Source organism: Allobosea sp. GW821-FHT12C12, assembly GCF_058807355.1.
Window position 1 is genome coordinate 56,602 of the sequence record NZ_JBXAQP010000006.1, and the last position, 195,334, is coordinate 251,935.

General features: G+C 68.1%; 210 protein-coding genes, 5 tRNA genes and 5 pseudogenes (1 of these 220 cut by a window edge). 84 read left to right on the plus strand and 136 right to left on the minus strand.

What is annotated here, in order from left to right; genetic code table 11:
* Window positions 1-485 carry the 3' portion of a glycoside hydrolase family 25 protein gene (locus AC1RRW_RS10460; protein ID WP_492900684.1) on the plus strand. 433 nt of this gene lie to the left of the window's left edge, so the window shows 485 of its 918 coding nt (coding positions 434-918); its start codon lies off the left edge, out of view; the stop codon is at window positions 483-485.
* A 1-nt stretch (window position 486) separates the two neighbouring features.
* Here the strand turns inward: AC1RRW_RS10460 and AC1RRW_RS10465 are convergent, their stop codons facing one another.
* Complete coding sequence (locus tag AC1RRW_RS10465) at window positions 487-1,215, minus strand: CDP-alcohol phosphatidyltransferase family protein (protein ID WP_492900685.1); 729 nt, start codon at window positions 1,213-1,215, stop codon at window positions 487-489.
* Between the two features lie 113 nt (window positions 1,216-1,328).
* Here AC1RRW_RS10465 and AC1RRW_RS10470 point away from each other — a divergent pair, with 113 nt between their 5' ends.
* Window positions 1,329-2,291 (plus strand): glycoside hydrolase family 25 protein, encoded by a 963-nt coding sequence (locus tag AC1RRW_RS10470; protein WP_492900686.1) that lies wholly within the window; start codon window positions 1,329-1,331, stop codon window positions 2,289-2,291.
* 272 nt (window positions 2,292-2,563) lie between these two features.
* On the opposite strand, the gene AC1RRW_RS10475 is transcribed toward AC1RRW_RS10470, so the two are convergent.
* Complete coding sequence (locus tag AC1RRW_RS10475; protein ID WP_492900687.1) at window positions 2,564-3,955, minus strand: MFS transporter; 1,392 nt, start codon at window positions 3,953-3,955, stop codon at window positions 2,564-2,566.
* A gap of 303 nt (window positions 3,956-4,258) precedes the next feature.
* Here AC1RRW_RS10475 and AC1RRW_RS10480 point away from each other — a divergent pair, with 303 nt between their 5' ends.
* The 10 genes from AC1RRW_RS10480 to AC1RRW_RS10525 all read left to right on the plus strand — a co-directional run bounded on the left by AC1RRW_RS10480 (window position 4,259) and on the right by AC1RRW_RS10525 (window position 18,882).
* On the plus strand, window positions 4,259-5,500 hold the full coding sequence (locus AC1RRW_RS10480; RefSeq protein ID WP_492900688.1) for a Y-family DNA polymerase: 1,242 nt from the start codon (window positions 4,259-4,261) through the stop codon (window positions 5,498-5,500).
* Window positions 5,501-5,694: 194 nt separating this feature from the next.
* Window positions 5,695-5,988: a hypothetical protein gene (locus AC1RRW_RS10485; RefSeq protein ID WP_492900689.1), complete on the plus strand. Its 294-nt coding sequence runs from the start codon at window positions 5,695-5,697 to the stop codon at window positions 5,986-5,988.
* 176 nt (window positions 5,989-6,164) lie between these two features.
* The gene (gene guaB / locus AC1RRW_RS10490) at window positions 6,165-7,658 is read left to right on the plus strand and encodes an IMP dehydrogenase (protein ID WP_492900690.1); all 1,494 of its coding nucleotides are present in this window, start codon (window positions 6,165-6,167) and stop codon (window positions 7,656-7,658) included.
* A gap of 119 nt (window positions 7,659-7,777) precedes the next feature.
* Window positions 7,778-8,188 carry an MAPEG family protein gene (locus tag AC1RRW_RS10495; RefSeq protein ID WP_492900691.1) on the plus strand — a complete coding sequence of 137 codons (411 nt, stop codon included), beginning with the start codon at window positions 7,778-7,780 and terminating at the stop codon, window positions 8,186-8,188.
* Between the two features lie 209 nt (window positions 8,189-8,397).
* On the plus strand, window positions 8,398-9,657 hold the full coding sequence (locus AC1RRW_RS10500; protein WP_492900692.1) for an efflux RND transporter periplasmic adaptor subunit: 1,260 nt from the start codon (window positions 8,398-8,400) through the stop codon (window positions 9,655-9,657).
* Window positions 9,657-12,797, plus strand: coding sequence for an efflux RND transporter permease subunit (locus AC1RRW_RS10505; RefSeq protein ID WP_492900693.1), 3,141 nt, complete (start codon window positions 9,657-9,659; stop codon window positions 12,795-12,797). The genes AC1RRW_RS10500 and AC1RRW_RS10505 overlap by 1 nt, the downstream gene beginning before the upstream one ends.
* A 190-nt stretch (window positions 12,798-12,987) precedes the next feature.
* Entirely contained in the window at window positions 12,988-14,067 is a 1,080-nt protein-coding gene (locus tag AC1RRW_RS10510) for a DUF2865 domain-containing protein (protein WP_492900694.1), read from the plus strand.
* A 224-nt stretch (window positions 14,068-14,291) separates the two neighbouring features.
* On the plus strand, window positions 14,292-15,305 hold the full coding sequence (locus tag AC1RRW_RS10515) for an extracellular solute-binding protein (protein WP_492900695.1): 1,014 nt from the start codon (window positions 14,292-14,294) through the stop codon (window positions 15,303-15,305).
* 7 nt (window positions 15,306-15,312) lie between these two features.
* Window positions 15,313-17,037 (plus strand): ABC transporter permease, encoded by a 1,725-nt coding sequence (locus tag AC1RRW_RS10520; protein ID WP_492900696.1) that lies wholly within the window; start codon window positions 15,313-15,315, stop codon window positions 17,035-17,037.
* 84 nt (window positions 17,038-17,121) lie between these two features.
* Window positions 17,122-18,882: an AsmA family protein gene (locus AC1RRW_RS10525; RefSeq protein ID WP_492900697.1), complete on the plus strand. Its 1,761-nt coding sequence runs from the start codon at window positions 17,122-17,124 to the stop codon at window positions 18,880-18,882.
* 33 nt (window positions 18,883-18,915) lie between these two features.
* Here AC1RRW_RS10525 and gyrA read toward each other — a convergent pair whose 3' ends face one another.
* A complete protein-coding gene (gene gyrA, locus AC1RRW_RS10530) occupies window positions 18,916-21,705 on the minus strand; it encodes a DNA gyrase subunit A (protein ID WP_492900698.1) in 2,790 nt (929 codons plus the stop codon).
* A gap of 201 nt (window positions 21,706-21,906) precedes the next feature.
* On the opposite strand from gyrA, the gene AC1RRW_RS10535 reads away from it, so the two are divergent.
* The 3 genes from AC1RRW_RS10535 (at window position 21,907) to AC1RRW_RS10545 (ending at window position 24,447) form a co-directional block, all read left to right on the plus strand.
* A complete protein-coding gene (locus AC1RRW_RS10535) occupies window positions 21,907-22,539 on the plus strand; it encodes a MarC family protein (protein WP_492900699.1) in 633 nt (210 codons plus the stop codon).
* Between the two features lie 107 nt (window positions 22,540-22,646).
* Complete coding sequence (locus AC1RRW_RS10540) at window positions 22,647-23,819, plus strand: isovaleryl-CoA dehydrogenase (RefSeq protein WP_492900700.1); 1,173 nt, start codon at window positions 22,647-22,649, stop codon at window positions 23,817-23,819.
* A gap of 112 nt (window positions 23,820-23,931) precedes the next feature.
* Entirely contained in the window at window positions 23,932-24,447 is a 516-nt protein-coding gene (locus tag AC1RRW_RS10545; RefSeq protein WP_492900701.1) for a gamma-glutamylcyclotransferase family protein, read from the plus strand.
* A 124-nt stretch (window positions 24,448-24,571) separates the two neighbouring features.
* Here the strand turns inward: AC1RRW_RS10545 and AC1RRW_RS10550 are convergent, their stop codons facing one another.
* The 3 genes from AC1RRW_RS10550 to AC1RRW_RS10560 all read right to left on the minus strand — a co-directional run bounded on the left by AC1RRW_RS10550 (window position 24,572) and on the right by AC1RRW_RS10560 (window position 27,309).
* On the minus strand, window positions 24,572-26,383 hold the full coding sequence (locus AC1RRW_RS10550) for an ABC transporter ATP-binding protein (protein ID WP_492900702.1): 1,812 nt from the start codon (window positions 26,381-26,383) through the stop codon (window positions 24,572-24,574).
* A 323-nt stretch (window positions 26,384-26,706) separates the two neighbouring features.
* Complete coding sequence (locus tag AC1RRW_RS10555; protein ID WP_492900703.1) at window positions 26,707-26,883, minus strand: hypothetical protein; 177 nt, start codon at window positions 26,881-26,883, stop codon at window positions 26,707-26,709.
* A gap of 9 nt (window positions 26,884-26,892) precedes the next feature.
* A complete protein-coding gene (locus tag AC1RRW_RS10560; protein ID WP_492900704.1) occupies window positions 26,893-27,309 on the minus strand; it encodes a rhodanese-like domain-containing protein in 417 nt (138 codons plus the stop codon).
* Window positions 27,310-27,337: 28 nt separating this feature from the next.
* Here AC1RRW_RS10560 and AC1RRW_RS10565 point away from each other — a divergent pair, with 28 nt between their 5' ends.
* Both AC1RRW_RS10565 and AC1RRW_RS10570 read left to right on the plus strand, forming a co-directional pair.
* Window positions 27,338-28,114, plus strand: a complete 777-nt coding sequence (locus AC1RRW_RS10565) for a DUF599 domain-containing protein (protein WP_492900705.1) — start codon at window positions 27,338-27,340, stop codon at window positions 28,112-28,114.
* Window positions 28,111-28,377 (plus strand): DUF3253 domain-containing protein, encoded by a 267-nt coding sequence (locus AC1RRW_RS10570; RefSeq protein WP_492900706.1) that lies wholly within the window; start codon window positions 28,111-28,113, stop codon window positions 28,375-28,377. The genes AC1RRW_RS10565 and AC1RRW_RS10570 overlap by 4 nt, the downstream gene beginning before the upstream one ends.
* Window positions 28,378-28,595: 218 nt before the next feature.
* On the opposite strand, the gene AC1RRW_RS10575 is transcribed toward AC1RRW_RS10570, so the two are convergent.
* The 12 genes from AC1RRW_RS10575 to AC1RRW_RS10630 form a co-directional block, all read right to left on the minus strand.
* Complete coding sequence (locus AC1RRW_RS10575; RefSeq protein WP_492900707.1) at window positions 28,596-29,384, minus strand: YdcF family protein; 789 nt, start codon at window positions 29,382-29,384, stop codon at window positions 28,596-28,598.
* 59 nt (window positions 29,385-29,443) lie between these two features.
* The gene (locus AC1RRW_RS10580) at window positions 29,444-29,956 is read right to left on the minus strand and encodes a lysozyme inhibitor LprI family protein (RefSeq protein ID WP_492900708.1); all 513 of its coding nucleotides are present in this window, start codon (window positions 29,954-29,956) and stop codon (window positions 29,444-29,446) included.
* A gap of 67 nt (window positions 29,957-30,023) precedes the next feature.
* Complete coding sequence (locus AC1RRW_RS10585) at window positions 30,024-30,644, minus strand: glutathione S-transferase family protein (protein ID WP_492900709.1); 621 nt, start codon at window positions 30,642-30,644, stop codon at window positions 30,024-30,026.
* Between the two features lie 104 nt (window positions 30,645-30,748).
* Window positions 30,749-32,749, minus strand: coding sequence for an acetyl-CoA carboxylase biotin carboxylase subunit (locus tag AC1RRW_RS10590; protein ID WP_492900710.1), 2,001 nt, complete (start codon window positions 32,747-32,749; stop codon window positions 30,749-30,751).
* A gap of 151 nt (window positions 32,750-32,900) precedes the next feature.
* Window positions 32,901-33,482 (minus strand): hypothetical protein, encoded by a 582-nt coding sequence (locus AC1RRW_RS10595; protein ID WP_492900711.1) that lies wholly within the window; start codon window positions 33,480-33,482, stop codon window positions 32,901-32,903.
* Window positions 33,483-33,808: 326 nt separating this feature from the next.
* Window positions 33,809-34,489: an HAD-IA family hydrolase gene (locus AC1RRW_RS10600; RefSeq protein ID WP_492900712.1), complete on the minus strand. Its 681-nt coding sequence runs from the start codon at window positions 34,487-34,489 to the stop codon at window positions 33,809-33,811.
* Window positions 34,490-34,575: 86 nt separating this feature from the next.
* Complete coding sequence (locus AC1RRW_RS10605) at window positions 34,576-35,070, minus strand: hypothetical protein (protein WP_492900713.1); 495 nt, start codon at window positions 35,068-35,070, stop codon at window positions 34,576-34,578.
* Window positions 35,071-35,172: 102 nt separating this feature from the next.
* Window positions 35,173-36,480: an RluA family pseudouridine synthase gene (locus AC1RRW_RS10610; protein ID WP_492900714.1), complete on the minus strand. Its 1,308-nt coding sequence runs from the start codon at window positions 36,478-36,480 to the stop codon at window positions 35,173-35,175.
* Window positions 36,477-36,860 carry a fluoride efflux transporter CrcB gene (gene crcB, locus AC1RRW_RS10615; protein WP_492900715.1) on the minus strand — a complete coding sequence of 128 codons (384 nt, stop codon included), beginning with the start codon at window positions 36,858-36,860 and terminating at the stop codon, window positions 36,477-36,479. Before crcB ends, AC1RRW_RS10610 begins: the two co-directional genes overlap by 4 nt.
* Before the next feature lie 185 nt (window positions 36,861-37,045).
* On the minus strand, window positions 37,046-38,353 hold the full coding sequence (locus tag AC1RRW_RS10620; RefSeq protein WP_492900716.1) for a replication-associated recombination protein A: 1,308 nt from the start codon (window positions 38,351-38,353) through the stop codon (window positions 37,046-37,048).
* Entirely contained in the window at window positions 38,350-39,774 is a 1,425-nt protein-coding gene (locus AC1RRW_RS10625; RefSeq protein ID WP_492900717.1) for a DegQ family serine endoprotease, read from the minus strand. Before AC1RRW_RS10625 ends, AC1RRW_RS10620 begins: the two co-directional genes overlap by 4 nt.
* Window positions 39,775-39,851: 77 nt before the next feature.
* On the minus strand, window positions 39,852-40,808 hold the full coding sequence (locus AC1RRW_RS10630; protein WP_492900718.1) for a tripartite tricarboxylate transporter substrate-binding protein: 957 nt from the start codon (window positions 40,806-40,808) through the stop codon (window positions 39,852-39,854).
* Window positions 40,809-40,985: 177 nt separating this feature from the next.
* Between AC1RRW_RS10630 and AC1RRW_RS10635 the strand changes: the two genes are divergently transcribed.
* Genes AC1RRW_RS10635 through mazF form a run of 3 tightly spaced genes read left to right on the plus strand, consistent with a single transcriptional unit; the run spans window position 40,986 to window position 41,795 of the window.
* Complete coding sequence (locus tag AC1RRW_RS10635) at window positions 40,986-41,177, plus strand: hypothetical protein (protein WP_492900719.1); 192 nt, start codon at window positions 40,986-40,988, stop codon at window positions 41,175-41,177.
* A 31-nt stretch (window positions 41,178-41,208) separates the two neighbouring features.
* Complete coding sequence (locus tag AC1RRW_RS10640) at window positions 41,209-41,451, plus strand: AbrB/MazE/SpoVT family DNA-binding domain-containing protein (protein ID WP_492900720.1); 243 nt, start codon at window positions 41,209-41,211, stop codon at window positions 41,449-41,451.
* Window positions 41,451-41,795, plus strand: coding sequence for an endoribonuclease MazF (gene mazF / locus AC1RRW_RS10645; protein ID WP_492900721.1), 345 nt, complete (start codon window positions 41,451-41,453; stop codon window positions 41,793-41,795). Before AC1RRW_RS10640 ends, mazF begins: the two co-directional genes overlap by 1 nt.
* Before the next feature lie 70 nt (window positions 41,796-41,865).
* Here mazF and rplQ read toward each other — a convergent pair whose 3' ends face one another.
* The 54 genes and pseudogenes from rplQ to AC1RRW_RS10915 form a co-directional block, all read right to left on the minus strand.
* Entirely contained in the window at window positions 41,866-42,282 is a 417-nt protein-coding gene (gene rplQ / locus AC1RRW_RS10650) for a 50S ribosomal protein L17 (protein WP_492900722.1), read from the minus strand.
* A 127-nt stretch (window positions 42,283-42,409) separates the two neighbouring features.
* Complete coding sequence (locus AC1RRW_RS10655) at window positions 42,410-43,426, minus strand: DNA-directed RNA polymerase subunit alpha (RefSeq protein WP_492900723.1); 1,017 nt, start codon at window positions 43,424-43,426, stop codon at window positions 42,410-42,412.
* A gap of 88 nt (window positions 43,427-43,514) precedes the next feature.
* Window positions 43,515-43,904 (minus strand): 30S ribosomal protein S11, encoded by a 390-nt coding sequence (gene rpsK / locus AC1RRW_RS10660; protein ID WP_043237079.1) that lies wholly within the window; start codon window positions 43,902-43,904, stop codon window positions 43,515-43,517.
* 119 nt (window positions 43,905-44,023) lie between these two features.
* A complete protein-coding gene (gene rpsM / locus AC1RRW_RS10665; RefSeq protein ID WP_492900724.1) occupies window positions 44,024-44,392 on the minus strand; it encodes a 30S ribosomal protein S13 in 369 nt (122 codons plus the stop codon).
* A 266-nt stretch (window positions 44,393-44,658) separates the two neighbouring features.
* Entirely contained in the window at window positions 44,659-44,853 is a 195-nt protein-coding gene (locus tag AC1RRW_RS10670) for a hypothetical protein (protein WP_492900725.1), read from the minus strand.
* Between the two features lie 75 nt (window positions 44,854-44,928).
* Window positions 44,929-45,813: a bile acid:sodium symporter family protein gene (locus AC1RRW_RS10675; protein WP_492900726.1), complete on the minus strand. Its 885-nt coding sequence runs from the start codon at window positions 45,811-45,813 to the stop codon at window positions 44,929-44,931.
* A gap of 184 nt (window positions 45,814-45,997) precedes the next feature.
* Window positions 45,998-46,537 (minus strand): tetratricopeptide repeat protein, encoded by a 540-nt coding sequence (locus AC1RRW_RS10680; RefSeq protein WP_492900727.1) that lies wholly within the window; start codon window positions 46,535-46,537, stop codon window positions 45,998-46,000.
* 152 nt (window positions 46,538-46,689) lie between these two features.
* The gene (locus tag AC1RRW_RS10685) at window positions 46,690-47,271 is read right to left on the minus strand and encodes an adenylate kinase (RefSeq protein WP_492900728.1); all 582 of its coding nucleotides are present in this window, start codon (window positions 47,269-47,271) and stop codon (window positions 46,690-46,692) included.
* Between the two features lie 259 nt (window positions 47,272-47,530).
* Window positions 47,531-48,868 carry a preprotein translocase subunit SecY gene (secY, locus tag AC1RRW_RS10690; RefSeq protein ID WP_492900729.1) on the minus strand — a complete coding sequence of 446 codons (1,338 nt, stop codon included), beginning with the start codon at window positions 48,866-48,868 and terminating at the stop codon, window positions 47,531-47,533.
* Between the two features lie 153 nt (window positions 48,869-49,021).
* On the minus strand, window positions 49,022-49,498 hold the full coding sequence (gene rplO / locus AC1RRW_RS10695; protein WP_492900730.1) for a 50S ribosomal protein L15: 477 nt from the start codon (window positions 49,496-49,498) through the stop codon (window positions 49,022-49,024).
* A gap of 12 nt (window positions 49,499-49,510) precedes the next feature.
* Entirely contained in the window at window positions 49,511-49,708 is a 198-nt protein-coding gene (gene rpmD, locus AC1RRW_RS10700) for a 50S ribosomal protein L30 (protein ID WP_068182025.1), read from the minus strand.
* A gap of 10 nt (window positions 49,709-49,718) precedes the next feature.
* Window positions 49,719-50,282, minus strand: a complete 564-nt coding sequence (gene rpsE / locus AC1RRW_RS10705; RefSeq protein WP_056714485.1) for a 30S ribosomal protein S5 — start codon at window positions 50,280-50,282, stop codon at window positions 49,719-49,721.
* Between the two features lie 129 nt (window positions 50,283-50,411).
* Window positions 50,412-50,774 carry a 50S ribosomal protein L18 gene (gene rplR / locus AC1RRW_RS10710; RefSeq protein ID WP_492900732.1) on the minus strand — a complete coding sequence of 121 codons (363 nt, stop codon included), beginning with the start codon at window positions 50,772-50,774 and terminating at the stop codon, window positions 50,412-50,414.
* Window positions 50,775-50,785: 11 nt separating this feature from the next.
* Complete coding sequence (gene rplF / locus AC1RRW_RS10715) at window positions 50,786-51,319, minus strand: 50S ribosomal protein L6 (RefSeq protein ID WP_492900733.1); 534 nt, start codon at window positions 51,317-51,319, stop codon at window positions 50,786-50,788.
* 35 nt (window positions 51,320-51,354) lie between these two features.
* Window positions 51,355-51,753 carry a 30S ribosomal protein S8 gene (gene rpsH / locus AC1RRW_RS10720; RefSeq protein WP_068181809.1) on the minus strand — a complete coding sequence of 133 codons (399 nt, stop codon included), beginning with the start codon at window positions 51,751-51,753 and terminating at the stop codon, window positions 51,355-51,357.
* A gap of 12 nt (window positions 51,754-51,765) precedes the next feature.
* Complete coding sequence (rpsN, locus tag AC1RRW_RS10725; RefSeq protein WP_492900734.1) at window positions 51,766-52,071, minus strand: 30S ribosomal protein S14; 306 nt, start codon at window positions 52,069-52,071, stop codon at window positions 51,766-51,768.
* 36 nt (window positions 52,072-52,107) lie between these two features.
* Window positions 52,108-52,674 carry a 50S ribosomal protein L5 gene (gene rplE / locus AC1RRW_RS10730; RefSeq protein WP_492900735.1) on the minus strand — a complete coding sequence of 189 codons (567 nt, stop codon included), beginning with the start codon at window positions 52,672-52,674 and terminating at the stop codon, window positions 52,108-52,110.
* A complete protein-coding gene (rplX, locus tag AC1RRW_RS10735) occupies window positions 52,667-52,984 on the minus strand; it encodes a 50S ribosomal protein L24 (protein ID WP_492900736.1) in 318 nt (105 codons plus the stop codon). Before rplX ends, rplE begins: the two co-directional genes overlap by 8 nt.
* On the minus strand, window positions 52,984-53,352 hold the full coding sequence (gene rplN / locus AC1RRW_RS10740) for a 50S ribosomal protein L14 (RefSeq protein ID WP_054144259.1): 369 nt from the start codon (window positions 53,350-53,352) through the stop codon (window positions 52,984-52,986). The genes rplX and rplN overlap by 1 nt, the downstream gene beginning before the upstream one ends.
* A gap of 108 nt (window positions 53,353-53,460) precedes the next feature.
* Window positions 53,461-53,703 carry a 30S ribosomal protein S17 gene (rpsQ, locus tag AC1RRW_RS10745; protein WP_492900737.1) on the minus strand — a complete coding sequence of 81 codons (243 nt, stop codon included), beginning with the start codon at window positions 53,701-53,703 and terminating at the stop codon, window positions 53,461-53,463.
* Between the two features lie 11 nt (window positions 53,704-53,714).
* Window positions 53,715-53,927: a 50S ribosomal protein L29 gene (gene rpmC, locus AC1RRW_RS10750; RefSeq protein ID WP_492900738.1), complete on the minus strand. Its 213-nt coding sequence runs from the start codon at window positions 53,925-53,927 to the stop codon at window positions 53,715-53,717.
* 11 nt (window positions 53,928-53,938) lie between these two features.
* Window positions 53,939-54,352, minus strand: a complete 414-nt coding sequence (gene rplP, locus AC1RRW_RS10755) for a 50S ribosomal protein L16 (RefSeq protein WP_492900739.1) — start codon at window positions 54,350-54,352, stop codon at window positions 53,939-53,941.
* An 18-nt stretch (window positions 54,353-54,370) separates the two neighbouring features.
* Window positions 54,371-55,081: a 30S ribosomal protein S3 gene (gene rpsC, locus AC1RRW_RS10760; RefSeq protein ID WP_492900740.1), complete on the minus strand. Its 711-nt coding sequence runs from the start codon at window positions 55,079-55,081 to the stop codon at window positions 54,371-54,373.
* Between the two features lie 10 nt (window positions 55,082-55,091).
* Window positions 55,092-55,475: a 50S ribosomal protein L22 gene (gene rplV / locus AC1RRW_RS10765; RefSeq protein WP_068181790.1), complete on the minus strand. Its 384-nt coding sequence runs from the start codon at window positions 55,473-55,475 to the stop codon at window positions 55,092-55,094.
* A 3-nt stretch (window positions 55,476-55,478) separates the two neighbouring features.
* Window positions 55,479-55,757: a 30S ribosomal protein S19 gene (rpsS, locus tag AC1RRW_RS10770; RefSeq protein WP_056714527.1), complete on the minus strand. Its 279-nt coding sequence runs from the start codon at window positions 55,755-55,757 to the stop codon at window positions 55,479-55,481.
* An 8-nt stretch (window positions 55,758-55,765) separates the two neighbouring features.
* Window positions 55,766-56,608 carry a 50S ribosomal protein L2 gene (gene rplB / locus AC1RRW_RS10775; protein ID WP_492900741.1) on the minus strand — a complete coding sequence of 281 codons (843 nt, stop codon included), beginning with the start codon at window positions 56,606-56,608 and terminating at the stop codon, window positions 55,766-55,768.
* 16 nt (window positions 56,609-56,624) lie between these two features.
* Complete coding sequence (locus AC1RRW_RS10780) at window positions 56,625-56,936, minus strand: 50S ribosomal protein L23 (protein ID WP_492900742.1); 312 nt, start codon at window positions 56,934-56,936, stop codon at window positions 56,625-56,627.
* A complete protein-coding gene (gene rplD, locus AC1RRW_RS10785) occupies window positions 56,933-57,553 on the minus strand; it encodes a 50S ribosomal protein L4 (protein ID WP_068181780.1) in 621 nt (206 codons plus the stop codon). Before rplD ends, AC1RRW_RS10780 begins: the two co-directional genes overlap by 4 nt.
* Entirely contained in the window at window positions 57,553-58,308 is a 756-nt protein-coding gene (rplC, locus tag AC1RRW_RS10790; protein WP_492900743.1) for a 50S ribosomal protein L3, read from the minus strand. The genes rplD and rplC overlap by 1 nt, the downstream gene beginning before the upstream one ends.
* A 70-nt stretch (window positions 58,309-58,378) precedes the next feature.
* Entirely contained in the window at window positions 58,379-58,687 is a 309-nt protein-coding gene (gene rpsJ / locus AC1RRW_RS10795; protein WP_043237115.1) for a 30S ribosomal protein S10, read from the minus strand.
* Window positions 58,688-58,756: 69 nt separating this feature from the next.
* Window positions 58,757-59,947, minus strand: a complete 1,191-nt coding sequence (tuf, locus tag AC1RRW_RS10800) for an elongation factor Tu (RefSeq protein WP_492900745.1) — start codon at window positions 59,945-59,947, stop codon at window positions 58,757-58,759.
* A 42-nt stretch (window positions 59,948-59,989) separates the two neighbouring features.
* Window positions 59,990-62,065, minus strand: coding sequence for an elongation factor G (fusA, locus tag AC1RRW_RS10805; protein ID WP_492900746.1), 2,076 nt, complete (start codon window positions 62,063-62,065; stop codon window positions 59,990-59,992).
* A 36-nt stretch (window positions 62,066-62,101) separates the two neighbouring features.
* Window positions 62,102-62,572 carry a 30S ribosomal protein S7 gene (gene rpsG / locus AC1RRW_RS10810; protein WP_492900747.1) on the minus strand — a complete coding sequence of 157 codons (471 nt, stop codon included), beginning with the start codon at window positions 62,570-62,572 and terminating at the stop codon, window positions 62,102-62,104.
* 73 nt (window positions 62,573-62,645) lie between these two features.
* Entirely contained in the window at window positions 62,646-63,017 is a 372-nt protein-coding gene (gene rpsL, locus AC1RRW_RS10815; RefSeq protein WP_492900748.1) for a 30S ribosomal protein S12, read from the minus strand.
* A 488-nt stretch (window positions 63,018-63,505) separates the two neighbouring features.
* Window positions 63,506-67,702 carry a DNA-directed RNA polymerase subunit beta' gene (gene rpoC / locus AC1RRW_RS10820; RefSeq protein WP_492900749.1) on the minus strand — a complete coding sequence of 1,399 codons (4,197 nt, stop codon included), beginning with the start codon at window positions 67,700-67,702 and terminating at the stop codon, window positions 63,506-63,508.
* Window positions 67,703-67,829: 127 nt separating this feature from the next.
* The gene (gene rpoB, locus AC1RRW_RS10825; RefSeq protein WP_492900750.1) at window positions 67,830-71,981 is read right to left on the minus strand and encodes a DNA-directed RNA polymerase subunit beta; all 4,152 of its coding nucleotides are present in this window, start codon (window positions 71,979-71,981) and stop codon (window positions 67,830-67,832) included.
* 317 nt (window positions 71,982-72,298) lie between these two features.
* Window positions 72,299-72,682 carry a 50S ribosomal protein L7/L12 gene (gene rplL, locus AC1RRW_RS10830; protein ID WP_492900751.1) on the minus strand — a complete coding sequence of 128 codons (384 nt, stop codon included), beginning with the start codon at window positions 72,680-72,682 and terminating at the stop codon, window positions 72,299-72,301.
* Window positions 72,683-72,736: 54 nt separating this feature from the next.
* Window positions 72,737-73,252, minus strand: coding sequence for a 50S ribosomal protein L10 (rplJ, locus tag AC1RRW_RS10835; protein WP_492900752.1), 516 nt, complete (start codon window positions 73,250-73,252; stop codon window positions 72,737-72,739).
* A gap of 518 nt (window positions 73,253-73,770) precedes the next feature.
* A complete protein-coding gene (gene rplA / locus AC1RRW_RS10840) occupies window positions 73,771-74,469 on the minus strand; it encodes a 50S ribosomal protein L1 (protein ID WP_492900753.1) in 699 nt (232 codons plus the stop codon).
* A gap of 11 nt (window positions 74,470-74,480) precedes the next feature.
* Window positions 74,481-74,912: a 50S ribosomal protein L11 gene (gene rplK, locus AC1RRW_RS10845; protein WP_492900754.1), complete on the minus strand. Its 432-nt coding sequence runs from the start codon at window positions 74,910-74,912 to the stop codon at window positions 74,481-74,483.
* 216 nt (window positions 74,913-75,128) lie between these two features.
* A complete protein-coding gene (locus AC1RRW_RS10850; protein ID WP_492900755.1) occupies window positions 75,129-75,683 on the minus strand; it encodes a cytochrome b in 555 nt (184 codons plus the stop codon).
* Window positions 75,680-77,284 carry a methyl-accepting chemotaxis protein gene (locus AC1RRW_RS10855; RefSeq protein ID WP_492900756.1) on the minus strand — a complete coding sequence of 535 codons (1,605 nt, stop codon included), beginning with the start codon at window positions 77,282-77,284 and terminating at the stop codon, window positions 75,680-75,682. The genes AC1RRW_RS10850 and AC1RRW_RS10855 overlap by 4 nt, the downstream gene beginning before the upstream one ends.
* A gap of 92 nt (window positions 77,285-77,376) precedes the next feature.
* Entirely contained in the window at window positions 77,377-77,910 is a 534-nt protein-coding gene (nusG, locus tag AC1RRW_RS10860; RefSeq protein ID WP_492900757.1) for a transcription termination/antitermination protein NusG, read from the minus strand.
* 14 nt (window positions 77,911-77,924) lie between these two features.
* A complete protein-coding gene (secE, locus tag AC1RRW_RS10865; protein ID WP_492900758.1) occupies window positions 77,925-78,119 on the minus strand; it encodes a preprotein translocase subunit SecE in 195 nt (64 codons plus the stop codon).
* A 185-nt stretch (window positions 78,120-78,304) separates the two neighbouring features.
* The gene (locus tag AC1RRW_RS10870) at window positions 78,305-79,036 is read right to left on the minus strand and encodes a class I SAM-dependent methyltransferase (protein WP_492900759.1); all 732 of its coding nucleotides are present in this window, start codon (window positions 79,034-79,036) and stop codon (window positions 78,305-78,307) included.
* A gap of 48 nt (window positions 79,037-79,084) precedes the next feature.
* Window positions 79,085-79,160: transfer RNA gene (locus AC1RRW_RS10875), tRNA-Trp, on the minus strand.
* A gap of 86 nt (window positions 79,161-79,246) precedes the next feature.
* A pseudogene (locus AC1RRW_RS10880) lies at window positions 79,247-79,375 on the minus strand (helix-turn-helix domain-containing transcriptional regulator); the annotation flags it as partial.
* Between the two features lie 177 nt (window positions 79,376-79,552).
* Window positions 79,553-80,743, minus strand: coding sequence for an elongation factor Tu (gene tuf / locus AC1RRW_RS10885; RefSeq protein ID WP_492900745.1), 1,191 nt, complete (start codon window positions 80,741-80,743; stop codon window positions 79,553-79,555).
* 131 nt (window positions 80,744-80,874) lie between these two features.
* Entirely contained in the window at window positions 80,875-81,855 is a 981-nt protein-coding gene (locus tag AC1RRW_RS10890; RefSeq protein WP_492900760.1) for a catalase, read from the minus strand.
* Between the two features lie 406 nt (window positions 81,856-82,261).
* Window positions 82,262-83,539 carry a nicotinate phosphoribosyltransferase gene (gene pncB / locus AC1RRW_RS10895; protein WP_492900761.1) on the minus strand — a complete coding sequence of 426 codons (1,278 nt, stop codon included), beginning with the start codon at window positions 83,537-83,539 and terminating at the stop codon, window positions 82,262-82,264.
* 77 nt (window positions 83,540-83,616) lie between these two features.
* Window positions 83,617-83,931, minus strand: a complete 315-nt coding sequence (locus AC1RRW_RS10900; protein WP_492900763.1) for an NIPSNAP family protein — start codon at window positions 83,929-83,931, stop codon at window positions 83,617-83,619.
* Between the two features lie 47 nt (window positions 83,932-83,978).
* Window positions 83,979-84,962, minus strand: a complete 984-nt coding sequence (locus AC1RRW_RS10905; protein WP_492900764.1) for a TRAP transporter substrate-binding protein — start codon at window positions 84,960-84,962, stop codon at window positions 83,979-83,981.
* 2 nt (window positions 84,963-84,964) lie between these two features.
* Complete coding sequence (locus AC1RRW_RS10910; RefSeq protein WP_492900766.1) at window positions 84,965-86,731, minus strand: TRAP transporter large permease subunit; 1,767 nt, start codon at window positions 86,729-86,731, stop codon at window positions 84,965-84,967.
* A gap of 107 nt (window positions 86,732-86,838) precedes the next feature.
* The gene (locus AC1RRW_RS10915) at window positions 86,839-87,051 is read right to left on the minus strand and encodes a LysR substrate-binding domain-containing protein (RefSeq protein ID WP_492900897.1); all 213 of its coding nucleotides are present in this window, start codon (window positions 87,049-87,051) and stop codon (window positions 86,839-86,841) included.
* Between the two features lie 291 nt (window positions 87,052-87,342).
* Between AC1RRW_RS10915 and AC1RRW_RS10920 the strand changes: the two genes are divergently transcribed.
* Complete coding sequence (locus tag AC1RRW_RS10920) at window positions 87,343-88,680, plus strand: nucleotide sugar dehydrogenase (protein WP_492900767.1); 1,338 nt, start codon at window positions 87,343-87,345, stop codon at window positions 88,678-88,680.
* 8 nt (window positions 88,681-88,688) lie between these two features.
* Here AC1RRW_RS10920 and AC1RRW_RS10925 read toward each other — a convergent pair whose 3' ends face one another.
* Complete coding sequence (locus tag AC1RRW_RS10925; RefSeq protein WP_492900769.1) at window positions 88,689-89,615, minus strand: MurR/RpiR family transcriptional regulator; 927 nt, start codon at window positions 89,613-89,615, stop codon at window positions 88,689-88,691.
* An 84-nt stretch (window positions 89,616-89,699) separates the two neighbouring features.
* Here AC1RRW_RS10925 and AC1RRW_RS10930 point away from each other — a divergent pair, with 84 nt between their 5' ends.
* From AC1RRW_RS10930 to AC1RRW_RS10955, 6 genes are all read left to right on the plus strand, one after another.
* Window positions 89,700-90,464, plus strand: a complete 765-nt coding sequence (locus AC1RRW_RS10930) for a transporter substrate-binding domain-containing protein (RefSeq protein WP_492900770.1) — start codon at window positions 89,700-89,702, stop codon at window positions 90,462-90,464.
* Between the two features lie 163 nt (window positions 90,465-90,627).
* The gene (locus AC1RRW_RS10935; protein ID WP_492900771.1) at window positions 90,628-91,320 is read left to right on the plus strand and encodes an ABC transporter permease; all 693 of its coding nucleotides are present in this window, start codon (window positions 90,628-90,630) and stop codon (window positions 91,318-91,320) included.
* The gene (locus AC1RRW_RS10940; protein WP_492900772.1) at window positions 91,317-92,027 is read left to right on the plus strand and encodes an ABC transporter permease; all 711 of its coding nucleotides are present in this window, start codon (window positions 91,317-91,319) and stop codon (window positions 92,025-92,027) included. The genes AC1RRW_RS10935 and AC1RRW_RS10940 overlap by 4 nt, the downstream gene beginning before the upstream one ends.
* Window positions 92,028-92,031: 4 nt before the next feature.
* A complete protein-coding gene (locus tag AC1RRW_RS10945; RefSeq protein ID WP_492900773.1) occupies window positions 92,032-93,147 on the plus strand; it encodes a succinylglutamate desuccinylase/aspartoacylase family protein in 1,116 nt (371 codons plus the stop codon).
* A gap of 11 nt (window positions 93,148-93,158) precedes the next feature.
* Window positions 93,159-93,968 carry an ABC transporter ATP-binding protein gene (locus tag AC1RRW_RS10950; RefSeq protein WP_492900774.1) on the plus strand — a complete coding sequence of 270 codons (810 nt, stop codon included), beginning with the start codon at window positions 93,159-93,161 and terminating at the stop codon, window positions 93,966-93,968.
* 167 nt (window positions 93,969-94,135) lie between these two features.
* Window positions 94,136-94,342: a hypothetical protein gene (locus AC1RRW_RS10955; RefSeq protein WP_492900775.1), complete on the plus strand. Its 207-nt coding sequence runs from the start codon at window positions 94,136-94,138 to the stop codon at window positions 94,340-94,342.
* A gap of 31 nt (window positions 94,343-94,373) precedes the next feature.
* On the opposite strand, the gene AC1RRW_RS10960 is transcribed toward AC1RRW_RS10955, so the two are convergent.
* Both AC1RRW_RS10960 and AC1RRW_RS10965 read right to left on the minus strand, forming a co-directional pair.
* Window positions 94,374-94,447: transfer RNA gene (locus AC1RRW_RS10960), tRNA-Gly, on the minus strand.
* Window positions 94,448-94,493: 46 nt separating this feature from the next.
* Window positions 94,494-94,578: transfer RNA gene (locus AC1RRW_RS10965), tRNA-Tyr, on the minus strand.
* A 241-nt stretch (window positions 94,579-94,819) separates the two neighbouring features.
* Here AC1RRW_RS10965 and rlmB point away from each other — a divergent pair.
* On the plus strand, window positions 94,820-95,635 hold the full coding sequence (gene rlmB, locus AC1RRW_RS10970; protein WP_492900776.1) for a 23S rRNA (guanosine(2251)-2'-O)-methyltransferase RlmB: 816 nt from the start codon (window positions 94,820-94,822) through the stop codon (window positions 95,633-95,635).
* A 64-nt stretch (window positions 95,636-95,699) separates the two neighbouring features.
* On the opposite strand, the gene AC1RRW_RS10975 is transcribed toward rlmB, so the two are convergent.
* On the minus strand, window positions 95,700-96,206 hold the full coding sequence (locus AC1RRW_RS10975) for a hypothetical protein (protein ID WP_492900777.1): 507 nt from the start codon (window positions 96,204-96,206) through the stop codon (window positions 95,700-95,702).
* Window positions 96,207-96,589: 383 nt separating this feature from the next.
* Here AC1RRW_RS10975 and AC1RRW_RS10980 point away from each other — a divergent pair, with 383 nt between their 5' ends.
* The 5 genes from AC1RRW_RS10980 (at window position 96,590) to AC1RRW_RS11000 (ending at window position 100,985) form a co-directional block, all read left to right on the plus strand.
* Entirely contained in the window at window positions 96,590-98,221 is a 1,632-nt protein-coding gene (locus tag AC1RRW_RS10980; protein WP_492900778.1) for an MFS transporter, read from the plus strand.
* Window positions 98,222-98,369: 148 nt separating this feature from the next.
* Window positions 98,370-98,444, plus strand: a tRNA-Thr gene (locus tag AC1RRW_RS10985).
* A 97-nt stretch (window positions 98,445-98,541) separates the two neighbouring features.
* On the plus strand, window positions 98,542-98,970 hold the full coding sequence (locus AC1RRW_RS10990; RefSeq protein WP_492900779.1) for a hypothetical protein: 429 nt from the start codon (window positions 98,542-98,544) through the stop codon (window positions 98,968-98,970).
* Window positions 98,971-99,093: 123 nt separating this feature from the next.
* The gene (locus AC1RRW_RS10995; protein WP_492900780.1) at window positions 99,094-100,080 is read left to right on the plus strand and encodes an MBL fold metallo-hydrolase; all 987 of its coding nucleotides are present in this window, start codon (window positions 99,094-99,096) and stop codon (window positions 100,078-100,080) included.
* 131 nt (window positions 100,081-100,211) lie between these two features.
* Window positions 100,212-100,985 carry an NAD kinase gene (locus tag AC1RRW_RS11000; RefSeq protein WP_492900781.1) on the plus strand — a complete coding sequence of 258 codons (774 nt, stop codon included), beginning with the start codon at window positions 100,212-100,214 and terminating at the stop codon, window positions 100,983-100,985.
* Between the two features lie 10 nt (window positions 100,986-100,995).
* Here the strand turns inward: AC1RRW_RS11000 and AC1RRW_RS11005 are convergent, their stop codons facing one another.
* From AC1RRW_RS11005 to AC1RRW_RS11015, 3 genes are read right to left on the minus strand one after another with little or no spacing between them, the layout of a single operon-like run.
* Entirely contained in the window at window positions 100,996-101,766 is a 771-nt protein-coding gene (locus tag AC1RRW_RS11005; protein ID WP_492900782.1) for a GAF domain-containing protein, read from the minus strand.
* A gap of 53 nt (window positions 101,767-101,819) precedes the next feature.
* Window positions 101,820-103,034 carry a DUF2336 domain-containing protein gene (locus tag AC1RRW_RS11010; RefSeq protein WP_492900783.1) on the minus strand — a complete coding sequence of 405 codons (1,215 nt, stop codon included), beginning with the start codon at window positions 103,032-103,034 and terminating at the stop codon, window positions 101,820-101,822.
* Window positions 103,031-104,122, minus strand: a complete 1,092-nt coding sequence (locus AC1RRW_RS11015; protein ID WP_492900784.1) for a lytic transglycosylase domain-containing protein — start codon at window positions 104,120-104,122, stop codon at window positions 103,031-103,033. Before AC1RRW_RS11015 ends, AC1RRW_RS11010 begins: the two co-directional genes overlap by 4 nt.
* Before the next feature lie 123 nt (window positions 104,123-104,245).
* Here AC1RRW_RS11015 and AC1RRW_RS11020 point away from each other — a divergent pair, with 123 nt between their 5' ends.
* Window positions 104,246-104,770, plus strand: coding sequence for a MaoC family dehydratase (locus tag AC1RRW_RS11020; RefSeq protein WP_492900898.1), 525 nt, complete (start codon window positions 104,246-104,248; stop codon window positions 104,768-104,770).
* A gap of 5 nt (window positions 104,771-104,775) precedes the next feature.
* A complete protein-coding gene (locus tag AC1RRW_RS11025) occupies window positions 104,776-105,654 on the plus strand; it encodes an HpcH/HpaI aldolase/citrate lyase family protein (RefSeq protein ID WP_492900785.1) in 879 nt (292 codons plus the stop codon).
* 334 nt (window positions 105,655-105,988) lie between these two features.
* On the opposite strand, the gene AC1RRW_RS11030 is transcribed toward AC1RRW_RS11025, so the two are convergent.
* The 3 genes from AC1RRW_RS11030 to AC1RRW_RS11040 are packed head-to-tail and all read right to left on the minus strand — an operon-like array spanning window position 105,989 to window position 107,356.
* Window positions 105,989-106,168, minus strand: a complete 180-nt coding sequence (locus tag AC1RRW_RS11030; protein ID WP_492900786.1) for a hypothetical protein — start codon at window positions 106,166-106,168, stop codon at window positions 105,989-105,991.
* Between the two features lie 11 nt (window positions 106,169-106,179).
* Window positions 106,180-106,785 (minus strand): flavin reductase family protein, encoded by a 606-nt coding sequence (locus AC1RRW_RS11035; protein WP_492900787.1) that lies wholly within the window; start codon window positions 106,783-106,785, stop codon window positions 106,180-106,182.
* Window position 106,786: 1 nt separating this feature from the next.
* The gene (locus AC1RRW_RS11040) at window positions 106,787-107,356 is read right to left on the minus strand and encodes a nitroreductase family protein (RefSeq protein ID WP_492900788.1); all 570 of its coding nucleotides are present in this window, start codon (window positions 107,354-107,356) and stop codon (window positions 106,787-106,789) included.
* Window positions 107,357-107,498: 142 nt separating this feature from the next.
* On the opposite strand from AC1RRW_RS11040, the gene AC1RRW_RS11045 reads away from it, so the two are divergent.
* Window positions 107,499-108,386 carry an RgsD C-terminal domain-containing protein gene (locus tag AC1RRW_RS11045; RefSeq protein WP_492900789.1) on the plus strand — a complete coding sequence of 296 codons (888 nt, stop codon included), beginning with the start codon at window positions 107,499-107,501 and terminating at the stop codon, window positions 108,384-108,386.
* Between the two features lie 144 nt (window positions 108,387-108,530).
* On the opposite strand, the gene AC1RRW_RS11050 is transcribed toward AC1RRW_RS11045, so the two are convergent.
* The 6 genes from AC1RRW_RS11050 to yidD all read right to left on the minus strand — a co-directional run bounded on the left by AC1RRW_RS11050 (window position 108,531) and on the right by yidD (window position 115,163).
* On the minus strand, window positions 108,531-109,259 hold the full coding sequence (locus AC1RRW_RS11050; RefSeq protein WP_492900790.1) for an SGNH/GDSL hydrolase family protein: 729 nt from the start codon (window positions 109,257-109,259) through the stop codon (window positions 108,531-108,533).
* A gap of 38 nt (window positions 109,260-109,297) precedes the next feature.
* Window positions 109,298-110,506: an OpgC family protein gene (locus tag AC1RRW_RS11055; protein WP_492900791.1), complete on the minus strand. Its 1,209-nt coding sequence runs from the start codon at window positions 110,504-110,506 to the stop codon at window positions 109,298-109,300.
* A 169-nt stretch (window positions 110,507-110,675) separates the two neighbouring features.
* Window positions 110,676-111,248: a GDYXXLXY domain-containing protein gene (locus AC1RRW_RS11060; protein WP_492900792.1), complete on the minus strand. Its 573-nt coding sequence runs from the start codon at window positions 111,246-111,248 to the stop codon at window positions 110,676-110,678.
* Window positions 111,245-112,534: a DUF2157 domain-containing protein gene (locus AC1RRW_RS11065; protein ID WP_492900793.1), complete on the minus strand. Its 1,290-nt coding sequence runs from the start codon at window positions 112,532-112,534 to the stop codon at window positions 111,245-111,247. The genes AC1RRW_RS11060 and AC1RRW_RS11065 overlap by 4 nt, the downstream gene beginning before the upstream one ends.
* Window positions 112,535-112,682: 148 nt before the next feature.
* Entirely contained in the window at window positions 112,683-114,680 is a 1,998-nt protein-coding gene (thrS, locus tag AC1RRW_RS11070; protein WP_492900794.1) for a threonine--tRNA ligase, read from the minus strand.
* Window positions 114,681-114,746: 66 nt separating this feature from the next.
* The gene (yidD, locus tag AC1RRW_RS11075) at window positions 114,747-115,163 is read right to left on the minus strand and encodes a membrane protein insertion efficiency factor YidD (RefSeq protein WP_492900795.1); all 417 of its coding nucleotides are present in this window, start codon (window positions 115,161-115,163) and stop codon (window positions 114,747-114,749) included.
* Between the two features lie 34 nt (window positions 115,164-115,197).
* On the opposite strand from yidD, the gene AC1RRW_RS11080 reads away from it, so the two are divergent.
* From AC1RRW_RS11080 to AC1RRW_RS11095, 4 genes are all read left to right on the plus strand, one after another.
* Window positions 115,198-115,944, plus strand: a complete 747-nt coding sequence (locus tag AC1RRW_RS11080) for a phosphatase PAP2 family protein (protein WP_492900796.1) — start codon at window positions 115,198-115,200, stop codon at window positions 115,942-115,944.
* A 79-nt stretch (window positions 115,945-116,023) separates the two neighbouring features.
* Window positions 116,024-116,323 carry a type II toxin-antitoxin system prevent-host-death family antitoxin gene (locus tag AC1RRW_RS11085; protein WP_492900797.1) on the plus strand — a complete coding sequence of 100 codons (300 nt, stop codon included), beginning with the start codon at window positions 116,024-116,026 and terminating at the stop codon, window positions 116,321-116,323.
* Window positions 116,320-116,643, plus strand: a complete 324-nt coding sequence (locus tag AC1RRW_RS11090) for a PIN domain-containing protein (protein ID WP_492900798.1) — start codon at window positions 116,320-116,322, stop codon at window positions 116,641-116,643. Before AC1RRW_RS11085 ends, AC1RRW_RS11090 begins: the two co-directional genes overlap by 4 nt.
* On the plus strand, window positions 116,640-116,816 hold the full coding sequence (locus tag AC1RRW_RS11095; protein WP_492900799.1) for a hypothetical protein: 177 nt from the start codon (window positions 116,640-116,642) through the stop codon (window positions 116,814-116,816). Before AC1RRW_RS11090 ends, AC1RRW_RS11095 begins: the two co-directional genes overlap by 4 nt.
* Here AC1RRW_RS11095 and AC1RRW_RS11100 read toward each other — a convergent pair.
* Window positions 116,776-117,267 carry an iron-sulfur cluster assembly scaffold protein gene (locus AC1RRW_RS11100; protein WP_492900800.1) on the minus strand — a complete coding sequence of 164 codons (492 nt, stop codon included), beginning with the start codon at window positions 117,265-117,267 and terminating at the stop codon, window positions 116,776-116,778. The genes AC1RRW_RS11095 and AC1RRW_RS11100 overlap by 41 nt on opposite strands.
* Before the next feature lie 185 nt (window positions 117,268-117,452).
* On the opposite strand from AC1RRW_RS11100, the gene folE reads away from it, so the two are divergent.
* From folE to AC1RRW_RS11115, 3 genes are all read left to right on the plus strand, one after another.
* Complete coding sequence (gene folE / locus AC1RRW_RS11105) at window positions 117,453-118,094, plus strand: GTP cyclohydrolase I FolE (RefSeq protein ID WP_492900801.1); 642 nt, start codon at window positions 117,453-117,455, stop codon at window positions 118,092-118,094.
* Between the two features lie 86 nt (window positions 118,095-118,180).
* Window positions 118,181-118,585, plus strand: coding sequence for a phosphoribosyl-AMP cyclohydrolase (gene hisI, locus AC1RRW_RS11110; RefSeq protein ID WP_492900802.1), 405 nt, complete (start codon window positions 118,181-118,183; stop codon window positions 118,583-118,585).
* A 210-nt stretch (window positions 118,586-118,795) separates the two neighbouring features.
* Window positions 118,796-119,788, plus strand: a complete 993-nt coding sequence (locus tag AC1RRW_RS11115) for a patatin-like phospholipase family protein (RefSeq protein WP_492900803.1) — start codon at window positions 118,796-118,798, stop codon at window positions 119,786-119,788.
* A 160-nt stretch (window positions 119,789-119,948) separates the two neighbouring features.
* Here the strand turns inward: AC1RRW_RS11115 and AC1RRW_RS11120 are convergent, their stop codons facing one another.
* Window positions 119,949-120,380 (minus strand): CBS domain-containing protein, encoded by a 432-nt coding sequence (locus AC1RRW_RS11120; protein ID WP_492900804.1) that lies wholly within the window; start codon window positions 120,378-120,380, stop codon window positions 119,949-119,951.
* Between the two features lie 206 nt (window positions 120,381-120,586).
* Window positions 120,587-121,408 carry a rhomboid family intramembrane serine protease gene (locus tag AC1RRW_RS11125; RefSeq protein ID WP_492900805.1) on the minus strand — a complete coding sequence of 274 codons (822 nt, stop codon included), beginning with the start codon at window positions 121,406-121,408 and terminating at the stop codon, window positions 120,587-120,589.
* 432 nt (window positions 121,409-121,840) lie between these two features.
* Between AC1RRW_RS11125 and AC1RRW_RS11130 the strand changes: the two genes are divergently transcribed.
* The 3 genes from AC1RRW_RS11130 (at window position 121,841) to AC1RRW_RS11140 (ending at window position 124,143) form a co-directional block, all read left to right on the plus strand.
* Window positions 121,841-122,413 carry a PAS domain-containing protein gene (locus tag AC1RRW_RS11130; protein ID WP_492900806.1) on the plus strand — a complete coding sequence of 191 codons (573 nt, stop codon included), beginning with the start codon at window positions 121,841-121,843 and terminating at the stop codon, window positions 122,411-122,413.
* 99 nt (window positions 122,414-122,512) lie between these two features.
* Window positions 122,513-123,127 (plus strand): PilZ domain-containing protein, encoded by a 615-nt coding sequence (locus AC1RRW_RS11135; RefSeq protein ID WP_492900807.1) that lies wholly within the window; start codon window positions 122,513-122,515, stop codon window positions 123,125-123,127.
* Window positions 123,128-123,513: 386 nt separating this feature from the next.
* Window positions 123,514-124,143: a transglutaminase-like cysteine peptidase gene (locus AC1RRW_RS11140; protein ID WP_492900808.1), complete on the plus strand. Its 630-nt coding sequence runs from the start codon at window positions 123,514-123,516 to the stop codon at window positions 124,141-124,143.
* Between the two features lie 216 nt (window positions 124,144-124,359).
* On the opposite strand, the gene AC1RRW_RS11145 is transcribed toward AC1RRW_RS11140, so the two are convergent.
* Both AC1RRW_RS11145 and AC1RRW_RS11150 read right to left on the minus strand, forming a co-directional pair.
* On the minus strand, window positions 124,360-124,890 hold the full coding sequence (locus AC1RRW_RS11145) for a gamma carbonic anhydrase family protein (RefSeq protein ID WP_492900810.1): 531 nt from the start codon (window positions 124,888-124,890) through the stop codon (window positions 124,360-124,362).
* Between the two features lie 73 nt (window positions 124,891-124,963).
* Entirely contained in the window at window positions 124,964-125,293 is a 330-nt protein-coding gene (locus AC1RRW_RS11150) for a DUF6949 family protein (protein WP_492900811.1), read from the minus strand.
* A 204-nt stretch (window positions 125,294-125,497) separates the two neighbouring features.
* Here AC1RRW_RS11150 and AC1RRW_RS11155 point away from each other — a divergent pair, with 204 nt between their 5' ends.
* A complete protein-coding gene (locus AC1RRW_RS11155; RefSeq protein WP_492900812.1) occupies window positions 125,498-126,220 on the plus strand; it encodes a hypothetical protein in 723 nt (240 codons plus the stop codon).
* Window positions 126,221-126,389: 169 nt separating this feature from the next.
* Here AC1RRW_RS11155 and AC1RRW_RS11160 read toward each other — a convergent pair whose 3' ends face one another.
* A complete protein-coding gene (locus tag AC1RRW_RS11160; RefSeq protein ID WP_492900813.1) occupies window positions 126,390-126,602 on the minus strand; it encodes a DUF3126 family protein in 213 nt (70 codons plus the stop codon).
* A gap of 536 nt (window positions 126,603-127,138) precedes the next feature.
* On the minus strand, window positions 127,139-128,461 hold the full coding sequence (gene glyA, locus AC1RRW_RS11165) for a serine hydroxymethyltransferase (RefSeq protein ID WP_492900814.1): 1,323 nt from the start codon (window positions 128,459-128,461) through the stop codon (window positions 127,139-127,141).
* 123 nt (window positions 128,462-128,584) lie between these two features.
* On the opposite strand from glyA, the gene AC1RRW_RS11170 reads away from it, so the two are divergent.
* On the plus strand, window positions 128,585-129,448 hold the full coding sequence (locus AC1RRW_RS11170) for a LysR family transcriptional regulator (RefSeq protein WP_492900815.1): 864 nt from the start codon (window positions 128,585-128,587) through the stop codon (window positions 129,446-129,448).
* 4 nt (window positions 129,449-129,452) lie between these two features.
* Here AC1RRW_RS11170 and cysE read toward each other — a convergent pair whose 3' ends face one another.
* Window positions 129,453-130,301, minus strand: coding sequence for a serine O-acetyltransferase (gene cysE / locus AC1RRW_RS11175; protein WP_492900816.1), 849 nt, complete (start codon window positions 130,299-130,301; stop codon window positions 129,453-129,455).
* Window positions 130,302-130,465: 164 nt separating this feature from the next.
* Window positions 130,466-131,230, minus strand: coding sequence for an alpha/beta fold hydrolase (locus tag AC1RRW_RS11180; RefSeq protein ID WP_492900817.1), 765 nt, complete (start codon window positions 131,228-131,230; stop codon window positions 130,466-130,468).
* A gap of 98 nt (window positions 131,231-131,328) precedes the next feature.
* Here AC1RRW_RS11180 and AC1RRW_RS11185 point away from each other — a divergent pair, with 98 nt between their 5' ends.
* The 7 genes from AC1RRW_RS11185 (at window position 131,329) to AC1RRW_RS11215 (ending at window position 137,569) form a co-directional block, all read left to right on the plus strand.
* Entirely contained in the window at window positions 131,329-132,303 is a 975-nt protein-coding gene (locus AC1RRW_RS11185; RefSeq protein WP_492900819.1) for an acetyltransferase domain-containing protein, read from the plus strand.
* Between the two features lie 81 nt (window positions 132,304-132,384).
* Window positions 132,385-132,636, plus strand: coding sequence for a zinc-finger domain-containing protein (locus AC1RRW_RS11190; protein WP_492900820.1), 252 nt, complete (start codon window positions 132,385-132,387; stop codon window positions 132,634-132,636).
* A 21-nt stretch (window positions 132,637-132,657) separates the two neighbouring features.
* On the plus strand, window positions 132,658-133,845 hold the full coding sequence (locus AC1RRW_RS11195) for an FAD-dependent monooxygenase (RefSeq protein ID WP_492900821.1): 1,188 nt from the start codon (window positions 132,658-132,660) through the stop codon (window positions 133,843-133,845).
* Window positions 133,846-133,934: 89 nt separating this feature from the next.
* A complete protein-coding gene (locus tag AC1RRW_RS11200; RefSeq protein WP_492900822.1) occupies window positions 133,935-134,252 on the plus strand; it encodes a hypothetical protein in 318 nt (105 codons plus the stop codon).
* A gap of 339 nt (window positions 134,253-134,591) precedes the next feature.
* Window positions 134,592-135,854 carry a hemolysin family protein gene (locus tag AC1RRW_RS11205; protein WP_492900900.1) on the plus strand — a complete coding sequence of 421 codons (1,263 nt, stop codon included), beginning with the start codon at window positions 134,592-134,594 and terminating at the stop codon, window positions 135,852-135,854.
* Window positions 135,855-135,926: 72 nt separating this feature from the next.
* Window positions 135,927-136,205, plus strand: coding sequence for a metal-sensing transcriptional repressor (locus AC1RRW_RS11210; RefSeq protein ID WP_492900823.1), 279 nt, complete (start codon window positions 135,927-135,929; stop codon window positions 136,203-136,205).
* Between the two features lie 11 nt (window positions 136,206-136,216).
* Entirely contained in the window at window positions 136,217-137,569 is a 1,353-nt protein-coding gene (locus AC1RRW_RS11215; protein WP_492900824.1) for an MFS transporter, read from the plus strand.
* A 198-nt stretch (window positions 137,570-137,767) separates the two neighbouring features.
* On the opposite strand, the gene AC1RRW_RS11220 is transcribed toward AC1RRW_RS11215, so the two are convergent.
* The 4 genes from AC1RRW_RS11220 to AC1RRW_RS11235 form a co-directional block, all read right to left on the minus strand.
* Window positions 137,768-137,855, minus strand: a tRNA-Leu gene (locus AC1RRW_RS11220).
* Window positions 137,856-137,916: 61 nt separating this feature from the next.
* Window positions 137,917-138,579, minus strand: coding sequence for a DUF1190 domain-containing protein (locus AC1RRW_RS11225; RefSeq protein WP_492900825.1), 663 nt, complete (start codon window positions 138,577-138,579; stop codon window positions 137,917-137,919).
* A gap of 28 nt (window positions 138,580-138,607) precedes the next feature.
* The gene (locus AC1RRW_RS11230; protein ID WP_492900826.1) at window positions 138,608-140,188 is read right to left on the minus strand and encodes an AMP-binding protein; all 1,581 of its coding nucleotides are present in this window, start codon (window positions 140,186-140,188) and stop codon (window positions 138,608-138,610) included.
* An 82-nt stretch (window positions 140,189-140,270) separates the two neighbouring features.
* Window positions 140,271-143,087, minus strand: coding sequence for a phosphoenolpyruvate carboxylase (locus AC1RRW_RS11235; RefSeq protein ID WP_492900827.1), 2,817 nt, complete (start codon window positions 143,085-143,087; stop codon window positions 140,271-140,273).
* Window positions 143,088-143,289: 202 nt separating this feature from the next.
* Between AC1RRW_RS11235 and AC1RRW_RS11240 the strand changes: the two genes are divergently transcribed.
* Complete coding sequence (locus AC1RRW_RS11240) at window positions 143,290-144,231, plus strand: DMT family transporter (protein WP_492900828.1); 942 nt, start codon at window positions 143,290-143,292, stop codon at window positions 144,229-144,231.
* Between the two features lie 7 nt (window positions 144,232-144,238).
* Here AC1RRW_RS11240 and gpt read toward each other — a convergent pair whose 3' ends face one another.
* The 3 genes from gpt to AC1RRW_RS11255 all read right to left on the minus strand — a co-directional run bounded on the left by gpt (window position 144,239) and on the right by AC1RRW_RS11255 (window position 146,484).
* Window positions 144,239-144,748, minus strand: a complete 510-nt coding sequence (gene gpt / locus AC1RRW_RS11245) for a xanthine phosphoribosyltransferase (protein WP_492900829.1) — start codon at window positions 144,746-144,748, stop codon at window positions 144,239-144,241.
* A 102-nt stretch (window positions 144,749-144,850) separates the two neighbouring features.
* Window positions 144,851-145,615, minus strand: a complete 765-nt coding sequence (locus tag AC1RRW_RS11250) for a competence/damage-inducible protein A (protein ID WP_492900830.1) — start codon at window positions 145,613-145,615, stop codon at window positions 144,851-144,853.
* A gap of 20 nt (window positions 145,616-145,635) precedes the next feature.
* The gene (locus tag AC1RRW_RS11255) at window positions 145,636-146,484 is read right to left on the minus strand and encodes an FkbM family methyltransferase (RefSeq protein ID WP_492900832.1); all 849 of its coding nucleotides are present in this window, start codon (window positions 146,482-146,484) and stop codon (window positions 145,636-145,638) included.
* A gap of 111 nt (window positions 146,485-146,595) precedes the next feature.
* On the opposite strand from AC1RRW_RS11255, the gene map reads away from it, so the two are divergent.
* The 7 genes from map to AC1RRW_RS11290 all read left to right on the plus strand — a co-directional run bounded on the left by map (window position 146,596) and on the right by AC1RRW_RS11290 (window position 154,781).
* On the plus strand, window positions 146,596-147,438 hold the full coding sequence (gene map, locus AC1RRW_RS11260) for a type I methionyl aminopeptidase (protein ID WP_492900833.1): 843 nt from the start codon (window positions 146,596-146,598) through the stop codon (window positions 147,436-147,438).
* A complete protein-coding gene (radC, locus tag AC1RRW_RS11265) occupies window positions 147,435-148,172 on the plus strand; it encodes a RadC family protein (protein WP_492900834.1) in 738 nt (245 codons plus the stop codon). The genes map and radC overlap by 4 nt, the downstream gene beginning before the upstream one ends.
* Before the next feature lie 109 nt (window positions 148,173-148,281).
* Window positions 148,282-149,697: a circularly permuted type 2 ATP-grasp protein gene (locus AC1RRW_RS11270; protein ID WP_492900835.1), complete on the plus strand. Its 1,416-nt coding sequence runs from the start codon at window positions 148,282-148,284 to the stop codon at window positions 149,695-149,697.
* Window positions 149,698-149,770: 73 nt separating this feature from the next.
* On the plus strand, window positions 149,771-150,712 hold the full coding sequence (locus AC1RRW_RS11275) for an alpha-E domain-containing protein (protein ID WP_492900836.1): 942 nt from the start codon (window positions 149,771-149,773) through the stop codon (window positions 150,710-150,712).
* A gap of 115 nt (window positions 150,713-150,827) precedes the next feature.
* Window positions 150,828-151,655 (plus strand): transglutaminase family protein, encoded by an 828-nt coding sequence (locus tag AC1RRW_RS11280; protein ID WP_492900837.1) that lies wholly within the window; start codon window positions 150,828-150,830, stop codon window positions 151,653-151,655.
* Window positions 151,656-151,704: 49 nt separating this feature from the next.
* Entirely contained in the window at window positions 151,705-152,454 is a 750-nt protein-coding gene (locus tag AC1RRW_RS11285) for a proteasome-type protease (RefSeq protein WP_492900838.1), read from the plus strand.
* Between the two features lie 104 nt (window positions 152,455-152,558).
* Complete coding sequence (locus AC1RRW_RS11290; protein WP_492900839.1) at window positions 152,559-154,781, plus strand: putative bifunctional diguanylate cyclase/phosphodiesterase; 2,223 nt, start codon at window positions 152,559-152,561, stop codon at window positions 154,779-154,781.
* A 97-nt stretch (window positions 154,782-154,878) separates the two neighbouring features.
* Here AC1RRW_RS11290 and AC1RRW_RS11295 read toward each other — a convergent pair.
* From AC1RRW_RS11295 to AC1RRW_RS11310, 4 genes and pseudogenes are all read right to left on the minus strand, one after another.
* Window positions 154,879-155,238 (minus strand): annotated as a pseudogene (locus tag AC1RRW_RS11295) (exopolysaccharide biosynthesis protein); the annotation flags it as partial.
* A 28-nt stretch (window positions 155,239-155,266) separates the two neighbouring features.
* Complete coding sequence (locus tag AC1RRW_RS11300; RefSeq protein ID WP_492900841.1) at window positions 155,267-155,701, minus strand: EVE domain-containing protein; 435 nt, start codon at window positions 155,699-155,701, stop codon at window positions 155,267-155,269.
* 23 nt (window positions 155,702-155,724) lie between these two features.
* On the minus strand, window positions 155,725-156,633 hold the full coding sequence (locus AC1RRW_RS11305) for an SDR family oxidoreductase (protein WP_492900842.1): 909 nt from the start codon (window positions 156,631-156,633) through the stop codon (window positions 155,725-155,727).
* A gap of 22 nt (window positions 156,634-156,655) precedes the next feature.
* Window positions 156,656-157,027 (minus strand): VOC family protein, encoded by a 372-nt coding sequence (locus tag AC1RRW_RS11310; protein WP_492900843.1) that lies wholly within the window; start codon window positions 157,025-157,027, stop codon window positions 156,656-156,658.
* Window positions 157,028-157,114: 87 nt separating this feature from the next.
* On the opposite strand from AC1RRW_RS11310, the gene AC1RRW_RS11315 reads away from it, so the two are divergent.
* On the plus strand, window positions 157,115-157,537 hold the full coding sequence (locus tag AC1RRW_RS11315; protein WP_492900844.1) for a MarR family winged helix-turn-helix transcriptional regulator: 423 nt from the start codon (window positions 157,115-157,117) through the stop codon (window positions 157,535-157,537).
* Between the two features lie 568 nt (window positions 157,538-158,105).
* Here AC1RRW_RS11315 and AC1RRW_RS11320 read toward each other — a convergent pair.
* Window positions 158,106-158,375, minus strand: a complete 270-nt coding sequence (locus AC1RRW_RS11320; protein ID WP_492900845.1) for an usg protein — start codon at window positions 158,373-158,375, stop codon at window positions 158,106-158,108.
* Window positions 158,376-158,533: 158 nt separating this feature from the next.
* On the opposite strand from AC1RRW_RS11320, the gene bcsS reads away from it, so the two are divergent.
* Window positions 158,534-159,262, plus strand: a complete 729-nt coding sequence (gene bcsS / locus AC1RRW_RS11325; protein ID WP_492900846.1) for a cellulose biosynthesis protein BcsS — start codon at window positions 158,534-158,536, stop codon at window positions 159,260-159,262.
* Here the strand turns inward: bcsS and AC1RRW_RS11330 are convergent.
* Entirely contained in the window at window positions 159,234-160,790 is a 1,557-nt protein-coding gene (locus AC1RRW_RS11330) for a cryptochrome/photolyase family protein (protein ID WP_492900847.1), read from the minus strand. The two genes, bcsS and AC1RRW_RS11330, sit on opposite strands and share 29 nt — an antisense overlap.
* Window positions 160,790-161,524, minus strand: a complete 735-nt coding sequence (locus AC1RRW_RS11335) for an SDR family NAD(P)-dependent oxidoreductase (RefSeq protein WP_492900848.1) — start codon at window positions 161,522-161,524, stop codon at window positions 160,790-160,792. The genes AC1RRW_RS11330 and AC1RRW_RS11335 overlap by 1 nt, the downstream gene beginning before the upstream one ends.
* A gap of 85 nt (window positions 161,525-161,609) precedes the next feature.
* Between AC1RRW_RS11335 and AC1RRW_RS11340 the strand changes: the two genes are divergently transcribed.
* A complete protein-coding gene (locus tag AC1RRW_RS11340) occupies window positions 161,610-161,756 on the plus strand; it encodes a DUF2256 domain-containing protein (protein WP_492900849.1) in 147 nt (48 codons plus the stop codon).
* Between the two features lie 4 nt (window positions 161,757-161,760).
* On the opposite strand, the gene AC1RRW_RS11345 is transcribed toward AC1RRW_RS11340, so the two are convergent.
* The 11 genes and pseudogenes from AC1RRW_RS11345 to AC1RRW_RS11395 form a co-directional block, all read right to left on the minus strand.
* Window positions 161,761-162,150: a type II toxin-antitoxin system VapC family toxin gene (locus AC1RRW_RS11345; RefSeq protein ID WP_492900850.1), complete on the minus strand. Its 390-nt coding sequence runs from the start codon at window positions 162,148-162,150 to the stop codon at window positions 161,761-161,763.
* Window positions 162,147-162,403, minus strand: a pseudogene (locus AC1RRW_RS11350) (type II toxin-antitoxin system Phd/YefM family antitoxin). Before AC1RRW_RS11350 ends, AC1RRW_RS11345 begins: the two are co-directional and overlap by 4 nt.
* Window positions 162,404-162,457: 54 nt before the next feature.
* On the minus strand, window positions 162,458-164,065 hold the full coding sequence (locus tag AC1RRW_RS11355; protein WP_492900851.1) for an NTP transferase domain-containing protein: 1,608 nt from the start codon (window positions 164,063-164,065) through the stop codon (window positions 162,458-162,460).
* Window positions 164,066-164,075: 10 nt separating this feature from the next.
* Entirely contained in the window at window positions 164,076-164,768 is a 693-nt protein-coding gene (locus tag AC1RRW_RS11360; RefSeq protein WP_492900853.1) for an XdhC family protein, read from the minus strand.
* 4 nt (window positions 164,769-164,772) lie between these two features.
* Complete coding sequence (locus AC1RRW_RS11365; protein ID WP_492900854.1) at window positions 164,773-165,402, minus strand: LysE family translocator; 630 nt, start codon at window positions 165,400-165,402, stop codon at window positions 164,773-164,775.
* Window positions 165,402-165,725: an XdhC family protein gene (locus tag AC1RRW_RS11370; protein WP_492900856.1), complete on the minus strand. Its 324-nt coding sequence runs from the start codon at window positions 165,723-165,725 to the stop codon at window positions 165,402-165,404. The genes AC1RRW_RS11365 and AC1RRW_RS11370 overlap by 1 nt, the downstream gene beginning before the upstream one ends.
* Before the next feature lie 38 nt (window positions 165,726-165,763).
* Window positions 165,764-166,966: a vWA domain-containing protein gene (locus AC1RRW_RS11375; RefSeq protein WP_492900858.1), complete on the minus strand. Its 1,203-nt coding sequence runs from the start codon at window positions 166,964-166,966 to the stop codon at window positions 165,764-165,766.
* Window positions 166,967-167,117: 151 nt separating this feature from the next.
* Window positions 167,118-167,483 carry a 30S ribosomal protein S16 gene (rpsP, locus tag AC1RRW_RS11380; RefSeq protein WP_492900860.1) on the minus strand — a complete coding sequence of 122 codons (366 nt, stop codon included), beginning with the start codon at window positions 167,481-167,483 and terminating at the stop codon, window positions 167,118-167,120.
* A gap of 62 nt (window positions 167,484-167,545) precedes the next feature.
* Complete coding sequence (locus AC1RRW_RS11385) at window positions 167,546-167,809, minus strand: hypothetical protein (protein WP_068180739.1); 264 nt, start codon at window positions 167,807-167,809, stop codon at window positions 167,546-167,548.
* Window positions 167,806-169,410, minus strand: a complete 1,605-nt coding sequence (ffh, locus tag AC1RRW_RS11390; protein WP_492900861.1) for a signal recognition particle protein — start codon at window positions 169,408-169,410, stop codon at window positions 167,806-167,808. The genes AC1RRW_RS11385 and ffh overlap by 4 nt, the downstream gene beginning before the upstream one ends.
* Window positions 169,411-169,598: 188 nt before the next feature.
* On the minus strand, window positions 169,599-169,808 hold the full coding sequence (locus AC1RRW_RS11395; protein ID WP_492900862.1) for a hypothetical protein: 210 nt from the start codon (window positions 169,806-169,808) through the stop codon (window positions 169,599-169,601).
* A 62-nt stretch (window positions 169,809-169,870) separates the two neighbouring features.
* Here AC1RRW_RS11395 and AC1RRW_RS11400 point away from each other — a divergent pair, with 62 nt between their 5' ends.
* From AC1RRW_RS11400 to AC1RRW_RS11425, 6 genes are all read left to right on the plus strand, one after another.
* Entirely contained in the window at window positions 169,871-170,065 is a 195-nt protein-coding gene (locus AC1RRW_RS11400; RefSeq protein WP_492900863.1) for a hypothetical protein, read from the plus strand.
* Between the two features lie 117 nt (window positions 170,066-170,182).
* Complete coding sequence (locus AC1RRW_RS11405) at window positions 170,183-170,545, plus strand: hypothetical protein (RefSeq protein ID WP_492900864.1); 363 nt, start codon at window positions 170,183-170,185, stop codon at window positions 170,543-170,545.
* 59 nt (window positions 170,546-170,604) lie between these two features.
* Window positions 170,605-171,957 (plus strand): PepSY-associated TM helix domain-containing protein, encoded by a 1,353-nt coding sequence (locus AC1RRW_RS11410; RefSeq protein ID WP_492900865.1) that lies wholly within the window; start codon window positions 170,605-170,607, stop codon window positions 171,955-171,957.
* 123 nt (window positions 171,958-172,080) lie between these two features.
* The gene (locus AC1RRW_RS11415) at window positions 172,081-172,656 is read left to right on the plus strand and encodes a CAP domain-containing protein (RefSeq protein WP_492900866.1); all 576 of its coding nucleotides are present in this window, start codon (window positions 172,081-172,083) and stop codon (window positions 172,654-172,656) included.
* Between the two features lie 56 nt (window positions 172,657-172,712).
* Complete coding sequence (locus tag AC1RRW_RS11420) at window positions 172,713-172,928, plus strand: AbrB/MazE/SpoVT family DNA-binding domain-containing protein (protein WP_492900867.1); 216 nt, start codon at window positions 172,713-172,715, stop codon at window positions 172,926-172,928.
* Window positions 172,915-173,259: a type II toxin-antitoxin system PemK/MazF family toxin gene (locus AC1RRW_RS11425; protein ID WP_492900868.1), complete on the plus strand. Its 345-nt coding sequence runs from the start codon at window positions 172,915-172,917 to the stop codon at window positions 173,257-173,259. The genes AC1RRW_RS11420 and AC1RRW_RS11425 overlap by 14 nt, the downstream gene beginning before the upstream one ends.
* A gap of 20 nt (window positions 173,260-173,279) precedes the next feature.
* Here AC1RRW_RS11425 and AC1RRW_RS11430 read toward each other — a convergent pair whose 3' ends face one another.
* From AC1RRW_RS11430 to AC1RRW_RS11445, 4 genes are all read right to left on the minus strand, one after another.
* Window positions 173,280-173,780 (minus strand): class I SAM-dependent methyltransferase, encoded by a 501-nt coding sequence (locus tag AC1RRW_RS11430; RefSeq protein ID WP_492900870.1) that lies wholly within the window; start codon window positions 173,778-173,780, stop codon window positions 173,280-173,282.
* Window positions 173,777-174,046, minus strand: a complete 270-nt coding sequence (locus AC1RRW_RS11435) for a hypothetical protein (RefSeq protein WP_492900871.1) — start codon at window positions 174,044-174,046, stop codon at window positions 173,777-173,779. Before AC1RRW_RS11435 ends, AC1RRW_RS11430 begins: the two co-directional genes overlap by 4 nt.
* Window positions 174,043-174,399, minus strand: coding sequence for a DMT family protein (locus AC1RRW_RS11440; RefSeq protein ID WP_492900873.1), 357 nt, complete (start codon window positions 174,397-174,399; stop codon window positions 174,043-174,045). The genes AC1RRW_RS11435 and AC1RRW_RS11440 overlap by 4 nt, the downstream gene beginning before the upstream one ends.
* Window positions 174,400-174,466: 67 nt before the next feature.
* Complete coding sequence (locus AC1RRW_RS11445; protein ID WP_492900874.1) at window positions 174,467-174,727, minus strand: SemiSWEET family sugar transporter; 261 nt, start codon at window positions 174,725-174,727, stop codon at window positions 174,467-174,469.
* Between the two features lie 131 nt (window positions 174,728-174,858).
* On the opposite strand from AC1RRW_RS11445, the gene AC1RRW_RS11450 reads away from it, so the two are divergent.
* The 6 genes and pseudogenes from AC1RRW_RS11450 to AC1RRW_RS11475 all read left to right on the plus strand — a co-directional run bounded on the left by AC1RRW_RS11450 (window position 174,859) and on the right by AC1RRW_RS11475 (window position 180,024).
* Window positions 174,859-176,040, plus strand: a complete 1,182-nt coding sequence (locus AC1RRW_RS11450; RefSeq protein ID WP_492900875.1) for a lytic murein transglycosylase — start codon at window positions 174,859-174,861, stop codon at window positions 176,038-176,040.
* A 1-nt stretch (window position 176,041) separates the two neighbouring features.
* Window positions 176,042-176,446 carry a RidA family protein gene (locus AC1RRW_RS11455; protein ID WP_492900876.1) on the plus strand — a complete coding sequence of 135 codons (405 nt, stop codon included), beginning with the start codon at window positions 176,042-176,044 and terminating at the stop codon, window positions 176,444-176,446.
* Between the two features lie 130 nt (window positions 176,447-176,576).
* The gene (locus AC1RRW_RS11460; RefSeq protein WP_492900877.1) at window positions 176,577-176,909 is read left to right on the plus strand and encodes a DUF1236 domain-containing protein; all 333 of its coding nucleotides are present in this window, start codon (window positions 176,577-176,579) and stop codon (window positions 176,907-176,909) included.
* 286 nt (window positions 176,910-177,195) lie between these two features.
* Complete coding sequence (gene leuB, locus AC1RRW_RS11465) at window positions 177,196-178,305, plus strand: 3-isopropylmalate dehydrogenase (RefSeq protein ID WP_492900878.1); 1,110 nt, start codon at window positions 177,196-177,198, stop codon at window positions 178,303-178,305.
* 80 nt (window positions 178,306-178,385) lie between these two features.
* Window positions 178,386-179,342: a protein-methionine-sulfoxide reductase catalytic subunit MsrP gene (msrP, locus tag AC1RRW_RS11470; protein WP_492900879.1), complete on the plus strand. Its 957-nt coding sequence runs from the start codon at window positions 178,386-178,388 to the stop codon at window positions 179,340-179,342.
* A 119-nt stretch (window positions 179,343-179,461) separates the two neighbouring features.
* Window positions 179,462-180,024: pseudogene (locus tag AC1RRW_RS11475) on the plus strand (methylated-DNA--[protein]-cysteine S-methyltransferase).
* 493 nt (window positions 180,025-180,517) lie between these two features.
* Here the strand turns inward: AC1RRW_RS11475 and AC1RRW_RS11480 are convergent.
* The 3 genes from AC1RRW_RS11480 to AC1RRW_RS11490 all read right to left on the minus strand — a co-directional run bounded on the left by AC1RRW_RS11480 (window position 180,518) and on the right by AC1RRW_RS11490 (window position 183,762).
* Window positions 180,518-181,408 carry a LysR family transcriptional regulator gene (locus AC1RRW_RS11480; protein WP_492900880.1) on the minus strand — a complete coding sequence of 297 codons (891 nt, stop codon included), beginning with the start codon at window positions 181,406-181,408 and terminating at the stop codon, window positions 180,518-180,520.
* A 144-nt stretch (window positions 181,409-181,552) separates the two neighbouring features.
* A complete protein-coding gene (gene trxB, locus AC1RRW_RS11485) occupies window positions 181,553-182,518 on the minus strand; it encodes a thioredoxin-disulfide reductase (RefSeq protein ID WP_492900882.1) in 966 nt (321 codons plus the stop codon).
* A gap of 221 nt (window positions 182,519-182,739) precedes the next feature.
* Window positions 182,740-183,762 (minus strand): mitochondrial fission ELM1 family protein, encoded by a 1,023-nt coding sequence (locus AC1RRW_RS11490; protein ID WP_492900883.1) that lies wholly within the window; start codon window positions 183,760-183,762, stop codon window positions 182,740-182,742.
* 77 nt (window positions 183,763-183,839) lie between these two features.
* Between AC1RRW_RS11490 and AC1RRW_RS11495 the strand changes: the two genes are divergently transcribed.
* Window positions 183,840-184,301 (plus strand): Lrp/AsnC family transcriptional regulator, encoded by a 462-nt coding sequence (locus AC1RRW_RS11495; RefSeq protein WP_492900884.1) that lies wholly within the window; start codon window positions 183,840-183,842, stop codon window positions 184,299-184,301.
* A gap of 6 nt (window positions 184,302-184,307) precedes the next feature.
* Here the strand turns inward: AC1RRW_RS11495 and AC1RRW_RS11500 are convergent, their stop codons facing one another.
* From AC1RRW_RS11500 to carB, 3 genes are all read right to left on the minus strand, one after another.
* A complete protein-coding gene (locus tag AC1RRW_RS11500; protein ID WP_492900885.1) occupies window positions 184,308-184,802 on the minus strand; it encodes a hypothetical protein in 495 nt (164 codons plus the stop codon).
* Window positions 184,803-184,976: 174 nt separating this feature from the next.
* Window positions 184,977-185,453, minus strand: a complete 477-nt coding sequence (greA, locus tag AC1RRW_RS11505) for a transcription elongation factor GreA (protein ID WP_492900886.1) — start codon at window positions 185,451-185,453, stop codon at window positions 184,977-184,979.
* 116 nt (window positions 185,454-185,569) lie between these two features.
* Window positions 185,570-188,932, minus strand: coding sequence for a carbamoyl-phosphate synthase large subunit (carB, locus tag AC1RRW_RS11510; protein WP_492900887.1), 3,363 nt, complete (start codon window positions 188,930-188,932; stop codon window positions 185,570-185,572).
* Between the two features lie 186 nt (window positions 188,933-189,118).
* Here carB and AC1RRW_RS11515 point away from each other — a divergent pair, with 186 nt between their 5' ends.
* From AC1RRW_RS11515 to AC1RRW_RS11525, 3 genes and pseudogenes are all read left to right on the plus strand, one after another.
* Window positions 189,119-189,523: a GtrA family protein gene (locus tag AC1RRW_RS11515; RefSeq protein ID WP_492900888.1), complete on the plus strand. Its 405-nt coding sequence runs from the start codon at window positions 189,119-189,121 to the stop codon at window positions 189,521-189,523.
* A 65-nt stretch (window positions 189,524-189,588) separates the two neighbouring features.
* A pseudogene (locus tag AC1RRW_RS11520) lies at window positions 189,589-189,908 on the plus strand (type II toxin-antitoxin system RelE/ParE family toxin).
* 13 nt (window positions 189,909-189,921) lie between these two features.
* Window positions 189,922-190,227, plus strand: a complete 306-nt coding sequence (locus tag AC1RRW_RS11525; RefSeq protein ID WP_492900889.1) for a helix-turn-helix domain-containing transcriptional regulator — start codon at window positions 189,922-189,924, stop codon at window positions 190,225-190,227.
* Between the two features lie 79 nt (window positions 190,228-190,306).
* Here AC1RRW_RS11525 and AC1RRW_RS11530 read toward each other — a convergent pair whose 3' ends face one another.
* The 3 genes from AC1RRW_RS11530 to AC1RRW_RS11540 all read right to left on the minus strand — a co-directional run bounded on the left by AC1RRW_RS11530 (window position 190,307) and on the right by AC1RRW_RS11540 (window position 191,993).
* Complete coding sequence (locus AC1RRW_RS11530; protein WP_492900890.1) at window positions 190,307-190,933, minus strand: VOC family protein; 627 nt, start codon at window positions 190,931-190,933, stop codon at window positions 190,307-190,309.
* Window positions 190,934-190,998: 65 nt separating this feature from the next.
* On the minus strand, window positions 190,999-191,691 hold the full coding sequence (locus tag AC1RRW_RS11535; RefSeq protein WP_492900891.1) for a class I SAM-dependent methyltransferase: 693 nt from the start codon (window positions 191,689-191,691) through the stop codon (window positions 190,999-191,001).
* Between the two features lie 92 nt (window positions 191,692-191,783).
* Window positions 191,784-191,993 (minus strand): hypothetical protein, encoded by a 210-nt coding sequence (locus AC1RRW_RS11540; RefSeq protein WP_492900892.1) that lies wholly within the window; start codon window positions 191,991-191,993, stop codon window positions 191,784-191,786.
* Between the two features lie 183 nt (window positions 191,994-192,176).
* Between AC1RRW_RS11540 and AC1RRW_RS11545 the strand changes: the two genes are divergently transcribed.
* Window positions 192,177-193,433: a class I SAM-dependent methyltransferase gene (locus tag AC1RRW_RS11545; RefSeq protein ID WP_492900893.1), complete on the plus strand. Its 1,257-nt coding sequence runs from the start codon at window positions 192,177-192,179 to the stop codon at window positions 193,431-193,433.
* Between the two features lie 85 nt (window positions 193,434-193,518).
* A complete protein-coding gene (locus tag AC1RRW_RS11550; RefSeq protein WP_492900894.1) occupies window positions 193,519-194,577 on the plus strand; it encodes an MBL fold metallo-hydrolase in 1,059 nt (352 codons plus the stop codon).
* Window positions 194,578-194,586: 9 nt separating this feature from the next.
* Here the strand turns inward: AC1RRW_RS11550 and AC1RRW_RS11555 are convergent.
* Window positions 194,587-195,334: GyrI-like domain-containing protein (locus AC1RRW_RS11555; RefSeq protein ID WP_492900895.1), on the minus strand; the 748-nt coding region annotated here is incomplete at its 5' end.

Sequence of the window (195,334 nt, forward strand, 5' to 3'; positions counted from 1 at the left end):
CGTGCCCGAAGAAGATCGATCGCGCGCTGGCGCTGGAGAAGATCCGGCTGATGCTGACCGAGCTCGAGCAACTGACCGGCAAGAAGCCGATCATCTACACCGACATCACCTTCCACAAGGACGTGCTCGAAGGCCAGTTCGACGACTATCCTTACTGGATCCGCTCGACCGCCGCCCTGCCCGAGACGCGCTACGCCAACCGGCCCTGGGAGTTCTGGCAGTTCACCACGACCGGCCGCGTGCCCGGCATCAAGGGCGATGTCGACCGCAACGCCTTCTTCGGCGGCGAGGCCGAGTTCGCCGCCTGGCGCAACGGCGAATACGACATCGGCACGCGGCGCTGGACGACGCGCCGGGGCGTGCCGCCGCAGCCCTCGCCCGGCCCCGAACGGCCGGCCGCGCCTGCGCCGGTCGCCACCATCCCCGGCGGGCTCGCGCCGGTGTCCTCGTCCTTCCAGGCGAACGCCGGACCCGAGGACGAATAGCTCAGTCGGGAACACGGTCGCGCTCGCGCGGGAGCGGCGCGCGCCAGAGGCCGCGCAGCACGAAATAGGCGGCGCAGGCCAGCAGCAGCGCCTGCGCCGGCCAACCCGGCCGCATCCCCCGCCCGATCGCGATCACCGCCGCGACGCCCCATAGAGCGAGCACGGCGAAGGTCGCGCCGCGCCAATGCCGCACCCGCACGGGATGCACGAACAGCACCGGCGCGAACATCAGGACGGCCGCGAGCCCGATCACCGCCAGGGACAGCCAGGCCGGCGGCGTCAAGGCGACGATGTGGAACAGCACGATGTTCCAGACCGCCGGAAAGCCCCGGAACCACCAGTCGTCGGTCTTCATGCCGGTATCGGCGAAATAGAGCGCGCTGGTCAGCGTGATGACGAGCCCGGCGATCAGTCCCCAGGGTTGCGCCATCACATCGGCGCGCAGCAGCATCGCGGCCGGCACGAAGACATAGGTGATGAAATCGACCACCAGATCGAGCCGCGCGCCGTCATAGCGCCGCGCCGTCCTCGCGACGTCGAGCCGGCGCGCCATCGGCCCGTCGAGCGCATCGACCGCCAGCGCGGCTCCGAGCCAGGCGAAGGCGAGCGCCAGCTCGCCGGCGATCACCGCCTGCAGCGCCAGCAGGCCGAGCGCCGCGCCCAGCGCCGTGAAGACATGGACGCCATAGGCGAGCGCTCCGCGCCAGCCGGCCGGCCGGGTCTCGTTCACGCAGCCTCTCCCCGGTTAACCACTGTTGAAACAAGCCTGTCCCATTCGAACAAAGCCTAACCGGGTTTTAACCGCGACGCCCGCATCTCGAAAGCATGCTCCAGGAGGACCGCATGCCGGCGCGACGCACAGCCATCCCAGCTCTTTCGCGCGCGCTGGCGGCTCTCGGCCTGCTCGCGGCCTGCGCCGAGCCGGCTTTCGCGCTCTACCCGAAGAAAGGCGACAGCGATCCCCATGCCGGCGTGCGCAATGCGCGGCGCATGACGATCCAGGGCATCGACGTCTCGCGCTGGCAGGCCGAGATCGACTGGGGCAAGGTCAAGGATGCCGGCGCCCGCTTCGCCTTCATCAAGGCCACGGAAGGCGGCGACTACCTCGATCCGAATTTCCGCCGCAACTGGACCGAGGCGAAGAAGGCGGGCGTGCCGCGAGGAGCGTATCACTTCGTCTACTGGTGCCGGCCGGCGAAGGACCAGATCCGCTGGTTCAAGAAGAACATCCCGCGCGATCCGGACGCGCTGCCGCCGGTGCTCGATGTCGAGTGGAACGGCGAGTCGGCGAAATGCGGCAAGAAGATCCCCAGGGACAAGGCGCTTGCCAAGATCCGCGAGATGCTGCGCGGCCTGCAGGAACACACCGGCAAGAAGCCGATCATCTACACCGACATCACCTTCCACGAGGACGTGCTGGAGGGGCAGTTCAACGACTATCCCTACTGGCTGCGCTCGACGGCGGCCCCGCTCAAGCAACGCTACGCGCGCGAGAAATGGGAGTTCTGGCAGTTCACCACCACGGGCAAGGTGCCGGGCATCGCCGGCGACGTCGACCGCAACGCCTTCTACGGCACCGAACAGGAATTCGCCGCCTGGCGCGAGGGCCGTTTCGACATCGGCGCGCGTAGATGGCGCGGCGGCGAACCGAAGGTCGCGGGCCCGAAGCCGGCGGCGACCCCGGACGGATCATACGCCCGCGGAGCCGCCGGCGGCGCGCCGTTCAGGATGGCCCGGCCGGCCAGGGCGCCGCAGCGCAGGGTCGCAAACCGCGATGTCGAGACGACGGGATCGATCGCCGACTGAGACGACACGATCTTCGCCGCTTTCCTCCGCATCATTGCGGGAAGATGTCGCGCGGCAGCCGGTCCGGCGCATCATTGCGGGAAGATGTCGCGCGGCAGCCGGTCCGGCGCATAGGCGCCGGGCCTGGCCTTGCGGATCGACCGCGATCCACCGCCGAACATCACGATCCCGGCCAACGCGCCTCGCCGCGGACGTAGAGGTCATGGGCAAGCGGCGGAGGGTTCGGACGCGGCGGCCATGACCTATGGTGAGCCCCCCCGCGACGCAACCGCTCACTCCAGCGGCTTCTGGTCCGCGATCGCCGCCGCCGTCTCCTTGCGGGCGCTGAGCGGCCGGTGGCCAGAGACCTCCGCGCCGGCATCGGGCGCGAGGCGCGCCATCCACAGCGCCGACGAGGCCGAGATCAGGCCGACCAGCGCGAAGGCCGGCCAGAAGTCGCCCGCGCCCAGCGCCTTGCCGCCGTTGAACAGGTTCGCGCTTTCCAGCGCGAAGGCTCCGATCGTGACGCCGAGGCTCAGCGACAATTGCTGCGCCACGCTGGAGAGCGAGGTCGCCCCCGACATCTCCCTGTTGGAGATGTCGGCGTAGCTCAGCGCGTTGATGCCGGTGAACTGGAGCGAACGGAAGCAGCCGCCGACCAGCAGCACGGCCAGCATCAGCCAGTGCGGCGTCGCGGGCGTGAACAGCCCCGACGCCGCGAGAAACGCCGAGCCGATCAGCGCGTTGACCGTCAGCACGCGCCTGAAGCCGCCGAAGCTCAGGATCCGCCTGGCCAGCGTCTTCATGATCAGCGCCCCGGCCGCCGAGGCGAAGGTGATCAGGCCCGATTGCAGCGCGTCGAGCCCGAAGCCGAGCTGCAGCATCAGCGGCAGCAGGAACGGGATCGCGCCGATGCCGGTCCGGAAGACCGAGCCGCCGATCACGCCGATGCGGTAGGTCGGGACGCGCAGCAGCGCGAGGTTCAGCACCGGGTGCGCGACCCGGCGCGAATGCAGCCAGTAGGCGACGAGCGCCGCGACCCCGGCCGCGACCGCGCCATAGGCCACCGCCTCCGGCACGAGATGACGCCCGCCGGTGGCGAGCCCCAGCATCAGCGCGGCGAAGCCGAGGGAGGAGAGCAGGAAGCCGCGGATGTCGAGCGGGGCGACATCCTCCTCGCGGATATCCTCGAAGAACAGGCTCGCCAGCACGATGCCGACAATGCCGATCGGGATGTTGATGAAGAAGATCCAGCGCCAGTCGAAATAGGTCGTGATGAAGCCGCCGAGCGGCGGGCCGACCACGGGCCCGACCAGCGCCGGCACCGTCAGATAGGCCAGCGCCGAGACGAGCTGCGACTTCTCGACGCTGCGCAGGATCACGAGCCGGCCGACCGGCACCATCATCGCCCCGCCCATGCCCTGCACGAAGCGCGCGCCGACGAAGGCCCCGAGCGAGTTCGACAGCGCGCACAGCACCGAGCCGAGCATGAAGACGCCGAGCGCCGCCCGGAAGATCGTGCGCGCTCCGTAGCGGTCGGCCATCCAGCCCGAGATCGGGATGAAGACGGCGAGGCTGACGAGATAGGAGGTCAGCGCCAGCTTCAGCGCGATCGGGTCCTCGCCGAGCGACTGCGCGATCACCGGCAGCGAGGTCGCGATCACCGTCGAATCGGTGTTCTCCATGAACAGCGCGCAGGCGACGATTAGGGGAAGGAGTTTTGCGCGCTGCAAGACGGAACCTGGGGCAAGGCGTGGCCTTTGAGGAACATGGCCTTGGAGGGACGCGGGAGACGCGGCAACCGCTTCGCATCCCGCGGAGCAGCCACCACGCATACGCCTCTACCATGCTTGCCAGCCGCGGAACATGGCCGCGACGGCACGAGCGACACGTGGGCGCCACATGCCGCGGCCTGCCTGTTGCCTCGCATGTTCCATATATGTTCTATTACGGGGGGCGCTCCCGCCCGCGGCAACCCGATTGCGACCATGCGAAAACCCGCCGGCTTGGAAGCTCTCTATATCGATTTCGACAGCTTCTTCGCCAGCGCCGAGCAGCATCTGCGGCCCGAGCTGCGCGGAAAGCCCGTCGGCGTCATCCCGATCCGTTCCCCCGACACCTCCGTGATCGCGGCCAGCCGCCAGGCCAAGGCGTTCGGCGTCAAGACGGGTACGCGCCTGCGCGAGGCGCGCCGGCTCTGTCCCGACATCGCCATCGTGGTGGCGCGGCACGATGAATATGCGAGCCTGCATCGCCGTATCCTCGGGGCGGTCGAGACGATCCTGCCCATCGAGGCGGTGCGCTCGATCGACGAGGTCTATTGCCGGCTGCTCGACAACGAGCAGCCGCGCGCCATCGACATCGCCCGCGAGATCAAGGCGCGGCTCCGGCATGACATCGGCCCGGTGCTGACCTGCTCGATCGGGCTTGCCGCCAATGAACTCCTGGCCAAGATCGGCGCGGAGATGAACAAGCCGGACGGGCTGGTGACGCTGCGTCCGGAGGATTTGCCGGGGCCGCTCCTTGGCCTTGCCTTGACGGATCTTCCCGGGATCGCCCGCGGCAATGCCGAGAGGCTGGCGCGCACCGGCATCGGAACGGTCGCGGAGCTCTGGCGCATCGGCCACAAGCAGGCCCGCGCGCTTTGGGGCAGTGTCGAGGGCGAGCGCTTTCTCGCCGCCCTGCACGGTTTCGCCGTCGAACGGCCCGCGCCCCGGCGCTCCATGTTCGGCCACAGCCGTATCCTGCCGCGGGACTGGCGCGACAGCGAGCGCGCGCATCAGTGCGCGCGCCTGCTGCTGACCAAGGCGGCAAGGCGCATGCGGCGCGAACGCTACGCCGCCGGCGCGCTGCTTTTGCATCTGCGTGCCGAGACCGGCGAGCGCTGGTCCGGCGAGGAGCGGGCGCGTCGGCCGCTGCGCGACGACCATGGCGTGCTGTGCCTGCTCGACGCCCTTTTCGCGCGGCAGCGCCTGCCGGGCCGGATCAAATCCGTCCATGTCAGCCTGTACAGGATCGTCCCCGCGCATGAGGCGACGAGCGATCTGTTCACCGACGAGGCTGGACAGCGCCAGAGCGAACGCTGGGAGCGCCTGTCGGCCATCGGCGACCAGCTCAACCGGCGCTATGGCCATGCCGCGCTGACATTGGGCTGGCAGCCGCAGCCGGAAGGCGGCTACGCCGGCGCCAAGATCGCTTTTGGGCGCATTCCCGATGCTGCCGACTTCTGAAGCGTGTCCGTCAGAAAAGGCTTGCCTCGCGGCGGCCGGATCGTCCCGTCAAGGCAGGACAAGGCGCATGCCCGAACATCGATCCGGACATGCATGCGAAGCATGACCAGATCGCCCCTCCCGACCTATCTGTTGCGCATGGGGGCAGTCGCAAACCGGACCAAACGGCCTTGCCTGGCCGAAAGAGGCGCCAGATGCTTCGCGGAACAGCAATCCTGACGGCGTCCGCCATCGCCGCCTCTCTCGCCTGCGCGGGTCCGTCGGCGGCGCGACAAGCGGGCTGGGAGATCGGCTGCGCCTACAAATCGCTGCCGACCGGCAACGGCGATTCGATACGGACCTGGAACTGCGAGCGCCAGAAGGTCTGCCAGGATCTGGCCAATGCCAAGGGCGAGACGACGATGGAGCTGGGCTGCTTCGGCGTCGAACCGATCGGCCGTGAGCCGGCGCGGCAGCCCGGCCGCCTGCGCCCGACCCAGCAGCAGTAGAGCCGACCTCCTCCCCTGCGCCGACGCGACGAGAGGAGCGGGGCTCTCTCTCCCCGGTTTTTTGCAACGCGCTCTAGCGGGCCCGCCGCACGCATGATAACGGGCCTCGTCAACTCGGCGCCGGGCTCCTCCCGCCCGGTCCGATCAAAGCCGGCTCGGCCGGCCCGGAGTTGACGATGGCATTTCCCGCGGACGGCCTGATTCGAGACGGTCTCACCTTCGACGACGTGCTCCTGGAGCCCGGCCCGTCCGAGGTCATGCCGTCCGAGGTCGACATCTCGACGAAGCTGACCAGGACCATCGTCCTGAACATGCCGATCATCGCCTCGGCGATGGACACCGTGACCGAGGCGCGGATGGCGATCGCCATGGCGCAGGCCGGCGGCCTCGGCGTGGTCCATCGCAATCTCGATGCCGACCAGCAGGCGGCGCAGGTCCGGCTCGTCAAGAAGTTCGAATCGGGCATGATCGCCAACCCGATCACGATCTTTCCCGACGAGACGCTGGCCGATGCGCTCGCCCTGATGCGCAACAACGGCATCTCGGGCATCCCCGTGGTCGAGCGTGGGCCGCTGGCGCACAAGGGCAAGCTCGTCGGCATCCTCACCAACCGCGACGTGCGTTTCGCCGCCAATCCCGGGCAGCCGGTCTCCGAGCTGATGACCAAGGATCGGCTGATCACGGTGCGCGAGGGCGTCGATCAGGACGAGGCGCGCCGCCTGCTGCACCAGTTCCGGATCGAGAAGCTGCTCGTCGTCGACGACCATTATCGCTGCATCGGCCTGATCACCGTCAAGGACATGGAAAAGCAGGTCGCCCATCCCAATGCCGCCAAGGATTCGCATGGCCGGCTGCTGGTGGCGGCCGCGACCACGACCGGCGATCTCGGCTTCGAGCGCTCGGAGCTGCTGATCGACGCCGGCGTCGACATCATCGTCGTCGATACCGCCCATGGCCATTCCGCCAAGGTGCTGGAGGCGGTGACGCGGGTGAAGAAGCTCTCCAACGCCGTCCAGGTCATCGCCGGCAATGTCGCCACCGCCGGCGGCGCGCAGGCGCTGATCGACGCCGGCGCCGACGCGATCAAGGTCGGCATCGGGCCGGGCTCGATCTGCACCACCCGCATCGTCGCCGGCGTCGGCGTGCCGCAGCTCACCGCCGTGATGGACGCGGCCTCCGCCGCCCGCAAGCAGGGCATCCCGGTGATCGCCGACGGCGGAATCAAATACTCAGGCGATCTCGCCAAGGCTCTGGCGGCAGGCGCTTCCTGCGCCATGGTCGGCTCGCTGCTCGCCGGCACCGACGAGACGCCGGGCGAGACCTTCCTCTACCAGGGCCGCTCCTACAAATCCTATCGCGGCATGGGCTCGGTCGGGGCGATGGCCCGGGGCTCCGCCGACCGCTACTTCCAGCAGGACATCAAGGACGCGCTGAAGCTCGTGCCCGAGGGCATCGAGGGCCAGGTCGCCTACAAGGGCCCGGTCTCCAGCGTGCTGCACCAGCTCGCCGGGGGCCTGCGCGCCGCGATGGGCTATGTCGGCGGCAAGGATCTGGCCGACTACCAGGCCAAGGCCCGCTTCATCCGCATCACCAGCGCGGGCCTGCGCGAAAGCCATGTCCACGACGTGACGATCGTGCGCGAGAGCCCGAACTACCCGACCCGGTCTTGAGCCTCGCGCCGGAAGGTGCGAGCCTGAACGCTCAGCCCTCATCCTGGGGAGAAGCCGCGGGCTCCGTCTCGCGATCGCCTCGGGATGAGGGCTGTTTCTGCGGCAACGAGGCGAAATCCATGACCATCAAGCTGATCTACCCGGCCCTCGCCCAGATCCTGTGGACCTTCGTGGTGCTGGTGATCATGTTCCTGCGCCGGCGCGAGGCGCTGGTCGGCAAGCAGGTCCAGATCGCCGATGTCGCGGTCTCGACCGAGGCCTATCCCGAGCGCGCCAGGCTCGCGGCGGCCAATTTCTCGAACCAGTTCGAGACGCCGGTGCTGTTCTTCGCGCTGATCATGCTGGCGATGGAGGTCAACGCCGCCGGCTATGTCATGACGGCGCTGGCCTGGCTCTTCGTCCTGACCCGCGTCGTCCATACGCTGGTCCACACCGGCTCGAACCGCCTGCGGACGAGAGCGCTGGTTTTCGCCGCCGGACTGGTCTGCCTGTTCCTGATGTGGGTCGGCGTCGTCGCGACCGTGATCTGAATTTCGCGCCCGGCGCGAGTTTCCTTTGCGCCACTCCCCGGAGGAAACCTGTCACATCCGCGCGACATGGGCGGATAAACCGTGTTTTGCGCTTGCGCGCAAAAACACCTCTCGGCATGCTAAATGCTAGAGGACGGAACGGTTTGGGGGACGACCGTTCCATTTGGCGCAAACAAGTCAGGTCCCACTCTGGCGCAAGGCTTTTCGGCATGGCGGTTGTGACGTTCGGGCGCGTCTTCGTCCTGGCAGCGGTCGGCGTCGTCGCCACCGGCGCGGGGCTTCACTATACGGGCAGGCCCGTGCCCGCCCCGCTCGACAGGATTCCCTACGGCAAGGTCATTCCGCCCTATACGGTCGCCGACGCCAGCCCGGTCGCCGGCGCGGGCGGCCCGCGCAACGCCGCGCCGCAGCGCCCGCCCGCCACCATCGTCACCGCCACCGCCGAGCGCCGTCCGATGCCGGTCCGGCTCGAGGCGATCGGCACCGTCCAGACGATCTCGGCCGTCACGGTCCGCACCCGGGTCGAAAGCCAGATCATGGAGGTCGGCTTCAAGGACGGCGATTTCGTCAAGAAGGGCGACCTGCTCTTCCGCCTCGACTCGCGCCAGCTCGAGGCCAGCCTGCGCCAGGCCGACGCGAACGTCGCCAGGGATCGCGCCTCGCTCGTCTCCGCCGAGGCCGACCTGCGCCGCGCCGAGGAGCTTGCCAAGCGCGAATTCGCCACCGACCAGCGCCTGGAGACGGCGCGCGCCGCCGCGGCCACGCTGCGCGCCTCGATCCGCGCCGGCGAGGCCGCGGTCGACGGGCTCAAGGTGCAGCTGAGCTACTACACCATCACCGCGCCGGTTTCCGGCCGCGTCGGCGTCGCGGCGCTGAAGGAAGGCAACATCGCCAAGACCGGCGACAATTCCGGCGCGCTGGCGACGATCAACCAGATCGACCCGATCTACGTCTCCTTCGCCCTGCCGCAGCGCCATCTGACGGAGATCAAGGCCGCGATGACGGCCGGGACCGCCACCGTGCGCGCGACGCAGCAGGGCGTGAGCGAAGCCGCCGAGGGCAAGATCGCCGTCATCGACAATCTGGTCGACGCGACGACCGGGACGATCCAGATGCGCGCCATCTTCGACAACGCCGGCGAGAGGCTCTGGCCGGGCGCGCTCTGCCAGGTGCGGATCACCCTGCGGGTCGAGCCCGAGGCGCTGACCGTGCCGCGCGAAGCCGTGCAGAACGGCCAGAGCGGGCCGTTCGTCTTCATCGTCGAGGACGGCGTCGCCCGCACCCGGCAGGTGGTGGTCGACCGCAGCGTCGACGGCCGCGTCGTCCTGGCGTCGGGCCTCAAGGGCGGCGAGGCTGTGGTCGTCGACGGCGCGCTGCTCCTGACCGACGGCGCGCGCACGATCGAGCGCAACCGCGGCGGACAGAAACCGGCCGGCAACCTGACCTCGCAGCGGGGAAGCGCCACCTGATGAGCTTGCCCGAGATCTGCATCCGCCGCCCGGTCATGACCACGCTGATCATGGCCACCTTCCTGATCTTCGGGCTGTTCGCCTTCAAGCAACTCCCCGTCGCCGCGCTGCCGCGCGTCGATTTCCCGACGATCAACGTCAGCGCGCGCCTGCCTGGCGCAAGCCCCGAGACGATGGCCTCCTCGGTCGCCGCCCCGCTGGAGCGCGAATTCGCCTCGATCTCGGGCGTCACCTCGATGTCCTCGGTCTCGCAGCAGGGCTCGACCTCGATCACGCTGCAGTTCGACCTCAACCGCAATATCGACGGCGCGGCGCTCGACGTGCAGGCGGCCCTGAGCGCGACCGCGCGGCGGCTGCCGCCCGAGCTGCCCTCCCCGCCGAGCTTCCGAAAGGTGAACCCGGCCGACCAGCCGGTGCTGTTCATGGTGCTGACCTCCAACACCAAGCCGCTCTACGAGGTCCACGAGTTCGGCGAGAACGTGCTGCAGCAGCAGATCTCGCAGTTGCCCGGCGTCGCCCAGGTCAACATCTTCGGCGCTCAGAAATACGCGGTCCGCATCAAGATCAATCCCGACGCGGTGTCGTCGCGCGGCCTGGCGCTCCAGGACGTGCGCACCGCGGTCGCCGCCGCCAACTCGAACGCCCCCGTCGGCACGCTGAACGGCGAGAACCAGCGCCTGACGCTCGGCGCCACCGGCCAGCTCGAACGCGCCTCCGAATACGGCAACCTGATCGTCGCCCAGAAGAACGGCGTGCCGATCCGGCTGGAGGACCTCGCGACGGTCTACGACTCGGTCGAGAACGACCAGACCGCGAGCTGGTACAACGGCCAGCGCTCGATCATCCTGGCGGTCTACCGCCAGTCCGACGCCAACACCGTCGAGGTCGTCGACAGCATCCGCAACCGCATCGACGCCTATCGCGCGCAGCTGCCGGCCGCGATCGACCTGAATGTGCTGAACGACCGCTCGATCCCGATCCGCGCAGCGGTCGAGGACGTCGAGTTCTCGCTCGTCGTCGCGATCGTGCTCGTCATCATGGTGATCTTCCTGTTCCTGAAGAGCCTGGCGGCGACCGTCATCCCGACGCTGGCCCTGCCGATCTCGCTCGTCGGCACGTTCGCGGCGATGTACGGGCTCGGCTATTCGCTCGACAACATCTCCCTGCTGGCGCTGACGCTCGCCGTCGGCTTCGTCGTCGACGACGCCATCGTGATGCTGGAGAACATCATCCGGCATATCGAGATGGGGAAGAAGCCGTTCCAGGCGGCGCTCGACGGCTCGCGCGAGATCGGCTTCACCATCATCTCGATCACCATCTCGCTGGTGGCGGTGTTCATCCCGGTCTTCTTCATGGGCGGCGTCGTCGGCAAGGTCTTCGTCACCTTCGCCGGCACGATCTCGGCCGCGATCATCGTCTCGGGCTTCGTCTCGCTGACGCTGACGCCGATGCTCTGCGCCCGTTTCCTCAAGGCGCATGACCACCACAAGAAGCCCAACATCGTCGAGCGCGTCTTCGAGGCCGGCTTCCAGGGCATGCTGACCGCCTATCGGGTCACGCTCGACTGGGTGCTGAAGGCCCGTTTCCTGATGCTGCTGGTGACGCTCGGCACCGTCTGGTTTTCGGCCTATCTCTACATGAACGTGCCGAAGGGCTTCTTCCCGATCGAGGACACTGGGCTGCTGCGCGGCTCGACCGAGGGTCCGCCGGACACCTCTTTCGAGGCGATGGCTTCGCGCCAGCAGCGCGTCGCCGAGATCGTCAAGGCCGACCCCGCCGTCGACTACCTGACCTCGAACATCGGCGGCTTCAACGCCACCAATAACGGCTTCATGTTCATCGCCCTGAAGCCGAAGGACCAGCGCGACAAGGCCGATGTCGTGATCGCGCGGCTGCGGCGCGCCACGTCGGAAGTGCCCGGCATGACGGCCGTGTTCCAGCAGGTCCAGAACATCAACCTGAACGCCGGCCGCGCCTCGCGGGCGCAGTATCTCTATTCGCTGCAGGGCCCGGACCTGAACCAGCTCTTCGCCTATGCGCCGATGATGCAGCAGCGGCTGGCCCAGATCCCGCAATTGCGCGACGCCAATATCGACCTGCAGTTGCGCAACCCCCAGCTCTCGATCGAGATCGATCGCGAACGCGCGGCCAGCCTCGGCATTTCGAGCGACCAGATCCGGCAGGCGCTCGGCAACGCCTTCGGCTCGCGCCAGATCGCGACGATCTTCACGCCCGCGACCGACTACCAGGTCATCATGGAGGCGGACCGCCAGTACCAGCAGGACCCGGCGGTGCTGTCGCGCCTGCTGCTCAAGGCCTCGAACGGGCTGAACGTGCCGCTGGAATCGATCGCCACGATCAGGCCCAGCGTCGGGCCGCTGGCGGTGAACCGCATCTCGCAGCAGCCGGCCGTGACGATCTCGTTCAACACCGCGCCCGGCGTGTCGCTCGGCGAGGCGGTCAACGCGATCCGCGCGGCCGAGCGCGACGTGCAGCTACCGGCGACGATCGTGACGAGCTTCGCGGGCTCCGCCCAGCTCTTCCAGGACGCGCTGAAGGGCCAGGGCCTGCTGATCTTCGCCGCGATCCTGGTGATCTACATCATCCTCGGCATTCTCTACGAGAGCTTCATCCACCCGATCACCATTCTGTCCGGCCTGCCCTCGGCGGGCTTGGGCGCGCTGCTGGCGCTGCAGTATTACGGCATGGACCTCTCGGTGATCGCGATCATCGGCATCCTGATGCTGGTCGGCATCGTCAAGAAGAACGCGATCATGATGGTCGATTTCGCGATCGAGCGGCGCAAGATGGGCGACGACGCGCTCTCGGCCATCCGGGACGCGGCCCTCGTCCGTTTCCGCCCGATCATGATGACGAGCTTCGCGGCGGTGTTCGGCGTGCTGCCGATCGCGCTCGGCCACGGCGCCGGCGCGGAGCTGCGCCAGCCGCTCGGCATCGCCGTCGTCGGCGGCCTGCTCGTCTCGCAGCTGCTGACGCTCTACATTACGCCGGTGGTCTATTTCTATCTCGACAAGGTCGACAGCTGGCTCTCGGGCCGCAACCGCCGCGAGACCGTCGACCTCCTCGGCCCCGCCGCGCCTGTCGCCGTGGCGAGCGCGGTCCACAAGCCCGAGCTGTAGAGCGCCGCACGGTCCCCTGTCGGCAAGCCCGCCGCGGCGCCTGCCCCGGCGGGCTCTTTCGTCGCGGCGGCGATTAATCATACCCGTCATTTCGGCGGGATCGCCCGGTTGCGGCGTTGAACCTTAACGAAAAGTAAACTACAGAAACCCGGCGGCGGACGGTGAACAAGCGTGCAGTGGAGTTGACGCGATGTTGCGTGTCCGTGACGACCAGAAGGCGGACGCCCGCGCGTCCGTCCACGAGCCTTCGACCATCGACAGGATGACGCGGCCGGCAGGCGCGCTTCGCGTCGGCGCGCTTGGCCTGCTGGGCCTTGCGCTCGGCGCCGGCGGCGTGGTGCTGACCGTTTCGGTCGTGCAGGCCGAAAGCGACGCCGGCATCCGCGCCTTCTTCACCGACCAGGCCGCGCGCGACGGCGTCCGCTATGCCGCGCCGCCGCCCGTCGCCTACAGCTCGACGAGGGCCTACGCCCCGGCCGAGCGACGCCTGTACCAGACCATCTTCGAGCAGCGTCCGGATGGCCGCCTCGCCCAGCCGCCGATCGTGCTCAACCCGTTCGCGCCGCGCGCCAAGCCCGCGACCGCGGCTCCGGCCCAGCCCAGGAAGACCCGGTTCGCCGCGCGCATCGATACGGTCTCGGGCGCGGCCGGCGTCGCGCGCACCATCTGCGTACGGCTCTGCGACGGCTTTTATGCGCCGATCGGCTATCTGCGTTCGCAGGCCGAGATGAAGGGCCACGAGGCGCTTTGCCAGGCGATGAACCCCGGCGTTCCGGTCAAGGTCTTCCGGGTCGCGGCCGGCGCCGACACGATCGACAACGCCCAGGCGGCCGACGGCAAGCGCTACGGCGCCCTGCCCGTCGCCTATGGCCACGAGAAATCGTCCGATCCCGCCTGCCGCCCGGCGATCGTCCAGGCCGGCGAACGGCGCGTCTCGCTGCTGCGCGACTTCACGCTGCGCCCCGGCGACAGCGTCGTCCTCGACGGCAAGGTGCGGACCTTCGCCGGCTCGCAGCGCTGGCCATACCGCGCGCAGGACTTCCGCGACTTCCGCAGCTCCGCCGATCTCAGCGCCGGCCAGCGCCGCGAGATCGACGCGCTGGTCGGCATCTCCCGGATGGAAGCCCAGAACAACAGCCTGCGCCGCCAGATGCGCCTGCGCGAGGCTAGCGTCCAGGACGACACCATCGCCAGCGATGCCACCGAACTGCGCGGCACGCTCGATCCGACGGCGCGTGGCGCGGTCCGCGTCATCCCGATCTCGCGCTGAGCCTGTGACACCGGCACCGGCGGTCAGCGGCCAGGGGCGACGCCCCGGCCGCGGCCGGTGCGTCAGGCCGTCAGAGTATTTTATCGATTCCAATCTGGAGGTAGATTGGAATCCTTCAACTCTTTGATTTCATGGTCTTTTTCGTTGACGCCCCGACATCCGCGCTCTACCGCTCCGGCCTGCCATGCCATTCGTACTGGCCCGTGATCCCGAAGGAGCGCCTCATGAAGCCCGCCACGTCCCTCACCGCTCTCGCTTTCGCATCCTGCCTCCTCGCCGGGCCTGTGCTGGCCCAGAGCGTCAATCTCTACACCACCCGCGAGCCCGCCTTGCTCAACCCGGTGCTGGAAGCCTTCACCAAGGACACCGGCGTCAAGGTCAACACGGTCTTCCTGAAGGACGGCCTGCAGGAGCGCATCAAGGCCGAGGGCGCCAACAGCCCGGCCGATGTGATGCTCGTGGTCGATGTCGGCGAGATCAACGCGGCGGTCGATGCCGGCATCACCCAGCCGGTGCGGTCGGCGACCGTCGACAAGATCGTCCCGGCCCAGCTGCGCGGCGCCGGCAACGAATGGGTCACGCTGACCCAGCGCGCCCGCGTCGTCGTGGTCTCCAAGGACCGGGTCGCCCAGGACGCGATCAACTATGAGGATCTCGCCGATCCGAAATGGAAGGGCAAATTCTGCATCCGCGCCGGCCAGCACCCCTACAACAACGCGTTCTTCGCGGCCTATCTCGCCCGCAACGGCGCCGAGAAGACCGAGACCTATCTCAAGGCGCTGAAGGCCAACGCCGCCCGCAAGCCCGGCGGCGGCGACCGCGACGTGGCGCGCGACATCCTGTCGGGCCAGTGCGACATCGCCATCATCAACACCTATTATCTCGGGCTGATGAGCCAGGCGAAGAACGAACAGAAGGGCTGGTACGATGCGGTCAAGCCGCTCAAGACCACCTTCGCCAATGGCGGCACCCATGTGAACGTCTCTGCCGCCGCCATCGCCAAGAACGCTCCCAACAAGGCCGAGGCCGTCAAGCTGATCGAGTACATGCTCGGCGAAAAGGCCCAGACGCTCTACGCAGACGGGAATTTCGAGTCCCCGGTGAACCCGGATGTGAAGGAAAGCGCCACGATCAAGCTGTTCGGAAAGCTCACGCCCGACACCACGCCGCTCGGCGATGTCGCCAGGAACCGCAAGGCGGCGGCCGATCTCGTCGACAAGGTCGGCTTCGACAATTGAGCCGGCATTGAGCCTGAGCCTGCCTGCCGCTCCCGGTCAGCGACGGCCGCCACCTCTGTGGCGGCCGTCGAACCGTCTGGTCTGGGCGGTCGTGCTGGGTGCGGGCCTCGTCATCACGCCGCTGCTGGCGCTGGCGGTCACGGCCTTCTCCTGGCAGGCGGCGGCGATCTGGCCGCATCTTGCCGCCAACGTGATCCCGCAGGCGCTGGGCAACACGGTCGCGCTTCTCGCCGGCGTCGGCCTCGCCTGCGCGCTGATCGGCGTCGCCACCGCCTGGCTGGTGACCCAATACGAGTTTCCCGGCCGGCGCCTGTTCGAATGGGCGCTGGTGCTGCCGCTGGCGCTCCCGACCTACATCACCGCCTATATCTACGTCGAATTCCTCGGCTTCCAGGGCCCTCTGCAAGGGGCATTGCGGGTGCTGACGGGCTGGCGCAGCCTGCGCGACTACTGGTTTCCGGATCCGCGCAACCTGGCGGGCGCGATCTTCGTGATGGCGATCGTGCTTTACCCTTACGTCTATCTCAGCGTGCGGGCGCTGTTCGGGCTGCAGAGCGCCGCGATCGTCGAATCGGGCCGCACGCTCGGCGCGACGCCGCGCCAGCTTTTCTGGCGCATCGGCCTGCCGCTGGCGCGTCCGGCGCTGGCGGCCGGCCTGACGCTGGCGCTGCTCGAGGCGCTGAACGACATCGGCGCGAGCGAACATCTCGGCGTGCGCACGCTCACCCTGTCGATCTACACGACCTGGCTCAATCGCGGCTCGCTGGCGGGCGCGGCGCAGATCGCCTGCGTCATGCTGCTTTTCGTCGTCGCGCTGATCCTGATCGAGCAGCGGCTGCGCGGCCAGCGCCGCTTCGCCCTGTCGGTGCGCCAGCCGCGAGCCGTCGGCCGCAGGCGGCTGGCTGGCCGCCCCGCCGCGCTCGCCATGCTCGCCTGCGCCCTGCCCGTCCTGCTCGGCGCGGTGCTGCCGATCGGGTTCCTGGCCGTCGAGGTGGCCCGTCGCGGCCTGCTGACGCAGCTTGACGGCGCGCTGCTCCGCAATCTCGGCCGCACCATGCTGCTTTCCGGGCTCGCCGCCGGCATCGTCGTCGCGCTCGGACTCCTCATCGCCGCCGGCGCGCGGCAGGGCCGCGAGCCCTGGTTGCCGGCCGGCCTGCGCGCCGCCTGCCTCGGCTACGCCCTGCCGGGCGCCGTGCTGGCGCTTGGCCTGCTCGGCCCGCTCGCGGCTTTCGACAACGCCTTCGCCAACGCCATGATCGCCTGGTTCGGCCTCAATCCCGGCCTGCTGCTGATCGGCTCGGGCGCGGCGCTGGTGATCGCCTATGTCGTGCGCTTCCTCTCGATCGCGATCGGCGCCATCGACAGCGGCCTGTCGCGCATCTCGCCGCGCGTCGACGATGCGGCGCGCGCGCTCGGAGCCGGCGCGCCCGAAGTTCTGCGCCGCCTGCACTGGCCGCTGGCCCGGCCTGCGATCGCGGCCGCGGCTCTGCTCGTCTTCGTAGACTGCATGAAGGAATTGCCCGCTACCCTGCTGCTGCGGCCGCTCAATGTCGAGACGCTCGCCACCGTCGTCTATGGCCACGCCTCGCGCGGCTCCTTCGAGGACGGCGCGCTGGCGGGACTCATGATCGTGCTCGCCGGCCTCTACCCAGCGATCATCCTGGCGCGCGCCGGGACCGGGCATGGGACAGAACCACGGCTTGTGCAGGGACCCGGCGGAAACGTTGCGTAACTCGACAAGCTCCCGGCATCGTCCTACACCGGACCTCGCCTTCTGAAGCCGGCGCGACGCCCGCTTCGCCGTTCTGCCGGGCCCATGACACGACGCATCAAGATCATTGCCGGATGTCTCGCCGTCACGCTGGCGCTGCTCGGACTTTCGTCCTGGAGCATCGCCGTCGGCCGGGTCGAGAAGCATGTCATCTCGGCGATCGAGCGCCGCACCGGGCTGATCGTGACCGGGCTGGAGCGGGCCGAGATCGCGCTCCTGCCGCTGCCCCGGATCAGCCTGTCCAACGTCGCCTTCGCCCAGCGCGAAGGCCCGCTCGCCGGCAAGGCGCTGCGGCTGCGCGCAAGGCTGCGGCTGTTGTCGCTGGTTTCCGGCGAGATCGCCTTCGATCGCATCGACCTCGTCACGCCGCAGATCGACATCGCCGCCAGCGGCGAGGGCGACACGCTGGGCCAATGGTTCTCGGGCCCGCTCTCGCTGCTCGAGCCGCTGCTGAGCCAGAGCAAGATCGTGATCAGCTCCGGCTCGGTCTTCGTGCGGGCGCAAGGCTCGATCCGCACGATCCTGCGCGACGTCAACCTCGTCGTCGACGACCGCGCGGCGCAGGATCCGGTCTCGATCGCGGGCTCCGTCAACTGGCGCGGCGTGCCGACCGAACTCGCGCTGCTCTGGCCGATGGCCGGCGAGCGCGCGCGGCTCAGCCTGAGCGCGACCTCGGCCCCGCTGGCTTTGCGTTTCGACGGCCTGCGCAGCGGTCTGACCGAGCCGGTCGTCAACGGCCAGTTGACCCTGACGACGCGCAGCCTGCCCGAGCTGCTCGACTGGTTCGGCGAGAAGCCCCGCATCGCCGGCGCCATCGGCACGCTCAGCCTGTCGGCCGAGGCGCAGATCAAGTCGCGCGAGGCCTCGCTGAGCCAGGTCGTGGCCAGCATCGACGGCGAGCGGCTAGACGGCGCGATCAAGCTCGCCGATCTCGGCGCGCGCTGGGCCCTGTCGGGAACGCTTGCGGGCGCCACGCTCGATCTCGGCCGCGTCGCCGGCCGGCTCGGCCTGACGCCGTCGGCCTTCGGCCAGCGCGACACCGCGCCGCTCGATTTCGAGGCCTGGACCAGCCACGACCTCGATCTGCGCGTCTCGGTCGATGCCGCGCGCTTCCAGGGCGCGAGGCTGTCGGATCTCGCGACCCAGCTCCTCGTCCGCAAGGGGCGGTTCGAGGCGGGACTGCTGCGCGCCAGCCTCTATGGCGGTTCGGCCAAGGGCCGCGTCCTCGCCACACTCGCGCCGGGCGGGGTCGATCTTAGGCTTCAGGCCGGGCTCGACCGGATCAATCTCGGCCAGGCCGCCGCGGATGTGCCCGATCTCGGACGCCTGAGCGGCAGCGCCAATCTGCAGCTGGCGCTCGATGGGGTGGGCGCGAGCTGGGAGGACATGCTCGGCTCGCTCGGTGGCAAGGCCGGCCTGGCGCTGCGGCAGGGCGAGATCGGCGGCGTCGCCTTCACCGACCTGCTGCGCCGGATGGAGCGCAACCCCGGCCTCGCGCTGCGCGATTGGCGCCAGGGCAAGACCGCGTTCGAGACCGCGACGCTGCAGGCCAATGTCGCGAACGGCATCGCGACGCTGTCCGAGTCGCAGATGAGCGGCGCGGCCTATCGTCTGGCGCTGTCGGGACAGGCCTCGCTGCCCGGCCGCTGGCTCGACGTCGGCGCCGTGCTCGCGCCCCCCGGCGGCTCGCCGCGGGTGCCCTTCGTGCTGCGCGGCCCGCTCGACGCGCCGACGCTCGAACTGGAGGCGGATGCCGGGCGACGCGGCCCGGGGGCCCTGACCTTCCCGATCCAGCTCTCGCGCTGAGAATCCGGCGGCGGAACGCCGGCGCGCGGCGGCCTACTTGCCGCCGCCCTCCTCGGCTTCGGGGTCGCCTTCGCCGGCAACCTCGTCATCGCCATCGTCGCTGACGCGCTCGACCGAGACGACCTTCTCGCGGGCGTCCGTATTGAAGACGGTGACGCCTTGCGTCGAGCGACCCGCGATGCGGATGCGGTTGTTCTCGCCGGCATCGACCGGGACGCGGATGACCTGTCCGCCATCGGTGACGAGCATGAGCTGGTCGCTGTCCATCGCCGGGAAGGACGCGACGAGCCTGCCGTTGCGGTCGTTCACCACCATGGCGACTATGCCCTTGCCGCCGCGTCCGGTGACGCGATACTCGAAGGACGAGGTCCGTTTGCCGTAGCCTCTTTCGGAAACGGTGAGGATGAACTGCTCGGCCTCGCTCATCTCGACGTATTTTTGCTGACCCAGCTCGATGTCGCCGGCGCTTTCCTCGGCATCGCCCGTGATCGGCTCGACCGCGTCCTCGCTGTCGACGCCCGCCGCCCGCCGCATGACCGCCGCGCGCTTGAGATAGGCCGCCCGCTCGTCCGGCGTGGCGTCGAGATGGCGCAGGATCGCCAGCGATATGACGTCGTCTTCCTTCCCGAGACTGATGCCCCGCACGCCGGTCGAGTCGCGGCCCTTGAAGACGCGCACCTCGGGCACCGCGAAGCGGATGCACTGACCCTTCGCGGTGGTCAGCAGCACGTCGTCGTTCTCGGTGCAGATCTGCACGTCGACGATGTGATCGCCCTCGTCCAGCTTCATCGCGATCTTGCCGGCGCGGTTGACGTTGACGAAGTCGGACAGCTTGTTGCGCCTGACGCCGCCAGACGCAGTGGCGAACATCACGTCCAGCGTATCCCAGCTCGCCTCGTCCTCCGGCAGCGGCATGATGGTGGTGATGCGCTCGTCCTTTTCGAGCGGCAGCATGTTGTTGAGGAATTTTCCACGCGCATTGGGAGCGGCAAGCGGCAGCCGCCAGACCTTCTCCTTGTAGACCTGCCCCTCCGACGAGAAGAACAGCACGGGCGTATGCGTGTTGGCGACGAAGAGCCGCGTGACGAAATCCTCGTCCCGCGTCGCCATGCCCGAGCGGCCCTTGCCGCCGCGCTTCTGGGCCCGATAGGTCGAGAGCGGCACGCGCTTGATGTAGCCGGCATGCGACACGGTCACGACCATGTCCTCGCGCGCGATCAGATCCTCGTCGTCGAGGTCGGAGCCCCAGTCCTGGATCGTGGTGCGGCGCGGCGTGGCGAAGGCGGCCTTCACCGAGGCGAGCTCGGTCTTGATGATGTCCTGGATGCGGACGCGCGAGCGCAGGATCTCGAGATAGTCCGCGATCTCGGTCGCGAGCTTCGACAATTCCTCGCCGATCTCGTCGCGGCCCAGCGCCGTCAGGCGGGCGAGGCGCAGTTCCAGGATCGCGCGCGCCTGCGCATCCGAGAGGCGATAGGCGCCATCGGCGTTGATCGGATGGCGCGGATCGTCGACCAGCGCGATCAAAGGCGCGATGTCCTCGGCCGGCCAGTCGCGCCCGAGCAGCGCCTCCTGCGCCGCCGCCGGCGTCGGCGCGGTGCGGATCAGCCGGATGACCTCGTCGATATTGGCGACGGCGGTCGCCAGACCGCAGAGGACGTGAGCCCGCTCGCGGGCCTTGTTGAGCAGGAAGCGCGTGCGCCGCGAGACGACCTCCTCGCGGAACTCGACGAAGGCCGAGACGAAGTCCTTGAGGTTGAGCACCTCCGGCCGCCCGCCGTTCAGCGCGACCATGTTGGCCCCGAACGAGGTCTGCAGCTGGGTGAAGCGGTAGAGCTGGTTCAGCACCACGTCCGAGAGCGCATCGCGCTTGATCTCGATGACGACGCGGACGCCCTCGCGGCTCGATTCGTCGCGCAGGTCCGAGATGCCCTCGATACGCTTCTCGCGCACCATCTCGGCGATCTTCTCGACCATCGCGGCCTTGTTCACCTGGTAGGGCACCTCGGTGACGATGATCGCCTCGCGCTCCTTGCGCAGCTCCTCGATATGGTGCTTCGAGCGCATCACGATCGAGCCTCGGCCGGTGTGATAGGCCGAATGGATGCCGCTGCGGCCCATGATCGAGGCGCCGGTCGGGAAGTCCGGGCCGGGCACGATCTCGATCAGCTCGTCGATGGTGATCTCGGGATTGTCGATCAGCGCGACGCAGGCGTCGATCACCTCGCCGAGGTTGTGCGGCGGGATGTTTGTCGCCATACCGACGGCGATGCCGCCCGCGCCATTCACCAGCAGGTTCGGGAAGCGCGCCGGCAGAACGGTCGGCTCGCTCTCCTTGCCGTCGTAGTTCGGCTGGAAGGCGACGGTGTCGAGGTCGAGGTCTTCGAGCAGCGGCATCGCCGCCTTGTCGAGCCTCGCCTCGGTGTAGCGGTCGGCCGCCGGGCTGTCGCCGTCCATCGAGCCGAAATTGCCCTGCCCGTCGATCAGCGGCAGGCGCAGCGAGAAGTCCTGCGCCATGCGCACCAGCGCGTCGTAGACCGCGAGATTGCCGTGCGGATGATACTTGCCCATCGTGTCGCCGACGATGCGGGCGCATTTGGTGTAGGGCCGGTCGGGCAGGTTCTTGTTCTCGTGCATCGAGAACAGGATGCGCCGGTGCACGGGCTTCAGGCCGTCGCGGACGTCGGGCAGAGCGCGGCTCACGATCACGCTCATGGCGTAATCGAGATAGCTCTTCTTCATTTCGTCGGTGATCGCGATCGGCTTGATGTCGCCGCCGAACTGGGGCTCGTCCGGGCGCTTGTCGTCGTCGTCTTCGCTCAAGGAGAAAGGTCCCGATTCCGTTTATTTTTCAGGCCTCTGGCTATCCGATTCCGCGGATGGAAGCCAGCAAAACAGGCCGATCTCAACACGAAAATTTTCGACTTGGAATCAGTGCGTTGGATTGTGTTTTTGAATCGATTCCGGAGCACCCGCGGCAATTGCCGGGTGACGGGCGAAAGATAGCGTGCCTAAGTCGCCGCCATGACCCTCGACTTCCTCATCTCCGCCCTCGTCACGCTGATGGTCACGCTCGATCCGCCGGGGCTGGCGCCGATCTTCCTGTCGCTGACGCGCGGCATGACGGCGAGCGAGCGCCGGCAGGTCGCGATCCGCGCCTGCATCATCGCCTTCGGCATCATGGCCTTCTTCGGCGTGGCCGGAGACGTGGTGCTGAAGGCGCTCGGCGTCTCGCTGCCGGCCTTCCGCATCTCCGGCGGGCTGCTGCTGTTCTGGATCGCCTTCGAGATGGTGTTCGAGCGCAGGAACGAGCGCAAGGCCCAGACGGCCGAGATCGCGATCACCCAGGATCACATCCGCAACGTCGCCGCCTTCCCGCTCGCGATCCCGCTGATGGCCGGCCCCGGCGCGCTGACCGCGATGATGCTGCCCGCCGGCCGCGCCGGCGGCGACCCGCTGATGCTGACGGGCCTCGCCGTGATCTGCTTCCTCGTTCTCGTGAGCTGCCTCCTGGTCTTCTTCGCGGCGACGCCGATCGCGAGGCTGCTCGGCGTCACCGGCAACGTCGTGCTGACGCGCCTGCTCGGCGTCGTCCTGGCGGCGCTCGCCGTCCAGTTCGTCATCGACGGGGTGCGGGCCGCGATAAGCGCCGTTTGACGAAGCCGCCCGTGCGCGGCTGCGCGCTGACAACGCCGGCCCGCGCGCTATAACGCTGCTCAACCGGCGGCGGCAGCGCCGCCCTCGTCTTCCGGGAGGACCAGACCATGCTCGCCAACGCGCCGCGCCCGTTCAACTTCGACCTCGGCGAGACCGCCGACGCGATCCGCGACACGGTCCAGTCCTTCGCGCAGGAGAAGATCGCGCCGCGCGCCGAGGAGATCGACCGGACGAACCAGTTCCCGCGCGATCTCTGGCCGCGGATGGGCGCGATCGGCCTGCACGGCATCACCGTGAAGGAGGAGGATGGCGGCGCGGGGCTCGGCTATCTCGAGCATGTCGTCGCGATCGAGGAGGTTTCGCGGGCTTCGGCCTCGGTCGGCCTGAGCTACGGCGCGCATTCCAATCTCTGCATCAACCAGATCGCCCGCAACGGCAACGCGGCCCAGAAGGCGAAATATCTGCCCAAGCTGATCTCGGGAGAGCATGTCGGCGCGCTCGCCATGTCGGAGCCCGGCGCGGGCTCCGACGTCGTCTCGATGAAGACCAGGGCGGTGAAGAAGGGCGACCGCTACGTCCTGACCGGCAACAAGATGTGGATCACCAACGGGCCGATCGCCGAGACTTTGGTGGTCTACGCCAAGACCGATCCCGAGGCCGGCTCGCGCGGCATCTCCGCCTTCCTGATCGAGAAGGGCATGAAGGGTTTCTCGACGCATCAGAAGCTCGACAAGCTCGGCATGCGCGGCTCCGACACCTGCGAGCTCGTCTTTCAGGACTGCGAGGTGCCCGAGGAGAACGTGCTCGGCGCGGTCGGGCGCGGCGTCAACGTGCTGATGTCGGGGCTCGACTACGAGCGCGTCGTGCTCTCGGCCGGGCCGCTCGGCATCATGCAGGCGGCGCTCGACGTGGTCATGCCCTATGTCCACGAGCGCAAGCAGTTCGGCCAGTCGATCGGCCAGTTCCAGCTCGTGCAGGGCAAGCTCGCCGACATGTATGTGATGATGAACGCCTGCAAGGCCTATGTGTACGCCGTGGCCAAGGCCTGCGACCGCGGCGAGACGACGCGCGAGGACGCGGCCGGCGCGATCCTGATCGCTGCCGAGAAGGCGACTCAAGTTTCGCTCGACGCGATCCAGCTCTTGGGCGGCAACGGCTACATCAACGATTATCCGACCGGGCGCCTGCTGCGCGACGCCAAGCTCTACGAGATCGGCGCGGGAACGAGCGAGATCAGGCGCATGCTGATCGGCCGCGAGCTGTTCGAGAAGACGAAGTAAAGCGCCTCCTCGTCATGGTCGCCCTTGTCCCGACCATCCACGTCTTGACCACCGCTTGAGATGGAGGAAGACGTGGATGGTCGGGACAAGCCCGACCATGACGGATGGAGCTATGCCCCTCTACTTCGCCTACGGCCTCAACATGGACCCGGTCGGAATGGCCGGGCGCTGCCCGCATTCGCGCGCGCTCGGTCTCGCGCGCCTGCCGCGCCACCGCTTCATCGTGACGACCGACGGCTACGCCTCGGTGATCCGCGATCCGCGCGGGGAGGTGCATGGCGTGCTCTGGGACTGCTCGCTCGGCGACATCCGCACGCTCGACACGTTCGAGGACATCGCCAGCGGGCTCTACGTCAAGATCAGCCAGCCGGTGATCGTGCCCGGCGGAGCCAGGCGCGCGCTGGTCTATGTCGGCCGCTCCGGCACGGTCGGCAGGCCGAAGCCGGACTATATGGAAACGGTGATCGCGAGCGCGAGACATTGGGGGCTGCCGGAGGCCTACATCGCCGCGATCACCCGGTTCGCGAAGGGGCCGACCTTGGACGTGAAGGCGCCCGCGACCGGCGCGGAGCCGCTGCCGCCTGGGCCGGTGAAGGGCGTGCGGCCGCGGGCGCTCGCGCCGAAGTGACATCCACATCCGTCATCCGCCCTTGTGGCGAGCATCCACGTCTTCGTCGTAGCGCGCGACGGCGGAACGTGTGGATGGTCGGGACAAGCCCGACCATGACGATAGGGGGATGGGCTGGCGGCGCTTACGCCGCCAGCCCCTTCGCCAGCTCGCTGACCTGCTTCTCGAACAGGCTTCGATAGACGCCGCCCTCGCGCGCCAGCAGCGCCCGATGCGGGCCCTGCTCCACCACCTCGCCCCGGTCGAAGACCAGGATGCGGTCCATCGCGCGCACGGTCGAGAGCCGGTGCGCGATGACGATGGTGGTGCGGCCCAGCATCAGCCGCTCCATCGCTTGCTGGATCAGCGCCTCCGACTCCGAGTCCAGACTCGAGGTCGCCTCGTCCAGGATCAGGATCGGCGCGTCCGCCAGGAAGGCCCGCGCCAGCGCGACCCGCTGCCGCTCGCCGCCCGAGAGCTTGACGCCGCGTTCGCCGACCAGCGTGGCGTAGCCCTTGGGCAGGCGCAGGATGAACTCATGCGCATTGGCGAGCCGCGCCGCCTGCTCGATCTGGACCAGGCTCGCGCCCGGCCGGCCATAGGCGATGTTCTCGGCCAGCGAACGGTGGAACAGCACCGGCTCCTGCTGCACGATCGCGATCTGCCGGCGCAGGGACGCCTGCGTCACCGCCGCGATGTCGACGCCGTCGATGGCGATGCGGCCGCCGGTGACGTCGTAGAGCCGCTGCACCAGCTTGACGAAGGTCGTCTTGCCCGAGCCGGAGCGTCCGACGAGGCCAACCTTCCCGCCGGCCGCGATCCTCAGCGAGAAGTCGCGGTAGAGCGGCTCGGCATGGCCTCCGTAGTGGAAGGTCACGTCCTCGAAGGCGATCTCGCCGGCCGTCACGGCAAGTTCGCCCGCGCCCTTGCGGTCCGGCACGCCATAGGGCTGCGCGTGCATGGCGACGAGCTCCTCCATGTCGTTCACCGAACGCTGGAGGTTGTGCACATGCTGGCCGACATCGCGCAGATAGCCATGCACGACGGCATAGCTCGTCAGCACGAAGGCGACGTCGCCGGGCGTGGCCCGTCCCTTCGCCCAGAGCCAGATCACGAGGCCGATCACCGAACCGCGCAGCGCCAGCAGGATGAGCTGCTGCGCGGTGCCCGAGGTCGTGCCGCGCACCCAGGTGCGGCGCGTCCTGAGCGACCATTTCGCCATGACTTCGGCGATCCGCGCATCCTCGCGCAGCTCAGCGCCATAGGCCTTGACCACGGGGTTGCACGAGATCGCGTCCGCCAGCGCGCCGCCGACGCGCGTGTCCCAGCTATTGGCGAGCCGGGCGGCGGGCGCGACGTAAGCCAGCGACAGCGAGACCGTCACGCCGATATAGGCGAGCGCGCCGACGAGCACGACGAGGCCCATCGCCGGCCAACGCCAGGCGAGCAGGATCGTCGTGCCCGCGAGCACGATCAGCGAGGGCAGCAGCGCGATCAGGATCGTGTCGTGCAGCAGGTCGAGCGCCCACATGCCGCGCGTGATCTTGCGCACGGTCGAGCCGGCGAAGTTATTGGCGTGCCAGTCGGTCGAGAAGCGCTGCAGGCGCGCGAACGCCTCCCGCGCCACGTCGCTCATCGTCCTCAGCGTCATCACCGTGATGCCGATGAAGCCGAGATGGCGCGCCGCGACCGTGATCGCGCCGAGCGCCAGCATGGCGGCGAGCGCGGCCAGCGCGGCCGAGCGCGCGGCCTCGCCGGAGCCCGCGACGGCGTCGACGAGACGGCCGGCATAGAGCGGCATGAACAGGTCGGCCGCGGTGGCCGCCATCACGGTCGCGACGACGCCGGCGACGCGGCGCGGCACCCGCGCCCAGTGCCGGAAGATGAAGCCGAGAACGGCGCGGAACGGCTCTCCGCGGGCGGCATCCTGCCGCCCGGCTTCGGATTGACGGGACATGGGATCACACGGCCCCGCGAAGGGCCGGCTCCGGATCAGGCGGAGCAGGCGAAAGCGCGCCGGGCTCCAGCGGAAAATGACAACGCGATGGGAAAAGGCTCAGGGACCGACTGGGCGGGCCACGGGCGAGTCCGACCTAGTGTCGGGACATTCGCGGGGAGCCGAACTTGATGATGAATTCCATTCAGCCCTCCCTGTCCTGATGTGGAGCCAAGGGATGCAAGATAAACGGGCAGACGCGGACCGCGCAAGTCGTGTTTTGCGCATGAGGCGATTGCGGGAGACGCCGGGAACTCCCTCCCCCAAGTGGAGAAGGCAGAAACTCACTTCCAGAACAGCGCCACGAGCCTGACCGCGATCACCAGCGAGAAGGCCAGGATGATCGTCCCGACGACGCGGTGGCGCTTTTCGCGGTCGGGGAACTGCTTCGCGAAGATCCGGCCCAGCGGCTTGCGGAACAGGAAGCCGATGACGGCCAGAACGATCAGGATATGGGACAAGGGCGTGGCTCAGCCCTTGCCGGCTTTGGATTCGGCCGCGTCGAAGGGCGCGCCGGCCTTCTTCCAGGCGCCGAAGCCGCCGGCGAGATGGGCGACCGGTTTCAGGCCCATCTCCTGCGCGACCTGCGCGGCCAGCGCCGAGCGCCAGCCCCCGGCGCAGAAGAAGACGAAGCGCTTGTCCTGGCCGAAGACCGGCTTGGCGTAGGGGCTCTCCGGATCGATCCAGAACTCCAGCATGCCGCGCGGGCAATGGAAGGCGCCGGGCATGCGCCCTTCCCGCTCCAGCTCGCGCGGGTCGCGCAGATCGACGAAGACGACGTCGTCGCCGCCATGCAGCGCCCGCGCCTCCTCGACCGAGAGCGTCTCGACCTTGGCTTCGGCCTCGGCGAGCAGCGCCTTGTAGCCCTTGGTGATGCTTTGGGGCATGCGCCTCTCCGTCGAGTCGGATCGAGACTTGCCGCGTCGGCGGCGTTCCCGCAAGCTGTTCCGCGAGGACGGATGCGTCGCCTGCGGCGCGGCGGCGGCGGCGAAGGACATCATGATCGGTTTCTCGTCGCTCGACGTGATCGCACTCACCGTCTTCGTGGCGGCCTGGCTCGGCTATCACTACGCCGTCGAGATGGGGCCGCACGCGGCCGGAAGCCTGAACATGAGGATGAACCTGCGCCGCGCCCGCTGGGTCCGCGAGGCGCTGGCGCGCGACAACCGCATCGTCGACACGCAGGTGATGAACGGGCTGCAGAACGGCACCGCCTTCTTCGCCTCGACCTCGCTGATCGCGATCGGCGGTTCGCTGACGCTGCTGCAATCGACCGACCGGGCCGTGGCGCTCTTCGCCGACCTGCCCTTCGGCAACGCGACCACCCGCGCCGCCTGGGAGATGAAGGTGATCGGGCTCGCCGTGATCTTCGGCTACGCCTTCTTCAAATTCGCCTGGAGCTACCGGCTGTTCAACTACTGCGTCATCCTGATCGGCGCGATGCCGCCGGCGCGGGAGCACGACGCGCAGGACGCCGCCCGCGCCATCCACGAGATGACCGAGATGAACATCGCCGCCGGCCGGCATTTCAACCGCGGCCAGCGCGCCTTCTTCTTCGCGCTCGCCTATATGGGCTGGTTCCTCGGCCCCGCGACCTTCCTCGTCTTCACCATCGCCGTGCTGACAGCGATGTGGCGGCGTCAGTTCGCCTCCGACGCGGCGCGCGTCTTCCGCCATCCGGGCGCGCCGTGAGCGGCGATCTCGACGCGCTCGAGGCCAGGATCCTCGAACTCGCCGCCGCGCGCGGGCCGGGCAAGACGATCTGCCCCTCCGAGGCCGCGCGCGCCGTCGGCGGCGACCATCCCGACGGCTGGGGCCCGCTGATGCAGCCGGCGCGCAGGATCGCGGTCAGGCTGATGAAGGAGGGCCGGATCGTCATCACCCGCAAGGGCCGCCCGGTCGATCCCGACGATTTCCGCGGCGTCTATAGGCTGCGGCTGCCGGCAGGCGACTAGCCTCCGTTCGGAGACGAGACAGGGTGCGGCGGCTCGGACGACATGGCCTTTCGGCGGCCGCGCCGTTCGCGGCGGCGCTCGCCATGGCGCATCCTCCGGCTCGGCGGAAACCGCCCGTCCCTCCGCACGCCGGCCGAGACGGGCGACGGGGCCTGGCGCCTGATGTACCGCGCCAGGCTCCCCGCCGACGAGCCGCTGTCGATCAGGCCGCGTTGAGCCTAAGGCGCGGGAAACAGCGCGTCGGTATAGCCGACCAGCCGATAGGCCAGCAGACCCGCCCATTCCTTGAAGCCGTCATCGGCGATGCCCAGGCCGCGCGGCGCGCGTCCGGAGACGCGCACGAACTCCGACAGCCTCTCCTCGGTCAGATAATCGACCGGGAAGGCCTCGACGTTGAAGCCCGCCTTGCGGAACACGCCCATGGCGCGCGGCATGTGCCAGGCCGAGGTCACCAGCAGCCAGCGCTCGCCGGGCTTCGGATCGACCAGCGCCTTGGTGAAGAGCGCGTTCTCGCGGGTGTTGCGCGACTTGTCGTCGAAGATGAGCCGCTCCGGCGCGAGGCCGAGCCCCTCGAACAAGAGGCGCGCGCCGTCGGCCTCGGTCTTCGTCACCGGCGAGATCAGGTTCGCCGCGCCGCCGGCGAAGACGATCTTCGCGTCGGGGTGCAGCCGCGCGAGCTCGACGGTCTTGGTCATCCGCGCGCCGGCGCTGGTCATCACCACGTCGCCGCGCGCGACGCCGATCGCGCCGCCCAGAATGATTACGCCCACGACCGGCCCTTTGGCTGCGCTCTGCTGCGGAAAGCGGTTCTCCAGCGGCCACATCACCAGACGGGGCAGCGGGCTGAACGCCATGATCGCCAGCGCCGCCAGCGAAATGACCCCGAGCCAGCGCGCGAGCCGCGCAAAGCGCGTGAAGGCGAGCAGGGCCGCCGCCAGCGCCAGCAGGATGGCGAGGTTCACCGGCGAAACGACGAACCAGACGATTTTCGAGAGGACGAAGAACATGGCTGCCTTCCGCGCGGACGCCGAGCTTAGCGCGCGAAAGCTGACGCCGGCCTAACGGCTCACTCGCCCCGAAAGATGCGCGGCTGCTGCTGCGGGCGCGCCGGCGCGCCCTGCGGCATGGAGCGCTCCAGTTCGAGCGCGCGGGTGGCGACCTCGCGCAGCTCGCAGCCGACCTGCCGGCCGAGTTGCAGTCCCTCGCGCTGGTTCGCGCCGTAGAAGGCGCATTTCTGCGCGACATAGCCCTCCCAGGCCAGTTGCAGCGAAGCGAGCTTGCTGCGCTGGCCGGCATCCATCCCGCGCGTGACGAGCTGCGCCGCCTGGCCGAGGCGTTCGCGCCAGACCGCCTCCTCGCGCCGGGCGCAGGCCGGCTCGGCCTGCCGGTCGGCGCCGGCGGCGCGCACGCAGGCGACGGCGACGAGCCCGATGCAGGATGTCGCCACCGTGCCGCTCTGGCGCAGGCAGGCGACGAGCTGGGCCCGGTCGGCGGCGAGCGTCGGGCTCGGCGCCTGCGCGGCGAGCGGCGTCGCGGCGAGCGCGAGACATGTCACGAGGATGGCCTGGCTCGGTGTCATGATTCAGTTGAACCGCGCTTTCGGGGCTGGATCAAGGCGGCAGGCCGGCCTTGACGCATAGGCCCGTTCACACCACCGGGAGCAGCAGGGCCGGCGTCGCCGCCGGCCTCGCCGCGCAGGCCTCGTACCAGCGCTGCAGGTTCGGCCGCGCGGCGCGCGGGACCGGGATGTTGAGCCAGCGATGCGCACCGGGCGCGACCGTGATGTCGGCCATGCCGAAGCGCTCGCCGGCGATGAAGCTGCGCCCGGCGAGATGCGCCTCGAGGATGTCGAGCTTGGCCTCGGTCCTGGCGATCGAGGCCTCGATCTCGGCCGGGCCGGCGCGACTCGGATCCTTGCGGACCAGCCCCCAGAAGGCCGGCGTCAGCGCCGGCTGGAGTTCGGAGATCATCCAGTCCATCCAGCGGTCGGCCTCGGCCCGCAGCGCCGGCTCCTCCTCCCAGATCCAGCCCGCGCCATAGCGCGCCGCGAGATAGCGCACGATGCTGTTGGACTCCCAGATGCAGACCTCTCCGTCCTCCAGCACCGGAACCTGCCCGTTCGGATTCTTGGCGAGAAAGGCCGGCTCGCGGTTGCCCCCGAAGGCCCCGCCGACATCGATCCGCTCGAAGACCTGCCCGACCTCGCCGGCGGCCCAGACCGCCTTCTGCACATTGATGGAACTGATCCGCCCCCAGATCGTCAGCATGCCGGCGTGTCCTCGTCGTCGTGGTTGCGATTGTCGATTTGGCGCGCGAGATTGGCAAGGCGAGCCAGAGGGCCTTGCCGTCATTGCGAGCAATGACGAGACGATCAGGCGAACTCCATGATCACCGCGTCGACCGCCAGCGAATCGCCCTCCCTGGCCAGGATCCTGGCGATCGTGACGTCCTTCTCGGCCCGCAGCACGTTCTCCATCTTCATCGCCTCGACCATGCAGAGCGCCTCGCCGGCCTTGACCTCCTGACCGACCCCGACCGAGACCGCCTTGACCAGCCCCGGCATCGGGCAAAGCAGGAACTTGCCGGTGTCGGCCGCGAGCTTGACCGGCATCAGCGCGACGAATTCGGCCTCGCGCGTCGTATAGACACGCGCGTCGGCATAGGCGCCGGCATGGCCGAGCGCGACGCCGTTCAGGATCGGCCGGACCTGCGCCGCGACCGGCGCCCCGTCGAGCGTGCCGCGCCAGACCGGCTCGCCCGGCGTCCAGTCGCTCGCGACCGTCAGCGCGCGCTCACCGAAGGCGATGGCGATCGCCCCGCCCTGCTCCGTCACCTCACCCTCGAAGCGCTCGCCGCCCAGCGTGACGATGCGGGTGCGGTCGAAGGCGACCTTGCGCCAGCCCTGCATCTGCGCCGAGACGTTGCGCTTGCGCTGGTTCAGCCTGTGATCGCACGCGATGGCGATCGCCGCCATGCGCAGCGCCACCTCGCCGGCCGGTTGCGGCAGCGAAAAACCATCCGGAAATTCCTCGGCGATGAAGCCTGTGGAGAGCTCGCCCGCGATCCAGCGCGGATGCTGCATCAGCGCCGAGACGAAGGGGATGTTGTGGCGGATGCCGTCGATGGCGAAGGCGTCGAGCGCGCGGCCCTGCGCCTCGATCGCGGCACGACGCGTCGGCGCATGCGTGACGAGCTTGGCGATCATCGGGTCGTAATAGATCGAGATCTCGCCGCCCTCGAAGACGCCGGTGTCGTTGCGCACCGTCGCATCGCCGTCCGGCCCCTCGGCCGGCGGCCGGTAGGTCACGAGCCGGCCGGTCGAAGGCAGGAAATTGCGCGTCGGATCCTCGGCATAGACGCGGGATTCGACGGCCCATCCGTTCAGCTTCACGTCCGCCTGGGCGAGCCTGAGCTTTTCGCCATAGGCGACGCGGATCATCTCCTCGACCAGATCGACGCCGGTGATCATCTCGGTGACCGGATGCTCGACCTGCAGGCGGGTGTTCATCTCGAGGAAGTAGAAAGACTTGTCCTGGCCGGCGACGAACTCGACCGTGCCGGCGCTGTCGTAGTTCACGGCCTTCGCCAGCGCGACCGCCTGCTCGCCCATCCTGCGGCGCGTCGCCTCGTCCAGAAGCGGCGACGGCGCCTCCTCGACGACCTTCTGGTTGCGGCGCTGGATCGAGCATTCGCGCTCGCCGAGATGGATCACGTTGCCATGCTTGTCGCCGAGCACCTGGATCTCGATATGCCGCGGATCGACGATGAACTTCTCGACGAAGACGCGGTCGTCTCCGAAGGAGGACGCTGCTTCCGATCTGGCGCGGGCGAAACCCTCCGCGACCTCGGATGCCGAATGGGCGATGCGCATGCCCTTGCCGCCGCCGCCGGCCGAGGCCTTGATCATCACCGGATAGCCGATCCCGTCGGCGATCGTGATCGCGTGCTCGGGGCTTTCGATGATGCCGAGATGGCCCGGCACTGTCGAGACCTTGGCGGCGGCGGCAGCCTTCTTCGACTCGATCTTGTCGCCCATCGCGGCGATCGCGCCCGGATTGGGGCCGATGAAGACGATGCCGTTGTCCTTCAGCGCCCGGGCGAAGGCCTCGCGCTCGGAGAGGAAGCCATAGCCCGGATGCACGGCCTCGGCGCCCGTCGCCTTGCAGGCCGCGATGATCGTCTCGATGACGAGATAGGATTTCGCCGCCTCCGGCGGGCCGATATGCACCGCCTCGTCGGCCATCTCGACATGCAGGGCGTCGCGGTCGGCGTCGGAATAGACGGCGACCGTCGCGATGCCCATCCGCCGCGCCGTCTTGACGACGCGGCAGGCGATCTCGCCGCGGTTCGCGATCAGGATCTTCGAGAACATCGGCGGCGTCTCCCGGCTGCCCGAAGGCGCTGTCACAGCCGGGGTTTATGCGACGCCGCAGCCGGCGTCCATTGATGCAAAAGTTTCGCCGGTGGCAAGTCCTGGCCGCGGCGGTTCGCCGGATGCGCCGATCGCGATCGGGCGTTCGCGCTCAGCTCGCCAGCAGGATGCGGCCGGCGTCGAAGCCGCGCGGCTTGCTCGCGCCCTTGCCCAGGGCGAAGCCGAGCAGGATCTCGTCGCAGCGCTCGGCTTCGCGGACGATCTCGAAGGCGATGCGCCGGGCCGTGGCGGTCGGGCCGTCTCCGGCCGACAGCGTGGTGACCAGCCAATGCGCCTTGTCGCGGTCGATCATGCCGGTCGGGCGGCTTTCCCAGACGGCATAGTCGACGACGAGCGCGACGAGATAATCCGCGAAGGCCTCGCGGCTGTCGCCGACGGCGCGGTCGAGCGCGATCAGGACATCGATCGCATCCCGGTTGACGCTGCCATCGACCATGACATCACGCTGAAGCAGCTTGACGTCTTCTTCGTCGATCATGCGCTGATCCAGCACACGATCGACGAATTCACGAAGTTCATGACCAATCATCATTCGACCCCTGTCCGGCTTTGTTTTGTGCCGGTATGTCCCTGTTGCAGGAACACTATGGCGGCCGGTCGCCAGCAGGAAGTTAATGCCGATATCTGAACGGATATTCAGGTTAAACGGTCCTGAGCCGACGTGGTTGCGCAAAGGTGACTATTAAGACTTGGGAAAGCATCACGGTCCGACTGATTGAAAGTCCATCAACCCATTTCGCCTCCGTCCTGAGCAGGCGCGAAGCGGCGTCTCGAAGGATGCTCGGGCAGGCTCGCGCGCTGTCCTTGGGCTTGGCGGCCTTGTACAGAAACACTGTCGTCATCCCGGGCAAGCGAAGCGCGGACCCGGGATCCATCGTAAAGCACGATTGCGCCCCGTGATGGATCCCGGATCGGCGCCGCCGCGCGACTTGTCCGGGACGACGCGGTGTTCCGCGACCTGGAATCAGATTGAACGCGCTCCGGCTTCATCCACCTCGATCAGCCGGCAGCGACCACCGTCATCTCGTCGAGCAGCTTCGGCAGCTCCGAGGCGTGCGAGATCGAAAAGCGCGCGCCGAGCGCGCGCAGCCTGTCGACCGGCTGGAAGCCCCAGGACACCGCGACCGGCACGACGCCAGCCGCCACCGCCATCTCGATGTCGAACGAGGAATCGCCGACCATCGCGGTCCGCTCCGGCGCAGCGCCGGTCTGCGCCATCGCCCGCAGGATCATGCCGGGGGCTGGCTTGGAGGGCGCGTCGTCGGCGGTCTGGATCGTGGCGAAGAGCCCGTTCCAGCCATGGCGCTCGACGATGTACTCGGCCCCGCGCCGCGACTTGCCGGTGGCGATGCCGAGCGCGAGGCCCGGCCGCGTCTTCAGCTCAGCCAGCATCGCGTCGACGCCGGGATAGAGCGGCTCGGCCAGCGCCGGGTCGGTTTCGGCTTGCCGCCGCATCGCGCCGAAGACCTCGCGGTAGGTCTCGGTCAATCGATCGTCCGGCCGGGCGAACCCGGCGAGTTGCATCAGCGCGACGTCGAGCGTCAGCCCGACGATGCCGAGACCGGCCTCGCGCCCGGGGTGAACCAGCCCGCGGCGCGAGAACGTCTCGATCTGGGCCGCCAGCAGGATGGCTTCTGAATCGATCAGCGTGCCGTCGAGGTCGAAGATGATCAGGTCCATGCGAGGGACGGCAGTAGCGCGGATCGACCCGCGCCGCCATCGAGGCCGGCGCGCCTGGCTCATGCGTGGCGCGCCGGGTTCGTCGTTCAGGACTGCCGGCTGCGGACGCAATCGTTGACGGCGCTGCGCAGCGCCTCGCCGTCGAGCCCCCTGGCGCGGCCGTCCTTGCGGCATTCGGCCAGCGTCGCGAGGTCCGGCCGCTTCTCGTTGAAGCAGGCGACCAGCGCCGCCGTGCGCGCCGAGCCGGAGAGCGCCCGCGCGTCGATATCGGCCTTGCAGGCGGCGCGCGCGGTCGCGGCCGTCGGCTTGCCGTCGCGCGTCAGCCCGTCGCGGGCATAGAGCTGCACGCCCGGAAACTTCGCCTGCATGCAGACGCGCATCGCCGCCCGCAGATCGTCGCCGGAGAGCGCGACATTGTCGGACAGGCATTCCTGACGGGCTTTCGCGCGCGCGACGCGCGGGATCGGATCATTGGCGTCGGTCGCCGCGCTGGCGCCCGCCGCGGCCGTCTGGGCGGCGGCGGGCTGGATGGCGAGGAGCGAGAGGGTCAGGCCGGCGAGCATGGCGGCGAAACGGATCATCGGAGCACCTGCGTGAGAGTGATGGGAACAAAATTAGAACACAGTCCTATTTGTTCCGCAACTGTTCTCTTACGCATCGTCAGCTCGTGCCGCGTTTTGTTCCTATTCGTCAGGCGCGTCGACGATCGGGTCGTAATGCGCGTCCTCGAAGCCGAGCAGGTTCCAGGACTGGCGCATATGCGGCGGCAGCGGCGCGCTGACGTCGATCGTGCCCTTGCCGCGCGGATGCGGCAGCACGATGCGGCGCGCCAGCAGGTGCAGCCTGTTCTGGATGCCGCCGGGCATCTCCCAGTTCTTGATGTTGAAGTATTTCGGGTCGCCGACGATCGGATGGCCGATATGGGCGGCATGCGCGCGCAATTGGTGCGTCCGCCCGGTCACCGGCTTGAGCGAGAGCCAGCCGAGCTTCTGCGCCGCGGTCTCGACCACGGCGTAATAGGTCACGGCGTGCATCGCGCCGTCCTCGCCGTGCCTGGCCACCGCCATGCGCTGGTCGCCGTCATAGGCCTCCTCGCGCGCGAGATAGGTCGAGACCCGGCCCTGGCGCACGCGCGGCACGCCGGCGACCAGCGCCCAGTAGACCTTTCGCGCCGAACGCGAGCGGAAGGTCTTGGCCAAAGTCGCCGCCGCGAAGCGCGATTTCGCGATGACGAGGCAGCCGGCGGTATCCTTGTCGAGCCGGTGGACCAGGCGCGGCTTCTGGCCGCCCTTGTCGGTCAGCGCCTCCAGCATCTGGTCGACATGGCGCGTCGTGCCCGAGCCGCCCTGCACGGCCAGCCCGGCCGGCTTGTTCAGCACGATGACGTCGTCGTCCTCGTAGAGCGTGATCGAGCGCAGGAAGCCGATCGTGTCGTCGTCGGCCTTGAGCGAGCGCGGGCGCTGGCCCTCGGGATCGAGCTTCAGCGGCGGGATGCGCACGGTCTGGCCCTCTTCGAGCCGGTCCTTGCTGTCGGCGCGCTTGCCGTTGACGCGCAACTCGCCCTTCCGGACGATGCGCTGGATATGGCTGAAGGAGAGCCGCGGAAAGCGGTTCTCGAGAAAGCGGTCGATCCGCATCTCGTTCTCGTCGGCCGTGACGATGAGCTGCTGCACGCCGGTCGCCGGCGCGTGCACGGCCTCGGCCTTCGTCTCGGCCCGCATCGGCGCGTCGCCGGCGGGCGGCTTGCGCGGGCCGGCCGGGCGCGGCGCGGGATGATGCGGCTTGGGATCGCGCGTCGGCTCGGTGCGGACGATGTCCTCCTCGCGCTCGGGGCGCGGTCTGGCCGAGGCGCGGGCCGAGCGGCGCGCGTCATGGCTCGGCCGCTTGCCCTTGGGCGCGCGCGAGGCCGGCGGCCGGCCGCCGCGCGACGCGCCCTTGCCGGGACCGCCGCTGTTTTTGGGGCCGCCAGTGCCTTTCCCGCCGGTCCTCATGTCAGCCCCCGCATGAGCGCCAGCCCGCCGACCAGCGCCGCCAGCGACAGCACGACCGAGCCGCCGACATAGGCCGCCGCCAACAGGATTTCGCCGCGCTGCCAGAGCAGGATGGCGTCGAGCGAGAAGGCCGAGAAGGTGGTGAAGCCGCCGAGGATGCCGGTGGCGAGGAAGAGCCGGAGATCCTGCGGCGCATCGCCGGCGGCCCTGAACGCGAACCAGCCGGCGACGATCCCCATCAGCCCCGAGCCGACGACGTTGATCGCGAGCGTGCCATAGGGAAACCCACCGAGGGGCCAGCGCAGGGCGGCAAGGTTGACGCCGTGCCGCAGCACGCCGCCGATGCCGGCGCCGAGGAAGACGAGAAGGGTGGAGGTCATGGGGATGGCATAGGGCGTGGGGAGGCGCGGCACAAACGGAAATAACTCGCAAATGTCCTGAAGCACGCTCTTACCGTCATGGTCGGGCTTGTCCCGACCATCCACGTCTTCCGCCGTCGAGTCCTATGTCCAAGACGTGGATGCTCGCCACAAGGGCGAGCATGACGGAGTGACGGGGGGAGCTGCTACTCCCCCCGCTCCTCGCGCAGCTTCGCCCAATACTCCAGCCGCTTCCTGATCTCGCGCTCGAAGCCGCGCTCCGGCGGGTCGTAGAACACCTGCCGGCCGAGCGCGTCCGGCCAGTAGTCCTGGCCGGAAAAGGCGTCGGGCGCGTCGTGGTCGTAGGCGTAGTCGGCGCCGTAGCCCTCTTCCTTCATCAGCCTGGTCGGCGCGTTCAGGATCGTCTTGGGCGGCGTCAGCGAGCCGCGCTCCCTGGCGACGCGGCGGGCCGCCTTGTAGGCGTTGTAGGCCGCGTTCGATTTCGGCGCGGTGGCGAGGTAGATCACGGTGTTGGCCAGCGCGAGCTCGCCCTCGGGCGTGCCGAGCTGCTCGTAGGTCTCGGCCGCCGCGCGGGCATGGACCAGGGCCTGCGGATCGGCGAGCCCGATGTCCTCGACCGCCATCCGCACCAGCCGCCGCGCCAAAAAGCGCGGGTCCTCGCCGGCGTCGAGCATGCGCGCGAAGTAGTAGAGCGCCGCGTCCGGATCGGAGCCGCGCACCGTCTTGTGCAGGGCCGAGATCAGGTTGTAGTGGCCGTCCTGCGCCTTGTCGTAGATCGGCGCGCGGCGCTGGATCACATCGCCTAAGCCCGCCTCGTCGAAGATTTCGCCGGGCTTGGCGGCGCGCCAGATCTCCTCGGCCAGCGTCAGCGCGGCGCGGCCGTCGCCATCGGCGAAACGGGCGAGCGCGAGCCTCGCCTCCCGCGTCAGCGGCAGTTCGCGGTTCTCCAGCAGTTCGGCCCGGCCGAGCAGGAACAGCAGCGAACCCTCGTCCAGCGCCTTGAAGGTCAGCACCCGGGCGCGCGAGAGCAGCGCGGCGTTGAGCGCGAAGGACGGGTTCTCGGTCGTTGCGCCGACCAGCGTGATGGTGCCGTCCTCCATCACCGGGAGAAACGCGTCCTGCTGGGCCCGGTTGAAGCGGTGGATCTCGTCGACGAAGAGCAGCGTGCCCTTGCCCCCCAGCCTGCGACCCCGCGCCTGCTCGAACACCTTCTTGAGATCGGCGACGCCCGAGAAGATCGCGGAGATCTGCTCGAAGCCGAGATCGACCTGCCCCGCCAGCAGCCGCGCCACGGTGGTCTTGCCGGTGCCGGGCGGCCCCCAGAAGATCAGGCTGCCGAGCGAGCCCGAGGCGACGAGCCGGGTCAGCGCCCCGCCCTCCCCGGTCAGATGCTCCTGGCCCGAGATCTCGGCCAGCGTCGTCGGGCGCAGCCGGTCGGCGAGCGGGCGCGGGCCGGACTTGTCGAGCCCCGAGGCCGAGAACAGGTCGCTCACCCCGGGAAGACCGAGGTCATGATCTGGCCGCCGCGCGAGATCGTCACCTCCCACTGGCGCCTGCGCTCCTTCAGCGCGGCGTCGAGTTCGCGCGTCGTCGCGACGCGCTCGCCGTTGATCGCCTGGACGATGTCGCCCTTCTGGAAACCGACGCGGGCCGCCGTGCTGCCCTCATCGATCTCGGCGACGACGACGCCCTCGTTGACGGCGTCGATCGAAAGCTCCTCGGCGACCGCCGGCGACAGATTCAGCGCGGTGATGCCGGTCAATGGCGAGCGGCCGGCGAGCGTCAGCGGGTCGCGCGGACGCGTCTCCGGCGCGGGCGCGAGCCTGACCGGCAGGACGACGCGACGGCCGCCGCGCAGGACGCTGAGCGAGGCCATGCCGCCGAGCGGGCGGGTGGCGAAGCGGTAGCCGAAGGCTTCGGGATCGTCGACCGGGACGCCGTCCACCGCGAGGATCACGTCCGAACGGCGCAGGCCGGCTTCCGAGGCCGGGCCCTTCTCGACCACGCTGGCGACGACCGAGCCTGCCGGGCGGTCCAGGCCGAGTCCGTCGGCGACATCGGCGGTGAGCACCTGCAGCCGCGCCCCGAACCAGGGCCGGCGCACTGTCGTCGCGCCGGCCCTGGCGCTCTCCAGCACGACGCGAACCATCGCCGAGGGGATGGCGAAGCCGATGCCGACGCTCCCGCCCGAGCGCGAGAAGATCGCCGTGTTGATGCCGACCACCCGGCCCTGCATGTCGACCAGCGCACCGCCCGAATTGCCGGGATTGATCGCGGCGTCGGTCTGGATGAAGGACTGCGCGTCGCCGACGCCGATCTGGGTCCGCGCCAGCGCCGAGACGATGCCTTGCGTCACCGTCTGGCCGACGCCGAACGGGTTGCCGATCGCGAGCACGAGATCGCCGATCTCGACCTTGTCGGAATCGCCGAGTTCGATCGCGTTGAGGTCTTTCGCGCCCTTGAGCTTGAGCACGGCGAGATCGGTGCGCGGATCGCGCAGCAGGATCGCAGCCTCCATCTCGCGCTTGTCGGCGAAGGCGACCTTGACCTCGCTCATGCCCTCGATGACGTGGTTGTTGGTGACGACGAGGCCGCCGGCATCGACCACCACGCCCGAGCCGAGCGAGCGCTGCACCCGCTCCTGCGGCACGCCGAAACCGCGATCGCCGAAGAAGCGGCGGAAGAACGGATCGTCCATGAACGGATTGCGCTGCTGCTTCTCGACGCGCGAGCCATAGACGTTCACGACCGCTCCGGCCGTCTGCTTCACCACCGGCGCGAAGGAGAGCGAGATCTGCTGGCGCGTCTCGGGCGCCTGCTTCGCCTGGCCGAGCGCCGGCCCGGCCAGGAGGCCCGCCGCCGCCGGCAGGACCAGGGCGGCGATGAGCAACGGGTGGTTGCGGCGGACGGGCATGCGGCATTCTCCTCGGCGGCGGCTCGCCGAGACATAGGCCCCGGCGGCGCGCTTTTCCAGCCGCCGTGTTCCGGCGCCTATTTGTCGGAAAGCAGAACGCGGTATTTCTCGATCTCGCCCGGCACCATCCCCGCGACGAAGGCCGGCGTGAGTTCGTCCGGCCCCGGCGGCACCGAGGACAGATCCTTGAATCGCTTCTGCAGCGTCTCGCTCGAAAGCGCTGTGCGCAAAGCCGAATTCAGCGTATCGATGATCGGCTGCGGCGTCGCCTTCGGCACGAAGATCGCGTTCCAGCCCTGCGCCTGGAAAGCCGGCAGCCCCGCCTCCTGCGAGGTCGGCACCTCCGGCAGGCTCGGCAGCCGGGCCGGCGTCGCGACGACGAGCGCCTTGACCTTCTTGCCGTCGACCGCGCCCGACAGCGAGGTCGCCGCGTCGCAGACGCCGTCGATCTGCCCGCCCATCAGATCGTTCAGCGCCGGCCCCGCGCCGCGATAGCTGACCAGCGCGACATCGACGCCCGCCGCCTTCACGAAGGTCCGGCAGATCAGGTAGTTCGACGAGCCGACGCCGGCATGGCCGAGGCTGACCTTGCCGGGATTGGCCTTGGCATAGGCGATGAACTCGCTCAGCGTCTTGGCCGGGAAATCGAGCTTGAGCGCGATCATCGGCGAGGTTTTTGCGACGAGGCCGACCGGCGCGAAATCTGCCTGGGTGTATTTCAGATCCGGATAGATCGAGTAGGAGGCGGCGTTGGTGCCGCTGTTGCCGATGACGATGGTGTAGCCGTCGGGCTCGGCGCGCGCCGCCCGCGTCAACGCCGTCGCCCCGCCCGCGCCGGCCATGTTCTCCATGACGATGCGCTGGCCGAGCACGCGCCCCATCTCGTCGCCGGCAAGCCGCGCGATCACGTCCGACGAGCCGCCGGCCGCGAAGGGCACGATCATGGTGATCGGCTTGGAGGGGTATTTGTCCTGGGCGACGGCGGGCAAAGCGACGGCGAGCGGCAGCAGCGCCGCCAAAATGGTCCTGATCATCCTAATCCTCCCGGTTCAAGCTCACGCGATGTTATTGCCGGCAGATTGGCGCGGCTCGACGCCAAAAGAAAGTGCGCCTCCGCCACGGCATCACGATGCGATAGTGATGGTCATGGATGCGCAGGCGCTGTCATCATCGGATGAGAACGACTCCGGCCCTCGACGACGATGTCGTGGATGCGCCATCTGCTCGCTGTCAATGTCTGGGTCGCGCTCCTCGACGAAGCACCTGCCTGTCATCGCGCGGTGCTCGATTTCTTCGAGACGGAAGGACCGCGGATCGACCTGCCCGCAGGTCGAGAACGGGGTCATCCGGATTTTGATGTGCGCGCCTGGCTTGACCCCACATGTGGCGTATCTACAATGTAGAAACAAGGTCGTTCGCGCCGGAGGCCTGCCAATGGATGCCGTCATCAAGAAATGGGGCAACAGCCCCGCGCTGCGCCTCAACGCAACGGCGATGAGATTGGCGGCGTTCGACCTTGAGCAGCGGGTTACGATCAGCGCCTCGAAGGGACGCATCGTGATCGAACCGGCGGAGCCGATGAATTCATCTCTCGAAAGCCTGATTGCTGGCATCACGCCCGAGAACCTGCACAAGCCTGCCGATTTCGGCGAGCCTGTAGGCAAGGAAGCATTGTAGTGTCGGCAGGTGACTACGTGCCCGAGACGGGCGACATCGTCTGGCTCGAGTTCGATCCCCGAGGCGGGCATGAGCAGGCGGGGCCTCGTCCTGCTCTCGTCTTGAGTCCCGCGATCTACAATCGCAAGACCGGCCTGATGATCTGCTGCCCGCTCTCGACCCGGATCAAAGGTTACCCGTTCGAAGTGGCTACGCGCATCGACGGGCGCTCCGGCGTCGTCCTGGCCGACCAGGTCAAATCACTCGATTGGCAAGCGCGCCATGCCCGGAAAAAGGGCGCGGTCCCAACCGCGGTCGTCAAACAGGTTCGCGCCAAGATCAAAAGCCTGCTGGCCATCGCCTGAATCGACATCGAGCCCATGAAAAAGGGCGGTCCGGAGACCGCCCTTGAAGCATTCTGCGCCGAGCCGAAACTCAGGCCGCCTCGTCTTCCGCCGTGAAGACCGGGCCGGAATCCTGGCCCTTGGCGTCGACGTCGCGGTCGACGAACTCGATCACGGCGAGCGGGGCGTTGTCGCCGAAGCGGAAGCCCGCCTTCATGATGCGCAGATAGCCGCCATTGCGCTCCTTGTAGCGCGGGCCGAGCACCGCGAAGAGCTTGCCGACGAGCGCGATGTCCTTGACCTGCGCGATCGCCTGGCGGCGGGCGTGCAGATCGCCGCGCTTGGCGAGCGTCACCAGCTTCTCGACGACCGGGCGCAGGTCCTTGGCCTTCGGCAGCGTGGTGGTGATCTGCTCGTGCTTGATCAGGGCCTGTGACATGTTGGCGAACATCGCCTTGCGATGCTCGGCCGAGCGGTTGAAACGACGACCGCGGAAACCGTGACGCATTGTTTGGCTCCTTCGTTGATTACGCCCCGCCGTGCCACGGTACGGAGCGTCTGGTTGTTTTCAGGCAGTCGGCAATGGGGTAGTCGGCGGTCGGGAGTCAGCGCTTGCGATTGCCGATTGCCCGATCTCAGTAATGCTCCTCGAAGCGCTTCGCGAGCTCCTCGATGTTCTCCGGCGGCCAGCCGGTCACGTCCATGCCGAGATGGAGGCCCATGGTGGCGAGCACTTCCTTGATCTCGTTCAGCGACTTGCGGCCGAAGTTCGGGGTGCGCAGCATCTCGCCCTCCGACTTCTGGATCAGGTCGCCGATATAGACGATGTTGTCGTTCTTCAGGCAGTTCGCCGAGCGGACCGAGAGCTCGAGTTCGTCGACCTTCTTGAGCAGCGCCGGGTTGAAGGGCAGCTGCGGCGCGCTCGAGACGGCCTCTTCCTTGCGCGGCTCCTCGAAGGTGATGAACACCGCGAGCTGGTCCTGCAGGATGCGGGCGGCGAGCGCCAGCGCGTCCTCGGGGCTGACCGAGCCGTTGGTCTCGATCTGGAGCGTCAGCATGTCGCGGTCGAGATTCTGGCCCTCGCGGGTGTTCTCGACGCGGTAGGACACCTTCTTGACCGGCGAATACAGGCTGTCGACCGGGATCAGGCCGATCGGCGCGTCTTCCGGACGGTTCTGCTCGGAGGGGACGTAGCCCTTGCCGGTGTTGACCGTGAACTCCATGCGGATCTCGGAGCCCTCGTCCAGCGTGCAGAGCACGAGGTCGGGGTTCAGGATGGAGACGTCGCCGATGGTGTTGATGTCGCCGGCGGTGACCGTGCCGGGGCCGGTCTTGCGCAGCGTCATGCGCTTGGGACCGTCGCCCTGCATCTTGACCGCGATCGCCTTGATGTTGAGGACGATGTCGGTCACGTCCTCGCGCACGCCGGGGATCGAGGAGAATTCATGCAGCACGCCGTCGATCTGGACGGCGGTAACGGCCGCGCCCTGAAGCGAGGAGAGCAGCACGCGGCGCAGCGCGTTGCCGAGCGTCATGCCGAAGCCGCGCTCCAGCGGGCGCGCGACGACGGTCGCCTGACGCTTCGGGTCGTCGCCGACCTTGATTTCGAGCTTGTTGGGCTTTGACAGATCCTGCCAGTTCTTGCTGATCACGACCGCACTCCTGGTGCTTCAATGCAATGGCGGCGGCGGGCCGCCCCGGACAGACGCCCGCCGGTGCGGGCGCCTCGAATATCGGGTGTCAGACGCGGCGGCGCTTGCGCGGGCGGCAGCCGTTATGCGGGATCGGCGTCACGTCGCGGATCGAGGTCACGGTGAAGCCGGCGGCCTGCAGGGCGCGCAGCGCCGATTCGCGGCCCGAACCCGGCCCGGTGACTTCGACCTCCAGCGTGCGCATGCCGTGCTCGGCGGCCTTGCGCGCGGCGTCCTCGGCCGCGACCTGCGCGGCATAGGGGGTCGACTTGCGCGAGCCCTTGAAGCCCATCGTGCCGGCCGAGGACCACGAGATCGTGTTGCCCTGCGCGTCGGTGATGGTGATCATGGTGTTGTTGAACGAGGCGTTCACATGGGCGACGCCGGAGACGATGTTCTTGCGTTCGCGACGGCGGACGCGTTGGGCTTCCTTGGCCATGGGTCTTTCATCCTTCAGGCGCGCCCGTGATGCCAGGCGCTGGGGAGAGGAAGGCAATCGGCAATGGGCGGTCGGCAATCGAAAAACGAATGCCTACCGCCGCCTGCCTGTTGCCGTTCTTATTTCTTCTTGCCGGCGATCGGCTTCGACTTGCCCTTGCGGGTGCGCGCATTGGTGTGCGTGCGCTGGCCGCGGACCGGCAGCGAGCGGCGATGGCGCAGGCCGCGATAGCAGCCGAGATCCATCAGGCGCTTGATGTTCATCGAGACCTCGCGGCGCAGATCGCCCTCGACGAGGTAGTCGCGGTCGATTGTCTCGCGGATCTGCAGCACTTCGGCGTCGGTCAGCTGGTTGACGCGGCGCTCGGCGGCGATGCCGACCTTCTCGCAAATTTCCTGGGCCTTGGCGGCGCCGATGCCGTGGATATACTGCAGGCCGATGACGACGCGCTTGCCGGTCGGAATGTTGACGCCCGCGATACGAGCCATGATCGTCTCTCCATGTGTCGGCCGCGACGCCCGCTGGGGGTCACGGCGATGAAAGATGCTCCGCGCCGGTGGAGGCCGGCCCTTGCGGTGCGTTGAGCCCGATCCACGCGAGAATGCGACGTCGTCCCTTCTCGCGAAGGCAACGGCATCGCTCACATGAAACCGAATGCCGGGTCGTTAGTCGGTTGCGGAGGCGGAGTCAACCCGTCCCGGAGGATGGCGACGCAGCGCTCAGGGCGCCCGGTCGGGCTCGGCCCTGCCGGGCCTCAATTCCTCCTTGATCGCGTTATCACGCTCCGGTCGGTGAGGCCGGGCGCGATCAGCTCGAGCCAGCGGCCGATGCGCATCTGCCGGGTCGTCAGCACCTCGCGCCGGCGGCGGTCGACACCCTCGACGATCATCCTGGCGCAAAGATCGACCGGCATCATCGCGTCGTCCCTGACCGCGTTCTCGCCGGGCATCCCGCCCCTGGCGTCAAAGCCGCGCCGGCGAATCTGCGTATCGACGACGCCCGGATAGGCGACGGTTGCCCCGCATCAGGCGCCGGGCGCCGGACGCCGACGCCGCAGCACCAGCACGCCGAAGAGTATGCCGGTGATGTACATCGAGATCGAATAGATCGCCGCCGGCAGGCCGATCGCGACGCTGCCGAGCACCGACAGCGCGATGTAGATCGCCAGCGTCGAGTTGTGGATGCCGATCTCGTAGCTGATCGCGACCGCGATCGGCCGGGCGAGCCCGACCGCCCGGGCGAGATAATAGCCGGAACCGAGGCTGATCGCGTTGAACAGGATCACCGCGGGCGCAAGCGAGGCCAGGCTCGCCATCAGCGACTGGCGCTCCTGCACGATGGCGATGACGGCGAAGCTCGCCAGCACCGCGATGCTGAAGAGCTTGAACGGCTTTTCGGCGCGGCCTGCGAACTCCGGCCAGCGCGCCGCCACCGCCATGCCGATGGCGACCGGGATCAGCACGATGGCGACGACCTGCATCACCTTGCCGAATTGCAGCGGCACGACCGGCAACGCTCCCGGCCCCGCCGGAGCGAACTGGCCGATCGCGAGATTGGCGACGAGCGGCATGCCGACGATCGACAGCAGCGTCGTGATCGCGGTCAGCGAGACGTTCATCGCGACATTGCCGCCGAAGAGATGGCTGAAGAGATTGGCCGAGACGCCGCCCGGCGAAGCGGCCAGCAGCAGGAGCCCGACCGCATAGGCCGGCGACAGCCCGAACATCAGAACGATCCCGAGGCAGACCAGCGGCAGCACGACCATCTGCAGCACGAGCGCCAGCGCCAGCGCGGCCGGATGCTTCAGGACGCGCGTGAAATCGGCGACGCGCAGCGACAGCCCGAGGCCGAGCATGACCAGCGCCAGCGCGATCAGCAGCATCGTGGGCAATACGTCCAGAAACGTCACCGCGCTCGCCCCCCGTTTCCCTGCCTCGAGCTCTTCGGCCAGTTCCCGGCGACCTCGCCGGGTACTCGTTCTGTATGGAACCATAAACGGAGGCGCGGTTCAAAGCGCCGTCCTGAACAGGGATTGGCCGGAAGGCGGAATGCCCCTCGCGCCGATATGCGGTCCATGCAGCCGCCCGTGGCGCTCAGCAGCCGGCGATCTGGCGCAAGGCGCCGAGGTCGGGCCGCAGCTCTGGCGGCGGCCCCCTGCTCTCGGCGGTCTGAAGCGCCTCGCACGCCTTTTCCAGACGGCCGGTCTGGGCATAGGCGAAGCCGAGATTGCTGAAGTGCATCGCTTGCGCCGCCGGATGCCTCGTCACGGCTTCGAGCAGCGGCACGGCCGCGGCGGCACGGCGCTCGACGAGCAGGAAGCGCGCGTAATCCGCCTGGATCGGGGCATCACCCGGTTTCAGCCTCGAGGCGATCAGGAAAAGCTCATCGGCGAAGCCTGCATCGCGGAAGCGGCCGGACACAACAACGGCAAAGCCGTGATAGATCTCGGGGCCCGCCGGAATCAGCAGCCAGGCCTGATTGAAGCGGCGCGCGGCCAGCGCGAAGTCGTTTGCGCGAATAGCGGCCCAGGCTTGCGCGATCGCGCCGCGGTAGCTGGCCTCCCGGCCTGGGCTCGCGACGACGGTATCGACGAACTGGCGGTCGGCCGCGAGCTGCTGCTGCGTCTTCGGCAAAAGCCCGAAGAAGGGCTGCTCGTTGATCGGGGCGTCGAGTCGCCGCTTCGAGATCGTAACGCCGGGAGCGACCTCGCCGGTCTCGGCGAAGGCAGGGCCGGCGCAAACCATCAAAGCCAGCACGACCGCGACGATGCGGCTGCGCCGCCGCATCAGCCGGCCAGCGCCCTTTCGATCGCCGCCGTCACCGCATCGATCGGCTGCATGCCGTCGATGGCGACGATCTGCCCGCGCTTCTCGTAATAGGGCGCGACCACGGCGGTATCGCGGTTATAGGCCTCCAGCCGGATCTTGAAGACCTCCGGATCGTCGTCCTTGCGCACCGGCTGTCCGGCGGCCTTGGCCTCGTCGGCGCGCTTGACGATGCGCTCGACCAGCTTGCTCTGGTCGACCTTGAGCTCCAGCACCGTGTCGAGCTTCAGACCCTTGGAGGCGAGCATGGCGTCGAGCGCCTGCGCCTGCGCCAGCGTGCGCGGAAAGCCGTCGAGGATGAAGCCCGGCTTCGCGTCGGGCTCCTCGATCCGGTCGGCGACGATGCCGATGACGATCTCGTCCGAGACCAGCCCGCCGGCGTCCATCACCGCCTTGGCCTTGACGCCGACGGGCGTGCCCGCAGCGACGGCGGCGCGCAGCATGTCGCCGGTCGAGAGTTGCGGAATGCCATGCTTCGCGACGATACGCGCTGCCTGAGTGCCCTTCCCCGCCCCCGGAGGTCCCAGAAAGATCAGTCGCATTTAAGAGCCTCTACCCCCAACCGAGCCAGTCTCGACGCCGGCAATTCGTTCGCTCCGCCAGGAGCATCATGAAGCCGATCCAAGGTATCGGCGAATGTCGCGACGCCGCGGGAGCGAATTCCCGGCGCCGCAGATGGGCTTTGGAGAGCCGACTGCGGCGTCGAATCTGCTCACCGATGCAGGTGTCGGCTGCGCGCTTCTCCTGGCATCCGTCTCCTCCAAAACCCATCGAGACCGGCTCGCTTGGGGCTAGAGGCTCCTAACGCTTCGCTCCCCTCAGCTTCGCCTTCTTGACCAGCCCCTCATACTGATGGGCCAGCAGATGTCCATGGACTTGCGCCACGGTGTCCATCGTCGTCGTCACCACGATCAGCAGCGAGGTGCCGCCGAGCAGGATGATCGGTATCTGGGCATAGCTGATCATGAGCTCGGGAACCAAGCAGACGATAGTCAAATAGCCGGCGCCGATCACGGTGATGCGGGTCAGAACCCGGTCGATATGCTCGGCGGTGCGCTCGCCGGGTCGGATGCCCGGCATGAAGCCGCCGTGCTTCTTGAGGTTGTCGGCCGTCTCGACCGGATTGAACACGATCGCGGTGTAGAAGAAGCAGAAGAAGATGATCAGCGCCACGTATAGGGTCATGAACAGCGGCCGGCCATGGGACAGATAGGTCGCCATCGTCGCCAGGATGCCGGTGCCGCCGGAGGCCTGGCTGAAGCTCGCGATCGTCGTCGGCAGCAGCAGCAGCGAGGAGGCGAAGATCGGCGGGATCACGCCGGCGGTGTTGAGCTTCAGCGGCAGGAACGAGGTCTGGCCCTCGTACATCCGGTTGCCGACCTGGCGCTTGGGATAGTTGATCAGCAGCCGGCGCTGGGCCCGTTCCATGAACACGCAGAATGCGATGACGCAGATCGCCATCACCAGGATCAGCAGCAGCAATCCGGTCGAGATCGCGCCCTGGCGGCCGAGCTCGAGCGTCTGGGCGAGCTGCGCCGGAAACTCGGCGATGATGCCGGCGAAGATGATCATCGAGGTGCCGTTGCCGATGCCGCGGCTGGTGATCTGCTCGCCGAGCCAGAGCAGGAACATCGTTCCGCCGACGAGCGTGACCGTGGTCGACAGCAGGAAGAACGGCCCCGGCTCCAGCACGAGATTGCCCGAGCCCTGCAGGCCCACGCCGATGCCATAGGCCTGGAACAGCGCCAGGAACAGCGTCAGGTAGCGCGTGTACTGGTTCAGGACCTTGCGGCCCTGCTCGCCTTCCTTCTTGAGCTGCTCGAAGGTCGGCACCACGCTGGAGAGCAGCTGGATGATGATCGAGGCCGAGATGTAGGGCATGATCGCGAGCGCGAAGATCGCCAGACGCCCGACCGCGCCGCCCGAGAACATGTTGAACAGGCCGAGCACGCCGGACTGCGACTGCTTGAACAGATCGGCAACGGCGTCGGGGTTCATGCCAGGCAGCGGCACATAGGTGCCGAGCCGGTAGACCACCAGCGCGCCCAGTGTGAACCAGATCCGCTTCTTCAGCTCGTCCGCCTTGGCGAACGCGCCGAAGTTCAGGTTTGAAGCAAGCTGTTCAGCCGCCGATGCCATGCGTCCGGTCCCTGGGTCGTGAAATCATCGAGTCCGGACCCCTCGCCCGCTGGCCGCGAAGCGAAAAGCGGTCGGAGGTCCGTCTTATAGCCGAACGGCGGCCTGGGCTTCGCGCCCGGCCGCCGTTCGCGCCATGTCATTTAAGCGTCCGACTCACGACTGTGAAGCGGTTGCCAGAATCTTGATCGAACCGCCGGCCTTCTCGATCGCCTCGACGGCCGACTTGGAGGCCCCGGCCACCTCGAAGGCGAGCTTGGCCTTGAGTTCGCCGACGCCGAGGATCTTGACGCCGTCCCTGGCCTGACGCGTGATCACGCCAGCGGCGACCAGCGCCTCGATGGTGACCGCGCCCTTGGCGTCGAGCTTGCCGGCCTCGACCGCCTGCTGGATCCGCCCGAGATTGACCTCGTTCAGGTCCTTGGCGAAGAGGTTGTGGAAGCCGCGCTTGGGCAGGCGGCGATAGAGCGGCATCTGGCCGCCTTCGAAGCCCTTGACCGCCACGCCGGCGCGGGCCTTCTGACCCTTGACGCCGCGGCCGCCGGTCTTGCCCTTGCCGGAGCCGATGCCCCGGCCGACGCGGATGCGCGACTTGTGCGCGCCTTCGTTGTCACGAATGTCGGTGAGTTTCATCGAACGCTCCCCTCACTTCGCATCGACGACGCGCACGAGATGCCTGACCTTGTCGATCATGCCCCGCACGGCCGGGGTGTCGACCAGGGTCGACTGCCGGCGGATCTTGTTCAGGCCGAGACCGATCAGGGTCTGGCGCTGGGACGCCTCGCGGCGGATCGGCGAACCGATCTGCTCGACGACGACTGTCGCTTCAGCTTTCTTTGCCATGATCGCCCCCTCACGCTTCGGCCGCGGCGTCGGCGCCGGCATCGCGGCGACGCGTCTGCAGGGCCGAGACCTTCAGCGAACGGCGCGCGGCGACGCCGCGCGGCGAGTCCTCGTTCTTCAGCGCGTCGAACGTCGCGCGGACGAGGTTGTACGGGTTCGAGGAGCCGAGCGACTTCGACACCACGTCCTGCATGCCGACCGCCTCGAAGACGGCGCGCATCGGGCCGCCGGCGATGATGCCGGTACCGGCCGGAGCCGCGCGCAGCACGACCTTGCCGGCGCCGTGACGGCCCTGGACGTCGTGATGGAGCGTGCGGCCTTCGCGCAGCGGGATGCGGACGAGGCCGCGCTTGGCGGCTTCCGTCGCCTTGCGGATCGCTTCCGGAACTTCGCGGGCCTTGCCGTGGCCGAAGCCGACGCGGCCCTTCTGATCGCCGACGACGACGAGGGCGGCGAAGCCGAAGCGACGCCCGCCCTTCACCACCTTGGCGACGCGGTTGATGTGGACCAGGCGGTCCACGAATTCGGAATCGCGCTCTTCGCGATCCTGACGGTCTCTCGGCTCTCTCGCCATGGTCTGCCCTCTTACTTGCGCGGTCGCGGCCTCACAGCCTCGCCGCTCGCTCGAGCGTCCCGTATGGGACGACGTGAAATGCGTCGCGGAGAACCGGATATCCGGCTCCCCGCGACGCGGTCTCAAAACTCAGAAATTCAGCCCGGCCTCGCGCGCGGCTTCCGCCAGCGCCTTGACCCGGCCGTGATACATGTAGGAGCCGCGGTCGAAGACCACGTCCTTCACGCCAGCCTTGACGGCGCGCTCGGCGATCAGCTTGCCGATCGTAGCGGCCGCCGCGACATTCGCGCCCGACTTGAGATCGGTGCGGACATCCTTGTCCAGCGACGAGGCGGAAGCGAGGGTGACACCCTTCACGTCGTCGATGACCTGGGCGTAGATCTGCTTGCCGGTGCGGTGCACCGACAGGCGGGCGCGGCCGTTGGCGACCGCCTTGATGGAACGACGGACGCGGGCCTTGCGGCGCGCAGTCGCAACTGTCTGCTTGCTCATGGCTGGCGTCCTTACTTCTTCTTGCCTTCCTTGCGGAAGATGAACTCGCCGGCGTATTTGACGCCCTTGCCCTTGTAGGGCTCGGGGCCGCGATAGTCGCGGATCTCGGCGGCGATCTGGCCGACCACCTGCTTGTCGATGCCGGTGATGACGATTTCGGTGGGCTTCGGCGTCACGATCGCGACCCCTTCCGGGATCGGATAGTCGATGTCGTGGCTGTAGCCGAGCGACAGCTTGAGCACCTTGCCGGCGACGGCGGCCTTGTAGCCGACGCCGTTGATCTCGAGCTTCTTCTCGAAGCCGGTCGTGGCGCCGACGACGAGATTGTTGATGCGGGCGCGCGAGGTGCCCCAGAGCGCGCGGGCGCGCTTCGACTGCGAACGCGGCTGGACCGCGATCGCGCCGTTCTCCAGCGCCACCGAGACGTCCTCGGGAACGCTGAAGGAGAGCTCGCCTTTCGAGCCCTTGATCTTGACGAGCTGGCCGGCGACGTTGGCGGTGACGCCGGCGGGGACCGGAACGGGCTTCTTGCCGATACGAGACATTGGATTTCTCCTGAAATGAGCGGCGTGCGAAAGGTCTAGAAGACCTTGCAGAGCACTTCGCCGCCCACGTTCTGTTCGCGGGCAAGGTGATCGGGCATCACACCCTTCGGCGTCGAGATGATGGTCACGCCGAGGCCGTCGGCCACGCGTGGCATCGTCTCCACCGAGGAATAGACGCGGCGGCCGGGCTTCGACACGCGCGAGATCGACCGGATGACCGGCAGCCCCTCGTGGTATTTCAGCTCGATGTCGAACTCGGTCCGGCCGTTGCCGAACTCGGTCTGGGTGTAGCCGCGGATGTAGCCCTCGGACTGAAGCACGTCGAGCACGCGGGCCCTGAGCTTCGAACCGGGGGTCGAAACGCGCGACTTGCGCCGCATCTGCGCATTGCGGATGCGGGTCAGCATGTCTCCGAGCGGATCAATGATCGCCATGATGCGTCCTCCTCACCAGCTCGACTTGACGAGGCCGGGAACCAGCCCCTTGTTGCCGAGCTCGCGCAGCGCAACGCGCGACATCTTCAGCTTGCGATAGAATGCGCGCGGACGGCCCGTCACCTCGCAGCGGTTGCGCACGCGGGTCGGAGCCGAGTTGCGCGGCAGTTCGGCCAGCTTGAGGCGAGCGAGGAAACGCTCGTCCATGGACTGGCTTTCGTCATTGGCGATCGCGAGAAGCCGCGCGCGCTTGCCGGCGAATTTCTTCACCAGCCGCTTGCGGGCGTTGTTGTTCTCGACGGAGCTTTTCTTAGCCATCGATCTCTCCTGGTTTCCGCGTATGAGCGGCGAGGCTCACTGCCGGAACGGGAAGTTGAAGTGCTTGAGCAAGGCGCGCGCCTCGTCGTCCGACTTCGCAGTCGTGCAGACGATCACGTCCATGCCCCACACGGCGTCGACCTTGTCGTAGTTGATTTCGGGGAACACGATGTGCTCCTTGATCCCGAGCGCGAAATTGCCGCGCCCGTCGAACGACTTCGGGTTGAGACCACGGAAGTCGCGCACGCGCGGCAAGGCGATGGTGACGAGCCGGTCGACGAACTCGAACATCCTGGTCTTGCGCAGCGTGACCTTGCAGCCGACCGCCATGTTCTCGCGCAGCTTGAAGCCGGCGATGGCGAGACGGGACTTGGTGATGACCGGCTTCTGGCCGGCGATCAAGGCGAGGTCGCCGGCGGCGCTGTCGACCTTCTTGCGGTCGGCGGTCGCCTCGCCCACACCCATGTTGATGACGATCTTGTCGATCGTCGGCACTTCCATGGCGTTCTTGTAGCCGAATTCCTTGATCATCGCCGGGCGGACGACGTCCTCGTAATGCTTCTTCATGCGCGGCGTGAGGGCCGCCTGCTGATTCTCAGCCATCGATCAGATCCCCCGAGCGCTTGGCGAAACGGACCTTGCGGCCGTCATCCAGTACCTTGAAGCCGACCCGCGTCGCCTTGCCGTCCTTGGGATCGGCGATGGCGATGTTCGACAGGTCGATGGTGGCCTCTTTCGAGATGATGCCGCCTTCGGAGGTCTGCGACTGCTTGGTGTGCTTCCTGACCATGTTGACGCCGCGAACGACGGCGCGGCCGTCCTTCGGCAGGACCTGGAGCACTTCGCCGGCCTTGCCCTTGTCGCGGCCGGCCAGCACGACGACCTTGTCGCCCTTCTTGATTTTCGCGGCCATCACAGCACCTCTGGCGCAAGCGAGATGATCTTCATGTGGTTCTTGGCGCGCAGCTCGCGCGGAACCGGCCCGAAGATGCGGGTGCCGACAGGCTCCTTCTGGTTGTTGATCAGCACGGCCGCGTTGCGGTCGAACCGGATCACCGAACCATCGGCGCGCTTGACGTCCTTGGCGGTGCGAACGACGACCGCCTTCATGACGTCGCCCTTCTTCACGCGGCCGCGGGGAATGGCTTCCTTGATCGAGACGACGATGATGTCGCCGATGCGGGCATAGCGCCGCTTCGACCCGCCGAGAACCTTGATGCACATCACGCGACGGGCGCCGGAATTGTCCGCGACCTCGAGATTCGTCTGCACCTGGATCATGGCCTTGATCCTTCCATGCTGAATATCAGCGCGGTTTCCGGCGCGGCATCAGCGCCGACCGGACTACGGCTGACGGGGGTCGATCGCCCCCTGGCCTCAAATTCTGACTTACGCTTTGGGGGCGTTGTCGAGCACGACCCAGCTTTTCAGCCTGGAAATCGGCTTGGACTCCTCGATCCAGACCTGATCCCCGACCTTGAACGCCTGCGCCTCGTCATGGGCGTGATAGTTCTTGGTCCGGCGAACCGTCTTCTTGAGGAGCGGGTGCGTATAGCGCCGCTCGACCTTCACCACAATAGTTTTGTTCTGCTTGTCGCTGACGACGACGCCCTGCAGCACGCGCTTCGGCATGATCGTTCTCCTCAGGCGGCCGACGCGGCGGTCTTGGACCGCTGCAGCGTCTTGATGCGGGCGATGTCCTTGCGGACCTCGGTGACCCGCGCGGTGTTCTCGAGCTGGCCGGTGGCGCGCTGGAAGCGCAGGTTGAACTGCTCCTTCTTCAGCTTCAGGAGCTCGTCCTGCAGCAGGTCCACGCTCATGGCCTTGAGGTCGGAGAGGCGTTGTGCGGCTTTCATATCGTCCTCCCCTACTCTGCGATGCGCTGGATGAAGCGGGTCTTGATCGGCAGCTTGGCCGCGCCGAGACGCATCGCCTCGCGGGCGGTGTCCTCGGGCACGCCGTCGATCTCGAACATGATCCGGCCCGGCTTGACCTTGGCCGCCCAGAACTCGGGCGCGCCCTTGCCCTTGCCCATGCGGACTTCGGTCGGCTTCTTCGACACCGGCACGTCCGGGAAGATCCGGATCCAGACGCGGCCGGCGCGCTTCATGGCGCGCGTGATCGCGCGGCGGGCCGCCTCGATCTGGCGGGCGGTGACGCGCTCCGGCTCCTGCGCCTTCAGGCCGTACTGGCCGAAATTGAGGTCCGTGCCGCCCTTGGCGACGCCGGCGATGCGCCCCTTGAACTGCTTGCGGAACTTGGTCTTCTTCGGTTGCAACATGGCTCTTCTCGATCAGCCTTACGCGGCATGGTCGCGACGATCGCGACCGCCGGAGCGGCCACCCTCGTCGGACAAGCGCTTGTCCTGGGCCATCGGGTCGTGTTCGAGGATCTCGCCCTTGAAGATCCAGACCTTGATGCCGCACGTGCCATAGGTGGTGAAGGCGGTGCCGACACCGTAATCCACGTCGGCGCGCAGCGTGTGCAGCGGAACGCGGCCCTCGCGATACCATTCGAGGCGCGCGATCTCGGCGCCGCCGAGACGGCCCGAGCAGTTGATGCGGATGCCCTCGGCGCCCAGACGCATCGCCGACTGCACGGCGCGCTTCATGGCGCGGCGGAAGGCGACGCGGCGCTCGAGCTGCTGCGCGATCGAATCGGCGACCAGCGTGGCGTCGATCTCGGGCTTGCGGACCTCGACGATGTTGATGGTCACGTCGGCCTTGGTCAGCTTCATCACCGACTTGCGCAGCTTCTCGATGTCGGCGCCCTTCTTGCCGATCACCACGCCCGGACGCGCCGAGTGGATGGTGACGCGGCACTTCTTGTGCGGGCGCTCGATGATGATCTTCGAGATCGCGGCCTGCTTGAGCATCTTCATGAGCATGGCGCGGATCGCCATGTCCTCATGCAGCAGCTTGCCGTACTCGCCCTTCTGGGCGAACCAGCGCGAATCCCAGGTGCGGTTGATGCCGAGGCGAAGCCCGATCGGATTGATTTTCTGACCCATCGTTCTCTCCTCAGGCCTTGGCCGCGGCGACTTCGCGCACCACGATCGTGATGTTCGCGAAGGGCTTCAGGATGCGGGCGCCACGGCCGCGGGCGCGGGCATGGAAACGCTTCATCACCAGCGCCTTGCCGACGAAGGCCTGCGCCACGACGAGATCGTCGACGTCGAGATCATGGTTGTTCTCGGCGTTGGCGATCGCGCTCTGCAGGCATTTGCGCACGTCCAGCGAGATCCGCTTGCGCGAAAACTCGAGGTCGGCGAGCGCGGTCGAGACCTTCTTGCCGCGGATGAGCTGGGCGAGGAGGTTCAGCTTCTGCGGGCTGACGCGGAGGTTGCGGGCGACCGCGACGGCTTCGTTGTCGGGCAGCGCACGGGGGAAGGATGCTTTTCCCATGGCTTACTTCCTCTTCGCCTTCTTGTCGGCGGCGTGCCCGTGGAAGGTGCGCGTCGGCGAGAACTCGCCGAACTTGTGGCCCACCATCTCCTCGGACACGGACACCGGCACATGCTTGTGGCCGTTGTAGACGCCGAACGTCAGACCGACGAACTGCGGCAGGATCGTGGAGCGGCGGCTCCAGATCTTGATGACCTCGGACCGGCTCGCCGAACGGGCGACCTCGGCCTTTTTCAGAAGGTATCCGTCGACGAACGGACCTTTCCAAAGCGAACGCGCCATGACGGACCTCAGTTCTTCTTCTTGCGGGCGTGACGGCTCGACACGATGAAGGTGTCGGTCCGCTTGTTCGAGCGGGTCTTCTTGCCCTTGGTCGGCTTGCCCCAGGGGGTCACCGGGTGACGACCGCCCGAGGTGCGGCCTTCGCCGCCGCCATGGGGATGGTCGACAGGGTTCATCGAGACGCCGCGGTTATGCGGACGACGGCCGAGCCAGCGCGAGCGACCCGCCTTGCCGTCGTTCCTGTTCATGTGGTCGGGGTTCGAGACCGCGCCCACGGTGGCATAGCACAGGCCGCTGATCAGGCGCTGCTCGCCCGAGTTCAGGCGGACGATGACGTAGCCCTGGTCGCGGCCGACGATCTGGGCGTAGTTGCCCGCGGACCGGGCGAGCGCCCCGCCCTTGCCGATCTTGAGCTCGACATTGTGGACGATCGTGCCGATCGGCAGCGTGCCCATCGGGGCGGCGTTGCCGGGCTTCACGTCGACCGACGGGCCCGAGATCACGCCGTCGCCGACGGCGAGGCGCTGCGGGGCCAGGATGTAGGCCTGCTCGCCGTCCTGATACTTGATCAGGGCGATGAACGCCGTGCGGTTGGGATCGTACTCGATCCGCTCCACGACGGCCGGGATGCCGTCCTTGCCGCGGCGCTTGAAGTCGATCAGGCGCAGCGTCCGCTTGTGTCCGCCGCCGCGGAAGCGGACGGTTACGCGGCCGAGATTGTTGCGGCCGCCCGTGGACGACTTGCCCTCGGTCAGCACCTTGAGCGGCTTGCCCTTGTAGAGTTCGCTGCGGTCGACGATCACGAGCTGGCGAAGGCTCGGCGTGATCGGCTTGAATGATTTCAGAGCCATGATGACGATCTTTCCCTCAGAGGCCCGTGGTCACGTCGATGGAGTGACCTTCTTCGAGGGTCACGACCGCCTTCTTGACGTCCGAGCGCTGGCCGAGACGGCCCCGGAAGACCTTCATCTTCCCTTCGGTGACGATCGTGTTGACGCTCTTGACCTTGACGTCGAAGAGCTTCTCGATCGCCGCCTTGATCTGCGGCTTGGTCGCCGTCCTGGCGACCTTGAAGACGACCTTGTTGTGCTCGGAGAGCATCGTCGCCTTCTCGGTGATCACCGGCGCCACGATCACGTCGTAGTGGCGGGGATCCAGATTCTTGGATGCCTGGCTCATTTGAAGCGCGCCTCCAGCGCATCGACAGCCGAGCGGGTCAAGACGAGCTTGGTGCGACGCAGGATGTCATAGACGTTGATGCCCTGGACCGGCAGCACGTCGACATTCGGGATCGAACGCGCGGCCAGGCCGAAATTCACGTCGATCTCGGCGCCGCCGATGACCAGCGCGCTCGACAGGTCGAGCTTGCTGAAATGGCCGAGCAGGATCTTGGTCTTCGGCTCCGCGAGCTTCGCGTCGTCGATGATGATGATCTCCGAGCCCTTGGCCTTGGCCGAGAGCGCGTGGCGGAGCGCGAGCGCCCTCACCTTCTTGGGCAGGTCATGGGCGTGATCGCGCACGATCGGGCCGAAGGCCTTGCCGCCGCCGCGGAACTGCGGGGCGGAAGCCGCGCCGTGGCGTGCGCCGCCGGTGCCCTTCTGCTTGTAGATCTTCTTGCGGGTGCGGTCGACTTCCGAGCGGCCCTTGGACTTGTGCGTGCCGGCGCGGCGCTTGGCGAGCTGGTAGCGCACCATGCGGGCGAGGATGTCGGCGCGCGGCTCGAGGCCGAAGATCGCGTCGGACAGTTCGACCGAACCGGCAGAGCCGCCTTCGAGGGTGGTGATATCGAGCTTCATCACGCGTTCTCCTCGGCGGTCTCGGTGGCGGGAGCCTGCGTCTGGTCGGCCTTGGCCGCATCAGCCCTGGCAGCGTCGCCGGCGGTGCGGAACTTGCCGGGAAGCGGAGCATCCTTGGGCAGCGCGCGCTTGATCGCGTCGCGGACATGGATCCAGCCGCCGGCATGGCCCGGAACCGCGCCCTCGACCAGGATCAGGCCGCGCTCGACGTCCGTCTGGACGACGCGCAGGTTCTGGGTGGTGACGCGCTCGACGCCGAGATGGCCGGGCATCTTCTTGTTCTTGAAGGTCTTGCCCGGGTCCTGACGGCCGCCGGTCGAGCCGATCGAACGATGCGAGACCGAGACGCCGTGGGTGGCGCGCAGGCCGCCGAAGTTCCAGCGCTTCATGCCGCCGGCGAAGCCCTTGCCGAGCGTCGTGCCGGAGACATCGACGAACTGGCCGACCACGAAATGGTCGGCGGTGAGCTCGGCGCCGACCGGGATCAACGCGTCGTCGCTGACGCGGAACTCGACGATCTTGCGCTTGGGCTCGACCTTGGCCACGGCGAAATGACCGCGCTCAGCCTTCGAGACGTTCTTGACCTTGGCCAAGCCCGACCCGAGCTGCACGGCGACATAGCCGTTCTTCTCGATCGTGCGATGCGCGACGACCTGGCAGTTGTCGAGCTTCAGCACGGTGACCGGGATATGTTCGCCGGCATCGGTGAAGATGCGGGTCATCCCGACTTTCTGTGCAATCACACCGGAACGCATCGGTGCATACCTTCCCTTGGGGTCATGTTCTGCCAGCTCAAAGACTGGCGACAGAGGACCCGGCTAAAGATCAGAGCTTGATTTCGACGTCGACGCCGGCGGCGAGATCGAGCTTCATGAGGGCGTCGACCGTCTGCGGGGTCGGGTCGACGATGTCGAGAACCCGCTTGTGGGTCCGCATTTCGAACTGCTCGCGCGACTTCTTGTCGATGTGCGGCGAGCGGTTGACCGTGAACTTCTCGATGAGCGTCGGCAGCGGGATGGGACCGCGGACCTGCGCGCCAGTCCTCTTCGCGGTCGACACGATCTCGCGCGTTGAGGCGTCGAGGATGCGGTGGTCGAACGCCTTGAGGCGGATCCGGATGTTCTGACCGTTCATGGTCTTGTCTTCCTCGTGACGTGAGTAGGCGGAGGCCCGGTAGGGCCTTCGCCCTCACGAAAACGCTGGTTACGCGATGATGCTGGCGACGACGCCTGCTCCGACGGTGCGTCCGCCTTCGCGGATGGCGAAGCGCAGCTTCTCCTCCATCGCGATCGGCACGATCAGGTGCACCTCCATGGCGATGTTGTCGCCCGGCATCACCATCTCCGTGCCCTCGGGCAGGTGCACCACCCCGGTCACGTCCGTCGTGCGGAAGTAGAACTGCGGCCGGTAGTTGGTGAAGAACGGCGTGTGGCGCCCGCCCTCCTCCTTGGTCAGGATGTAGGCCTCGGCCTTGAACTTCGTGTGCGGCTTGACCGAGCCCGGCTTGCACAGCACCTGGCCGCGCTCGACGTCCTCGCGCTTGGTGCCGCGCAGCAGCGCGCCGATGTTGTCGCCCGCCTGGCCCTGGTCGAGCAGCTTGCGGAACATCTCGACGCCCGTCACCGTCGTCTTGACCGTGTCCCTCAGGCCCACGATCTCGATCTCCTCGCCGACCTTGACGATCCCGCGCTCGACCCGGCCCGTCACAACCGTGCCGCGGCCCGAGATCGAGAACACGTCCTCGACCGGCATCAGGAAGGGCTGGTCGATCGGGCGCTCCGGCTGCGGGATGTAGTCGTCGACCGTCTTCATCAGCGCCACAACCGCGTCATGGCCGATCGCCTTGTCGCCGTTGTCGAGCGCGACCTTGGCCGAGCCCTTGGTGATCGGGATGTCGTCGCCCGGGAAGTCGTACTTCGACAGAAGCTCGCGGATCTCCATCTCGACCAGCTCGAGCAGCTCCGCGTCGTCGACCAGGTCGACCTTGTTCATGAACACCACCAGAGCCGGAACGCCGACCTGGCGCGCCAGCAGGATGTGCTCGCGCGTCTGCGGCATCGGACCGTCCGCCGCCGACACAACCAGGATCGCGCCGTCCATCTGCGCCGCGCCCGTGATCATGTTCTTCACATAGTCGGCGTGGCCGGGGCAGTCGACATGCGCGTAGTGCCGGTTCGCCGTCTCGTACTCGACATGCGCCGTCGAGATCGTGATCCCGCGAGCCTTCTCCTCCGGAGCCTTGTCGATCTGGTCATAGGCCGTGAACGACGCCCCGCCGGACTCCGCCAGAACCTTCGTGATCGCAGCCGTCAAAGACGTCTTGCCATGGTCGACGTGACCAATCGTCCCAATGTTGCAATGCGGCTTCGTGCGAGCGAATTTCTCTTTGGCCATCGTAGCCTCCGTCCGTCAGATCATCTGTTGCGTGAAAGCAGGTCAGGCGTACTTGGCCTGGACCTCGGCGGCGACCGCCGAAGGAACCTGCTCGTAGTGGTCGAACTGCATGGTGTAGTTGGCCCGGCCCTGGCTGAACGAGCGCAGCTGGTTGACGTAGCCGAACATGTTGGCCAGCGGCACCATCGCGTTCACGACGACCGCGTTGCCGCGCATGTCCTGGCCCTGGATCTGGCCGCGCCGCGAGTTCAGGTCGCCGATGACCGAGCCGGTATAGTCCTCCGGCGTCACCACCTCGACCTTCATGATCGGCTCGAGCAGCACCGAGCCGGCCTTCTGCAGGCCTTCGCGAAGGCCGGCGCGGGACGCGATCTCGAAGGCGAGCGCCGAGGAGTCGACCTCGTGGAAGGCGCCGTCCGTCAGCGAGACCTTGACGTCGACGACCGGGAAGCCGGCGAGCACGCCGGAGCCGATCACGGAGTTGAGGCCCTTCTCGACGCCCGGGATGTACTCCTTCGGCACCGCGCCGCCGATGATCTTCGACTCGAACTCGAAGCCCTTGCCGGTCTCGTTCGGCTCGACCGTGAACTTGACGCGGGCGAACTGGCCCGTGCCGCCGGTCTGCTTCTTGTGGGTATAGTCGACATCGACCTTCCTGGTGATGGTCTCGCGATAGGCCACCTGCGGCGCGCCGATATTGGCGTCGACCTTGTAGGTCCGGCGCAGGATGTCGACCTTGATGTCGAGATGCAGCTCGCCCATGCCCTTGAGGATGGTCTGGCCGCTCTCCTGGTCGGTCGAGACGCGGAAGGACGGATCCTCGTTGGCGAGCTTGGCCAGCGCCAGACCCAGCTTCTCCTGGTCGGCCTTCGACTTCGGCTCGATCGCGATCGTGATGACCGGCTCGGGGAACTCCATCCGCTCCAGGATGACGGGCTTCAGCGGGTCGCACAGCGTATCGCCGGTGCGGACATCCTTGAGGCCGGCCAGGGCGACGATGTCGCCGGCATAGGCCTCCTTGATGTCCTCGCGGTTGTTCGCGTGCATCAGCAGCATGCGGCCGACGCGCTCTTTCTTGTCGCGGGTCGAGTTGATCACGCCCGCGCCGGTCTCGATCTTGCCCGAGTAGACGCGGCAGAAGGTGATCGTGCCGACGAAGGGGTCGTCCATGATCTTGAAGGCGAGCATGGCGAAGGGATCTTCGTCGGTCGGCTTGCGGGTGGTCGGCTCCTCGGTCTTGAAGTCGATGCCCTCGACCTCGCCGCGATCGGTCGGCGACGGCAGGAAGTCGACGACGGCGTCGAGCAGGGGCTGCACGCCCTTGTTCTTGAAGGCCGAGCCGCAGAGCACGGGATGGAAGGCCCGGCGCTGAACGGCGGTGCGGATCAGGCGGCGCAGGGTCTCGACGTCGGGCTCGGCGCCCTCGAGATAGGCCTCCATCGCCGTGTCGTCCATGTCGACGGCGGCCTCGACCAGCTTGTTGCGGTATTCGGCGGCCTTCTCGGCGAGATCGGCCGGGATGTCCTTCTCCTCGAAGGACGCGCCAAGCGCCTCTCCGTTCCAGACGATCGCCTTCATCTTGATCAGGTCGACGACGCCGACGAAGTCCGACTCCGCCCCGATCGGGATCTGCAGGCAGACCGGCTTGCCGGCGACACGGTCGATGATGTCCTGGACGCAGCGATAGAAATCGGCGCCGATCTTGTCCATCTTGTTGACGAAGACGACGCGCGGCACGTCGTACTTGTCGGCCTGGCGCCAGACGGTCTCGGTCTGGGGCTCGACGCCCTGGTTGCCGTCGAGCACGCAGACGGCGCCATCGAGCACGCGCAGCGACCGCTCGACCTCGATGGTGAAGTCGACGTGGCCGGGGGTGTCGATGATGTTCAGGCGATGGTCGCGCCACAGGCAGGTGGTCGCGGCCGACGTGATCGTGATGCCACGCTCCTGCTCCTGCTCCATCCAGTCCATGGTGGCGGCGCCGTCATGGACTTCGCCGATCTTGTGCGACTTGCCGGTGTAGTACAGCACGCGCTCGGTCGTCGTCGTCTTGCCGGCGTCGATATGCGCCATGATGCCGAAATTGCGGTATCGGGCGATCGGATGGGAACGGGGCATGGGAGTGCTCTGTCTGTCCTGGAGTCCGGGAGCCGCTTACCAGCGGTAATGCGAGAAGGCGCGGTTGGCTTCCGCCATCCGGTGCGTGTCTTCGCGCTTCTTGACGGCGTTGCCGCGGTTGTTGGCCGCGTCCATGAGCTCGGCCGAGAGGCGCTCGACCATGGTCTTGTCGTTGCGGCCGCGGGCGGCCGAGATCAGCCAGCGGATCGCCAGCGCCTGACGGCGCTCGGTGCGGACCTCGACCGGAACCTGGTAGGTGGCGCCGCCGACGCGACGCGAACGGACCTCGATCGCCGGAGCGACGTTCTCGAGCGCGCTCTTGAACACGGCGAGCGGATCGCTCTTCATCTTGCCCTCGATGATGTCGAAGGCCCCGTAGACGATCCGCTCGGCGGTCGACTTCTTGCCTTCGTACATCACCGAATTCATGAATTTCGTCACGATGATGTCGTGGAACTTCGGATCGGGAATGATCTCGCGCTTTTCGGCGCTGTGGCGGCGGGACATCGTCTAGTCTCCGGTCAAATCTTGAAACGCTGCGAACGGGCCCGGGCTCGTCGCCCTGCCCGTCTGGCAGAACTCACTTCGGACGCTTGGCGCCGTATTTGGAACGGCGCTGCTTGCGGTTCTTGACGCCCTGGGTGTCGAGCACGCCGCGCAGGATGTGGTAGCGCACGCCGGGCAGGTCCTTGACGCGGCCGCCGCGGATCATGACGACGGAGTGCTCCTGGAGGTTGTGGCCCTCGCCGGGAATGTAGCCGATCACCTCGAAGCCGTTGGTCAGGCGCACCTTGGCGACCTTGCGGAGCGCCGAGTTCGGCTTCTTCGGGGTCGTGGTGTAGACGCGCGTGCAGACGCCGCGCTTCTGCGGGCAATTCTCGAGCGCCGGCGCGGTGTTGCGCGCCTTGACGGGCGTGCGCGGCTTGCGGATCAGCTGGCTGATTGTCGGCATTGAACAGGCCTCTCGCTCCGTTGAGCGTTTGGAAATCTCAAAAATCCCGCCAGTTCGCGCGATGCCATGACACAAACGAAGCCGCGCCATCGGCTCCCGGCAGGGAGGCCTCAGGCGCGTTCGCCAAGCAGAGGAACGCGCGTTGCCCCGCGTTCATGCATCATACCATGTCGTCGTTCGACGCTGGAGTTCCGAAGGCGTTTCGGCCGCGACATTCGCTCGCAACAGAGGCTAAGCGACAAACGTGTCCGACAACCTTCGACAGTGGCGCGCTTATGACTCGGGCGGGGATTCGCGTCAACCCCGGAAATGACCCGAAAACGGCTTTGCGCGCTGTCCGGCGCGCGGATCGGGGCGGTTCGGCGGGACAGCCGGTCGCAACCTCACAATCTTGCTGCGCCGGCCGCCTTGGCGCAACGAAGCCTCCGGCCGAAGTAACAAAAAGGGGCCGCCCGAAGGCGACCCCTGATGGTCGATCAGGACGCGTCCTACTCCGCCGCGGGCAGAGCAGCCGCGGCCGCGTCGTTCGCGGCCTTGGCCGCCCTCGCCGCCGCATCGGCCTTCTGGCCGACGATGAGGTCGTCGCGGCGCGTCGCCACCTGCTTGATGCGGGCGACCTGCGCGCCGGTGCCGGCCGGGATCAGCGAGCCGACGATGACGTTCTCCTTCAGGCCTTCCAGCATGTCCGACTTGCCGTTGACCGCCGCTTCCGTGAGGACGCGGGTGGTCTCCTGGAACGAGGCCGCCGAGATGAACGAACGCGTCTGCAGGCTCGCCTTGGTGATGCCGAGCAGCACGGGGACGCCGGATGCGGGCTTCTTGCCCTCCTCCGCCATCTTCGCGTTGATCTCCTGCAACTCGATGCGGTCGACCTGGTCGCCGGTCAGGATGTCGGTGTCGCCCGACTCCGTGATCTCGACCTTCTGCAGCATCTGCCGGACGATCACCTCGATGTGCTTGTCGTTGATGCCGACGCCCTGGAGGCGATAGACCTCCTGGATCTCGTTCACCAGATAAGCCGCCAGCTCCTCGACGCCCTTGATCGCCAGGATGTCGTGCGGGGCCGGGTTGCCGTCGAGGATGTAGTCGCCCATCTCGACGACGTCGCCGTCCTGGAGATGGATGTGCTTGCCCTTGGGGATCAGGTATTCCAGCCCCTCGGAACCGTCATGCGGCGTCAGCGTGACGCGACGCTTGTTCTTGTAGTCCTTGCCGAAGCCGATCACGCCGGCCTTCTCGGCGATGATCGCCGCATCCTTCGGGCGGCGCGCCTCGAACAGCTCCGCCACGCGCGGCAGGCCGCCCGTGATGTCGCGGGTCTTGGCCGAGTCGGTCGAGACGCGGGCGAGCACGTCGCCGGCCTTGATCGACGCGCCGGGCTCCATCGAGATGATGCCCTCGACGGGCAGAATGTAGCGGGCTTCGCCGCCGCGCGGCAGCTTGGCGATCTTGCCGTCGGGCCCGTGCACGGTCAGCGCCGGTCGCAGGTCCGAGGTCCGGGCCGAGCCGCGCCAGTCGATGACGACGCGCTTGGAGATGCCGGTCGCCTCGTCGGTCGTCTCGGTGATCGACATGCCGTCCACGAGATCCTCGTAGCCGACGCTGCCGTCCACTTCCGCCAGGATCGGGCGGGAATAGGGATCCCACTCGATCAGGCGCTGGCCGCGCTTGACCTTGTCGCCCTCGTCGACCCTGAGCTTCGAGCCGAACTGGACGCGATGGACCGCGCGCTCGGCGCCGTCCGGGCCGGTGATGACGATCGCGATGTTGCGCGCCATGGCGATCAGGTCGCCGTCGGAGTTCCGCGCGACGTTGCGGTTGCGCATCTTGACCACGCCCTCGAAGTTCGATTCGACGAAGGACTGGTCGGCGATGGTGGCCGCGCCGCCGATGTGGAAGGTGCGCATGGTGAGCTGCGTGCCGGGCTCGCCGATCGACTGCGCCGCGATGACGCCGACGGCCTCGCCCATGTTGACGGGCGTGCCGCGGGCGAGATCGCGCCCGTAGCAGGTGGCGCAGACGCCGTTCTTGGTGGCGCAGGTCAGGACCGAACGGATCTTCACCTCCTGCACGCCGGCGGCGTTGATCGCCTCGATGTGGCTCTCGTCGATCATCGTGCCCTTGGCGACGAGGACCTTGCCGTCGATGTCGGTGACATCCTCCGCGGCCGAGCGGCCGAGGATGCGGATGCCGAGCGAGGCGACGACCTGGCCCGCGTCGATGATGGCGCGCATCTTGATGCCGCTCTCCGAGCCGCAATCGGTCTCGGAGATGATGGCGTCCTGCGCCACGTCGACGAGACGGCGCGTCAGATAGCCGGAGTTGGCCGTCTTCAGCGCGGTGTCGGCGAGGCCCTTGCGGGCGCCGTGCGTCGAGTTGAAATACTCGAGCACGTCGAGGCCTTCCTTGAAGTTCGAGATGATCGGGCTCTCGATGATCTCGCCGGACGGCTTCGCCATCAGGCCGCGCATCGCCGCGAGCTGCTTCATCTGAGCCGGCGAGCCGCGCGCGCCCGAGTGGCTCATCATGTAGATCGAGTTGATCGGCAGATCGCGACCGTCCTTGTCCTTCTTCACGGTCGAGATGCGGGCCATCATCTCCTGGGCGAGCTTGTCGGAGCACTTCGCCCAGGCGTCGACGACCTTGTTGTACTTCTCGCCCTGGGTGATCAGGCCGTCCTGGTACTGCTGCTCGTAATCCTTGGCGAGCGCGCGGGTCGTGTCGACGATCTCCCACTTGTTCTCCGGCACGACCATGTCGTCCTTGCCGAAGGAGATGCCGGCCTTGAAGGCGTGGGTGAAGCCGAGCGACATGATCCGGTCGCAGAAGATCACCGACTCCTTCTGACCGCAGCCGCGATAGACGGCGTCGATCATCCCGGAGATTTCCTTCTTCGTCATCAGGCGGTTGCTGACGTCGAAGGTCATGTTCGGGTGCCTCGGCAGCGCCGTCGAGAGGATGACGCGGCCCGGCGTGGTGTCGTAGATCCTGGTGTAGGGCTTGCCGTCCTGGCCGACGCCGGTCCAGCGGTATTTGATCTTCGAATGCAGCGTCACGACCTTCTCGTGCAGCGCGTATTCGAGCTCGCCGAAATCGCCGAAGACCTTGCCCTGGCCCGGCTCGCCGTCGGAGACGATCGAGAGGTAGTACAGGCCGAGCACGATGTCCTGCGACGGCACGATGATCGGCAGACCGTTGGCCGGGTGCAGAATGTTGTTGGTCGACATCATCAGGACGCGCGCTTCCAGCTGCGCCTCGAGCGACAGCGGGACGTGCACGGCCATCTGGTCGCCGTCGAAGTCGGCGTTGAAGGCGGCGCAGACCAGCGGATGGAGCTGGATCGCCTTGCCTTCGATCAGCACGGGCTCGAAGGCCTGGATGCCGAGGCGATGCAGCGTCGGCGCGCGGTTCAGCAGCACCGGATGCTCGCGGATGACCTCGTCCAGGATGTCCCAGACCTCGGGCTTCTCCTTCTCGACCAGCTTCTTGGCCTGCTTGACCGTGGTCGAGTAGCCCTTGGCGTCGAGGCGCGCATAGATGAACGGCTTGAACAGCTCGAGCGCCATCTTCTTGGGCAGCCCGCACTGGTGCAGCTTCATCTCCGGGCCGACCACGATGACCGAGCGGCCGGAATAGTCGACGCGCTTGCCGAGCAGGTTCTGCCGGAAGCGGCCCTGCTTGCCCTTCAGCATGTCGGCGAGCGACTTCAGCGGGCGCTTGTTGGCGCCGGTGATGACGCGGCCGCGGCGACCGTTGTCGAACAGCGCGTCGACCGATTCCTGCAGCATCCGCTTCTCGTTGCGGATGATGATGTCGGGCGCGCGCAGCTCGATCAGCCGCTTCAGGCGGTTGTTGCGGTTGATGACGCGGCGATACAGGTCGTTGAGGTCGGAGGTCGCGAAGCGGCCGCCGTCGAGCGGCACCAGCGGGCGCAGATCGGGCGGGATCACCGGGACGATGGTCATGACCATCCATTCCGGCTTGTTGCCCGACTGCTGGAACGCCTCGATGATCTTGAGGCGCTTCATCAGCTTCTTGGGCTTCAGCTCCGACGTCGTCGTCGCGATCTCATGCTTGAGATCGGCGTTGATCTGGTCGAGGTCGAGCGCGCGCAGCATCTCGCGGATCGCTTCCGCGCCGATCATGGCGGTGAAGGTGTCGGCGCCGTATTCCTCCTGGCAACGGACATACTCCTCTTCCGAGAGCAGTTGCCGGTCCTTGAGCGGCGTCAGACCCGGCTCGATGACGACATAGCTCTCGAAATAGAGGATGCGCTCCAGATCCTTGAGCGGCATGTCCATCAAGAGGCCGATGCGCGAGGGCAGCGACTTCAGGAACCAGATATGGGCGACCGGGGCTGCGAGCTCGATATGGCCCATGCGCTCGCGCCGGACGCGCGCGAGCGTGACTTCCACGCCGCACTTCTCGCAGATCACGCCCTTGAACTTCATGCGCTTGTACTTGCCGCACAGGCACTCGTAGTCCTTGATCGGCCCGAAGATGCGGGCGCAGAACAGGCCGTCGCGCTCCGGCTTGAAGGTCCGGTAGTTGATGGTCTCCGGCTTCTTGATCTCGCCATAGGACCAGGACAGGATCTTCTCCGGGCTGGCGATCGAGATGCGGATCGCATCGAACGCCTGCTGCACCGGCTGCTGGCCGAAAAGGTTCATGACCTCTTGCTTCATCGCCTGTCTCCTGTTGCCGGAAGGGCTCGCGCCACTTTCTCCAGCCAAATCGTCAAATGGCAGTTGGGAGTAGGCAGTCGGCAATCGGGTTGAATTCCCGACTGCCTAATGCCGATTGCCGACTGCCTCATTCAGCCGCCTCGGCCGGCGGCAACTCGCCCGGCTTGGGCTTGTTGTTGACCAGTTCGACGTTGAGGCCGAGCGAGCGCATTTCCTTGACGAGCACGTTGAAGCTCTCGGGGATGCCCGCCTCGAAGTTGTCCTCGCCGCGCACGATCGACTCGTAGACCTTGGTGCGGCCCGCCACGTCGTCCGACTTCACCGTCAGCATCTCCTGCAGGGTGTAGGCGGCGCCATAGGCTTCGAGCGCCCAGACCTCCATCTCGCCGAAGCGCTGTCCGCCGAACTGCGCTTTGCCGCCCAGCGGCTGCTGGGTGACGAGCGAGTACGGGCCGATCGAACGGGCATGGATCTTGTCGTCGACCAGGTGATGCAGCTTCAGCATGTAGATGTAGCCGACGGTGACCTTGCGGTCGAATGGCTCGCCGGTGCGGCCGTCATAGAGCGTGACCTGGCCCGACTTGTTGAGCCCGGCCTGCTCCAGAAGCCGCTCGATATCGGCCTCCTTGGCGCCGTTGAACACCGGCGTCGCGATCGGAACGCCGCGGCGCAGGTTCTGGCCCATCTCGACGAGCTCGTTCTCGTCCATCGAGGCGACGATCTCGTTGTCGTCGTAGACGGCGTCGAACGAGGCCCTCAGCGCCTTGACGTCGTGGCCCTTGCGATAGGCGTCGAGCGCCTTGGCGATCTGCTTGCCGAGGCCCGCAGCCGCCCAGCCGAGATGCGTCTCCAGGATCTGCCCGACATTCATGCGCGAGGGCACGCCGAGCGGATTCAGCACGATGTCGGCGTGCGTCCCGTCCTCGAGGAACGGCATGTCCTCAGCCGGCACGATGCGCGAGACCACGCCCTTGTTGCCGTGACGGCCGGCCATCTTGTCGCCGGGCTGGATCTTGCGCTTCACCGCGACGAAGACCTTGACCATCTTCATCACGCCGGGCGGCAGTTCGTCGCCGCGCTGCAGCTTCTCGACCTTGTCGAGGAAGCGCTGTTCGAGGCGCTTCTTCGACTCGTCGTACTGCTTCCGCATGGCCTCGATCTCGGTCATCAGCGGATCGTCGCCGACGGCGAACAGCCACCACTGCGAGCGCGGGAACTCGGTCATGCCCTCGCGGGTGATGACCGTGTCCTTCTTGAAGCCCTTGGGTCCTGCAAGGCCGGTCTTGCCGTTCAGGATGTCGGCCAGGCGCGCGAAGGTGTTGCGGTCGAGGATCGCCTGCTCGTCGTCGCGGTCCTTGGCGAGCCGCTCGATCTCCTCGCGCTCGATCGCCTGGGCGCGCTCGTCCTTGTCGACGCCGTGGCGGTTGAACACGCGCACCTCGACGATCGTGCCCTGCACGCCGGGCGGCACCCGCAGCGAGGTGTCGCGGACGTCGGAGGCCTTTTCGCCGAAGATGGCGCGCAGCAGCTTCTCTTCCGGCGTCATCGGGCTTTCGCCCTTGGGCGTGATCTTGCCGACGAGGATGTCGCCCGCCGCCACTTCCGCGCCGATATAGACGATGCCGGCCTCGTCGAGGTTCTTCAGCGCCTCTTCCGAGACGTTCGGAATGTCGCGCGTGATTTCCTCGGGCCCGAGCTTGGTGTCGCGGGCCATGACCTCGAATTCCTCGATATGGATCGAGGTGAAGATGTCTTCCGAGACGATCTTCTCCGAGAGCAGGATCGAGTCCTCGAAGTTGTAGCCGTTCCACGGCATGAACGCGACGAGCACGTTGCGGCCGAGCGCGAGCTCGCCGAACTCGGTCGACGGGCCGTCGGCGACGATGTCGCCCTTCTTGACGACGTCGCCGACGCGCACCAGCGGACGCTGCGTGATGCAGGTCGACTGGTTGGAGCGCTGGAACTTCTGCAGCCGGTAGATGTCGACGCCGGGCTTGGTCGGGTCCATCTCGTCGGAGGCGCGGATGACGATGCGCGTCGCGTCGACCTGGTCGACGACGCCGCCGCGGCGGGCCGCGATCGCCGCGCCAGAGTCGCGCGCCACGACGGCTTCCATGCCGGTGCCGACGAAGGGCGCGTCGGCGCGAACCAGCGGCACCGCCTGGCGCTGCATGTTCGAGCCCATCAGCGCGCGGTTGGCGTCGTCGTTCTCGAGGAACGGGATCAGCGCGGCCGCGACCGAGACGAGCTGCTTCGGCGAGACGTCCTGGAAGTCGACCTTGTCGACCGGCGTGACGATGACCTCGCCAGCGCGGCGGCAGACGATCAGGTCGTCGGTGAGACGGCCGTCCTTGTCGACGGCGGCGTTGGCCTGGGCGACGTTGTACTTCGCCTCCTCCATCGCCGAGAGATAGATGATCTCGTCGGTGAGCTTGCCGTCGCGGATGCGGCGATAGGGGCTCTCGATGAAGCCGTACTTGTTCACCCGCGCGAAGGTGGCGAGCGAGTTGATCAGGCCGATATTCGGCCCTTCCGGCGTCTCGATCGGGCAGATGCGGCCGTAATGCGTCGGGTGCACGTCGCGCACCTCGAAGCCGGCGCGCTCGCGGGTCAGGCCGCCCGGCCCGAGCGCCGAAAGACGACGCTTGTGCGTCACTTCCGAGAGCGGGTTCGTCTGGTCCATGAACTGCGAGAGCTGCGACGAGCCGAAGAACTCGCGCACCGCGGCGGCGGCCGGCTTCGCGTTGATCAGGTCCTGCGGCATCACCGTGTCGATGTCGACCGAGGACATGCGCTCCTTGATGGCGCGCTCCATGCGCAGCAGGCCGAGCCGGTACTGGTTCTCCATCAGCTCGCCGACCGAGCGCACGCGCCGGTTGCCGAGATGGTCGATGTCGTCGATCTCGCCCTTGCCGTCGCGCAGGTCGACCAGCGCCTTGACGACCGCGAAGATGTCCTCCTTGCGCAGGATGCGCACGGTGTCCTCGGCGTCGAGGTCGAGGCGCATGTTCATCTTGACGCGGCCGACGGCCGAGAGGTCGTAGCGCTCCGAGTCGAAGAACAGCGACTGGAACATGTTCTCGGCGGTCTCGAGCGTGGGCGGCTCGCCCGGACGCATGACGCGGTAGATGTCGAACAGCGCCTCCTCGCGGCGCGAGTTCTTGTCCACGACGAGCGTGTTGCGGATATAGGGGCCGACCGTGATGTGGTCGATGTCGAGCACCGGGATCTCGGTGTATCCCTTGGCGATCAGGTCGGCCAGGTTGCCCTTGGCCTCGCCGGTCTTGGGATCGACCGCCATGGTCAGCTCTTCGCCGGCCTCGGCGTGAACTTCGCCGGTCTGGGGATCGACGAGATCCTCGGCGATGTACTGGCCGACCAGATCCTCGTCCGTCGCGCGCAGGAACTTGAGGCCCTTCTCGGCGAGCTGGCGCGCGGTGCGCGCGACGAGCTTGCGGCCGGCCTCGACCACGACCTCGCCGGTGTCGGCGTCGATCATGTCGTTGGTGGCCTTGAAGCCCTTCATCCGCTCGGCGTCGTAGGGAACGCGCCAGCCCTTGTCGTCGCGGACATAGGTGACGTGGTCGTAGAAGCGGCCGAGGATCTCCTCGCCGTCCATGCCGAGCGCGAACAGCAGCGAGGTGACGGGGATCTTCCGCTTCCGGTCGATGCGCGCGTAGACGATGTCCTTGGCGTCGAACTCGATGTCGAGCCAGGAGCCGCGATAGGGGATGATGCGCGCGGCGAAGAGCAGCTTGCCCGAGGAATGGGTCTTGCCCTTGTCGTGGTCGAAGAACACGCCGGGCGAGCGGTGCATCTGCGAGACGATGACGCGCTCGGTGCCGTTGACGATGAAGGTGCCGTTGTCGGTCATGAGCGGCATGTCGCCCATGTAGACGTCCTGCTCCTTGATGTCCTTGACCGACTTCGCCTGGGTGTCGGGATCGATATCGAACACGATCAGGCGCAGCGTCACCTTGAGCGGCGCCGAGAAGGTCATGCCGCGCTGGCGGCACTCGTCGACGTCGAACTTCGGCGGCTCGAAGGTGTACTTGACGAATTCGAGCAGCGAGGCGCCCGAGAAATCGCCGATCGGGAAGACCGACTTGAAGACCGACTGCAGGCCCTCGTCGCCGCGGCCGCCCTTGGGCTCGTCGACCATCAGGAACTGGTCGTAGGACGCCTTCTGAACCTCGATGAGGTTCGGCATCTGCGCGACTTCCTTGAGCTTGCCGAAGAACTTGCGGACGCGCCTGCGGCCCTGGAGCGAATTGACCATTATGTTCCTCGCAATCTCCGGACTTCGGCGCCGAAGGGCGGAAACCACCCTCCCGGAAGACGCCTCGCCCTACCTCTAGCCCTGGACGGCTCACCCGGCGGCCTGCCGGATCGATGGCGGCAAGGCCGCCGGGTGAGCCGTTCGGCGCGTCGCGCCGACATTATCCAAAAACCGGACCTGCAACGCGAAGCTGCATCGCGGACCTTTGAACCCTCTCCGCGCGCGTCCGCGGAAACGACGCAACAGCCCCGGAGGCGGAAACCGCCCCGGGACTGCGCTTAGCGGTTAAAGTCGGACCGGCATTGCGCCGGCCCCGCTCACTTGAGCTCGACCTTGGCGCCGACGGCCTCGAGCTGCTTCTTGAGCTTCTCGGCCTCGTCCTTGGCGACGCCTTCCTTGACGGCCTTCGGAGCGGCCTCGACCAGATCCTTGGCTTCCTTGAGGCCGAGGCCGGTGATGGCGCGGACTTCCTTGATCACCTCGATCTTCTTGTCGCCGACGGCGGCAAGCATCACGGTGAATTCGGTCTGCTCCTCGGCAGCGGCGGCAGCGGCGCCGCCAGCGGCGGCCGGACCGGCCGCAACCGCGACGGCGGCAGCGGCGGAGACGCCCCACTTCTCTTCGAGAAGCTTGGCGAGGTCGGCGGCCTCGAGGACCGTGAGGGACGACAGCTCGTCGACGAGCTTGGCGAGATCAGCCATGTTAGGCTCCTATATGGTAAGGGGTTCGAACGTTTTGCAGGGGTGACGGGCCGATCAGGCCGCTTCCTTGTCGGCATATGCCTGGAACACGCGCGCGAGCTTGGCGGCCGGCGCGGTCGAGAGCTGGGCGATCTTGGTCGCGGGGGCCTGCAGGAGGCCGAGCAACTTGGCGCGCAGTTCGTCGAGCGAGGGCATCGTGGCCAAGGCCTTGACGCCGTCGGGGTTCAGGGCGGTCTTGCCCATCGCGCCGCCGAGGATGACGAGCTTGTCGTTCTCCTTGGCGAAGGCGGTGGCGACCTTCGGCGCCGCGACCGGATCGCTGGAATAGGCGATCAGGGTGGGACCCGTCAGCAGCTTGCCGATGGACGCGACGTCGGTGCCTTCAAGAGCGATCTTGGCCAGCCGGTTCTTTGCGACCTTCACGGTGGCGCCGTTCGCCTTCATCTCGCGACGAAGCCTTTGGAACTGGGCCACCGTCAAACCCGCATAGTGGGCCACGACGACGACCGAGGTGTTCGCAAACACCGCGTTCAGCGTCGCGACGGCATCAGATTTTGCCGTTCTATCCACTGGGCTCTCTCCGGTAGACGGCAGGCCATGAGGGCTTGCCGCCGGTTGCACTTGCCGTCCGCGACGAAAACCGGCGAGCCGGCTCGGCGTGGACGACGCTCAGTGCCCTGTCCCCTCTCCGCCTTCGGTGAGAAGGCCGCGATCGGGCGAGATGGTTCGAACCGTCCTTGCGGGCCTCGCGGCCCGAATTTGAGCTCTTGCACCGTCTATGCAGGCCTCTTGGCGAAATTATGCCCTCGGGCGAACCCTCGGAGCACCTGCAGTCTCAGACAGGACTTCGGGGTCCGAAGGCCCGGAAAACGTTTCCCGCACCAAAAACCCCGTTCTCGGCGGCGAACCGCCGAAAAACGCGAAACGGACCCCCTCGTGCGAAGCACGCGGCGGTCCCTGACACTCATGGAAACATGGGAGCCTCTTAACGGCTTCCCGCGTCCCTGCCAAGCGGAGTCTTCGCGAAAAGACTCACGCCCGAGTGGCGTACCGCCCCCGCGAGGCGGGACGCAAGGCGATCGGCGGCCTCAGCCGCCCATCACCGTGTTCGGCTCGATCTTGACGCCCGGACCCATGGTCGAGGAGATCGCGACGCGCTGGATATAGGTGCCCTTGGCGCCGGCGGGCTTGGCCTTGGCGACCGAGTCGGCGAAGGCCTTGATGTTCTCGGCCAGCTTCTCGGCCGAGAACGACACCTTGCCGACGGCGGCATGCACGATGCCGGCCTTCTCGACGCGGAACTCGACCGAACCGCCCTTGGAGGCCGCGACCGCATTGGTCAGGTCCATGGTGACGGTGCCGACCTTCGGGTTCGGCATCAGGCCGCGCGGGCCCAGGACCTTGCCGAGGCGGCCGACCAGCGGCATCATGTCCGGGGTCGCGATGCAGCGGTCGAAAGCGATCTCGCCCTTCTGCACGGTCTCGACCAGGTCCTCGGCGCCGACGATGTCGGCTCCGGCCTTCTTGGCCTCTTCCGCCTTGGCGCCGCGGGCGAACACGGCGACGCGCAGGACGCGGCCGGTGCCGTTGGGCAGGTTGCAGACGCCGCGGACCATCTGGTCGGCGTGGCGCGGATCGACCCCCAGGTTCATCGAGACCTCGACGGTCTCGTCGAACTTGGCGGTGGCGCGCTCCTTGACGAAGGCGACGGCGTCCGTCAGCGGGTAGAGCTTGGTGCGGTCGATGCCTTCGCGGCCCTTGACGACGCGCTTTCCGATATGTGCCATGATCGCTCCCCTCAGCCCACGACGTCCAGGCCCATGGACCGGGCGGAGCCCTTGATCATGGACGAGGCGGATTCGACCGAATCGCAGTTCAGATCGGCCATCTTCTTCTCGGCGATCTCGTTGATCTGGGCGACCGTCACCTTGCCGACGGGGCCGCCGCGACCGGGGGTCTTGGAGCCCGAGGTCAGGCCGGCGGCCTTCTTCAGCCAGTAGGACACCGGCGGCTGCTTCATCTCGAAGGTGAAGGAGCGGTCCTGATACGCGGTGATGATCACCGGGATCGGCATGCCCTTCTCCATCTGCGCGGTCTTCGCGTTGAAGGCCTTGCAGAACTCCATGATGTTGAGGCCGCGCTGACCCAGCGCCGGACCGATCGGCGGCGACGGATTGGCCGCGCCCGCCGGAACCTGAAGCTTCACGTAGCCCGTGATCTTCTTTGCCATGACGGCTGCTCCTGCCGTCCGCCCCGATGCCTATCGGAACGACGACAACCCCGCCCAGGAAACGGCTTCGTTCCGGGCCGGGATGGTTGCAGAGCGTGGTGCGGCAGGGTGGATCCGGTTGGCGACCGGCCGGCCTCCCACGCATGTGAGGGCCGGCCTATGGCATATCCCTCGCGCCGGGGAAAGCCTTTTTCGCGACGGGACGAGCCCTTTCGTCTAGCTGCGCTGGCCGCCGCGCTGGATGTAGTCGTTCAGCGCGATGCCGATATGGACGGCGACGAAGCCCAGCATCACGAAGGCAAGCACGGCATGGGCGAGGAACAGCGCCGGCGCGTAGCCCGCGCCCTCTGGCCAGATCGGCGGCAGCGACCAGCCGAGGAAGAGGTATCGCGCGCCAAAATCGGACACTCCGGCCCAGCCCAGCAGCGGCACCAGGATCAGCCCGGCATAAAGGACCGCATGGACGGGATGGCGGCCCGCGCCCGGACTCCAGCCGCCGCTCAGCTGCAGCGCCAGCCGGTAGCCGAGCCTGACGACGACCAGAACCAGGATCGCCGCGCCGCTGGACTTGTGCAGCGTGTAGAGCAGGTCCGACAGCGCGCCGCCGCCGAGCTGCTTCATCAGCACTCCGCTGACGAGCATCAGCAGCACGAGCGCGGCCGTGATCCAGTGCAGCAGCCGCGACAGATGCGGCAAGGGACGCTGGCCGGGCGCTTCGCCGCGGCGCTCCGTGGCGAGGCGGAGGGCGTCGCCCGAGGTCGTCATGGTCATGCGCTGATCCGCTCGTTCTCGGCGATGAAGCCGTCGACCACGGCGCGCAGCTCACTCGCCTGCCGGCCGAGATCGGCCGAGGCCAGCGTCACCGTCCCCGCCGTTTCGCGCCAGCGTTCGACCATGCCGGCGACCTGCTCGACCTGCTCGGCGACGAGGCGGACATCGCCGGCCGTGCGCGTCGTGCCGTCGCTGATGGCGCGCGAGCGCAGATCCTGGCGCTGCGTCAGCTCGACGATGGAATCGGCCGACGCCTCGACATCGTTGACGGAGGTCACGAGCGCGCCGACCCGCAGCGTGATGCGCTCCGCCGCCACGGTCATCGAGTCGAGCCCGCGCCGGACTTCTTCCGTGGCTTCCGCCGTGCGATGGGCCAGCTGCTTGACCTCGGACGCGACCACGGCGAAGCCGCGCCCGCTCTCGCCGGCCCGCGCCGCCTCGATCGTGGCGTTGAGCGCGAGCAGGTTGGTCTGGCTCGCGACCGAGCCGATCACGTCGATGATGCGCGCGATCGCCCCCACCGCCTGGCGCAGGGCCTCGGTGTCGGCATTGGCCTCCTCGACCAGCGCCTTGGCGTTGTCGGCGACCGCGAAGGTCCGCTGCGCCTCCTCGGCGGCGGTGGTGACGAGACCGGAGATGTCGGAGATCGCGTCCGCCATCTCGCCGACATGGCCGGAGACGCGCTGGGTCGACTGCGCCGCCGCGCTGGCGCGCTGATCGACCTGCTCCGAGACTTGCGTGAACTCGCCGGAGGCGCCCGCCATCCGGGCCGCATGCTGCTCGAGCGCGGACGCGATCGCGGCGATCCGGCTCTGGAAGGCGAGGCTCTGCGCCTGGCGCCGCTGCTGGCGCGAGACCTGGTCGGTCAGGGCGTCGAGCCGGTTCGCGGCGTCCGCCTCGCGCATGCGCTCGGCCTTGAGATGGGTCAGCAGCGCCCGGCCCAGCATGCCGATCTCGTCGCGCCGCATCGCGAGCTTCCCGACCCAGCCGGTATCCCGCTCGGTGGAGGCGAGCGCCGCCGACATGCCGATGATCGGCCGGACGAGCCAGCGATATTCCAGCGCGACGATGGTGCAGACGACGAAAAGGCCGAGCAGCGACAGAAGGATCTTGTTCTGCCGCGACGTTTCGACGAGATCGCCCAGTCCGCCGATGATATCCGATATGCTCGCACTCAACGCGGCGCGCGCCTTGATCCTCTTCTCGGTGACGTCCTGGATGATGCGCCTGGCAGCCGGCCGGTCGGTCGCGACCAGCCTCGCGGCTTCGTCGAGCGCCGGGACGACGGCGGCGAGAAGATCCCGCGCCTCGCCATCGAGACGCGCCACGATGGCAACCGTCGCGCGCGAGGCGTTCGCGATGTCCGCCGCATCAGGCTTCGCCTCGGACATGATCGCGGCGCTGATCCGCGAAAAGACCGCGATCGTCGTCGAGAGCTCGTTGACGACCGTCGTCTGGTCGATCAACCGTTTCGAGTGATCCGAAAGCCGGGCGACGCTGATGAACTCGGTGGCGATCAGAAGCGCGCCGAGCACGCCTAGGATGCCGCCCCAGATGACCAGGCGTTGACGGACGGTCGCCTTGAAACTTGCTGGAAACATGAAAGGTTAGCGCCGGATGACCAGGGCGAACCATGCCCCAGCCGCGCTAAAGAAAGATTAACCAAACGGCCGCGAGCGGCGGCGTTCGCCGGTCAGAGCTTCTCGACCTGCCCGTATTCGAGCTCGACCGGCGTGGCGCGGCCGAAGATCGAGACCGCGACCTTGAGGCGCGCGCGCCCGTGGTCGACATCCTCGACGACGCCGTTGAACGAGGCGAAGGGGCCGTCCGCGACCTTCACCTGCTCGCCGACCTCGAAGACGATCGTCGGCTTCGGCCGCTCGATGCCCTCGGCGACCTGGCCCTTGATGCGCATCGCCTCGTGCTCGGGGATCGGCATGGGCTTGGCCTTGTCGGCCCCGAGGAAGCCGGTGACCTTCGGTGTGTTCTTGATCAGGTGATAGACCTCGTCGGTCATCTCGCACTTCACCAGCACGTAGCCGGGAAAGAACTTGCGCTCGGCGTCGACCTTGCGGCCGCGCCGGACCTCGACGACCTTCTCTGTCGGCACCAGGACCTCGTCGAACTTGTCGGCGAGGTTGCGCTGCGCCGCCTGGTCGCGGATCGACTGCGCGACCTTGTTCTCGAAGTTCGAATAGGCGTGGACGATGTACCAGCGGGTGTTCACGTGTCTGATTCCGTTCAGCGGGCGCCGAGGATGAGGCCGAGGGTCCACCGGATGACGGTGTCGGTGAAGAGGAAGAACAGGCTCGAGACCACGACCATCGCAAGCACGAGGCCCGTCGTGATCAGCGTCTCGCGCCGCGACGGCCAGGTCACCTTGGAGGCTTCGGTGCGGACCTCCTGCAGGAAGCTGAAGGGGTTGGTCTTCGCCATGGCGCTCACCTCGGGTTCCGAAACTTCTGCGCAGGCTTTCGCCCCCAGGGGCTCGCCGCGATGCCGAATCGTCCATCCTGAAAGATTCGCGGCGCGGGGCCCAAGGGACCGCGCGCCGTCATGGAGAGCCTCTTACAACGGGCGCGGGCGTTAGCCAAGCGGCTTTTGCGGCGACGGCCGAAAGCTTAGCCGCGGCGCGCCGCCAGCAGCAGGAAGGGCGGGCGCTGGCGTTCCCTGATCCAGTCCGGCTCGGCGGCGACCTGCTCCGGGCTCGGCGCCCATTCCCGCAGCCGCTCCAGCGCGAACCCCGCCCGCGACAGCAGGGCGAGATAGGTCTCGATCGTCCGGTGCTGCTTGACGACGCCCTCGGCGAGCCAATCCGTCCGGCGCGGCCCCTCGTCGAGATAGCCGCCGACCGGCCAGACCGGCAGGCCGGACGCGTCTTGCTCCCAGCCCTGATGCCGCGGCGCCGTCACCATCGGATGCTCGACCGAGCAGACCAGCCGCCCGCCGGGCGCGAGCCCGTCGCGGACGCGGCCGAGCAGCCCGGCCAGGTCCTCGATGTAGTGCAAGGCGAGCGAGCTGTAGGCCAGATCGAAATGCCCGGGCTCGGGATCGAAGGTTTCGAGATCGGCCTGCTGGTAGCGGATCGCCGCGCCCCGCGTCGTTCCGCGAGCGCGCGCCAGCATGTTTTCGGACACGTCGACGCCGAGCACGCGCGTCGCGCCCTGTCCGACCGCCCAGCGGCAGAACCAGCCGAAGCCGCAGCCGAGATCGAGCACGCGCGCGCCGCGCATCTCCGGCAGCATCGCCTGCAGGACGGGCCATTCCGGCGCGCCGTCGAGCCCGTGAACCGATCGCGGCAGCTTGCTGTAGGCCTCGAAGAAGTCGGGCGTGTCGTAGATGTTCTGCGTCATGGCCGATCGTCAAAGGCCCGATCGCGGCGATGCGGCATCATTCGGGACTGGCAGGGGCGGCAGGGCTCGAACCTGCGACACCCGGTTTTGGAGACCGGTACTCTACCAACTGAGCTACACCCCTGTAGTCGGCGGTTGCTTTGCCCCAACGGGTTTCGCTTTTCAAGTCGAAAACGCGGCTATGGTGCAGGCCGCCATGGAAGCGAAGGCTCAAACCTCGACCTTCAGCTTCAGGCCGAGGGCGTTGAGCACACCCATGAACGTTGACAGGCGCGGGTCGCTCTCCTCGCTGAGGGCGCGATAAAGCGCTTCGCGCGTCACGCCGGCATCCCTTGCGACCTGGTTTCGATTACCCAAGCGTTCGTAACTTATAAGTTACGGACGACCAAAGTGTCAATGGACTGGCAAGCACGGCAACCAAGGCGACCGCGCCGGGCTGGATAACGTTTCGCACAGGGCAAATAAAAAGGGCGGCGTTTCCGCCGCCCTTTCAAGTCTTTGCAGCCGGTCGCTGAATCAGGCGATGATGCTGGCGACGACGCCTGCTCCGACGGTGCGTCCGCCTTCGCGGATGGCGAAGCGCAGCTTCTCCTCCATCGCGATCGGCACGATCAGGTGCACCTCCATGGCGATGTTGTCGCCCGGCATCACCATCTCCGTGCCCTCGGGCAGGTGCACCACCCCGGTCACGTCCGTCGTGCGGAAGTAGAACTGCGGCCGGTAGTTGGTGAAGAACGGCGTGTGGCGCCCGCCCTCCTCCTTGGTCAGGATGTAGGCCTCGGCCTTGAACTTCGTGTGCGGCTTGACCGAGCCCGGCTTGCACAGCACCTGGCCGCGCTCGACGTCCTCGCGCTTGGTGCCGCGCAGCAGCGCGCCGATGTTGTCGCCCGCCTGGCCCTGGTCGAGCAGCTTGCGGAACATCTCGACGCCCGTCACCGTCGTCTTGACCGTGTCCCTCAGGCCCACGATCTCGATCTCCTCGCCGACCTTGACGATCCCGCGCTCGACCCGGCCCGTCACAACCGTGCCGCGGCCCGAGATCGAGAACACGTCCTCGACCGGCATCAGGAAGGGCTGGTCGATCGGGCGCTCCGGCTGCGGGATGTAGTCGTCGACCGTCTTCATCAGCGCCACAACCGCGTCATGGCCGATCGCCTTGTCGCCGTTGTCGAGCGCGACCTTGGCCGAGCCCTTGGTGATCGGGATGTCGTCGCCCGGGAAGTCGTACTTCGACAGAAGCTCGCGGATCTCCATCTCGACCAGCTCGAGCAGCTCCGCGTCGTCGACCAGGTCGACCTTGTTCATGAACACCACCAGAGCCGGAACGCCGACCTGGCGCGCCAGCAGGATGTGCTCGCGCGTCTGCGGCATCGGACCGTCCGCCGCCGACACAACCAGGATCGCGCCGTCCATCTGCGCCGCGCCCGTGATCATGTTCTTCACATAGTCGGCGTGGCCGGGGCAGTCGACATGCGCGTAGTGCCGGTTCGCCGTCTCGTACTCGACATGCGCCGTCGAGATCGTGATCCCGCGAGCCTTCTCCTCCGGAGCCTTGTCGATCTGGTCATAGGCCGTGAACGACGCCCCGCCGGACTCCGCCAGAACCTTCGTGATCGCAGCCGTCAAAGACGTCTTGCCATGGTCGACGTGACCAATCGTCCCAATGTTGCAATGCGGCTTCGTGCGAGCGAATTTCTCTTTGGCCATGACACCTGTTTCCTGCGAACGGCCTGCTGAGGCCTTCAAAGCGCGGTCGCTCTAGGGCGTTTCGGCGCGCGATGCAAGGTTTCCGACGCGCGGCGCGATGCCCCGCGTCGGACCACGTCGCAGGCTTTCGCTCAGCTCCGCTCGCCGAGCGAGATCGCATAGGCCGGCTGGCGCTGCCGGAACAGCTCGTCGTCAGGCCCTTCGATGCCGTCGGCCAGCGTGGTCGGATCGAAGATCGCGCCGTCGCAGGTCTCGTTCTTCTCCAAGGCGACGATGGCGAGCGTGCCGAGCTTGACGGTCGGGCGCGTATCCTCGCCCTCCCACATCTGCGTCGCGTTGGTCTTCTCGTCGCCGGCCTTGCCGATGATCGCGACCATGTCGAAGCCGGCCGGCTTCCTGGCCTCGAGCCGGCCCCTCAACTCGTCGAGCAGGAAATCGGCGGGCCTGGCCTTGGCCTCGTCCTCGGTCAGCGTCACCTCGCCGCCGAGCGGGACCATCTTGAACTTGATCAGCTGCCTGGCGCCGGCGGCGTTGGTCGCGGCGTAATTGTGGATGCCCCAGTAGTTGACGCCGACCCAGGAGCCGACGACGGGCTTGCCGGCGAGATAGCGCCCCTGCCCGGTCGTCTCGGGATTGGCTTCGGTGAAGGCCTTGACCTTGTCGGCGTCCATCTTGCCGTCGGCTCCGGGCAGGCGCGCCTGCAGGAAGCCGAGCATCTGCTCGGGCGACTTCACGAAGTTGATCGGCGCGTTGACCATGACGAATTCGGTCTGGCCGGGCCCGCCCGGATCGATCCGGAACGAGAAGCCGCGATTCACCGCCTTGTTGGCGTCCATCACCTTGGGATTTCCGCCGCCGACCGAAAGCCGCGCCACCACCGATGAAGTCTTTGCGAAAACGGCCGACTTGCTCAGCCCCTTCGCCTCGGCCGTCGGGGTGAAGGTGCCGGTAAAGCACTGGCCCTTGGCCCCGCTCGGCCGCGCCTTCTGCTTGCCGGCGAGCGTGCGCATCGCCTCGACGATGTCGGGCGTCTGGGCCGAGGCCGTGCCGGTGAGCGCACAGGCGGCGGCGAAGGCGGCGGCGAATGCGAGAGTGCGGTTCTGCTTGTCCATGGCTGTTCTCCCCAGCGGTGTCGCTGGCGCAGGAGGCCGCCGGTTTCGATCCGGAGCAAATCAAGCTCGCTCATGACCGGTCACGCTCCCGTGACGTTGGGTCACCCTGCCTTCAGGCGCCGATCCGGCCGCCGCCTGACGCTTTCGATGAAGATGTCGCCGGGGCGACTGGTTCGATCGGACGAGATTGCCTGACGGGCATCGCACGCATCTCGAGCATGGCGCTCGAGCATGGCGCGCGAGCAGGGCTTGCCGCTGATCGTCGTCGCAGGGCACGCCATGAGAGGCATTGCCGGCGCGGTCGCTTTCCTGGTTGGCTTCAACCGTCGGCCCAGGCTCAGGCGCCTACACCTGTTCCCAGCCGAGGCTGGCGCGCCAAACCGGGCGACCTGGATCTGGACCCCTGTCAGCCGCCGCCAAAAACCCGCCGGTACCGCGCCACCGTCTTCGCGTCGCCCGAGACCTTCTCGGGATTGTCCGACAGCTTAACCGCCGGCCGGCCGTTCGCCTTCGTCACCTTGCAGACCAGCGACATCGGGTCGAGTTCGCGCGAGCCGTCGGGCGAGCATCCGACGAGATCGTTGGTCAGGTCGGTGCCCCAGCCGAAGGCCATGCGGACCTTGCCGTCGAAATGTCGGTGCACCCGCTCGATCGCCGAGACGTCGAGCCCGTCGGAGAAGACCAAGAGCTTTTCGCGCGGATCGCGGCCCTTGGCGCGCCACCACGCGATGATTTCCTCGCCGGCCTGGATCGGCGGGGCGCTGTCTGGCCGAAAGCCAGTCCAGTCGGCGACCCAGTCGGGCGCATGGCGCAGGAAACTCGTGGTGCCGAAGGCGTCGGGCAGCGCGATCAGGAGGTTGCCGCCATAGACCTGGCGCCATTCGTCGAGCACGCGATAGGGCGCGTGCAGCAACTCCTCGTCGCTGTCGGCGAGCGCCGCCAGCACCATCGGCAGCTCATGCGCGTTGGTGCCGATCGCCTCAAGATCGGCATCCATCGCCAGCAGCACGTTGGAAGAGCCGGTGAAGGCGGAGCCCAGCCCCTCCTTCAGGGCCTCGACGCACCAGCGCTGCCAGAGGAAGCCGTGCCGCCGGCGGGTGCCGAAATCCGACAGGCGCAGGCCCGGCAGCTTCTGCAGCCGCTCGACCTTGTCCCACATCTTGGCCTTGGCCCGCGCATAGAGCACGTCGAGCGAGAAGCGCTTCTGGCCGACCATGACGCGCCGCGCGCGCAACTCGTTGACGATGGCGAGCGCCGGCACCTCCCACATGGTGGTGTGGGTCCAGGGGCCATCGAAGGTCAGCTCGTACTGCCCGTCGACCTTGCGCAGATCGTAGTCCGGCAGCCGGAAATCGGCGAGCCAGGCGATGAAGTCCGGCGAGAACATCTGCGTCTTGCCGTAGAAAGAGTTGCCCGCGAGCCAGATCAGCTCCTTCTTCGAGAAGCGGACCTCGCGGGCATGGTCGAGCTGGGCGCGCAGCTCCGCCTCGTCGACGATGTCGGCGAGCCGGATCTGTTTCGAGCGGTTGATCAGCGAGAAGGTGACCTGCACCTCTGGGTGGAAAGCCCGGATCATCTGCAGCATCAGCAGCTTGTAGAAATCGGTATCGAGCAGGCTGCGGATGATCGGGTCGAGCCGCCAGCCGTGATTATAGGTTCGCGTCGCGATATCGGTGACGGTCATGGGCTGGTCCGGAGGCGAGGCTTGAACGGGAGCGCGGCGCGAAGGTGCCGCGTTTTGGCGAGGGCCGATAGTCTCTCCTAGCGCATCGGCGAGAAGGCGGTCGGCCGCAGGATGCGGCTGCGCATCTCCAGCACGTAGGGCGCGGCCTTGGCGCGGAAGTCCTGCCAGCGCGGATCGGCTTCCATCGCGGCCCGCCTGCGCTCGCGGTCGCCGGCATCCGCGAAGCGCCACATGTGCACGACCTCGTTGACGACGCCGCTATCGGTGGTGAACCAGCCGATCAGCTCGCCGAGATGCGAGACCTGCAGCGCCATGCCCTCGGCGACATAAAGATCGAGATAGTCGCGGACATGGGCCGGCTTGATGGCGTAGGTGCGTTCGTCGAGGATCATGGAGCAGTGGCCCGAACAAGATGGGACGGCGGCGCGCGGGAGGCGTGTCAGGCGCTGGCGGCGGCCTCGATCTTCTCGATGCCGCCGAGTCTCGGCGCAAACGACGCCCAGACCTTGCGCGCCCCGGCTTCCCAGGCGGACCGCTCCTGGGGCTGGACGAGCCTGGCGCCCTCGGCCCGCGCCCGCGCCATCGAGGCCTCCTCGTCGGCGACGATGAGGTCGTCGAAATACGCCGCCCCCTCGGCCGCCGCCGCCGCGAGCGCGGCCTTGTCCTCGCCCGGGAGCCCGCGCCAGAACGCGGCCGAGACGTAGATCACGCCGCTCGCCCAGATATGGCCGGTCTCGATCAGATAGGGCACGACCTCGTGCAGCTTGAAGCCGACATAGGCCGACTTCGTCAGGTCCATGCAATCGACCACGCCGCTCTTCAGCGCGTTGTAGGTCTCGGGGATCGGGATCGGCGTCGGAAACGCGCCGAACCCCGACCAGAGCTCGGTGTGCAGCGGGCTCTGGATCACCCGGATGCGCTTGCCCTTGACGCCGGCCGGCGTGGTGATCGCCTCCTTGGCGAGGAGGTGACGCGCGCCGTAATTGATGAAGCCGAGCACGACGAAGTTCTGCGCCTCGAACCTGCCCCTGAGCTGCACGCCGAGCGGGCCTGCCAGCACGCGCCCGAGGTGCGCGCGATCCCTGAACAAAAAGGGCAGATCGAGGATCTGGCTGTCGGGGACCCAGCCCGACAGCGCGGACACCGTCGAGAGCGAGGCCTGCACCGAGCCGAGCCTGACGCCTTCCGCCACCTCCTTCTCGCCGCCCAGCGCCGCATTGCCGACGATGCGCAGGTCGAAGCGGCCGGGCGCGGTCCGGGCCAGGATCTCGGCGATGCGCCGCCAGATCTTCGTTTCCGGCTTGTCCTCGCCGAACAGCGAGGCGACCGTCGCCGGCCGGCCGGCGGCCGGCACCGAGCGGGCGGAGAGGATGGCGGGCGCGGCCAGAAGGCCGGCGGCAAGCTCGCGGCGGTTTATCGACATCGTCAGAACAGCTCCTTGAATGCGGCCGGCAGACTAGGCCAGGCGGCGGCCCCGAGGCAAAGCAAAGCGAGCGCGCCGAGCAGGCTCGCCAGCAGGGGCAGCACCGCGCGGAAGACATGGCCGGCCGGGACGCGGGTGATGCCGCTGACGACATAGACCAGGATGCCGAGCGGCGGCGTCAGCCCGTGGATCATCAGGTTGACCACGAGGATGACGCCGAACTGGATCGGATCGAGCCCCGCAGCGATCGCGACCGGCAGCAGCAGGGGCGCGAGCAGCAGGATCGCCGCGCCGATGTCGAGGAAAAGCCCGGCGAGCAGCAGCACGAGATTGGCGAGCAGCATCACCGCATAGGGGCCGCCGCCGAACGCGGTGACGAGTCCCGCCATCTGGTCGGAGACGCGGTCGAGCGCGAGCAGGAAGGCGAAGGGAGCCGACGCGCCGATCAGCAGCCCGACTGCGGCGGCTTCGGTGGCGGACTTGCGCAGCGCGGCGAAGACGGCCCCGGCGTTCAGGCTGCGCAAGGCGAGGCAGACGGCGAGCGCGTAGGCCACCGCCAACGCCGAGGCTTCCGTCGTGGTGACGACGCCGAAGCGGATGCCGACCACGACCACGACCCCGAGCCCGATCGCCGGCAGCGCCCCGACGAGGCTGCGCGCCCGCTCCTGCCCGCTCGCCTTGGGATGCGGCGCGACCTCGCGCACGCTGAGATGGATGCCGATCGCCAGCGCCAGCGCCAGCAAGCCGCCGGCGACGAAGCCGCCTAGCAGCAGCGAGCCGACCGAGAGATTGGTCGCGCTCGCCAGGATCAGGAAGGCGATCGAGGGCGGGATGATGTTGTCGAGCATCGAGACGCCGGCGACGATCGCCGCCGCGTTCGCCGGCGGATAGCCGCGCGCGACCAGCGCCGGCGCCATGACCTTGGCCCCGAAGGCGGCGTTGGCGACCGAGGAGCCCGAGGCGCCCGAGAACAGCACGCTCGCGACCAGCGCCGTCTGCGCGAGGCCTGCCCGCAGATGCCCGACCAGCGCGGCGGCGAAGCGCACCAGCCGCTCGGCGAGACCGCCGGCGGTCAGGAGTTCGCCGGCCAGCAGGAAGAACGGGATCGCCAGCAGCAGGAATTTCGAGATGCCCGAGACCGTGTTCTGCACGATCGCGGGCTCCGGCAGGAGCCCGCCGAGCGCCCCCGTCAGCGAGACGCCGGCAAGCAGCGCGAAAGGTAGCGGTGCGCCGAGGATCAGGCCTGCGCCCGCGACCAGCGCGGCGACCAGACTGGGCGTGACGAACAGACCGGTCGCGCTTTGCGCCACGAGATAAAGGCCTGCGCCGACGACGAGCGAGGCCAGCGCCGCGAGGGCCGATCGGTCGAGCGCCGCGCGCCAGACCACGACCAGCACGGTCAGCCCGCCGCCGGCCGCGAAGGCGCCGAAGCGCAGACTCTCCGGCAGGCCGAGCACGGTCGAGACGCCGCCGACGAGTTGCGCCACCCCTGCCCCGCCGATCGCCAGCACCAGCGCGCCATGCACCGCGACCGCGTCGGCCAGGATACCCGCAACGCCCTGCCCGCGCTCCGGCAGGAGCCGCGCGATCACGTCGAGCCGCATCGTCAGCGCGCTCGACGCCGCCAGCGGCATCCCGACCGCGACCAGCGCGACGTTGAGCCAGATCGCCAGCTCGTCCGACCAGACGAGCCCACCGCCCAGCACATAGCGGCGCAGCACGGCGGCCATGACGACGAGGAAGAGCGCCGCGAGGATGGCGGCGCCCAACCATTCGAGCGCGGCGCAGAACGCATTCAATCCTCGCCCTGAACGACCGCGCGGCAGGCCGGCGGAGCGCCCCGCATCAAGGTCGAGAACAGCCGGATTCACGTCGCTCACGAGCCCGATTGCGCCATCAGCCAGTCGACGAACAGGCGCACGATGCGCCGCCGCCGATGCGCGCTCGGATACACCAGATGGTGGTCGACGTAACGCACATCCTGGTTTGAGTCCATGAGCGGCGCGACGAGGCGGCCGGCCCTGATCTCGCGCTCGGCGAGCAGCGTCGATTCAAGCGCGATGCCGATGCCGTCGCAGGCAGCCGCGATTGCGAGAAAGCTGCGGTCGCGCGCAGAGCGGCGTCACTGTTTCCTCGGGCAGCGGCAGCGAGATCAGCCTCGGCGAGACGACGAAGGAGCTCTGGCCCTTCTTCGGGGTGGCGATGATCGTGCTGCTGGGGTCAGCTACGTGCCGGCGCTGACGATTTATTGAAGCCCTATCGTCATTGCGAGCGAAGCAATCCGGGAGGGCGTGGAGCGCGTGGCTCTGGATTGCTGCGCTCGCAATGACGGACGCGCGTCCGCGTTGACAGGCCGGGCGTCTCGGGCGACGAGCGGGTCATGCCGTCAGAACCCGCCCGACGCCTCATCGACCGCATCCGCGACCGCTCCGCCGTCATCGGCGTGATCGGGCTCGGCTATGTCGGGATTCCGCTGGCGCTCGCGGCGCTGCGCCGGGGCTTCCGCGTCGTCGGCTTCGACATCGACGAGACCCGGGTGGCGCAGATCAACGCTGGCCGCGAGACGTTCAGGCACATCCCGATGGATGCGATCGTCTCAGGCGCGGCCGAGGGCCGCTTCGCCGCGACCGCCGATTTCAGCCGCCTGTCGGAGCCCGACGCGCTGCTGATCTGCGTGCCGACCCCGCTGTCTCGCCATCGCGAGCCCGATTTGTCCTATGTCCGCAGGACGACCGGGGCGATCGCCGCGACCCTTCGGCCGGGCCAGCTGATCGTACTGGAATCGACCACCTATCCCGGCACCACCGACGAGCTGATGCGGCCGACCCTCGAAGCCACGGGCTTAAAGAGCGGCGCCGACTTTTACCTCGCCTATTCGCCCGAGCGCGAGGACCCCGGCAATGGCGAGTTCGGCACCGCCGACATTCCCAAGGTCGTCGGCGGCGACGGGGCCGACGCGCTCGCGATCGCCGATGCGCTCTACGCGGCGCTTGTGGTCAGGACCGTGCCGGTCTCCTCGACCGCGACCGCCGAGGCGGTGAAGCTGACCGAGAACATCTTTCGCGCCGTCAACATCGCGCTCGTCAACGAGCTGAAGCAGGTCTACGCGGCGATGGGCATCGACATCTGGGAGGTGATCGAGGCCGCCAAGACCAAACCCTTCGGCTACATGCCGTTCTATCCGGGGCCGGGCCTGGGGGGCCACTGCATCCCGATCGACCCGTTCTATCTGACCTGGAAGGCGCGCGAATTCGACATCGCGACGCGCTTCATCGAGCTTGCCGGGCAGGTCAACACCGAGATGCCCTACCGCGTGGTCGACCGGCTGGCCGAGCTCGTCGACCGCGAGCGCGGCCGCGCCTTCAGCGGGACGCGCATTCTCGTGCTCGGCCTCGCCTACAAGAAGAACGTCGAGGACATGCGCGAGAGTCCGGCGCTGAAGCTGATCGAGCTGATCGAGGCGCGCGGCGCCAAGGCGGACTTCCACGACCCGCACATCCCGGCGATCCGCCCCTCGCGCCGGCATTGCGCCCTCGCCGCGCGAAAAAGCGTGGCGCTGACAGCCGAAGCGATCGCCGCTTACGACGCCGTCCTGATCGCGACCGACCATGACGAGGTCGACTACGCCCTGGTCGCGGCCCATGCGAAGCTGATCGTCGACGCCCGCAATGCCTGCGCCCGCCATGGGCTCTCCGGCCCGACCATCTTCAAGGCCTGAGGCGTTCGTCAGCGACCCCGCGCCGGCTGCGACACCAGATAGGCCGAGATCGCGTCGGTCAGCCGCGTCGCATTAGCGACGTTGTCGGCGTTGGAGAGCATCAGCGCCGCCACCAGCGCCTCGATCACCAGAAGCGCGGCGACATTGCTCGACGACAGCACCGGATGCGTGCTCTGCGCGATCAGCGCCTCGCGCGCCAGCGGCGCCAGCGGCGAGGCGGCTGAATCGGTCAGCGCCACGATCGCCGCGCCCCGGTCGGCCGCATAGCGCGCCAGATGCACGGCGTCGGTCGCGTAGCGCGGAAACGAGATCGCGATCAGTGCGTCTTCCGGCCCCAGATTCATCAGCCGGCCGGCCGCGTTCTCGGTGCCGCCGAACTCGACCACGTTGACGAGCTGCTGGCGGAAGGGCTGCAGGCCGAGCGTCAGGAGCCCCGCGAGATGGGCCGAGAGCCCGAAACCCATCACATAGACGCAGCGCGCCTGCGTGATCAGCGCGACGATCCGCGCCAGCGCCGCCGGCTCGAGCCCTTCGGCCGTGCCGCGCAGATTGGCGAGCGTGTCCTCCAGACCCTCGCGCAGCGGCTCGAACGCGCCCTCCCCGCGCGCGAAAGCGCCTTTCAGCTTCTCGACGGGCCGCAGCACCGATTGCAGCGTGTCCGCGAGCGCGGCGCGCAAATCCGGAAAGCCGCCATAGCCGAGCGCGCGGGCGAAGCGCGACAGGGTCGCGGTCGAGACGCCGCTGGCGGCGGCGAGATCCTCGATCGACAGCGCCGCGCCGCGCACCGGGTTGCGCAGCAGATGCTCGGCGATCGCCCGGTTCGAGGCCGAGCCCGCGCCCTGCAGGCTCAGCAGCCGCTGCCCGAGTTCGGACGCCGCGAAAGCGACGTCGCTCGCGCCGTTGCCGCCATTTTGTGAATGAAGAGATATTTTCATAACTTGACCATATGAAAATAATTTGCCAATGTGAAGCCAGGGCAGGACATAAAGATCCAGTCATTCGCATCGGGAGACATCATCATGCTCAAGCGCGGCTTCCTCGCGGCCGTCCTGTCCGCCGTCCTCGCCCAGCCGAGCTTCGCCCAGGCGCAGAAACTGCGCATCGGGGTCGAGGGCAATTATCCCCCGTTCTCGATGATCGCGCCGGACGGCAAGCTCGGCGGCTTCGACATCGACATCGCCAATGCCGTCTGCGCGCAGATGAAGGCCGAGTGCTCCTTCGTCCAGCAGGAATTCGACGGGATGATCCCGGCGCTGAACGCCAGGAAATTCGACCTGATCGTCGCCTCGATGACGATCACCGACGCCCGCAAGAAGTCGGTCGATTTCTCCGAGCCCTATTACGACGTGCCCTCGCGCTTCGTCGCCAAGGCGGGCGCCTTCGCCGATCATTCGCCGGCCTCGCTCAAGGGCAAGACCATCGTCGTGCTGCGCAACTCGCCGCGTGCCGCCTATCTGGCTGAGAACTACAGGGAGAGCACCGTCGTCCTCGCCGGCAAGGAAACCGAGGTCTATATGGAACTCGCGGTCGGCCGCGCCGATGTCGGCTTCGGCTCCTCGGTCGTCTCGGGCGAGGCCTTCCTGAAGAAGCCCGAGGGCAAGGGCTACGCCCAGCTCGGCCCGGCGATCCGCATCGGCGCGGGCTCCGGCGTCGGCATCGCGGTGCGCAAGGACGACGACGCGCTGCGCACGCAGATCAACGCCGCGCTCGCCGCGCTCAAGGCGAATGGCGGCTACAAGGCGCTGGCCGACAGGTATTTCGACTTCGACATTTCGGGGCCGTGAGCGTCTGGCGCCTCCATCGCCCGTCACCCTCTCCCGTCATGGTCGGGCTTGTCCCGACGATCCACGTCTTTGAACCGCGCGATCATTGCCAACGTCGCAAGACGTGGATGCTCGGCACAAGCCCGGGCATGACGGTATTGGACCGCGCCGATCGGGCGCCCGCATGTTCCTGCACGGCTATTTCCCCGCCATCCTCGAAGGCCTGCGCTCGACGCTGCTGGTCTCGGCGACGTCGCTCGCCATCGCCTGCGTCTTCGGGCTCATCGGCGCGGCCGCCAAGCTCTCGCCCTCGCGCGCGGCCAATATCGCCGCCGACGCCTACACCACGCTGATCCGCGGCCTGCCCGAGCTCGTCCTGCTGCTGCTGATCTTCTATGGCGGCCAGATCATGATCAACAAGCTCGCCGACAGGGCGGGCCTCGGCTATCTCGACATCAACCCCTTCATCGCCGGCACGGCGACGCTCGGCTTCATCTTCGGGGCCTATCTGACCGAGACCTTTCGCGGCGCGATCCTCGCGATCCCGCGCGGCCAGGCGGAAGCGGGCCAGGCCTATGGCATGAGCCGGCTCCTGGTCCTGCGCCGGATCGTGCTGCCGCAGATGGTCCGCCACGCCATTCCGGGCTTCACCAACAACTGGCTGGTGATGATCAAGGCGACCGCGCTGCTCTCGATCATCGGTCTCGACGACATGGTCCACCGCGCCAACCTCGCCTCGGCGGCGACGCGCGAGCCCTTCACCTTCTACGCGACGATCGGAGCGCTCTATCTCGCCGTGACGACCGTCTCGATCCTGATCCTCGGCTGGGTCGAGAGACGCTTCTCGCTCGGCGTTCGCAAGGTCGAATTCCGATGATCGACTGGGCCCTCATCGCGGAATCCTGGCCGCTCTACCTGAACGGGCTCAAGGTCAGCCTGATCCTGATGGCGATCTGCGTCTCGGCCTCGTTCATGCTCTCGGTGCCGCTGGCGATCGCGCGCGTCTCGCCGAATCCGTGGCTCGCGAAGCCGGTCTTCCTCTACACCTATGTCGTCCGGGGCACACCGCTCCTGGTGCAGCTCTACATGATCTATTTCGGGCTGGCGCAGTTCGAGTGGCTGCGCGAGAGCGTCGCCTGGCCGCTGTTCCGCAACGCCTGGTTCTGCGCCTGGCTCGCCTTCGCTCTGAACTCGACCGCCTACACCACCGAGATCCTGGCCGGTGCGCTGCGCCAGACGCCCAATGGCGAGCTTGAGGCGGCGCGCAGCCTCGGCCTGTCGACGCCGTCGATCTACCGCCGCATCCTGCTGCCGAGCGCGATCCGCCGCGCCTTGCCGCAATACGGCAACGAACTCGTCATGGTGATGCACGCGACCTCGATCGCCAGCGCCGTCACCATCGTCGAACTGACCCGCACCGCGCGCGACGTCTACTACAACAACCTCGCCCCGCTCGAGGCCTTCGGCATGGTGGCGGCGTTCTACTTCGTCATCACCTTCACGCTCGTCGGCATCGTCAAGCTGCTCGAAGGGCGCTTCCTCAAGCACCTTCGGCCGAAATCGGCCGAGGCGAAACCGGCCTGAAATCATGATCACCGACATCTACGCCATTCCCGCCGGCGGCCCCGGCGTCCATCACGCGCTGACCGTGCATCGCTTCGGCCGGCACGGAGCGCGCCCGTGCGTCTACGTTCAGGCCGCGCTGCATGCCGACGAGATCCCCGGCATGATATGCGCCCAGGCGCTACGCCGCGAACTGACGGCGATCGAGGCGGCGGGCGACCTCAAGGGCGAGGTCGTGCTCGTGCCCGTCGCCAACCCGCTGGGCCTGAACCAGCAGGTGCTCGGCCAGCCGGTCGGGCGCTTTTCGCTCAGCGATGGCGGCAACTTCAACCGGGACTTCCCGGCGCTGGGCGAATCCTTGGCGGGGCGCACCGGCGACAGGCTCGGTCATGAGCCGGCGGCGAATGCCGCGCTGGTCCGGCGGGCGCTGGCCGAGGAGTTGGTCGCGCGAGCGGCCATCACGCCGGCCGAGCATCTGAAGAAGACGCTGCTCGGCCTCGCTTTGGCGGCCGACCTCGTGCTCGACCTGCATTGCGACGCCGAAGCCGCGATGCATCTCTACACTCACACCGCCTCGGCCGGGACCTTCGCGCCGCTGGCGGCGCTTCTGGGTGCGCGCGCCGTGCTTTTGGCAGATGTCTCGGGCGGCGATCCGTTCGACGAGGCGGTCAGCCGGCCCTGGGCCGAACTCGCCGCCGCCGTCCCGAACCGGCCCGTGCCCTTCGGCTGCCAGTCGGTCACGGTCGAACTGCGCGGCCAGCGCGACGTCGATCACGCGACCGCGGACAGCGACGCCGGCGCGATCCTCGCCTTCCTGCGCCATGCCGGCGTCATGGCGGGCCAAGCGCCGACGCTGCCCGAACCGCTCTGCCCGCCGACGCCGCTGGAAGCATCCGAGCCGATCATCGCGCCGGCCGCCGGCATCCTGGTCTACCGGCGCGAGGTCGGCGAGACGGTCGCGGCCGGCGAGGTCATCGCCGAGATCATCGACCCGCTGACCGGCGAGACGACGGAGGTCGCGACGCAGTCGAGCGGCGTCTTCTACGCCCGCTCCTCGGTCCGTTTCGCCACGCCCGGAAAGCGGCTCGGCAAGGTCGCGGGGACGAGCGCGAAGCGCAGCGGCCGACTGCTCAGCCCCTGAAGGATATGACCATGGACCAGACCATGATCGAGATGCCGGTGGTCGCCGCCGCGGCGGTGGAAAAACTCCGCGCCGAGGGCCTGCGCAAGAGCTTCGGCGCGGTCGAGGTGCTCAAGGGGGTCTCGCTCGCGGCCAGTTCCGGCGACGTCATCGCCATGATCGGCTCGTCGGGCTCGGGCAAGAGCACGGTGCTGCGCTGCCTGAACCTGCTGGAGCGGCCCAATGCCGGCCGCATCGTGGTCAGCGGCGAGGAGCTGCGCCTGACGGCCGACCGCAGGGGCGAGCTCGACGCCGCCGATCCGGCCCAGCTCCAGCGGATCAGGGCGAAGCTCGCCATGGTGTTCCAGCAGTTCAACCTGTGGGCCCATATGACGGCGCTGGAGAACGTCATCGAGGCGCCGGTCCGCGTGCTCGGCCTCGCCAGGGCCGAGGCCGTCGAGCGGGCTGGGCGCTATCTCGCCCGCGTCGGCGTCTCGCATCGCAAGGACGCCTATCCGGCGCATATGTCGGGCGGCGAGCAGCAGCGCGTCGCGATCGCACGGGCGCTCGCGATGGAGCCGGAGGTGATGCTGTTCGACGAGCCGACCTCGGCGCTCGATCCCGAGCTGGTCGGCGAGGTGCTGCGCGTGATGCGCTCGCTCGCCGAGGAAGGGCGCACCATGCTCGTCGTCACCCATGAGATGGGTTTCGCCCGCGAGGTCGCGAGCCGGGTGATCTTCCTGCACCGCGGCGTGATCGAGGAGGAAGGCGCGCCGGCGGATGTGCTGGCCAAGCCGAGGAGCGAGCGCCTGCAGGCCTTCCTCGCCAGCAGCCTGAAATAGCCGTCGCCGCTCGGGCTCCATTCGGCCCGCGCGGGTCGCTGCCGCCATTTCAGGCTGGCGCGGCCCGGCCGCTCCTGCTGAATTGCGCGGATGCTGACCAAGCCGACCATCCGACCGATCTGTCGCTTACGGCCGCCGCGCCGCCCGAACTCTCGCGCATCCATCTCGTGAACCACGGCGCGGCGGCCAGCCACGGCGCGATCGCCAGCGACATCCCCGGCGCGGCGATCGCCGCCGAGCGGCTCACCATAGCCATCGCGAGCGCCTTCTTCCGCGAGGACATCGCCGAGATCAGCGCCGATCTCGACGCCTTCGACGAGCCGGAGCTGGAAAGCACGCCGTTCCTCGTCGCGCGCGGACGGCCGGAGGGCTGACGATCGGCAGTCCGGCTTTCAGAGCGAAGGATGGAGCGGGTACCGGGAATCGAACCCGGGTATTCAGCTTGGAAGGCTGCTGCTCTACCATTGAGCTACACCCGCGCCGGGCCGACGCTATACGGCGGCAGACAGCATAGCGAGGACACGGTGGTGGGGGAAGCAGGACTCGAACCTGCGAAGGCATAGCCAGCGGATTTACAGTCCGCCCCCTTTGCCGCTCGGGACATTCCCCCGCCGTGTCGCGCCTGGAAACCAATGTTCCCGTCCGCCAACCCGCGGCCACCGCGAAGGGAGGGCGCAGGCGAGGCCGGACTTATGGTGAGCCGGGTCCGGCCTGTCAACGCCAAAAAGCCATTGCCGCCAATCGGCAGCGCGACGAGGTTGCGGCGAAAGCCGAAGCCAGGCCGTGGCCATGCTCTGGCCAAGCGCGGCGCATCATGGCAGGGCATGGCCTCGCCCATTCTGGAACCTTCCATGCCAACCCCGTTTCGCCAAAAGCCGTCAAAGTCCCAAAATCCGTCGAAATCCTGGGACGAGCGCCCGCGCGGCCGCGAGGACGGCCCGCCGCCCCATCGGCCGGGCGAGATCGACGAGGCGGTGCTCTATGGCGTGCACCCGGTCATCGAGGCGCTGAAGAACCGCAAGCGCCATCATCGCAGGCTGCTCGCGACCGAGAACGGGCTGAAACGGCTCACCGACGAACTCGGCGAACTCCCGATCCGGGCCGAGATCGTCCGCCCCTCCGGGATCGACCGGCTGCTGACGCCCGATTCGGTGCATCAGGGGCTTTATCTCGTCTGCGACCCGCTGCCTTCGCCCGATCTCGACAGCCTGCCGGACGATTCGATCGTGCTGGCGCTCGACCAGATCACCGATCCGCACAATGTCGGCGCGATCCTGCGTTCGGCCGCCGCCTTCGCGGCCGCGGCGGTGATCGTCACGATCCGCCATTCGCCGGCCGCCACCGGCGTCCTGGCGAAATCGGCCTCGGGCGCGCTGGAGCATGTGCCGCTGGTCGCGGTGCGCAATCTCGGCGACGCGCTCGAACGCCTCGGCAAGCGCGGCTTCCAGCGCGTCGGCTTTGATTCGGACGGCGAGGTCGCGTTCGACGACGTGACGCTGACCAGGCCTCTGGTCATGGTGATGGGCGCCGAGGGCAAGGGGCTGCGCCAGCGCACGCGCGAGCTCTGCGACCAGGTCGCGCGGCTGGAGGCGCCGGGCGCGATCACGAGCCTCAACGTCTCCAACGCCACCGCGATCGCGCTCTACGCCGCCAGCCGCAGGCGCTGAAGCATCGGCTCGGAAAGTGGAATCCACTTTCCGGAGAAATCCGATGCTCGGACAAGGGGATGGATCAGCGGCGCCCCGGCACGGTCAGCAGCAGCGCGCCGGTCTCGGCGCGGAGGCCGCGCGTCATGCCGCGCGCCTGCCCGTCCGCGATCCGGATCACCCGCACCACCGGCCGGTCGGACCTGCCTTCGATACGGTAGAGCGTCGGCTCCGGCCGCGGCGGATAGGGGATGCCGGCCCGCGCCGGCAGGTTGGCGAAGGCGAACGGGTCGATCGGAACGGGCCGCTCGGCCTCGATCTCTCGCGTCGCCGCCATCCGGTTCGCCGGATCGTGGAACGCCGGCCCGCCGAGGAACCGGCCGCGATGATCCTCGCCGCGGTGATGGCCACGCAGTTGAGACCGCGCGTCGTCGGCGCGGTGGCCGAAGCCGCGCCCTCCCGGACCGCCATCGTGCTGGCCGACGCCGCGAATTCCATCGCCGTGACCTCGGCCGGCGGCGGACGCATCGTCAGGCAGGCCGGTCAGCGCCCCGAACGTCAGGGCCAGTCCGGCAATCGTCGCGCGCAGCATCGCAAACCCTCCTCGTCGATCCGCATCGCTGAGGCTTCCGGGCTCGATCATAGTGCCGTCGAGGCGCGAGGAAAGCCCCGTCCGCGATCGGCCGCTTCAACCTGCTGCCGGCCGGCAGACGCGCCTCCGCCTTTCGTCTTACGCCTAAGGGTGCAAGACCAAGTGCCTGATTGATCTGGTACGATTCCATGCGCTTCAGTGCGCGCTGACCCGATGGGCGTGGCGTCACGCTCGCCCGCGGGCATAGTCGGCATCGCGTCAAAACAAAATCGAGCCGCATCGAAACGGGCAGCCGCGATCACCGGGCTGCCGGGCACATAGCAGGGGAGCACGCCATGAGCATGGCAGCACAGACATCGGGGGCAGCGGCCGGACCGCGCCCGATGACCAAGGAAGAGAAACGCGTCATCCTGGCCTCGTCGCTGGGCACGGTCTTCGAATGGTACGATTTCTATCTCTACGGTTCGCTCGCCGCGATGATCGGCGCGCAGTTCTTCTCGGCCTTCGATCCCAACACCCGCGCCATCTTCGCGCTGCTCGCCTTCGCCGCCGGCTTCCTCGTCCGCCCCTTCGGCGCGCTGTTCTTCGGCCGCCTGGGTGACCTGATCGGCCGCAAATACACCTTCCTGGTCACGATCGTGATCATGGGCGCCTCGACCTTCCTCGTCGGCCTGCTGCCCTCCTACGCCCAGATCGGCTGGATCGCGCCGGTCATCCTGATCGCGCTGCGCATGCTGCAGGGCCTGGCGCTCGGCGGCGAATACGGCGGCGCGGCGGTCTATGTCGCCGAGCACGCCCCCGTCGGACGGCGCGGCTTCTACACCTCGTGGATCCAGACCACGGCGACGCTCGGCCTGCTGCTCTCGCTGATCGTCATCCTGGGCATCCGCACCACCATGGGCGAGGCCGATTTCGCCGCCTGGGGCTGGCGCATCCCGTTCCTGGCCTCGATTATCCTGCTCGCCATCTCGGTCTGGATCCGTCTCCAGATGCAGGAGTCGCCGGCCTTCAAGAAGATGAAGGAAGAGGGCACCGGCTCGAAGGCGCCGTTGTCCGAGGCTTTCGGCAACTGGAAGAACGCCAAGATCGCGCTGCTCGCGCTGTTCGGCCTCACCGCCGGCCAGGCCGTCGTCTGGTACACGGGCCAGTTCTACGCGCTGTTCTTCATTCAGAGCATCCTCAAGGTCGATCTCTACACCGCCAATGTGCTGATCGCCTGGTCGCTCATCCTCGGCACCGCCGGCTTCATCGTCTTCGGCTCGCTGTCGGACAAGATCGGCCGCAAGCCGATCATCCTGGCCGGCTGCCTGATCGCGGCGCTGACCTATTTCCCGCTGTTCGGCGCGCTGACCAAGGCCGCCAATCCGGGGCTCGCCGCGGCGCATGAGAACGTCAAGGTCCAGGTCGTCGCCGATCCCGCCACCTGCGGCTCGGTGTTCGACCCCGTCGGCGTGCGCACCTTCACCCAGCCCTGCGACATCGCGCGTCGCACGCTGGCGACGCAGGCGATCGTCTACACCCAGGCCCCGGCCACGGCCGGGACGCCGGCCAAGGTCACCGTCAACGGCAAGGACGTCGCGATCGACGGCGCCTTCGCCGCCACCATCGCACGGGAGGCGGCCGCGGCCGGCTATCCGGCGGCGGGCGACGCCCGCATCGTCAAGACCGGCTTCCTCGGCGCGCTGTTCAACGCGCAGTCACTGAAGATCATCGGCATCCTGACGATCCTGGTCGTCTACGTCACCATGGTCTACGGGCCCGTCGCCGCGGCGCTGGTCGAGCTCTTCCCGACCCGCATCCGCTACACCGGCATGTCGCTGCCCTACCATATCGGCAACGGCTGGTTCGGCGGCCTGCTGCCCGCGACCTCGTTCGCGATGGTGGCCGGCACCGGCGACATTTATTACGGCCTCTGGTACCCGATCGTGATCGCGCTCATGACCTTCGTCATCGGCATGCTCTTCGTCCCGGAGACCAAGGATCGCGACATCATGACCTACGAGAACAAGGCCTGATCGCCTGACCAGGAACGTCGGGACGAAGCCCCGCCCTCACCGGCGGGGCTTTTTCGTTGGGGCGCGGCGCAAACCGCCGGAGAAGCAGTGCGGGTCGCGACCTTGCCCTCGACCCGGCGGGCTGGTAACCGCTGGCGGGTCAGTCTGGGCCGGCGTAGCACAGCGGTAGTGCAGCGGTTTTGTAAACCGAAGGTCGGGAGTTCGATCCTCTCCGCCGGCACCAGCCCCCAAGGGCGCGACCATATGGACGGCGCGAGATTTGCCTGATGGAATGGCAGGACGAACCGCCCTCGACGGTCCGCCCGGAGACAACAGGATCGATGGACAGCCCCGATCATCTCCTCGCGCTGGCGCAGCGCTGCGAAGGCTCCGCCAAGCCCGATCGCACGCTCGACGCCGACATCTACGAGGCGCTCGGCTATACGGTCCGCCGCAAGCCGATGAACATGGTCAGCCGCCGCGCGCCGGCCGGCGGCATTTACCAGCAGGGCGCGCTCTGGAAGACGCTGGGCACCGTCAGCGCCGATATCGACGTCGCCGTCGCGATGCTGCGCCAGAAGGCGCCGGACTGGAACTGGAGCCTGCAATGCCTCGCGGCCGAGGAGAGCGCCGCCTTCCAGGCCATCGTCGCCGACTGCTCTGGCAATGCCGCCATGGGCTCGCTGGCCCTCTGCGCGGCGATGCTGCGCGCCTTCGCCCTACGGGGCCTGTCCGGCGCGGGCGCGCGCGCGCTCAACCGGCGGACCTGAGCCGGCGTCAGCCGCCGTCGCTCACGGAAACTTGACTGTCCGCATGGCCGGGGCAGTTGAACATGGCCTTGCTGCCGTTAGGTTCACGCGCGGGCTCCGACCGAGCCGAGGGGAGAAGACCATATGCATGATCACGATCCGTCGCGCCGCACCGTGATGGTCGGCGCGGGCGCGCTCGCCGCCGCCGCCGCCTTCGATCTTCCCGCCGGCATCAGCCCGGCTCTTGCACAAGGAGCGCCCGTGACCCAGGCCCCCGGATTCTACCGCTACAAGGTCGGCGACATCACCGTCACCGCCATCAACGACGGCTTCGCCCGTCGCCCGCTCGAGGGTTTCGTCCGCAACGCCGAACTCGCCGACGTCAGGAAGGCGATGGAGCAGGCCTTCCTGCCGGCCGACGCGCTGAACATCTCCTTCACCACGCTCGCCATCGAGAACGGCGGCAAGCTGACGCTGATCGACACCGGCAACGGCGACTCCGGCGCGCCGACTTCCGGACGCTGGATGGCCAATTTCAAGGCCGCCGGCTTCGACCCCAAGGACGTCTCGACCGTGGTGTTCAGCCATTTCCACGGCGACCACATCAACGGCTTCCGGCTGAAGGACGGCGCCGCCGTGTTCGCGAACGCCGAGGTCATGGTCCCGGCGGCCGAATGGGCCTTCTGGATGGACGACGCCAAGATGAACGCGGCTCCGGAAGCGATGAAGGGCGCCTTCGGCGGCGTCCGCCGCGTCTTCGGCCCCGTCGCCAGGGATGTGAGGCAGTTCGAGGCCGGCAAGGAGATCCTGCCCGGCATCACCGCCATCGCCGCGCCCGGCCACACGCCCGGCCACACCACCTTCGCGCTGGCGTCGGGCTCGGGCAGGATGATGGTGATGTCCGACACCACCAACCACCCGGCCCTGTTCGTGCGCAATCCCGACTGGTCGGCCGTGTTCGACATGGACGGTCCGCAGGCCGCCGCGACCCGGCGCAAGCTGCTCGACATGGTCGCGGCCGACAAGATGCAGGTCGCCTTCTACCATGCGCCATTCCCGGCCACGGGCTACATCGCCAAGTCCGGCAACGGCTACGAGATGGTGCCGGTGCAATGGAGCCCGGCGATCTGAGATCGCGCTCGCATCGTCATGCGAAAGGCCGGGGGCGACCCCGGCCTTTTTCTTAGCCGTGGTCTCGCGGGCGTAACACGGGCCGTGCTAGGCATGGCGGCCTTTCCGGGCACGCGCCGCCAGGATCCCCGATGACCGAGCGTTACTCAGCCATCTCCTTCATCGCCAGCGAGACGCCCGAGGCGCAGGCCGCGCTCGCCAGGCTCGTCGACCGCTACGGCAACGCCGACCCGGCCGAGGCCGACGTCATCGTGGCGCTCGGCGGCGACGGGCTGATGCTGCAGGTGCTGCACCGCTTCCTCGGCGCCGCCAAGCCGATCTACGGCATGAACCGCGGCTCGGTCGGCTTCCTGATGAACGAGTTCCGCGAGCGCGGCCTCTCGAAGAAGCTCGAGGCGGCGCAGCGCAGCGTCGTCCATCCGCTCTCGATGCGCGCGCTCGACCAGGGCGGCAGCGAGGTCCAGGCCAAGGCGATCAACGAGGTCTCGCTGCTGCGCCGCTCCTACCAGGCCGCCAAGCTGCGGATTTCGATCGATGGCCAGGTCCGCCTGACCGAGCTCGTCGCCGACGGCGTGCTGCTGGCGACGCCGGCGGGCTCCACCGCCTACAACCTCTCCGCCAACGGGCCGATCCTGCCGCTCGACGCGCCACTCCTGGCGCTGACGCCGATCTCGGCCTTCCGCCCGCGGCGCTGGCGCGGCGCGCTGCTGCCGGACCATGCTCAGGTGACGATCGAGGTGCTGGAGCCGGCCAAGCGCCCGGTCAGCGCGGTCGCCGACCATACCCAGATCGAGAACGTCGTCTCGGTCTCGATCGAGATCGACCGCAGCGTCGACCTCGTCATGCTGCACGATCCGGGACACAGCCTGGACGAGCGGATTCTCAGGGAGCAGTTCGGGTATTGAGCAGGCGGTTCTAGCTCTCGAACGCGAGCTCGACGCGCCGTTCAGACCGCGCGGTGACGTTGCACAGCCGTGACAAGCCGGCCGCCGCGATCACGAGGGCGACCCGGTCGGGAATGCCTGCAGCGCTGATGACGTCGACCTGCGCCGCCGAGCGGGACAGCATCCGCACCGTGCAGTCGACGCTCGCCCGGCCGTTGTCGAAGGTCATCCGGCCGGCCGCCAGGACCGCGTCAGTGGGCTTTGCCTCGCGACCACGGCCCTCGGCGGCAAGCAGGCGGCGGCGCATCTCCAGCATCTCGGTGGTGAGGCCACCGAATTCGGCGAGCGTCTCGCCGTCGTTCTCGCTGAAAGCGCGCGGCTGCTGGTCCATCACGCATAATGTGCCGAGCACCTGGCCATCGGGCGCCCGCAAAGGATAACCGGCATAGAAGCGGATATGCGGCTCGCCGGTCACGAAGGGGTTGTCGCGGAAGCGCTCGTCGCGGGTGGTGTCCGGAATGGTGAGCGGCGCGCCCTCCTGGATCACCGCGTAGCACAGCGCCGGCCCGCGACCGGTCTCGCAGGCCTCGACGCCCTGACGCGACTTGAACCACTGGCGATGGCCGTCGACGAAGGTGAGCGTTGACATCGAGACGCCGAAGACGCGCCTCGCCAGTTGCGTCAGCCCGTCGAAGACCTGCTCCGGCGGCGTATCCAGCACGTCGTATCGCGCCAGCGCGTCGAGCCGCTGCTGTTCCTGCGCGGCGTTCAGGCGCTGGGAGGGAAGGATCACGCGTGCCATTCAAGAGCTCTTCGCTTCGGTCCCCTGCCCCTCGCCGCAGGCAAACAATACGATCAAGCCGCGCGCCGCACATCCCCGATCTCGAGCTCGACCAGCAGCGCCGGATCGGCCTCGACCAGGAAGGCGAGCGCCGCATCGTCGGCGAGCGAGTCCGCCATGGCGCGGGCCTCCTCGCGGGCGGCTTCCGCATCCATCCGGCGCAGCAGCGCCATCAGCGCGTTGGAGCCGGGATCGTCCAGCGCCTCGACCGCGATCAGAACATCGCGCAGCAGGCCGCGATCGAGCCCGCGTCCGCCGCCTGCCAGATCGAAGCCGCGCGCGTTCAGCGCCATGATCGCTGCCGTGAAGGCCGGCTGCACCGCGTCGGGCAATCCGGCCTTGCGGTAGAGCGCCTTCAGGCCCGAGCCGCGCCGGTCGCGCAAAAGCGCCGCGACGCGGGTCGCGGGCAGTTCCGACAGCGAGACGAAGGCGGCCTCCGCAAGCGCCGGCTCGGCGCTGAGCAGCGAGCGCAGCATCAGCCCGGGCGTGAGCCTGCCTTGAGCCCGCAGCACCTCGACGATCGCTGGCGCATCGCTCTCCTCGGTCCCGGCCGCCAGAGCGACCGCGACGCGCTCGGTCGCCTCGCGGGCGAGCCGGGCGCTGCGCTCCGGCGAGAGCCAGCCGCAATGCGTGACGAAACTCGTCAGAGCGTCCGAGACATGCGCCGCGATGGTCTGGCGCAGGCCGGCCGGCAGATCCTCGCGCGCCAGAAGCGCCTCGCGCAAAGGGCCGAACTCGCCGGCGCGCTCGACCATGCGTTCCAGCGAGAAATCGGGAATCCTGGCGCTCGGATTGCGCACCAGCGCGACCAGCGCCTCCTCGACGCCGACCTCGGCGAGAGCCGCGGCGACGCTGGCGGGCAGATGCGGTCGCTGGGCGATGGCGCGCTGCGCGAGGGCGTCTCCGATCGCGGCGGCGTCGACCAGATCGGCTTCGCCGAGCACCGGCGAATGGGCGAGAAGGAGCGCCGCGACATCGCTCTGGTCGGCGATCAGGCCGAGAACGAGGTTGCGCGGGGCGTGAGGAGAGGCGGCCATCTCCTCGGCGATGGCGCGGCGCACCAGCGGCGAGGGATCGTCGATCAGCGCGATCAGCGCGGTCTCGGCCTCGCGCCGGTCCTCCTCGCCCATGCCGGAGCGCAGATAGGCGCCGGCGAGCGCGGCCGCGCCTTCGGCGCGCGCCTGCGCCGTGGCCGTGCGGGCCCAGAGCAGGAAGCGGCGGACGATCACGTGCCGCTCCGCTGGATCATGAAGGAGGACAGGTCGAGCGGGGCGCGGCGCGGCTTCGCGACCTTGGCCTGCGGTTGCGCGGCCACGGCTGCCGGCTGCGTCAGCTCGACCGGCCGCGATGGCGGCAGCGGCGCTCGGACCGGGGTGGCGGGCGTGGCCGCGGCCGTCTGCGCGGCGATCGCGCCAGCGGGCGCGGCCGGCGAGGCGTCGTTCTGCGTCTGGCGCGGGAAGTAGCGCGAGCCTTCGTCGAGCGAGGCCATCCGCGTGCCGCCGCTGCGTGGCGTGGTCCAGAGATTGGCGACGGCTTTCGAGACCGGCTCGCGCGAGCCCTCGGTCGAGAACAGCCCGATCAGCCCGCGCGCCCGGCCCGGCGCTAGCGCGGCCGCGATCTGGGCCGGCTGGTCGGCGCCCTGCCCGGCGGCAGCGGGCTGCGAGGCCGTCGTAGCGGCGGCGAGCTGCGTGTTGGCGTGGCTCGCGGCCAGCATGCCATAGACCTCCTGCGCGCCGCGGGCGCGGCCGGCCTTGTCGAAGAAGATGCCCTTGTTGGCGGCGGCGGCGTCGGGGAAATCCCTGGCTACGGCCCGCGTCGGATCGCTCATCGCGGCGCGGATCAGGTCGGAGGCCCCGCGCGCGCCGAGCACATGGGCCATGTAGAGCTCGCCGGCATTCGGCTGGCGGCCGAGGCTGGCCGTGAGCTGCTCGCGGTTCTTCTGCGTCAGCGCGCCGGCCATCACGGCCGAAACCTGCGGATCGGTGCGCAGTTGCAGGATCTTTTCGCGCGCGGCGGGGTCGGCGACGGTCAGGCGGCCGCCTTCGCTTTCGCTGATCGCGCTGGCGTAGTCGCTCAGGCCCTGCTTGGGCCCTTCCTGCTTGACCATGGCGAGCCAGGTCTGCTCGATGAACTGGAACAGGCCGGTCGCGCTCGAGGTCCTGGCCTTGGCGTCGGGCTCCAGCGCCGATTCCCGCTGCGCCGTCTTCAGCAGATAGTCGAAGCCGGCTCCGGTCTTCTGCGCGCCGTCGCGGATGGCGCTGACGACGGGGTTGGCGGGGGCTGTCTCTTTTGTCTGCGGCGTGCTGAACAGGAACATCGGAACTCTCGGGCGCGAGACTGCCGCCGGGTCGCCGCCGCCGGACGCGGCAGCGCCTGTGGAGAGTGGCCCGATTATGGTAAGCGAACCGTTAAGCGCGGGAATCGGCGACGTGCCGAAGATATCCGCGAGTCAAGGAGTTGGACGGCCATGGCGGATGGACAGCGGCACAAGCGCGGCGGCATCTATTTCGAGGATTTCGTCGTCGGCTCCGTGATCGAGCATGGGCTGACCCGCACGGTCACGCAGATGGACAACATGCTGTTCTCCAACATGACGCTGAACCCGCAACCGCTTCATATCGACGCGCATTTCTGCGCGACCGAGACCGAATGGGGCAGGCCGCTGATGAACTCGCTGTTCACGCTCGGGCTGATGATCGGCATCTCGGTCAACGACACCACGGTCGGCACCACGATCGGCAATCTCGGCATGACCGACGTGACCTTCCCGGCCCCGCTCTTCGAGGGCGACACGATCAACTGCACGACCGAGATCGTCGCCAAGCGCGAGTCGCGCTCGCGGCCCGATGCCGGCATCGTCGAGTTCCAGCACAGGGCCTACAAGCAGGATGGGACGCTGGTGGCGCAGTGCCGCCGCCAGGCCTTCATGCGCAGGCATCCGGCGCCCCCCGCGATCGCGGTCTGACCGGCATGCGCTCGCTCCTGTTCGTTCCGGGCGACAGCCCGAAGAAGCAGCGGAGAGGCCTGGAGTGCGGGGCCGACGCGCTGATTATCGATCTCGAGGATTCGGTCGCGCTCGACGCCAAGCCGCGGGCCCGGACCATCACCCTCGATTTCCTCAAGGCCGTCAGGGCGCAGGCCAGACGGCCGCTCCTGATCGTGCGCGTCAACGCGCTCTCGACCGGGCTGACCGAGGCCGATCTCGACGCGGTGATGCCGGGCGCACCGGACGCGATCATGCTGCCCAAGGCCGAGGGCGGCGTCGATGTCAGCCATCTCGCCGCCAAGATCGCGGTGCGCGAGGCCGAGGGCGACCTGCCCGATGGCGGCACGCGCATCATCCCGATCGCGACCGAGACCGGAAAGGGCATCTTCGGCCTCGGCAGCTATGCCGGCGCGACGCACCGGCTCGCCGCCCTGACCTGGGGCGCGGAAGACCTCTCCGCCGACCTCGGCGCGGAGACCAACCGGCTTGGCGACGGCAGCTATGCCGACCCCTACCGCCTCGCCCGCGCGCTGACGCTGTTCGCGGCCGCGGCCGCGCAGGTCGACGCGATCGACACCGTCTTCACCAATTTCCGCGACGATGACGGCTTCCGGGCCGAATGCCTCGCCGCGCGGCGCGACGGCTTCACCGGCAAGATGGCGATCCACCCGGCGCAGGTCGGGCCGGCGAACGAGGTCTTCGCGCCGGCGCCCGAGCAACTCGCCAAGGCCGAGGCGATTATCGCGCTCTTCGCCGAAAATCCCGGCCAGGGCGTGATCGGGCTCGACGGCGAAATGCTCGACCGTCCCCATCTGGTCAGGGCGCGGCGCCTCAAGGCGCGGGCGGAGACGCTGGCTGAATAGAATCCCGAAGGCGATTCCGATGACTCGGGTTTTCGCGATCGACAGCATGCATTGCGGCGGCTGCGCAGCGCGCCGTGACGGCGCTCGCGCCGGGCGGCGTCGTGACGCTCGATCCGCCGCGCCTGAGGCTACCGGACGGCGTTCGCTCGACGTTGCGGCGGTCAATGCCGCGCGGGCGACGATGGTCGAGTGGAAGGCTGCCGGTCCGCTCGCCGTGGGCTAGAGACTTTACGCAGGAGAGTGTGCCGACTACCGTTGCGCCGCTGGCGGGGCAGAGGATGTGTCTTCCCAAAAACCGTTGCGCCGCCCAGTATTACGCGCGACGCGCCGGCGCCTACGTCCTGATCTGCCGGCAGGCCCGCATCGTCGACGAGAGGCAGTCCTGCGCCTTCCTGGCCCGGTCGAGCTCGAAGACCAGCCAGATGCCCGCGCCGAGCACGAGAAGCGCGACGATCACCGCCAGCAGGTTGACGGTCATCTTCCAGTCGTCGTCGGGCTCGTAGGGCTGCCGCAAATCGGCTCTCCTCACCCTCCGGGCGGGCGGATGATCGAGAACAGTCTATCGACCTCGGCATAGTCGGCATAGCCGCAGCGCGCGATCGGATTGGCGGCGGCGGTGTCGAAGCGGCCGTCGCGGATGCAGGCGTCGTCCATGTAGATGCCGACGACCTGGCCGATCACCATCCAGCGCGGCAGGACATTGCCGTCGAGATCACTGAGCTGCTGGATCGAAACTGTCTTGCACTCCAGCGCGGCGGGGCTGCCCGCCACGCGCGGCGGCTTGACGAATGTGGACGGGGCCATCTTCAGCCCGGCATGGGCGTATTCGCTTTGGCCCCGAGGGAGAGGCGCCGAGGTCAGGTTCATCTGCCGCGCCAGAGCCTTGCTGACGATCGAGCAGGTGAATTCGCCCGTCTCCTCGACGAAGGCGACGGCGTCCTTCTTCTCCTCGGAGGTGAACATGACCATGTGCGGCCGCGACGAGACGGCGTTGAAGAAGCTGTAGGGCGAGAGATTGACCTCGCCCTTGCCGTTCAGCGCCGTGATCCAGCCGATCGGCCGGGGCGTCACGATCGCCTTGAACGGGTCGTGCGGCAGGCCGTGGTCCTGTAGCGCGGTCGAATAGATCATTTCAGGCTCCGAACCGGCTGACGATGGCCGAGAGCGTCGGACGCTCGCGATCGGCCGGCGCCGTCTCCGGCGTGCCGATATGGACGAAGCCGGCGATGCGCTCCTCCCCGCTCAGCCCGAAGGCGGCCAGCACGTCCCGGTCGAAGGAGAACCAGTTCGTCAGCCAGCATGCGCCGAACCCCATCGCCTGCGCCGCGACCAGCAGGTTCATGCAGACCGCGCCGGCCGAGAGCTCCTGCTCCCAGACCGGGATTTTTGGATGCGGACCGGCTTTGGAGACGACCGCGACGATCAGCGGGGCCTGCCTCAGGCGGTTGCGCTCGAATGCGACCTTCTCCGCGTCGGCGTCGGGATTGCGCGCCGCGAAGGCCTTCGCCACGATATCGCCGGCCTCGTCGCGGCCCGGGCCCTCGAAGACGATGAAGCGCCAGGGCGCGAGCTTGCCATGGTCTGGCACGCGCGCGGCGATGGTCAGGAGCTGGTCGAGCTGGCCTGCGTCCGGACCGGGGGCTGCGAGGAATTGCGGCGGCACCGAGCGGCGCAGCTTGAGCAGGTCGAGCGTATCGGTCATGAAGCATCCGGGCTTGAGAGTTGGGTTGAGACCTAGTGCTTCGCCATGATGAGGACAAGCGAGCCTGCTCAGAACCTGGCGCAGGGACGGCCCGAGGCCGGCTCATGTTTGAACTGGACGCATTCGCGATGAGTGAAGGGCGATGAATAAAGGAATGGTCAGGCTGTTTCTCGTCGCGGCCCTGCTCGGCGCGCCCCTGCCCGCATCGGCGCAGGCGCAGGCGCCGCAGCCGCCGCCGGCCGCCATCGTGCCGGGAGCGCCGCAAGGCTCGGTCGCGGCGACCGCGCCGCTGACGCTGAGCGCGCAGTTCGCCAACGACCGCAAGCCGATCCGCTCCGGGCTGGTCTGGCGCGTGCTGGCCGAGACGGCCGACGGAACGCCGCCGCGCATCGTCGCGCGCTCGACCGAGGCCGAGCCCGTCTTCGCGCTGGAGCCCGGCTCCTATCTGCTGCACGCGGCCTACGGCTTCGCCAGCGGCACAAAGCGCATCACGCTCGGACCGCAGGGGCTGCGCGACCAGATCGCGATCAGCGCCGGCGCGCTCTCTCTGGCCGGTTCGGTCGGAGACAGTCCGATTTCGGCGGCGCTTCTGAATTTCTCGGTCTTCGTGCCCCTGCAAGGCAATTCGGAAGGCCGCCTCGTCGTCTCCAACGCCAAGGCCGGAGAGCTCATCCGGCTGCCCGAGGGTACTTACAACGTCGTCTCGACCTATGGCGATTCCAACGCGATCCAGCGCGCCGACGTCAAGGTCGAAACTGGCAAGGTCACCCAGGCGACGCTGCATCATCGCGCCGCGCGCGTCACCCTGAAATTGGTCGCGGCCTCGGGCGGCGAGGCCTTCGCCGGCACCGGCTTCAGCGTGCTGACGCCGGGCGGCGACGTCATCCGCGAGGCGATCGGCGCGTTTCCGCAGGTGATCCTGGCCGAGGGCGACTATGTCCTGATCGCGCGGCAGGAGGGCCGGGTCTTCTCGCGCGAGTTCAAGGTCGAGACGGGTTCCGACCGCGACATCGAGGTCCTGGCGCGCTAAGCCCGTCCCTAAACTCTGCTCCAGCGACCGTCTGACACGGCCTTCCGCGCTTCCGGTGCTCACGGACAAATAAGTCCGCTCCGGTTCTCGAAAGCACGCCAGCCGACTCGCCGGAGCGAGTTTCGGGACGAGCTCCGAATTGACTCAGTTGGTCGGCTTGGGGCTCTCGGCGAAGCCTGGCCTGGCGTCGGTCAATGCGCCGACGAGACCGTCGGCGATCCGAACGGCGAGGCAGCGATAGCCCGCATCGACCATGCCCATCCCGTCCATCCCGACGAGTTCCTCGTCGGTAAACTGCTTCGCGCGCGCCCAGTTCTTCATCATCGCGTAGCGCGGGAAGATCGAGACGCCGTGCTCGTCGGCCGTCTTCGCCAGGACCGTCCGGTAGTCGTCGTATTTCGGATAGCGCTCCTCGCGAGGCAGCCATTGCAGGTCCATCAGGACCATGTCGATGCCGGCCGCCTGCACCTTCCTGATGCCCTTGGTCAGGATCTTGGCGAGCTTCTCCTCGCCGACATGGCGGATAGCGTCGTTGACCACGGTCTGCCAGATCACGATGGCGGGCTTCGCCTCGATGACGTCGGCGTCCATGCGCAGGAGCATGTCGTAGGCCGACTGGCCGCCGATGCCCTTGTTGACGACCTTGATCTCACGATCGGGCAGACGGCGCTTCAGCTCGGCCTCGAGCACGGCCGGGTAGCTCCTGTCCGTGGCGCTCGCTCCCGAACCCGCTGTCGTGGAGGAGCCGAGCGCGACGATGGTCAGCGCCCCGGTTTCCCGCAGCGTCCTGGCGGCGGCAGGCAGCATCGGCTGGAAGGGCTGCTGGGCCGCGCCGAAGCGGCAGCGCGGATCGCTCTTGTCGGCAAGCGTCATCGGGTCGGCGGCGGCCTGACCCGTCCAGGACCCGGCGATCAGGATTGCTGCGGCGAGACGCCGGACGCCGGCAGGGCAGCCTCCGCGGCGCGATGGTGGTGTGACGCCTTGAACCAAGACAGGAAAACCCCCAGACCGAGCAGGATCATAACGCCGACGCCCGAAATCAGCAACTGGACGCCCAGCGCGAAGCCGGTTTCGGCCATGACGATCTGTCCGGCGACGGAGAGGACGATCCCGACGCAGAACACCTCCAGCGAGTGCCGCCCCGCATGGGCGAGCAAGCGTCCCGCGGCGGTAGCGAGCAGCGCGCCGCCGGCCGGCAGATAGCGGATCGCGAGCCAGGCCAGCGCCAGCACATGCGCCACGCGCACGAAGGCGAGGTTGGTCTTGTCCGTGCCGAGCTGAACCTGTTCGATCCAGTCGTTGAGCAGGGCGATCCCGAACGGGTTTCCCGACGAGGTCTTGATCGCGAGCGCGAACAGCAGGAAACCAAGCGCCGCCACGTCCACGATCCGCAGCCTCGGCGCGGTGAGGCCGAGCTGCGCCGACCTGCCGATCAGCACGCCGAGCACGAAGACGAGCTGCCAGGCGAAAGGGTTGAAGAACCAGCCGCCCGCGCCGGTGTTGGGCAGGTTCAGCCCGAACAGGCCGGCCGAGAACCAGAGCGCCAGCGAGGCCGAGAGCGTCAGCAGCGGGTTGAAGCGCATCCCGACATAGATCGCCGGGAACAGGCCGAGCAGCACGATGTAGAGCGGCAGGATGTCGAGGTAATAGGGCTGGTAGCGCAGGGTCAGCGCGTCGAAGACCGCCCGCAGCGGTTCGATGAACAGCGGCTGGATGTTGACCGCCTCGATATAGAGGGGGTTGCGGGTCTGGGCCACGGCGGTCGCGACCACGGCGCAGACCAGCAGGAAGACCGCGGCATGTGCGACATAGAGCGTCCAGAGCCGCTGGCCGATCTTCTTCGCGCCGGCCAAAAGGCCACGCCGGTCGATCAGCCCGCCATAGGCGAGCGTCGCCGAAATGCCCGCCAGCAGCACGAAGCCGTCGGCGGAGTCGGAGAAGCCGAAATTGTGCGGCATGTACCCGGCGACGATGTTGCCGGGCATGTGGTTCACGAAGATGAACAGCAGAGCGAGGCCGCGAATCACGTCGATCCTGGCGTCGCGCACCGGGCGCGCCTCCACGGCGGCCATGCCGCCGCCGAAAGCCAGAAAGCGCCCGAATGATGCCGCCTGCGCCACGAACCGATCCCTCTCCAGGCTCTCGCCCGCGTAGCGAACATGAACGGAAGCCAACTCTTCCATTCATCTTACGTTCATATACGGCGGAAAGGTGTCATGGATGTCAATGCGTCATCACAAGCGCGTGTTCAGGGCGTCAAGGTCGGAGACGGGCTGGGAGAGCGGCGCGTCAATAAGGCGGCTCGGCATGGACGAGCTTGCCGTCGATCAGCAGCCGCTTGATCGCAGCCTCGCCGGAGGACGCGACGGCGGCGACGATCTCGATCCGCTTGCGCTCGGTGCGCTCGATCGCAAGCCCGCCGCCCTGCGGCACGAAATAGCTTTCGAGGCCGTAGCCGACGGTCAGCCTCGTGGGCGACGCCGAACGCACCCGGCCGGCGATGACCGGCCCGGCGCCGGCCGGCTTCGCCTTGAACGCGCCGGTCACGCGGGCGAAGCCCTCGCCATCCTGCGCGAGCTGAACGTAGATCGTGTCGCCGCGCCTGAACTCGCGGTCACCAGCGACGCTTCCGAGCTCGATCGCGCCGATCTCGTAGCCCAGCACGACATAGTCGCCGCGAAACAGGTCGCGCGGATCGACCGGCGCGGTTTTCAGCCGTATCTCGACGCCAGAGCGCAGGATGCGCGCCCGGCTCTCGACCACGAGCAGGATCACGCCGCTCAGCACGAGCATGGCGGCGAGCGCGCGCCAGGGCGCGGGCACGCGGGCGGTGAGCGCGTCGGGCGAGGGAACCGCGATCATGCCGGCTCTCCCCGCGGCTTCGCGAAGCGCGCCACGAGCCGCCGCGTCAGCGACGCCATCCCGAGCAGGGCCGCGCCGCCGACGAGGAAGAACAGCGACTGGTCGAGCAGCGTGCCGATCGTCTGCCAGAGCAGGATCAGCACGGCGACGAAGAACAGGCCCGAGCCAGCCAGCGTCAGCCGACGCACGCCGCCGGCCGCACCCGCCGCGACGAGCGCGATCGCGATCGACAGGATCAGGCTCGCGACGATGACCTTGCCGGGCAGCCTGACCACGCCGCCGCTCCAGAACACGACCGGGATCAGGAGCGACAGCAGCAGCGCGGCGGCGAGCGTCCAGGCGAAGCGCCGCTCGCGCGACAGCGATGCCAGCGCCGCGATCGCCGGCGCCGCGGCGAGATAGGCGAGGTAGATCGCCGTGCCCGAGCTGCCGGCGCCCGACAGGCTGGCGTCGAGGATGCGGACGAGCTCGACGCAGAGCGCGATCGTCAGGCCGAGCAGCCCCCAGGGCAGGAGGGCGCTGACGAGCGGCGGCAGGCCCCGATCGAGCGCCAGCGCGCCGAGCGCCACGAAGGCGCAGGACACGGCGAGGCCATAGGCGATCAGCCCGTAATCGAAGGGGCCGTTGATCCAGTCGCCGGGGACCAGCGCGAGCCACATCGCCAGCGACAGCACGGCGGCGTGATGGACGAGGCGGCCGGGGCGGCCGAGAGCCAGCCACAAGGCCGGCAGGAACAGGATGAAGAACGGCCAGTGCGGCGCCGCGTCCTGCTGCTCGCTCCAGCGTCCGAAGCTCCAGCTCGCCAAGGCGAGGAAGGCGATGATCAGCGCGCCGTCGGAGCGCAGCAGGACGGCGACGGCGAGCGCGCCGAGCGCGATCAGGAAGGCGCCGGCCGCCCAGTCGGTCGGCAGATGATACATCTGCCCGACCAGCGCGATGCCGGCCGCGAAGATCAGGACGCCGCAGGTCGAGGCCGCGTTCGCGCCCATGGTCGAGCCCTTGGCTTCCAGCCGCGCGGCGATGAAGAACGCGCCGGCGATCCCGGCGAGGATCATGCCGAGCTTGAGCAGCCGCGGCATCTCCTCCCAGTTCGCCGCCACGAAGGCCGCGACGCTGGAGGCGATCAGCAGCCCGCCGAACAGGCCGAGCAGCCCGGGCAGCCTGAAGCCGCCCTCGCGCACCAGCGATTGGCGGATCGCGGTCGCGCTTGCGGGAGAGACGAGGCCCTCGCCGACCCAGCGGGTCAGGTCGGCATCGAGGCGCTTGTGATAGGAGCCGGTCAGCATGGGCGGCAATCTGGCATGGCGGATGTGGATCTGGCGAGGATGAGCGCAGGGCTGTCCCCGTCATTGCGAGCGCGGCGAAGCAATCCGGAAGGACGTAGGGCTCCGCCGCCCTGGATTGCCTCGTCGCTGCGCTCCTCGCAATGACGGGTCAGCCAGCCCGCGCCGCCCTGAGCCGCTTCAGGTCGGGCGGGGTCGCCTCCTCCGTCAGCGCAGCGATCATCGCGTCGAGCGGCATCACGGTCTGCGCCTGGCTGCCCAGCCGCCGGACCGTGACCGTGCGCTCCTCGGCCTCGCGCTTGCCGACGGCGAGGATCACCGGAACCTTGGCCAGCGAGTGCTCGCGCACCTTGTAGCTGATCTTCTCGTTGCGCAGATCGGCGCGCGCCCGCAGGCCCTCGGACAGGCAGGCCATGGTCACGGCCTCGGCATAGGCATCGGCCTCCGAGGTGATCGGGCAGACCAGGATCTGCTCCGGCGCGAGCCAGAGCGGAAAATGGCCGGCGAAGTTCTCGATCAGGATGCCGCAGAAGCGCTCCAGCGAGCCGCAGATCGCGCGGTGGACCATGCTCGGCGTCTTCTTCTCGCCGTCCGAGCCGATGTAGAACGCTCCGAAGCGCTCCGGCAGGTTGAAATCGACCTGAGTCGTGCCGCATTGCCAGTCGCGCCCGATCGCGTCGCGCAGGACGTATTCGAACTTCGGTCCGTAGAAGGCGCCCTCGCCCGGATTGATCTCGGTCCTGATCGCGCCGTTGGACTCGGCCCTGATCTGCTCCAGGACCTTGCCCATCACCTCCTCGGCGTGGTCCCACATCGCGTCGGCGCCGACGCGCTTCGCGGGCCGGGTCGAGAGCTTGATGACGAGGTCGTCGGTGAAGCCGAAATCGGCATAGACCGAGAGGATCAGCGCGTTGATCTTCAGGCACTCGGCGGCGAGGTGCTCCTCGGCGCAGAAGATGTGGGCGTCGTCCTGCGTGAAGCCGCGCACCCGCATCAGCCCGTGCAGCGCGCCGGACGGCTCGTAGCGATGGACGTTGCCGAATTCGGCAAGCCTGATCGGCAGATCGCGATAGCTCTTCAGCCCGTGCTTGAAGATCTGGACATGGCCGGGGCAGTTCATCGGCTTCAGCGCGAAGACCTTCTGGTCCCGCGTCGGGTCGTTGGGGTTCTCGAAGGCCGAGGCCGACTTCACCGCGAACATGTTGTCCTGGTACCAGCCCCAGTGGCCCGAGGTTTCCCAAAGCGACTTGTCGAGCACCTGCGGCGCGTTGACCTCCTCGTAGTCGCCCGCCAGCCGCCGGCGCATATAGGCCAGCACCTCCTGGAACAGCCGCCAGCCCTTGGCGTGCCAGAAGACGACGCCCGGCCCCTCCTCCTGGAAGTGGAACAGGTTCATCTCGCGGCCGAGCTTGCGGTGATCGCGCTTCTCCGCCTCCTCGATCTGCCTGAGATGCGCGTCGAGTTCGTCCTGCCTGGCGAAGGCCGTGCCGTAGATGCGCGTCAGCATGGCGTTGCTGGAATCGCCGCGCCAATAGGCGCCGGCGACCTTCGTCAGCCTGAAGGCCGTGCCGACCTTGCCGACCGAGGTCATGTGCGGGCCGCGGCAGAGGTCGATCCACTGCCCCTGCGCGTACATCTTCAGCGTCTGGTCTTCCGGGATCGCTTCGACCAGCTCGACCTTGTAGGCCTCGCCCTTCGCCCTGAAGAAATCCTTCGCCCGGTCGCGGCTCCATTCCTCCTTGGTGAAGCGCGCGTCCCTCGCGACGATCTCGCGCATCTTCGCCTCGATGACCGGCAGATCGTCCGGCGTGAACGGCTCGCCGCGGGCGAAATCGTAGAAGAAGCCGCCCTCGATCACCGGGCCGATCGTCACCTGCGTTCCCGGAAAAAGCTCCTGCACCGCCTCGGCGAGGACGTGGGCGCAGTCGTGCCGGATCAGCTCGAGCGCGCGCGGATCGTCCCGGGTCAGGAACTCGATCCTCGAGTCCTTGCCGATCGGATCGGCGAGATCGACGACGACGCCGTCGAGCGCCATCGCGACCGTGCGCTTCAGCAGGGAGGGGGAAATGCCGCCGGCGATCGCCGCCCCGGTGACGCCGGAGGGGAAGTCGCGCTTCGCGCCGTCGGGAAATGTCAGGGAGATCGTCATCGATCGGCTCCTGCTCACTCGGGGATACAAACCCCGTAAGCCAAAGTTTTCAAAGGATACGGCCTGCTACGGATGCGAAGATCGCGTTCCGTCGCCCGCAGCAGGTTCCGCGCCGGAATGGAAGACCGCCGAGCCCTCGGAAGGAGGCGCGTTGACGCCGCGCCAGCGGCCATAGGACCACGGCCTATACCAGCGCGCCCCCGGCGGCAATTCCTCGCAGACGAGATCGATGCCCGAGGTGCCGAGCGGCGTGCAGCGGCAGATCCGCGCGAACCCGACCCAGCCGCCGCGCCAGAGCCCGAAGCGCTGGATCGCCTCGTCGGCATAGGTCGAGCAGCTCGGCCAGTGCCGGCACTGCCGGCCGATCAGCATCGACAGGCTGAGCTGGTAGCCGCGGATCAGCCAATGCGCGCCCTGTCTGGGCGCGGACGTCAAACCGGAGGCCTTCGCGAAAAGACGTGACAAGGCGCGATTCGATGCCATTTCATCGCGCTCGTCGTCGCAGCCGGGATTCGCCATGCTCCACCCTCTTCCACGAACCGCGCCGCGCCGCCAGATGGCGGCCGTGCTGACGCTCGCGGCCGGCCTCGCGCTGCCGGCGCTCCCGGCCGCGGCCCAGCAGCGCACCAGCCTGCTCTGGCTCGATCCCGGCAAGATCGACATCGCCGGCGTCATCGGCCTGCCGCCGGCGCAGACCTCCCCGGAGCAGAAGGCCGAGTTCGATCGCGTCCTGCAGATCAGCCAGGCGCGCACGCCCGAGCGCGAGAAGCAGGCCATCGAAGACCAGTACCAGACGCTCGCGCGCTTCCTCGAAGGCATCGACCACGCCTTCGTCGCGACCACCCAGCGCGAGATGCGGCTGCTCTTCCGCGAGGCGCAGGTCGAGCTCGGCATCGTCCTGCTCGGCGTCCGCCGCCTGACCAACCGGCAAAGGCCCTTCACCGTCTGGAACAAGGTCAGGATCAAGCCCTGCCCGGGCGGGCGCCCCGACGGCTCCTCCTTCCCCTCCGGCCACGCCGCGACCGCCGCGCTCTATGCCGAGCTCCTGACCGAGGTCGTGCCGGAATATGCGGCGAAGTTCGAGGAGCGGGTCAAGGACTACGGCGAGAGCCGGCTCGTCTGCGGCTTCCACTACCCGACCGACCTCGTCGCCGGGGACAAGGCCGGCCGCGCCGTCGCCAGGGCCCTGCTCGCCGAACGCGCCTTCCGCGCCCGCTTCGACGAGACGAAGCCCGAGATCAGGAAGGCGTTCGGGTTGAAGTGAGAGATACGCCATCGTTCGATGTGATCTTCCGTTCTTATTGGCTCTATCTTGCCGGTATCGACGTCATCGGGACGAGATCATGCGCTTTAAACAGAACGTCAGGGCCGATGACCGTTGGCCACTTGCGGAAGCCAGGTCGGGTTTTGACAATCTCGTCCGGCGTGCGCGACAGGGCGCTCCGCAACGCGTGACGGTAAAAGGCGAGGACGCCGTCGTGGTTCTCGACGTCGCCGAGTACGAGCGTATAATTGGTGCGCCAGCGTCGGCAAAAGCCAGCAGCGGAGCGACCTTGCTCGCCATCACGGTGGCAGCTCCTCTGGACGGCGTCGATTTCGAGCGAACCGGCGAACGCGGCCCGGTTCGTGACATCGTCTGGTGAAGGGCTTCCTTCTCGACGCCAACGTCCTTTCGGAATTGCGCAGACCGCGCGCCGCGGTGGGCGTTGTCAGCCTCGTCGAGGCAATGCCCGGAACAGCGCGGTATGTCAGCGCCGTCGCTTTCGCTGAAATCCGGTTCGGCATCGAACTCTTGGCTGACCCCAAGCGTGTTGCGGAGCTTCCGCATTGGCTGGACCACGCGTTGCGCCCGCAATTCGCCGATCATGTCTTGCCGGTGTCCGAGGCCGTGCTGGTTCGTTGGCGCCATGTGATCAGGACGGCCGCAAGCGCGGCCATATCTTCTCTCAACCCGATATCATGATCGCGGCGACCGCTGCCGAAGCGGAACTGATCGTCGTCACGCGCGACATCGATGAATTCGTCCAAGCCAAAGTGCCGGTTTTCGATCCGTGGAACGGCGCGATGTGGGACACGGAAGGATTATCCTCGCCAGTTACGCCGAACGCGGCGTTGCAACTGCTCGATCCGGGCTAGAAGCAGATTCTCCAAAACCCGCACGCCGCGCCTCGACCTGCCCGATCGCGTCGACCACCGCATCGAAGGTCAGCATCGTCGAGGCATGGCGGGCCTTGTAGTCGCGCACGGGCACGAGCACCGCGAGATCGGCCCATTTGCCGTCCGGCGGCTCGGCATTGTCCTTGAGGATGGCGCGGGCCTGCTCGCGGACCCGGCGCAGTTCGTCTGCCGTCGAGCCGACGACATGCCGCGCCATGATCGAGGACGAGGCCTGGCCGAGCGCGCAGGCCTTCACGTCATGGCCGAAGCGCGTGACGACATCGCCCTCCATGCAGACATCCACCGTCACGGTCGAGCCGCACAGTCGCGAATGCGCCCGGGCGCTGGCGTCCGGTTCGGCCAGCCGCTCCAGCAGCGGGATGTCGGCCGCGAGTTCGAGGATGCGCTTGTTGTAGACGTCGCTCAGCATGTCATCGTCTCCACCGGGGCTGGCATGCGCGGCGTCGACGACCAATATAGGAAGTGTCGCGGAATTATGGGAGGCTCCGATCCGGCCCGCATCGTCGCGGCCTGAAACTTGTCAACCGCCCTCGCGCCACTGGTCCAGAACCCGGCGGTCTGCGTAGTGGCCTCAACCGTAACGGGAGGCGCCACATGATCCCTGTGGTTAAGTCCTTGTCCGTCGAGCGGGCGCTCAGCCCCTCCGCAGACAAGTTTCTGATCAAGCAGCCGACGCAGGAGGAGGCGGAAGCCGCCGTGCGCACCCTGCTTCTCTGGGCCGGCGACGATCCGTCGCGCGAGGGCCTGCTGGAGACGCCGCGTCGCGTCGCGAAGGCCTATCGCGAGTTCTACAGGGGCTACCACGAGGATCCCGACGACATCCTCGACCGCGTCTTCGAGGAGGTCGAGGGTTACCGCGACATGGTGCTGGTCCGCGACATCCCGTTCTATTCGCATTGCGAGCACCACATGGCTCCCTTCGTCGGCAAGGCCCATATCGGCTACTATCCGTCGAAAGGCGTGGTCGGCCTGTCCAAGCTCGCCCGCATCGTCGATGTCTATGCCCGCCGGCTGCAGACGCAGGAGACGATGACGGCGCAGATCGCGCAGGTGATCGAGCGGGCTCTCAAACCGCGCGGCGTCGCGGTGCTGATCGAGGCCGAGCACATGTGCATGTCGATGCGAGGCGTGCAGAAGCAGGGCTCCTCGACCATGACGACGCAGTACACCGGCATCTTCAAGGATCCGGCGGAGCAGGTCCGCTTCTTCACCATGGTGAAGTCGGCGGGGCTCTGAAACAGGCCGCCCGCTTGGCGGTCACCGCGGAAATCGCCTAGGAGGGCGCGTCGCGAGGGCGCGCCCTTTCCTGTCCGGAGCCAGCCATGTCCCCCTTCCCCGTCATCGCGGACAAGCAGGCGCTCGAGGAGGGCGAGATCCTCGCCCCCCGCTTCGACGCCAGCGGCCTCGTCACCTGCGTCGCGACCGACGTCGCCACGGGCGAGGTGCTGATGGTCGCGCATATGAACGCCGGATCGCTCCAGCGCAGCATCGAGACCGGCGAGGCCTGGTACTGGTCGCGCTCGCGCCGCGAGCTCTGGCGCAAGGGCGCGACCTCGGGACAGGTCCAGACCATCGTCGAGATGCGGGTCGACTGCGACCAGGACGCGATCTGGATCAAGGTCGCGGTCGCGGGCGATGGCGGCTGCTGCCACACGCGGCGCCGCTCGTGCTTCTACCGGGTCAAGCCCGTCGGATCCGATGCCGGCCTGCCGCTTGCGAAGCGCTGACGGAACCTCTCCGGACGCGGCGTTTGCGATGCTTTCACCAAGATTTCATCTATCCGTCAAATGCCGCCGATATCGCCGGGTCATCGCCGGCATGGTTCACGCTTCGCTCATTCCCGCCTCGTCATTCTGGCTCTCCCGCGGAGGGCCGGGACCATGTTGTGGGATGACATCGCCAGGCGCGCCTTCGGACTGGGCGGAGGCGGAGCTCCCATGGGCGAGATGACGGCCGAGGCCGGGAGCAGGCCCGCCAGGTCCAGGATCGGCAGGCCGAGGATCGGACTCGCGCTCGGCGGCGGCGCGGCGCGCGGCTGGGCCCATATCGGCGTCATCGAGGTGCTGACCGAAGCCGGATACGGCCCCGACGTCATCGCCGGCACCTCGATCGGCGCTGTGGTCGGCGGCTGCTTCTGCGCCGGCAAGCTGCCGCAGCTCGCCGAATTCGCCAGCACCCTGACCAAGCGCCGCGTCGTCGGCCTGATGGATTTCCATATCGGCGGCGCGGGCCTGATCGCCGGCGGGCGGCTGAAGCGCCTGCTCGAACGCGATCTTGCGGAGACGCGCATCGAGGATCTGGCGCAGCGCTTCGTCGCGATCGCGACCGAGCTCGGCACCGGCCACGAGATCTGGCTGACGCGCGGCCCCGTCGTCGAGGCCCTGCGCGCATCCTACGCGCTGCCCGGCGTGTTCGATCCCGTCAAGCTCGGCGGCCGCTGGCTGATGGACGGCGCGCTGGTCAATCCGGTGCCCGTCACCGCCGCCCGGGCCATGGGCGCCGACGTGGTGATCTGCGTCAACCTGAACAGCGACCTCGCCGGGCGCGGCACCACGATCCAGAGCCACCCGGCCGATCCCGATCCGGAGATCCTGCCCGAGATCGACGTCCGCCCGACCTCGCGCTGGCTCGACGGCATCGCCGGCGCGGCGCGGCGGATGCGCGGCATGGTCGGCCGCCACGCCCAGGACAGGCCGGGTCTCGCCGGGGTGATGGTCGACGCCTTCAACATCACGCAGGACCGGATTTCGCGCTCGCGGCTGGCCGGCGACCCGCCGGACGTGATGATCGGCCCCAAGCTCGGCCGCATCGGCCTGTTCGATTTCCACCGTGCCGACGAGATCATGGAGTTCGGCCGTCAGGCGGCGCGCCGTTCGCTCGACGACGTCGCGGCCATGGTGGCCAGTAGCAGCAGCGTCGCCGTCGACTGAAGGCAAAATTGGAACTGGGAGAGCCGTCTCGATACTCGCTCCGGCGAGTCGGCTGGCGCGGCCTTCGAGAACCGGAGCGGAGCGGACATCTGTCCGTGAGCGCCGGAAGCGCGGAAGGCTGCGTCGGACGGCCTCCGGAGTAGAGTTTAGGGACGGACTCTCAAGCCATCGCGATGTAGTCGCGCATGGCCCTGCCCTCGGCCTCGATCTCGGCCAGACGGTACTTCACCACGTCGCCGATCGAGACGATGCCCGTGATCCGGCCATCCTCGACGACCGGAACATGCCGGAAGCGGCCGGACGTCATGATCTCCATCAGCTCGTCGACGCTGGTCTGCTGCCGGCAGGTCACGACCTTGGCCGTCATCGCCTTCGAGACCGGGCCCTCCAGCGCGGCCGCGCCATGCTGGCCGAGCGCGCGGATGATGTCGCGCTCCGACAGGATGCCCGTCAGCGCGCCGTCGGCCCCCGTCACGGCGACCGCGCCGATGCGGCGTTCGGCCAGCACCTTGACCGCTTCGGCGAGCGTCCGGTGCGGCTGCACCGACACGACCTCATGCCCCTTGTCGCCGAGAAGCTGCGAGACATTCATGGATGCGTTCCTCCTGCCCGAGCGCAGCCGTTGTCCGGCGCGCGGATTCCGCGCGGAGCGATAGCGGCCGGTTCGGCATGCGTTGCGCCAAGGCCATCTCGCATCCAGCACTGATGCGAGTGTGGGCGAAGAGCATGGCGCAGGCAAGGCTGTGGCGCGCGGTCAAGGCCATGGCGCGGCGCATGCCGAAAAAGCCATGAGACGTGTCAGGTCCGCATGGCGCCACGATCGAGCAGCGGAAACAGCAGGAGCCCCACGACAAAGCCGCCGATATGGGCTTCCCAGGCGATGCTCGTTTCCTCGCCGAGGATCGGCACGAGCCCGGCCCCGAACAGGATGTTGGTGACGAACCAGATCGCGATGAAGATCAGCGCGCGCGAATTCCGCCAGAGCTGGCCGAGGCGCTCGGCGGGGATGGCCTTGACCACCCGGTCGTCGCCGAGCGCGCCGAAGCGCAGGCCGGGCGCGAAGACGAAACGCGCCGCCGCCGCCATCGCTCCCGAGACGGCGGCGGACGCGCCGACCAGCGGCAGCACGTCGAGATCGCGCGCCAGCCAATGCACCAGCGCGCCGCCTATGGTCGACAATCCCATCAGGTTGAGGAAGCGCGCGGTTCCGAGCCGCCGCGCCACCGGGCTGCCGAAGGCGGCGAGCCAGAGCACGTTGGAGGCGAGATGCAGCCAGGAACCGTGCAGCAGCCCGTAGGTCAGCAGGGTCCACAGCCTCGGTCCGGCATCGACCAGCAGCAACCGCACCAGCCGCAGCCGGTCTGCCAGCGACTGGCCGGGCAGCGTCTGCGCCAGCCCGTCGAGCATCTCGTCGATCCGGTCCGGCGAAAGCCAGAGGCTGAGCCTTGCGGGCACGAAGGCGAGCCAGGACATCACCCGGTAATCGTCGAGCGCCGGAAGCAGCATCCGCCCGCCCTGGATCAGGACGAGGACGAGGCTGAGCCAGACGATGACGGCGGGCAGGTTGAGGATCGGCTCGCGGCCGGACGGAGCGAGCGGACCGGGGCGAGGGTCGGACATGGGCGTCAGCCTCGCCGATGGGGAAGCGGGAGGCAAGCCGGCGCCGCGCCATGGCGGGCCAGCGTGATCGCCGGCCATGGAAAAAAGGGGAGCAGCCTGGCGGCGCTCCCCTTTTCCGGCTGTGGCCGACGCCCGACGAGCAGGCGTCGCGGTCACATCCCCTCCGCCCCCTCCGGACGCGGAACGCGTCTGCGCGCCTCGCGGAATCGATCGGATTTGAATGGCATTTTAAGGGGTTATCCACAATCGCAAGGTTTCGTTAACCCTAACCGGCCCTTCGGCCTCCGCCCGTCCCTGCCCCGTGGCAAGACGGCATGGCGAGTGCGTCGGACACATCCAGATGGACCCGAACGTGTCTCATCCGGACGCAATCGCCCCGTTTCAGGACGCGAGGCGTGCCGGAGAAGGACCAACCCAGTATTGGACGCCGGCATGAAGAACCCCAGCACCCGCATGGTCTTCGAGTACTGGAACGCGCTGCGCGGCGAGCGCGCCGCGCCGGAACGCGGCGAGATCGAGCCGGGCGCGCTGCGCCACGCGCTGGCCGACACCTTCGTGCTCGAGAACGAGCCGATCGGTCCGGTCTTCCGCCTGGCCGGCACCAGGCTCTGCGCGCTGATCGGCAGCGAACTCAGGGGCCGCGCCTTCACCGCGCTCTGGCCGGACGTCGAATCGCAAGGCGACATGCGCCGCCTCGTCCAGACCGTGATGGACGAGAGCGCCGGCGCGGTCGCGGGCCTGTCCGGCGAGACGCGGACCGGCGCGCCGATCTATCTCGAATTGCTGCTGCTGCCCCTGCGCTATCGCGGCCGCACCCATGCCCGCGTGCTCGGCGCGCTGTCTCCCGCGATCTCGCCCGATTGGCTCGGCCTCGACACGCTCGATTCGATGCGGATGATCTCGCTGCGCATGCTCTGGCCCGACTCGCCGCCCCAACAGGCGCCCGAGCCGAGGCCGCGCCTCGCCCCGCCGAAATTCATGGTGCTTCCGGGCGGGCGGGTATGAAAACCCGCCGGAGCGAGTTTCGCGGCGGGCGTCGAGAATCTAACCGACCGTTAACCAGCCGGTCGCTAGGATCGCCCCCGAACACAGGCTGATCACTCGATGCTGAGCGCGCTGCAAACGCCCCGTACGGCTTCCCGTCCCGCCGAGCGCAGGCGGCACCACCGTATGAAGGTGGTTCTGCTGGGCCGCTACATGCTGCCCAACCGCATGGAATATCCCTGCCAGAGCATCGACATCTCGCCGGGCGGCGTGCATCTCGCCGCCCCCGCCAAGGCCGCGCCGGGCGACAGGGTCATCGTCTATCTCGAGCATCTCGGCCGGATCGAGGGCGTCGCCGTGCGCACCACGATGGAAGGCTTCGCGATGACCATCACCGCCACCAGCCGCAAGCGCGAGAAGTTCACCGCGCAACTGACCTGGCTCGCCAACCGCGACGAGCTCGGCCTGCCGGAGGATCGCCGCCACGAGCGCATCGTGCCGCGCAACCCGCGCTGCGTCCTGACCATGGGCGACGGCGCCGAGCACGTCGTGCGCATCATCGACATCTCGCTCTCGGGCGCGGCCTTTTCGACCGATCTCGACCTGCCGCTCGGCACGCCCGTCAGGCTCGGCTCGACGCTGGGCCGGCTCGTCCGGCGCTTCGACGGCGGCTATGCCGTCGAGTTCCGCTTCCCGCTCTCGGCCGACGTGCTCGACGAGAATCTGGAGCTCTGACGGCCTCGGGCCGCGACCACGTTCCGCTTTTCGCTGTCAGCCTGACATCGCACCGGCCGGCGACGTTTCATCGCGCGGCCTGCCTTGTTGGCGCCGGCGAGCCACCGTCAGTATCGAAGACGATCCGGATGCGCTCGCTTGGCGCGCGGCGCGGAGCCGGCCGGCCCTATGGCGTCGAAGGATCGATCACCATCATGGCGGCGAGCGCTGGTTAACGGCCTCCAAATGCAGCGCCGGAATTTATTACCTTCGCATTCGCAGTGAATTTATACTGTTCCATGGCGCAAGCCCATATCGGCCGAATACATAAAATTGCTCGCTTTCATTTCAAATCAAATCCACGCGCCCCACGCAATGTCGGCCCCAGGGACAAGAAAGGGGACGTCATGCAGTTCATTCATCGTGGTTTCTTCGGTCCGGCGCTCGCCGTGCTCATCACCGCCGCCGGCTCCGCCGCCCAGGCGCAGTCGAGCGCCGGCCTGCCGGTCGCCAGCCTGCCGATCGCGACCTCCGGCGACGCCAGGGCTCCCTACGCCTGGAGCGACCTGTGCAAGCGCAGCCCGGCCGAGTGCCGCGTCGATGTCGGCGAGCCCGAAAGCGTCGAGATGACGCCGAAGCTCTGGAAGACGATCGTCGCGATCAACAACCAGGCCAACCGCGAGATCGAGGCCGTCACCGACCAGGATCATTGGGGCGTGGTCGACCGCTGGGACATTCCGACCGACGGCAAGGGCGACTGCGAGGACTACGCGCTGCTGAAGCGCAAGCGTCTCGCCGAGGCCGGCGTGCCGCGCCGGGTCCTGCTGATGACGGTCGTGATCGACGAGGAGAACGCCGGTCATGCCGTGCTGATGATCCGCACCGATCGCGGCGACTATATCCTCGACAACAAGCGCAACGCGGTCCTGCCCTGGGCCCAGACCGGCTACATCTACGTCAAGCGCGAATCCCAGGCCCGCGTCGGCTGGACCTCGCTCGGCGGCCTGCAGACGCCGAGCGTCGCGTCGCTGCGCTGAGGATCGACGAAGCACCGCCGCAGCCGCCGGACGTGGCCGGCTGAGGCGATCCCTTGGAGACGACGCCGGGCGCAAGGGACGCCCGCGACGCTCCAACCCAAAGGCGAGGCTCGGTCACGTCCCCACCCCACCCGTCCCCAGGCCGGGTTTCGCCACAGGGCCGGTCTCCCTTCCCCAGGGAGGCCGGCCCGACCTTTCTGAAGCGCGCAGGTCAGTTCAGCCGAGCCGCCTCATTCCGGCCGCGAAGCGCTTCCAGCGCGCGGCGTAGTTGATCGCCGAGCCGGCGATGCCGGCGGCGGCCGCCTCGTCGAGCGTGCGGATCGCCTTGGCCGGCGCGCCGACGATCAGCGAGTTGTCGGGGAACGCCTTGCCCTCGGTCACCAGCGCATTCGCCCCGACCAGGCTGTTCCGGCCGATCCGGGCGCCGTTCAGCACCGTCGCGCCCATGCCGATCAGGCAATTGTCGCCGACCACGCAGCCATGGAGAATGGCGCGATGGCCGATGGTGCAGCCGGCGCCGACGCTGAGCGGGTGACCCATGTCGGTGTGCAGGACGCAGCCTTCCTGGATGTTGCTGCCCTGCCCGATCCCGATCCACTCATTGTCGCCGCGCAACACCGCGCCGAACCAGATCCCGACATCGACCGCGATCCTGACCTTGCCGATCAGACGGGCGTCGGGCGCGAGCCACCAGGCGTCGTCGTCCGGAACCTCCGGGGCGACCCCGTCGAGTGAATAAAGCGGCATGGCAGGCGATCCTTCGCTGGTCGAGCCGGCGAGAATTGCAGAGGCAAGCGGGCTTGCGTCAAGCAACCTCGCGTCAGGCGCCGGCGACGAATTGCAGCAGATCGAGCACGACGCGGCCGCAGGCCATGCTCCACAGCCCGGCGATCATGCTCGCCAGCATCACGAAGACGAACGGCCGGCCCTCGATGCGCCGGCCGCGCACCGTGTTGCGCAGGATCAGGAAGGGCGCGCTGAAGACCACGACCGGCACGCTCGCCACCGCCGCGAGGCCGCCGGACCGCAGCAGCTCGAAATCGGCGCGGCGGGCGGTGAAGAGCTCGAAGGCGCTGGCGAGCAGGCCGGCGAAGGCGAATCCGATGAACAGCGACTGGAGCGCCGCTATGGCGGCGGGATCGAGCGACACGACGAAAGGCTCCGGGCTTGGACCGGCGCCACAGTGCCGCATGGTTTACGAATGGTGAAGAAAAGCCTCGAGCGATGGTAAACGCGCCTCTGGCGGGCCGACAGGCGAGGAGCGCCGCCGCCGGCCGCGAGGGTTATGGTTTACGGTGCGTTAAGGCCGGGATGCTTCACTGCCGGCGTCCTGCTCCGAAGGCGAAAAACGACCGTGACCGCTTCCCTCTCGCACCAGCCCAACGCCCAGCCGGCCGCGGACCTCGCCACGCTGATCCGCCAGAAACTGAAGCGCCCGCCCCCGGTGCTGCCGCGCGCCGACGGCGCGCTCGTCAAGGCGGCTCTCGCGATCATGCTGATCGGCGCGGCCGCCACCGGCCTCGCGCTCCACGCCGACCGCCCCGACGGCGAAGCGGCGACCCAGACGCAACCCGCCCGCATCGGCGATGTCGCGCTCTCGGTGCCGCGCGGCCTGATCGGCCCCGAGGCCGACGACGCCGGCCGCCTCGTCGGCATGGTGCGCCTGCGGCTCGACTGGCCGAGCTTCGGGCCGGCGCAGCTGCAGGGCCGCAACCGGCTCCTGGTGACGCTGAGCCCGCCCGACAAGGTCAACGAGCCGGCGACGCAGCTCTCCGTCTATGCCCGTTTCCTGACTCCGACCGTCTGGTCGAATCCCGGCGGCCTCGTCGTGCGCGGCTTCCGCAAGGGCTCGCCCTATGAGGGCGACGAGCTCTACGTCTCGGTGCCGGACGGACGCGGCTTCGCGGCGCGCTGCCCGCTCGACACCAACGCGGGCGCATCCCTCGACGAGCTGTGCCGCGTCACCTTCCGCCATCGCGGCGTCGACGTGAACATCCGCTTCCCGCGCACGATCATCGCCGACTGGGAACTGATGCTCGGCGGCGTCCGCCGCACCATCGACGGGATGATGCGCTGAGCTTTCCGGTTTCGCCAGGCCGCAGACCGTCGCTCTCGGAATGCGCTCCGGTGAGTCGGCTGGCGTGGCGTTCGAGAACCGGAGCGCAGCGGACTGATGTCCGTGAGCATCAAAAGCGCGGAAGGCCGGGCCAGGCGGCCTCCGGAGCAGCATTCCGGAAGCGGCGGCCTCAGTCGTCGAGGTCGACGTCGAGGATCGCCATGGTGAAGTTGAACGAGCGGTCGCCGTCCTCGTCGTCGACATGGATGATGCCGATGAACTCGTCGGCGAGATAGACCTCGGCCGAATCGGTCTTCTTCATCCGGGCGCGCACGCTGATCGCGTGGTTCGCGAAGGTGCGGCGCAGATAGGCTTCGAGCTTGGCGAGTTCTGTCTTGTCCACGGTCCTGGTCCTCATCTGTTGGCCGGAGCGATGCCATGACGGGGCCGGGAGGGCAAGCGCGGGGGGCCTTTTCCTTCTCATGGCACGGGTCTGTGGGGGCGGGGATTGAGGCTGCCGACGGCGGGTGGCAGGAGCCTCGCCCGCGATCAAGCCGCCCGGTCGAGCCGCTGCATTTCGCTGCGGAATTCAAGCCGGAGCTGGTCGGCCTCGTCGTCCGGAAGCCAGTTCGCCATCTGCGGGAACACCGTCCGCCAGGCGCTCCCTGATGACCTCGTCACGTTCGGCCTGCAAACGCCCCCAGCGCGCTGTTAGTGTTTGCTTGTCAGGCGCGATCACCCACGTCCTCCCCGGCATGACGCGCGAGCCATTGTAGACAAACAGATCGCTCAGCGCCGGAAAATCCGCCCGCGCCCCGGTTGCGTCCGGCAGGAACGGCTCCCGCCAGCCGATTGCGATTTCTCCGTTATCGCAACCATAGGTCAGGGACGGGCAAACGCCAGACATGCCGCCGGGTCGCGCTTGCCAACGCCCTCCCCTCATCTCATGAACCGCAACTCCCTGAACCGCCCTCTCATTTCCGTCACATCCCGCGCAACCGCCTCCGCCGGCCTCGCCCCGCTCAGCCCCTCGGCGATATACCCCGCCAGTTCCGGCATGTCCGCCGGCGTCATGCCGAAGCGGACGATCTCCGGCGTTCCGAGGCGCAGGCCGTTCACGTCTCCCGCCACCTCCGGCAGCGGCAGGCCGATGCCGCAGGAGAGGATGTTGACGGCGCGGAGCTTTTTCGCCGCCGCCTGGCCGCCGCCATAAGGGGCGGCCTCGATCGCGAACTGGTGCGAGGTCGTGATGCCGCGGTCGCGGGCGAAGACCGGGACCTGATGGGCGACCAGCGCCTCGCCCAGCGCCTGCGCGGTCCGCGCCATCATCGTCGCATAGGCGCGGCCATGCTCCTTCCAGTCGAGCAAAGTGATGGCGAGGGAGGCCGATTTCGCGGCGTCGAAATTGGCGGTGAGGCCGGGATAGGCGATCGCGTCGAGCTTTCTGGCGATCTCCGCGTCGTTGGTGACGATCAGGCCCGAGGGCGGGCCGCCGAGGCTCTTGTAGGTGCTCATCGTCATGAGGTGAGCGCCCTCATCGAGCGGCTGCTGCCAGGCCCGGCCGGCGATCATGCCCGACATATGGGCGGCGTCGAACAGCACCAGCGCGCCGATCTCGTCGGCGATCGCGCGGATCTCGCGGATCGGATGGGCGAAGAGGTTGAGGCTGCCGCCGATCGAGATGAGCTTCGGCCTGAGCCGCAGCGCGTCTTCGCGCAGGCGGGTCAGATCGACGGTGTAGTCGACCGGATCGACCGGGGCGGGATGTGTGACGATGCCGTAAAGCCCCGCCGCGCCGGCGCCGTGATGGGTGACGTGGCCGCCGATGGCGGGGGGCGGCGCGATGATGCAGTCGCCCGCCCTGGCCGCGACCATGAAGGCGTAGAGATTGGCGATGGCGCCGGACGGCACGCGGATCTCGGCGTATCTCGCGCCGAAGACCTGCGCGGCGAGTTCGGCCGCGATGATCTCGATCTGCTCGATCGCCTCCAGCCCCATCTCGTATTTGTCGCCGGGATAGCCGAGCGAGGGCCGCGCGCCGAGGCCCGCCGAGAGCGCCGCCTCGGCCCTGGGGTTCATGACGTTGGTGGCGGGGTTGAGGTTGATGCAGTCGCGCTCGTGGATGATGCGGTTTTCGGCGGTGAGCGCGGCGATGCGCGCTTCGACCGCGTCCGGCGGCTGGCCCGCGACCTCGCCCGCGACCTTCAGCACGTAATCCTCGCTCGCGGCGGGAACCCAGTCGCGCCTGCTCAAAGCCGTCATGGTGGGGATCTCCGGTCCCGATGCTGCGGAAGGCGAGCGATATGAGCGGTTTGCGCCGGCTCGCGCAAACGAGTATTCGTCGTCGGCAGGCTGAGGAAAGCTCAGCCTCGATCAAGGTCCGCCATGCCGGTCAAGCCGCCCCGCCCGCGCCTGCCGCCGCTCAACGCCTTGCGCGCCTTCGAGGCGGCGGCGCGAGGCGAGAGCTTCGCCAAGGCGGCCGACGAGCTCGGCGTCACGCCGGGCGCGGTGACGCAGCAGATCCGGCAGCTGGAGGCCTTTCTCGGCTTTCCGCTGTTTCGCCGGCTGCCGCAGGGCGTCGCGCCGACCGATGCGGCGCGCCACGCGCTGCCGCGCCTCGGCCGGGGTTTCGACGAGCTCGGCCACGGCGTCGAGGCGCTGCGGGCCGGGCATTCCGGGCGGGCGCTGACCATCGCCGCCCTGCCCTGCCTCGCCCAGCTCTGGCTTTCGCCGAGGCTGGCTGGCTTGCGCGCCGCCTTTCCCGAACTGCAGGTCTCGGTCTCGGCGATGGAGGAGCCTCCCGATCCGCGCCGCGAGCCGCACGACCTGGCGCTGTTCTACGTGGCTCATGAGGGCGACGGGCAGGACGCGATCCTGCCGGTCTGCGCGCCGGCGCTTGCGGTGCGGCTGTCGAGGCCGGCCGATCTCGCGCGCGCAACGCTGCTGCACGACGCCGTCTGGCGGCAGGACTGGCGGCGCTGGCTCGGCTTCGTCGGCGAGCCGGCGGTCGATCCGGCGCGCGGGCCGTCCTTCTCGCTCTACAGCCTGGCGCTGGATGCGGCGCTCTCGGGTTCCGGCGTGCTGACGGGGCGCAGAAGCCTGATCGGCCCGCATCTCGACGACGGCCGGCTGGTCGCGCCGTTCGGCCAGGCGATGCCGACGGGCGACCGGATGGCGCTGACGCCGGCGCGACAGCGCGATCCGCATCCGCTGGCGGAGCGGGCGAAAGCCTGGCTGGAAAGGGCGTAAGCCCTCAGATATCCGCGCCGCAATCGCCGGTCAGGATCTGGTCCATCGAGCGCGAGGGCTCGGCGCAGCCCGCCTCCCCCACGACCTTGGCCGGCACGCCCGCGACCGTCTTGTTGCGCGGCACGCTCCGCAGCACGACGGAGCCCGCCGCGACGCGGGTGCACTGGCCGATCTCGATATTGCCGAGGATTTTCGCGCCCGCGCCGATCAGCACGCCCTTGCGGATCTTGGGATGGCGGTCGCCGCCCTGCTTGCCCGTGCCGCCCAGCGTCACCGAATGCAGCAGCGAGACGTCGTCCTCGATCACCGCCGTCTCGCCGACGACGAGCCCGGTCGCATGGTCGAGGAAGACGCCCTTGCCGATGCGCGCGTTGGGATTGATGTCGGTCTGGAACACCTCCGACGAGCGGCTCTGCAGATAGAGCGCGAAATCGCGCCGGCCCAGCCGCCAGAGCCAATGCGCCAGGCGGTGGCATTGCAGCGCATGGAAGCCCTTGAAATAGAGCACCGGCTCCAGCACGCGGTAGCAGGCCGGGTCGCGCTCCAGCACGGCCGCGACGTCGGCGCGCATGCCGGCCGCGATGTCGGGATCGCCGGCCAGCGCCTCGTCATAGGCCTGCTCGATCAGATCGGCCGCCATCGCCGGATGGGCGACGCGCGACGCGACGCGATGGCTGACCGCCGCCTCGAAGCTCGGCTGGTTCAGCACGGAGGCCATCATCAGGCCGGCGAGCGCGGGCTCTGCCGCGACCGCGGCTTCCGCCTCGCGCCGCAGCCGCGTCCAGACCGGATCGACCCTGTCGAGCCCGGTCGCGGGATCGCGGGTCTCGATGCTCGAACGACCGATGGGCATGGAAGGTCTCCGCTCGCGTTCAGACGCCACAGGTCGTCCGCCGCGGCGGGACCCGGATGTCGATGGCCTCTCTCCTAGCTGAATCAGGCTCTCAAGCAAAGGACTCTCTTTGGCAGCGCCTCGCGCCAACCCCTTGGTGTAGAATAATTTTCTACGCCCGGCGATCACAACCGCGCCAAGAAATCGAGCGCCGCCTGCTTGTGGCCCTTGTCGCCGACGGCGAGGTTGTGGTCGCGGCCCTCGATCGCATGGGCCGCCGCGCCCGGGATCAGCGCCGCCAGCCTGTCGCCCGAGCCGGCGACGTCGTCCTTCGTGCCGACGCTGACCAGGGTCGGGACCGAGATCGCGCCGACCTGCGCCTTTGTCAGCGTCTGCCGCGAGCCCCTGATGCAGGCGGCGAGCGCCTTGAGGTCGCTCTTCGTCGCCTCGGCGAAGGCGCGGAACATGCGCTGCATCGGATCGGTCAGCTCGTCGAGCGAGCGCGCCTCCATCGCGTCGGCGATGCCGAGCGGCAGGCCGACGCCCTCGACCAGATGGATGCCGAGCCCGCCGAGCAAAAGCGCGCTCAGCCGCTCGGGATGCGCCAGCGCCAGATGCGCCGAGATGCGCGCGCCCATCGAATAGCCCATCACGGCGGCCCGGCCGATCTCGAGATGATCCATCAGCCGGCGCACATCCTCGGCCATGATCTGCGAGGAATAGGCGGCGGGCTCGTACAGCTTCTCGCTCTCGCCGTGGCCGCGATTGTCGAGCGCGACGACGCGGTAGCCGGCATGGGTCAGCGTCCTCGTCCAGTGCGTATTGACCCAGTTGACGGCGTGGCTTGAGCCGAAGCCATGAACGAGGACGATCGCCTTGCCGTGCGGCTCAGCCGTCGGCGCGAGATCGATATAGGCGAGGCTGACGCCGTCAGAGGAAAAGTGCCGCATGGCGAGTCGTCTGTGATCTGTGATGAATGAGCCTTTCCCTGCCATGCGAGGCGGGCTTTGGGTAGCCGAAACGCCGGGGCTTGCCTATGAGAACCGACATGAGCCAGACCGCTTCGCCCACCGCCGTCCCGCGCATCCCGCTCGTCGATCTCGCTCGCGGCGTCGCGCTGATGGCGATGGCGGTGTTCCACTTCGCCTACGACCTCTCTTTCTTCGGCCTGATCGAGACGGACGTGCCAAGCGAGCCGGGCTGGCGCTGGTTCGCGCGCATCATCGCCGGCTCGTTCCTGACGCTGGTCGGCGTCAACCTGGTGCTGGCGACGCAAGGCGGGCTGAAACGCGCCGCCTTTCTGAAGCGACTTGCGATGGTGGCGGCCGCCGCGCTGCTGGTCACCGTCGCGACGCGGTTCGCCATACCCGAGAACTTCGTCTTCTTCGGCATCCTGCATCATATCGCGCTGGCGAGCGTGCTCGGCCTCGCCTTCATCCGCGCGCCGGTCCCCGTGCTGGCGGCGGCTGCGGCGCTCTCCTTCGCGCTGCCCTTCATCGTCGGTCATCCGGCGCTGGACCTGGCCTGGTTCGACGAGCCATGGCTCGCCTTTATCGGCCTGTCGCCGATCGCGATCCGCAGCGCCGATTTCGTGCCGATCTTCCCGTGGTTCGGCTGCGTGCTCGGCGGCATGGCGCTGGCGCGGCTGGTGCTGGCGCGCGAGGCGCTGCCGGGCTGGGCGCGATGGAACCCGGACAACCCGGTCGCGCGGCTGCTGCGCTGGTGCGGCCGGCACAGCCTCGCCTTCTACCTGATCCACCAGCCCGTCCTGATCGGCGCGATCCTGCTGGCGCTTCAGGTCGCGCCGGTCGCGGTCCCGGAGGAGCGCCCGTTCATGCTCTCCTGCCAGCGCTCCTGCGCCGCGCCCACCATTCCGGCGGCCGACTGCAAGGCGCTCTGCGCCTGCACGATGGGCGAACTCAAGCGCGAGAACCTCTGGCGCAAGACGCTCGACAACACGCTGACGCCCGACGAAAGCGCGCGGATGTCGGAACTGGCCAAGGCCTGCCTGCGGAGACCCTGAGGCAATCGCGCACTGGCGCGGCGCGGCGCGGCGCGATAGCTTGCGCGCGATCGGATCGATACTCGAAGCAAGAGCAGACTCATGGCCGAGACCGGCATCCCGCATTTCCACAACGACCCCGGCGCGGCCGTCATCCATGTCGGCGCGAAGGAGTTCATGTGCATCGGCGCGAAGCCGCCCTTCGACCACCCGCATGTCTTCCTCGACATGGGCGGCGACGTCGAGATCGTCTGCCCCTATTGCTCGACGCTGTTCAAATACGAGCCGACGCTGAAGGGCGGCGCCTGCGCGCCGCCGGACTGCGCCCATCACGAAACCGCCCGGGCCGCCTGACCGCAGCATCGGCCGCTGCCCGTGACAGCCCCGCATATCCTGATCGCCGGCGCCGGAATCGGCGGGCTGACGACCGCCGTCGCGCTCGCCCGGCGCGGCATGGCCGTCATCGTGGCCGAAAAGCGCACCCGCTTCGCCGAGAGCGGAGCCGGCATCCAGTTGTCCCCCAATGCCGGCGAGGTGCTGGACGCACTCGATCTGCGCCTGCCGCTGAAGCGCGTCAGCGTCACGGCGCGGCGGCTGGTGGTGCGGCGCTGGCATGACGGCGCGGCGCTCTCCGAAATGCCGATGAGCGCGGGCGAAGGCGAGAGCCCGTTCCGTCTGCTCAAGCGCGCCGACCTTCACATGCTGCTGCTCGACGCCGCGCGCAGCCTTCCGAACATCCGGCTGATCGTCGGGCGCGGCGTCGAGACGGTCGAGCAGGATGCGGACGGGGTCAGCGCGACGCTTGTCGCCGAGAGCGGCCAGGCGGAAACGATCTCCGCGCTCGGCCTGATCGGCGCGGACGGGATCTGGTCGCGGCTGCGCGAACTCAACGGCGATGCCAGCTTCCCGGCCTTCACCGGCTTCGAGGCCTGGCGCGCGCTGGTGCCGCTGCCGGGCGGCGTGCAGGGCGAGGCCCAGGTCACGCTGCATCTCGGCCGCGACCGGCACGCGGTGCATTATCCCGTCTCCGGCGGCCGCGAGACCAATCTCGTCATCATCCGCGCCGCCCGCGCGGCCCGGCCGGGATGGTCGCATGCGGGCGAGAATGCCGTGCTCGCCGGCCAGGTCGCCGGCGCGGCGCCGGCCCTGCGCAAACTGGCCTCGGCCGCCGGCTCCTGGCAGGTCTGGTCGCTCTACGATCGGCCGCCCGCCGCCATGGCCAGGGGCCGGATCGCGCTGCTGGGCGACGCGGCCCATCCCGTGCTGCCGTTCCTGGCGCAGGGGGCGGCGTTGGCGATCGAGGACGCCGCCGTGCTGGCGCGGCTGCTCGCCGGCCATCTCGAACGCGACGGCGCGGCCGGCGTGCCCGCCGCCATGGCGGCCTATGCGCGGGAACGCGCCGAGCGCGTCGCCCGCGTGCAGGAGACCAGCCGCGGCAACGGGCGCGCCTATCATCTCGGCCGCCCCTGGAGCTTCGCGCGCGATCTGGTGATGAGGCGGCTCGGCCCGGACGGACTGCGCCGCCGTCACGACTGGCTCTACGACTGGCGCGAGCGTGCCTGAGCCGCGTATCCCGGCCGCGGGAAACCGATCTCGCCTTCGCCGCATTCGCTTCCTATCTTCGGTCCTCGATCAACCGGGACGAAAGCGACATGATCCGCGTCAATCTGCATCAGCGGCCGGGTGGAGCGGCAGCGGGCCGACCGGCCTGGGCGACCTGGCTCGCCATGGCGGCGAGCGTGGTCGTCGGCGTGACGCTGTTCCTGCTGGCGGCGAGCCTGGCGCTGATCCTGATCCCGGTCGTTATGATCGTCGGCGCGATCGCGGCGTGGCGCATCCGCAGCCGGCTCAGGGCGGCCGGCTTCGGCCAGCCCGATCCTTTCGCCGATCAACCGCGCCCCTCGGAGCGCGTCGACGTGATCGAGGCCGAATATCGCGTCATCGATCCGGGCGAGCCGCCCCGCCGCTAGCCGCGCACCGACGGTCCGGCCCGCGGCCGCGCGTTCTCGGCCTCCAGTTCGGCGAGCCGTTCGCGCGCCGGCTCCAGGGCCGATGCGGGTTCGGCCTCGGCGAAGCGCGGCGCGAGGCGCCGGGAATGGCCGGTCGCCGCGCGGACCGGCGGAGCCGAGCGTCGGCCGGCGTCCAGGGTCGTGGCTTACCTCGCGACCTGATCCGGCTCGCTCCCCCGTTGACGAATCTTTGCGATGTCCCATCGCATCGCCGTGATCTTACGCTATAAACCCCGTGGAAGCGGGCCGCCGGCGAATGCGGCTTTCGCATGATGCAGGCCAGTTTTGTTAACCGAGATCCTGATCGTCGTGGCCCTGACCGTGATCAACGGTCTGCTCGCCATGTCCGAGCTCGCCGTCGTCTCGTCGCGACCCGCCAGGCTCAGGGTTCTCGGAGATCAGGGCAACAAGAGCGCGCTGACCGCGCTGCGCCTCGCCGAGGATCCCGGCCGCTTCCTCTCCACCGTGCAGATCGGAATCACGCTGGTCGGCGTGCTCTCGGGCGCGTTCTCGGGCGCGACGCTCGGAGCGCGGCTCGGCCACTGGCTCGAGACGCAGGGACTGACGCCGGCCGTCGCCGACGGCTTCGGCGTCGGCATCGTCGTCGTCGCGATCACCTATCTCTCGCTGATCATCGGCGAGCTCGTGCCCAAGCAGATCGCGCTGCGCGATCCCGAAAAGGTCGCCGCGCGCGTCGCGCCCGCCATGTCGCTGATCGCGAAAATCGGCGCGCCGCTGGTCTTCCTGCTGAACATCTCGGGCAAGGCGGTGCTGGCCCTGCTCGGCCAGAAGGGCGAGCCGGAGGAGACGGTCACCGAGGAGGAGGTCCGCACCATCATCGCTGAGGCCGAGACCGCCGGCGTGCTGGAGCGCGACGAGCGCGAGATGATCTCCGGCGTGATGCGTCTCGCCGACCGCTCGGCCCGCGCGCTGATGACCCCGCGCCGCGAGGTCGAGGTGATCGACCTCGCCGACACGGCCGACGAGATCCGCGCGCAGTTGCGGACGACCCGGCGCTCGCGCCTCCCGGTTCAGGACGGCGAGCCGGATTCGATCATCGGCGTCTGCGTCGTCAAGGACATGATCGACCGGCTCTCGGACGGCGAGACGCATGACCTGCGCGACCTGGTCGACGAGGCCCCGGTGGTGATGGACACCGCCAGCGCGCTGCGCATCCTGCGCGACATCCGCGCCTCGAAGGTGCATATGGCGCTGGTCTTCGACGAGTACGGCCATTTCGAGGGCATCATCACGCCCGGCGACGTGCTGGAGGCGATCATCGGCGCCTTCCAGGAGGAGGAAGAGAGCGAGCCGCCGATCGTGACGCGCAGCGACGGCTCCTGGCTCGTCGCCGGCTGGATGCAGGTCGACGAGTTCTCGCACGAGCTCGGCGTCCATATCCCGAGGGACGCCGACTACCAGACCGTCGCGGGCTTCGTGCTCGCCGAGATGAACCGGCTGCCCAGTGTCGGCGAGTTCTTCGAGAAGGGCCATTGGCGCTTCGAGGTGGTCGATCTCGACGGGCGGCGCATCGACAAGCTCCTGGTCAGCCGGCTCGACTGAGCGGGTCGGCCGGCTCGGCGATGACGGGAAACGCCGGTTTGCCATATCCCCTCCCGGAGGATAGGATACGGCATGGACCAGCCCCGTCGCCATGAAAGTCATCCCGCCATCGCCAGACGGCTGAAGCGGGCGGAAGGCCATTTGCGCGGCGTCGTCGCGATGATCGAGGCCGGGAAGCCTTGCGTCGAGATTGCGCAGCAGTTGCAGGCGGTCGAGAAAGCGGTGGGGCAGGCCAAGAAGGCGCTTATCCAGGATCATCTCGACCATTGTCTCGACGAGGCGGTCGGCGGGTTGTCGCGCGCCCAGCGTCAGCCGATCGACGACTTCAAGGCGATCGCCAAGTTCCTCTGAAGGCCAGACCGATGCTCGCCGTCCTCGCCAACCGCATCTATGGCCGGCTCTTCCTCGCGCAGGTCATCGCCCTGCTCGGCGCCGGCCTGCTCACGGTCGCTCTCGGGCTGCTCGCCTTCAATCTCGCCGGCGACAGGGCCGGCACGGTGCTGGGCGCCGCGCTGGCGATCAAGATGATCGCCTACGTCACCGTCGCGCCGGTCGTCGGAGCCTTTTCGGCGCGACTCCCGCGCAAGGCCTTCCTGATCGCGATGGATCTGATCCGGGCGGGAATCGCGCTGCTGCTCCCGTTCGTTACCGAGATCTGGCAGATCTACGTCCTGATCTTTCTGCTGCAGTCGGCTTCGGCCGCCTTCACCCCGCTGTTCCAGGCGACTATCCCCGACGTGCTGCCCGATGAGAACGACTACACGAAGGCGCTGTCGCTGTCCCGGCTGGCCTATGATCTGGAGAGCCTGATCAGCCCGATGCTGGCGGCCGCCCTGCTGACGCTGATCAGCTATCACTGGCTCTTCTCCGGCACGGTCGTCGGTTTCGTCGTCTCGGCCGCGCTCGTCCTGTCGGTGACGCTGCCAGTCCCGCCCGCGACGGTGCGGCCGGGCGGCATCTACGACAAGACCACGCGCGGCATGCGGATCTATCTGGCGACGCCGCGGCTGCGCGGCCTGCTCGCGCTCAACATGGCCGCCGCCGCCGCCGGCGCCATGGTAATCGTCAACACCATCGTCTTCGTGAAGGGCCGGCTGGGGCTCGGAGATGGTCAGGTCGCGCTGGCGCTGGCGTGCTTCGGCGCAGGCTCGATGATCGCCGCGCTTGCCTTGCCGCGCCTGCTGGAGGCGCTGCCGGACCGGCGCGTGATGTTCTCGGCCGCGATCTATCTCGGCTGCGTGCTCCTGATCGCGGTTGCGGGCATCCAGGTCTCGGCCGCGACGACGGTCGCTGGCGCGGGGCTCTGGCCGGGGCTGCTGGCGACCTGGCTGCTGCTCGGCCTGGGCTATTCGGCGGTGCAGACGCCCTCTGGCCGGCTGTTGCGCCGTTCCGCCCATGCGCAGGATCGCCCGGCCGTGTTCGCTGCCCAGTTTGCCCTGTCCCATGCCTGCTGGTTCGTCACCTATCCCCTTGCCGGATGGCTCGGCGCGGCTTTGCCGATCTCAATGACCTTCGGCGTCTTCGCGCTGCTGACGCTCGGTTCGGTCGCCGTTGCCATGCGCGTCTGGCCGTCCGACGAGAGGGACGACGTAGCCCACCGCCATGTCGACCTGCCCGCCGACCATCCCCATCTCGCCGGGGCGGGCGGCAATCTCCATGCCCATGCCTTCATCATCGACGATCTTCACCGGGAATGGCCCGAGCGGGTGGGCTAGAACGAGGGCGCGACGATGCATCGGGCGGTTCGCCGCGATCCGTCGCAGCCCGCCTGCCTTGCGGCTCAAGATCGCGGCAAGGGTTCATCCGCGACGACCCCGTGAGGCCTCGGCCCAAAGCTCGCGTCCAGCTTTCTGCTTTTCAGGATGGACGCCCATGCCGTCCAACCCGCCGATCACGGCCGCGAAGACGACCGATGGTGCGGACGGCGGGGATCGAACCCGCACAGCCTTTCGGGCCGAGAGATTTTAAGTCTCTTGCGTCTACCAGTTTCGCCACGTCCGCCTGTCCGCAGCGGTAGCCGGCGCAAGCGCCGCGTGCAAGCGCCGCCCCGCATGCGGGCGCCTCAGCGCCGCCTTGCCGGCTTGTACCATTCCACCCCGTCGGGATCGACATAGAGGCCGGGCGCGGCGTCGGCGCCGATGCGCTTCTGCTCCATCGGCACCGGCACGGTGTCGTCGCGGTCGCCGCGGCGGATATTGGGGCCGCTCGACTGCGGATTCTGGCCGCGGCCCTGGCCGCGCGCGCTGGCCAGGCCGATCACGGCCTGCCGGCCGGCGACCCTGTCCTGCAACTCGCTGACCGGCCGCCCGGCGAAGACGATGCGGCCTGCTCCCTCGAGCGCCGGCAGCGCGCGCCGCGCCGGTCCGTCGCCGGCGATGCGCACGCCGATGAAGCGCGGCGCATAGGTTGCCGGCCCGCCCTTGCCGAGCGAATCCCAGCCGCCGGTCGCGATGATCTGCGCGCCGCAGCGCTTGTGGCTGCGCTCGCACAGCTCCCGACTGGCATAGCGCGGGGCCTTCTGCTCGTACTCGGCCCGGGCGTTGCGATAGGCGAACTCGCATTGCGCCGCCGTCAGCAGGCCGGCCGCGATGCATTCGTCGCGGCGTTCATAGACCGCGCCCGCGCCTTGAGCGGCGAGGTCGGCCGGGGACGCCAGCGCGAGGGCGGGGGCGAGCGAGAAGACCCGCAGGGTCGCGAACAGCGATGAGGCAGGGAGCGTGATCATGGCGCGCACCATAATCAGGATTGTGGCGTCACAGCAGCGAACGGCGCGAGGCGGCGAGTTCGCGCGTCGCGCCGTAGTCGATCTTGCCGTTGCCGAGCACGGGAATGGCCGCCGTCGCCAGGATGGCGCGCGGCACCCACAGCTCGGGAAAGCCCTGCTCCTTCGCCGCCAGCTGCAGGGCGGCGCGGTCGGCGTTGGGGTTCTCGCTGACGAGCACGAGCTGCTCGCCCTTGCGCGGATCGGGCAGCGAGACGACGACGTGGTTGTGGCCGGGCCAGAGCCCCGACACCATCGCTTCCACCGCCGCCAGCGAGACCATCTCGCCGCCGAGCTTGGCGAAGCGCCTGGCGCGACCCTTGATCAGGATGAAGCCGTCGTCGATGACGACGATGTCGCCGGTGTCGTGCCAGCCGCCCTCGGGCGGGATCAGCTTTCCAGGCTCGTCCGCGCTGAGATAGCCGGCCATCACATTGGGCCCGCGCACGCGGAGCTTGCCGCCCTCGTTGATGCCCTCGACCGGATCGAGCCTCGCCTCGATGCCGGGCAGCAGGCGCCCGACGCTGCCCTCGCGCGTCGCGACCGGCGTGTTGCAGGCCAGCACCGGCGAGCATTCGGTGCAGCCATAGCCTTCGAGGATGGTGGTGCCGTAGGGCTCCCACATCTTTCGCGTGTCGGGCTTTACCCGCTCGGCGCCGGCGACGACGAAGCGCACGCTCTTCAGGTCGTTCGGCTCGGCGGCGCGGGCATAGCCCTGGAGGAAGGTGTCGGTCGCGAACAGGAAGGTGCAGCCGGTCTCGCCGATGAGGTTCGGCACCTGCTTGTAGTGCAGCGGGCTCGGATAGAGCACGACCTTCATGCCGTGGAAGAGCGGCATCAGCAACGCCGCCGTCAGCCCGAAGGAGTGGAAGGCCGGCAGCGGGTTCATCACCACGTCGCGCTCGGACAGAAAGCCCGCGGCGAGCGTGAAGATCTGGCGGGCGTTGGAGACGAGGTTGGCGTGGGAGAGCACGACGCCCTTGGGCTTGCCCTCGGTGCCGGAGGTGAAGAGCACGACGGCGGCGTCGTCCGGCCTGGCTTCGTAAGGCCTGTGCGCCAGCGCGGGAGCCAGGCTCCGCATCGCGCCGAAAACCTTGTCGAGGCTGGTGATCTCTTTGCGGACATCCTCGAGATAGATGATCCGCCGCCCCTCGCCCATCGCCGCCAGTTCGTCGTCGAGCTTGGCCTGGTCGGCGAAGCGGCGCGAGGTCACGATCGTCCTGAGCTCGGCGAGTTCGCAGGCCGCCTTCAGGTTCTTCAGGCCGGCGGTGAAGTTCAGCATCGCCGGCACGCGGCCGAAGGCGGTCAGGCCGAACAGGGTCACCGGCAGCGCCTGCACGTTCGGCAGGAACAGGCCGACGCGCTCGCCGGGCGCGGTCAGGCCGGCGAGCTTGCGCCCCAGCACCAGCGCCCCGAGCACGAGGTTGCCGTAGCTCAGCGGCTTGCGCTCGGGATCCTCCAGCGCGATGCGGCCCTTGCCGTGGCGGGCGGAGGCCTGCAGCAGGGCGCGGAACAGGCTGATGCGCGCGGCGGAGGGATCGAAGACGGGCAGATCGGTCTCGGCGGCGGCCATGTTTGGCTCGGGCTCCGGTTGGCGTTTCCTCTGGTTCCAACCTAAGCGGTTGCGGCCGCGTTGCAATCAACGGGCGCGAAAACTAGCCGAACGCGCCGATCTCGTGCTGGATCGCGCCGGAAATCTCGCGCAGCAGGGCGAAACTGTCCCGCATCGGCGCGAAGACGTCGCGATGCAGGGCCTGATAAGCGCCGCCCTCGCGCGGGCCGGGCGGCTCGCCGAAATCGAGCCCTGCGGTCGGATCGGGCGCGAGCGGGAAGATCTCGCCGAGCAGCGTCAGCGAGGCCGGGATGTCGAGACGCAGGATGCGTTCGATCAGCCCGTCGCGGGTGAGCCCGGCATGTGGCCGGAAATCGGGGATATGCGTCGCCAGGAACCAGATCCGGTGCATCGCCGCCAGCCTGAGCGCATGCAGGGCGACGAGCGAGACCGCCATACGCGGCGTCTCCCGCGTCACCGCGTTCAGTTTCAGCCGGTCGGAGGAGAGTCGCCAGAACAACTTGCGCAGGGAAGGCGCGAGATCGAGCCGGGCCAGCGCTCCGGCGACGCCGAGCAGCTCCTCGCGCCTGCCCTCGCGCTGCGTGCGCCGCGCCCGGTCGAACCAGCTGCCCGGGTCGAGCGTGTCGAGATAGGCGCGCAGCACGTCGAGATCGCTATGGGCCATGGCGCGCTCGGCGAGCCCGATGGCGCGGGCGAAGCGGTCGGAGCGCTCGCGCATCTGGCGGTAGAGATCGGGCGCGCGCGCCGCCGCCTGGCCGATGCCGTGGATGCTGTTTGCGAGCCAGCCGAGCTGCTGGAGGATGGCGTTGTTGGGAATGGCGCGCAGCTCGCGCGGATGGCGGATCATGGTCGGGCCGCCGGCGTCGCTCTGTCGCGCGGCCGGGCGCGAGCCGGTCCTGTCGAGCAGCGCGGGCCCGAAGGTGCCGATCAGCGCGGCATAGCCCGGATCGTCGACGAGCGCGGTCATCTCCTCGCGCACCGTCTGGAAGAACTCGGTGGCGAAATCGGGCTCGTCATAGATCGGGTCGCTGCTCGGCGGCTGGTCGGTGAAGACCGCCTCGGCGATGCGCCCGACGCTCGCCGCCGCCAGCGGACCCGAGCCGAACAGCAGATAGCCGTCGCTGCCCTGGAAACTCGTCTCGCGCACGGTCGCGATGCCGGCCTGCTGGAAGGAGCGGCGCGGATAGGCCGGATCGAGATAGGCGAGCCTGTCCTTCAGGCTCTCGGGATGGGCGCCGCGCCCGGCCGATTCGCCATGGGTGTCGAAGATGACGAGCTCGATGTCGGCCAACCCGTAGCGCGCCAGCAGATCGGCGATGCGCAGGCGCAGCCGCTCGATAAAGAAGGAGGCGGCGACCTGGCCGATGTAGCGGCCCGAATCGGAGTAGCCGAACTGCACGCAGAAGCGCCCGACGCGGCGCAGATAGTCGCGGAAATGCGGGCTGCGCAGCGCCTCGTCGATGATGCGCGGTCCCTGCTCCAGCGCCTCGGCCGTCTCGAACAGCGGCGAGATCTCGATCTTGCCGTCGATGCCGAAGCGTTTCGCCAGCCAGAGCGCGCAGAGCAGCGTGTAGCCGGTCTCGGTCTCGGCGATCAGGAAGCGAACCGGACGCGAGCCGTCGAGATGCTTCACGATCTGCGCGATCGTCATCGTCATCCGCGTCGCCGAGGCGCGCTCGGCGGCGAGCGCGCCGAAATCGACCGGGATCGCCTCGACCCTGGCGAGCTCGGCGTTCGCGGCGCCGAGGAAGGCGCGCCTGTGCGCCGGCAGGCCGGGATCCTCCTCCAGCGGGATGACGCCGCGCATGGCGTTGTGGAGCTGCGAGGCGTTGAGCCGGAAATGCGGCAGCGCGATCGACACGCCATGCGCGACGCAGCCGGCCCTGATCAGGCAGAGCGAAAGCGCCGTCTCGTCGTCCGGCGCGGCGGCGATCGCCCCGTCGAGCGCCGCGATCAGCCTCGAGGCTTCGGGCAGCGCGGTCTCGCGCTCATTGACCAGCGCGAGCGAAAACGCCTGCAGCGCCGCAAGCGTCGGCTGGCTGGAGATCGGAGGCGCGAGCGCGAGCTGGCGCTCGACGGCGGCGAGCGCATCCGTGACGAGGCTGCGCACCGGGTCCGCCGCCGTGCCCGCCGGCAGCTTCTCGAGGATGCGGGTGAACTGGCCCTGCTTCGATTCGAGCCGGTAGCGCAGCGTGTCCCACCAGCCGATATCGGTGCGCCCGTCGGTGTCGCATCCGACCCAGGAGGCCAGGATCAGCGGGCGGGGGCCGAGCTCCCGCCAGCGCGAAGGCCAGTGCTCGCGCGCCTCGGCCAGCAGCGCGGCGTTCAGCCGGTCGAGCGCGTCTCGGGCATGGCGCACGGAATGGCGCGCCTGCTCGAACTCGTCCTGCAGCGTGATCGCGCCGTCGGGCCGGAACGACAGCGCCTCCGCGTCGATCGCGGCCGCCCCGGCGGCGTCGCCCGAGGCCAGCGCCGCCAGCGCATGGGCGAGGCCCCGGCCCATGCCGAAGGTCGGATGGGCGGTGAAGACGGCGGCGAACCGGACGCGCCGCACCGCCGCCGAGAAATGCGCGAAGGATTTCTCGCGGGCGAAGGCGGCGTCGACGAGCCGGCGCGCGATCGCGGCCAGGACGGCGTCGGGGTCGCGCGTCAGCCCGACATAGCGCGCCGTGCGCTCCGCCCGCCCGGCGAGCGCCTGCCGGCCGAGATGACGCACCAGCATGAGCGCGCTTCCGGTGCTCATCTCGCCGCGATCCATCCGCCGCGTCAGCCAGAGCGCGACGCTCAGCACCGGGTTGCCGAAGGGATCCTCCCGCGCGTCGGCCTGAGCCGCGACGATCGCCGCCCGCAGTTCGGCGGCGAGCGCCTCCGGCTCCATCGATCCTGTGCTGATATCCATCGCGACCCGGCTCTCCATTCATGACACGGCAGGCAAGTTTCGGACCTTGATGTCCGGACCCCCGCCTTGCCCCAACCGCGGCCGCCATGCGCGATGCTCGGGCCGGCGCGGCGGCCATGCGCTTGCTGGGCCCGATCTCCAGCCGCCATAGCAGACCGGGCGAGGCTTTCGTCTCGCCGATTTCCCGACGGACATCCAGATCGTGACCACGGCCGCTCCGCAACCGCCAGCCGCTCCCGCGCCGTCGCCGGACCCGTCGCGCACGGAAGGACGCTGGCTCGGCATCGCCTGCGGGCTCGCGGCCGCGCTGATCTGGGGCGTGCAGGCTGTGATCTCGCGCCAGTCGGTGCTCGACGGGCTCACCGCCGGCGACGTCACCATCCTGCGCTTCGCCACCGCCGCCATCGCGCTGCTGCCGCTGGCGCTGGCGCGGCTGAAGCCTTTCCCCGTCGGGCGGCTGGGCTGGCGGCGGGCGCTGATCCTGACCGCGATCATCGGGCCGAGCTACAGCATGATCCTGGTCGGCGGCGCGTATTTCGCGCCGGCGCTGCACTCCTCGGTGATCTCGCCGGGGCTGATCCCGATCTGCACCGCCCTGCTCGCCTGGATCTGGCTCGGCGAACGCGCCGGTCCGCTGCGGCTCGCCGGGCTCGGCCTGCTCGTGCTCGGCATCGGCCTGTTTTCCTGGGAGGCGCTGCGGGGCGCGCCGACCCGCGCCGACGCCTGGATCGGCGACCTGCTCTTCGTCCTGATCGCGCTGCTCTGGTCCGTCTTCGGCCTTCTGGCGCGACGCTGGCGGGCCGACGCGGTCGAGGTCACGCTGGCGACGCTCATCCTGTCGCTGCCGCTCCTGCCATTGGTCTGGTGGCTGCTGCCGGGCCGTCTCGGCACGGTCGCCTGGCAGCCGATCCTGCTGCAGGCCGTCTATCAGGGGCTGCTCGTCGGAGCGCTCGCGCTCTTTCTCTATACCCGCGCGGTCGAGGCGCTGGGAGCCAGCCGCGCCGCGCTCTTCCTGCCGCTGGTGCCGATCGTCACGGCGCTCTCCGGAATCGCGCTGCTCGGCGAATGGCCGTCCGTTCTGGAGGCGTTGGGGATGGCGGTCGCGGTCGCGGGGATGGTGCTGGCCTTCGGCGCGGCGGGCTGACGCCCCCTCAGCCCTTGTGGTCGCGCGCGATCGGCTCGACATAGGACAGCCCCATGTCCCAGGGGAAATAGATCCAGGTGTCCTGGCTCACCTCGGTGACGAAGGTGTCGACGGTCGGCACGCCGGCCGGCTTGGCGTAGACCGTGGCGAAATGGGCGTTGGGCAGCATCTCGCGGACGACGCGGGCGGTCTTGCCGGTGTCGGTCAGGTCGTCGACGACGAGGACGCCCTTGCCCCGCCCGTCGCCGATCGCCTTGATCGAGGGCGCGACGTCCTTCAGCACCTGAAGCTCGGACTGGTTCTTGTAGTCGTGATAGCTCGCGACGCAGACGGTCTCGATCAGCCGCAGGCCGAGCTCGCGGCAGATGATCGCGGCCGGCACCAGCCCGCCGCGCGTGATGCAGACGATCGCCTCGAACGGCCCTTTCTCGGCCAGCCGCCAGGCGAGCGCGCGCGCATCGCGGTGGAACTGGTCCCAGGAGACCGGGAAGGCCTTGTTGGATGAGGGTTCGGCCATGGCTGCGGACTCCGGCGCGACAGCTCGGCGGCCGCCCTTCTTCCGAAACCCTATCGCGCGGACGCTGGCAAGGCCTGAGGCCGCGTCATCCCCAGGGCCGCGTCAACCCGCCAGCCGCGCCCGCTCCGCCGCGACCATCGCGCCGACCGCCGCCGCCGCTTCCGCGAGCCTGTCGGGATCGCGCGAGCGCACCACGATGTTGGTGTCCGGCCCGGTCTCCGACCAGAACGGATAGGAGCCGATCGAGGTGTCCGGATGGGCCTTGGCGATGGCGGCGAGCGCGGTGCCGATGTCGCCTTCCTTCAACCCGGCGCGCACCGTCTCCGACAGCATCCTCACGCCGGTCCTGAGCGTCGGCGCGACGACGTCGAGCATCGCCTGCATGATCGAGGGCACGCCGGCCATGACGTGGACGTTGCCGAGGACGAAGCCCGGCGCCTTCGAGACCGAGTTGGCGATGAGCCCGGCGCCTGCCGGAATCCGGGCCATGCGCAGCCTGGCCTCGTTGAGCTGGTCCGGCGGAAAGCGCTCGGACAGCATGGCGATGGCGCGCGGATCGTGGTCGATCGCGACGCCGAAGGCCTTCGCCACCGCGTCGGCCGTGATGTCGTCATGGGTCGGGCCGATGCCGCCGGTGGTGAAGACGTAGGTCGCCTTGGCCCGCAGCGCGTTCAGCGCGGCGACGATCTCGTCCTCGATATCGGGTACGATCCGGACCTCGCGCAGGTCGATGCCGATATTGGTCAGGTATTCGGCGATGTAGCCGATGTTCCTGTCCTTGGTCCGGCCCGACAGGATCTCGTCGCCGATCACGAGGATCGCGGCGGTGACCGGCTCGGCGGAACGGTTTGCATCATTTGCGGTCATGGCCGGCGCCCCGATTCCACTCAGCTCTTGCGCTCGAAGACGAGGTTCAGCCGCGTCTGCGCGATCAGGCCATAGCCTTTCTGGCCGAGCAGCGCGATCAGGTCGATCTGCCAGCGCTCGCGCGAGTCCTCGATGATGACGAAACCGGGCCAGAGCGCTTCCGGCGCGTCGCGCAGGAACGGTTCGAGGATCAGGTCCTCGGCCCCCTCGACATCGAGCTTGATCGCGTCGAGCCGCTCGTAGCCCTCGCTCTCGACCAGCGCGAGCAGCGTCGTCGCCGGAACCCTGACCGTGCTGCCCAGGCTGGAGCGCAGGATGCGCACGCTCGATTCGCCGCGATTGGCGGCGTCGAGGAACAGCGTCAGCTCGCCCGGCTTGTCGGCGAGCGCGCACGCGATCGCCTTGACCGTGCCGAACGGGTTCTGGGCGATGTTGAAGGCGAGACGCGCGAACACCTCCGGCTGCGGCTCGACCGCCAGGATGCGCGCGCCGGGCCCGGCCTTCGCCGCGACGAACAGCGAATAGGCCCCGATATTCGCGCCGATATCGATGAAGCGGAAGCCGTCGCGGAGACGCCCGGCCAAAAGGTCGCGCTCGATCAGGTCGAAGAATTGCGGCGTGAACAGCACCCGCTTCTCGCAGACATTGCCGTCCGGATAGAGCCGCATCCTCGCGCCGAGCGCTTCGATGTCGACGGGCCGGCCTTCGAGCGAACGCAGGCCGAGCCGGCGCAGCGCATAGGCGAACTTGCGGCCCATGAAAGAATCGGGCGCGCCGCGGGTCCAGGCGATGAGTCGGGCGAGCGTCCCCCTGGGCGCGAACGCGCCGAAGGGCCGGTCTTCCGGCGAGGTCTGTTCGGTGATGGCCATGGCGCGCGTGATACACGCCCCGCGCCGCGCGCGCCAGTTCCGCACAGCCCCCAGCCTTGCGTCGCCCGCCAAACCCAATAGATATGGTCGGCCAAGGAGCGGCCGGGCCAGATGACCTATGACGACACGATCGGGCGCTCGCGCAAGCGCGACCCCGCGATCAAGATCCACGGCGCGGAGGCGTTCGCCGCCATGCGCAAGGCTGGCCGGCTGACCGCGGCCGGGCTCGACATGCTGGGCGATCACGTCAGGCCCGGCGTCACGACCCAGCGTCTCGACGACCTGGCCTACGAGTTCGCCATGGACAACGGCGCCTATCCGGCGACGCTGTTCTATCGCGGCTACACCAAGTCGATCTGCACCTCGATCAACCATGTCGTCTGCCACGGCATCCCGGACGACAAGCCGTTGCGCGAGGGCGACGTCCTCAACATCGACTACACGCTGATCGTCGATGGCTGGCACGGCGATTCGAGCCGGATGTACGGCGTCGGCGAGATCTCGCGCAGGGCCGAGCGGCTGGTCGAGATCACCTATGAGAGCCTGCTTCGCGGCATCGCGGCGGTGCGCGCCGGCGCCACCACCGGCGATATCGGCTTCGCCATCCAGCGCTACGCGGAGAGCGAGCGCTGCTCCGTGGTGCGCGATTTCTGCGGCCACGGCCTGGGGCAGGTCTTCCACGACGCGCCCAACATCCTGCATTACGGCTCGCCCGGCGAAGGCGCGGAGCTGAAGGCCGGCATGCTCTTCACGATCGAGCCGATGATCAATCTCGGCAAGGCCGGGGTGAAGGTGCTGTCGGACGGCTGGACCGCCGTGACGCGCGACCGCTCGCTCTCGGCCCAGTTCGAGCACACGATCGGCGTCACCGAGCAAGGCTGCGAGGTCTTCACGCTCTCGCCCGCCGGGCGCGACAACCCGCTCAAGCCGGCCAGCCCGCAGACGCCTGCATGAGCCCGCCCGCCGGCAAGGGCGCCTCCGGGACGGCCGCGCCCGGAGCCTCTGCCGATACGCCCGCGCCGCACTATCACGGCCATCGCGACCGGCTGCGCCAGCGCTTCCAGGAGGTCGGCGGCGACGCCCTGCCCGACTACGAACTGCTCGAGCTTCTGCTCTTCCGCTCGATCCCGCAGCGCGATGTCAAGCCGCTGGCCAAGGCGATGATCCAGCATTTCGGCTCCTTTTCCGAGGTGCTCGGGGCGCCGCTCGCCCGGCTGACCGAGGTCAGGGGCGTCGGCGAGAGCGTGGCGCTCGATCTCAAGCTGGTCGAGGCGGCGTTCCGGCGCATGGCCAGGGGCGCGGTCGGCAAGCGGCCGGTCCTGTCGTCATGGGCGGCGGTGATCGACTACTGCCGCATGGCGATGGCCTTCGCGGAGCGCGAACAGTTCCGCATCCTCTTTCTCGACAAGAAGAACGCCGTCATCGCCGACGAGGTGCAGCAGACCGGCACGGTCGATCACACCCCGGTCTATCCGCGCGAGGTGATGCGGCGCGCGCTCGAACTCTCCGCAACGGCGATCATCCTCGTCCACAACCACCCATCGGGCGACCCGACCCCCTCGGCCGCCGACGTGAGGATGACACGCGAACTCGTTGACATCGCGAAGCCCCTCGGCATCGCGATCCACGACCACGTCATCGTCGGCCGCGACGGGCATGCCAGCTTCAAGGGGCTTGGACTGATCTGAGAGCGCTGCCGAGGAATGAGGCGGACTCAGCCGAAGGGCTTGGCAACAGGCCTCTTTCCGAACGCTTGCGAATAGGCATAGGCTGTCGCAAACGGGGAAACGGCCTGGCATGACGGCGTTCGATGAGATGTTGGGCAGCGGCGCCGAGCTCCGGCCGGCCTACGAAGCGCTCGACCGCTGGCTGAAGGAGGCGCCGCCCGAGACGCTGGCATTGAGGCGCAGTCAGGCCGAGCTGTTCTTCCGCCGCATCGGCATCACCTTCGCGGTCTATGGCGACGAGGAATCGACCGAGCGTCTGATCCCCTTCGACATCATCCCGCGCGTCCTGACCAAGTCGGAATGGACCAAGCTGGAAAAGGGCCTGCGCCAGCGCGTCACCGCGCTCAACATGTTCCTGGCCGATGTCTACGGACCCAAGGAGTGCCTGAAGGCCGGCATCATCCCGGCCGATCTCGTCTATCGCAACGCCTGCTACCAGCTCGAGATGGTCGACTTCCAGGTGCCGCACGGCATCTACTGCCATATCGCCGGCATCGACGTCGTCAGGGTCGACGCCGACACCTTTTACGTGCTCGAGGACAATGCCCGCACCCCGTCCGGCGTCTCATACATGATGGAGAACCGCGAGGTGATGCTCAGGCTCTTTCCGGAGCTGTTCTCGACCCATCGCGTGGCCCCGGTCGACAACTATCCCGACGAATTGCTGGCGACCCTGCGCTCGGTCGCGCCGCGCAGCGCCCCGTCCGACCCCTCGATCTGCCTGCTGACCCCCGGCCAGTTCAACTCGGCCTTCTACGAGCACTCCTTCCTGGCCGACAAGCTCGGCGTCGAGCTGGTCGAGGGCTCGGACCTCTTGGTCAAGGACGACGTCGTCTACATGCGGACCACGCAGGGGCCCAAGCGCGTCGACGTGATCTACCGCCGGATCGACGACGACTTCATCGATCCGCTGGTCTTCCGCGGCGACTCGGTGCTCGGCGTGCCGGGCATCATCGGCGCCTACAAGGCCGGCAACGTCACGCTGGCGAACGCGGTCGGCACCGGCGTCGCCGACGACAAGGCGGTCTACAGCTACATGCCCGAGATCGTGAGGTTCTTCACCGGCGAGGAGCCGATCCTGAAGAACGTCCCGACCTGGCGCTGCCGCGAGCGCGAGGCCAATTCCTATGTTCTCGACAATCTCGACAAGCTCGTCGTCAAGGAGGTCAACGGCTCGGGCGGCTACGGCATGCTGGTCGGTCCGCACGCCAGCAAGGCGCAGATCGAGACCTTCCGCAAGAAGCTGAAGGCCAGTCCCGAAGGCTTCATCGCCCAGCCGACATTGGCGCTCTCGACCTGCCCGACCTTCGTGGCGTCCGGCGTCGCGCCGCGCCATGTCGACCTGCGTCCCTATGTGCTCTCCGGCGCGAACGGCATCTCCTGCGTGCCCGGCGGCCTGACCCGCGTCGCCCTCAAGGAGGGCTCGCTCGTGGTCAATTCGAGTCAGGGCGGCGGCACCAAGGACACCTGGGTCCTCGATGCATGAGCTTGCTGCGAACCTTCGCTCGGGACAGTCTCAAGACGCCTCCCGCCTCGTCGCCAGAAGGCCCGATCTGACCATGCTCTCGCGCACCGCCGACAGCCTCTACTGGGTCTCCCGCTACGTCGAACGGGCCGAATATCTCGCCCGTATCCTCGACGCGACGATGCGCCTTTCCAACCTGCCGTCCTCCTATGGCGGCGCTGGCACGGAATGGCAGAGCGCGGTCTCGACCGCCGGCTGCGACGACACCTTCGCCAAGGTCTATGGCGAGGCCAACGAGCGCAATGTCTGCGACTTCCTGACCTTCAACCCGGACAACCCCTCCTCGATCCGCAACTGCTTCGCGCTCGCCCGCTCGAACGCCCGCGCGGTGCGCACCGCGCTGACCTCGGAGATGTGGGACGCGCTCAACGGCGCCTGGCTCGAGCTGCAGCGCTTCGAGAAGAAGCGCATGGACCGCGAGGAGTTCGCCCGCTTCCTCGACTGGGTGAAGAACGTCTCGCTCGTCTTCGACGGATCGGCCTATCGGACCATGCTGCGCGACGACGGCTACTGGTTCTCCAGGCTCGGCGTCTATGTCGAGCGCGCCGACAACACCGCCCGCATCCTCGACGTGAAATACCACGTCCTGCTGCCGGCCAACGAACAGGTCGGCGGCTCGCTCGACTATTTCCAGTGGACGACCGTTCTGCGCGAGGTCTCGGCGCTGACCGCCTATCACTGGGTCTATCGCGAGGCGGTGAAGCCGCTGCTGATCGCCGACCTCCTGATCCTGAACCGGCGCATGCCGCGCTCACTCGCCGCCTGCTACGAGAACATCTCGCGCTTTCTCGATGCGCTCGGCGACGCCTATGGCCGCCAGGGCCCGGCCCAGCGCCAGGCGCGCAAGACGCTGGCCAATCTCTCGAACACCCGCATCGACGACATCTTCCAGCACGGGCTGCACGAGTTCATCTCGGACTTCATCACCGAGAACAACCGGCTCGGCGGCACGATCATCGAGCAGTATCTGCAATGAGGCGGTGTCCGCGATGAAACACGGGGTCGCCGGCTCGCTTCCAACCGCGCGCGCCGCTAAACAGAGCCGCTGAACGCCCTCAACCCGCGATACTGCCGAGACGCAAGCGACCGACATGCGGATCCGGATCTCACACTCGATCTCCTACGCCTATGCCGAGCCGGCGCGGCAGATCACGCAGATCCTGCGGCTGACCCCGCGCGATCATGACGGCCAGCACGTCATGGCCTGGCGCATCGAGCCGACCATCGACGGCCGCATCCGCGCCGGCCAGGACCCGTTCGGCAACCTGACCCACACCTTCTCCGCCGACGGACCGATCTCGAGCCTCGCCATCCAGGTCGGCGGACTGATCGAGACCGCCGATCTCGCCGGCGTCGTGCGCGGCGGCCATGAGCGCGTGCCGCCCGAGGTCTTCCACCGCGACACGCTGCTGACGACGCCGGACGAGGCCCTGCGCGGCTTCGCCGAGGAGGCGACGGCCGCCGGCGTCAGCCAGCTCTCGAAGATGCATGCCCTGATGGACGCGCTCCACGCCGAGATGACCTGCCACGCCACCGCCGGGCGCATGGGCGTCGGCGCGGCGGCCGCCTTCCAGGCGCGCGAAGGCATCGCTCAGGACGTCGCCCACGTCTTCATGACCTGCGCCCGCCATCTCGGCCTGCCGGCGCGTTATATCTCGGGCTATGTCGCCGAGACCGACGCCCTGCGCCATGCCAGCGGCGCCCATGCCTGGGCCGAGGTTCATCTCGACGACTATGGCTGGATCGGCTTCGACTGCGCCAACGGCCTGTGCCCGATCGACACCCATGTCCGCGTCGCGACGGGGCTCGATTTCGCCGACGCCGCACCCGTGCGCGGCGCGCGCAAGGGCGGCGACGGCGAGAACCTCGCGGTGCTGGTCAGCGCCCGCCAGGCCGAGGGCCGGACGTCCAACCAGTGACCCGGACGCGGCGCCGCAACCATCTTTGCAAGACGAGGACCATGAAGCCGTGACCTATTGCGCCGGAATCCTCGTCCAGGACGGGCTGGTGATGATCGCCGACACCCGCACCAATGCCGGGCTCGACGACGTCTCGACCTTCCGCAAGCTGCACGTCTTCGCCTGGCCGGGCGAGCGCACCTTCGGACTGATGACCGCGGGCAACCTCTCCGTGACGCAATCGGTCGTCAGCCTGCTGCATGAGGGCATGCCCAATCCCGAGACCGGCGAGCAGGACACGCTGCGCAACGCGCCGACGATGTTCCGCGCGGCGCAACTCGTCGGCCGGGCGATCCGCACCGTGCGCGAACTGGATGGACCGGCCCTGCGCGAGGCCGGGGTGAAGTTCGAGGTCTCGATGCTGTTCGGCGGCCAGATCAAGGGCCAGACGATGCGGCTGTTCATGATCTACGGCGCCGGCAACTTCATCGAATGCGGCATGGACGCGCCCTTCCTGCAGATCGGCGAGCACAAATACGGCAAGCCGATCCTCGACCGCGCCGTCACCTACAAGACCCATCTCTACGATGCGCTGAAGGTCGGGCTGATCTCGATGGACTCGACCATGCGCTCCAATCTCGGCGTCGGCCTGCCGATCGACCTCCTGGTGCTGCGCCGCGATGCCGACGAGCCGGAGCTGAACCGGCGCATCGAGGCCGGCGAGCCCTATTTTCACGACCTGCGCGAGCGCTGGTCGGCGGCGCTGCGGGCGGCGCATACGGCGATCCCGCGCCCGCCCTATGGACCGTCTTCCGGTTGAGGCTTCGCTTGCAGGCCTATTTTTGCGTCCGTGGTCGGTTTCATCGCAACGGGATGTCAACGTTCCGCTGCGAGATTGCCTGCAGGTGACCTCTGGAACGTCTGATGCATTCGCCCGCGACCGCGAAGTTCGGCAACGCGAATTCCTCCGCGCGGATGCTCAGGGGCACGCTCGCCACGCTCGGCTGCGCCTTCCTGCTCGCGCTCGGCGCGGCCGCGGCCATCGTCGTCGCGATCACCAACGACGCCAACCGCCTCGAAGCCACGCGCCAGCGCGACCGTGTCGGCGCGGCCTTCGAAAGCCAGACGCGGCTGCGCCAGCTCAGGCTCGACAATCTGACGGCCACGGGCGAATTGCAGGCGGCGCTGCGCCAGCCGATGCCGCTCGTCGCGCTCCAGAACGCCTTCGTCGCCCTGAGCAGCCGCTTTCTTGAATTCGACGGCGCCTATATCGTGTCCGCGTCGGGCCGCGTCTTCGCCGGCGTCGAAGGCGGCCAGCCGGCCGGACAGGCCGGCTATGACGGGCTGAAGCGCTATCACTATCGCCTCCCCGGCGCGCCGGCTCCGGCACGCGCGCCGGCGAAGCCTGTCGAGGGCGCGCTGCCGGACGGGGCGGCCACGGTCGTCTTCGACGGCCACGAGGCCCTGGTGATCTTCGTCCGCGAGCTGGAAACGATCGCCAACCCGACGATCGCGGCGCGCTTCGGCCCGATCAAGCTCGTCGGCTATCGCCGCCTGACGAACGCGATGCTGTTCGAACTCTCCGAGCGCTACCGCGTCGCCGATGTTCGGCTCGTCGGCACGAAACCGGCCGACGAACTGTCGAGCCTGCCCGTGCTGGGACCGGACGGCGCGGTCAAGGCCTGGCTCGCCTGGAAGCCCGAACGGCCGGGCGACGCCATGCTGGATGAATTCCGCTGGGCGCTGATCGCGGTCGGCCTGCTGTTCTGCGGCATCTTCGCCTACGTCATGCAGCGCCTGCGCGGCGCGGCCCGCGAGATCGCCCTGCGCGAACGCCAGATCCAGCGCCTCGCCGGCCAGGACGAGCTCTCGCTCCTCCCGAACCGGCGCACCTTCGATCTCAGGCTCGACCAGGAGCTTTCGCAGCTCGGCCGGACCGGCGCCAAACTCGCCGTGCTGCTGCTCGATCTCGACCGCTTCAAGGCGGTCAACGACACCTATGGCCATACCGCCGGCGACGAGCTGATCCGCCAGGTGGCGGAGCGGCTCTCGGGCATGATGCGGCTCGGCGACACGGTCGCGCGGCTCGGCGGCGACGAGTTCGGCATCATCCAGACCAACATGGTCGATCCGTCCGGCTGCGCGGCGCTGGGCGAGCGGATCCTGGAGGGGTTGACGCAACCGTTCTCGATCATGGGCGTCGAGACCACGATCGGCTGCTCGATCGGGATCGCGCTGGCGCCGCAGGACGGCAGCGAGCGCGAATCGCTGCTCAAGCTCGCCGACACCGCGCTTTACGAATCGAAGAACAACGGCCGCAACCGCTACTCATTCTTCGAGGCGGGGATGAATCGCGCGCTGCAGGTCAAGCGCATGGTCGAGGAGGATCTGCGCCGCGCCATCGCCGCCGACGAACTCGTGCTGCACTACCAGCCGCAGGTCTCTATCGACGGCTCGACCATCGTCGGCGTCGAGGCGCTGGTGCGCTGGCCGCATCCGATCCATGGCCTGGTGCCGCCATCCGAGTTCATCGGCATCGCCGAGGAGCGCGGACTGATCGTGCCGCTGAGCGAATGGGTGCTGCGACGCGCCTGCACCGAGGCCAGGCGCTGGGACGGCGTCAGGCTCGCCGTCAACGTCTCGCCGATCCAGTTCCGCCACAAGGACTTCGTCGCCAACGTCGTCCGCATCCTCGACGAGACCGGCTTCGACCCGGCCCGGCTGGAGCTGGAGCTGACCGAGGGCGTCGTCGTCGAGGACGCGGATGCGGCCGAGAACGCCATGATGGACCTGCGCGGCCACGGCGTCGGTCTGGCGCTCGACGATTTCGGCACCGGCTATTCGAGCCTGATCTATCTGCGCCGCTTCGCCTTCGACAAGATCAAGATCGACCGCTCTTTCCTCGAATACATGGAAACCACCGGCGAATCCGCGATCCTGGTGCATTCGATCGCGCATCTCGGCCGGGCGCTCGGCCTGCGCGTCTGCGCCGAGGGCGTCGAGACCGCCGAGCAGCACCGCTTCCTGCAGGCCATCGGCTGCCACGAATTGCAGGGTTTCCTGTTCTCGAAAGGCGTCCCGGCCGAAGAAATCGACGCCCTGCTGACGCTCGACGCTCCTTTCGCGGCGGCCCTGGCGGCTGCCTGAGCCGCTAGCGCGCTTTCGCGCCAGATCGATGAGCATGTTCCGATCGAAAAGTGGCGCCCGCTTTTTCGGAACAGGCTTTCAGAACAATCCCGACACGCCGCTGACGATCGCATAGGCGAAGCCGGCGCGCCGGCAAGGCGCGCTGGACCGCCCTGGCGAGTTCGGCCCGGCCGATGCTCTTGGAGAGCAGCGCCCGCGGCAGCCAGGGCGTGGCTCGCCCGGCCAGCATCTGGGCGGCGACGAAGGCCAGCACGAGGCCGCACGCCAGCGGCATCGGCAGGCAGTTGGGCAGGCCGAGCAGCACGACCAGCAGCGCATAGGCCTTGCCCCCAGGCTGTGCGAAAACTGTCCGCCACGACTCGAGATCATCCGCGACAAAATCGGACCAATCTCGGTTATTCGACCGGCATGCCATCCAACCCGCAACCTGCCATCGCATGATTCCTCGCGACAGCATGCGGGAATGGCCACCCTGGGCCCGTCGGTCAGGCCCGGTGCCGGTTGAAGGCGGCCAGAATGCCCATCGCCTCCGCGATTCGGCGCATGTCCTCTTCGTGAAGCACCCGCTTCGGGCCACGCATCACGATGCCCCAATTGGCATCGTGATCGCGCGTTAGCCGCAGATCGCCGAGAAGCGGTCTGATCGGAGCTGCCCTGGCAGCCTTCAGATAGTCCACATCGACGCGGTACGGATTGAAGTCCATCGCCTGTTCGAAGCGGTACGGCGCTTCCGAGGTGACGCGGCCGATCGTCGTGAACGCCTGCACCGTCGCGCCTTCACCCATGCCCTCGCGCGGAGAATAATAAACAATCCAGTCGCCCTTCTTGAGAGACTTCACGGCGATATGCTTGCCATGCCCGAGTTGGGCAAAACCACCGTCACGACCCCTGCGCGCGTGCTCCGCCGATGCGACACCCATCCAATATGTCACGATCCAATTCCTCAGGCGCCGGCTGGGTGAAGCTGCGCGAGGCCACGGACCGTCTGTTCAACCACCTGACGATAGTCAGCCGTCGGGCGGCCGATCAGTGCGCTGAGTTGGCGGCCGTTGTCTTCCAATGCCCCCTTGGACGCGGCGACATCGGAGTCCGCGATAAGTTCGGCCAGGCTCTCGGGGAGACCCATGCCGACCAGCGCGTTCTTGAAGACGGCGCCGGGCATATCCTTATAGACGATGGGCTTGCCCGCGGACCTGGCGATCGCGTCGGCAAATTCGGCCAAGCTGTAGCTTTGGTCGCCCGCCAGCTCGTAGATGCGTCCCGCGTGCCCTTCGGTCGAGAGCACGACGGCTGCGGATTCGGCGAAGTCAGCACGGGTGGCGGTCGAGAACCGCCCTTCGCCCGCACTACCGATCACCGCTCCATGGAGAAGCGCCGGGGCCACCGACGCCATGTGGTTCTCCATGTACCACCCATGCCGCAGCCGCACGACCGGAAGGCCAGATGTTTTCAGGAGAGACTCTGTCCGCAGATGGTCTCCGCCCAGACCAAGGGATGAGGTGTCGGCATGAAGCAGGCTCGTATAGGCTAACAAGCCGATGCCTCTGGCCTTCGCGGCCTCAATGACATTCTGGTGCTGGGATAAGCGGTCACTCTCCATGCTCGACGAGATCAGCAACAACCTGTCGATGCCGGCGAAGGCCACCAGAAGGGTATCGGGCCGCGAATAGTCGGCGATGCGGAGTTCGACGCCCTGCGCGGCGATCTGCGTGGCGACGTCGTGGTCAAGCGACCGGACGCCCGCAACGATGTTGCTCGCCGGAACTCTCTTGAGAAGTTCCGTGATCACGAGGCGGCCAAGCGCGCCGGTCGAGCCGGTGACAAAGAGCCGAGGCTGTTTGGAATTTATCATGCCGTTTTCCTTGGTCGCCAAATCAGGACTTCACGACCGTATGAGCCGTGATGGAGTAGCCGAACGGATCCCGGAAAGCGAAATATCGGCCGAACGGTCCATCCTTCGGAGCAAACTCGATTTCGACGCCTTGACCGACGAGATGGTCGTGCAGTGAATCCGCGTCGTCGCAGCCGAACCAGATGGCAATGCCCCAGCCCAGCTTATCGGTCGCCTCCAGGTCGATGACAGGCGCGCGGACGGCAAACGGAATCGGCTTCGTATCGAACACGACCGCTCCTGGCGGGCTCATTGATGCGGGCTGAAGCCCGACGACGCCGGTGTAGAAGGTGCGCGCGGCTTCAATGTCCTCGACTTGAATGCCAATGAAATCGGGTCCGATCAGATGCGGCATGACGGGGTTTCCTTCTATTGTCGGATTTGATAATATCAGGGCACTGATATAATATAAGGACCCTGATATGTCAATGCGGGTTTACTGATGGACGACCCCTATGCGACGATAGGCTTCGCGCTGAAACAGGCCCAACAAGCGCTCCGGACGCGCATGGATGCGCAATTGCGTCAGATCGGCCTGACCACGCCGCAATATGCGGTGCTCACCTACTTGAAGGTCGAACCCGGAGCTTCGAACGCCGCGCTGGCGCGCCAGGCCTTCATCACGCCCCAGACGATGCAGGCAATTCTCGTCACGCTCGAGAAGTCCGGTTTCATCAAACGTACGCCTCATCCAGAACATGGGCGCGTTCAGAAGACCGGGTTGACACCCTCGGGAGATCAAGCCTTGGAGGCAGCCGCTGAAATCGTTGCCGATGTCGAAAAACGCCTTGTCGATGCGGCGGCGCCGCTGGACGCCCCGCTTGTAGCAGAGATGCTCATGCGGCTCGCGAATGCACTTCGATAACTGCGGCTTTCGCGACAAAGCGAACGTTAGCCGCCTGTCGGCAAGCGCCGCGTTCGTCCAGTTTTGTCGGAGGCATGGACTGATCGGGGGGCACACGGTCGCTCTCGACGGCACGAAGATGAGAGCCGTTGCCAGCCCGAAGAACATCGCAGGCGCGGAGCGGCTTGCGCGGGACCTCGTGCACACCGAACGAGAGATCAGCTACTATCTGGAGCGACTGGACACGATCGACGAGCACGTTGAACAGGGGGTCAGCGACAAGCCCGTTCATCGCGAAGCGTTTCAGGGCGCCATTGCCGCGCTCCAGCGGCGAAGAGACCGCTTGGCCAAACGTCGGATCGAACTGGAAAAGCGTGAAGAGAAGGCGCTGGTCTTCGGCGAGCCGGACGCCAACCGATGGATTATGCGAGGGCGCCGAAGGTGCCTTCCTACAATCTCCAAAGTGTCGTCGATGTCGAAAGCGGCCTCCTCGTCCATCGCGACGACACTGGGGTCGGCCGGGTCGAGGCGGGACCAGCGGCCCAGCCCGCGCGCGACGCGGGCAACAAGCTCCATGGAAAGCGTGCATTCAATGCAATGTGAGCACGCCGTTCACATTGAGGATCTCGGCGGGACGGATCAGGCGCGAATGCGCGACGGTGACGGAGTGCAGTGGCCCGTCGAGCTCGCGCCGCCAGAAGTCGAGGAAGTCATGCAGCTCGGGGAAGCGCGGAGCGAGATCGTATTTCTGCCAGATGAAGGTCTGGAGCAGGCTCGGATGGTCGGGCATGCGGTAGAGGATCGTCGCCGTCGTCAGTCCGTAGCCTGCGAGTTGCCGGATGAAATCCGTCGATGCCATCGCCATTCTCCCTCTTCGCAACAGGATAAAGCTTAGCCAGATGTGCCGAGGCTGCTCCCGAATGGTTAACAGGGCCTTGCGTCGCTCCCGCCAAGCTGCTGCAATCAGGGCGTGCGCCATGGCCGTGCCGCCAATGGCGCAGTGTCGCGGGAGCGTGCGTGAAGTGGCGTCGCGCAGAGGCTGTCTCGGTGCCGCTCGCCATCCTGGCGTGCCTTCTGACCGCGCCTCGAGCTCATGCCGAAGACGAGTTCGGCGAGCGCGACCCGGTCTCGACCGTGCTCTTCGCCTCGCTGGAAGGAGGCCCGGCCAAACGCTTCGCAGCTTTCGGCCTGAAGACGGCGCTGACCGGCGGTCTCGACAGCGGCGGCTTCCGGACCCTGATCAAGCTCGGCGGCGCACAGGAGACGCCCAACGGCCCGCGCCCGCGCGGCAATCTCTACAAGGCCGAGGCACAGGCGCTGCTCGGCTATGAATGGCGCGTCGGCGACACGTTTCTGGCGCTCTATGCCGGCCCCGACTACGAGGAGGATATCCGCGTCTGCGGCTGCGCCGTTTCGGTGACGACGCGCTTCGGCGCGCGCCTCCAGGGCGACCTCTGGGCGACGCCGACGCGCGAGACGATGGTCCAGGCCGGCGCCTACGCCTCGACCATGGACCGCCGGCTCTGGGGCCGGCTGGCCGGCGGCTGGGCCGTCCCGCTCGGCCTCTATCTCGGCCCCGAGATCGAGGCCTATCGGCAGGCCGGCTATCACAAGCTGCGGCTCGGCCTGCATGCGACGGGTTTCAGGTTTCTCGGCCTGAGCTGGCGGCTCTCCGGCGGCTGGGAGAGGACGAGCGACCGGGCCGGCGCAGCCTATGTCACCCTCGGGGTCCACTGGCGGCGCTAGCACTCATGGCGGCCGAGTCCAGAAAGCGCGCCGCATCCGCCGCGATCTCGGCGCGACGGGCGGGAGGCATCTTCGCCAGCGTGCGATAGGGCATCGCCAGACGCGGGTTGCGCCCGAGCCTCGCCTCGTTCCCGATCAGGAAATTCCAGTAGAGATAGTTGAACGGACAGGCGGTCTCGCCGGCCTTGAGCTTTACGTCGTAGGCGCAGGCGCCGCAGTAATCCGACATGCGGTCGATATAGGCGCCGGACGCCGCATAGGGTTTCGAGCCGAGCAGCCCGCCATCGGCCCACATCACCATGCCATGGGTGTTGGGCAGCTCGACCCAGTCATAGGCATCGGCATAGACGGCGAGATACCACTCCTCGATCTCGGCCGGGGCAATGCCCGCCAGCAGCGCGAAATTGCCCGTCACCATCAGCCTCTGGATATGGTGGGCATAGGCATGCCGGCGCGTGTCGTCGACGCATTGCCGCAGGCAATTCATCTCCGTCTCGCCGCTCCAGTAGAACCAGGGCAGCTTGCGGCCGGCCGAGAGCGCATTCGTCGCGGCATAGTCCGGCATCTCGCGCCAGTAGATTCCGCGCACATATTCGCGCCAGCCGATGATCTGGCGGACGAAGCCTTCGACCGCGTTGAGCGGCGCCTTGCCGGCCCGCCACGCCTCCTCGGCTGCCCGGCAGACCTCGAGCGGCTCGAGCAGGCCGCAATTGAGATAGGGCGAGATCAGGCCGTGGAAGAGGAATGGCTCGCCCGCCTTCATCGCGTCCTGATAGTCGCCGAAGCCCGGCAGGCCGTCGCGGATGAAGCCGTCGAGCGCGGCCAGCGCGCCCTCGCGCGTCACGGCCCAGCGGAACGGTTCGAGATCGCCGAAATTCTCCGGGAAGCGGGCCGCGACGAGAGCCAGGACCTCCCGCGTCGTCGCGTCCGGCTCGAACGCGTCGCGTGAGGGCGGCACGACGTCGCGTGGCAGCGCCTTGCGGTTGTCGCGGTCGAAATTCCACTGGCCGCCCTCCGGCTCCTCGCCATCCATCAAGAGCCCGGTCCGCCGCCGCATCTCGCGATAGAAGACCTCCATGCGGTAGCTCCTGCGGCCATGCGCCCAGGCGGCGAACTCGGTGCGCGAGCAGACGAACCGGGCATCCGGGAAGATGTGGAACGGCGCGGCCAGCTCCTCGCGCCAGTCCTGCATCATCTCGAAGACGCGCCATTCGCCGGGCTCGGTCATGATCACCGCGTCCGGCCCGTGCCGCGCGATCGCGCGCCTCAGCTCGCCACCCAGGGAGCCGGTATTGCCCCGATCTTCCAACGCGACATAGTCCACCCGAACGCCCTCTTCCCGCAGCGCCTGCGCGAAATGGCGCATCGCCGAGAGGATCAGCGCGATCTTCTGCTTGTGGTGGCCGACATAGGAGGTCTCCTCCGCGACCTCGACCATCAGCACCGTGTCGCGGGCCATGTCGAGGTCGGCGAGCGACGAGATCGAGCGGCTGAGCTGGTCGCCGAGGATGAAGCGCAGCGCGCCCATCAGCCCTTGATGCGCAGCGAGGAGCGGCCGCCATCGACGCCGACGATCTGGCCGGTGATCCAGGACGCCTCGGCCGAGACCAGCAGCGCCGCCAGCGGCGCGATGTCCTCCGCGTCGCCCAGCCGCTGCAGCGGGTGAAGCTCCGCGATCGCCTTCGCCATCGCCTCGTTGCCGGTCAGCGCCCCGGCGAGCGGAGTCTTCGTCAGGGAGGGCGCGATGCAGTTGACCCTGATCTTCGGCGCAAGCTCGGCCGCGAGCGCCAGCGTCAGACCCTCGACCGCGCCCTTGGCCATGGCGACGGAGGCATGGGCCGCGAAGCCCTGCGCCACGGCGACGGTCGAGAACAGCACGACGCCCGCCGTCGCCTCGGCCTGCTTCAAAGCCGGCAGCGCCGCTTGAATCGCCTTGGCGGCGCCGAGCGCGTTGAGGCTGAAATCCTTAAGGAAATCCGCATCGCTCAGCCGGGCGACCGGCTTCAGGTTGATCGTGCCGACGGCGTAGACGAGACCCGCCAGCCCGCCGCCGGCCGCCGCCGCCTCGCTCGCTTCGACGAAGACCGCATCGTTCGCGACGTCGCCGAGCGTGAAGCCGGCGCCCAGCTCCTCGGCCACGGCTTCGAGCTTGCCGGCGTCGCGGCCGACGAGATGCAGCCCGTGGCCCCTCGCCTTCAGCGCCCGCCCGGTCGCCGACCCGATGCCGCCGCTGCCGCCATAGATCAGGATCGTCCCGGCCATTCACACCCGCCTTTTCGCCCCTCTCTCCGGGCATGCGCCCGTGACCACGAAGCTAGGGCGGCAACGGCGAAGGGCGAGGCTTGCGATGGCGAAGATGGTGCGCAAGGGCGATCCGCCGCGGAAGACCTGCCTCGCCCGCGGTCGCCCCTTCGCCTGGCGCAAGAGATGGGAGCGGGTCTGGGACGAGGTGAGGTATTGCTCGGAACGATGCCGGAGGGAGGCGAAGACGTGACTCGTCAGGGCTTGATCGCCGGTTCGATGTCGGTCTTGCTGAAATCATTGCCGATGAAGAGCAATGGACAACCGAATCTCTTCGCAACGGCGTAAGAAAAACAATCGCCAAAATTGAGTTTCGCCGGATGGGCGCCCCGGCCGAACATCCGAAGGGCCGCAGCAGCCTGTCGCGCTTCGTCCATGCCCACGGGTATGACCTTGAAACCGGAGTTGGTGACGATACGATCCATCTGTTCACGGAGGTCGCGCCTGCCCGCCACGATCAACGCATCAGTCAACGTGCCCGATGAAATGATCAGCGCAGTCGCATTCGCCAGAGCAAAACCGCAGGCGTCAGCCTCCGGCTCCTCCAGGATGATCGCCATCAAGGCCGACGTATCGACGGCGATCACGCCGGCAGTCCATCCTCGTCATAAAGGAAATCCTGACTCCGGGCGGCGCACGGCCCTGGCAAAACCTTGCCGCGCGCCGATGCCTGAATCTCGGCGATCAGGCGAAACCGCTCTTCCGGGTCGGCATAGGCTGGACAGGAACCAGCTTCACCGCAGGCTGGCCATGCCGTGTCAAAACCACCTCCTCGCCAGCTTCCGCCCGGCGGACAAGATCGGTCAATTGTGCCTTTGCTTCGCTAACAGGCACGTCCATCGACGCCTCCTTGAACTTCGCGATGCCCTCAAATTAGACCATCCTCTGGCTAATTCAACGCAGTCCCGTCAGCGCCTTCAACGCCTCCGGCGTATCGACATCGAGCGCGATGGCAGGATCGTCCAGCGCCACCTCGATCACGGCGTCGCCCGCCTCGTCGAGCAGCCGGCGCGCGCCCTGATCGCCGGTCAGGCCGGCGACCGCCGCGAACAGCCCCCGCGCCAGCAGGACCGGATTGCCGCGCTGCCCGAACAGCGTCGGGACCACCGCGAGCGCCTCGCGCTGCGCCGCGAAGACCTGCGCCAGCCGGTCGATCGCGGCCGCCGTCACGTTCGGCATGTCGCCGAGCGACACGACGGCGCCCGGAGCCATCGCCGGCAGCGCCGCGAGCCCGGCCTTGACCGAGCTTGCGAGGCCGGAGGCGAAATCGGGATTATGCGCGAAGCTGACGTCGAGCCCCGCCAGAGCCGCCTCGACCTCGGCGCGCTGATGTCCCGTCACGACGATCACCGGCGCGGTCTTCGAGGCGAGCTGCGCCTCGACGGCGTGACGAACCATCGGCTTGCCGCGCACCGGCTGGAGCAGCTTGTTCGCCGGCCCCATCCGGGTCGAACGCCCGGCCGCCAGCACGAGCCCGGCGACGGGCGCCGCCTCCAGCCGCTCGGGCGCGCGCGGCTGCGGCCGCGAGACGATTTCCATCAGGAGGCCGCCGACGCCCATCGCCTGAATGTCGGAACGCGTGACGGGAATGCCGGCGAGGCAGCGCTGGAGCACCCAGTCGAAACCGTTCTCCCTGGGCGAGCGCGCGCAGCCGGGCGCGCCGATCACAGGCTTGCCGGCAAGCTCGCCGATCAGCAGCAGGTTGCCGGGATCGACCGGCATGCCGAGATGCTCGATCCGCCCTCCGGCCTCCAGCAACGCCTGCGGAATCACGTCGCGCCGGTCGGTGATGGCTGACGCTCCGAAGACCACGACGATGTCGGGCGGGCCGGCGGCCAGGGCCGCGATCGACCTGGCCAGCGGCTCGACCACATGCGGCACGCGCTCATCGGCGCAAAGCCCGGCCCCGGCGGGCGACAGCCGCTCGGCCATGACGCGCAAGGTCTTGTCGACGACGGACGCCTTCAGGCCGGGCAGCAGGGTCGAGATCACGCCGACGGAGAGCGGCCGATAGGCCGCGACCGAGACCGGCGCCGCGCCGGCCAGCGCCGCCAGCGCCTCCCCGAGCAGCGCTTCCGGCAGGCCATAGGGAATGATCTTGACGGTGCCGACCATCTCGCCGGCCACGACGGCCTTCAGCGTCGGCAGAGTCGCGACCGTTATCGCCTCGTCGATCCGGTTGAGCGTATCGATCGCGGCCACGTCCAGCGTCAGCACGCCGGCGGCTTCGGCGAACAGGTTGACCCGGCCGGTGAAGGCCTTCTCGACCGTGACGCCCTGCCCGGCCAGCGCCGCCGCCAGCCGGGTCGCGGCCGCGTTCTCGTCGATATCGCCCGGCTCGAACCGCACCGCGACGAGTTCCCTGACGCCCGCCGCGCTCAGCCTTGCGACATCGGCGGCCGTGACGGTCGCGCCCTTGCGGATGACGAGGTCGCCGGCGCGCACGCTGTGCGCGGCGACGCAGCCTTCGGCCTCGGCGATCGCAACGGGGCCGAACTTCATCGCGGCACGGTCATGCCGTCGGCCGGCGCGGACCGCGCAAGGCCGCGACGATCTCGCCCAGGATCGCCAGCGCGATCTCGGCCGGCGAGACCGCGCCGATGTCGAGTCCGATCGGGGCGTGGATTCGAGCGATGGCGGCCTCGTCGAAGCCGGCGGCGGCCAGCCGCTCGACGCGCTTCGCATGCGTCTTCCGGCTGCCGAGCGCACCGACATAGAAGCACTCCGAGCGCAAGGCCGCCTCTAGCCCCGGATCGTCGACCTTGGGGTCATGCGTCAGCGCGACGAAGGCGGTATAGGCGTCGAGACCGAGGTTTGCCAGCGCCGCGTCCGGCCACTCCGTCAGCAGCGTCACATCCGGGAAGCGTTCCCTCGTGGCGAAGGCGGTGCGCGGATCGATGATGACGAGGTCGAGATCGAGCAGTTTCGCCATCGGCGCCATGGCCTGCGAGATATGCACCGCGCCGGTGACGACGACGCGCGGATGCGGCGCCTGCACGGTCAGGAAGCAGGAGGCGCCGCCGGCCTCCACCAGCGCGCTCTTGCCCATGCGCAACTGCTCCTCCAGCAGAGGGGCCAGCGGGTCGGCGGCAATCTCGCCGGCCTTCACCAGCCGTTGCGCGCCATTGCCGACATCGGTGACCAGAACGGCGGCGCGCCGCGCCGCGCGCTCGGCGTTGAGGGCGGCGAGAACGGGCAAGTCCACCGGATCAGCCCTTGTCCGTCGCGAGCTTGACGCCGAGGCCGATCATCAGCGAGCCGCCGAGCCAGCGCCCGAAGGCGAAGCCGGCGCGGCTGGCCTTCATCGTCCTCATCACGACCGACGCGCCGATGACGGCGACGAGATCGGCCGAGGAGAAGGCGAAGTTGACGATGGTGCCGAGGATCAGGAACTGTGCCCAGACCGGCAGCGAGGCGGCCGGATCGACGAATTGCGGCAGCAGCGCGATGAAGAACAGCGCGACCTTCGGGTTCAGGATCTCGACGATGAAGCTGTCGACCAGCGCCCGCTTCACGGTCTTGGGCGGCGCGACAGGCGCGTTCGCCTGGGCGAGCCTGGCGCGGATCATGCCGATGCCGAGCCAGACCAGATAGAGCGCGCCGAGCAGCTTCACCGCGACATAGAGCTCCGGCACATGCTTGAACACGGCCGAAAGGCCGAAGGCCGCCGCCGCGACATGGACATAGCAGCCGATATGGATGCCGAGCATCGCCATCAGCCCGGCCTTGCGGCCATGCGCGATGGTCTGCGCTGCGGTGTAGAGCAGCGCGGGGCCGGGAAAATAGGCGACGAGCAGCGTCAGCGTCGCGAAGGCGGCAAGCGTCTCCCAGGAGGCCATCAGTTCACCTTTTCCACATAGACCCTGATGCGCCCGCCGCAGGACAGGCCGACCTTCCAGGCGGTGTCGTCGGCCACGCCGAATTCGAGCATTCTCGGTTTGCCGTCGCCGATGACCTCGGCCGCCTCCTCGACGACCGCGCCCTCGACGCAGCCGCCCGAGACCGAGCCCTGGAAATTGCCCTCCGCGTCGATGACGAGATGCGAGCCGACCGGGCGCGGCGCCGAGCCCCAGGTTTCGACCACGGTGGCGAGCGCCACGCCGCGGCCGGCGCGCGCCCAGGTTTCGGCGGTGGCGAGGATGTCGGTGTCGGTGGAGATCATGGGGCGAAGGTCCGTTCGGTTGACCGGAAGATCATGCCTCATCCCGCCCGCTTCAGCCACTGGCGCGGATCGCTCTTCCGGTCCGCGTCGGGCGAAAGCGCCGCGCAGAGATCGGCCATCGCGGCGAGGTTGTGGATCGGCCGAAACGAATCGACATGGGGCAGCATGGCGCGGATGCCGCTGGCGCGGGGCTCGAAGGCGTCGAAGCGCAACAGCGGGTTGAGCCAGACCAGTTGTCGGCAGGAGCGGCGCAGCCGGTCCGTCTCGAAGGCAAGTTGCCCGTCCAGGTGGCGCTCCAGCCCGTCGGTGAAGAGCAGCACCACCGCCCCGCCCGACAGCACGCGCCGCGACCAGACGCGGTTGAAGCCGTGCAGCGCCGTCGCGATGCGCGTGCCGCCCTCCCAGTCGGGCGCGGCGCGGCCGGCCAGCGCCAGCGCCTCGTCGGGGTCGCGGGCGCGCAAGGACCGCGTGATGTTGGTCAGCCGCGTGCCGAAGACGAAGGAGTGAACGCGCCGGCGCTTGGCGGCGATCGCATGGAGGAAATGCAGGAAGATGCGCGAGTACTCGGCCATCGAGCCCGAGATGTCGACCAGCGCCACGACCGGCGGATGGATTTCGGCCCGCTCGCGGAAGGCGAGTTCGATCGAGGCCCCGCCCCCGCGCAGCGACTGCCGGAAGGTCCGGCGCGGGTCGATTTTCAGCCCGCGATGGGTCGGCTGGAAGCGCCGCGTCGGCACGGTGTCGTCGGGCAGGCTCAAGCGCGCGATGAGCTGCCTGGCGCGGGCGATCTCGAGCGCGCTCATCTGGGCGAAGTCGCGCGATTTCAGCGTCTCGGTGTCCGACAGCGTCATGCGCGCCGAAAGCTCGGTGAGTTCCGCCGGCGGGCTCTCGTCCTCGCCTTTGGGCGGCGCGAAGGCCTCGGCGACGCGCAGCGCGCCGGCCTCGGCCTTGTCCGGCCGCGAGTCCGCGCCGGGCGAGACCGGCGACATCCGCGCCATCAGCTTCTCGATCAGCGCCCGCCGGCGCCAGAACAGGCGGAAGGCCTGGTCGTAGACGACGCTGTCCTCGTGCTTCTTCACGAAGATCGCGTGCAGCGCCCAGTAGACGTCCTCGCGCGCGCCGAGCGCGCCGTCGGCCAGCGCCTCGACCGCCTCGACCACGGCGCCGGGCCCGACCGGAACGCCGGCGATCCGCAGCGCCCGGGCGAAATAGGCGACGTTCTCGGGGAGTTTGCCGGTCAAAGTCCCCTTCCCCCCGCTTGCGGTGGGGAAGGGCTGGGGATGGGGGGGCGTGCAGAAAGGGACGAGAAGGATCGTCTTGGCGACTCTCCCCCCCACCCCGGCCCTCCCCACCGCAAACGGGGGGAGGGAGAAAAGGCGCGCCCCGTCACGCTCACGCCTCGGCGGCTTTTTCGGCCGGGGCGGCGCTCTTGGCGGCGTTCTTCTCGGCGCGCTCCTTGGCCTTGTCGCCGGGAACGCCCTTGTTCGGGTTGTTGCGGACCGGGCGCTTGGCGAGGCCGGCGGCATCGAGGAAGCGCAGCACGCGGTCGGTCGGCTGGGCGCCCTTGGCGAGCCAGTCCTTGGCCTTCTCGAGATCGAGCACGACGCGCTCGGGCGAGTCCTTGGCCTTCATCGGGTCGTAGGAACCGATCTTCTCGATGAAGCGGCCGTCGCGCGGCGAGCGGGCGTCGGCGACGACGATGCGGTAATAGGGGCGCTTCTTGGCGCCGCCGCGGGTCAGGCGGATCTTGAGGGACATGTTTGGTTCTTCCTTGGTTTGGCAGTCTGGTTTTGAGCAGTGTTGCGTGGTTGAGAGGGAAGTCAGGGTTTGTTGTCGTCGACCAATTGATCGATCGCGGCCCAAGGGTCGTCCTTCATGCCGGTCGAGGTGAAGATCTCCAGATCGATGGAGCCGTCCTCGAGAACGTCGATCTCCCAGTATTCCCCGGGCGCATGCACGAAGAAGGAGAAGGCGTCGTCCCGGTAGGATGAGGTCTCGTAGGACAGGTTGGCGTCGTCGAGGCGCGCCTTGACCTGCTTGAACACGTCGAACATGCCGACGCGCATCTCGGTGGGTTTGGTCATTTCTTCTTCCCTCCGAAAGGATTGGAGCCTCCGAGGCCCGGAAGGCCACCCAGGCCTGGCAGCTTCGGCATCATGCCGGCGGGCGGCGTCACGCCCTTGGGCAGGCCCGGCAGGCCGCCGCCGAGGCCCTTAAGTCCGCCAGGAGGCAGTTGCGGCATGCCGCCGCCCGCGCCCCCCATCTGCTTTTGCAGTTCGGCGAGTTGGGCAGGGTCCATCCTGGACGGATCGAAGCCCGCCGGCAGGCCGCCCATTCCGCCGCCGATGCCGAACATCTGGCCGAGCTTGCCGAGCATGCCGCCCTTCTGGCGCGCCATCGCCTTCATCATGTCGGCCATCTGGCGATGCATCTTGAGCAGCTTGTTGATCGCCTCTGGCGAGGTGCCGGAGCCCGCCGCGATGCGCTTCTTGCGGCTGTTCTTGAGCAGGTCCGGGTTCTTGCGCTCGGCCGCCGTCATCGAGCCGATGATCGCGATCTGGCGCTTGATGACGTTGTCGTTCATGCCGGAATTGGCGACCGCGCCCTTCATCTGCGCCATGCCGGGCATCATGCCCATGACGCCGCCGAGGCCGCCCATCTTCTCCATCTGCTGGAGCTGCGTCCTAAGGTCGGACAGGTCGAAATTGCCCTTGGCGAGGCGCTGCGCCAGCGCCTGGGCCTTGTCTGCGTCGACCGTCTCGGCGGCCTTTTCGACGAGGGAGACGATGTCGCCCATGCCCAGAATGCGGTTGGCGACGCGCGAGGGGTGGAAATCCTCGAGCGCGTCGGCCTTCTCGCCGGTGCCGACGAGCTTGATCGGCTTGCCGGTGACGGCGCGCATCGAAAGCGCGGCGCCGCCGCGCGAATCGCCGTCCATCCGGGTCAGCACGATGCCCGTCAGGCCGACGCGGGCGTCGAAGGCGCGAGCGGTGTTGACCGCGTCCTGGCCGGTCAGCGCGTCGGCGACGAGCAGCACCTCGTGCGGGTTCGTCGCGGCCTTCACCTCGGCGACCTCGGCCATCAGCGTATCGTCGAGCGTGACGCGGCCGGCGGTGTCGAGCATGACGACGTCGTAGCCGCCGAGGCGGCCGGCCTCGATCGCGCGCCTTGCGATCTGCACGGCGCTCTGGCCGGCGACGATCGGCAGCGTCTGCACGCCGACCTGCTGGCCGAGGATGGCGAGCTGCTCCATCGCGGCCGGGCGGCGCGTGTCGAGCGAGGCCATCAGGACTCGTCTCCTGTTCCGGTCCGTCAGCCGCTTGGCGATCTTGGCGGTCGAGGTCGTCTTGCCCGAGCCCTGCAGGCCGACCATCAGGATCGGCACCGGCGGCACGGCGTCGAGCGTGATGCTCTCGCCATCGCCGCCGAGCATGTCGATCAGCGCGTCGTTGACGATCTTGATGACCTGCTGGCCGGGCGTGACCGACTTCAGCACCTCGGCGCCGACGGCGCGCTCACGCACCTTGTCGGTGAAGGAGCGCACCACTTCGAGCGCGACGTCGGCCTCGAGCAGCGCCTTGCGCACCTCGCGCAACGCGGCGTTGACGTCCTCCTCGGTCAGCGAACCCCTGCGGGTCAGCCCCGAGAGGATGCCTGATAGCCTGTCGCTCAGAGTGCCGAACATGCTGTGCCTCAACGAACCGAAACGAGGAGCCCTCATCGCCAAACGGTTTCGCGCCCGAGGGCGCGGACGCGCTGTCGGACGTTGACCTCCAGGCTCGTGATGCTCCTCGAGCGGCCCGGTCGGCGGATGCGGTCTCGACGATGTCGGCGAAACGGATGGCGGGTTAAAGCCGGGAAACATGGCGAAAGTCAAGGTTGCGGAACCATCGGGTGGTCGCGCGCGGCAACAGGGATTGTCCGGATCGCAACCTGCGGCTTGGACATGCCCGTCTTTTCGGCAGGGAAATCGATGTTCGGGATGACGATGACGCGCGGTTTCCTGTTCCCGCAGCCCCGCTGCTCGGCCTCTGGCGGGCTCAGGCGCGATTCGCCTGCGCCGGCGATCTCGGTCGACGGCATTCCCCTGCGACCCGATCGGCGACCGCACGCCGCCCGTCGTCCTGAAGAACCTCGCCGCCCCGATGGCGGCGGAAGGCTTTGCCGGCATCCGCGTCGACAACGCCGCGAGTTCGGCGCTGGCGATCCAGGAGACCTCCGGCCCGGCCACGCGCGTCGATGCGGTGTTCGCGGTTCAGGCCGGGCAGGTCGCGCCGGAGGGCTATTCCGCGACGCGTTGTGCCTCGCCATCGCCGGCGGGCGCGGCTGAACCCGGCTGACATCAGCCCGCCCTCCGGGCATTCGAGACGGCAATCCATCGTGACAAGGCCACCGGATTCTGCGATGGCGGAACCATGAGGCCGCAGGGACAATTTCGGCGCGACGGGACGGCATCGGTGCTCGCCGCCGTGCTGCTTGTGGTCGCGCTCGTCGCCCAGGCGATCCTCGGCTCGGCGCTGAAGGCCCGGGCGGCGGAACCGGCCGGCAGACTCGACACCGTCCTCTGCCTGAGCCAGCCCGGAAACTCGCCGTATGACGCCCAGGAACCGGCGGGACAGTCGAGCCATTCGGCCGACTGCCTCGCCCTGTGCCAACTCTCGGCGTCGGGTCCGGCCGCGCCGCTTGCCGTCGCGTCCGCCGCCGTCGCGCCTGACGAGCCGGCGACGCCGATCCCTTACCCGGGCGGCCGCAGCCGCTTCATCCTGAACGCGCAGGCCTTCCTGGCCGCGGCCCGCGCACCACCCTCCCTCTCCGCCTGATCGCCTGAAACGGTCACGGCCCCGCGCCGCGATCCTCGTGATTCATCCGGAGATCTCCCATGTCCGAACTCGCCCTCGGCGATGCGCGCGCGGCCGCCGCGTCGACCGATCTCTACCGCGCCGTCTGGCGCTGGCATTTCTATGCCGGTCTGCTCGTCCTGCCCTTCCTGATCAGCCTTGCCCTCACCGGCGCGCTCTATCTCTTCCGCGACGAGATCGACGCCATCGTCCATGCCGATCTCAAGCAGGTCGCGTCTCGCGCCGACGTCGCGCCCGTCCCGCCCTCGGCGATGGTCGCGGCAGCGCTTGCGGCCTATCCCGGGACGGCGGTCAAGTTCACCGATCCCGCCACGCCGACCGCCTCCGCGGAGATCACGGTCGCGACGTCGGTCGGCCGGCTCGCCGTCTATGTCGATCCCGGCAACGGCAAGGTGCTGGGCGCTCTGCCCGATCGCGGCACGGTGATGTGGACGATCCGCTATCTCCACAGCCTGCGCTATTTCGGGCCGGTCGCACGCGCCGCGATCGAGATCGCGGGCGGCTGGGCGATCCTGCTGGTCGCCACGGGCGTCTATCTGTGGTGGCCGAGACGTCAGAACGGCGGCGTCGTGACCTTGCGCGGCACACCGGCAAGGCGCGTCTTCTGGCGCGATCTCCACGCCGTCACCGGGCTCTTCGTCGGCGGCGTCATCGTCTTCCTCGCCATCACCGGCATGCCCTGGTCCGGCGTCTGGGGCGCGAAGGTCAACGAATGGGCCAATGGCAGCAATTTCGGCTATCCGGCCGGGGTGCGCGTCGCGGTGCCGATGTCCGACGAGCACCTCGCCCATGCAGCCCCGACGACATGGTCGCTGGAGCAGGCGAAAGTGCCTGAATCGTCTCCCGCCATAACGGGCGCGGGGCCGATCGGACTCGACCGCGCGGTCGCGATCGTAGCCGAGCTCGGCCTGCACCGCGGCTATGCGATCACCATTCCGAGCACCCCGACCGGCGTCTACTCGGCTTCGGTCTATCCCGACGACCTCAGCCGCCAGCGCGTCGTGCATCTCGACCAGTATTCCGGCAAGCCGCTGATCGACATGAGCTATCGCGACTACGGCCCGCTCGGCCGCTGGCTCGAATGGGGCATCAACGTCCATCTCGGCCAGCAATACGGCCTCGCCAACCAGCTCGTCCTGCTCGCCGCCTGCCTCGCCATCGTGACGCTGGCCGTGTCGGCCGCGGTGATGTGGTGGAAGCGCCGGCCTTCGGGGAAACTCGGCGTGCCGCCCGCGCCCGCCGACCGCCGTGTGCTCCGCGGCCTTGTGGCCATGCTCGCGATCGGGGGCGTCCTGTTCCCGCTGGTCGGCCTCTCGCTGATCGTGATGCTGACGCTGGACTGGCTGTTCGGCCGACGCGTTCTCGACGCCTGATCCCGGATCGCGCCGGCACCGCCCCCGGCGCGACCCATGCCGCAGGCTTGCCGCGATTGCACGGCAGGACGGCGCGAGCGGCAGCGACCTCTTGGCGCTTGCCGGCGCAAGCGAGGTTGCCTGATGCGAATGCCTGTCCGAAGCCTGTCTCTGCCGGCCCTTGCGCTGGCGCTCGCCTCCTGCGCCGGCGAACCGCGCCGCGCCGGACCGCCGGACCAGCGCGGCGTCGAGCGGCTGGCCGCCGTCCGGGTCGATCCGGCGGCAGCCAGCCGCATCCTCAACGCCTACCGCTCCGGCCGCGGCCTCGGTCCGGTCAAGCTCGATCCGACGCTGACCGCGATGGCCCAGCGCCAGGCCGACGCCATGGTCGCCGCCAACGCGCTGTCGCACGACGCCGGCGGCAGCTTCCAGGCGCGCGTCCTTGCGGCCGGGCTCGATGCGGCCCGCGCGGCCGAGAATCTCGGCGCGGGCTATTATTCGACCGAGGAAGCCTTCGCCGGCTGGAAGGCCTCGGCCGGCCACGACGCCAATCTGCGCATGGCGGAGGCGACCCGCTTCGGCATCGCGCTCGCCAAGGACCCCCGGACGCAATACCGCGCCTGGTGGGCTTTGGTCATCGCCGGCGATCCGCCGACATGGCAGGAGTTGAACGCCGGGCCGATGGGCTATTTCGGCTCGAACCTGCCGATCCCGAGGTGAGCAAGCGTAATTGCTTTTTGCAAGGAATTTCCTTACATTGACAATGTGAGGACGCCATGATCACGAGCAAGCTGACCAGCAAGGCCCAGACGACGATACCGCAGCCGGTGCGGAACGCCCTTCGCCTGAAGGATGGCGACGAGATCGCCTATGTGATCGCGGACGACCATGTGATCATTCGCAAGGCCAGCCACGGCATTGTGGATGATCCTTTCGCGACATTCGACGAATGGAACAGCGACGCGGACCGCAAAGCCTATGCCAGGCTTTAGCCAGGGCGACGTCGTTCGGGTGCCTTTCCCCTATACCGATCGCTCGGCAAGGCAGAGCCGGCCTGCGCTTGTGGTTTCGGCCGGTGGCGTCGGCGAGAATGCGGCATTGCTCTGGGTCGCCATGATCACGAGCGCGGAAAACCGAAGCTGGCCGGACGACATCCAGCTTGGTCCCGGCTACCGCGAGACGGGCCTCCCCGCTCCATCCATGATCAGGCCAAGCAAGCTGGCGACGATCGAGGCTCGCCATGCGGAGCTTTTAGGGCGGCTCGCCGCCGAACCTCTGGCAGCCGTCATGACTCGGATACGGTCCAGTCTCGGCACGCGATAGCGACCCATTGGGAGGTTGCTTCAAACGATGTCAGCCAGCCACGTGTCCTGCGACAGAACCAGGCACCAATGCGGTTCGAAATCGGCGCCGAGCGGCCAGATGAAATCGGCGAAGATGTCGAGCATCCGCGTCTGGTAGCGCTCGAACCAGCTCGTCTGGCAGAGCACGAACTTGGTCGCGCCGACGATGGTGTCGCGGTCGATCACGCACAGCGGCACGATCTCTGGATTGGCGTCGAGATAGGCCTGCACCGCGACCATCAGCGTCGGATATCCGGGGTGGAGCATGTCGTCGAGCACGATCAGCCCGCCGTCCTTCAGGCAGGCGGTGGCGAGCGCGAGATCCTTGGCGAGCGCGGCGCGCGAATGCTCGCCGTCGATATGGACGAAGCGCAGCGCCTCCCCGCCGGCATGGCCGATCAAATCGGCCGGCCACATCGCGCCGCTGTCGCCCTTGACCGTGACCCGGCGCGACGGGTCGATGCCGTGGCGGAAGCAATTGGCCTCGAAGCGGTCCTTCACCCGGGGTTCGGCCAGGAGAAGATGTCGATGCCGAGCGCGATCTCGCCTGGCTCCAGCGCATGCGCGAGCGCGATGAAGAAACGGCCCTCGAAGGCGCCGATCTCGGCGACCGGGCCCGCCACGCCCTCCTCCGTCTGCAGCCGCAGCAGGCGCGCGCAGATCGCGGCCGCGAAGCGTGACGACATGCCGACGACGCTGTCGTATCCTTCCGCCAGATAGGCCTCGACCGCCTCGCTACCGGAATGCGGTATACCGACGTCGCTCATGCCCTGGCCTGGAAGATGAAGAAAGCCCCGGCCGCGATCAGCGAAAAACCGACGCCATGCTGCCAGGTCAATGACTCTTTCAGCCAGAACACCGAGAACAGCGCGAAGACGGTGAGCGTGATCACCTCCTGCATGGTCTTCAGCTCGGCCGCCGAATAGACCGCCGAGCCGATGCGGTTGGCCGGCACGGCGAGCATGTATTCCGGCAGCGCGATCATCCAGCTTGCGAGCACGGCGAGCCAGATCGCCGTGCTCCTGTAGGAGAGATGACCGTACCAGGCGAAGGTCATGAAGAGGTTGGAGCCGATCAGCATCAGGATCGGCATCAGATGGGCCGTCGTCATGGCGGGCATGTGCGGGCGGTTCCGAAGTGCGGGACGTCGGGGAACCCTAGCCGGGCGCATCCGTTCCCGATAGCGCTCAGCCGAAGCGCAGTTTCATCGTCACGATCAGCAGGACGAGCACCAGCGTCAGGCCATTGGCCATGATGACGGGCCAGGAGCCGATCTGCAGGCCGTAGCTCAGCCAGAGCGCGGTGCCGACGGCAAAGAGGGACTGCGTCCACAACGAGATCGCCCGGGTGTCGCGGGTGCGGATCGTCCGCCAGGCCTGAGGCAGCCAGCACAGGCTGGTCAGGGCGGCGGCGACGAAGCCGAGGGTCTCGACGGCGGTTGGCGACATGGGCATTGTTCCAGACGGGAGGCCGGCTCCTCCTAGACGGATTCGCCCGCCCGCGCTGCATCTCCGGGAGGGTTAACCTCCGTTAACCGGCACGCCCCAGAATCGCGCCAGTCAGATGATTCGGTGGTCCCATGCGCGCAACCCTCCTCGCCCTGCCACTCGTCCTCCTCGCCGCGACCGGCGCGCGGGCCGATTTCGACTCCTGCGTCGCGGGCCTGCGCTCGGCCGCAGCCGCCAAGGGCGTCTCGGGCGCCACCTTCGACCGCGCCATGGCCGGCGTCACGCCCGACATGAAGGTGATCGAGGCGATGAACAACCAGCCCGAGTTCAAGACCCCGATCTGGGACTATCTCGGCACGCTGGTCGACGAGGAGAAGGTCGCGGAAGGCCGCGCGATGATGCGCCAGCATGCCGCGACGCTTGCCGCCGCCGAGAGCCGCTTCGGCGTCGATCGCTACACCATCGCCGCGGTCTGGGGCGTCGAGAGCGATTTCGGCAAGGCGCGCGGCAAGATGCCGCTGGTCCAGGCGCTCTCGACGGGAGCCTGCCTGGCGCCGCGCCGGAACGCCTTCTTCAAGGGCGAGCTGCTGGCGACGCTGCAGATCATCCAGCGCGGCGATGTCCGCGCCGACCGGCTCTTCGGCTCTTGGGCCGGGGCCTTCGGACACACCCAGTTCATCCCCTCGACCTATCTCCGCCTCGCCGTCGACGGCGACGGCGACGGCCGGCGCGACCTCGTCGACTCGATCCCCGACGCGCTGCATTCGACCGCCAATTTCATGGACAAGGCCGGCTGGGTCACGGGCGCGGGCTGGGGCTACGAGGTCCGCGTGCCGGACGGCTATTCCGGCCCGACCGGGCGAAACCCGAAGCAGCCGGTCTCGTTCTGGGCCGCGCGCGGCATCGTCAAATTCGACGGCTCGGAACTCACCGGCTCCGGCAATGCCGGCCTGCTGATGCCGGCCGGGCGCGAGGGCCCGGCCTTCCTCGTCTTCAAGAACTACGACGCCGCCTACAGCTACAACGGCGCGGACTCCTATGCGCTGGCGATCTCGCTCCTCTCCGACCGGCTGCGCGGGCGGCCGGGCGTGCAGGGACAATGGCCGACCGACGACCTGCCGCTCTCGCGCGAGCAGCGCCGCGAGCTCCAGCGCCTGCTGATCGCGCGCGGCTTCGACGTCGGCGAGCCGGACGGGGCGGTCGGCGCGCTGACGCGGGCCGCGATCAAGCAGATCGAGGCCAAGCTCGGCATGGCCCAGACCGGGCGGCCGGGCGAGAAGGTGCTGCGGGCGCTGAAGGGCGGGCGGGTGTGACGTGGCGAACCCCAACCGCCGCCTGATCTCCACCGGCTCGCCTTTCGAGACCGCCTTCGGCTACTCCCGCGCCGTGATCGACGGCGATCTCGTCTTCGTCTCGGGCACGACCGGCTACGACTACGTCGCCATGACCCTGCCCGGGGATGCGGCCGCGCAGGCGCGCAACATCTTCACGACCCTCGACGCCGTGCTGGCCGAGGCCGGATCCTCGCTTTCGCAGGTGGTGCGGGCGCAATATTTCGTGACGGATCGCAGCTATTGCGAGCCGGTGCTCGCCGTCTGCGGCGAGGTTTTCGGCGATATCCGTCCCGCCGCCGGCATCTATGTCGTGCTCGGACTGCTCAAGCCGGAGATGAAGGTCGAGATCGAGGTCACGGCGCGGCTGCGGCCTGCGGAGGCCTGAGGCAGCCACGGCGGTTGCGACGCGAGGATTGATCGGATCGATCTCTGGAACATTGGCGCGAAGCATTCGTTGGGTGGGCAGGGATAGCCAAAAGCCGGACATCCGGCGCCATCCACGAAAGGACTTCGCCATGATCAGGAAACTCGCCTTCGCCGCCACCGTCGCGCTCATGCCGCTCGCCGCGCTTGCGCAGGGCCAGGGCAGCCCCAACGGCCTGCCCGACACCAACGGCATGAACCCGCCGGCCTCCAAGCGCTTCCAGCAATACGTGATCGAGCAGCGCCCGATGTCCTACAGCTACGGCCAGCCCGTCGCGGTCGGCACCGTGCTGCCGCAGGAAGGCGTGACCTATTACGAGGTTCCCGCCGAATACGGCGTCACCGGCCAGCGTTACACCGTGATCGACAACCGCACCGTGCTCGTCGATCCGCGCACCCGCCGCGTCGTGCAGATCATCCAGTAAGCCTCGCGGCTTGGCGTTCGGGCCCGCTCCCGCGAGGAGCGGGCCTTTTCGTGCCCCAGGAGCGGCAGCGCCCGCGGCGATGCGCCATTGGCCGTCCGCAAGGCGTGGTCGCATGAACGCCGCACCGCGCGCATTCTCGATCCCACGCGCCGGCGAGCAGCCTTGCCGCCATTCGCCTGAACTTACGTAGCCGACGCGCCTCCTGCATCCTGTCGGCGCTTGCGCCGCGCCCGCCCGCCCCCTAATCAGCCTCGCTCAGGACAACGCGATCCCGACGAGGCTTCCCATGGCGACCCACAAGCTCCTGCTGCTTCCAGGCGACGGCATCGGCCCCGAGGTGATGGGACAGGTCGAGACCATCGTCTCCTGGTTCGGCAGGCAGGGTGTCGCCTCCTTCGAGATCGAGAAGGGACTCGTCGGCGGCGCGGCCTATGACGCCCACAGGGCGGCGATCTCGGAAGGCGACATGAAGCTCGCCCAGGACGCCGACGCCGTGCTGTTCGGCGCGGTCGGCGGGCCGAAATGGGCCGACGTGCCCTACCAGCACCGCCCCGAGGCCGGGCTGCTGCGGCTGCGCAAGGATCTCGGCCTGTTCGCCAATCTGCGTCCCGCGATCTGCTATCCGGCGCTGGCCTCGGCCTCCTCGCTCAAGCCCGAGGTCGTCGAGGGGCTCGACATCCTGATCGTGCGCGAGCTCACCGGAGGCGTCTATTTCGGCGAGCCCAAGGAGATCGTCACGCTGGAGGACGGCTCCAGGCGCGGCATTGATACGCAGGTCTACACCACGCCCGAGATCGACCGGATCTGCTCGGTCGCCTTCGAGCTGGCGCGGACACGGCGCAACAAGGTCTCATCGGCGGAGAAGCACAACGTCATGAGGACCGGCGTGCTTTGGAAGCAGACGGTCACGGCCCTGCATGCGAAATCCTACGCCGATGTCGAGCTTGAGCATGTGCTCGCCGACAACTGCGCCATGCAGTTGGTGCGCTGGCCCAAGCAATACGACGTCATCGTCACCGACAACCTCTTCGGCGACATCCTATCGGACGTGGCGGCGATGCTGACCGGCTCGCTCGGCATGCTGCCCTCGGCCTCGCTCGGCGCGGAAGACGCGACCACCGGCAAGCGCAAGGCGCTCTACGAGCCCGTCCACGGCTCGGCCCCCGACATCGCGGGCCGGGGACTGGCGAACCCGATCGCGATGATCGGCTCCTTCGCCATGGCGCTGCGCTATTCCTTCGGGGCGATCGAGGCCGCCGACCGGCTGGAGGGCGCGATCGCCGACGTGCTGGGCTCCGGCACGCGCACCAAGGACATCGCGGGACCGGGCGCGAACGCCGTCTCGACCAGCGAGATGGGCGCGGCCATCGTCAAGGCGCTGGAGGCGAGGGGTTGACCCTCTCCCCCTCGTGATTTGCCCGTGACGGGCGCGCATGCACTAGACTTGCCTCCTCTGAAACGGAGCATGTCCGTCAAATGCTGATCAAGAATCGCCCTGGCTGGGAGATGTCCGAGAGCCAGGCCACGCCCGAAGCCGTCTATCTCGACCGCCGCGGCCTGCTCGCGGCCGGGGCCGGCGCGATCGCCAGCGCGGCGCTGCCGCGGATCGCGGCCGCCCAGGGCCCAGACCCGACGCTCGATCTCTATCCCGCCAGGAAGAACGGCGGCTTCGCGCTCGACCGCGCGGTGACCGACGAGGCGCTGGCGGCGAACTACAACAATTTCTACGAGTTCGGCACGTCCAAGGACGTCGTCGGCGCCTCGAAGAAACTCGCGACGCGGCCCTGGATGGTGACGATCGACGGCATGGTCGAGAAGCCGATGGAGATCGGCGTCGACGACCTGATCCGCAAGATGACGCTGGAGGAGCGGCTCTATCGCTTCCGCTGCGTCGAGACCTGGTCGATGGCCGTGCCCTGGACCGGCTTCACGGTGAAGTCGCTGGTCGAATTCGCCAAGCCCTTGGCGAGCGCGAAATATGTGAGATTCGAGACCTTCCTCAACCCGCGCGTGGCGCCGGCCCAATCGCAGCGCTGGTATCCCTGGCCCTATACCGAAGGGCTGACCATCGCGGAGGCGACCAACGACCTGCCGCTGATGGTCACCGGCATCTACGGCAAGCCGACCCCGACCCAGCATGGCGCGCCGCTGCGGCTGATCGTGCCGTGGAAATACGGCTTCAAATCGGTGAAGTCGATCACCAGGATCGCCTTCGTCGCCGAGCGGCCGAAGACCTTCTGGGAGGGGCTGCAGGCGCAGGAATACGGCTTCTGGGCCAATGTGAACCCGGAGGTCGCCCATCCGCGCTGGAGCCAGGCCAGCGAGCAGCTGCTGGGTTCGCGCGAGCGCCGTCCGACGCTGCTGTTCAACGGCTATGGCGAGCAGGTCGCCGGGCTCTACAAGGGGCTGGAGGGCGAGCGCCTCTACGTCTGAGCGGCTGCCGCGAGAACCGCCTCCGGCCAGGAATCGGGTTGTCCGCATGCGATCATGCGGAGGATAGTGCGGCCGCGGCTCGCTTTTGCCGCGGACTGGGCCGATCGCCGGAGGATGCCATGCCGCACTTCGCCCTCTTCGACACCGCGATCGGCGCCTGTGCGCTGGTCTGGGACGCCGGACGCATCATCGGCGCGCAACTGCCCGAGCGCGACGGGGAGGTCGCGCGGAGCAGGCTTGCGAAGCGCTTCCCGAGGCAGACGAGACGCCGCCGCCCGGCTTCATCGAGGTCGCCATCGCCGGGATCGTCGCGCTTCTGGACGGCGAGCGGCGCGATCTCTCGCATCTGCCGATCGCGCTCGACACCGTCCCGGAATTCAACCGCCGCGTCTATGAGGTCGCGCTGGCGATTCCGCCCGGCGAGACGCTGACCTATGGCGAGGTCGCCGCCCGCATCGGCGAGCCCGGAGCGGCCCGGGCCGTGGGCGTCGCTCTCGGCCGGAACCCCTTCGCGCCGATCGTGCCCTGCCACCGCGTGCTGGCGGCGGGCGGCAAGACCGGCGGCTTCTCGGCCGAGGGCGGCGTCGAGACCAAGCTCAGGATGCTGACGATCGAGAAGGCGCGGACGAGCGCCGAGCCCGGCCTGTTCGGGGCTCTGCCGCTGGAGACGCGGCGGCGGTAAGAGCTCGGCCGCGCCTTCACCCTCACCGTCATGCTCGCCCTTGTGGCGAGCATCCACGTCTTGGGCGTAGCGCTCGACAAAGCAAGACGTGGATGGTCGGGACAAGCCCGACCATGGCGGGGAAGGGCTCGCGCGCAAACCCGGCGCCTGCCGTCGCCAGAAAGAAAAAAAGGCCGACCCCCGAGGGAGCCGGCCTTGGAAGTTTGAAACATCCGGCGCACGCGCCAAACATCTCAGAGGGGAACGGCTGCAACGAACTCGACGCCGGGAGGAGATAGCGGAGCCGTTGCGAACAACCGTGACTGCTATGTGAGGCAGCACCTGCCTTTTTGCAATGCAGCATAGACGGTGACGGCCATGCGCCATGCGCATGTGAAATCGTGGATTGCGGCGAAACCCCATCTAGATCATTGAGAAACATGCGCCATCCGCAGGATCGCCGCCTCTGCGCCTGGCGCAGGACGGCGATGCGTTGCAATCGGGAGTTGAGCGCTCAATAGGTCCAGCGCTGCGCCTTCTGGATCAGGAAGTCGCGGAACACCTGCACGCGCGCGACGGACTTCATCTCCTCGGGATAGACCAGATAGCTCTCGAGCTGCGGCATCTCCGTCTCGCGCATCAACTGCACCAGCGGCGAGCCGGTCTCGATCAGGTAGTCCGGCAGCACCGCGATGCCGGCGCCCGAATCCACCGCCCGCTTCATCGCCGTGATGTTGTTCACGGTGAGGTGGATCGGACGCGGGTTGCGCTGGTCGCGTCCGAGCGTTCCGAGCCAGTGCACGGCCGTCAGATAGGACGGCGAGGTGCCTCCAAAAGAGAGGATGCGGTGGTTGTCGAGGTCATCGTAGGTCTTGGGTTCGCCGAAGCGCTTCACATAGGCCGGCGAGCCATAGACGTGGAAATGCACCGTGAAGAGCTTGCGCTGGATCAGGTCCGGCTGCTGCGGCTGGCGCAGGCGGATCGCGATGTCGGCCTCGCGCATCGAGAGGTCGAGTTCCTCGTCGGTGAGGATGAGATCGACCTTGATGTCGGGGTAGAGATCGAGGAACTCCGCCAGCCGCGGCGTCAGCCAGTGGCCGCCGAGGCCCCGCGTCGCCGTCACCTTGAGCTCGCCCGAAGGATGCTCGCGCGTCTCCGAAAGCTGGGCGCGCGTGCGCTCCAGCCGCTGCGTCATCTCGCGCGCGGCGCGCCAGAGCAGTTCGCCCTGTTCGGTGAGGATCAGCCCGCGCGTATGCCGATGGAACAGCGGCGCGCGCAGTTCGCGCTCCAGCGCCCCGATCTGCCGGCTCACCGCCGACTGGCTCAGGCCCAGAACGTCTCCCGCCTTGGTGAAGCTGCCGGACTCAGCGACGGTATAAAATATCCTGATGCGGTCCCAATCCACCGCGATCCCCCCTGTTATGCGTTTCACGCATGTTGGGGGACAAAATCCTTGCGCGTCAATGTCTGCATGAGATCAAGCCGCGTTTTTCGCACCGAATATGGTGACGTAATCCATCACATCTGGTGATGGATCGTCATATCCGAGCTATTCGGCCGCCTTCAATTGCCCCAGCTCGTTCGCCTGCAGCCAGCGCTCGGCGTCGAGCGCTGCCATGCAGCCCAGCCCTGCCGCCGTCACGGCCTGTCGGTAGTGCTCGTCGGTGACGTCGCCGGCCGCGAAGACGCCCGCGATATTGGTGTTGGTCGTGCCCGCCTCGACCGTGAGATAGCCCGATTCGTTCATCGCGAGTTGGCCGACGAAAAGCTCGGTCGCCGGCTTGTGGCCGATCGCGATGAAGACGCCGTCGGTCTTCAGCTTGCTCTCCGCGCCGGTCTTGAGGTTCCGCAGCCGCAGATGCGTGACGTTGGGCGGCTGCGTGCCGCCGCAAATCTCGGCGATCTCGCTGTCCCAGACCACGTCGATCTTCGGATGCCTGAACAGCCGGTCCTGCATCACCCGCTCGGCCCGCAGCGAGTCGCGGCGATGCACCAGCGTCACCTTGCTGGCGAGGTTGGCGAGATAGAGCGCCTCCTCGACGGCGGTATTGCCGCCGCCGACCACGACGACCTCCTTGTTGCGGAAGAAGAAGCCGTCGCAGGTGGCGCAGGCCGAGACGCCGAAACCCTGGAAGGCCTGCTCGGAGGGCAGGCCGAGCCATTTCGCCTGCGCGCCGGTCGCGATGATCAGCGCATCGCAGGAATAGGTCTCGCCGCCATCGCCCCAGAGGCGAAAGGGCCGCTGCGAGAGGTCGACCCTGGCGATGTGATCGGACACCATCCTCGTGCCCATATGCTCGGCCTGGGCGCGCATCTGCTCCATCAGCCAGGGGCCCTGGATCACGTCGGCGAAGCCCGGATAGTTCTCGACATCGGTGGTGATCATCAGTTGGCCGCCGGCCTGGAGGCCGGAGATCATCACCGGCTCCAGCATGGCGCGGGCGGCATAGATCGCGGCGGTGTAGCCGGCGGGGCCTGAGCCGACGATCATCACGCGGGCATGGGTGTGGGCCATGGAAGTCGTCCTTCTTGCGCGGCCTCGGCCACGTTCTCGATCAGTCAGATAAGCGCTGTTTCGTCGTGGGCCAATGCATGCAAATCAACCCTCCGTCATCCCGGACAAGCGGCGAAAGCCGCGCGGCTCCGGATCCATCGCAGGCCAAGACAGCGCCCTATGATGGATCCCGGCGCTCCGCTTCGCTGCGGCCGGGATGACGGCGCGGGTTCGACGGCGGTTCACCCCAGCCCGCGTTCCGCCCGGTGCCGCAGCCAGCCTTGCCTCACGGCGTCCGCGATCTCGGCCGTCGAGTCTAGCGGCTGATAGCGCGCGCCTTCAAGCCGGCCCTCGAAATGATGCACAGCCCCTTGCCGCTTCAGCGCCTCGAGGAACTTCGCCAGCTTGCCATGGCCGCCATGCGGCTCGAACACCAGGATCGGCGCGCCGGTCGCCGTCGCCTCGCCGATCATGTTGGTCGAATCGGCGGTCGCGACGATCGCGTCGGCATGGGCGAGCAGGGCGACATAGGGGTTCTCCCCTGCCCCGTCCCACCACCAGCCGCCATGCCTGGCGAAGACCGCCGCGACCGCGGCATCCAGTTCCGGCGAGGTGCGTCGCGAGCGCGAGCCCATCAGCGCGACGCCGGAGCCCGCGAGCTGGTCGAGCAGGCCTGCGAAACGCGCTATGTCGTCCGGCCGGAAGCGGTAGTGCCGGCTGTCGCCGCCGGCCAGCACCGCCACGCGCGGCCTGGGCAGGGCCGCGATCGCCGGATGCGGCTGCGCCAGCGCCTGTTCAAGCCGCGAAGGCGAGAGCCCATGCGGCGAGGTCGTCGTGACCAGCACGTTCTCGCCGCGCAGCCGGTCGTGCTCCGCGACCCAGATCAGGTCGGCAGCGTTCGTCCCGATGCGCGGATCCTTCAGGAACACGGTGAAGCTGCGTCCGTTCGAGGCCTTCTTCAGCGCCCGCAGATAGGCCGCCGCGCGCCGGCCCGAGGCGACGGCGATATCGGGAAAGGGCGGCCTGAGCGGGCTGCCGGGGCGATCGGGCGCCTCGCGCGGATCGATCGGCCCGCGCGGCATCAGCAAGGCGAAGGGCGCGCGCGGCGCGATGCGCCTGATCTCCGGCTTGACGCCCAGACGCTCGGCGACGCCGAGGCACTGCACCTCGTCGCCGGCCTTGCCGTCGGTCAGCACCCAGATGGTCGGAAGCGGCGCGGCGGGCGCGTCTTCGGAGTGACTGGTCTCGGTGGGCAAGCAGGGCATCCTGTGAAGCGCGGCACGCGCCTTGTATCGCGCAGGCCCAGCGTCTAGACCAGCGCCACCTTCTATCGGGGCTCTCAGTGCGTTCAAAGCTCGACGATATCGATCTGGCGATCCTGCGCGAACTCCAGGCCGATGGGCGCATGACCAATGTCGAGCTGTCGAGCCGCGTCGGCATCTCGCCGCCGCCCTGCCTCAGGCGCGTGCGCGCGCTGGAGGAGGCCGGCCTGATCACCGGCTATCGCGCCCTGCTCGACGAGAAGAAGCTCGGCCTCGAGGTCGTCTGCTTCGCCTTCGTGCATCTGGCGAGCCAGGCCGAGGCCGACCTCGCCGCCTTCCAGTCCCGCATCCGCGCCTGGGACGCGGTGCGCGAATGCTGGACGCTGTCGGGCGACATCGACTTCATCCTGAAATGCGTCGCGCCCGACCTGAAGGCCTTTCAGGATTTCGTCGGCGACCTGACGGCGCTGCCGAATGTCCGCAATGTCCGCACCGCGCTGGCGCTCGACCGCGTCAAGGACGAAGCGATCGCGCCTCTCTGATCGGCGTCACCCGCCGAGATAGCGCCTGATCCAGAGTGCGTTGTTCTCGATCAGCGCGGCGACGCGGCGGTCGTCGACATCGGGCCGATACCACGCGCCGCCGGAATCCGAGCCTATATTGGACATGATCGGATAGCTCGCCAGCACCTCGCCGCGCGGGCCGAACAGCGTGTAGTCGCTGTCGAAACTGTCCATGCTCCCGCCGCCGCCGGTCGGCTTGCCGCCGCCGCTTCCGCCGGCCGAACTCGCGAGCCAGACGCCCTTGACCACGACATGCAGCGTCGGCCCGCCGCGCTGGATCAGCGGCGCCAGCGTAGAGGCGAGCTGGCGCTCCAGCGCGCGCTTGATCTCGACGGAGCGCTCGCCCCAGCCCTGCGCCGCGATCCGCGAGGTGTCGACCCGGATGGCGCCGATCGTGCGCGCCTGCGCGAGGGCGGGGCCGCATGCGGCGAAGGCGCAACCCGCGAGCGCGGAAAGGATGAAGGCGCGGCGCGTCGTCATGGCGAAATCTCCCTGAGCCCAGCAACGCATGTGGGGTCGCCGGGTTGCAGCGCCAAGATAAACGCTTTTCGGGGTCAGGCGACCCTGGATCGAGGGATCATCACAGCCCTCATCATCAGGAGCCGCGTAGCGGCGTCTCGAAGGATGAGGGCTGAAGAAAGACTGACCCTATCGTCAGCGGAAATCGACGCTGACGACCTCGTAGGACTTGCCGCCGCCCGGCGTGTTGACCTGCACGGAGTCGCCGACCTTCTTGCCGATCAGCGCGCGCGCGATCGGCGAGCCGATCGAGACCTTGCCGGACTTAACGTCAGATTCCGGCTCGCCGACGATCTGGTAGCTCTTCTCTTCCTCGGTATCGTCGTCGATCAGCTTTACCGTCGCGCCGAACTTGATCGTGTCGCCGCCGGCGAGCTTGGCGATGTCGATGATGTCGGCCCGGCCGATCAGCGATTCCAGCTCCTGGATGCGGCCTTCGTTGAGAGCCTGCGATTCCTTGGCGGCGTGATACTCGGCGTTCTCCGAGAGATCGCCATGCGCGCGCGCTTCCGCGATCGCCTGGATGATGCGCTGGCGCTGAACCTGCTGGCGGTCCTTCAGCTCGGCCTCGAGGGCGGCGAAGCCGCCCGCGGTCATGGGAACCTTTTCCATCGTCTCATCCCGGATTGCGAAAGCGATGAGCCGCCGGCCATGCTTGCGATGGCCTGCGCACTCCGCTTCCGATCGTTTTTGAACTGCGAGAGCGAACTTCCCGCGCGCCGTTTTGTTCAGGCGGCGCGCACGAAATAGGATTGCAGCGATCGTACCTCGAGATCGCCGCCGCAATAGGCCTTGATGCCTTCCGCCGCCGCGATCGCTCCAGCCAAGGTGGTATAATAGGGAACCTTGTGCAAGAGGGCCGTTCGGCGGAGCGAGCGCGAATCCTGGAGCGCCTGCGGCCCGTCGGTGGTGTTGAAGACGAGCTGGATTTCGCCGTTCTTGATCGCATCGACGACATGCGGCCGGCCTTCCAGGACCTTGTTGATCTTGTTGGCCGCGATGCCCTCCTCCTGCAGCAGGCGCAGCGTGCCGCCCGTCGCCAGCACGCGGAAGCCGAGATCGGCGAGGATGCGGATCGAGGCCACGATGCGCGGCTTGTCCTCGTCGCGCACCGAGACGAAGACGGTGCCCTTGACCGGCACCTTCGAGCCCGCGCCGAGCTGGCTCTTGGCGAAGGCGATGTCGAAGGAGCGGTCGAGTCCGATGACCTCGCCGGTCGAGCGCATTTCCGGCCCGAGCAGCACGTCGACGCCGGGGAAGCGCGCGAAGGGGAACACCGCCTCCTTGACGCCGACATGGCCGAGCGCCGCGGATTTCAGCCCGAAGCTCGCGAGGCTCTCGCCGGCCATGATCCGCGCCGCGATCTTGGCGATCGGCTCGCCGATCACCTTGGCGACGAAGGGCACGGTGCGCGAGGCGCGGGGATTGACCTCCAGGACGTAGATCACGCCGTTCTGGATGGCGTACTGCACGTTCATCAGCCCGCCGACGTCGAGCGCCAGCGCCATCGCCCTGGTCTGGCGCTCCAGCTCGGCGATGGTCGCCAGCGAGAGCGAGCGCGGGGGCAGCGAGCAGGCGGAATCGCCGGAATGGATGCCGGCCTCCTCGATATGCTCCATGATGCCGGCGATGAAGGCGTCCTTGCCGTCCGACAGGCAGTCGACATCGACCTCGATCGCGTCCGACAGATAGCGGTCGAACAGCAGCGGGTTCTTGCCCAGAACCATGTTGATCTGGCCGGTCTTGTCGTTGGGATACTTGGCCTTGACCTCGGACGGGATCAGGCTCGGCAGCGTGCCGAGCAGATAGTCCTCGAACATCGGCTCGTCGCGGATGATCGCCATGGCGCGGCCGCCGAGCACGTAGGACGGACGCACCACGAAGGGCAGGCCGAGCTCGCCGGCGATGATGCGGGCCTGCTCGACCGAATAGGCGATGCCGTTCTTGGGCTGCTTCAGGTGCAGCTTGTCGAGCAGCCGCTTGAAGCGGTCGCGGTCCTCGGCGAGGTCGATCATGTCGGGCGAGGTGCCCAGGATCGGGATGCCCGCCTCCTCCAGCGCGTTGGCGAGCTTCAGCGGCGTCTGCCCGCCGAACTGGACGATGACGCCATGCAGCGTGCCGTTCTGCTTCTCCGTGTCGAGGATCTCGAGCACGTCCTCGGCCGTCAGCGGCTCGAAATAGAGCCGGTCGGAGGTGTCGTAGTCGGTCGAGACGGTCTCGGGGTTGCAGTTGACCATGATGGTCTCGTAGCCGGCGTCGCGCAGCGCGTAGCAGGCGTGGCAGCAGCAATAGTCGAACTCGATGCCCTGGCCGATGCGGTTTGGGCCGCCGCCGAGGATGACGACCTTCTTCCTGTCCGAGGGATTGGCCTCGTCCGCCGCCGCGCCCATGAACGGCATGGCGTAGGTCGAGTACATATAGGCCGTTGGCGAGGCGAATTCGGCGGCGCAGGTGTCGATGCGCTTGTAGACCGGGCGCACGTCGAGCGAGCGCCGCAAAGCCTTGACCTCGGCCTCGGTCTTGCCCGAGACGGCCGCCAGCCGCTTGTCCGAAAAGCCCATCGCCTTGACCTGCCGGAAGGCGCCGGGCGTCCGCGGCAGGCCGAAGTTCCGGACCTTCTCCTCGGCGTCGACGATCCCGCGCATCTGCGCGAGGAACCAGGGGTCGATCCTGCAGCTCTCATGGATCTGCTCGTCGCTGAAGCCGAAGCGCATCGCCTGCGCCACCTGCAGGATGCGGTCGGGCGTCGGCGTCGAGAGCGCCGCCTTGATCGCATTCCGGTCGTCGCCCTGGCCCAGGCCTCCGACCTCGATCTCGTCGAGCCCGTCGAGCCCGGTCTCCAGCGAGCGCAGCGCCTTCTGCAGGCTCTCCTGGAAGGTGCGGCCGATCGCCATCGCCTCGCCGACCGACTTCATCGCCGTCGTCAGCGTCGGCTCGGAGCCGGGGAACTTCTCGAAGGCGAAGCGCGGGATCTTGGTGACGACGTAGTCGATCGTCGGCTCGAACGAGGCAGGCGTCGCGCCGCCGGTGATGTCGTTCTCGATCTCGTCGAGCGTGTAGCCGACGGCGAGACGCGCCGCGACCTTGGCGATCGGGAAACCGGTGGCTTTCGAGGCGAGCGCCGAGGAGCGCGAGACGCGAGGGTTCATCTCGATGACGATCATCCGGCCGGTCGCCGGGTCGACCGCGAACTGCACGTTCGAGCCGCCGGTCTCGACGCCGATCTCGCGCAGCACCGCCAGCGAGGCGTCGCGCATGATCTGGTATTCCTTGTCGGTCAGCGTCAGCGCCGGCGCGACGGTGATCGAATCGCCGGTATGGACGCCCATCGGATCGATGTTCTCGATCGAGCAGACGATGATGCAGTTGTCCTTCTTGTCGCGGACCACCTCCATCTCGTACTCTTTCCAGCCGAGCACGCTCTCCTCGATCAGCACCTCGCTCGTCGGCGAGGCGTCGATCCCGCGCTCGACGATGTCGATGAACTCGCCCTTGTTGTAGGCGATGCCGCCGCCGGTGCCGCCCATGGTGAAGGACGGACGGATGATCGCCGGCAGGCCGATGTCGTCCAGTGCATCGAGCGCCTGTCCAAGCGTCTTGATCTGATGCGAGCGCGGCGTGTCGAGCCCGATCCTGGTCATCGCGTCGCGGAAGAGCTCGCGGTCCTCTGCCTTGTCGATCGCCTCGGCGGTGGCGCCGATCATCTCGACGTCGAATTGCTCCAGCACGCTGATCTTGCTGCCGTCGGGCTGCGGAATCGACTTCCTGTTGAGCGAGAGCGCGCAGTTCAGCGCGGTCTGGCCGCCCATGGTCGGCAGCAGGGCGAAGCCGCCGGGCAGAACATGGCGCTCCTTCTCGATGATCTTGGCGACGACCTCGGGCGTGATCGGCTCGACATAGGTCGCGTCGGCCAGGTCGGGGTCGGTCATGATCGTCGCCGGGTTCGAGTTCACCAGGACGATGCGGTAGCCCTCGGCCTTCAGGGTCTTGCAGGCCTGTGTGCCGGAATAGTCGAACTCGCAGGCCTGGCCGATGATGATGGGGCCCGCGCCGATGATCAGGATGGTCTTGATGTCTGTGCGCTTGGGCATGGGTCCGGCCATGTGTTCGCAGGCGCGCGCAAGGCCTGTCCGATCGAGCGAGCGGGCCGGTGCGGGAGCCTGAATGAATGCTAGGCGCTCGCTATAGAGGGGAGCGCCGCCGGGGGAAAGCGGAAAGCGCGGGCGACCCATCCGGCGGTGGACAAGGCGGCGCGCTTGCGCCTTAAGCTCCCCGCCATGCCGGTCCCTCGCTACCCACGCCAGTCCCGCCAGCTCGCGGCCTATGTGCTCGCCGGCGGCATCACGGCCGTCGCCCATTACGCGACGCTGATCGGGCTGGTCGAGCTCGGCCGGATCGACCCCGTGCCCGCGACGCTGGCCGGATTCGTGCTCGGCGCGCTCGTCTCCTACGCGCTCAACCGCTGGCTGACATTCGAGGCCACCCGCAGCCACGCCGAGGCCGGCTGGCGCTTCGCCCTGATCGCGGCAGGGGGCTTCGTCCTCACCGGCATCCTGATGCACCTCTTCGTCGATCGCGCCGGCCTGCCCTATCTGCCGATGCAATTCGTCACCACGGGGATCGTGATGGTGTTCTCGTTCATGGGACATAAGTTCTTCAGCTTTGCGGACCGGACGGAATAACTGCCTAAGACAGCCTGCCGGCAGCATGCGCTTGCAAAGAATTCGTTTTTAGACGAATATCTCGCATGTTCGATGTGCGGCACTACCTGACGCGCGGTGGCGAGGATTTGATTGCCACTGGCTGCGCAAGCTCCGCGACATGCAGGCCAAGGCTGCGATCATTCGGCGATTGAACCGGCTGGAACACGGCAATTTCGGCGACTTCAAACCGCTGCGCGACGGAATGTATGAACTGCGTATCGATGCCGGCCCCGGCTACAGGGTCTATTACGCCCGCTCGGGCAAGACGGTGATGCTGCTGTGCGGCGGAACCAAACGAACCCAGGACGGTGATATCGAGCGAGCCTGCAACCACTGGCGCGACTGGCAAAGCCGCAGCGATTGAAAAGACGAGGACGATGAAAGACCGCAGTCATGACGACGCTATGGCCGAGCTGTTCCGGAGCGATCCCGCGATGGCGGCCGCCACGCTCGATGCGATCCTCGCGGACGGCGATCAGGGCGAGCTTCTGGTGACGCTTCGGCAGATGGCCAAGGGTTATGGCGGCGTGCCCGCCGTTGCAAAGGCCGCCGCGCTGAACCCGACACAGCTCTACAGAACACTGTCGGAGAAAGGTAACCCTGAGGTGCGCAGCCTGAACGCCATACTTCGGACAATGGGCCTGCGTCTCGCCGTGCAGCCGCTCGACGAGCACTTGCCATAGGTCTGAAGCGAGGACGTTCGGTCGACGGCCGGAACGATGAAAACCCGGGAAGCGGCTTGGCTCACCCCGCCGAAACGACTCAGGACAGTTCCTTTAAACCACCGGCCGTCTCGATCTGCGCATGATATCGAAGACGATCGCTCCTCCAGATGACAGGAGGCCGGTCGATCCCGACCTCCCGGAAGAGCGCGGTAAGCTTATCGGCCTCAGGGTGTTCCAAGGTCAGGCTCAGCAGCCGCGCGCCGAGATCAGCGATCGTCGTCATCACGCGTGCCTTGCCGCGCCGATCGATGACGGAGGGAGCCGCGCCATCGAGCGGCAGCGACCCATCCTCGGGGATTGAGAAGTCGAAGGTCGGCAGCGTGACCTTGCGACCGAAGATCGCCTCGCGCCCGCCGATGACGCCATCGATGTCGTCCGTTCTCGCGACCCAGCCACGAAGCCGTCGACCGTCATCCCAGTCCCGCCGGACCAGCCTCTGATCGCCGAGACCGAACCAGCGGGCGCGATCGGGACGATCGGCGTCCGGATCGAGCGCGACGATTTCCAGATAGGTCATGTCGCCGAGCTGCAGCAGGTGGTTATGCGTGCCCATGAAGGCGTGGCGCTGGCCGAACGGCACGTCCAAGTCCAGGCAAGCCCTGACATGCGCGACGCCTTCCATGAGAGTCGGCGCGATGACGGAGAGATGATCGAGCTTGAGCATGACTTCCCATAGGAACGGCAGGGCCTGCCGGCCATCGCGCGAAGAAGCTCAACCGCCCGGCGGCTTCACGCCGGCACACGCGCCCTAAACGCCATCCGCTGCGGATTATGCCCGAAATTCGACACGCGCTCGATCGCCTCGAACCCCGCCTGCGCGATCAGCGCGGTGACGCCCGCCGCCGTATGCGTCGAGAGCCCGTATTGCGCCCGCAGCTTGCGGTAGTCCGAAAACGCGGTCCGCACGAGGCCGGCCAGCGCCGCGCCTAGGAAGCCGCCGCGCCAGGCGAAGCCGAGCAGTTCCGAGGCGTCGCTCAAGGGACCGAGATCGGGCGGGATCACGTCGGCGAGGACAAGATGTCCGCCGGGCGTGAGCTTCGCCCGCCAGAGCGCGAGCAGCGCGGTCAGTTCGTCCGGCTTGAGATACTGGATCAGCGAATTGGCGACGACGAGATCGAGCGAGCCGTCCGGCAGCGCCTCGACCTCCTCCGGCGAGACCACGACGATTTTTTCCTCGCGTCCGAACATCGCGCGCAGCCTGTCGCGCACGGTCGGCGCGGCCTCGCAGAGATAGAGTTTCCTGCAAGCGGCGGCGACGCGGCCGGCCGAAAGCGCCTCGCCGCAGCCATGGTCGAGCACGACGGCGTCCGGCGACGGAATGTGGGCGACGATGTCCTTCGCGATCTGCAGGTAATGCAACGCCTTGTGGCGGTCGGACACGTAGATCGGGGTGTCGCCGTTCCAGAAATCGCGCCAGGACATCGCTTCGCCGTTCCAATTGCGCCCGTCGGGAGACGCATCGCAGCAGTAGTCCGGCGCGCGTCGGCTATGCAAGCCAAGCCCACGACATGATGTCAGAGCGGGGCGACGACCCGTTCGTTGTGGCGCGCGACGAACTCTTCGGCCGCCTTGCGAAAGTGCATCCAGGCGGCGGCGGACGCCGACACGGAATCGGTGCGCTGCGGCATCGGCACGCTGGCGGGATCCTCGACCGGCTTGTCCGGATCGATCCGCGCGGCGCGGCACAGGGCGCGTGCAATCCTGATGATCCGATCGTCGTCCATGGCGAGGCTCCGGCTTGGTCCGGCACAGGAACAGGATTCGGTGACGTTTGTTCCGGCGCGACCGGCCAAGGGCGACCATGGCACTCGCGCAACAACACGCACGCGCATGTGTTGGAATGTGTCTGGACATTTCCCTGTATGGCCGCCGCGCCTTAAGGTCGGCGTCATCGTCGGGGAATACGCATGCTGCTACTGCCCAAGCTCTTGAAACGCGCGATCCGCAAGGGCCGCCTCACCGTCATCGCGCCGGACGGCAAGCGCCATGTCTTCGGCCCGGGCCGCGAAAACCTGTTCTTCGCCGGCCAGCGCAAGACCGCCGGCGAGGTCACGATCCGTCTCAAGGACGACCGGATCGAGCGCGAGCTTTTCCTCAACCCGGAGCTGGCGCTGGCCGAGGGCTACATGGACGGCCGGATCGATTTCGAGGACGGTTCCTCGATCCACGATCTGCTGGAGCTGTTCTGGCTGCAGCGCTCGGAATTGCGCAAACACCCGCTCCAGAAGGCGATCCGCGCCATCCGCTTCCGCATACGGCGCTTCCGCATGCACAACCCGCTCGGCGCGGCCGGCAAGAAGGTCAAGCATCACTACGACATCCCGACCGATTTCTACCGGCTCTGGCTCGACGAGACGATGACCTATTCCTGCGCCTACTGGCACAGTCCCGAGGTCGGACTCGCCGCGGCGCAGCAGGCCAAGCTCAGGCATATCGCCGCGAAGCTGAAGATCGAGCCCGGCATGAGCGTGCTCGACATCGGTTCGGGCTGGGGCGAACTCGCGATCTACCTCGCCAGGGCCTGCGGCGCGAAGGTGACCGGCCTCAACGTCTCGCCCGACCAGATGGCGGCTGCCCGGAAGCGCGCCGAGGCGGCGGGCGTCGGTGACGCCGTCACCTTCGTCAACCGGGACTATCGCGAGCTGACCGGCAGCTTCGACCGCGTCGTCTCGGTCGGCATGATGGAGCATGTCGGCGTCGCGCATTACCTCGAATATTTCGGAAAGATCCGCGACCTGCTGACGCCGGACGGCATCGCGCTGGTCCATTGCATCGGCCGCGTCGGCCCGCCGGGCTTCACCGGCCCGTTCTTCGAGAAGTACATCTTTCCGGGCGGCTATGCCCCTGCCCTCTCCGAGGTCTTCGCGGCGGTCGAGCAGACGGGCCTGTGGTCGTCCGACTGCGAATTCTGGCGGCGGCACTATCACTGGACGCTGGCCGCCTGGCGCGAGCGCTTCATGGCGAGGCGCGAGGAGGTCGTCGCGATGATGGGCGAGCGCTTCGCCCGGATGTGGGAGTTCTACCTGTCTGCCTGCGAGATCTCCTTCGACATCGGCGGCGACATGGTCTTCCAGCTCCTGCTCGGCCCGCACAAGAGCGCCGTGCCGGTGGTGCGCGACTACATCGCGGAGGTCGAGGCCGCGCTCGAGGCGCGAGGGTTCTAGCGGCATCCGGCGACAGGGCCGTTGCAGGGCGGACGGTGCTCGACGCGCACTTGACGCTTCGTGAGCCAGCCCCAACCTACGGCCCATGACCCGCCGAAAACTCCTCTCCGTCCTTGGCCTCACCGCGCTCGCCACCTCGTCCGGCGTCGCCTGGGCCACGCTCTCGCGCTCCCGCAACCCGTATTATCAGGGGCCGGTGAGCGACCATTTCGACGGGTTGAGCTTCACCGACGGCCGGCCGGTGACCAAGGGACTGGTCGATATCTTGAAATGGCAGACCTCGAAGCGCGACCGCGAGACCTTTCCGGCGAGTTATCCAACGCCGCCGCGGGACAGGCCGCCGGCCCGCTTCGACGGCTTGCGCATCGTCCATCTCGGCCACGCCTCGTTCCTCTACCAGGTCGCCGGCCTCAACCTCCTGATCGACCCGGTCTATGCGCAGCGGGCGAGCCCGTTCTCCTTCGCCGGCCCCAAACGCGTGAACGCGCCGGGCGTCGCTTTCGAGGACCTGCCGCCGATCGACGCCGTGCTCGTCACCCACAACCATTACGACCATCTCGATCTCGAAACGCTGGCGCGGCTGCACCAGGCGCATAAGCCGCGCATGATCGTTCCGCTCGGCAACGACACCATCATCCGCGCCCGCATTCCCGATGCGCGGCTGGAGGCCCATGACTGGAAGGACCGCGTCGTCCTGTCCGACAAGGTGACCACGACGCTCGTCCCGAGCTATCACTGGTCGGCGCGCGGCGCCTTCGACAGGCGCATGGCGCTGTGGTGCTCCTTCATCGTCGAGTCAGGCGGCACGAAAATCTTCCATGTCGGCGACACCGGCTACCATGACGGCTCGCTCTATGACCGGCTCGGCGCCGAGTACGGCCCGTTCCGGCTCGCCGTGCTGCCGATCGGCGCCTATGAGCCGCGCTGGTTCATGGCGGACAACCACATGAACCCGGAAGAGGCGGTCAAGGTCATGCGCTCGCTCAGGGCCGAGCGCGCCATCGGCCATCACTGGGGAACCTTTCAACTCACCGACGAAGGCATCGAGCGCCCGCTGGAGGCGCTGAAGGCCGCGCTGGCCGAGGCGAAGCTGCCGGAAGAGCGCTTCACCCCGATGCGGCCGGGGCTGAGCTGGACGGCCTGACGCCTGTCCCTATTTCGGCTGGACGTAGACGTTGATCTCGAGATTGGGATCGGCCGGGTCCCGGAGGTCGTTCACATACTCCTCGAGAAAGGCGTCCTTGGCGACGATGTTCTTGGCCTCGAGATAGGCGGTGATCGTCTCATAGGTCGAATCGATGTCGTCATAGGGCGCGTTGTGGACGAAGCGCAGCGACGGCCCGGCCGGCGACTGGCCGGCGCGCACGCCGTTGCCGAGCGGCGGCTGCGCCGCGCCGCCGGGCGCGCGATCGACCGGCAGCATCGCCTCGAACTTGAAGCCGTTGTCGTCGGTCTCGACGAACAGCGTCAGCGGCCGGCCCGAGACGGCGAGGCCGCCGCGCGCGGCCTCGTCGCGCAGGATGCGGAAACTCGCCGAGAGCTTCTCGAACCCCTGGTCCCAACTCGATTGGCCCGACAGCGTCAGCACCGGCTTGGGAACGAGCAGGATCTGGTCGACGTCGCTCGCGTCGCCGGGGCGGCCGGCGAGCGTGGCGTTGGGATTGGGCGCGCCGGTCTGCTGCTGGGGCGGGACCGGCGGCAGCGGCTGGCCGGGCGGCGGCAAGGTCGGCGGCGGCTGCATGGGCTGCGGCTCGATGGGACCGGGCAGGCTCGGCGCGGGCTGCACCGGCTGCGGCGTCACCGGGCCGGGCAGCGCCGGCGCAGGCTGCACCGGCGTCGGGCCTGGCTGCGGCTCGGGCACCGCGGCGGGCGGAGGCGGCGGCGCTTGCGCAGGCGTGACG

Bases quoted from the DNA above. Each gene is read 5' to 3' on its own strand.
- rplK (WP_492900754.1), bottom strand. From the start codon at position 74,912: ATGGCAAAGAAGATCACGGGCTACGTGAAGCTTCAGGTTCCGGCGGGC.
- AC1RRW_RS11230 (WP_492900826.1), bottom strand. From the start codon at position 140,188: ATGGCCGCCGCCGAGACCGATCTGCCCGTCTTCGATCCCTCCGCCGCG.
- AC1RRW_RS11255 (WP_492900832.1), bottom strand. From the start codon at position 146,484: ATGGCCATCACCGAACAGACCTCGCCGGAAGACCGGCCCTTCGGCGCG.
- AC1RRW_RS11100 (WP_492900800.1), bottom strand. From the start codon at position 117,267: ATGCTGAGCGACGTCTACAACAAGCGCATCCTCGAACTCGCGGCCGAC.
- AC1RRW_RS10550 (WP_492900702.1), bottom strand. From the start codon at position 26,383: ATGTCCCGTCAATCCGAAGCCGGGCGGCAGGATGCCGCCCGCGGAGAG.
- map (WP_492900833.1), top strand. From the start codon at position 146,596: ATGACCTATGACGACACGATCGGGCGCTCGCGCAAGCGCGACCCCGCG.
- rpmD (WP_068182025.1), bottom strand. From the start codon at position 49,708: ATGGCAAAGAAAGCTGAAGCGACAGTCGTCGTCGAGCAGATCGGTTCG.
- AC1RRW_RS11395 (WP_492900862.1), bottom strand. From the start codon at position 169,808: ATGCCGTCGACCGAGATCGCCGGCGCAGGCGAATCGCGCCTGAGCCCG.
- AC1RRW_RS11060 (WP_492900792.1), bottom strand. From the start codon at position 111,248: ATGATCGCGGTTCCCTCGCCCGACGCGCTCACCGCCCGCGTGCCCGCG.
- AC1RRW_RS11540 (WP_492900892.1), bottom strand. From the start codon at position 191,993: ATGGACGACGATCGGATCATCAGGATTGCACGCGCCCTGTGCCGCGCC.
- AC1RRW_RS11305 (WP_492900842.1), bottom strand. From the start codon at position 156,633: ATGATAAATTCCAAACAGCCTCGGCTCTTTGTCACCGGCTCGACCGGC.
- rplV (WP_068181790.1), bottom strand. From the start codon at position 55,475: ATGGGAAAAGCATCCTTCCCCCGTGCGCTGCCCGACAACGAAGCCGTC.
- AC1RRW_RS10480 (WP_492900688.1), top strand. From the start codon at position 4,259: ATGCGAAAACCCGCCGGCTTGGAAGCTCTCTATATCGATTTCGACAGC.
- AC1RRW_RS11370 (WP_492900856.1), bottom strand. From the start codon at position 165,725: ATGATCTCCACCGACACCGACATCCTCGCCACCGCCGAAACCTGGGCG.
- AC1RRW_RS10905 (WP_492900764.1), bottom strand. From the start codon at position 84,962: ATGTCGATAAACCGCCGCGAGCTTGCCGCCGGCCTTCTGGCCGCGCCC.
- AC1RRW_RS11400 (WP_492900863.1), top strand. From the start codon at position 169,871: ATGGCGGCGGAAGGCTTTGCCGGCATCCGCGTCGACAACGCCGCGAGT.
- AC1RRW_RS11140 (WP_492900808.1), top strand. From the start codon at position 123,514: ATGCAGTTCATTCATCGTGGTTTCTTCGGTCCGGCGCTCGCCGTGCTC.
- rpoB (WP_492900750.1), bottom strand. From the start codon at position 71,981: ATGGTCAATTCGCTCCAGGGCCGCAGGCGCGTCCGCAAGTTCTTCGGC.
- AC1RRW_RS10510 (WP_492900694.1), top strand. From the start codon at position 12,988: ATGTTGCGTGTCCGTGACGACCAGAAGGCGGACGCCCGCGCGTCCGTC.
- AC1RRW_RS11355 (WP_492900851.1), bottom strand. From the start codon at position 164,065: ATGAAGTTCGGCCCCGTTGCGATCGCCGAGGCCGAAGGCTGCGTCGCC.
- AC1RRW_RS10525 (WP_492900697.1), top strand. From the start codon at position 17,122: ATGACACGACGCATCAAGATCATTGCCGGATGTCTCGCCGTCACGCTG.
- rplF (WP_492900733.1), bottom strand. From the start codon at position 51,319: ATGTCTCGTATCGGCAAGAAGCCCGTTCCGGTCCCCGCCGGCGTCACC.
- AC1RRW_RS11185 (WP_492900819.1), top strand. From the start codon at position 131,329: ATGAGCCAGACCGCTTCGCCCACCGCCGTCCCGCGCATCCCGCTCGTC.
- AC1RRW_RS10515 (WP_492900695.1), top strand. From the start codon at position 14,292: ATGAAGCCCGCCACGTCCCTCACCGCTCTCGCTTTCGCATCCTGCCTC.
- AC1RRW_RS10990 (WP_492900779.1), top strand. From the start codon at position 98,542: ATGGACAGCCCCGATCATCTCCTCGCGCTGGCGCAGCGCTGCGAAGGC.
- AC1RRW_RS10940 (WP_492900772.1), top strand. From the start codon at position 91,317: ATGATCGACTGGGCCCTCATCGCGGAATCCTGGCCGCTCTACCTGAAC.
- ffh (WP_492900861.1), bottom strand. From the start codon at position 169,410: ATGTTCGGCACTCTGAGCGACAGGCTATCAGGCATCCTCTCGGGGCTG.
- AC1RRW_RS11120 (WP_492900804.1), bottom strand. From the start codon at position 120,380: ATGAATGTCTCGCAGCTTCTCGGCGACAAGGGGCATGAGGTCGTGTCG.
- rpsM (WP_492900724.1), bottom strand. From the start codon at position 44,392: ATGGCTCGTATCGCGGGCGTCAACATTCCGACCGGCAAGCGCGTCGTC.
- AC1RRW_RS10870 (WP_492900759.1), bottom strand. From the start codon at position 79,036: ATGACGCAGAACATCTACGACACGCCCGACTTCTTCGAGGCCTACAGC.
- cysE (WP_492900816.1), bottom strand. From the start codon at position 130,301: ATGCCCATCGGTCGTTCGAGCATCGAGACCCGCGATCCCGCGACCGGG.
- rplO (WP_492900730.1), bottom strand. From the start codon at position 49,498: ATGAAACTCACCGACATTCGTGACAACGAAGGCGCGCACAAGTCGCGC.
- AC1RRW_RS11270 (WP_492900835.1), top strand. From the start codon at position 148,282: ATGACGGCGTTCGATGAGATGTTGGGCAGCGGCGCCGAGCTCCGGCCG.
- AC1RRW_RS10575 (WP_492900707.1), bottom strand. From the start codon at position 29,384: ATGTTCTTCGTCCTCTCGAAAATCGTCTGGTTCGTCGTTTCGCCGGTG.
- AC1RRW_RS11000 (WP_492900781.1), top strand. From the start codon at position 100,212: ATGACCGAGCGTTACTCAGCCATCTCCTTCATCGCCAGCGAGACGCCC.
- AC1RRW_RS11530 (WP_492900890.1), bottom strand. From the start codon at position 190,933: ATGCTCAAGCTCGATCATCTCTCCGTCATCGCGCCGACTCTCATGGAA.
- rpsL (WP_492900748.1), bottom strand. From the start codon at position 63,017: ATGCCGACAATCAGCCAGCTGATCCGCAAGCCGCGCACGCCCGTCAAG.
- AC1RRW_RS11145 (WP_492900810.1), bottom strand. From the start codon at position 124,890: ATGCCGCTTTATTCACTCGACGGGGTCGCCCCGGAGGTTCCGGACGAC.
- AC1RRW_RS11415 (WP_492900866.1), top strand. From the start codon at position 172,081: ATGCGAATGCCTGTCCGAAGCCTGTCTCTGCCGGCCCTTGCGCTGGCG.
- carB (WP_492900887.1), bottom strand. From the start codon at position 188,932: ATGCCCAAGCGCACAGACATCAAGACCATCCTGATCATCGGCGCGGGC.
- AC1RRW_RS11535 (WP_492900891.1), bottom strand. From the start codon at position 191,691: ATGTCCTGGCGCGATTTCTGGAACGGCGACACCCCGATCTACGTGTCC.
- AC1RRW_RS10780 (WP_492900742.1), bottom strand. From the start codon at position 56,936: ATGAGCCAGGCATCCAAGAATCTGGATCCCCGCCACTACGACGTGATC.
- rpsJ (WP_043237115.1), bottom strand. From the start codon at position 58,687: ATGAACGGTCAGAACATCCGGATCCGCCTCAAGGCGTTCGACCACCGC.
- AC1RRW_RS11130 (WP_492900806.1), top strand. From the start codon at position 121,841: ATGAAGAACCCCAGCACCCGCATGGTCTTCGAGTACTGGAACGCGCTG.
- AC1RRW_RS11290 (WP_492900839.1), top strand. From the start codon at position 152,559: ATGCATTCGCCCGCGACCGCGAAGTTCGGCAACGCGAATTCCTCCGCG.
- tuf (WP_492900745.1), bottom strand. From the start codon at position 80,743: ATGGCCAAAGAGAAATTCGCTCGCACGAAGCCGCATTGCAACATTGGG.
- AC1RRW_RS10505 (WP_492900693.1), top strand. From the start codon at position 9,657: ATGAGCTTGCCCGAGATCTGCATCCGCCGCCCGGTCATGACCACGCTG.
- AC1RRW_RS10855 (WP_492900756.1), bottom strand. From the start codon at position 77,284: ATGTTTCCAGCAAGTTTCAAGGCGACCGTCCGTCAACGCCTGGTCATC.
- AC1RRW_RS11085 (WP_492900797.1), top strand. From the start codon at position 116,024: ATGCGCTTTAAACAGAACGTCAGGGCCGATGACCGTTGGCCACTTGCG.
- greA (WP_492900886.1), bottom strand. From the start codon at position 185,453: ATGGAAAAGGTTCCCATGACCGCGGGCGGCTTCGCCGCCCTCGAGGCC.
- AC1RRW_RS11005 (WP_492900782.1), bottom strand. From the start codon at position 101,766: ATGGCACGCGTGATCCTTCCCTCCCAGCGCCTGAACGCCGCGCAGGAA.
- rpsH (WP_068181809.1), bottom strand. From the start codon at position 51,753: ATGGCGATCATTGATCCGCTCGGAGACATGCTGACCCGCATCCGCAAT.
- AC1RRW_RS10900 (WP_492900763.1), bottom strand. From the start codon at position 83,931: ATGATCCTCGACGAACGCACCTACGCCATCAAGCCGGCCCATGTCCGC.
- rpsQ (WP_492900737.1), bottom strand. From the start codon at position 53,703: ATGCCGAAGCGCGTGCTGCAGGGCGTCGTCGTCAGCGACAAGCAGAAC.
- msrP (WP_492900879.1), top strand. From the start codon at position 178,386: ATGCTGATCAAGAATCGCCCTGGCTGGGAGATGTCCGAGAGCCAGGCC.
- AC1RRW_RS10640 (WP_492900720.1), top strand. From the start codon at position 41,209: ATGGATGCCGTCATCAAGAAATGGGGCAACAGCCCCGCGCTGCGCCTC.
- tuf (WP_492900745.1), bottom strand. From the start codon at position 59,947: ATGGCCAAAGAGAAATTCGCTCGCACGAAGCCGCATTGCAACATTGGG.
- AC1RRW_RS11525 (WP_492900889.1), top strand. From the start codon at position 189,922: ATGAAAGACCGCAGTCATGACGACGCTATGGCCGAGCTGTTCCGGAGC.
- AC1RRW_RS10975 (WP_492900777.1), bottom strand. From the start codon at position 96,206: ATGCTGCGCGCGACGATTGCCGGACTGGCCCTGACGTTCGGGGCGCTG.
- AC1RRW_RS10560 (WP_492900704.1), bottom strand. From the start codon at position 27,309: ATGCCCCAAAGCATCACCAAGGGCTACAAGGCGCTGCTCGCCGAGGCC.
- rplE (WP_492900735.1), bottom strand. From the start codon at position 52,674: ATGGCTGAGAATCAGCAGGCGGCCCTCACGCCGCGCATGAAGAAGCAT.
- AC1RRW_RS11065 (WP_492900793.1), bottom strand. From the start codon at position 112,534: ATGCTGACCGGCTCCTATCACAAGCGCCTCGATGCCGACCTGACCCGC.
- AC1RRW_RS10945 (WP_492900773.1), top strand. From the start codon at position 92,032: ATGATCACCGACATCTACGCCATTCCCGCCGGCGGCCCCGGCGTCCAT.
- AC1RRW_RS10585 (WP_492900709.1), bottom strand. From the start codon at position 30,644: ATGCTGACGATCTGGGGGCGGATCAGTTCCATCAATGTGCAGAAGGCG.
- AC1RRW_RS11515 (WP_492900888.1), top strand. From the start codon at position 189,119: ATGCCGGTCCCTCGCTACCCACGCCAGTCCCGCCAGCTCGCGGCCTAT.
- AC1RRW_RS11420 (WP_492900867.1), top strand. From the start codon at position 172,713: ATGATCACGAGCAAGCTGACCAGCAAGGCCCAGACGACGATACCGCAG.
- AC1RRW_RS10980 (WP_492900778.1), top strand. From the start codon at position 96,590: ATGACCAAGGAAGAGAAACGCGTCATCCTGGCCTCGTCGCTGGGCACG.
- AC1RRW_RS11425 (WP_492900868.1), top strand. From the start codon at position 172,915: ATGCCAGGCTTTAGCCAGGGCGACGTCGTTCGGGTGCCTTTCCCCTAT.
- AC1RRW_RS11435 (WP_492900871.1), bottom strand. From the start codon at position 174,046: ATGAGCGACGTCGGTATACCGCATTCCGGTAGCGAGGCGGTCGAGGCC.
- pncB (WP_492900761.1), bottom strand. From the start codon at position 83,539: ATGACCGTCACCGATATCGCGACGCGAACCTATAATCACGGCTGGCGG.
- AC1RRW_RS11050 (WP_492900790.1), bottom strand. From the start codon at position 109,259: ATGACGCTTGCCGACAAGAGCGATCCGCGCTGCCGCTTCGGCGCGGCC.
- AC1RRW_RS11280 (WP_492900837.1), top strand. From the start codon at position 150,828: ATGCGGATCCGGATCTCACACTCGATCTCCTACGCCTATGCCGAGCCG.
- AC1RRW_RS11170 (WP_492900815.1), top strand. From the start codon at position 128,585: ATGCCGGTCAAGCCGCCCCGCCCGCGCCTGCCGCCGCTCAACGCCTTG.
- AC1RRW_RS10670 (WP_492900725.1), bottom strand. From the start codon at position 44,853: ATGCCCGGCGAGAACGCGGTCAGGGACGACGCGATGATGCCGGTCGAT.
- folE (WP_492900801.1), top strand. From the start codon at position 117,453: ATGATCCCTGTGGTTAAGTCCTTGTCCGTCGAGCGGGCGCTCAGCCCC.
- thrS (WP_492900794.1), bottom strand. From the start codon at position 114,680: ATGACGATCTCCCTGACATTTCCCGACGGCGCGAAGCGCGACTTCCCC.
- AC1RRW_RS11080 (WP_492900796.1), top strand. From the start codon at position 115,198: ATGCTCCACCCTCTTCCACGAACCGCGCCGCGCCGCCAGATGGCGGCC.
- rpsK (WP_043237079.1), bottom strand. From the start codon at position 43,904: ATGGCCAAGGAAGCCCAACGCGTCCGCCGTCGCGAACGCAAGAACATC.
- AC1RRW_RS11300 (WP_492900841.1), bottom strand. From the start codon at position 155,701: ATGGGTGTCGCATCGGCGGAGCACGCGCGCAGGGGTCGTGACGGTGGT.
- AC1RRW_RS11340 (WP_492900849.1), top strand. From the start codon at position 161,610: ATGGCGAAGATGGTGCGCAAGGGCGATCCGCCGCGGAAGACCTGCCTC.
- AC1RRW_RS10580 (WP_492900708.1), bottom strand. From the start codon at position 29,956: ATGACACCGAGCCAGGCCATCCTCGTGACATGTCTCGCGCTCGCCGCG.
- rplN (WP_054144259.1), bottom strand. From the start codon at position 53,352: ATGATCCAGGTGCAGACGAATCTCGAGGTCGCGGACAATTCCGGCGCC.
- crcB (WP_492900715.1), bottom strand. From the start codon at position 36,860: ATGACCTCCACCCTTCTCGTCTTCCTCGGCGCCGGCATCGGCGGCGTG.
- AC1RRW_RS10920 (WP_492900767.1), top strand. From the start codon at position 87,343: ATGCCGTCAGAACCCGCCCGACGCCTCATCGACCGCATCCGCGACCGC.
- rplC (WP_492900743.1), bottom strand. From the start codon at position 58,308: ATGCGTTCCGGTGTGATTGCACAGAAAGTCGGGATGACCCGCATCTTC.
- rpmC (WP_492900738.1), bottom strand. From the start codon at position 53,927: ATGAAAGCCGCACAACGCCTCTCCGACCTCAAGGCCATGAGCGTGGAC.
- rplQ (WP_492900722.1), bottom strand. From the start codon at position 42,282: ATGCGTCACGGTTTCCGCGGTCGTCGTTTCAACCGCTCGGCCGAGCAT.
- AC1RRW_RS10850 (WP_492900755.1), bottom strand. From the start codon at position 75,683: ATGACCATGACGACCTCGGGCGACGCCCTCCGCCTCGCCACGGAGCGC.
- AC1RRW_RS11545 (WP_492900893.1), top strand. From the start codon at position 192,177: ATGCTGCTACTGCCCAAGCTCTTGAAACGCGCGATCCGCAAGGGCCGC.
- AC1RRW_RS11135 (WP_492900807.1), top strand. From the start codon at position 122,513: ATGCTGAGCGCGCTGCAAACGCCCCGTACGGCTTCCCGTCCCGCCGAG.
- AC1RRW_RS10685 (WP_492900728.1), bottom strand. From the start codon at position 47,271: ATGCGACTGATCTTTCTGGGACCTCCGGGGGCGGGGAAGGGCACTCAG.
- AC1RRW_RS10630 (WP_492900718.1), bottom strand. From the start codon at position 40,808: ATGATCAGGACCATTTTGGCGGCGCTGCTGCCGCTCGCCGTCGCTTTG.
- AC1RRW_RS11445 (WP_492900874.1), bottom strand. From the start codon at position 174,727: ATGTCGCCAACCGCCGTCGAGACCCTCGGCTTCGTCGCCGCCGCCCTG.
- AC1RRW_RS11440 (WP_492900873.1), bottom strand. From the start codon at position 174,399: ATGCCCGCCATGACGACGGCCCATCTGATGCCGATCCTGATGCTGATC.
- AC1RRW_RS10995 (WP_492900780.1), top strand. From the start codon at position 99,094: ATGCATGATCACGATCCGTCGCGCCGCACCGTGATGGTCGGCGCGGGC.
- AC1RRW_RS10475 (WP_492900687.1), bottom strand. From the start codon at position 3,955: ATGGAGAACACCGATTCGACGGTGATCGCGACCTCGCTGCCGGTGATC.
- AC1RRW_RS11040 (WP_492900788.1), bottom strand. From the start codon at position 107,356: ATGACCGATACGCTCGACCTGCTCAAGCTGCGCCGCTCGGTGCCGCCG.
- rplA (WP_492900753.1), bottom strand. From the start codon at position 74,469: ATGGCACATATCGGAAAGCGCGTCGTCAAGGGCCGCGAAGGCATCGAC.
- fusA (WP_492900746.1), bottom strand. From the start codon at position 62,065: ATGCCCCGTTCCCATCCGATCGCCCGATACCGCAATTTCGGCATCATG.
- AC1RRW_RS11025 (WP_492900785.1), top strand. From the start codon at position 104,776: ATGCGCTCGCTCCTGTTCGTTCCGGGCGACAGCCCGAAGAAGCAGCGG.
- radC (WP_492900834.1), top strand. From the start codon at position 147,435: ATGAGCCCGCCCGCCGGCAAGGGCGCCTCCGGGACGGCCGCGCCCGGA.
- rpsP (WP_492900860.1), bottom strand. From the start codon at position 167,483: ATGTCCCTCAAGATCCGCCTGACCCGCGGCGGCGCCAAGAAGCGCCCC.
- AC1RRW_RS11045 (WP_492900789.1), top strand. From the start codon at position 107,499: ATGAATAAAGGAATGGTCAGGCTGTTTCTCGTCGCGGCCCTGCTCGGC.
- rpoC (WP_492900749.1), bottom strand. From the start codon at position 67,702: ATGAAGCAAGAGGTCATGAACCTTTTCGGCCAGCAGCCGGTGCAGCAG.
- AC1RRW_RS11125 (WP_492900805.1), bottom strand. From the start codon at position 121,408: ATGTCCGACCCTCGCCCCGGTCCGCTCGCTCCGTCCGGCCGCGAGCCG.
- leuB (WP_492900878.1), top strand. From the start codon at position 177,196: ATGGCGACCCACAAGCTCCTGCTGCTTCCAGGCGACGGCATCGGCCCC.
- rpsE (WP_056714485.1), bottom strand. From the start codon at position 50,282: ATGGCGAGAGAGCCGAGAGACCGTCAGGATCGCGAAGAGCGCGATTCC.
- AC1RRW_RS11095 (WP_492900799.1), top strand. From the start codon at position 116,640: ATGATCGCGGCGACCGCTGCCGAAGCGGAACTGATCGTCGTCACGCGC.
- rplD (WP_068181780.1), bottom strand. From the start codon at position 57,553: ATGAAGCTCGATATCACCACCCTCGAAGGCGGCTCTGCCGGTTCGGTC.
- AC1RRW_RS11490 (WP_492900883.1), bottom strand. From the start codon at position 183,762: ATGCCCTGCTTGCCCACCGAGACCAGTCACTCCGAAGACGCGCCCGCC.
- AC1RRW_RS11330 (WP_492900847.1), bottom strand. From the start codon at position 160,790: ATGGGCGCGCTGCGCTTCATCCTCGGCGACCAGCTCAGCCGCTCGATC.
- AC1RRW_RS11275 (WP_492900836.1), top strand. From the start codon at position 149,771: ATGCTCTCGCGCACCGCCGACAGCCTCTACTGGGTCTCCCGCTACGTC.
- AC1RRW_RS11015 (WP_492900784.1), bottom strand. From the start codon at position 104,122: ATGTTCCTGTTCAGCACGCCGCAGACAAAAGAGACAGCCCCCGCCAAC.
- AC1RRW_RS11225 (WP_492900825.1), bottom strand. From the start codon at position 138,579: ATGATCACGCTCCCTGCCTCATCGCTGTTCGCGACCCTGCGGGTCTTC.
- AC1RRW_RS11500 (WP_492900885.1), bottom strand. From the start codon at position 184,802: ATGACGACGCGCCGCGCCTTCATCCTTTCCGCGCTCGCGGGTTGCGCC.
- AC1RRW_RS11250 (WP_492900830.1), bottom strand. From the start codon at position 145,615: ATGACCGCAAATGATGCAAACCGTTCCGCCGAGCCGGTCACCGCCGCG.
- AC1RRW_RS11180 (WP_492900817.1), bottom strand. From the start codon at position 131,230: ATGCGGCACTTTTCCTCTGACGGCGTCAGCCTCGCCTATATCGATCTC.
- AC1RRW_RS10590 (WP_492900710.1), bottom strand. From the start codon at position 32,749: ATGTTCTCGAAGATCCTGATCGCGAACCGCGGCGAGATCGCCTGCCGC.
- rplX (WP_492900736.1), bottom strand. From the start codon at position 52,984: ATGGCCGCGAAAATCAAGAAGGGCGACAAGGTCGTCGTGCTGGCCGGC.
- secY (WP_492900729.1), bottom strand. From the start codon at position 48,868: ATGGCATCGGCGGCTGAACAGCTTGCTTCAAACCTGAACTTCGGCGCG.
- AC1RRW_RS10950 (WP_492900774.1), top strand. From the start codon at position 93,159: ATGGACCAGACCATGATCGAGATGCCGGTGGTCGCCGCCGCGGCGGTG.
- AC1RRW_RS11035 (WP_492900787.1), bottom strand. From the start codon at position 106,785: ATGATCTATTCGACCGCGCTACAGGACCACGGCCTGCCGCACGACCCG.
- rplL (WP_492900751.1), bottom strand. From the start codon at position 72,682: ATGGCTGATCTCGCCAAGCTCGTCGACGAGCTGTCGTCCCTCACGGTC.
- AC1RRW_RS11335 (WP_492900848.1), bottom strand. From the start codon at position 161,524: ATGGCCGGGACGATCCTGATCTATGGCGGCAGCGGCGGCATCGGGTCG.
- AC1RRW_RS11410 (WP_492900865.1), top strand. From the start codon at position 170,605: ATGTCCGAACTCGCCCTCGGCGATGCGCGCGCGGCCGCCGCGTCGACC.
- AC1RRW_RS10485 (WP_492900689.1), top strand. From the start codon at position 5,695: ATGCTTCGCGGAACAGCAATCCTGACGGCGTCCGCCATCGCCGCCTCT.
- AC1RRW_RS10605 (WP_492900713.1), bottom strand. From the start codon at position 35,070: ATGATCCGTTTCGCCGCCATGCTCGCCGGCCTGACCCTCTCGCTCCTC.
- hisI (WP_492900802.1), top strand. From the start codon at position 118,181: ATGTCCCCCTTCCCCGTCATCGCGGACAAGCAGGCGCTCGAGGAGGGC.
- AC1RRW_RS11215 (WP_492900824.1), top strand. From the start codon at position 136,217: ATGCTCGCCGTCCTCGCCAACCGCATCTATGGCCGGCTCTTCCTCGCG.
- rplR (WP_492900732.1), bottom strand. From the start codon at position 50,774: ATGAGCAAGCAGACAGTTGCGACTGCGCGCCGCAAGGCCCGCGTCCGT.
- secE (WP_492900758.1), bottom strand. From the start codon at position 78,119: ATGGCGAAGACCAACCCCTTCAGCTTCCTGCAGGAGGTCCGCACCGAA.
- AC1RRW_RS11190 (WP_492900820.1), top strand. From the start codon at position 132,385: ATGGCCGAGACCGGCATCCCGCATTTCCACAACGACCCCGGCGCGGCC.
- AC1RRW_RS10935 (WP_492900771.1), top strand. From the start codon at position 90,628: ATGTTCCTGCACGGCTATTTCCCCGCCATCCTCGAAGGCCTGCGCTCG.
- AC1RRW_RS10625 (WP_492900717.1), bottom strand. From the start codon at position 39,774: ATGCCCGTCCGCCGCAACCACCCGTTGCTCATCGCCGCCCTGGTCCTG.
- AC1RRW_RS11235 (WP_492900827.1), bottom strand. From the start codon at position 143,087: ATGGATATCAGCACAGGATCGATGGAGCCGGAGGCGCTCGCCGCCGAA.
- rpsS (WP_056714527.1), bottom strand. From the start codon at position 55,757: ATGGCGCGTTCGCTTTGGAAAGGTCCGTTCGTCGACGGATACCTTCTG.
- gpt (WP_492900829.1), bottom strand. From the start codon at position 144,748: ATGGCCGAACCCTCATCCAACAAGGCCTTCCCGGTCTCCTGGGACCAG.
- AC1RRW_RS11550 (WP_492900894.1), top strand. From the start codon at position 193,519: ATGACCCGCCGAAAACTCCTCTCCGTCCTTGGCCTCACCGCGCTCGCC.
- AC1RRW_RS10610 (WP_492900714.1), bottom strand. From the start codon at position 36,480: ATGAGGACCGGCGGGAAAGGCACTGGCGGCCCCAAAAACAGCGGCGGT.
- AC1RRW_RS11200 (WP_492900822.1), top strand. From the start codon at position 133,935: ATGATCCGCGTCAATCTGCATCAGCGGCCGGGTGGAGCGGCAGCGGGC.
- AC1RRW_RS11320 (WP_492900845.1), bottom strand. From the start codon at position 158,375: ATGGCATCGACGGATTTCATCCGGCAACTCGCAGGCTACGGACTGACG.
- AC1RRW_RS10545 (WP_492900701.1), top strand. From the start codon at position 23,932: ATGCCCCTCTACTTCGCCTACGGCCTCAACATGGACCCGGTCGGAATG.
- AC1RRW_RS11210 (WP_492900823.1), top strand. From the start codon at position 135,927: ATGGACCAGCCCCGTCGCCATGAAAGTCATCCCGCCATCGCCAGACGG.
- AC1RRW_RS11460 (WP_492900877.1), top strand. From the start codon at position 176,577: ATGATCAGGAAACTCGCCTTCGCCGCCACCGTCGCGCTCATGCCGCTC.
- AC1RRW_RS11115 (WP_492900803.1), top strand. From the start codon at position 118,796: ATGGGCGAGATGACGGCCGAGGCCGGGAGCAGGCCCGCCAGGTCCAGG.
- trxB (WP_492900882.1), bottom strand. From the start codon at position 182,518: ATGGCCCACACCCATGCCCGCGTGATGATCGTCGGCTCAGGCCCCGCC.
- rpsN (WP_492900734.1), bottom strand. From the start codon at position 52,071: ATGGCTAAGAAAAGCTCCGTCGAGAACAACAACGCCCGCAAGCGGCTG.
- yidD (WP_492900795.1), bottom strand. From the start codon at position 115,163: ATGGCATCGAATCGCGCCTTGTCACGTCTTTTCGCGAAGGCCTCCGGT.
- rpsC (WP_492900740.1), bottom strand. From the start codon at position 55,081: ATGGGTCAGAAAATCAATCCGATCGGGCTTCGCCTCGGCATCAACCGC.
- AC1RRW_RS10635 (WP_492900719.1), top strand. From the start codon at position 40,986: ATGCGCCATCTGCTCGCTGTCAATGTCTGGGTCGCGCTCCTCGACGAA.
- AC1RRW_RS11450 (WP_492900875.1), top strand. From the start codon at position 174,859: ATGCGCGCAACCCTCCTCGCCCTGCCACTCGTCCTCCTCGCCGCGACC.
- rplB (WP_492900741.1), bottom strand. From the start codon at position 56,608: ATGGCTCTGAAATCATTCAAGCCGATCACGCCGAGCCTTCGCCAGCTC.
- AC1RRW_RS10890 (WP_492900760.1), bottom strand. From the start codon at position 81,855: ATGGACAAGCAGAACCGCACTCTCGCATTCGCCGCCGCCTTCGCCGCC.
- AC1RRW_RS10535 (WP_492900699.1), top strand. From the start codon at position 21,907: ATGACCCTCGACTTCCTCATCTCCGCCCTCGTCACGCTGATGGTCACG.
- AC1RRW_RS10930 (WP_492900770.1), top strand. From the start codon at position 89,700: ATGCTCAAGCGCGGCTTCCTCGCGGCCGTCCTGTCCGCCGTCCTCGCC.
- rplP (WP_492900739.1), bottom strand. From the start codon at position 54,352: ATGTTGCAACCGAAGAAGACCAAGTTCCGCAAGCAGTTCAAGGGGCGC.
- AC1RRW_RS10470 (WP_492900686.1), top strand. From the start codon at position 1,329: ATGCCGGCGCGACGCACAGCCATCCCAGCTCTTTCGCGCGCGCTGGCG.
- AC1RRW_RS11365 (WP_492900854.1), bottom strand. From the start codon at position 165,402: ATGGCCTCCTGGGAGACGCTTGCCGCCTTCGCGACGCTGACGCTGCTC.
- AC1RRW_RS11385 (WP_068180739.1), bottom strand. From the start codon at position 167,809: ATGACCAAACCCACCGAGATGCGCGTCGGCATGTTCGACGTGTTCAAG.
- AC1RRW_RS10600 (WP_492900712.1), bottom strand. From the start codon at position 34,489: ATGGACCTGATCATCTTCGACCTCGACGGCACGCTGATCGATTCAGAA.
- AC1RRW_RS10495 (WP_492900691.1), top strand. From the start codon at position 7,778: ATGACCATCAAGCTGATCTACCCGGCCCTCGCCCAGATCCTGTGGACC.
- guaB (WP_492900690.1), top strand. From the start codon at position 6,165: ATGGCATTTCCCGCGGACGGCCTGATTCGAGACGGTCTCACCTTCGAC.
- rpsG (WP_492900747.1), bottom strand. From the start codon at position 62,572: ATGTCCCGCCGCCACAGCGCCGAAAAGCGCGAGATCATTCCCGATCCG.
- AC1RRW_RS10540 (WP_492900700.1), top strand. From the start codon at position 22,647: ATGCTCGCCAACGCGCCGCGCCCGTTCAACTTCGACCTCGGCGAGACC.
- rlmB (WP_492900776.1), top strand. From the start codon at position 94,820: ATGCCAACCCCGTTTCGCCAAAAGCCGTCAAAGTCCCAAAATCCGTCG.
- AC1RRW_RS11310 (WP_492900843.1), bottom strand. From the start codon at position 157,027: ATGCCGCATCTGATCGGACCCGATTTCATTGGCATTCAAGTCGAGGAC.
- AC1RRW_RS10925 (WP_492900769.1), bottom strand. From the start codon at position 89,615: ATGAAAATATCTCTTCATTCACAAAATGGCGGCAACGGCGCGAGCGAC.
- AC1RRW_RS10500 (WP_492900692.1), top strand. From the start codon at position 8,398: ATGGCGGTTGTGACGTTCGGGCGCGTCTTCGTCCTGGCAGCGGTCGGC.
- AC1RRW_RS11315 (WP_492900844.1), top strand. From the start codon at position 157,115: ATGGACGACCCCTATGCGACGATAGGCTTCGCGCTGAAACAGGCCCAA.
- glyA (WP_492900814.1), bottom strand. From the start codon at position 128,461: ATGACGGCTTTGAGCAGGCGCGACTGGGTTCCCGCCGCGAGCGAGGAT.